Annotated in this window: 222 protein-coding genes (2 of these 222 running past the window's edge); 87 read left to right on the top strand and 135 right to left on the bottom strand. The window is 69.0% G+C overall.

Annotation, left to right across the window (positions count from 1 at the left end; all coding sequences use genetic code 11):
* Positions 1–399, top strand: partial view of an aminopeptidase P family protein gene (locus tag ACX80F_RS01390; protein WP_459334593.1) — the end only. The gene continues 1,182 nt to the left of window position 1, outside the view; the window shows 399 of its 1,581 coding nt (coding positions 1,183–1,581); the start codon falls outside the window, past its left edge; it ends in the stop codon at positions 397–399.
* 230 nt (positions 400–629) lie between these two features.
* Here ACX80F_RS01390 and ACX80F_RS01385 read toward each other — a convergent pair whose 3' ends face one another.
* Positions 630–1,478: a general stress protein gene (locus ACX80F_RS01385; protein ID WP_459334592.1), complete on the bottom strand. Its 849-nt coding sequence runs from the start codon at positions 1,476–1,478 to the stop codon at positions 630–632.
* Between the two features lie 144 nt (positions 1,479–1,622).
* Between ACX80F_RS01385 and ACX80F_RS01380 the strand changes: the two genes are divergently transcribed.
* Genes ACX80F_RS01380 through ACX80F_RS01370 form a run of 3 tightly spaced genes read left to right on the top strand, consistent with a single transcriptional unit; the run spans position 1,623 to position 4,622 of the window.
* Positions 1,623–2,903 carry a magnesium transporter MgtE N-terminal domain-containing protein gene (locus tag ACX80F_RS01380; RefSeq protein ID WP_459334591.1) on the top strand — a complete coding sequence of 427 codons (1,281 nt, stop codon included), beginning with the start codon at positions 1,623–1,625 and terminating at the stop codon, positions 2,901–2,903.
* Positions 2,896–3,495, top strand: coding sequence for a DUF1003 domain-containing protein (locus tag ACX80F_RS01375; RefSeq protein ID WP_459334590.1), 600 nt, complete (start codon positions 2,896–2,898; stop codon positions 3,493–3,495). The genes ACX80F_RS01380 and ACX80F_RS01375 overlap by 8 nt, the downstream gene beginning before the upstream one ends.
* The gene (locus ACX80F_RS01370) at positions 3,492–4,622 is read left to right on the top strand and encodes an Mrp/NBP35 family ATP-binding protein (RefSeq protein ID WP_459334589.1); all 1,131 of its coding nucleotides are present in this window, start codon (positions 3,492–3,494) and stop codon (positions 4,620–4,622) included. Before ACX80F_RS01375 ends, ACX80F_RS01370 begins: the two co-directional genes overlap by 4 nt.
* Positions 4,623–4,649: 27 nt before the next feature.
* Here the strand turns inward: ACX80F_RS01370 and ACX80F_RS01365 are convergent, their stop codons facing one another.
* Genes ACX80F_RS01365 through sigE form a run of 3 tightly spaced genes read right to left on the bottom strand, consistent with a single transcriptional unit; the run spans position 4,650 to position 6,763 of the window.
* The gene (locus tag ACX80F_RS01365; RefSeq protein ID WP_459334588.1) at positions 4,650–5,048 is read right to left on the bottom strand and encodes a Sec-independent protein translocase family protein; all 399 of its coding nucleotides are present in this window, start codon (positions 5,046–5,048) and stop codon (positions 4,650–4,652) included.
* A 33-nt stretch (positions 5,049–5,081) separates the two neighbouring features.
* Entirely contained in the window at positions 5,082–6,110 is a 1,029-nt protein-coding gene (locus ACX80F_RS01360; protein ID WP_459334587.1) for an anti-sigma factor family protein, read from the bottom strand.
* A 5-nt stretch (positions 6,111–6,115) separates the two neighbouring features.
* Positions 6,116–6,763 carry an RNA polymerase sigma factor SigE gene (sigE, locus tag ACX80F_RS01355; RefSeq protein ID WP_459334938.1) on the bottom strand — a complete coding sequence of 216 codons (648 nt, stop codon included), beginning with the start codon at positions 6,761–6,763 and terminating at the stop codon, positions 6,116–6,118.
* A 286-nt stretch (positions 6,764–7,049) separates the two neighbouring features.
* On the opposite strand from sigE, the gene ACX80F_RS01350 reads away from it, so the two are divergent.
* On the top strand, positions 7,050–7,688 hold the full coding sequence (locus ACX80F_RS01350) for an O-methyltransferase (RefSeq protein ID WP_459334586.1): 639 nt from the start codon (positions 7,050–7,052) through the stop codon (positions 7,686–7,688).
* 11 nt (positions 7,689–7,699) lie between these two features.
* On the opposite strand, the gene ACX80F_RS01345 is transcribed toward ACX80F_RS01350, so the two are convergent.
* The 5 genes from ACX80F_RS01345 to ACX80F_RS01325 form a co-directional block, all read right to left on the bottom strand.
* A complete protein-coding gene (locus ACX80F_RS01345; RefSeq protein WP_459334585.1) occupies positions 7,700–7,879 on the bottom strand; it encodes a DUF3117 domain-containing protein in 180 nt (59 codons plus the stop codon).
* A 164-nt stretch (positions 7,880–8,043) separates the two neighbouring features.
* The gene (locus ACX80F_RS01340) at positions 8,044–9,267 is read right to left on the bottom strand and encodes a hypothetical protein (RefSeq protein ID WP_459334584.1); all 1,224 of its coding nucleotides are present in this window, start codon (positions 9,265–9,267) and stop codon (positions 8,044–8,046) included.
* Positions 9,264–9,914 (bottom strand): DNA-3-methyladenine glycosylase I, encoded by a 651-nt coding sequence (locus tag ACX80F_RS01335; RefSeq protein ID WP_459334583.1) that lies wholly within the window; start codon positions 9,912–9,914, stop codon positions 9,264–9,266. Before ACX80F_RS01335 ends, ACX80F_RS01340 begins: the two co-directional genes overlap by 4 nt.
* Entirely contained in the window at positions 9,911–10,252 is a 342-nt protein-coding gene (locus ACX80F_RS01330) for a DivIVA domain-containing protein (RefSeq protein ID WP_459334582.1), read from the bottom strand. The genes ACX80F_RS01335 and ACX80F_RS01330 overlap by 4 nt, the downstream gene beginning before the upstream one ends.
* A gap of 25 nt (positions 10,253–10,277) precedes the next feature.
* Complete coding sequence (locus tag ACX80F_RS01325) at positions 10,278–11,180, bottom strand: LOG family protein (protein WP_459334581.1); 903 nt, start codon at positions 11,178–11,180, stop codon at positions 10,278–10,280.
* Between the two features lie 137 nt (positions 11,181–11,317).
* Here ACX80F_RS01325 and ACX80F_RS01320 point away from each other — a divergent pair, with 137 nt between their 5' ends.
* The 4 genes from ACX80F_RS01320 to ACX80F_RS01305 all read left to right on the top strand — a co-directional run bounded on the left by ACX80F_RS01320 (position 11,318) and on the right by ACX80F_RS01305 (position 14,614).
* A complete protein-coding gene (locus ACX80F_RS01320; RefSeq protein WP_459334580.1) occupies positions 11,318–12,094 on the top strand; it encodes an amino acid ABC transporter ATP-binding protein in 777 nt (258 codons plus the stop codon).
* A gap of 55 nt (positions 12,095–12,149) precedes the next feature.
* Entirely contained in the window at positions 12,150–12,995 is an 846-nt protein-coding gene (locus tag ACX80F_RS01315; protein WP_459334579.1) for a glutamate ABC transporter substrate-binding protein, read from the top strand.
* 75 nt (positions 12,996–13,070) lie between these two features.
* Positions 13,071–13,748 (top strand): amino acid ABC transporter permease, encoded by a 678-nt coding sequence (locus ACX80F_RS01310; protein ID WP_459334578.1) that lies wholly within the window; start codon positions 13,071–13,073, stop codon positions 13,746–13,748.
* Positions 13,745–14,614, top strand: coding sequence for an amino acid ABC transporter permease (locus ACX80F_RS01305; protein ID WP_459334577.1), 870 nt, complete (start codon positions 13,745–13,747; stop codon positions 14,612–14,614). Before ACX80F_RS01310 ends, ACX80F_RS01305 begins: the two co-directional genes overlap by 4 nt.
* A gap of 12 nt (positions 14,615–14,626) precedes the next feature.
* On the opposite strand, the gene dapE is transcribed toward ACX80F_RS01305, so the two are convergent.
* Positions 14,627–15,718 (bottom strand): succinyl-diaminopimelate desuccinylase, encoded by a 1,092-nt coding sequence (dapE, locus tag ACX80F_RS01300; protein ID WP_459334576.1) that lies wholly within the window; start codon positions 15,716–15,718, stop codon positions 14,627–14,629.
* A gap of 33 nt (positions 15,719–15,751) precedes the next feature.
* On the opposite strand from dapE, the gene dapD reads away from it, so the two are divergent.
* Positions 15,752–16,729, top strand: coding sequence for a 2,3,4,5-tetrahydropyridine-2,6-dicarboxylate N-succinyltransferase (gene dapD / locus ACX80F_RS01295; RefSeq protein WP_459334575.1), 978 nt, complete (start codon positions 15,752–15,754; stop codon positions 16,727–16,729).
* A gap of 3 nt (positions 16,730–16,732) precedes the next feature.
* Positions 16,733–17,611, top strand: coding sequence for a hypothetical protein (locus tag ACX80F_RS01290; protein WP_459334574.1), 879 nt, complete (start codon positions 16,733–16,735; stop codon positions 17,609–17,611).
* Positions 17,612–17,636: 25 nt separating this feature from the next.
* Here the strand turns inward: ACX80F_RS01290 and ACX80F_RS01285 are convergent, their stop codons facing one another.
* Positions 17,637–18,251, bottom strand: coding sequence for a hypothetical protein (locus ACX80F_RS01285; protein ID WP_459334573.1), 615 nt, complete (start codon positions 18,249–18,251; stop codon positions 17,637–17,639).
* A gap of 132 nt (positions 18,252–18,383) precedes the next feature.
* On the opposite strand from ACX80F_RS01285, the gene galE reads away from it, so the two are divergent.
* Positions 18,384–19,406, top strand: coding sequence for a UDP-glucose 4-epimerase GalE (galE, locus tag ACX80F_RS01280; RefSeq protein ID WP_459334572.1), 1,023 nt, complete (start codon positions 18,384–18,386; stop codon positions 19,404–19,406).
* 168 nt (positions 19,407–19,574) lie between these two features.
* Here the strand turns inward: galE and ACX80F_RS01275 are convergent, their stop codons facing one another.
* The 3 genes from ACX80F_RS01275 to fdxA all read right to left on the bottom strand — a co-directional run bounded on the left by ACX80F_RS01275 (position 19,575) and on the right by fdxA (position 22,509).
* Entirely contained in the window at positions 19,575–20,855 is a 1,281-nt protein-coding gene (locus tag ACX80F_RS01275; protein WP_459334571.1) for a citrate synthase, read from the bottom strand.
* A 172-nt stretch (positions 20,856–21,027) separates the two neighbouring features.
* Entirely contained in the window at positions 21,028–22,179 is a 1,152-nt protein-coding gene (dapC, locus tag ACX80F_RS01270; protein ID WP_459334570.1) for a succinyldiaminopimelate transaminase, read from the bottom strand.
* Positions 22,180–22,182: 3 nt separating this feature from the next.
* A complete protein-coding gene (gene fdxA, locus ACX80F_RS01265) occupies positions 22,183–22,509 on the bottom strand; it encodes a ferredoxin (RefSeq protein ID WP_049829022.1) in 327 nt (108 codons plus the stop codon).
* Between the two features lie 134 nt (positions 22,510–22,643).
* Here fdxA and ACX80F_RS01260 point away from each other — a divergent pair, with 134 nt between their 5' ends.
* The gene (locus tag ACX80F_RS01260) at positions 22,644–22,880 is read left to right on the top strand and encodes a putative acetyltransferase (protein WP_459334569.1); all 237 of its coding nucleotides are present in this window, start codon (positions 22,644–22,646) and stop codon (positions 22,878–22,880) included.
* A 26-nt stretch (positions 22,881–22,906) separates the two neighbouring features.
* On the opposite strand, the gene ACX80F_RS01255 is transcribed toward ACX80F_RS01260, so the two are convergent.
* Positions 22,907–23,209, bottom strand: coding sequence for a hypothetical protein (locus tag ACX80F_RS01255; RefSeq protein WP_459334568.1), 303 nt, complete (start codon positions 23,207–23,209; stop codon positions 22,907–22,909).
* A gap of 162 nt (positions 23,210–23,371) precedes the next feature.
* Between ACX80F_RS01255 and ACX80F_RS01250 the strand changes: the two genes are divergently transcribed.
* Complete coding sequence (locus ACX80F_RS01250; RefSeq protein ID WP_459334567.1) at positions 23,372–23,866, top strand: ArsR/SmtB family transcription factor; 495 nt, start codon at positions 23,372–23,374, stop codon at positions 23,864–23,866.
* 55 nt (positions 23,867–23,921) lie between these two features.
* Here the strand turns inward: ACX80F_RS01250 and ACX80F_RS01245 are convergent, their stop codons facing one another.
* From ACX80F_RS01245 to ACX80F_RS01230, 4 genes are all read right to left on the bottom strand, one after another.
* Positions 23,922–24,194, bottom strand: coding sequence for a hypothetical protein (locus ACX80F_RS01245; protein ID WP_459334566.1), 273 nt, complete (start codon positions 24,192–24,194; stop codon positions 23,922–23,924).
* Positions 24,195–24,216: 22 nt separating this feature from the next.
* Positions 24,217–26,133: a translational GTPase TypA gene (gene typA / locus ACX80F_RS01240; RefSeq protein ID WP_459334565.1), complete on the bottom strand. Its 1,917-nt coding sequence runs from the start codon at positions 26,131–26,133 to the stop codon at positions 24,217–24,219.
* Positions 26,134–26,351: 218 nt separating this feature from the next.
* Positions 26,352–28,121 carry a BCCT family transporter gene (locus ACX80F_RS01235; protein ID WP_459334564.1) on the bottom strand — a complete coding sequence of 590 codons (1,770 nt, stop codon included), beginning with the start codon at positions 28,119–28,121 and terminating at the stop codon, positions 26,352–26,354.
* Positions 28,122–28,454: 333 nt separating this feature from the next.
* Complete coding sequence (locus ACX80F_RS01230; RefSeq protein WP_459334563.1) at positions 28,455–30,290, bottom strand: ABC transporter ATP-binding protein; 1,836 nt, start codon at positions 30,288–30,290, stop codon at positions 28,455–28,457.
* An 89-nt stretch (positions 30,291–30,379) separates the two neighbouring features.
* On the opposite strand from ACX80F_RS01230, the gene ACX80F_RS01225 reads away from it, so the two are divergent.
* Complete coding sequence (locus ACX80F_RS01225) at positions 30,380–31,003, top strand: PH domain-containing protein (protein ID WP_459334562.1); 624 nt, start codon at positions 30,380–30,382, stop codon at positions 31,001–31,003.
* Positions 31,004–31,011: 8 nt separating this feature from the next.
* Here ACX80F_RS01225 and ACX80F_RS01220 read toward each other — a convergent pair whose 3' ends face one another.
* From ACX80F_RS01220 to ACX80F_RS01210, 3 genes are all read right to left on the bottom strand, one after another.
* On the bottom strand, positions 31,012–32,043 hold the full coding sequence (locus ACX80F_RS01220) for an ABC transporter permease (RefSeq protein WP_459334561.1): 1,032 nt from the start codon (positions 32,041–32,043) through the stop codon (positions 31,012–31,014).
* A complete protein-coding gene (locus tag ACX80F_RS01215) occupies positions 32,040–33,581 on the bottom strand; it encodes an ABC transporter permease (protein WP_459334560.1) in 1,542 nt (513 codons plus the stop codon). Before ACX80F_RS01215 ends, ACX80F_RS01220 begins: the two co-directional genes overlap by 4 nt.
* Positions 33,582–33,728: 147 nt before the next feature.
* A complete protein-coding gene (locus ACX80F_RS01210) occupies positions 33,729–35,492 on the bottom strand; it encodes an ABC transporter family substrate-binding protein (protein WP_459334559.1) in 1,764 nt (587 codons plus the stop codon).
* 496 nt (positions 35,493–35,988) lie between these two features.
* On the opposite strand from ACX80F_RS01210, the gene ACX80F_RS01205 reads away from it, so the two are divergent.
* Complete coding sequence (locus ACX80F_RS01205) at positions 35,989–36,303, top strand: hypothetical protein (RefSeq protein ID WP_104120156.1); 315 nt, start codon at positions 35,989–35,991, stop codon at positions 36,301–36,303.
* A gap of 108 nt (positions 36,304–36,411) precedes the next feature.
* Here the strand turns inward: ACX80F_RS01205 and ACX80F_RS01200 are convergent, their stop codons facing one another.
* The gene (locus ACX80F_RS01200) at positions 36,412–37,950 is read right to left on the bottom strand and encodes a glycoside hydrolase family 18 protein (protein ID WP_459334558.1); all 1,539 of its coding nucleotides are present in this window, start codon (positions 37,948–37,950) and stop codon (positions 36,412–36,414) included.
* A gap of 191 nt (positions 37,951–38,141) precedes the next feature.
* Positions 38,142–38,894, bottom strand: a complete 753-nt coding sequence (locus tag ACX80F_RS01195; RefSeq protein WP_459334557.1) for a DUF72 domain-containing protein — start codon at positions 38,892–38,894, stop codon at positions 38,142–38,144.
* Positions 38,895–39,007: 113 nt separating this feature from the next.
* Here ACX80F_RS01195 and ACX80F_RS01190 point away from each other — a divergent pair, with 113 nt between their 5' ends.
* The 3 genes from ACX80F_RS01190 to ACX80F_RS01180 are packed head-to-tail and all read left to right on the top strand — an operon-like array spanning position 39,008 to position 42,355.
* Positions 39,008–40,138 carry a glycosyltransferase family 4 protein gene (locus tag ACX80F_RS01190; protein WP_459334556.1) on the top strand — a complete coding sequence of 377 codons (1,131 nt, stop codon included), beginning with the start codon at positions 39,008–39,010 and terminating at the stop codon, positions 40,136–40,138.
* A gap of 16 nt (positions 40,139–40,154) precedes the next feature.
* Positions 40,155–41,510 (top strand): UDP-glucose dehydrogenase family protein, encoded by a 1,356-nt coding sequence (locus ACX80F_RS01185; protein WP_459334555.1) that lies wholly within the window; start codon positions 40,155–40,157, stop codon positions 41,508–41,510.
* 8 nt (positions 41,511–41,518) lie between these two features.
* Entirely contained in the window at positions 41,519–42,355 is an 837-nt protein-coding gene (locus ACX80F_RS01180; protein WP_459334554.1) for an SGNH/GDSL hydrolase family protein, read from the top strand.
* 84 nt (positions 42,356–42,439) lie between these two features.
* Here ACX80F_RS01180 and ACX80F_RS01175 read toward each other — a convergent pair whose 3' ends face one another.
* The 3 genes from ACX80F_RS01175 to ychF form a co-directional block, all read right to left on the bottom strand.
* Positions 42,440–43,657 (bottom strand): beta-ketoacyl-[acyl-carrier-protein] synthase family protein, encoded by a 1,218-nt coding sequence (locus ACX80F_RS01175; protein ID WP_459334553.1) that lies wholly within the window; start codon positions 43,655–43,657, stop codon positions 42,440–42,442.
* Positions 43,658–44,220: 563 nt separating this feature from the next.
* Positions 44,221–45,009: an aldo/keto reductase gene (locus ACX80F_RS01170; RefSeq protein ID WP_459334552.1), complete on the bottom strand. Its 789-nt coding sequence runs from the start codon at positions 45,007–45,009 to the stop codon at positions 44,221–44,223.
* A gap of 208 nt (positions 45,010–45,217) precedes the next feature.
* Positions 45,218–46,303, bottom strand: a complete 1,086-nt coding sequence (gene ychF, locus ACX80F_RS01165; protein WP_459334551.1) for a redox-regulated ATPase YchF — start codon at positions 46,301–46,303, stop codon at positions 45,218–45,220.
* 63 nt (positions 46,304–46,366) lie between these two features.
* On the opposite strand from ychF, the gene ACX80F_RS01160 reads away from it, so the two are divergent.
* On the top strand, positions 46,367–47,698 hold the full coding sequence (locus tag ACX80F_RS01160; RefSeq protein WP_459334550.1) for a DNA recombination protein RmuC: 1,332 nt from the start codon (positions 46,367–46,369) through the stop codon (positions 47,696–47,698).
* A gap of 27 nt (positions 47,699–47,725) precedes the next feature.
* On the opposite strand, the gene ACX80F_RS01155 is transcribed toward ACX80F_RS01160, so the two are convergent.
* Together ACX80F_RS01155 and ACX80F_RS01150 are read right to left on the bottom strand one after the other, a co-directional pair.
* Entirely contained in the window at positions 47,726–48,817 is a 1,092-nt protein-coding gene (locus ACX80F_RS01155; RefSeq protein ID WP_459334549.1) for a 4-hydroxy-3-methylbut-2-enyl diphosphate reductase, read from the bottom strand.
* Positions 48,818–48,878: 61 nt separating this feature from the next.
* The gene (locus ACX80F_RS01150) at positions 48,879–49,721 is read right to left on the bottom strand and encodes a hypothetical protein (RefSeq protein WP_459334548.1); all 843 of its coding nucleotides are present in this window, start codon (positions 49,719–49,721) and stop codon (positions 48,879–48,881) included.
* Between the two features lie 190 nt (positions 49,722–49,911).
* Between ACX80F_RS01150 and xseA the strand changes: the two genes are divergently transcribed.
* On the top strand, positions 49,912–51,210 hold the full coding sequence (gene xseA / locus ACX80F_RS01145; RefSeq protein WP_459334547.1) for an exodeoxyribonuclease VII large subunit: 1,299 nt from the start codon (positions 49,912–49,914) through the stop codon (positions 51,208–51,210).
* A gap of 103 nt (positions 51,211–51,313) precedes the next feature.
* Positions 51,314–51,547, top strand: a complete 234-nt coding sequence (locus tag ACX80F_RS01140) for an exodeoxyribonuclease VII small subunit (RefSeq protein ID WP_459334546.1) — start codon at positions 51,314–51,316, stop codon at positions 51,545–51,547.
* Positions 51,548–51,666: 119 nt separating this feature from the next.
* Here the strand turns inward: ACX80F_RS01140 and ACX80F_RS01135 are convergent, their stop codons facing one another.
* The 9 genes from ACX80F_RS01135 to ACX80F_RS01095 all read right to left on the bottom strand — a co-directional run bounded on the left by ACX80F_RS01135 (position 51,667) and on the right by ACX80F_RS01095 (position 60,781).
* Positions 51,667–52,503, bottom strand: a complete 837-nt coding sequence (locus ACX80F_RS01135) for a formate/nitrite transporter family protein (RefSeq protein ID WP_459334545.1) — start codon at positions 52,501–52,503, stop codon at positions 51,667–51,669.
* 90 nt (positions 52,504–52,593) lie between these two features.
* Entirely contained in the window at positions 52,594–53,448 is an 855-nt protein-coding gene (locus tag ACX80F_RS01130; RefSeq protein WP_459334544.1) for a PPK2 family polyphosphate kinase, read from the bottom strand.
* Positions 53,449–53,476: 28 nt separating this feature from the next.
* Entirely contained in the window at positions 53,477–54,694 is a 1,218-nt protein-coding gene (locus tag ACX80F_RS01125) for a pyridoxal phosphate-dependent aminotransferase (protein WP_459334543.1), read from the bottom strand.
* A gap of 89 nt (positions 54,695–54,783) precedes the next feature.
* Entirely contained in the window at positions 54,784–55,752 is a 969-nt protein-coding gene (locus ACX80F_RS01120) for an ABC transporter substrate-binding protein (RefSeq protein ID WP_459334542.1), read from the bottom strand.
* A complete protein-coding gene (locus ACX80F_RS01115) occupies positions 55,749–56,495 on the bottom strand; it encodes an ABC transporter permease (protein WP_459334541.1) in 747 nt (248 codons plus the stop codon). The genes ACX80F_RS01120 and ACX80F_RS01115 overlap by 4 nt, the downstream gene beginning before the upstream one ends.
* A complete protein-coding gene (locus ACX80F_RS01110) occupies positions 56,495–57,190 on the bottom strand; it encodes an ABC transporter permease (protein ID WP_459334540.1) in 696 nt (231 codons plus the stop codon). Before ACX80F_RS01110 ends, ACX80F_RS01115 begins: the two co-directional genes overlap by 1 nt.
* 2 nt (positions 57,191–57,192) lie before the next feature.
* Positions 57,193–58,344 carry an ABC transporter ATP-binding protein gene (locus ACX80F_RS01105; RefSeq protein ID WP_459334539.1) on the bottom strand — a complete coding sequence of 384 codons (1,152 nt, stop codon included), beginning with the start codon at positions 58,342–58,344 and terminating at the stop codon, positions 57,193–57,195.
* Positions 58,345–58,533: 189 nt separating this feature from the next.
* Positions 58,534–59,487 (bottom strand): N-acetylglucosamine kinase, encoded by a 954-nt coding sequence (locus ACX80F_RS01100; RefSeq protein WP_459334538.1) that lies wholly within the window; start codon positions 59,485–59,487, stop codon positions 58,534–58,536.
* Between the two features lie 52 nt (positions 59,488–59,539).
* Complete coding sequence (locus ACX80F_RS01095) at positions 59,540–60,781, bottom strand: MFS transporter (RefSeq protein ID WP_459334537.1); 1,242 nt, start codon at positions 60,779–60,781, stop codon at positions 59,540–59,542.
* A 167-nt stretch (positions 60,782–60,948) separates the two neighbouring features.
* Here ACX80F_RS01095 and ACX80F_RS01090 point away from each other — a divergent pair, with 167 nt between their 5' ends.
* Positions 60,949–61,431, top strand: a complete 483-nt coding sequence (locus ACX80F_RS01090) for an Lrp/AsnC family transcriptional regulator (RefSeq protein WP_459334536.1) — start codon at positions 60,949–60,951, stop codon at positions 61,429–61,431.
* A gap of 35 nt (positions 61,432–61,466) precedes the next feature.
* Positions 61,467–62,345 carry an alanyl-tRNA editing protein gene (locus tag ACX80F_RS01085; RefSeq protein WP_459334535.1) on the top strand — a complete coding sequence of 293 codons (879 nt, stop codon included), beginning with the start codon at positions 61,467–61,469 and terminating at the stop codon, positions 62,343–62,345.
* A 12-nt stretch (positions 62,346–62,357) separates the two neighbouring features.
* Here ACX80F_RS01085 and ACX80F_RS01080 read toward each other — a convergent pair whose 3' ends face one another.
* From ACX80F_RS01080 to galU, 4 genes are all read right to left on the bottom strand, one after another.
* Positions 62,358–63,635: an aminoglycoside phosphotransferase family protein gene (locus ACX80F_RS01080; RefSeq protein ID WP_459334534.1), complete on the bottom strand. Its 1,278-nt coding sequence runs from the start codon at positions 63,633–63,635 to the stop codon at positions 62,358–62,360.
* A 67-nt stretch (positions 63,636–63,702) separates the two neighbouring features.
* Positions 63,703–64,590: a hypothetical protein gene (locus ACX80F_RS01075; RefSeq protein ID WP_459334533.1), complete on the bottom strand. Its 888-nt coding sequence runs from the start codon at positions 64,588–64,590 to the stop codon at positions 63,703–63,705.
* Positions 64,591–64,851: 261 nt separating this feature from the next.
* On the bottom strand, positions 64,852–65,475 hold the full coding sequence (locus ACX80F_RS01070; protein ID WP_459334532.1) for a GNAT family N-acetyltransferase: 624 nt from the start codon (positions 65,473–65,475) through the stop codon (positions 64,852–64,854).
* 6 nt (positions 65,476–65,481) lie between these two features.
* On the bottom strand, positions 65,482–66,384 hold the full coding sequence (galU, locus tag ACX80F_RS01065) for a UTP--glucose-1-phosphate uridylyltransferase GalU (RefSeq protein ID WP_459334531.1): 903 nt from the start codon (positions 66,382–66,384) through the stop codon (positions 65,482–65,484).
* A 54-nt stretch (positions 66,385–66,438) separates the two neighbouring features.
* Here galU and ACX80F_RS01060 point away from each other — a divergent pair, with 54 nt between their 5' ends.
* The 3 genes from ACX80F_RS01060 to cpaB (ACX80F_RS01050) all read left to right on the top strand — a co-directional run bounded on the left by ACX80F_RS01060 (position 66,439) and on the right by cpaB (ACX80F_RS01050) (position 68,302).
* Complete coding sequence (locus ACX80F_RS01060; protein WP_459334530.1) at positions 66,439–67,110, top strand: 5-formyltetrahydrofolate cyclo-ligase; 672 nt, start codon at positions 66,439–66,441, stop codon at positions 67,108–67,110.
* Between the two features lie 87 nt (positions 67,111–67,197).
* A complete protein-coding gene (locus tag ACX80F_RS01055) occupies positions 67,198–67,527 on the top strand; it encodes an FmdB family zinc ribbon protein (protein WP_459334529.1) in 330 nt (109 codons plus the stop codon).
* Positions 67,528–67,684: 157 nt separating this feature from the next.
* Positions 67,685–68,302 (top strand): Flp pilus assembly protein CpaB, encoded by a 618-nt coding sequence (gene cpaB, locus ACX80F_RS01050; protein WP_459334528.1) that lies wholly within the window; start codon positions 67,685–67,687, stop codon positions 68,300–68,302.
* A gap of 19 nt (positions 68,303–68,321) precedes the next feature.
* On the opposite strand, the gene ACX80F_RS01045 is transcribed toward cpaB (ACX80F_RS01050), so the two are convergent.
* From ACX80F_RS01045 to ACX80F_RS01030, 4 genes are all read right to left on the bottom strand, one after another.
* On the bottom strand, positions 68,322–72,386 hold the full coding sequence (locus ACX80F_RS01045; RefSeq protein ID WP_459334527.1) for a DUF4011 domain-containing protein: 4,065 nt from the start codon (positions 72,384–72,386) through the stop codon (positions 68,322–68,324).
* Positions 72,387–72,479: 93 nt separating this feature from the next.
* Positions 72,480–74,066: a glutamine-hydrolyzing GMP synthase gene (gene guaA, locus ACX80F_RS01040; RefSeq protein WP_459334526.1), complete on the bottom strand. Its 1,587-nt coding sequence runs from the start codon at positions 74,064–74,066 to the stop codon at positions 72,480–72,482.
* A 77-nt stretch (positions 74,067–74,143) separates the two neighbouring features.
* A complete protein-coding gene (locus tag ACX80F_RS01035) occupies positions 74,144–74,632 on the bottom strand; it encodes a DUF3817 domain-containing protein (protein WP_459334525.1) in 489 nt (162 codons plus the stop codon).
* Positions 74,625–75,575 (bottom strand): SURF1 family protein, encoded by a 951-nt coding sequence (locus tag ACX80F_RS01030; protein ID WP_459334524.1) that lies wholly within the window; start codon positions 75,573–75,575, stop codon positions 74,625–74,627. Before ACX80F_RS01030 ends, ACX80F_RS01035 begins: the two co-directional genes overlap by 8 nt.
* 130 nt (positions 75,576–75,705) lie before the next feature.
* Between ACX80F_RS01030 and ACX80F_RS01025 the strand changes: the two genes are divergently transcribed.
* Both ACX80F_RS01025 and ACX80F_RS01020 read left to right on the top strand, forming a co-directional pair.
* Positions 75,706–77,427 carry an ABC transporter ATP-binding protein gene (locus tag ACX80F_RS01025; RefSeq protein ID WP_459334523.1) on the top strand — a complete coding sequence of 574 codons (1,722 nt, stop codon included), beginning with the start codon at positions 75,706–75,708 and terminating at the stop codon, positions 77,425–77,427.
* Positions 77,420–79,165, top strand: a complete 1,746-nt coding sequence (locus ACX80F_RS01020; protein ID WP_459334522.1) for an ABC transporter ATP-binding protein — start codon at positions 77,420–77,422, stop codon at positions 79,163–79,165. Before ACX80F_RS01025 ends, ACX80F_RS01020 begins: the two co-directional genes overlap by 8 nt.
* 23 nt (positions 79,166–79,188) lie before the next feature.
* Here ACX80F_RS01020 and ACX80F_RS01015 read toward each other — a convergent pair whose 3' ends face one another.
* Both ACX80F_RS01015 and ACX80F_RS01010 read right to left on the bottom strand, forming a co-directional pair.
* Complete coding sequence (locus tag ACX80F_RS01015; protein WP_459334521.1) at positions 79,189–79,680, bottom strand: PTS sugar transporter subunit IIA; 492 nt, start codon at positions 79,678–79,680, stop codon at positions 79,189–79,191.
* Between the two features lie 17 nt (positions 79,681–79,697).
* Positions 79,698–80,837 (bottom strand): GuaB3 family IMP dehydrogenase-related protein, encoded by a 1,140-nt coding sequence (locus ACX80F_RS01010; RefSeq protein ID WP_459334520.1) that lies wholly within the window; start codon positions 80,835–80,837, stop codon positions 79,698–79,700.
* A gap of 139 nt (positions 80,838–80,976) precedes the next feature.
* Between ACX80F_RS01010 and ACX80F_RS01005 the strand changes: the two genes are divergently transcribed.
* Positions 80,977–81,351, top strand: coding sequence for a hypothetical protein (locus tag ACX80F_RS01005; RefSeq protein WP_459334519.1), 375 nt, complete (start codon positions 80,977–80,979; stop codon positions 81,349–81,351).
* 11 nt (positions 81,352–81,362) lie between these two features.
* Here the strand turns inward: ACX80F_RS01005 and ACX80F_RS01000 are convergent, their stop codons facing one another.
* The 3 genes from ACX80F_RS01000 to ACX80F_RS00990 form a co-directional block, all read right to left on the bottom strand.
* Positions 81,363–83,192 carry an ABC transporter ATP-binding protein gene (locus ACX80F_RS01000; protein ID WP_459334518.1) on the bottom strand — a complete coding sequence of 610 codons (1,830 nt, stop codon included), beginning with the start codon at positions 83,190–83,192 and terminating at the stop codon, positions 81,363–81,365.
* 33 nt (positions 83,193–83,225) lie between these two features.
* The gene (gene guaB / locus ACX80F_RS00995) at positions 83,226–84,752 is read right to left on the bottom strand and encodes an IMP dehydrogenase (protein ID WP_459334517.1); all 1,527 of its coding nucleotides are present in this window, start codon (positions 84,750–84,752) and stop codon (positions 83,226–83,228) included.
* 133 nt (positions 84,753–84,885) lie between these two features.
* On the bottom strand, positions 84,886–86,940 hold the full coding sequence (locus tag ACX80F_RS00990) for an acyltransferase family protein (RefSeq protein WP_459334516.1): 2,055 nt from the start codon (positions 86,938–86,940) through the stop codon (positions 84,886–84,888).
* A gap of 305 nt (positions 86,941–87,245) precedes the next feature.
* On the opposite strand from ACX80F_RS00990, the gene ACX80F_RS00985 reads away from it, so the two are divergent.
* A complete protein-coding gene (locus ACX80F_RS00985; protein WP_459334515.1) occupies positions 87,246–88,880 on the top strand; it encodes a ribonuclease J in 1,635 nt (544 codons plus the stop codon).
* A 116-nt stretch (positions 88,881–88,996) separates the two neighbouring features.
* Entirely contained in the window at positions 88,997–89,866 is an 870-nt protein-coding gene (locus ACX80F_RS00980; protein WP_459334514.1) for a VanW family protein, read from the top strand.
* Positions 89,867–90,008: 142 nt separating this feature from the next.
* Here ACX80F_RS00980 and groL read toward each other — a convergent pair whose 3' ends face one another.
* Together groL and groES are read right to left on the bottom strand one after the other, a co-directional pair.
* A complete protein-coding gene (groL, locus tag ACX80F_RS00975) occupies positions 90,009–91,622 on the bottom strand; it encodes a chaperonin GroEL (RefSeq protein WP_459334513.1) in 1,614 nt (537 codons plus the stop codon).
* Positions 91,623–91,697: 75 nt separating this feature from the next.
* Complete coding sequence (gene groES, locus ACX80F_RS00970; protein WP_104120205.1) at positions 91,698–91,994, bottom strand: co-chaperone GroES; 297 nt, start codon at positions 91,992–91,994, stop codon at positions 91,698–91,700.
* A gap of 309 nt (positions 91,995–92,303) precedes the next feature.
* On the opposite strand from groES, the gene ACX80F_RS00965 reads away from it, so the two are divergent.
* From ACX80F_RS00965 to ACX80F_RS00940, 6 genes are all read left to right on the top strand, one after another.
* Complete coding sequence (locus ACX80F_RS00965) at positions 92,304–93,248, top strand: siderophore ABC transporter substrate-binding protein (protein WP_459334512.1); 945 nt, start codon at positions 92,304–92,306, stop codon at positions 93,246–93,248.
* A 31-nt stretch (positions 93,249–93,279) separates the two neighbouring features.
* Positions 93,280–94,293, top strand: coding sequence for an ABC transporter permease (locus ACX80F_RS00960; RefSeq protein ID WP_459334511.1), 1,014 nt, complete (start codon positions 93,280–93,282; stop codon positions 94,291–94,293).
* A complete protein-coding gene (locus tag ACX80F_RS00955) occupies positions 94,283–95,296 on the top strand; it encodes an iron chelate uptake ABC transporter family permease subunit (RefSeq protein WP_459334510.1) in 1,014 nt (337 codons plus the stop codon). Before ACX80F_RS00960 ends, ACX80F_RS00955 begins: the two co-directional genes overlap by 11 nt.
* A 64-nt stretch (positions 95,297–95,360) precedes the next feature.
* Complete coding sequence (locus ACX80F_RS00950; protein WP_459334509.1) at positions 95,361–96,119, top strand: iron ABC transporter ATP-binding protein; 759 nt, start codon at positions 95,361–95,363, stop codon at positions 96,117–96,119.
* Positions 96,120–96,128: 9 nt separating this feature from the next.
* Positions 96,129–97,343 (top strand): class I SAM-dependent methyltransferase, encoded by a 1,215-nt coding sequence (locus ACX80F_RS00945; protein WP_459334508.1) that lies wholly within the window; start codon positions 96,129–96,131, stop codon positions 97,341–97,343.
* A gap of 111 nt (positions 97,344–97,454) precedes the next feature.
* The gene (locus ACX80F_RS00940) at positions 97,455–98,168 is read left to right on the top strand and encodes an HAD family hydrolase (protein ID WP_459334507.1); all 714 of its coding nucleotides are present in this window, start codon (positions 97,455–97,457) and stop codon (positions 98,166–98,168) included.
* 7 nt (positions 98,169–98,175) lie between these two features.
* Here ACX80F_RS00940 and ACX80F_RS00935 read toward each other — a convergent pair whose 3' ends face one another.
* Entirely contained in the window at positions 98,176–98,469 is a 294-nt protein-coding gene (locus ACX80F_RS00935; protein ID WP_459334506.1) for a DUF503 domain-containing protein, read from the bottom strand.
* Positions 98,470–98,501: 32 nt separating this feature from the next.
* The gene (locus tag ACX80F_RS00930) at positions 98,502–99,518 is read right to left on the bottom strand and encodes a LacI family DNA-binding transcriptional regulator (protein WP_459334505.1); all 1,017 of its coding nucleotides are present in this window, start codon (positions 99,516–99,518) and stop codon (positions 98,502–98,504) included.
* Positions 99,519–99,777: 259 nt separating this feature from the next.
* Here ACX80F_RS00930 and ACX80F_RS00925 point away from each other — a divergent pair, with 259 nt between their 5' ends.
* The 3 genes from ACX80F_RS00925 (at position 99,778) to ACX80F_RS00915 (ending at position 101,401) form a co-directional block, all read left to right on the top strand.
* On the top strand, positions 99,778–100,113 hold the full coding sequence (locus ACX80F_RS00925) for a hypothetical protein (protein ID WP_459334504.1): 336 nt from the start codon (positions 99,778–99,780) through the stop codon (positions 100,111–100,113).
* Between the two features lie 7 nt (positions 100,114–100,120).
* On the top strand, positions 100,121–100,630 hold the full coding sequence (gene ybaK / locus ACX80F_RS00920) for a Cys-tRNA(Pro) deacylase (protein ID WP_459334503.1): 510 nt from the start codon (positions 100,121–100,123) through the stop codon (positions 100,628–100,630).
* Between the two features lie 129 nt (positions 100,631–100,759).
* Entirely contained in the window at positions 100,760–101,401 is a 642-nt protein-coding gene (locus ACX80F_RS00915) for a GNAT family N-acetyltransferase (RefSeq protein ID WP_459334502.1), read from the top strand.
* On the opposite strand, the gene ACX80F_RS00910 is transcribed toward ACX80F_RS00915, so the two are convergent.
* Together ACX80F_RS00910 and ACX80F_RS00905 are read right to left on the bottom strand one after the other, a co-directional pair.
* Positions 101,302–102,138, bottom strand: a complete 837-nt coding sequence (locus ACX80F_RS00910; RefSeq protein ID WP_459334501.1) for a PhzF family phenazine biosynthesis protein — start codon at positions 102,136–102,138, stop codon at positions 101,302–101,304. The genes ACX80F_RS00915 and ACX80F_RS00910 overlap by 100 nt on opposite strands.
* A 29-nt stretch (positions 102,139–102,167) precedes the next feature.
* On the bottom strand, positions 102,168–103,622 hold the full coding sequence (locus tag ACX80F_RS00905; RefSeq protein WP_459334500.1) for an APC family permease: 1,455 nt from the start codon (positions 103,620–103,622) through the stop codon (positions 102,168–102,170).
* A gap of 317 nt (positions 103,623–103,939) precedes the next feature.
* Between ACX80F_RS00905 and ACX80F_RS00900 the strand changes: the two genes are divergently transcribed.
* From ACX80F_RS00900 to ACX80F_RS00880, 5 genes are all read left to right on the top strand, one after another.
* Positions 103,940–106,003, top strand: coding sequence for a beta-galactosidase (locus tag ACX80F_RS00900; RefSeq protein WP_459334499.1), 2,064 nt, complete (start codon positions 103,940–103,942; stop codon positions 106,001–106,003).
* Positions 105,990–106,919, top strand: a complete 930-nt coding sequence (locus ACX80F_RS00895) for a carbohydrate ABC transporter permease (protein WP_459334498.1) — start codon at positions 105,990–105,992, stop codon at positions 106,917–106,919. The genes ACX80F_RS00900 and ACX80F_RS00895 overlap by 14 nt, the downstream gene beginning before the upstream one ends.
* Positions 106,920–107,014: 95 nt before the next feature.
* A complete protein-coding gene (locus ACX80F_RS00890) occupies positions 107,015–107,848 on the top strand; it encodes a carbohydrate ABC transporter permease (RefSeq protein ID WP_459334937.1) in 834 nt (277 codons plus the stop codon).
* Between the two features lie 85 nt (positions 107,849–107,933).
* Positions 107,934–109,268, top strand: coding sequence for an ABC transporter substrate-binding protein (locus ACX80F_RS00885; protein ID WP_459334497.1), 1,335 nt, complete (start codon positions 107,934–107,936; stop codon positions 109,266–109,268).
* Positions 109,269–109,371: 103 nt separating this feature from the next.
* On the top strand, positions 109,372–111,270 hold the full coding sequence (locus tag ACX80F_RS00880; protein ID WP_459334496.1) for an amylosucrase: 1,899 nt from the start codon (positions 109,372–109,374) through the stop codon (positions 111,268–111,270).
* A gap of 22 nt (positions 111,271–111,292) precedes the next feature.
* On the opposite strand, the gene ACX80F_RS00875 is transcribed toward ACX80F_RS00880, so the two are convergent.
* On the bottom strand, positions 111,293–112,111 hold the full coding sequence (locus ACX80F_RS00875; RefSeq protein ID WP_459334495.1) for a shikimate 5-dehydrogenase: 819 nt from the start codon (positions 112,109–112,111) through the stop codon (positions 111,293–111,295).
* Between the two features lie 152 nt (positions 112,112–112,263).
* Between ACX80F_RS00875 and ACX80F_RS00870 the strand changes: the two genes are divergently transcribed.
* Positions 112,264–113,403, top strand: a complete 1,140-nt coding sequence (locus ACX80F_RS00870; protein ID WP_459334494.1) for a glutamate--cysteine ligase — start codon at positions 112,264–112,266, stop codon at positions 113,401–113,403.
* A gap of 28 nt (positions 113,404–113,431) precedes the next feature.
* Here the strand turns inward: ACX80F_RS00870 and ACX80F_RS00865 are convergent, their stop codons facing one another.
* Entirely contained in the window at positions 113,432–113,995 is a 564-nt protein-coding gene (locus tag ACX80F_RS00865; RefSeq protein ID WP_459334493.1) for a dihydrofolate reductase family protein, read from the bottom strand.
* Positions 113,996–114,157: 162 nt separating this feature from the next.
* On the opposite strand from ACX80F_RS00865, the gene ACX80F_RS00860 reads away from it, so the two are divergent.
* The 7 genes from ACX80F_RS00860 to ACX80F_RS00830 all read left to right on the top strand — a co-directional run bounded on the left by ACX80F_RS00860 (position 114,158) and on the right by ACX80F_RS00830 (position 118,552).
* On the top strand, positions 114,158–114,679 hold the full coding sequence (locus ACX80F_RS00860) for a DUF1697 domain-containing protein (RefSeq protein ID WP_459334492.1): 522 nt from the start codon (positions 114,158–114,160) through the stop codon (positions 114,677–114,679).
* Positions 114,680–114,736: 57 nt separating this feature from the next.
* On the top strand, positions 114,737–115,180 hold the full coding sequence (locus tag ACX80F_RS00855; RefSeq protein WP_459334491.1) for a GNAT family N-acetyltransferase: 444 nt from the start codon (positions 114,737–114,739) through the stop codon (positions 115,178–115,180).
* A 130-nt stretch (positions 115,181–115,310) separates the two neighbouring features.
* Positions 115,311–116,282 carry an NAD-dependent epimerase/dehydratase family protein gene (locus ACX80F_RS00850; protein ID WP_459334490.1) on the top strand — a complete coding sequence of 324 codons (972 nt, stop codon included), beginning with the start codon at positions 115,311–115,313 and terminating at the stop codon, positions 116,280–116,282.
* Between the two features lie 306 nt (positions 116,283–116,588).
* Complete coding sequence (locus ACX80F_RS00845; protein ID WP_459334489.1) at positions 116,589–117,086, top strand: DUF2975 domain-containing protein; 498 nt, start codon at positions 116,589–116,591, stop codon at positions 117,084–117,086.
* Positions 117,086–117,355 carry a helix-turn-helix domain-containing protein gene (locus ACX80F_RS00840; RefSeq protein WP_459334488.1) on the top strand — a complete coding sequence of 90 codons (270 nt, stop codon included), beginning with the start codon at positions 117,086–117,088 and terminating at the stop codon, positions 117,353–117,355. The genes ACX80F_RS00845 and ACX80F_RS00840 overlap by 1 nt, the downstream gene beginning before the upstream one ends.
* A 25-nt stretch (positions 117,356–117,380) precedes the next feature.
* The gene (locus ACX80F_RS00835; protein WP_459334487.1) at positions 117,381–117,548 is read left to right on the top strand and encodes a hypothetical protein; all 168 of its coding nucleotides are present in this window, start codon (positions 117,381–117,383) and stop codon (positions 117,546–117,548) included.
* Positions 117,549–117,703: 155 nt separating this feature from the next.
* Entirely contained in the window at positions 117,704–118,552 is an 849-nt protein-coding gene (locus tag ACX80F_RS00830) for a universal stress protein (RefSeq protein WP_459334486.1), read from the top strand.
* Positions 118,553–118,653: 101 nt separating this feature from the next.
* Here the strand turns inward: ACX80F_RS00830 and ACX80F_RS00825 are convergent, their stop codons facing one another.
* The 5 genes from ACX80F_RS00825 to ACX80F_RS00805 all read right to left on the bottom strand — a co-directional run bounded on the left by ACX80F_RS00825 (position 118,654) and on the right by ACX80F_RS00805 (position 124,726).
* Complete coding sequence (locus tag ACX80F_RS00825; RefSeq protein WP_459334485.1) at positions 118,654–120,741, bottom strand: beta-galactosidase; 2,088 nt, start codon at positions 120,739–120,741, stop codon at positions 118,654–118,656.
* A 111-nt stretch (positions 120,742–120,852) separates the two neighbouring features.
* Positions 120,853–121,497: a hypothetical protein gene (locus ACX80F_RS00820; RefSeq protein ID WP_459334484.1), complete on the bottom strand. Its 645-nt coding sequence runs from the start codon at positions 121,495–121,497 to the stop codon at positions 120,853–120,855.
* On the bottom strand, positions 121,494–122,405 hold the full coding sequence (locus tag ACX80F_RS00815; RefSeq protein WP_459334936.1) for a carbohydrate ABC transporter permease: 912 nt from the start codon (positions 122,403–122,405) through the stop codon (positions 121,494–121,496). Before ACX80F_RS00815 ends, ACX80F_RS00820 begins: the two co-directional genes overlap by 4 nt.
* Positions 122,406–122,410: 5 nt before the next feature.
* Positions 122,411–123,334: a carbohydrate ABC transporter permease gene (locus tag ACX80F_RS00810; protein ID WP_459334935.1), complete on the bottom strand. Its 924-nt coding sequence runs from the start codon at positions 123,332–123,334 to the stop codon at positions 122,411–122,413.
* A 99-nt stretch (positions 123,335–123,433) separates the two neighbouring features.
* The gene (locus tag ACX80F_RS00805; protein WP_459334483.1) at positions 123,434–124,726 is read right to left on the bottom strand and encodes an ABC transporter substrate-binding protein; all 1,293 of its coding nucleotides are present in this window, start codon (positions 124,724–124,726) and stop codon (positions 123,434–123,436) included.
* A 161-nt stretch (positions 124,727–124,887) separates the two neighbouring features.
* Between ACX80F_RS00805 and ACX80F_RS00800 the strand changes: the two genes are divergently transcribed.
* Entirely contained in the window at positions 124,888–125,871 is a 984-nt protein-coding gene (locus ACX80F_RS00800) for an acetylxylan esterase (RefSeq protein ID WP_459334482.1), read from the top strand.
* 89 nt (positions 125,872–125,960) lie between these two features.
* Here ACX80F_RS00800 and ACX80F_RS00795 read toward each other — a convergent pair whose 3' ends face one another.
* From ACX80F_RS00795 to ACX80F_RS00770, 6 genes are all read right to left on the bottom strand, one after another.
* A complete protein-coding gene (locus tag ACX80F_RS00795) occupies positions 125,961–126,377 on the bottom strand; it encodes a DUF1801 domain-containing protein (protein ID WP_459334934.1) in 417 nt (138 codons plus the stop codon).
* A gap of 31 nt (positions 126,378–126,408) precedes the next feature.
* Positions 126,409–126,858: a BLUF domain-containing protein gene (locus tag ACX80F_RS00790; RefSeq protein WP_459334481.1), complete on the bottom strand. Its 450-nt coding sequence runs from the start codon at positions 126,856–126,858 to the stop codon at positions 126,409–126,411.
* A 118-nt stretch (positions 126,859–126,976) separates the two neighbouring features.
* Complete coding sequence (locus ACX80F_RS00785; RefSeq protein WP_459334480.1) at positions 126,977–129,544, bottom strand: rhamnogalacturonan lyase; 2,568 nt, start codon at positions 129,542–129,544, stop codon at positions 126,977–126,979.
* A 140-nt stretch (positions 129,545–129,684) separates the two neighbouring features.
* On the bottom strand, positions 129,685–130,842 hold the full coding sequence (locus tag ACX80F_RS00780) for a mannitol-1-phosphate 5-dehydrogenase (protein WP_459334479.1): 1,158 nt from the start codon (positions 130,840–130,842) through the stop codon (positions 129,685–129,687).
* Positions 130,842–132,809 (bottom strand): PTS mannitol transporter subunit IICBA, encoded by a 1,968-nt coding sequence (locus ACX80F_RS00775; protein WP_459334478.1) that lies wholly within the window; start codon positions 132,807–132,809, stop codon positions 130,842–130,844. Before ACX80F_RS00775 ends, ACX80F_RS00780 begins: the two co-directional genes overlap by 1 nt.
* 58 nt (positions 132,810–132,867) lie before the next feature.
* Positions 132,868–133,596 (bottom strand): TetR/AcrR family transcriptional regulator, encoded by a 729-nt coding sequence (locus ACX80F_RS00770; protein WP_459334477.1) that lies wholly within the window; start codon positions 133,594–133,596, stop codon positions 132,868–132,870.
* A 117-nt stretch (positions 133,597–133,713) separates the two neighbouring features.
* Between ACX80F_RS00770 and ptsP the strand changes: the two genes are divergently transcribed.
* Entirely contained in the window at positions 133,714–135,396 is a 1,683-nt protein-coding gene (gene ptsP, locus ACX80F_RS00765) for a phosphoenolpyruvate--protein phosphotransferase (RefSeq protein ID WP_459334476.1), read from the top strand.
* An 85-nt stretch (positions 135,397–135,481) separates the two neighbouring features.
* On the opposite strand, the gene ACX80F_RS00760 is transcribed toward ptsP, so the two are convergent.
* Positions 135,482–136,417, bottom strand: coding sequence for a DUF6807 family protein (locus ACX80F_RS00760; protein WP_459334475.1), 936 nt, complete (start codon positions 136,415–136,417; stop codon positions 135,482–135,484).
* Positions 136,414–137,586 carry a Gfo/Idh/MocA family protein gene (locus ACX80F_RS00755; RefSeq protein WP_459334474.1) on the bottom strand — a complete coding sequence of 391 codons (1,173 nt, stop codon included), beginning with the start codon at positions 137,584–137,586 and terminating at the stop codon, positions 136,414–136,416. The genes ACX80F_RS00760 and ACX80F_RS00755 overlap by 4 nt, the downstream gene beginning before the upstream one ends.
* 217 nt (positions 137,587–137,803) lie before the next feature.
* Between ACX80F_RS00755 and ACX80F_RS00750 the strand changes: the two genes are divergently transcribed.
* The gene (locus ACX80F_RS00750; protein WP_459334473.1) at positions 137,804–138,811 is read left to right on the top strand and encodes a LacI family DNA-binding transcriptional regulator; all 1,008 of its coding nucleotides are present in this window, start codon (positions 137,804–137,806) and stop codon (positions 138,809–138,811) included.
* 97 nt (positions 138,812–138,908) lie between these two features.
* Here the strand turns inward: ACX80F_RS00750 and ACX80F_RS00745 are convergent, their stop codons facing one another.
* The gene (locus tag ACX80F_RS00745) at positions 138,909–139,136 is read right to left on the bottom strand and encodes a hypothetical protein (RefSeq protein ID WP_459334472.1); all 228 of its coding nucleotides are present in this window, start codon (positions 139,134–139,136) and stop codon (positions 138,909–138,911) included.
* Between the two features lie 208 nt (positions 139,137–139,344).
* Here ACX80F_RS00745 and ACX80F_RS00740 point away from each other — a divergent pair, with 208 nt between their 5' ends.
* The 6 genes from ACX80F_RS00740 (at position 139,345) to ACX80F_RS00715 (ending at position 143,770) form a co-directional block, all read left to right on the top strand.
* Positions 139,345–139,641: a hypothetical protein gene (locus ACX80F_RS00740; protein WP_459334471.1), complete on the top strand. Its 297-nt coding sequence runs from the start codon at positions 139,345–139,347 to the stop codon at positions 139,639–139,641.
* 118 nt (positions 139,642–139,759) lie between these two features.
* Positions 139,760–140,044 carry a hypothetical protein gene (locus tag ACX80F_RS00735; RefSeq protein WP_459334470.1) on the top strand — a complete coding sequence of 95 codons (285 nt, stop codon included), beginning with the start codon at positions 139,760–139,762 and terminating at the stop codon, positions 140,042–140,044.
* 110 nt (positions 140,045–140,154) lie between these two features.
* Positions 140,155–141,342 (top strand): Gfo/Idh/MocA family protein, encoded by a 1,188-nt coding sequence (locus ACX80F_RS00730; RefSeq protein WP_459334469.1) that lies wholly within the window; start codon positions 140,155–140,157, stop codon positions 141,340–141,342.
* Positions 141,339–142,493 (top strand): DUF993 family protein, encoded by a 1,155-nt coding sequence (locus ACX80F_RS00725; protein ID WP_459334468.1) that lies wholly within the window; start codon positions 141,339–141,341, stop codon positions 142,491–142,493. Before ACX80F_RS00730 ends, ACX80F_RS00725 begins: the two co-directional genes overlap by 4 nt.
* Positions 142,490–143,371, top strand: a complete 882-nt coding sequence (locus ACX80F_RS00720; RefSeq protein WP_459334467.1) for a sugar phosphate isomerase/epimerase family protein — start codon at positions 142,490–142,492, stop codon at positions 143,369–143,371. Before ACX80F_RS00725 ends, ACX80F_RS00720 begins: the two co-directional genes overlap by 4 nt.
* 9 nt (positions 143,372–143,380) lie before the next feature.
* Positions 143,381–143,770 carry a nuclear transport factor 2 family protein gene (locus ACX80F_RS00715; RefSeq protein ID WP_459334466.1) on the top strand — a complete coding sequence of 130 codons (390 nt, stop codon included), beginning with the start codon at positions 143,381–143,383 and terminating at the stop codon, positions 143,768–143,770.
* Between the two features lie 74 nt (positions 143,771–143,844).
* Here the strand turns inward: ACX80F_RS00715 and ACX80F_RS00710 are convergent, their stop codons facing one another.
* The 6 genes from ACX80F_RS00710 to alr all read right to left on the bottom strand — a co-directional run bounded on the left by ACX80F_RS00710 (position 143,845) and on the right by alr (position 148,506).
* On the bottom strand, positions 143,845–144,459 hold the full coding sequence (locus ACX80F_RS00710; RefSeq protein ID WP_459334465.1) for a GNAT family N-acetyltransferase: 615 nt from the start codon (positions 144,457–144,459) through the stop codon (positions 143,845–143,847).
* A gap of 106 nt (positions 144,460–144,565) precedes the next feature.
* Positions 144,566–145,651 (bottom strand): tRNA (adenosine(37)-N6)-threonylcarbamoyltransferase complex transferase subunit TsaD, encoded by a 1,086-nt coding sequence (gene tsaD, locus ACX80F_RS00705; protein ID WP_459334464.1) that lies wholly within the window; start codon positions 145,649–145,651, stop codon positions 144,566–144,568.
* Positions 145,648–146,115, bottom strand: coding sequence for a ribosomal protein S18-alanine N-acetyltransferase (gene rimI / locus ACX80F_RS00700; protein WP_459334463.1), 468 nt, complete (start codon positions 146,113–146,115; stop codon positions 145,648–145,650). Before rimI ends, tsaD begins: the two co-directional genes overlap by 4 nt.
* Complete coding sequence (tsaB, locus tag ACX80F_RS00695; RefSeq protein WP_459334462.1) at positions 146,112–146,792, bottom strand: tRNA (adenosine(37)-N6)-threonylcarbamoyltransferase complex dimerization subunit type 1 TsaB; 681 nt, start codon at positions 146,790–146,792, stop codon at positions 146,112–146,114. The genes rimI and tsaB overlap by 4 nt, the downstream gene beginning before the upstream one ends.
* 9 nt (positions 146,793–146,801) lie before the next feature.
* Positions 146,802–147,350: a tRNA (adenosine(37)-N6)-threonylcarbamoyltransferase complex ATPase subunit type 1 TsaE gene (gene tsaE, locus ACX80F_RS00690; protein ID WP_459334461.1), complete on the bottom strand. Its 549-nt coding sequence runs from the start codon at positions 147,348–147,350 to the stop codon at positions 146,802–146,804.
* On the bottom strand, positions 147,334–148,506 hold the full coding sequence (alr, locus tag ACX80F_RS00685; RefSeq protein ID WP_459334460.1) for an alanine racemase: 1,173 nt from the start codon (positions 148,504–148,506) through the stop codon (positions 147,334–147,336). Before alr ends, tsaE begins: the two co-directional genes overlap by 17 nt.
* An 89-nt stretch (positions 148,507–148,595) precedes the next feature.
* Here alr and ACX80F_RS00680 point away from each other — a divergent pair, with 89 nt between their 5' ends.
* Complete coding sequence (locus ACX80F_RS00680) at positions 148,596–149,177, top strand: GIY-YIG nuclease family protein (protein WP_459334459.1); 582 nt, start codon at positions 148,596–148,598, stop codon at positions 149,175–149,177.
* Positions 149,178–149,207: 30 nt separating this feature from the next.
* Positions 149,208–150,284 (top strand): phosphatase PAP2 family protein, encoded by a 1,077-nt coding sequence (locus ACX80F_RS00675; RefSeq protein WP_459334458.1) that lies wholly within the window; start codon positions 149,208–149,210, stop codon positions 150,282–150,284.
* 7 nt (positions 150,285–150,291) lie between these two features.
* On the opposite strand, the gene ACX80F_RS00670 is transcribed toward ACX80F_RS00675, so the two are convergent.
* The gene (locus ACX80F_RS00670) at positions 150,292–151,428 is read right to left on the bottom strand and encodes a PfkB family carbohydrate kinase (protein WP_459334457.1); all 1,137 of its coding nucleotides are present in this window, start codon (positions 151,426–151,428) and stop codon (positions 150,292–150,294) included.
* 123 nt (positions 151,429–151,551) lie between these two features.
* On the opposite strand from ACX80F_RS00670, the gene ACX80F_RS00665 reads away from it, so the two are divergent.
* Both ACX80F_RS00665 and ACX80F_RS00660 read left to right on the top strand, forming a co-directional pair.
* A complete protein-coding gene (locus ACX80F_RS00665) occupies positions 151,552–151,827 on the top strand; it encodes a hypothetical protein (RefSeq protein WP_459334456.1) in 276 nt (91 codons plus the stop codon).
* Positions 151,824–153,197, top strand: coding sequence for a family 4 glycosyl hydrolase (locus ACX80F_RS00660; protein WP_459334455.1), 1,374 nt, complete (start codon positions 151,824–151,826; stop codon positions 153,195–153,197). The genes ACX80F_RS00665 and ACX80F_RS00660 overlap by 4 nt, the downstream gene beginning before the upstream one ends.
* On the opposite strand, the gene ACX80F_RS00655 is transcribed toward ACX80F_RS00660, so the two are convergent.
* The 11 genes from ACX80F_RS00655 to glmS all read right to left on the bottom strand — a co-directional run bounded on the left by ACX80F_RS00655 (position 153,152) and on the right by glmS (position 168,371).
* A complete protein-coding gene (locus ACX80F_RS00655; RefSeq protein WP_459334454.1) occupies positions 153,152–153,949 on the bottom strand; it encodes an HpcH/HpaI aldolase family protein in 798 nt (265 codons plus the stop codon). The genes ACX80F_RS00660 and ACX80F_RS00655 overlap by 46 nt on opposite strands.
* 31 nt (positions 153,950–153,980) lie before the next feature.
* Positions 153,981–154,490: a GNAT family N-acetyltransferase gene (locus ACX80F_RS00650; RefSeq protein ID WP_459334453.1), complete on the bottom strand. Its 510-nt coding sequence runs from the start codon at positions 154,488–154,490 to the stop codon at positions 153,981–153,983.
* Complete coding sequence (gene mgrA / locus ACX80F_RS00645) at positions 154,490–155,536, bottom strand: L-glyceraldehyde 3-phosphate reductase (protein WP_459334452.1); 1,047 nt, start codon at positions 155,534–155,536, stop codon at positions 154,490–154,492. Before mgrA ends, ACX80F_RS00650 begins: the two co-directional genes overlap by 1 nt.
* A gap of 38 nt (positions 155,537–155,574) precedes the next feature.
* Positions 155,575–156,372, bottom strand: a complete 798-nt coding sequence (locus tag ACX80F_RS00640; protein ID WP_459334451.1) for an EAL domain-containing protein — start codon at positions 156,370–156,372, stop codon at positions 155,575–155,577.
* Positions 156,373–156,594: 222 nt separating this feature from the next.
* The gene (locus ACX80F_RS00635) at positions 156,595–157,803 is read right to left on the bottom strand and encodes a GGDEF domain-containing protein (RefSeq protein WP_459334450.1); all 1,209 of its coding nucleotides are present in this window, start codon (positions 157,801–157,803) and stop codon (positions 156,595–156,597) included.
* 159 nt (positions 157,804–157,962) lie between these two features.
* Positions 157,963–159,711, bottom strand: coding sequence for a malto-oligosyltrehalose trehalohydrolase (gene treZ, locus ACX80F_RS00630; RefSeq protein ID WP_459334449.1), 1,749 nt, complete (start codon positions 159,709–159,711; stop codon positions 157,963–157,965).
* The gene (treY, locus tag ACX80F_RS00625) at positions 159,708–162,020 is read right to left on the bottom strand and encodes a malto-oligosyltrehalose synthase (protein ID WP_459334448.1); all 2,313 of its coding nucleotides are present in this window, start codon (positions 162,018–162,020) and stop codon (positions 159,708–159,710) included. The genes treZ and treY overlap by 4 nt, the downstream gene beginning before the upstream one ends.
* 48 nt (positions 162,021–162,068) lie before the next feature.
* Positions 162,069–164,255 carry a glycogen debranching protein GlgX gene (gene glgX, locus ACX80F_RS00620; protein ID WP_459334447.1) on the bottom strand — a complete coding sequence of 729 codons (2,187 nt, stop codon included), beginning with the start codon at positions 164,253–164,255 and terminating at the stop codon, positions 162,069–162,071.
* A 142-nt stretch (positions 164,256–164,397) separates the two neighbouring features.
* Entirely contained in the window at positions 164,398–165,960 is a 1,563-nt protein-coding gene (locus ACX80F_RS00615) for a bifunctional ADP-dependent NAD(P)H-hydrate dehydratase/NAD(P)H-hydrate epimerase (RefSeq protein ID WP_459334446.1), read from the bottom strand.
* A gap of 44 nt (positions 165,961–166,004) precedes the next feature.
* Positions 166,005–166,376 (bottom strand): holo-ACP synthase, encoded by a 372-nt coding sequence (locus ACX80F_RS00610; RefSeq protein ID WP_459334445.1) that lies wholly within the window; start codon positions 166,374–166,376, stop codon positions 166,005–166,007.
* Between the two features lie 54 nt (positions 166,377–166,430).
* Complete coding sequence (glmS, locus tag ACX80F_RS00605; protein ID WP_459334444.1) at positions 166,431–168,371, bottom strand: glutamine--fructose-6-phosphate transaminase (isomerizing); 1,941 nt, start codon at positions 168,369–168,371, stop codon at positions 166,431–166,433.
* Positions 168,372–168,432: 61 nt separating this feature from the next.
* Here glmS and coaA point away from each other — a divergent pair, with 61 nt between their 5' ends.
* Both coaA and ACX80F_RS00595 read left to right on the top strand, forming a co-directional pair.
* Positions 168,433–169,410, top strand: a complete 978-nt coding sequence (gene coaA, locus ACX80F_RS00600) for a type I pantothenate kinase (protein ID WP_459334443.1) — start codon at positions 168,433–168,435, stop codon at positions 169,408–169,410.
* 2 nt (positions 169,411–169,412) lie between these two features.
* On the top strand, positions 169,413–170,195 hold the full coding sequence (locus ACX80F_RS00595; protein ID WP_459334442.1) for a M15 family metallopeptidase: 783 nt from the start codon (positions 169,413–169,415) through the stop codon (positions 170,193–170,195).
* 5 nt (positions 170,196–170,200) lie between these two features.
* Here ACX80F_RS00595 and ACX80F_RS00590 read toward each other — a convergent pair whose 3' ends face one another.
* Positions 170,201–170,935 carry an SDR family NAD(P)-dependent oxidoreductase gene (locus ACX80F_RS00590; protein WP_459334441.1) on the bottom strand — a complete coding sequence of 245 codons (735 nt, stop codon included), beginning with the start codon at positions 170,933–170,935 and terminating at the stop codon, positions 170,201–170,203.
* Positions 170,936–171,112: 177 nt separating this feature from the next.
* On the opposite strand from ACX80F_RS00590, the gene ACX80F_RS00585 reads away from it, so the two are divergent.
* Genes ACX80F_RS00585 through ACX80F_RS00575 form a run of 3 tightly spaced genes read left to right on the top strand, consistent with a single transcriptional unit; the run spans position 171,113 to position 176,233 of the window.
* Entirely contained in the window at positions 171,113–172,516 is a 1,404-nt protein-coding gene (locus ACX80F_RS00585; RefSeq protein WP_459334440.1) for an MFS transporter, read from the top strand.
* A 4-nt stretch (positions 172,517–172,520) separates the two neighbouring features.
* Complete coding sequence (locus ACX80F_RS00580; RefSeq protein WP_459334439.1) at positions 172,521–174,683, top strand: molybdopterin oxidoreductase family protein; 2,163 nt, start codon at positions 172,521–172,523, stop codon at positions 174,681–174,683.
* Positions 174,680–176,233 carry an FAD-dependent oxidoreductase gene (locus ACX80F_RS00575; protein ID WP_459334438.1) on the top strand — a complete coding sequence of 518 codons (1,554 nt, stop codon included), beginning with the start codon at positions 174,680–174,682 and terminating at the stop codon, positions 176,231–176,233. Before ACX80F_RS00580 ends, ACX80F_RS00575 begins: the two co-directional genes overlap by 4 nt.
* A 14-nt stretch (positions 176,234–176,247) precedes the next feature.
* On the opposite strand, the gene ACX80F_RS00570 is transcribed toward ACX80F_RS00575, so the two are convergent.
* Genes ACX80F_RS00570 through nirB form a run of 3 tightly spaced genes read right to left on the bottom strand, consistent with a single transcriptional unit; the run spans position 176,248 to position 181,082 of the window.
* Entirely contained in the window at positions 176,248–177,369 is a 1,122-nt protein-coding gene (locus ACX80F_RS00570) for a uroporphyrinogen-III synthase (RefSeq protein WP_459334437.1), read from the bottom strand.
* The gene (gene cobA / locus ACX80F_RS00565) at positions 177,366–178,400 is read right to left on the bottom strand and encodes a uroporphyrinogen-III C-methyltransferase (protein ID WP_459334436.1); all 1,035 of its coding nucleotides are present in this window, start codon (positions 178,398–178,400) and stop codon (positions 177,366–177,368) included. Before cobA ends, ACX80F_RS00570 begins: the two co-directional genes overlap by 4 nt.
* A gap of 3 nt (positions 178,401–178,403) precedes the next feature.
* Positions 178,404–181,082 (bottom strand): nitrite reductase large subunit NirB, encoded by a 2,679-nt coding sequence (gene nirB, locus ACX80F_RS00560; protein WP_459334435.1) that lies wholly within the window; start codon positions 181,080–181,082, stop codon positions 178,404–178,406.
* A 224-nt stretch (positions 181,083–181,306) separates the two neighbouring features.
* Here nirB and nirD point away from each other — a divergent pair, with 224 nt between their 5' ends.
* The 3 genes from nirD to ACX80F_RS00545 all read left to right on the top strand — a co-directional run bounded on the left by nirD (position 181,307) and on the right by ACX80F_RS00545 (position 183,265).
* Positions 181,307–181,669: a nitrite reductase small subunit NirD gene (gene nirD / locus ACX80F_RS00555; protein ID WP_459334434.1), complete on the top strand. Its 363-nt coding sequence runs from the start codon at positions 181,307–181,309 to the stop codon at positions 181,667–181,669.
* Between the two features lie 18 nt (positions 181,670–181,687).
* On the top strand, positions 181,688–182,497 hold the full coding sequence (locus tag ACX80F_RS00550) for a sirohydrochlorin chelatase (protein ID WP_459334433.1): 810 nt from the start codon (positions 181,688–181,690) through the stop codon (positions 182,495–182,497).
* A gap of 90 nt (positions 182,498–182,587) precedes the next feature.
* Positions 182,588–183,265 (top strand): M23 family metallopeptidase, encoded by a 678-nt coding sequence (locus ACX80F_RS00545; RefSeq protein ID WP_459334432.1) that lies wholly within the window; start codon positions 182,588–182,590, stop codon positions 183,263–183,265.
* A 99-nt stretch (positions 183,266–183,364) separates the two neighbouring features.
* Here ACX80F_RS00545 and glmM read toward each other — a convergent pair whose 3' ends face one another.
* The 3 genes from glmM to rplM all read right to left on the bottom strand — a co-directional run bounded on the left by glmM (position 183,365) and on the right by rplM (position 185,813).
* On the bottom strand, positions 183,365–184,720 hold the full coding sequence (glmM, locus tag ACX80F_RS00540; RefSeq protein WP_459334431.1) for a phosphoglucosamine mutase: 1,356 nt from the start codon (positions 184,718–184,720) through the stop codon (positions 183,365–183,367).
* Positions 184,721–184,832: 112 nt separating this feature from the next.
* The gene (rpsI, locus tag ACX80F_RS00535) at positions 184,833–185,330 is read right to left on the bottom strand and encodes a 30S ribosomal protein S9 (RefSeq protein ID WP_459334430.1); all 498 of its coding nucleotides are present in this window, start codon (positions 185,328–185,330) and stop codon (positions 184,833–184,835) included.
* Between the two features lie 39 nt (positions 185,331–185,369).
* The gene (gene rplM, locus ACX80F_RS00530) at positions 185,370–185,813 is read right to left on the bottom strand and encodes a 50S ribosomal protein L13 (RefSeq protein ID WP_043440690.1); all 444 of its coding nucleotides are present in this window, start codon (positions 185,811–185,813) and stop codon (positions 185,370–185,372) included.
* A 452-nt stretch (positions 185,814–186,265) separates the two neighbouring features.
* On the opposite strand from rplM, the gene ACX80F_RS00525 reads away from it, so the two are divergent.
* The 9 genes from ACX80F_RS00525 (at position 186,266) to ACX80F_RS00485 (ending at position 193,750) form a co-directional block, all read left to right on the top strand.
* Entirely contained in the window at positions 186,266–186,499 is a 234-nt protein-coding gene (locus tag ACX80F_RS00525; RefSeq protein WP_459334429.1) for a Flp family type IVb pilin, read from the top strand.
* 70 nt (positions 186,500–186,569) lie between these two features.
* Positions 186,570–186,962: a TadE/TadG family type IV pilus assembly protein gene (locus ACX80F_RS00520; RefSeq protein WP_459334428.1), complete on the top strand. Its 393-nt coding sequence runs from the start codon at positions 186,570–186,572 to the stop codon at positions 186,960–186,962.
* 5 nt (positions 186,963–186,967) lie between these two features.
* Positions 186,968–187,993 carry a pilus assembly protein TadG-related protein gene (locus tag ACX80F_RS00515; RefSeq protein WP_459334427.1) on the top strand — a complete coding sequence of 342 codons (1,026 nt, stop codon included), beginning with the start codon at positions 186,968–186,970 and terminating at the stop codon, positions 187,991–187,993.
* Between the two features lie 21 nt (positions 187,994–188,014).
* Positions 188,015–188,779 carry a Flp pilus assembly protein CpaB gene (gene cpaB / locus ACX80F_RS00510; protein ID WP_459334426.1) on the top strand — a complete coding sequence of 255 codons (765 nt, stop codon included), beginning with the start codon at positions 188,015–188,017 and terminating at the stop codon, positions 188,777–188,779.
* Entirely contained in the window at positions 188,776–189,972 is a 1,197-nt protein-coding gene (locus tag ACX80F_RS00505; protein WP_459334425.1) for an AAA family ATPase, read from the top strand. Before cpaB (ACX80F_RS00510) ends, ACX80F_RS00505 begins: the two co-directional genes overlap by 4 nt.
* Entirely contained in the window at positions 189,969–191,414 is a 1,446-nt protein-coding gene (locus tag ACX80F_RS00500; protein ID WP_459334424.1) for a CpaF family protein, read from the top strand. The genes ACX80F_RS00505 and ACX80F_RS00500 overlap by 4 nt, the downstream gene beginning before the upstream one ends.
* A 4-nt stretch (positions 191,415–191,418) precedes the next feature.
* The gene (locus tag ACX80F_RS00495; RefSeq protein ID WP_459334423.1) at positions 191,419–192,354 is read left to right on the top strand and encodes a type II secretion system F family protein; all 936 of its coding nucleotides are present in this window, start codon (positions 191,419–191,421) and stop codon (positions 192,352–192,354) included.
* Positions 192,355–192,364: 10 nt separating this feature from the next.
* Positions 192,365–193,246, top strand: coding sequence for a type II secretion system F family protein (locus ACX80F_RS00490; RefSeq protein ID WP_459334422.1), 882 nt, complete (start codon positions 192,365–192,367; stop codon positions 193,244–193,246).
* Between the two features lie 126 nt (positions 193,247–193,372).
* Entirely contained in the window at positions 193,373–193,750 is a 378-nt protein-coding gene (locus ACX80F_RS00485; RefSeq protein WP_459334421.1) for a hypothetical protein, read from the top strand.
* A gap of 10 nt (positions 193,751–193,760) precedes the next feature.
* Here the strand turns inward: ACX80F_RS00485 and ACX80F_RS00480 are convergent, their stop codons facing one another.
* The gene (locus ACX80F_RS00480; protein WP_459334420.1) at positions 193,761–194,552 is read right to left on the bottom strand and encodes a response regulator transcription factor; all 792 of its coding nucleotides are present in this window, start codon (positions 194,550–194,552) and stop codon (positions 193,761–193,763) included.
* 258 nt (positions 194,553–194,810) lie between these two features.
* Between ACX80F_RS00480 and ACX80F_RS00475 the strand changes: the two genes are divergently transcribed.
* The 3 genes from ACX80F_RS00475 (at position 194,811) to ACX80F_RS00465 (ending at position 197,698) form a co-directional block, all read left to right on the top strand.
* Positions 194,811–196,430 carry an ATP-binding protein gene (locus tag ACX80F_RS00475; RefSeq protein ID WP_459334419.1) on the top strand — a complete coding sequence of 540 codons (1,620 nt, stop codon included), beginning with the start codon at positions 194,811–194,813 and terminating at the stop codon, positions 196,428–196,430.
* Positions 196,431–197,054, top strand: a complete 624-nt coding sequence (locus ACX80F_RS00470) for a prepilin peptidase (RefSeq protein ID WP_459334418.1) — start codon at positions 196,431–196,433, stop codon at positions 197,052–197,054.
* A 194-nt stretch (positions 197,055–197,248) separates the two neighbouring features.
* Positions 197,249–197,698 (top strand): hypothetical protein, encoded by a 450-nt coding sequence (locus tag ACX80F_RS00465; protein ID WP_459334417.1) that lies wholly within the window; start codon positions 197,249–197,251, stop codon positions 197,696–197,698.
* Between the two features lie 52 nt (positions 197,699–197,750).
* Here ACX80F_RS00465 and ACX80F_RS00460 read toward each other — a convergent pair whose 3' ends face one another.
* The 36 genes from ACX80F_RS00460 to rpoB all read right to left on the bottom strand — a co-directional run.
* The gene (locus ACX80F_RS00460; RefSeq protein WP_459334416.1) at positions 197,751–198,731 is read right to left on the bottom strand and encodes a tRNA pseudouridine synthase A; all 981 of its coding nucleotides are present in this window, start codon (positions 198,729–198,731) and stop codon (positions 197,751–197,753) included.
* Positions 198,732–198,753: 22 nt separating this feature from the next.
* Positions 198,754–199,407, bottom strand: coding sequence for a 50S ribosomal protein L17 (gene rplQ, locus ACX80F_RS00455; RefSeq protein ID WP_459334415.1), 654 nt, complete (start codon positions 199,405–199,407; stop codon positions 198,754–198,756).
* A gap of 65 nt (positions 199,408–199,472) precedes the next feature.
* On the bottom strand, positions 199,473–200,483 hold the full coding sequence (locus ACX80F_RS00450) for a DNA-directed RNA polymerase subunit alpha (protein WP_043440664.1): 1,011 nt from the start codon (positions 200,481–200,483) through the stop codon (positions 199,473–199,475).
* Positions 200,484–200,632: 149 nt separating this feature from the next.
* Positions 200,633–201,034 (bottom strand): 30S ribosomal protein S11, encoded by a 402-nt coding sequence (gene rpsK / locus ACX80F_RS00445; RefSeq protein WP_043440662.1) that lies wholly within the window; start codon positions 201,032–201,034, stop codon positions 200,633–200,635.
* A 61-nt stretch (positions 201,035–201,095) separates the two neighbouring features.
* Positions 201,096–201,473: a 30S ribosomal protein S13 gene (rpsM, locus tag ACX80F_RS00440; protein ID WP_104166355.1), complete on the bottom strand. Its 378-nt coding sequence runs from the start codon at positions 201,471–201,473 to the stop codon at positions 201,096–201,098.
* A 163-nt stretch (positions 201,474–201,636) separates the two neighbouring features.
* The gene (gene rpmJ / locus ACX80F_RS00435; RefSeq protein WP_043440658.1) at positions 201,637–201,750 is read right to left on the bottom strand and encodes a 50S ribosomal protein L36; all 114 of its coding nucleotides are present in this window, start codon (positions 201,748–201,750) and stop codon (positions 201,637–201,639) included.
* A 21-nt stretch (positions 201,751–201,771) separates the two neighbouring features.
* Entirely contained in the window at positions 201,772–201,993 is a 222-nt protein-coding gene (infA, locus tag ACX80F_RS00430; RefSeq protein ID WP_019481515.1) for a translation initiation factor IF-1, read from the bottom strand.
* 284 nt (positions 201,994–202,277) lie between these two features.
* Positions 202,278–203,105 carry a type I methionyl aminopeptidase gene (gene map, locus ACX80F_RS00425; RefSeq protein ID WP_459334414.1) on the bottom strand — a complete coding sequence of 276 codons (828 nt, stop codon included), beginning with the start codon at positions 203,103–203,105 and terminating at the stop codon, positions 202,278–202,280.
* 10 nt (positions 203,106–203,115) lie between these two features.
* Positions 203,116–203,679, bottom strand: coding sequence for an adenylate kinase (locus ACX80F_RS00420; RefSeq protein ID WP_459334933.1), 564 nt, complete (start codon positions 203,677–203,679; stop codon positions 203,116–203,118).
* A gap of 5 nt (positions 203,680–203,684) precedes the next feature.
* Positions 203,685–204,995: a preprotein translocase subunit SecY gene (gene secY, locus ACX80F_RS00415; RefSeq protein WP_459334413.1), complete on the bottom strand. Its 1,311-nt coding sequence runs from the start codon at positions 204,993–204,995 to the stop codon at positions 203,685–203,687.
* 224 nt (positions 204,996–205,219) lie between these two features.
* Positions 205,220–205,711 (bottom strand): 50S ribosomal protein L15, encoded by a 492-nt coding sequence (rplO, locus tag ACX80F_RS00410; protein WP_459334412.1) that lies wholly within the window; start codon positions 205,709–205,711, stop codon positions 205,220–205,222.
* A complete protein-coding gene (gene rpmD, locus ACX80F_RS00405) occupies positions 205,711–205,929 on the bottom strand; it encodes a 50S ribosomal protein L30 (RefSeq protein WP_459334932.1) in 219 nt (72 codons plus the stop codon). The genes rplO and rpmD overlap by 1 nt, the downstream gene beginning before the upstream one ends.
* Positions 205,929–206,666 (bottom strand): 30S ribosomal protein S5, encoded by a 738-nt coding sequence (gene rpsE / locus ACX80F_RS00400; protein ID WP_459334411.1) that lies wholly within the window; start codon positions 206,664–206,666, stop codon positions 205,929–205,931. Before rpsE ends, rpmD begins: the two co-directional genes overlap by 1 nt.
* The gene (gene rplR, locus ACX80F_RS00395; RefSeq protein ID WP_459334410.1) at positions 206,663–207,046 is read right to left on the bottom strand and encodes a 50S ribosomal protein L18; all 384 of its coding nucleotides are present in this window, start codon (positions 207,044–207,046) and stop codon (positions 206,663–206,665) included. Before rplR ends, rpsE begins: the two co-directional genes overlap by 4 nt.
* Before the next feature lie 2 nt (positions 207,047–207,048).
* Complete coding sequence (rplF, locus tag ACX80F_RS00390; protein ID WP_459334409.1) at positions 207,049–207,585, bottom strand: 50S ribosomal protein L6; 537 nt, start codon at positions 207,583–207,585, stop codon at positions 207,049–207,051.
* Between the two features lie 18 nt (positions 207,586–207,603).
* Entirely contained in the window at positions 207,604–208,002 is a 399-nt protein-coding gene (gene rpsH, locus ACX80F_RS00385; protein WP_043440638.1) for a 30S ribosomal protein S8, read from the bottom strand.
* Positions 208,003–208,089: 87 nt separating this feature from the next.
* A complete protein-coding gene (gene rplE / locus ACX80F_RS00380) occupies positions 208,090–208,665 on the bottom strand; it encodes a 50S ribosomal protein L5 (protein ID WP_459334408.1) in 576 nt (191 codons plus the stop codon).
* Positions 208,665–209,039: a 50S ribosomal protein L24 gene (gene rplX, locus ACX80F_RS00375; protein ID WP_104166375.1), complete on the bottom strand. Its 375-nt coding sequence runs from the start codon at positions 209,037–209,039 to the stop codon at positions 208,665–208,667. The genes rplE and rplX overlap by 1 nt, the downstream gene beginning before the upstream one ends.
* A 3-nt stretch (positions 209,040–209,042) precedes the next feature.
* Positions 209,043–209,411: a 50S ribosomal protein L14 gene (gene rplN, locus ACX80F_RS00370; RefSeq protein WP_026549116.1), complete on the bottom strand. Its 369-nt coding sequence runs from the start codon at positions 209,409–209,411 to the stop codon at positions 209,043–209,045.
* 343 nt (positions 209,412–209,754) lie between these two features.
* On the bottom strand, positions 209,755–210,066 hold the full coding sequence (gene rpsQ, locus ACX80F_RS00365; protein ID WP_459277630.1) for a 30S ribosomal protein S17: 312 nt from the start codon (positions 210,064–210,066) through the stop codon (positions 209,755–209,757).
* Positions 210,063–210,407 carry a 50S ribosomal protein L29 gene (rpmC, locus tag ACX80F_RS00360; protein WP_199278708.1) on the bottom strand — a complete coding sequence of 115 codons (345 nt, stop codon included), beginning with the start codon at positions 210,405–210,407 and terminating at the stop codon, positions 210,063–210,065. Before rpmC ends, rpsQ begins: the two co-directional genes overlap by 4 nt.
* Before the next feature lie 2 nt (positions 210,408–210,409).
* Positions 210,410–210,826: a 50S ribosomal protein L16 gene (rplP, locus tag ACX80F_RS00355; protein ID WP_043440626.1), complete on the bottom strand. Its 417-nt coding sequence runs from the start codon at positions 210,824–210,826 to the stop codon at positions 210,410–210,412.
* Positions 210,827–211,660: a 30S ribosomal protein S3 gene (gene rpsC, locus ACX80F_RS00350; protein WP_459334407.1), complete on the bottom strand. Its 834-nt coding sequence runs from the start codon at positions 211,658–211,660 to the stop codon at positions 210,827–210,829. It abuts the gene before it with no gap.
* Positions 211,661–212,026: a 50S ribosomal protein L22 gene (gene rplV / locus ACX80F_RS00345; protein WP_459334406.1), complete on the bottom strand. Its 366-nt coding sequence runs from the start codon at positions 212,024–212,026 to the stop codon at positions 211,661–211,663.
* A gap of 30 nt (positions 212,027–212,056) precedes the next feature.
* On the bottom strand, positions 212,057–212,338 hold the full coding sequence (rpsS, locus tag ACX80F_RS00340; RefSeq protein WP_104050958.1) for a 30S ribosomal protein S19: 282 nt from the start codon (positions 212,336–212,338) through the stop codon (positions 212,057–212,059).
* Positions 212,339–212,350: 12 nt separating this feature from the next.
* The gene (gene rplB, locus ACX80F_RS00335; RefSeq protein WP_459334405.1) at positions 212,351–213,190 is read right to left on the bottom strand and encodes a 50S ribosomal protein L2; all 840 of its coding nucleotides are present in this window, start codon (positions 213,188–213,190) and stop codon (positions 212,351–212,353) included.
* 31 nt (positions 213,191–213,221) lie between these two features.
* Entirely contained in the window at positions 213,222–213,527 is a 306-nt protein-coding gene (rplW, locus tag ACX80F_RS00330) for a 50S ribosomal protein L23 (RefSeq protein ID WP_026531955.1), read from the bottom strand.
* A complete protein-coding gene (rplD, locus tag ACX80F_RS00325; protein ID WP_459334404.1) occupies positions 213,524–214,147 on the bottom strand; it encodes a 50S ribosomal protein L4 in 624 nt (207 codons plus the stop codon). Before rplD ends, rplW begins: the two co-directional genes overlap by 4 nt.
* Positions 214,148–214,151: 4 nt before the next feature.
* On the bottom strand, positions 214,152–214,808 hold the full coding sequence (gene rplC, locus ACX80F_RS00320; protein ID WP_104121369.1) for a 50S ribosomal protein L3: 657 nt from the start codon (positions 214,806–214,808) through the stop codon (positions 214,152–214,154).
* A gap of 16 nt (positions 214,809–214,824) precedes the next feature.
* Complete coding sequence (gene rpsJ / locus ACX80F_RS00315; RefSeq protein WP_026531952.1) at positions 214,825–215,133, bottom strand: 30S ribosomal protein S10; 309 nt, start codon at positions 215,131–215,133, stop codon at positions 214,825–214,827.
* Between the two features lie 587 nt (positions 215,134–215,720).
* Positions 215,721–216,911 carry an elongation factor Tu gene (tuf, locus tag ACX80F_RS00310; RefSeq protein WP_459334403.1) on the bottom strand — a complete coding sequence of 397 codons (1,191 nt, stop codon included), beginning with the start codon at positions 216,909–216,911 and terminating at the stop codon, positions 215,721–215,723.
* Between the two features lie 204 nt (positions 216,912–217,115).
* Positions 217,116–219,230, bottom strand: coding sequence for an elongation factor G (gene fusA, locus ACX80F_RS00305; protein WP_459334402.1), 2,115 nt, complete (start codon positions 219,228–219,230; stop codon positions 217,116–217,118).
* Positions 219,231–219,317: 87 nt separating this feature from the next.
* A complete protein-coding gene (gene rpsG / locus ACX80F_RS00300; protein WP_043440595.1) occupies positions 219,318–219,788 on the bottom strand; it encodes a 30S ribosomal protein S7 in 471 nt (156 codons plus the stop codon).
* A gap of 1 nt (position 219,789) precedes the next feature.
* Positions 219,790–220,164, bottom strand: coding sequence for a 30S ribosomal protein S12 (gene rpsL, locus ACX80F_RS00295; protein ID WP_043440593.1), 375 nt, complete (start codon positions 220,162–220,164; stop codon positions 219,790–219,792).
* 361 nt (positions 220,165–220,525) lie between these two features.
* Positions 220,526–224,419 (bottom strand): DNA-directed RNA polymerase subunit beta', encoded by a 3,894-nt coding sequence (locus tag ACX80F_RS00290; RefSeq protein ID WP_459334401.1) that lies wholly within the window; start codon positions 224,417–224,419, stop codon positions 220,526–220,528.
* A gap of 174 nt (positions 224,420–224,593) precedes the next feature.
* On the bottom strand, positions 224,594–227,211 hold the 3' portion of the coding sequence (rpoB, locus tag ACX80F_RS00285) for a DNA-directed RNA polymerase subunit beta (RefSeq protein WP_459334400.1). The gene runs 892 nt beyond the window's last position; the window shows 2,618 of its 3,510 coding nt (coding positions 893–3,510); the start codon falls outside the window, past its right edge — the gene reads right to left on this strand; the stop codon is at positions 224,594–224,596.

Raw genomic sequence — 227,211 nt, 5'->3', positions numbered from 1 at the left:
GCGATCACCGTGCTCGCGGAGAACCTCGACCGCTGGGGACTCCTGCCCGTTCCGCTCGAAGAGGCCCTTGCACCCGAGGGCCAGCACCACCGGCGGTGGATGCCGCACGGCACCAGCCACCACCTCGGCATGGACGTCCATGACTGTGCCCAGGCCAAGCGCGAGCTCTACCTCGACGGGATCCTCACCGAGGGCATGGTGTTCACCATCGAGCCGGGCCTCTACTTCAAGGCCGAGGACCTCGCGGTCCCCGAGGAGTACCGCGGGATCGGCGTACGCATCGAGGACGACATCCTGATGACGGCCGACGGTCCGGTCAACCTCAGCGCGGCCCTGCCGCGCACTCCCGAGGACGTCGAGAACTGGATGGGTGGCATCTGGGGCAGCACCGGCGAGTAGCCTGCCCGCCCGGCGGCAGGACGGCACGAAAGCCGCGCCGACCGGCAGCCGAACCGCACGGCGGCCGGACAGCACGAAGGCGGGGACGCGGATCGGGTCCCCGCCTTCGTGTGCGGCGCTTCGCCAGCCGGACGCCGGCGTCGCCTTCGTGTGCGGCGCTTCGCCAGCCGGACGCCGGCGTCGCCTTCGTGTGCGGCGCTTCGTGAGCCGGATGCCGGCGTCCGAGCGCCCTACCGCTGCCCGCCGGCTGCGGTCGAGCCGTGCCCACCGTCGTCGTCGCGCGTGCGGGGCTCCCCGGTGGCCGTGGTGTCCCCCTGTCCCGCCGGTGGGGCCTCTCCGGACCCCTGGTCCTCCACCCGGACGCCGTACTGCGGGCGTCCGTCCGGGAGGTCGGGGAACTGTCCACGGCGGGGACCGGTGGTGCCGAGGCCGGCGGTCTGGTCCTCCGTCGGCCGTGGCTGCTCCGGCTCCGCCTGCCGGGGCTGCTGGTCCGCATAGGGGTCGTTCCACGAAGCGGGGCGCTGCGGCTGCTGGTTAGGCGCCTGCCCCCAGCCCGAAGGGTTGGCGCCGGGGTGCTGCGCCTGGCCGTTCATGGGCAACTGCTGCAGGAGCCTGCGGGCCTCCCCGGCGAGCTCCGGCTCCACGATCACGTCGTAGCTCGCCGCGATGACCTGGCTGGTGGAGGTGAAGTCCCGCTTCCCCCGCTGGAACGCATAGGTGATCACGCCGAAGAGCAGCCAGAAGATGGCGCCGAGGATGATCGACGAGGTGATCGTGATCCCGGACTCGCTCCCCGCGAACAGGCTGAGGATCAGTCCCACGAACAGGCCGAACCAGGCGCCGGTCGCCGCACTGCCGAGCGCCACGCGGGGGTAGCTGAGGCGTCCGGTGACCCGCTCCACGCTCTTCAGGTCGTTGCCGACGATCGCTACGCGCTGGACCGCGAACTTGTGGTCCGCGAGGTAGTCGACGGCCTTCTGGGCGTCGAGGTAGCTGGTGTACCGGCCGATCGGCTCGCCGGTGGGTAGTACCCGGCCGAGGTCGCGAGAGGCGGTGGATCCAAGTGGTGGTGTCGACATGCTCCCCATTCTGGCCTACCGCTCCGAGCGATGGGAGGCATATCGCCCACAGAGAACTGCCGGTCCGCCGACCGGTCGCCGGACGGCTGTCGCCCGGGCGACTCCGATGCCGCCCTGCCATGCCGCGCCCGATAGCCTAGAGGCGTGACTACCAACTCGACCCGCGTCTTCGTCGCCCGCCTCCTGGGCCTCGATGTCTTCGACCCGCTCGGTGACCGCCTCGGCCGCCTGCGGGACGCCGTCGTGCTGGACCGCGGCCCCACGAAACCGCCGCAGGTCATCGGCCTGGTCGTGGAGGTACCGGGCAAGAAGCGGGTCTTCGTGCCCATGACGCGCATCACGTCCATGGACCCCTCACAGATCATCTGCACCGGCCTCGTCAATCTGCGCCGCTTCGAGCAGCGCGGCGCGGAGATGCTCATGGTCGCCGAACTCTTCGACCGGCGCCTGACCCTGCGCGACGGCAGCGGGAACGCCGTCGTCGAGGACGTCGCGATGGAGCGCAATCGCACGGGCGACTGGCACGTGTCGCAGCTGTTCGTGCGCCGTGGCGTCTCCTCGCCCCTGCGCGGACTGCGCCGTGGCGGGGAACGACTCATCATCGACTGGCTCGACGCCTTCCACGGCACCACGGACGAACCGCAGGGAGCCACCCAGTTCGTGGCGCAGCACGAGGACCTCAAGGCCGCCGACTTCGCGGACGCGCTGCACGAGATGAACGACAAGCGGCGCATCGAAGTGGCCGGTGAGCTGCAGGACGACCGCCTCGCCGACGTGCTGCAGGAACTGCCCGACGACGACCAGGTCCAGATCCTGACGTCCCTGACCCGTGAGCGGGCGGCCGACGTCCTGGAGGAGATGGACCCTGACGACGCGGCGGACCTCCTCAACGAGCTCCCCGACGCCCAGAAGGAGGAGCTGCTCCAGCTGATGGAGCCCGACGACGCCGAGGACGTACGCCGCCTGCTCGAGTACGAGGAGGACACCGCCGGTTCCCTCATGACCACCGTGCCCGTGATCCTCCCACCGGAGGCGACCGTCGCCGAGGCACTCGCCCACGTCCGGCGCGAGGAACTGACCCCCGCGCTGGCGTCCTCGATCTTCGTCTGCCGCCCGCCCCTCGAGACGCCGACCGGCCGCTACCTCGGGGTCGTGCACATCCAGCAGCTGCTGCGCTATCCGCCTCCCGAGCCGCTCGGCAACATCATCGACACCGACCTCGAGGCGATCGGCGACCAGTCGAACGTCAGCGAGGTGTCGCGCATCCTCGCGACCTACAACCTGAACTCCCTGCCCGTCGTCAACACGGAGGGCCGGCTCGTCGGCGCCGTCACGGTCGACGACGTACTGGACCACCTGCTGCCCGACGACTGGCGGGCGCAGGACGATGCCCCCGGACAGAATCGAGGCGACCGCCGTGGCTGAGAAGATCAGGTCGAGTTCCACCGGACTGGACACGCCCCGGGTGGTCCGGAAGCGCTTCCTGCTGAGGCCACGGCCCAACCCGGACCGCTTCGGAAGTGCGACCGAGAACTTCGCCCGCTTCATGGGCACCCCCCAGTTCCTGCTGTACATGACGGTGTTCTGCATCATCTGGCTCGTCTGGAACACCTTCGCGCCGGCGGACTTCCGCTTCGACAGCGCGGCGCTCGGGTTCACCGCACTCACACTCATGCTGTCCCTGCAGGCCTCCTACGCGGCGCCCCTGCTGCTGCTCGCCCAGAACCGGCAGGACGACCGCGACCGGGTCTCGCTGCGTCAGGACCGCCAGCGCGCCGAACGGAACCTCTCGGACACCGAGTACCTGACCCGGGAGATCGCCGAACTCCGGATCGCGCTGCGTGAGGTCGCCACACGCGACTATGTGCGCTCCGAGCTCCGCTCCGTGCTCGAGGAGCTGCTCGAGACGACGGACGGGCAGGAACTCACGCTGCAGAAGCGGAAGCCGCGGAAACCCTCCGAGAACACGGTCGCGCTGCCGAAGGTCCAGGCCGCCGGGAGGAAGCAGTCACGGTGAGCCGCGCCCTGCCCACCGAGGAGGCCGTGCGCGCGGCCCTGGCCACGGTCATCGACCCCGAACTGCGTCGTCCCATCACGGAACTCGGCATGCTCGAGTCCGTGGAGATCGGGGAGCGGACGGTGCGGATCCGCGTCCTGCTGACCATCGCCGGCTGCCCGCTGCGCGAGACGATCACCCACGACGCCGAGTCGGCGCTCTCCGCGGTCGACGGCGTAGACCGCGTCGCGGTGGACCTCGGGGTCATGAACCAGGAGCAGCGCGATGCGTTGAAGGAGCAGCTGAAGGGCGCCGGCGGCCGACGCGGGATCCCCTTCAACGAGCCGGACTCGCTGACGCGGGTCTACGCGGTGGCGAGCGGCAAGGGCGGCGTCGGCAAGTCCAGCGTCACGGTGAATCTCGCCGTCGCGATGGCCGCCCAGGGGCTCCGCGTGGGCATCGTCGACGCCGACGTCTACGGTTTCTCCGTCCCCGCACTCATGGGCATCACGCAGCAGCCCACGCGGGTCGACGAACTCATCCTGCCGCCGGTGGCCCACGGCGTGAAGGTGATCTCGATCGGCATGTTCGTGGAGGGAAACCAACCCATCTCCTGGCGCGGCCCCATGCTGCACCGCGCCCTCGAGCAGTTCCTCACCGACGTCTACTTCGGCGACCTCGACGCGCTGTTCCTCGATCTGCCCCCGGGCACCGGCGACATCGCGATCTCCGTCGCCCAGCTGCTCCCGGCCTCCGAGCTCCTGGTCGTCACCACGCCGCAGAGCGCTGCCGCGGACGTCGCCGAGCGGGCCGGCGCCATGGCGGCGCAGACCGGGCAGGGAGTCGCGGGTGTCATCGAGAACATGTCCTGGCTCGAGCTCGCCGACGGTACCCGCCTGGAGCTGTTCGGTGCCGGCGGGGGCAGCGCGGTCGCAGCACGGCTGTCGACGACGCTCGACGCGGAGATTCCACTGCTCGGCAGTATCCCGCTCGACGTGGCACTCCGCGAGGGTGGCGACGTCGGCAGGCCGCTCGTCCTGCAGGGGGATGGTTCGGCGGCCGCCGCGGAACTGGAGTCCATCGCCGTCGCGCTGGCCCGGCGTCCCCGCGGCCTGACCGGTCTGAAACTTCCCGTCAGCGTCCGCTGACGACGTCGGACGGCCCGAAGAAGTACCCTAGGTCGCCTCGAGATCGTAGGGTGCGGGCTGCCCCGTCGGGAGCCGCGGACCGGCCTGCATCGAGAGGGCGGATCGGACGGCGCCGGACGTCGGGGGGACAGCCCTGGGTGCGCCGTCGCTGACGGGCTTGAAGACATCCCCGACGTCGTCGAGCAGCGCTTCCTTGATGATGCGACGGGGATCGTACTGGCGCGGGTCGAGCTTCCGCCAGTCCATCTCGTCGAGTTCCGGGCCCACTTCCTCGCGGAGCTGCTCCCGCGCCCCGGTCGCCATGCGCCGCAGCCCCTTCACGAGCCGGGCGAGCTGGGCTGCGTACTCCGGCAGCCGCTCCGGGCCGAGCACCATGACGGCGATCATCGCGAGGACCACGAGTTCGAGACCGTTGATTCCCAACACGTGAAAAGACTACCTTCCCCGTCCGTACCGGACCTATCCGGCGTCGTTCTGCGGGTCGGTGATCATCGACAGCCCCCGGACGATACGGTCCACCAGCGAGTCCTCCTGCCCCTGGGGTGTGAGCGAGAGCTGGGCGTGCTCCACGGTCACGAGCTGACTGAGGGTCTGCGGCATGGCAGCCGGGGGGAGGTCCGACACCACGGTGTACGTGACCGACGGCGAGTCGAGCACTGCGTGCCACGGTGCTCCGGCGCGGACCCAGACGTCCTGGGCGGCACCACCGATGTGCTCGAACCCGTCGGAGGTCACGGTGTTGCCGGTCGCGGCGTTGAGGGGAGTCTGGGCGACCGCCCGATCGACGGCGGGGCCGCCGACCCTGCGCTGCTCGTAGACGGTCACCGTGTCGCCCTCGTTCTCGAGGACGAGTTCGAGGGTCGGCCTGCCGCCCACGGTAATGCCCTCCGCGCTCCTGAGCGTGAACCCGAGTGCCTCGAGTTCCGGGCAGGACCAGCCGCCCGCCCGCAGCGTCTCGAGCTGGTCCATGTCGAGGTAGGTGGGCGTCCGGGGCGCAACCGACTCCCACCCCGACCTCAGTGCCGCCGTCCCTGCCGCCGGATCCATCCCCGGTCCTGCCGCCACCGGACGCGCCTCCGAACCCACCACGTAGGCGGAGGCGAGGATGGCTGCGGCCACGACGGCCGAGCCGCCGGCCGTGACGAGCACCGAGCGGCGGTGGCGGGGCATGCCGTGGTCGCCGTGGTCGCCGTGGTCGCGGTGACCGGTGAGGTCGTGGTGATCGGGCGCGGGGGCCGCGCTCGAGCCGGCGGGTACTCCGCGGGGCGCGGGAAAGCCGTCGGGTCCGGTCGAGAGCAGCCTGTGCTGGAAGTCGGGGTGCGGGGAAGGACGGTCCAGGCCCAGCAGCGTGGTCTTCAGGCTGCGGATCCGCTCGAGGGCAACGGCGCAGGACGAGCAGCGGGAGACGTGCCGCTCCACGGCGATGCGCCGTCGATCCGACAGCTCACCGTCCACGAGGTCCTGGAGGGAGCGCTGACGATGGAGCATGGTCCTCAGCCCAGGCCCGCGATCCGCGGGACACCGAGGGCGGCGCCGCTCCTGCCGGCCGTGCGGGGGTCCCGGTGCGCGAGCTTCTCCCGCAGCATCGTGCGGCCCCGGTGGATGCGTGAGCGCACCGTGCCGAGCTTGACCCCGAGCACCCGGGACACCTCGTCGTAGGCCAGGCCTTCGAGGTCACAGAGGACCACGGCCGCGCGGAAGTCCGGCGGCAACTCGTCCAGGGCAGCCTGCACGTCGATGTCGAGGTTGTTGAACTCGAAGCTGCGCTCGGGGCCCGGGTGCTTGCTGGGCAGGCGGCTCTCCGCTTCCTCCGTCAGCCCGTCGAAGCGGATACGGGTCTTGCGGCGCGCCTGGTCGAGGAAGAGGTTCGTGGTGATGCGGTGCAGCCAGCCGTCGAGGGTGCCTGGCTTGAAGTTCGCGAGTGACCGGAACACCCTGACGAAGACCTCCTGCGTGAGGTCCTCGGCGTCGAACCTGTTGCCGGTGAGCCGGTAGGCCAGCCGGTACACCTTGGGCGAGTAGTTGGTGACGACCTCTTCCCACGACGGCGCCACCCAGGGGTTGCCGTGCTCGTCGAGGATCGGCGCATCCGCTGCAGGGACCGCCTCCCCGGCCGTCCGGGCCGCCTTCACACTGGACATCATGTTCCCCTCTTCGCCTCGACTTCCGGACCTGATCCGCCGGTCGCCGGAAGGCTCGGACGGTGGTGTCAGGAATTCGATACTGTGCTCGTGCCGGATGTCCCGAGGAAAAAGTCTTTCCCACCAAGCTGGGAATCGGCTGGCAGGGCGCGGTGCGTACGCCCGCTCCGCGTGCACCCCACACCCCCATGGAGGAGCGCCCGCGCCGCACAGTAGTGTTGGGGCGGGGACACGGCCTGCCGACGCCCCCTCCCCCACATCTCCTCCGCTCACAGAATGGACGTCCATGGCCTCCGACAAACACAGCAGCTGGTCCTACACCGAGGGACTCCCCGAGGAGGACGACACCCTGCTCCGGGCGCGCGACCGGTCCCACGAGCTCGGGGTGAGCCCGGTGACGCCGGCCGTCGGGGCGGCCCTGACCGTGCTCGCAGCCGCGTCCAAGGCGACGACGGCGGTCGAGGTCGGCGCGGGCGCAGGCGTCTCCGGGGTCTGCCTGCTGCGTGGCCTGGGGCGGAACGCTGTCCTGACGACGATCGATTCGGACGTGGACCACCTCCGTGCCGCGCGGGAGGCCTACACGGAAGCAGGCATTCCCTCGAATCGCACGCGGACCATCTCCGGACGCGCCGCGGACGTGCTGCCGCGCCTGACCGATGCGGCCTACGACCTGGTCTTCATCGACGCCGACAAGCCGGGACTCCCGGTGTACGTGGAGCAGGCGACACGCCTCCTGAAGGACGGCGGCATCCTGATCGTCAACGACGCACTGGACCAGGACCGGGTGGCGGAGCCCGCCGTCCGCGAGCAGTCGACCAACACGCTGCGTCAGGTGGGCCGGATGGTCCGCGAGAACGACGCCCTGGTCTCGGCACTCCTGCCCACCGGCAGCGGACTCCTGCTGGCCGTCAAGCAGCGCGCCTGACGGCCGGGACCCTAGCGGGCGAGCTGGTTGGTGACGTCGAGCAGGCAATCCTTGAGACGGCCTGCCTCGTCGGCGTTGAGTTCGACGACGAGGCGTCCGCCACCGTCGATGGGCACCCGCATGATGAGGCTGCGCCCCTCCTTGGTGACTTCCATCGGCCCATCGCCGGTCCGCGGTTTCATGGCAGCCATAGGGGTGTCCCTTTCAACAGGGCGCGGCCGCGATCAGCGGCAGCGCAACAGTAAACGGTGCTCCACCGCAGTGACCTGTACGGGTCCCCCGATGTGCACGTCATCACTCTTATTATTCAGCACAAGTCCTGCACCTGCTAATTAAGGTGCGGCGTGGATCACAATCATGGTGGATAATCCCCGTCCGGGCCCGTCGGGGTCCAGGCCCACAACCAGTCCACCCACAGGAACTGGAGCACCACGCACGCCGGCAGGAGCACCCAGAGGAGGCGTCCACCGCGCAGGGTCGCGACCGCGAGGGCCAGGGGGAACAGCGGCAGCAGGATACGCCAGGTGCTCGACTGCGGGTCCCAGAACGCGGCGAGGTACAGGAGGTACGCAGCGCACCAGGCGCCCGGTACGAGTCCGATCGACCGCACGGACGGCGCGAGGAACACCGCGATCGCACCGAGCACGAGCCCGACGACCACCAGCACCCCCGCCGCGGGCCCGACGACGGCGGCCGGCGCCTCGAACCAGGGCAGGAACGGAACGAGGGGCTCGCCCCGCCACGCCGTCTCCGTCTCCACGTAGGCCGCGGGCAGACCCGTCACGGCCCAGGCGATGACCGGCCAGGCGACCGCTGCGATGGAGGCGACCACGCCGAGCAGGAACAGTGGCAGGATCCTTCGCTCCGCTGCGCGGCGGTCGTGCGGAGCACGAGCGCGGCGCGCCGTCCACACCGCGTGGAGGAACAGGACCCCGATCGCGATCGCGAAGGCCACCCCGGTCGGACGCGCCAGGGCCATGAGCACGACGACGGGCACGGCCGCGCCGTACCGGCCGACCGCGACGAGGTACAGTGCCGAGGCCAGCAGCAGCAGGTGCAGTGATTCCGCGTACGGCACCTGCAGGACGGCCGCGACGGGAGCGAAGCACACGACGGTGACTCCTGCGAGCGCGGTCCCGTGGTCCGAGCGCAGCCTGAACAGTCGGTAGATGACAAGGGACGCCGCGGCCGCGGCCACCACCGACACGACGGGGGCGAGGACGCCCCAGCCGAGGCCGGTCGCCGCTCCCAGCCCGCGCACGAGTCCCGGGTACAGGGGGTAGAACGCCCACTGGTTGTGGCCGACGACGCCGAGGGCGTCCCGCGGCAGGTCGGACGGATAGCCCTCCGTGAAGATCCTCTCGTACCAGCCGCTGTCCCAGAAGTTGATGAACGCACCGTAGCCGGGTGCAGGGCCGGACCACGGGCTGGGCCCCTGGCGTGCCGCGGCGAGCAGGAAGATCACGGTGGACACGAGGCGACCCGCAGCGAAGACCGCCAGGACCTGCACGACCCAGTGGACCCGCAGCCGGGTCGGCGGCACCGCCGCACCGGGCGCGGTGGTCCCCGTGCGGCTCACGCAGTGCCGTCGTCGGGCGCTGTCCTGACGGTCGCGTCGTCCGTGACCGTTTCGGCGTCAGCGTCGCCTCCCGCGGAGCCGCGCACCCAGCAGTCCCGGAGGTGGTCGTCGACGTATCCCGTGGCCTGCAACATGGCGTACGCCGTCGTCGGGCCCACGAAACGGAACCCGAGGCTCCGCAGGTCGCGGGCCAGCGCCGTGCTCTCCTCCGTGACCGCCGGGACATCGGCGAGGGAGGCGGGGGCCGGGCCCGGCTCCGGGCGGTGGCGCCCGAGCACCGAACCGAGGGTGAGCCCGTCCGGGAGCGCGAGGAGGGCCCGGGCGTTGGCGATCGTCGCGTCGATCTTCCGCCGGTTCCGGACGATGCCGGCGTCGGCCATGAGCCGCTCGACGTCGTGCCCGTCGAACGCCGCCACCGCCTCCGGGACGAAGCCGGCGAAGGCGCGGCGGAACGCGTCCCGCTTCCGCAGGATGGTGATCCAGCTCAGGCCGGACTGGAAGGCCTCGAGACTCAGGCGTTCGAAAAGACCGGTCTCGTCCCGGACGGGGCGGCCCCACTCGAGATCGTGGTACCGCTCGTACTCCGCGCTGGAGACCGCCCAGCCGCAGCGCAACCGGCCGTCGGAGCCGGGGACGGCGCCGCTCACCGCCGGGCGTCCTGCGCGGCGAGCCGCGAGCGCAGCTCGCCGATGACGGCGTCCCGCTCGGCGAGGGCGGCGGCGAGCCGGTCGAGGACCTCGTCCACCTGATCCATGCGGTAGCCACGGAGGCCGAGGCCGAACCGCACGGCGTCGACATCCGGCGCGGAGGGGCGCTCGGGCAGGAGGACGGGAGGAAGACTCGCGACCGGCTCCACCAGGCCCAGCCCGTCCTGCCCGGACGGGACGGTGCGCCTCCGGAGCAGCGCCGGGAGGGGGCGCCCCGAGGCGAGGACGGCGGTTCCTCCCACGAGCAGGACGGCGAGGATCACCAGAAAGATAGTCACACCGCAATGGTGCCAGAATCGCCTCTCAGCGCTGGTCGGACGCGGCGCTCGGTACGTGCGGATGGCGCGATGAGGCTGCGACGATCCGGACGGCCTCCTCCGCCGTATCGACGAGCTGCACCAGGGAGAGATCCTTCTCCGAGATGGTGCCCTCGGCGAGCAGCGTGCCCTTGATCCAGTCCATGAGCGGGCGCCAGTAGTCGACCCCGATGAGCACGATCGGGAACGAGGTGACCTTGCGGGTCTGGACCAGGGTCATCGCCTCGAACAGTTCGTCGAGGGTCCCGAATCCGCCCGGCAGCACGATGAACCCGTTGGCGTACTTCACGAACATCGTCTTCCGCGCGAAGAAGTACCGGAAGTTGATTCCGAGATCCACCCACTCGTTCATGCCCTGCTCGAAGGGCAGCTCGATGCCCAGGCCCACGGAGACCCCGCCGGCCTCGCAGGCGCCCTTGTTCGCGGCCTCCATGGCGCCCGGGCCTCCCCCGGTGATGACGGCGTACCCGGCTGCCACCAGGCGCCGGCCCACCTCCTCACCGATCGTGTAGAAGGCCGAGTCCCGCGGCGTGCGGGCCGAACCGAAGACGCTGATGGCCAGGCCGAGGTCGGCCAGCGTGCCGAACCCCTCGACGAATTCGCTCTGGATGCGCAGCACACGCCATGGGTCGGTGCGGGTGAAGCCTCCGCCGGGATCGGCGTCCAGCAGCATGCTGTCGGACTGCGGAGCCCCCGCCTGGCCGCGTCGCAGCTCTACCGGGCCCTTGTGCCGCGTGGCCCTGACAGCCGGCGCACCGTTCGCGCGGGCGCGGGACGTCCCGTTGGTGGCCTGTTCCCCGCGGGCGTCGGGTGATGCCTGAAGAGCGCCGTCGTCTGCGGTGGAAGGTCCGGTGTGGTCACCGGCCGGGGGCTGCTGGGAGGGAGACATTGTCCTAGGCTAACGAATGCGCCGGCCATCGGTGCAGGTCGGAGAACGAAACAGCGCTCCGGTTGCACTTAAATCACAATCGTTGCCTTTCCCTTCCGTTGTATTGGAGGAGGGGAATAGTTCGCTACATTTCTCCCATGACAAGTGAACCGCAACCGACTGCGTCCGCGTCCTCGGGAAGCCCCCTCGTCTCGCTCAAGAACGTGAACAAGCACTTCGGGGAACTCCACGTCCTGCGCGATATCAATCTCGAGGTCGGGCGCGGCGAGGTCGTTGTGGTCATCGGGCCCTCCGGGTCCGGGAAGTCGACGCTGTGCCGCGCCATCAACCGCCTCGAGACCATCGACGACGGCGAGATCGCCATCGACGGCAAGGTCCTCCCCGCGGAGGGCAAGGCCCTCGCGCAGCTGCGCGCCGACGTCGGCATGGTGTTCCAGTCCTTCAATCTCTTCGCCCACAAGTCGATCCTCCAGAACGTGACCCTCGGCCCGATCAAGGTGCGGGGCCTGAAGGGCAGCGAGGCCAAGGAGCTCGCGATGTCGCTGCTGACGCGCGTCGGCGTCGACAACCAGGCGCAGAAGCTCCCCGCCCAGCTCTCCGGTGGCCAGCAGCAGCGTGTCGCGATCGCACGGGCGCTCGCCATGCAGCCCAAGGTGATGCTGTTCGACGAACCGACCTCGGCACTCGATCCGGAGATGATCAACGAGGTCCTCGACGCGATGGTCGCGCTCGCCAAGGAGGGCATGACCATGATCGTCGTGACGCACGAGATGGGCTTCGCCCGCCGCGCCGCCGACCGGGTGATCTTCATGGCGGACGGCCAGATCATGGAGGAGGCCACACCCGAGGAGTTCTTCACCAATCCCCGGAGTGATCGCGCCAAGGAGTTCCTCGGCAAGATCCTCTCGCACTGACCCCCCAGCACCAGAATCCACGAGGCCTTCCGGGGCCGCGACGCAAGGAGATCCAATGCGAAAGACCCGATATGCGGCAGCCGCGGTGGCGGCCGTAGCAGCACTCACACTGTCCGCCTGTGGCGGCGGCGACAGCGCCGAGAGCGAAGGCGGCGGCGGCGAGACCGGCAGCGCGGAGAGCCTCCGCATCGGCATCAAGTTCGACCAGCCCGGCCTCGGCTACGACGAGGGAGGCTCCTACTCCGGCTTCGACGTCGATGTCGCGAAGTACGTGGCGGGTGAGCTCGGGGTGTCCGAGGAGAACATCGAGTTCGTCGAGGCGCCGTCCGCGAACCGCGAGAACCTGCTGTCCAACAACCAGGTGGACATGATCTTCGCGACCTATTCGATCACGGACACCCGCAAGGAGACCGTGGACTTCGCGGGACCCTACTTCGTCGCCGGCCAGGACCTCCTCGTCCCGACGGACAGCGACATCACCGGCCCCGAGGACCTCGAGGGCAAGAACCTCTGCTCGGTCACGGGCTCGACGTCTGCCGAGAAGATCAAGGAACAGTACCCCGGCGTGCAGCTCGTCGAGCAGCCCGGCTACGCCGAGTGCGTCACGGCGATGGGCGGCGGACAGATCGACGCCGTCACCACCGATGACATCATCCTCGCCGGTCTCGCCGCACAGGAATCGAACGCCGGCAAGTTCAAGGTCGTCGGCAACACCTTCTCCGAGGAGAAGTACGGCGTCGGCCTGCCCAAGGGCAGCGAGCGGTGCGAGGACATCAACGCGGCCATCACCAAGATGATCGACGAGGGTGCCTGGGAAGAGGCGATCAACAGCAACACCGAGGGTGCGGACTACTCCTTCGACGCGGAGCTGAACCCGCCCGAGCCTGAGCCCTGCGCCTAGCATCGCTCCCATTGGCGGGGTGGTCCGCCGGACCACCCCGCCAATGCCATGTCCCCATCAGGAAAGAGGTGAACCGTGGAGGACTACCTGTCGCTGTTCGAGACCTATAACGTGCTCGCCGCGTTCTGGGTCAACATCCAACTGTCGTTCTGGGCTGCCATCTTCGCGCTCATCATCGGCACGGTGCTGGCCCTGTTCCGCATCTCCCCCATCCCGAGCCTGCAGTGGTTCGGCGCGGCGTACGTGAACATCTTCCGCAACACGCCGCTGACCATCATCCTGGCCTTCGGTTTCCTCGGGTTGTTCTCCGTCCTGCAGATCAGCCTGGCATCCGACCTGAACGCCAGCCTTTTCCGGATCGCCATTGTGGGCCTGGCCGTGTACCACGCGGCCTTCGTGTGCGAGGCCATCCGCAGCGGCGTCAACACCGTCCCGCTCGGACAGGCCGAGGCGGCGCGGGCCATCGGCTTGAGCTTCCTTCCGGCGGCGCGCCTCATCATCCTCCCCCAGGCGTTCCGCGGCGCCATCGCGCCCCTCGGGAACGTGCTCATCGCGCTCATCAAGAACTCGACCGTCGCCGCCGCGGGTTCGGTGGCCACCGAGGCCTCGAGCCTCATGAAGACCATGATCGAGTTCCGGTCCGACCTCGTGATCCCGATCTTCCTCACCTTCGCCCTCGGTTTCGTGATCCTGGTGATCCCGATCGGACTGCTGACCACCTGGGCCTCACGGAAACTGGCGGTGGCACGATGAGCGCACAGCAGGTCCTCTTCGACGCGCCCGGTCCCCGCGCACGCCGGAACATCCTGATCGGCAACATCGTCGGAGTGCTGATCATCCTCGGCATCCTCGCCTGGATCATCTCGACGCTGGGCGAGAAGGGACAGCTCGAGGCGAGCATGTGGACGCCCTTCCTCGACGCGAGGACCTGGGAGTTCTTCATCCTCCCGGGGCTCGCCAATACGTTGAAGGCCGCGGCGATCGCCATCGTCACCTCCGTGGTGTTCGGCCTGATCTTCGGCGTCGGCCGGCTCTCGCACCTGGCGCCCGTCCGGTGGATCGCAGGCGTCGTCGTCGAGTTCCTGCGTGCCGTCCCCGTGCTGCTCATGATGATCTTCTTCTGGCTTGCGCTCGGCAGCTCCGGCCTGGTGCCACCCCAGGACGCGCCGTTCATCGCGGTGGTCACCGCCCTCACGCTCTACAACGGCTCCGTGATCGCGGAGCTGGTCCGGTCCGGAGTCCACGGCCTGCCGAAGGGCCAGCGCGAAGCGGGCATGGCGATCGGCCTGACGGCCAACCAGTCGCTCCGCGCCATCGAGGTCCCGCAGGCACTCATCGCCATGCTGCCGGCCCTGATCAGCCAGTTCGTGGTGATCCTCAAGGACTCGGCGCTGGGCTTCATCATCACCTACCCCGAGCTCCTGCAGTACATGCGCCGGCTCGGCGTGGGCGAAGGCAACATCATCCCGTCGCTGATGGTCGCCGCCGCCATCTTCATCCTCATCAACTTCGCGCTGTCCACCCTCGCGACGCGGCTCTCCGTCCTCCTGAGCTTCAGGACGAAGGGGACCAAGCCCGCCGCGCTGGGCGCGATCGCGATGGATCCTGCCTCCACCTGACGGGGAAGCCGGTCAGGACAGCCAGGTCATCAGCGCATCGAGGCACGCACGGATGGCGTCGGCGTGCACGTGCTCGTCGTCCGTGTGCGCGAGGAGCGCGTCACCGGGACCGAAGTTGACCGCCGGCACGCCGAGGGCGCTGAACCGCGCGACGTCGGTCCAGCCGTACTTCGGCTTCGGGTCCGCGCCGACGGCCGCGACGAATGCGGCCGCGGCGGGGTGCTGCAGGCCCGGCCGCGCGCCGGCGGCCACATCGGTGCGCTCGACGTCGAACCCCTCGAGCAGCGCCCTGACGTACGCCTCGGCCTGCTCGGGGGTCTTGTCGGGAGCGAAGCGGTAGTTCACCTCGATCACCGTACTGTCCGGGATGACGTTGCCGGCGGTGCCACCGCTGATCATCACCGCGTTGAGGCTCTCCCGGTAGTCGAGACCGTCCACGTGGACCGTGGCCGGCGCGTGGTCCCGGAGCCGGACGAGGATCTCGGCGGCACCGTGGATCGCGTTGACGCCCCGCCAGGCACGCGCCGAGTGCGCGGCCTTGCCGGCTACCCGGACGTCGAAGCGCGCGGTACCGTTGCATCCGCCCTCCACGGTGCCGTCCGTCGGTTCCAGGAGCACCGCGAAGTCCGCCGCCAGCCAGTCCGGGTAGGACGCCGCCACCCGGCCGAGTCCGCTGAGGGAGGCCTCGACCTCCTCGTGGTCGTAGAAGATGAAGGTGATGTCGCGTGTGGGCTCGGTCAGGGCTGCCGCGAGGGCAAGCTGGACGGCGACGCCGCCCTTCATGTCGGTGGCGCCCCGCCCGTAGAGGACATCGCCGTCCCACACGGACGGCACGGTCCCGCGCGAGCCGGGGACGGTCGGCAGGGGCACGGTGTCGAGGTGCCCGGCGAGGATGACCCGCTCGGCCCGCCCGAGGCCGGTCCTCGCCATCACGCAGTCGCCGTCACGCACCACCTCCAGGTGATCGAGGCTCCGCAGCGCGTGCTCGACGGCGTCCGCGATGCCCGCCTCGTTGCCCGAGACACTCTCGAGATCGAGGAGGCGCGCTGTCAGCTGGGCCACGTCGGAGCTCGGATCGAGCACCGTGGAGGGGGTGGGAATCATGCTGCAACCCTATCGCTCGGTAGACTCGGAACCATGACTCCTCCTGCGCCCAGCTCATCCATGTCCGCTCCCGGGCGTCCTGCCGGCGGCCTCGGCCTCGCCACGATCACCTCCGACGGAACCGTCCTGGACACCTGGTACCCCGCCCCCTGGATCGGCGAGCCGGCCGCCGGCGACGCCGCGGCGGCCGGACTGCGGGACACGCTGGAGGCCCTCGCGGAGTCGGGCGTGGACAACGCCCGGCACGTCACCCAGCGGGTCGTCGACCTGGTCGTGGACCTGGACGATGCCCCGACGAGCACCGAGGACGCCTACCTGAGGCTCCACCTCCTGTCCCACCGCCTCGTCCAGCCGAACACGATCTCCCTCGACGGCATCTTCGGCCTGCTGGCCACCGTGGCGTGGACCAATCACGGACCGGTGGCCGTCGACGGTTTCGAGACGGTCCGTGCTGCGCTGCGAGCCCGCGGCCCGGTCGCCGTCTACGGCGTCGACAAGTTCCCACGCATGGTCGACTACGTGGTCCCGGCCGGTGTCCGGATCGCCGATGCGGATCGCGTGCGGCTCGGCGCCCACCTGGCCGACGGCACCACCGTGATGCACGAGGGCTTCGTGAACTTCAACGCCGGAACGCTCGGCCAGTCCATGGTGGAGGGGCGCATCTCGGCGGGCGTCGTCGTCGGGAACGGCTCCGACATCGGCGGAGGGGCCTCGATCATGGGCACGCTCTCCGGCGGCGGGAAGGAGCGCATCACCATCGGCGAGCGGTGCCTGCTGGGCGCCGAGTCCGGCGTCGGGATCTCCCTCGGCGACGACTGCGTCGTCGAGGCCGGGCTCTACCTCACAGCGGGTACCAAGGTGACGCTCCAGGACGGGTCGCTGGTCAAGGCCACCACGCTCTCCGGGGAGGCCGGCATCCTCTTCCGGCGCAACTCCGCCACGGGAGCCGTCGAGGCCCGTCCCCGCACCGGCGAGGGCATCGCCCTCAACCCGGCCCTGCACGCGAACTAGCGCATGTCCCCGCGGCCCCCGTCGGCTGCCGTCCGGCGCAGGCGGCGACAGCTCCGTACCGGCGCCATGCTCGCCGGCCTCGCGCTCGTCGTCGTCGGCGGGACGGCCGCAGCCGTCCACCACCTCGGCGAGAGCGAGGTGCTGATCCGGGAGCGGTGCAGTGTGACCGTGGGAGCGGACACCTTCGAGCTCACACCGGAGCAGACCGGCAACGCCGCCCTCATCGCTGGTGTCGCCGTGAGCCGGGGGCTGCCGGCCCGTGCGGCGTCGATCGCCATCGCGACGGCGATCCAGGAGTCCCGGCTGGAGAACATCGACTACGGGGACGACGCCGGACCGGACTCCCGCGGCCTGTTCCAGCAGCGCCCCTCGCAGGGCTGGGGGACGGAGGAGCAGGTCATGACGCCCCTCTACGCCGCGGGGGCGTTCTACGACGCACTGGTGAGGATCCCGGGCTACGAGACGCTGCCGATCACCGAAGCCGCCCAGACGGTGCAGCGCTCCGCCTACCCCACGGCGTACGCCGACCACGAGCCGGAGGGCCGGGCGTTCGCCTCCGCACTGACGGGCTACTCCCCCGCAGCCCTGGAGTGCACCCTCCGCGACCCCTCGACCACCGGCGACCCGCTGGCCGTGTCGACGGCGGCCGAGGAGGTCTTCGGTCCGTTGGGCGGCACGGTGGACGGGACGCGCCTCACGGTCGACGCAGCAGAGACCAGTGGCTGGGCCGTCGCACAGTGGGCGGTGGCGAACGCGTCCGCCCTGCAGATCACCTCGGTGGCGTTCTCCGGCCTCGCATGGGACAGGGCGGACGGCGGCTGGTCGTCGACGGCGACGGAGACCGGGGTGGTCACGATCACCGTCGCGGGGGCGGCACCCTGACGCCCGGCGTGTTTGCGTTCCGGGCTCAGGCGAGGACCCTGACGATCGGTTCCACATAGCTGCGGAAGGCGAGTTCGTCGTCGAACAGGTCCTGGCAGATCAGCAGCTTGTCGGGTTCGACCCACCAGGCCCGCCGGCCCTCGAGGGGCAGCTCGACGACCTCGAGCGTGAAGGGGCGGGCCGGGCGTCCCAGCTCGAGTTCGCGCTCCTCGAGGATGCGTCCGAGCAGGAGATCCATGCTGTCCGCGCCGCGGGCCCCCACGCGGAGGGCGTACTCCGCGCACCGTTCCGCCGCCCACGCCATTGCCGTGCCGAAGTGCGCCCGCAGGAGGGCCTTCAGCGCGGCCATGCCGTCGAGCGCCTCGAACCGTGGCGGTAGCGGCAGCACCGCGTCCCCGACGCGGTGGACCAGCAGGGTGTGCCACCACGCCTCCCATTCGACGCGCAGGGTCGCCCGTCCGCCCACCGGCCGGATCAGCTGCCGTGTCGGGACCTTGCGTACCGCGGGGTTCAGGGGCGGGAGCGCCGGCAGTCCGACGCCCTGCAGCCCCGCGCAGTCCCTGAGGTACAGCGCCACGAGCAGCACCTCCGAGGTGTCCACCGTGAAGTACGCGCTATAACCGGATGCGGCGTGCGACATGGGCCTCCTTCGGAGCCGGCCGAGTGTCCTCCTACAGTAATGCTCCGATCCCGACGGCTCCAGAGGCGGGCGGGGCAGCTGCAGGCCGGTTCCGTCCCCGTCCTCCCGCGGGGATGCACCTAGGATGGGAGCGTGAAAATACTCGTTACCGGTGGCAGCGGCTACATCGGCTCGCACACCGTCCTGACCCTGCTCGAACACGGCCACGACGTCGTCGTCGTCGACAACCTGCTGAACTCCACGGAGACCTCGCTCGAACGGGTCGCGGCCCTCGCCGGCCGGACACCGACCTTCCACCGGGCCGACCTCCTGGACGAAGCCCGGCTACGCGCCATCTTCGCCGAGGAGAAGGTCGACGCCGTCATCCACTTCGCGGGCCTGAAGGCCGTCGGCGAATCGGTCGAGAAGCCGCTGTACTACTACTCCAACAACGTCGGCGGCACCCTGAACCTGCTGCGGGTCATGGACGACGCCGGTGTACGCACCCTGGTCTTCAGCTCGTCCGCGACCGTCTACGGCGCCTCCGAGGAGGTGCCCCTGACCGAGAAGCTCCCCCTCGACGCCGTGAACCCCTACGGGCGCACGAAGGAGCAGATCGAGGACATCCTCATGGACGTCGGCGCGGCGGATCCCCGCTGGAGCATCGCGCTGCTGCGCTACTTCAACCCCGTGGGGGCACACTCCTCGGGCACCATCGGCGAGGACCCGACGGGCATCCCGAACAATCTCCTGCCCTTCGTGGCGCAGGTGGCCGTCGGACGCCGGGAGAAGGTCCTGGTGTTCGGCAACGACTACCCCACGCCGGACGGCACCGGGGTGCGCGACTACATCCACGTGGTGGATCTGGCCGAGGGCCACCTCGCAGCCCTCGACTACCTCGTGACCCACGGCGGCGTGCACACCTGGAACCTGGGGACGGGCAACGGATCCTCCGTGCTCGAGGTCCTCGGGGCGTTCTCGGCGGCGGTCGGCCGCGACATCCCCTACGAGTTCGCTCCCCGCCGGCCGGGCGACGCCGCAGTCAGCTACGCCGACCCGTCGTCGGCCCTCGCCGACCTCGGCTGGTCCGCGACCCGCAGCCTCGCCGAGATGTGCGAGGACCACTGGCGCTGGCAGAAGAACAACCCGCAGGGCTACGCCACCGCCGACGCCTGACCGGAGGCGCAGGACGGCGTCCGGCTGCCGGGCCGGACACCCGGCGCGGCGGCCCAGACCCGTGGGGGCGTTCCCACGGGTCCGGTCGCCCGGCGCGGCGGCCCGCACCGGACGACGGCGGCCGCCCACCCCTGAACGGGTGGACGGCCGCCGTCGTGCTGCGGATGATCAGTTCGCGGGGTAGTGGCGCTCGCCCTCACCCGTGTACAGCTGGCGCGGGCGGCCGATCTTCGTCTGCGGGTCCTGCATCATCTCGCGCCACTGGGCGATCCAGCCCGGAAGGCGGCCGATCGCGAACAGGACGGTGAACATCTTCTCCGGGAAGCCCATGGCCTTGTAGATCAGGCCCGTGTAGAAGTCCACGTTGGGGTAGAGCTTCCGCTCGATGAAGTAGTCGTCCGCGAGGGCCTTCTCCTCGAGCCGCATCGCGATGTCGAGCAGTTCGTCGTTGCCGCCGAGCTTGCCGAGGATGTCGTGGGCCGTGGCCTTGACGATCTTCGCGCGCGGGTCGTAGTTCTTGTAGACGCGGTGCCCGAAGCCCATGAGCTTCACGCCGTCTTCCTTGTTCTTGACCTTCTCCATGAAGGCCTCGGGCTGCATGCCCTGGGCCTTGATGTCGCGCAGCATGTTCAGCACGGCCTCGTTGGCGCCACCGTGCAGCGGACCGAAGAGCGCGTTGATCCCGGCGGAGACGGAGGCGAACATGTTCGCGTTGGAGCTGCCCACGAGGCGGACGGTCGACGTCGAGCAGTTCTGCTCGTGGTCGGCGTGCAGGATGAGCAGGAGGTCCAGCGCCTTGACCATCATCGGGTCGAGATCGTACGGCTCGGCGGGCAGACCGAAGGAGAGCCGCAGGAAGTTCTCCACGAGGTTCATGGAGTTGTCCGGGTACAGCATGGGCTGGCCGATGGACTTCTTGTGCGCGTACGCCGCGATGACGGGCAGCTTCGCCATGAGGCGGAACGTCGAGAGTTCCACCTGCTCGTCGTCGAAGGGATCGAGTGAATCCTGGTAGAACGTGGACAGCGCCGAGACGGCCGAGGACAGCACGGGCATCGGGTGGGCGTCCCGGGGGAAGCCGCCGAAGAAGCCCTTCAGCTCCTCGTGCAGGAGGGTGTGACGGCGGATCCGGCCGTCGAAGGCGGTCAGTTCCTCGGCCGTGGGCAGGTTCCCGTAGATCAGGAGGTAGGACACCTCGAGGAAGCTGGAGTGCTTGGCGAGGTCCTCGATCGGGTACCCGCGGTAGCGCAGGATGCCCGCGTCGCCGTCGATGTAGGTGATCGCCGACGTGGTGGCCGCGGTGTTCATGAAGCCTGGGTCGAAGGTGACCTGGCCCGTCTGCTTCAGCAGCTTCGACACGTCGTAGCCGTGGTTGCCCTCGGCTGCGCGTACGAGCGGCAGGCTGAGTTCGCCGTCACCGTAGTGCAGGGAGGCATTCTGCTCGGTCATTGATTCTCCTTCAGGAGCGGGAGCGAGGTCATCACCAGAAAAGGGTCGCGTCGCACAGGGGCAGAGGGCAGCCCCGGCTCAGCACATTCACGCCAAACGCTACCGCCAGCGCGCCCCCGATCACTAATCCTGCTGCCCTGCGGTGCCCGACGGCAAGGACGGACATCGCGGGTCAGCGCGGAGCGTCCGCGAGACGCGCCACCGCGGCCCGGATCCGCTCGTCGCTCCCAGTGAGCGCCATCCGGATGAAGCCGTCCCCGGCGTCGCCGTAGAACGTGCCCGGGCCCGCGAGGATTCCCAGCCCGGCGAGCCGGTCGATCGTGTCCCAGGTGGGGCTCCCGTTCGACGCCCAGAGGTACAGGCCGGCCGCCGAACCACTGATCGTGAAGCCGGCGGCCTCGAGGGCCGGCACGAGCAGCGCCCGACGGCGACGGTACAGGTCCTTCTGCGCGGCCACGTGGGCGTCGTCCCCGAGAGCCACCCGCATGGCCTCCTGCACGGGGTACGGCACGATCATGCCGGCGTGCTTGCGGGAGTTGACGAGATTCGCGATGATCGCGGGATCCCCGGCGGTGAACGCGGCCCGATAGCCCGCGAGGTTGGACTGCTTGCTGAGCGAGTAGACGGCCAGCAGGTTCTCGTGGGACCCGCCGGACACCCGTGGGTCGAGGACACTGGGCACGGGCTCTCCGCCCTCCGACGGGTCCCAGCGGCCCCACCCCAGCTCGCCGTAGCACTCGTCGGACGCCACGACCGCGCCGAGGGCGCGGGCGTCGTCGACGACGCTCGTCAGCGCCCCGACGTCGAGCACCTCGCCCGTCGGATTACCCGGGGAGTTGATCCAGACCAGGCGCACGCGGGCCCGGACGTCCCCGGGAAGGTCAGCGAGGGAGTCGGCGGCGACCGGCGTCGCACCTGCCAGGTGGGCCCCGACGTCGTAGGTCGGGTAGGCGACGGAGGGCCGGACGACGACGTCGCCCTCGCCCAGTCCGAGCAGCAGCGGGAGCCAGGCGACGAGCTCCTTCGAGCCGACGGTCGGCAGGATGTCCGCGGGGTCGAGCCCGGGCACTCCCCTGCGCCGCGCGAACCAGGCGCTGATCGCCTGGCGTAGCGCCGCGGTGCCGTGCGTGGTGGGATAGCCGTGCGCGTCGGCCGCCGCGGCGAGCGCCGCCTGGATCAGGTCCGGCGTCGGGTCCACGGGCGTGCCGATGGACAGGTCCACCAGGCCCTCGGGATGGCGGGAGGCGGCCTTCCGGTAGGGCACCAGCGCGTCCCACGGGTAGTCGGGCAGGTGCAGGCCGAACGGCGTCGGCTCCCCGGCCATCACCTACGCGGGCTGGTTCTGGGGCGGCAGCGCCGCGATGATGGGGTGGTCGAAGCCCGTGTTGCCGACCTTCGCCGCGCCGCCGGGCGAGCCGAGATCGTCGAAGAACTCGACGTTGGCCTTGTAGTACTCGGCCCACTGCTCCGGGGTGTCGTCCTCGTAGTAGATGGCCTCGACCGGGCACACGGGTTCGCAGGCGCCGCAGTCCACGCACTCATCGGGGTGGATGTAGAGCGATCGCTCGCCCTCATAGATGCAGTCGACGGGGCACTCTTCGATACAGGCCTTGTCCTTGACATCCACGCATGGCTGCGCGATTACGTAGGTCACTTCCCACGCCTTTCCTGGTGACTGGTCGGGCGAACGTACCCGTGGTGCGGATTCCAGCTTAACGCAACGGTCCGCCCCGGCAGGACCAGTCCGTGCGATCCGCGCAGTCCGCCCCCGACGCCTACCCTAGAGGCGTGCAGACACCCGCGGATCTCCTGGCCTCGCTCCCTCTCGCCACGAGGGTCGTGGTCCGACGTCGGGTGGACGCCGGCTTCACGGATTCGCTCGGAGAGCTCGTCGCCTTCGACGCGACCTCATGCACGGTGCGCACCCGCAGGGGCGACGACGTCGTGCTCCTCGTCGATGTCACCGCGGCCCGGGCGGTGCCGCCGCCACCTCCACGCCGCGCGCCACGCCGGGCAGTGCCGTGAGGCGAGCGGGCGTCCCTCCGATCCCGTCAGTCCCCGCGGTCCCGGGTGGCAAGGCCAGGAGCCGCTGAGGCCAGGGCCTCGGCGTGGCGCATCACCAGGGCCGCGCCCACCAGGGCGGCTGAGAACGGGAGAAGCATCGAGGGGACGGTCGACACCAGCAGTGTCACGAGCGTCGAGCCCGTCGACGCGCCCTGCACGGTCATGGTGCCGAGGTTGGCGATGATCACCGGGCCCAGCAGCAGGAGCGCCACCGCGAGCGCCCCGAGGACGATCCCCCATCGCAGAGCGATCTCCCACGTCCTCACACCGGCCACACTGTTTCCCGCCATATCGTCCCCCTCGATCGTTTCCTGATCCGCTCCGACCACCAAAGCATCGATCGGCGGCGGTGACAATGCCCTGCGGTGCCCGACACCGTCGTCCTCGGCGCCCCGTCACCTCAGTGATTGGGACCTGCCAATCCGAGCGGTGATCTCCCGTACAATCGGCGCATGGACTCAGACGAGGATCTCCAGGCCCGGGGCCGCGCGCTCAGCTCTCCCGTCCGGCTCCGCATCCTGCGGCTGTGCCTGCACAAGGCCAGGACCAACAAGGAGATCGCGGAAGCCCTGGCGCTCAACCCGGCCACGACGCTCCACCACGTCCGGACCCTGCTCGCCACCGGGTTCCTCGCCGCCGAGGCCCCCCGCACCGGCAACCGGGGCGCGAAGGAGATCCCGTACCGCGCCACCGGACTGTCGTGGAACACCCGGGTCCCGCATTCCGCGCCGGTCCTCGTGGAGACGTTCCTGCAGGAGATCGAGGGTCTGGAGCCGACGGAGATCGACGTCTGGCGGGTCGGGATCCGGCTCAACGACGGACACCGTGCCGAGATGATGGGGCGTATCCGGGCGGTCATCGAGGACTACGCGGGCCGCGCCCCCGACGAGGACGGCACAGCGACCTCCATCATGCTGGCCCACCACCTCGACCGGACGGCCGACTGACGCAGGCCCACGGCCGGGGCATCGCCGTCGGCCGCCAGGACCCGGCGCAGGAACCCTAGGGGCTGCGCCGCAGCACGACGACGCCGCCGACCACCGCTGCGAGCGTCACGACGAGGACGCCGAAGAGCCAGAGGTTCCCCGCAAGCGCGGTCCCCGCGGCTACCGTCGACGATCCGGTGAGGACGAGCGTCTTCTCCGACCTCGAGAGCATCGCGACGATGCCGTACGCGATCGCGGCAGGGGTCCGGGGGCCCGCAGGGAAAGGCGCCGGGAACGACGGACGCCGGTCCTTCCCGGCAGGGAAAGAACCGGCGTCGTCATGGGCCATGGTGCTGGCGGTCCGTCGGGTACTAGGCCCGGGCGCGCGAACGCGAGGCACGCATGCGCTCGTTGGCGTCGAGGATGACCTTGCGGATACGGATGGTCTCCGGGGTGACCTCGACGCACTCGTCCTCACGGGCGAACTCGAGGGACTCCTCGAGGGTGAGGTTGCGCGGCGGGGTCAGGTTCTCGAAGGTGTCGGAGGACGCCGCACGCATGTTGGTGAGCTTCTTCTCCTTCGTGATGTTGACGTCCATGTCATCGGCGCGGGAGTTCTCGCCGACGATCATGCCCTCGTACACCTCGGAGGTGGGCTGCACGAAGAAGGAACCGCGTTCCTGCAGGTTGATCATCGCGAACGGGGTGACGACGCCGGAACGGTCGGCGATCATCGAGCCGTTCGTGCGGTATTCGATGTCACCGGCCCACGGCTCGTAGCCCTCGGAGATCGACGCGGCGATGCCGGCGCCGCGCGTGTCGGTCAGGAAGCGGGTGCGGAAGCCGATCAGGCCGCGCGCGGGGACGATGAACTCCATGCGGACCCAGCCGGTGCCGTGGTTGGCCATGTTGGTCATGCGGCCCTTGCGGGCGGCCATGAGCTGCGTGACCCCGCCGAGGTACTCCTCGGGGACGTCGATGGTCATGTGCTCCATCGGCTCGTGGATCTTGCCGTCGACGGTCTTCGTGACCACCTGCGGCTTGCCGACGGTGAGCTCGAAGCCCTCGCGGCGCATCTGCTCCACCAGGATGGCGAGCGCCAGCTCGCCGCGGCCCTGGACCTCCCACGCGTCGGGGCGGGCCGTGGGCAGGACGCGGAGCGAGACGTTGCCGATGAGCTCCTTGTCGAGGCGGTCCTTGACCTGGCGTGCGGTGACCTTGGCGCCCTTGACCTTGCCGGCGAGCGGCGAGGTGTTGATGCCGATCGTGACCGAGATCGCGGGGTCGTCGACGGTGATCAGCGGCAGGGGCTGGGGGTTGTCGACGTCGGTGAGCGTCTCGCCGATGGTGATGCCCTCGATACCGGCGACGGCGACGATCTCGCCGGGTCCGGCGGAGTCGGTGGGCACGCGGTCCAGCGCCTTGGTGGCGAGGAGCTCGGTGATCTTGACGGTCTTGAGCTCACCGTTCTGGCGGGCCCATGCGACCTGCTGGCCCTTGCGCAGGGTGCCGTTGAAGATGCGCAGCAGCGCGAGGCGGCCGAGGAACGGCGAGGCGTCGAGGTTCGTGACGTGGGCCTGCAGGACGCCGTCGGGGTTGTAGCGGGGCGCGGGGATGTGCTCGATGATCGTCTGGAACAGGGGCTCCAGGTTGTCGTTGGCCGGCGCCGAGCCGTTGGCCGGCTGCTCGATGGAGGCGGCGCCGACACGGGCCGCGGCGTACACGACGGGCACGTTCAGGATCAGGTCGAGGTCGAGGTCGGGGACCTCGTCGGCGAGGTCGGACGCGAGGCCGAGGAGGAGGTCCATCGACTCGCTGACGACCTCCTCGATGCGGGAGTCGGGGCGGTCGGTCTTGTTGACCAGCAGGATCACGGGGAGCTTGGCCGCGAGGGCCTTGCGGAGCACGAAGCGGGTCTGGGGCAGCGGGCCCTCGGACGCGTCGACGAGGAGGACGACGCCGTCGACCATGGACAGGCCGCGCTCCACCTCGCCGCCGAAGTCGGCGTGACCCGGCGTGTCGATGACGTTGATGGTGATCGTCTCGCCGTTGGCGGAGGGGCCGTCGTAGAACACCGTGGTGTTCTTCGCGAGGATGGTGATGCCCTTCTCGCGCTCGAGGTCGCCGGAGTCCATGACGCGGTCGGCGACGTCGCCGTGCGCAGCGAACGAGTTGGTCTGCTTCAGCATGGCGTCGACCAGGGTGGTCTTTCCGTGGTCAACGTGGGCCACGATGGCTACGTTGCGGAGGTCGCTGCGAACAGCGGTGTTGCCTGTGGTTTCAGACATGCGTTATTACTCAATTCGGTATCTACTGCGGGGAAATTGTGGCGGCTGCAGTGCACGCCCTCTTACCAGTCTAGGCGCTGGGCAAAAACAGACCTAATGCACCGTGCCGACCGGTGTCCGTGGGCACTGCATGCACGACGACGGCGGCGGCCCTCCCCGAGGGGAGGACCGCCGCCGTCGTGTGAGGAGCGGGAGCGTGCCGGTTACGGCCGGTCGGCCTACGGGATGCGCGGACCGGCGGTGTCGCGGACACTCCGGCCGGTGTCCTCCGACGGGGTCTCCGACGCGTGGTCGGCGAGGTGCTCCTGCACCTGCCGCTCCACCTGATCGGACATCGACTCGTTGACCTGATCGGTCACGCGGTCGGCCATGGCCGTCGCGGCCAGCTTCCGCTGGGTTGCCTGCCACGCCCGGTGCTCCCCGTGGAACGCCTTCGCCGTGGCCACGCACATGGCGAGCATGACGAAGCTGAACGGGAGCGCCGTGAGGATCGCGGCCGTCTGGATGGAGCTCAGCCCGGTGTCGCCCACAAGGAGCAGGGCGATGGCGACGAGCGCTGCCAGCAGCGCCCAGAACACGCGGATCCAGTTCTTCGGGTTGGGATCGCCGCCCGTGGAGATCATGCTCATCACGAGGGCACCCGAGTCGGCGGACGTGATGAAGAAGATGGCGATCAGGAGGATGGCGCCGATGAGCAGCGCGGGCCCGCCGGGCAGTCCACCCAGCAGTCCGAAGAGGGCGTTCTCGGTGTCCACCGAACCGTCGTCCGCGATCAAACCGCCCTGGCCGAAGATCTCGCGGTAGATGGCGGAGCCGCCGAGCACGGAGAACCACAGGAAGCCCAGGGTGGTGGGGACGAGCAGCACACCGGCCACGAACTCGCGGACCGTGCGTCCCTTCGAGATCCGGGCGATGAAGATCCCGACGAAGGGAGCCCAGGACATCCACCAGCCCCAGTAGAACGTGGTCCAGCCCGCCTGCCAGGCCTCACCCTCGGCACCCGAGAACGCCAGCGTGTTGAAGGTCAGGCCGACGACGTTCTGGAGGTAGTGCCCGATGGACTGGACGAACTCGCGCAGCAGGAAGAGCGTGGGACCCGCGAAGAGCACCACGAGCAGCAGGAGCCCGGCGAGGACGAGGTTGATGTTCGAAAGCCATTTCATGCCCTTGCCCACGCCGGAGATCACGGACACGATGGTCAGCGCGGTGATGCAGAGGATCAGCCCCACCTGCGTGGCCTCGGTGGCGGCGAGGACGTTCGCGCTGTCCAGCCCCGAAGAGATCTGGAGCACGCCGAGTCCCAGCGAGGTGGCGACGCCGAACAGCGTGCCCACGAGCGCGACGACGTCGATGGCGTGGCCCCAGGCGCCCTTGACGCGGTCGCCGAGCAGGGGTTCCAGGGTCCAGCGGATGGAGATCGGGCGGCCGCGCCGGTGCACGGCGTAGGCGATCGAGAGGCCGACGACGACGTAGATGCTCCAGGCGTGCAGACCCCAGTGGAGGAAGGTCTGGGTGATGGCCTGCTGCCCGATCTGCACATCGGTGCCGGTGACGCCGGGGCGGGGGCTGGCGAAGTGGTTGAGCGGTTCGGCCACGCCCCAGAACACCAGGCCGATGCCCATGCCCGCGGCGAAGAGCAGGGCGAACCAGGACATCGTGGAGAACTCGGGCTTGTCGTCGTCCTTGCCGAGGCGGATGTCGCCGTAGCGGCTGAAGCCCACCCACAGCGAGAAGGCCACGAAGAAGGCCACGATGGCCACGTAGTACCAGCCGAAGCCGCCGATCACGTTCTCCTGGATGCCCGCGAAGAGTGTGGCCGCGGTGTCCGGGGAAACGAGGACGAACGCGACGAAAAGCACGATCAGGGCCGCGGCCGGGATGAACACCGGCAGGGCCAATCGCGCTCTTTGTCCCGTGCTCGTTCCGCCTGCCGGCTTGTCCCGCGAGGGTGGACTGGCCACAGCCTCTTCCGGGGGTTTGATACTCATGGATCGTCTCCTTCGGTGGTGCGACGTGACGCGACGCGGTGGCGCGGTGTCACAGGGCAACTACCAAGCCTACCGAGGATCGCTGCGCCAAGAGGCGGAAGACAGGAGACCGGAACCGGCTCCGACGTCGTACACTGCGTCGTCGTCACCGGTGAGGATCGACATGAGGACGGGGATCCGGAGCGGTCGACTCCCCGCGGCGACGCGGGCGCGGATCGTGAGCGCATCGTTACCCTGGTGACCGGTCTCACCGATCCGTCCCATGGACGACGGGCCTCCCCGCACACGCAGGAGCCCGCCCTGCGGGGGCAGGGCGGGCTCCTGGGCTGATGGTCAGTCCGTGGTCGCCAGCAGTCTGGCGCGGAGTTCTCGGCGTTCCCGCTGCTTCTCGGGATCGGGCAGCGGGACCGCTGCCAGGAGCCGTTGCGTGTACGGGTCCTGGGGGTCGCGCAGGATCTGGTCGCGGGACCCCTGCTCCACGATCCGGCCGCGCTGCATCACGCAGATGTAGTCCGCGAGCACGTCGACGACCGCCAGGTCGTGGGTGACGAACAGGCAGGCGAAGCCGAGCTCGCGCTGCAGGTTCTGGAACAGGTCCAGGACCTTGGCCTGCACGGAGACGTCGAGGGCGGACGTGGGCTCGTCCGCGACCATCAGCTTCGGCTTGAGGGACAGCGCACGGGCGATGCCCACCCGCTGCTTCTGTCCGCCCGAGAGCTCGTGCGGATACCGGTTGCGGTAGGAGCGCGGCAGCTCCACCTGGTCGAGGAGCGCCTCGATGCGCTTCTGCAACTCGCTGCCCTTCGCCTCGCCGGCGAGGTACATCGGCTCGCCGATGCTCTCACCGATGGGGAGCCGGGGGTTCAGCGATGACGACGGGTCCTGGAACACCATGCCCACGTGGCGGCGGACCGCAGCGAGCTCCTTGGAACTGGGTCGGAATCCCGACACATCCGTGCCGACGACCTTCAGCGACCCGGCGGCGACGGGCAGCAGCCCGACGGCGGCCCGGCCGATCGTCGTCTTCCCCGAGCCCGACTCCCCGACGAGGCCGATGACCTGCCCGGGGTACACCGTCAGGTTTGCACCCTCGACGGCTCGGAACGCGGGGACCCGGCCCTGCTTCGGGTACTCGATGGCGACATCGATCAGTTCGAGGACGGGGGCCCCGTTCGCCCCTCGCCCGGCCTCGAGCGTGGCGTCGGCGAGCCGCGCGCGGACGTCCTGCTCGCGCCGCACGAGTTCGTCGTGGTCGACCGTCTGCAGTTCCGTGTGGGTCGCCGCCGCGAGTGACGCGGTGATGTCGACGTCGTCGTTGCCGTCCCGCTGGCCGAGGTGGGGTACGGCGGCGAGGAGCGCCCTCGTGTACTCGTGCTGCGGGTTCCTGAAGATCTGCTCCGCCGTGCCGGTCTCCACGATGCGGCCCTGGCGCATCACGGCGATGCGGTCCGCGAGGTCCGCGACCACGCCCATGTCGTGGGTGATGAGGACGATCGCGCTGTTGAGCTGGCCCTTCAGGTTGCGCATGAGGTCGAGGATCTCCGCCTGGACCGTCACGTCGAGCGCCGTGGTGGGCTCGTCGGCGATGAGGAGCTTGGGATCGCAGGACAGCGACTGGGCGATCATGGCGCGCTGGCGCTGGCCCCCGGAGAGCTGGTGGGGGTAGGACCGGAACGCCTTGTCCGGATCCGGGAGTTCGACCATCTGCAGCAGGCGCAGCGCGCGCTGCTTCGCCTCGTCGGGCGAGATCTCGTTGTGCAGGCGCAGCGTCTCGACGATCTGGAAGCCGACCGTGTAGACGGGGTTCAGGGCCGTCATGGGTTCCTGGAAGATGACGGCGACGTCGTTGCCGCGGATCTGGCGCATCCTGGCCGGGGACATCGTCAGGACGGACTTGCCGTTGAGCAGCACCTCGCCCGTGACGCGGCTGTTCGAGGGCAGCAGGCCGAGCAGCGACATCGAGCTCGCGCTCTTGCCGGAGCCGGACTCCCCCACGATGGCGAGCACCTCGCCGGCCCGCACCTCGTAGTTGAGGTCGATGGCCGCGGGGACCCACTTCTTGTCGACCCCGAAGTCCACGCTGAGGTTACGGACCTCGAGCACGGGCCCCTCGGGGGACGGCAGGTCCGCTCCGGTGTCTCCGGTGCCGCCGATGACCTGGGTACTCATGAGGGGTCCTCCTTCGTGATGGAGGGGCCGCAGGATCGCGGGCCCTCCTGGATTGCCGCGAGCGGCGATCGTGCTGGAATCATGGAGCCATGAAGAGCTCGAGGGTGGCCGGGACCACCGTGTTCAGGCCGCGCACCAGTGTCTGGTTCACGGGGGTGGGCGTGCTGGTGGCGCTCGGCGGCCTGGCGGCCGTCGTCGCCCAGCAGGGCCCGGCCGGCCTGCTGGCCGGCTGGCCGCTGATCGGCGTCGCCTATGCGGGCTGGTGGCTGTTCTGGTATCCGGCGGTGGTGTTCACCGAGGACGCCGTCACGCTGCGCAATCCGCTGGCGACCATCCGGATCCCGTGGTCCGCACTGATCGACGTCGACACGAAGTACGCCCTGAAGCTCGTCACCCCGTCGGGCGCCCACACCGCGTGGGCGGCGCCGGCTCCCGGGGTGTGGGGCACCCATGCGGGCAAACCCGAGCACGTCAGGAACCTGCCCTCGACGAGTTACGGACCCGGCGGCTCCGTCCGGCCCGGCGACATGAAGAACACCGACTCGGGGTACGCCGCCTACGAGGTGCGCACCCGCTGGCAGGCGCTCGTGGAGAGCGGCGGGATCGACGTCGACCATCCGGCCAGCGTGCATCGCCGGTGGAACTGGTCCTGCATCGCCGGCGCGGTGCTGCTGGCTGCTGCCGCCGCCGTTTCGCTCGATCTGGGATCCTAGGCTGCTGTTCACGCGGCTGCAGGCTTCCCTGATTCCTTGGCACGGCTCGCCCTGAACTTCTTCTGCCGCGGGTCGAAGGCGTCACGCAGCCCGTCCCCGATGAAGTTGATGCACAGGCAGATCAGCACGATGAACAGGCCGGGGAACCAGAACAGCCACGGCCGCGTCTGGAACGCCTCCTGGTTCTGGCTGATGATGAGGCCCAGGGACACGTCCGGCGCCTTCACGCCGAAGCCGATGTAGCTCAGTGCGGTCTCGAGCAGGATGGCCGAGGACATCAGCAGGGTCGTGTTCACGATGATGACGCCCACGGCGTTCGGCAGGATGTGCTTGAAGATGATCCGGGTGTTCGAGGCCCCGGCGATCTTCGCGGCGTCGACGAACTCGCGCTCGCGCAGTGTCAGGAACTCACCGCGGACGAGCCGCGCCAGGCCGGTCCAGAGCACGAGCCCGAGGAAGAGCCCGAGGAGCCAGATCTGCGCGCCCGCTCCGACGAAGCGGTTGACGGCCTCGCCGAGGGTCGCTGCGGCGAGGACCACGGGAATGATGATGATGATGTCGGTGAAACGCATCAGGACGGCTTCGGGCCACCCGCGGAAGTACCCGGAGCACGCACCGATGATGACCCCGACCAGACCGGCGAGGGTCCCGATGATGAACATGATGATGATCGAGTTCTGCGTGCCGCGCATGGTCATGGCGAAGTAGTCGCGGCCGATCGAGTCCTGGCCGAACGGGTGTTCCCCCCAGCTGAAGGGACCGGTGACGGTCGGCGCTCCCCCGTTGAGCAGGGGGAGGAATTCGGTGTGGTTGTACTTCCACCAGCCGGGGATACCGGCGAACCCGACGGAGGTGAACGCGAGGACGAACACGACGGCGAAGACGATGAGGCTGACGATCGCCGCGGTGTTGTCGAAGAACTTCTTCCGGACGATCTGGCCCTGCGACAGGCCCTTCGCCTCGCGTTCGCCCGGCCGGCCCGGTCCGGTGACGGTGGCCGACTCCGTGTTGGGGAAGTCGGAGGGGGTCTGGATGCTCATGCTTTTACCCTTACGCGAGGATCGAGGACCGAGTACGCGATGTCGGCGACGAGGTTGAAGACCAACGCAAGGATCCCGGCCACCAGGAAGAAGCCCATGATGGGGTCGGGGTCCGTCCGCTGGAGGGCCTGGACGAAGAGCTGGCCCATGCCGGCGAACGCGAACACCTGTTCGGTGATGATGGCGCCGCCGATCAGCGCTCCGATGTCGAAGGCCACGAGGGTCGCGAGCGGGATCAGCGCGTTGCGGAACGCGTGCCGCATGACGACCGTCCGCTCGCTGAGGCCCTTGGCCCGGGCGGTCCGGATGTAGTCCATGTTCATGATCTCGAGCATCGACGCGCGCGAGTAGCGGCTGTAGCTGGCCAGTGACGCGAGGAGCAGCGCCAGGGTGGGGAGCAGCAGGTGCGTGAAGGTGTCGAGGCCGTTGGTCCAGAATGTCCCGTCCAGGCCGGGCGTCTCCGCACCGACCGTGGCGATCGGCCTGCCGCGGACGCGCGGGTTGCTCACGTAGGAGGGCCACGTGACCATGAAGCGGTCCACCACGATCAGGAAGCCCATGAGCAGGCCGGTCAGGGCTGCGGCGCGCATGCTCTGGCCGCGGTCGTACCCGCCCATGACGTAGCCGACGCCGAGACCGACGAGCACGGTGATGATCGCGAGGATGAGAATCATCCAGACGGTCGCGGCGTTGAGGATCGGGTTGACGACGTAGTAGGCGACGAGGCCCAGCGCCACCATGATCAGCGAGGAGAACAGGGCCTTGCGGTTGCGCAGGCCCGCCGTGAGCAGGACGATCCCGAAGGCGATGCCGACACCGGTGAGGAGGATGACGATCGGCCCCAGCCCGGGGTTGGCGAACCAGCCCACGAGGTCGAGGAGGAAGAGCAGGGCCGCGGCGACGACGGCGCCGATCACGAAGGCGATCCCCTTCCGCTTCCAGGACTTGCTGGCGAACAGCGCCCAGATGAGTCCGCTCGCTATCGCGACGACGGCGATGGTGGTGGGCGGTATGTCGGGTTCGTCCAGGAAGTTGTTGAAGCCGATGGCGCCGAATTCCTTGAGCAGGACGGCCAGCCAGAAGATGGGGAGGGAGAAGAACAGGAAGGACATGAACGTGACGCCGTAGTCGAGTCCGCTGTACTGGCGCAGTGCCGTGATGATGCCGAGTGAGATCCCGATGATGATCGCGAGGATCGTGGCGGTGGTGACGAGCGTGATGGTATTGCCCATCGCCCGGCTGAGCGAGGTGGTGACGGCCTCGCCCTGGATGCTGGTTCCGAGATCGCAGGTGGCGGCGAAGGGGACGATGCACTTCGCGGCCCCGGCGAGCCAGCCGAAGTACCGCAGCGGCGCGGGCGTGTTCAGGTCGAGGAGCTCGGTCCGCGCCTGGATGAGCGCGTCCCGGTTCGGGGCATTGCTCGCACGCAGATCCTCGAGCGGGTCACCGGACAGGGCGGTGAGTTGGTACACGACGAACGATGCGCCGAACAGGATGAGGACGGCAGTCACCAGACGCCGAACGATGTAGGTCACCATAGGTCTTTGGCCTCAAGATTGGATCGGGGAAGGGGTTCCCGTGTTTACGCGAATTCTAGTGGAGTGGCACAGCAGAAGGCGCCGGGACGGGCGAGTTCCCCGTCCCAGCGCCTTCCTCCTACCGTCGAGCGGGTTCCGGCTACGGAACTACTGGACTACCTGCCAGTCCCAGAAGTTCCACCAGACGCCCGTCTGGTTCGGCATGTACTCGATGCCGGTGACGTTGTCGCTGTAGGCGTCGACCCCGGGCACCTGGAAGAGCGGCAGTCCGTACTTCGCGTCCCAGATGAGCTTGTCGATCTCGATCTGGATCCTGTCCTGCTCCTCCGGATCCGTGGTCACGATGAGCTCCTCCATCAGCGCGTCCGCCTCAGGGCTCGAGAACCCGTTGAAGTTGGAGCCGTTGCCGGACTTGAAGATCTGCGGCACGCCGGACACGCCGACGCCCGAGTTGATCCAGCCGAAGATCGTGGCGTCGTAGGTCCCGTTGCCGAGCGCGGCTCCCCAGTCCGAGGATCCGAGGCCGCCGTCGACGACATTGAAGCCTGCCTGGGCTGCGGACTCGGCGATCAGGGTGTAGGAGTTCAGGCGGTTCGGGTTGTCGCGGTTGTACATGATGCGGACCTCGGGCGTGGCTCCCGCGAGGAGTTCCTTCGCGCCCTCGATGTCGACCTCTGCGTAGGCTTCCGAACCGTTGTTGGCGGCGGACTCCTCGTAGGGTGCCTGGTCGGTGAGGAACAGCTGCGAATCGAGCGGCTCCGCGTCGGGGTTGATCTTCTTGACGATCGTGTCCACGAGCTGCTGGCGCGGCACCGTCTTCATGAACGCCTCGCGGACCTTCTCGTCCGCGAACACACCGCTGAAGTTGAGGTCGAGGTGGTCGTAGGAGAGCTGGTTGCCCTGCTCCACCGTGACGCCCTCGAGGCCCTCGAGCTGCTCGACCGTGTCGGCCGACGCCTGCGGGGCGATGATGTCCACCTCGCCGTTCTGCAGGGCCTGCACCTGGGCGGGTGCCTCACCGATGTAGCGGACGGTGATCTCGTCGACCTTCGGCATGGGGCCCCAGTCGTAGTCCTCGTTGCGGGTCAGCGTCATCGACTGGTCCGGCGTGATGGCCGAGGCGATGAACGGACCGTTGGAGAGGAAGAGCGACGGATCGGTGGGCAGCGACTTGGTGTCGAAGCCCGTGTTCCAGAAGTCGGCCAGTGCCTGGATCTCGGGACGCTCGACGGGCTTCTCGGGGTCTCCGGCGGGCGTGGTGTTGATGAGCTCGATCAGCGCATCCTCGTCAGCCAGGCCGGCCTTCTCGGCGAGGACGTGGGCGGGCGTGTCGATGCCGCCCTCGCTCATCAGGCCGAAGGCCACCTCGTAGTCCGCGAAGGGCTCGGAGTAGTTCAGGGTGATGGAGCGGCCGTCCTCACCGATCTCCGGGAGTTCGGTGAGCCCGAGGCCGCTGGTGTCGCCCGCGTAGTCGAAGTACGTGGCGCCCGAGACGACCTCACCGGCGTCGTCGGTCTTGGCGTCGTTGAAGTAGCCCGACTCGATGGCCCATGCCATCAGCAGGTCTCCGCCGTCGACCGGTTCGCCATCGGACCAGTTGACACCTTCGTTGACCGTGTACTTGACGCTCAGGGGATCCTCGGAGAGGACCTCCATGGTGCCGAAGTCCTCGTTCTTCACAACCTCGAGGTCGTTGTTGATGTAGACGAAGCCGGAGTGGGTCGCGTAGGCGATCTTTCCGTTGATGTCCACATTGCCTTCGGAGGTGCTCGAGTTGAACGAGCTGAAGGCATTGACTTCGACGACGCGGATGTTTCCGCCGGTTGCTTCGCCCTCGGTGCCTTCGTCGGTGGACTCGGTCCCCGTGTTGGCAGCGCAGGCGCTCAATGCGAGCGCTGCGACAGCAGCCACTCCCACAGCTTTGGAAGTACGTCCGAAACGCATTCCGCCTCCTCTTTCATAGTGTGGTGCGGCTTCAGGCGGTGTTGCATGACAGCCGGCACGTCACCCGCAGGGGGTGACGCTACTCACGTGAGCAAAAGCCTAAGTGCACATTGTTACCGACAGGTATCCGGAGAGGGCCCCGTTAGGTGTTGTTACCGAGCTGCAACCAAAGCTTCACAGGTAGTCTCCAGCAGTTCTCCAGCAACACGTGACCTTCGAGTGGGTGTGTCGCGGGAGGCTCGTGCCGCCGGACCTGGGGCCGCCGCGGCGGGTGCGCAGACCCGTGGGGGCGTTCGCCCGGCTCTGCACCGATGCCCCGGGTCTGGGGGCCGTTCGCGGGTCGGTGCTTGATAACGGGTTCTCCGCAGTGCTTTGCTAGATCGACGACCGCAGGACCGATGCCCGGCGGGCGCGGCCCGGGCGGACCCCCGGGAATCGGCATGCGGTACGGACGAGGAGCGCCATGGCCTGGCTGTTCGTGGACAAGCACGCGGCGGTCTGGGACGACGACGCGAACGTCCAGGCGGCGATCGGAGCGCTTAAGGCACGCCTCGACGAGCACGCCGAGGTCCACCTGTCCATCCAGAGCAAGGGCCTGAAGGGGCCGGTGTTCGTCATCACCCGCGACACCGTGCTCAGCTCCCCCGAACTCAACAACCGGTTCAACGCCGACCTGTTCGCCGAACTCACGACGCCGACGGCGCGCAACAGCCCGACGATCCACTGGTTCTCCGACGGGCGCGGGTTCGTGTCGGAGACCAACAGCCGGATGTGGTGACGGCGCCGCACGGAGCCCGTCGAGGACGCACGTGTGGTGGGTGTTCCCGTGGCCGACCCGCCACGACCGTGCGATCGGCTCGAAGGTACGCGCCACCTCCCGCTGCGATCAGCCGTCGGCCTCCTCGGCAGACGGCGAGGAGGTGCCTGACGGCGCAGCGCCGGGCGCCGGGGTGCCGGCCGCCGGGGTAGGCGTGGCGCGTTGCTGGATCAGGGTCTCGCGGACCACCCTGTCCCTGGCCGGGCCTCGGGGAGCTTCGCGCAACCGATCGGCCAGCACGGTCAGGAGCGAGCCATCCCGGTTGCCTGCCAGGTCCCACCACATGGCGCCGCCGAGCCCCTTCTCGAGGATGTACTCGCTCTTGAGCCGCACGGTCTCGGGGTTGTCGTAGCTCCACCATGCGTCGCCGTCGAACCGCCAGGCCGCCCCGACCGTCGGGTCGGTGAATTCCTCGCCGACGTCGCGCAGTTCGTCGTAGTCCTCGAGCCCGGGTTCCTCGCCCCCGGGCGCCGGCCCGACGGCCGGGCCCCAGGGCTCGGCGAACTCCGCCCCCGCCCAGCCCCTGCCGAACATCGCGAGTCCGAGCCCGAGCTGGCCTGGATCGATCCCGGCGTCGAGATAGACCTGCACTGTCCGGTCCACCGAGTAGCGCTGGTTGTCCGGGCGCGGGTCATCCGGACCGTCGAAAAGGTTCCCATGGTGGCCGGTGAGGCCCGGCTCCCACGTTCCCCAGAGGTCGTACCCCTGGATGTTGCCGAAGTCGAGGTACTCGAACAGTTCCGGGTCGTCCCAGCCACCGGCCTCGATGTCCTCCGGGTTCGCGGGGAGGAAGGCACTCAGGGAGTAGGAGGTCCCTGTGGTGGCGCCGTAGGTGTCGAGCTGCTCTCGGAACTCCTGCAGCAGGAGCCGGAAGTTCTCGGCGTCGTTCTCGGGGTCCACCCCGTTGCCCTCGAGCCCGTTCTCGCTGCCGGGCCACTCCCAGTCGATGTCGATGCCGTCGAAGATGCCGGCCGCCGCCCCGCTCCCTCCCCTGCCATCGATGACCGGCAGGTTGCCCTTGATGTACAGGTCGATGCAGGAGGCGACGAGGGCCTTGCGGGATTCCTCGGTGGCCGCGGCACGTGAGAAGTTCTTCGACCAGGTCCACCCACCGAGCGAGATCACCGCCCGCAGTCCGGGATTGGCCGCCTTCAGCTGCCGTAGTTGGTTGAAGGACCCGGCCAGTGGCTGGTCGGGTGTGTCCGCGATGCCGGCAATCGATTCGGCCGTCCCGTAGGGCATGCCGTAATCCGCCCAGGCATCGGAGGCGCCGTCGGAGCCGTCCGGACCGCTTCCCTGCGCCTTGTTCGCCTCGAAGCAGGTGAGCGTCTCATGGTGGATGTTGCCGAAGGCGTAGTTGATGTGGCTCAGATTCCCAGCAGCACCCGAGTCCTGCAGGGCCTTCATCGGGAACTGGCGGCCGTAGACCCCCCACTGGGGGAAGTAGCCCACGCTTCGGTAGCCGTTGATGCGGGCGGGGATCGTGGCGGATTCCTCCGACCCGGTCGTCTCCGGGGGGTTCTGACCGGCGCACGAGGCGAGGCCGCTGATTCCCAGGACGGCCACGACGGTCAGCGCGCCGATCAGCAGTGATCGGCGTGGGCGCACTCGGTTCATTCTCTTCTCCGGCATGGTGGACGAGCGCCGGCAGGCAGCGGCTCCATCAGGCTACGGTACAAGGCGTGCCGTAACCTCCGGGTCGGGACCGGCGGCGGCACGGGTCTGTAGCACGATGATCGCCGTCCAGAGCTCGTTCTCGCCCCACCGGGGACCGAAGCCGCCGGCTTCCCGGCACCGGCTCAGCTCGCGGTCGGACGATCGCCCAGTCCCAGCAATCCTCGGAGGGTCTGCGCGTTACGCACGGCGTTCCCGCCGCCGTCGTTGTTGAAGTAGACGTAGACGTCCCGGTGGGCACCGTGCCATTCGCGGATCCGGTCAGCCCACCAGCGCAGGTCCGCATCCGGGTAGGAGCCGGCATACAGGTGCTGGTGGTCAGGTCCGTGCAGCCGGACGTAGACGAACGGGGCGGTCGCGCTCAGGATGCACGGCAACCCGGCGCCGCTCATCACGCAGTACGCCGCCTGGTGCCGCTCGAGCAACGCGAAGACGGCGTCGTCGTTCCAGCTCTGGTGGCGGAATTCGACGGCTACCCGGATCCACCACGGCACTCGGGACAGGAAGTAATCCAGACGGGCATCGTCGCGCTCCATGGCCGGCGGGAGCTGGACGAGCAGGACAGCCCTGCGGTCGCCCAGCTCATGCCAGCAGCGCGCGATCCGCTCGATCCACACGTCCGGTGCGTACAGCTTCTTCCCGTGGGTCAGCCCGCGCGGCGCCTTCACGGACAACGCGAATCCCGGGGGCAGGCGACGCTGCCACCCTGCGAAGGTGGTGTCCCGGGGCCAACGGTAGAAACTGGCATTCAACTCCACCGTGTCGAATCGTGCCCCGTAGTAGGCCAGGCGCTTCGCCGGCGGGGTGCCATGCGGGTAACAGACACCATCCCAGTGGTCATAGCTCCACCCTGAGGTGCCGATGCGGATCTCGCTCACCCGGGTCACCCTACCGACCGACGACCGACAGCCGGTTTCCTGTTCACCCGGTTGTCGGTGCACCGATACCTGTCGGCCGCCGGATGATCAACCCCGGGTGGAACGGTGGTTGCGTGAGGATCGCAATTGTCGCCGAAACCTTCCTGCCCGCCGTGAATGGGGTCACGCATTCGATTCAGAGGATGCTCGAGCATTTCGACGACCGCCGGGATGAGGTGCTGGTGATCGCACCGTCCAGTGCGGATCCGGACACATCCGAATGGGGTCGGAACGTCCGCGTCGTGCGGCTGGCCTCGGTCCCGTTGGCGGGGTACAGCAGTGTGCGGGTGGCTGTCGGCGGAGTGAACAAGGTTCGGCGGCTCCTCGCCGACTTCGCACCAGAGATCGTCCATCTCGCTTCCCCGTTCGAATTGGGATGGCGTGCACTGCGCGCCGCCGCAGACCTTGGTATTCCCGTGGTGGCGGTCTACCAGACGGACGTTCCCGGGTACGCAGCACGGTACGGGCTGCCCCTCCTCGAGAGCTGGGCGTGGCAGAGGGTCGAGAACATCCACCGGGGCGCGACCCGCACCCTGGCGCCCTCGACGTCGGCCATTCGCCAACTGGAGGATCACGACATCCCCAATGTCCGCTTGTGGCGGCGTGGGGTGGACACCTCCAGGTTCCATCCGGGGAAACGAAGCCATTCCTTCCGGGGAAACATCGCACCGCGTGGAACGAAACTCATCGGATACGTGGGCCGGCTTGCTGCCGAGAAGCAGGTCGATGATCTGCGGGTCCTTGAGAGCGTCGACAACACCCGTCTGGTGATCATCGGCGACGGCCCCCTCCGCCCTGCTCTCGAATCCGCTCTTCCCAGCGCCCACTTCACCGGCTTCCTCGGCGGCGAGGAGCTGGCCACCGCGATGGCCAGCCTGGACCTTTTCATCCATCCCGGGGAACTGGAGACCTTCTGCCAGACCATCCAGGAGGCGATGGCGTCGGGGGTTCCCGTCGTGGCCACGGGACGGGGCGGACCCCTCGACCTGGTCGACCCGTCGAGAACCGGGTGGCTCTATCACCCCGGGAACCTGGCGCAGCTGCGCAGCCAGGTGCTCGACCTCGTCGGGGACGACGCGAAGCGTGCCGCGTTCTCCCAGGCGGCCTGCGCCGTCGTGCAGGGACGGACCTGGCCCGTCCTCTGTGAATCGCTCATCCAGCACTACGAACAGACCATCTCCGAACACGCCCTGCTCCGCCTGTGACCCTGGAAGGGACCCCATGAGAATTTCTGTTATCGGCTGCGGCTATCTCGGCACCGTACACGCAGCCGCCCTGTCCTCACTGGGCCATGTCGTCACCGGTGTCGACACGGATCAGGGCAAGATCGATCAGCTCTCCCGCGGCGGAGCGCCTTTCTTCGAGCCCGGCCTCACCCGACTGCTCGACGCCGGCAGGCGGGCCGGGACCCTCGGATTCACCTCGGCCTTCGCCGATGTCGCGGACTGTGAGGTCCACTTCCTGTGCGTCGGGACGCCGCAGCAGAAGACCTCCCATCATGCGGACGTGACCCACGTTCTGTCCGCTGTCGATGCCTTGACCGAGCACCTCCGTGAGGGCTCCGTCATCGTCGGCAAATCAACGGTGCCGGCGGGAACGAGTGCGGCGCTCCTCCGCCTGCTGGCCGGCACCGGAGCGGACCTGGCATGGAACCCCGAATTCCTCCGCCAGGGCACCGCCGTCAACGACTCACTGCAACCGGACCGGCTTGTCTACGGAGTGCCGGACGGGAACGCCGGGGTCCGGGCCTCCGCCGTTCTGGACGAGATCTACGCCCCGCTCCTCGAGGACGGCGTTCCCCGCCTGATCACCGACGTCACGACGGCGGAGCTCGCCAAATCTGCGGCCAACGCCTTCCTGGCCCTGAAACTCTCCTACATGAACGGGATCGCCGAACTCTGCGTTGCGGTCGGCGCTGACGTCTCGGCACTGGCCGAAACGCTCGGAATGGATTCCCGCATCGGTGGGAAGTACCTGGGCGCGGGCGCCGGATTCGGCGGCGGCTGCCTCCCCAAGGACCTCCGATCGCTTCGCGCGCAGGCACAGGACGCCGGCACACCCTCCCTCGCGACGCTGCTGGGCCTCGTGGACGACATGAATGCCGAGGCTCGACAGCGAATTCACGATGCGGCGACGGAGATGTGCGGCGGGGACCTCACGGCTCGCCGGATCACCGTCCTCGGTGCGGCCTTCAAGCCGCACACCGATGACGTCCGGGATTCTCCGTCCATCGACATCGCGCTTCGGCTGGCGACCTCAGGCGCCCGGGTGACCATCACCGACCCGCAGGCCGTGGGGAACGCGTGGTTGAACTACCCACAGCTGCACTTCGAGGCAGACCCCCTGCAGGCACTGCGCGGGGCAGAGCTCACCCTCCTGCTGACCGAATGGCCGGAGTTCAGTGCCCTTGATCCCACCGACGCCGCGTCGGTCGTATCCCGCACGACGATCCTTGATGGACGCAACGCCCTCCCAGCTGACATCTGGCGGTCGGCAGGATGGCACTACCGGGGCATCGGCCGTGGCGTCAGCGGCAACAGGGTGGCAGGTCCCGTACCTTCACGTGCCGCAATCTGAAAGCGCACATGACTCTGCCGGCCGGTCGATACGTGGCGCTCGGCGATTCCTTCACCGAAGGTGTAGGCGATCCCCACAAGCACCTTCCGAACGGCGTGCGCGGCTGGGCAGACCGCGTCGCGGACAAGTTGGCCAAGGACCAACCCGGATGGGAATACGCGAACCTGGCGATCCGCAGCAAACGCCTGCGCCACGTCGCGGCCGAACAGTTGGAACCGGCCCTGGCAATGAAGCCCACCCTGATCACGCTCTACGCCGGCGGGAACGACGTCCTCGACGCCAGGACGAGCATCATCGAGGTGCTCCAGCAGTACGAGGAGATGGTCGCGGCCCTGTCAACGACCGGAGCCACACTGCTCCTCTTCACGGGGTATGACGTCGACGTCACCCCGGCGCTGCGCGTCTTCCGACGACGAAACCATCTGTACAACGACGGCGTCCGCCGCATCGCCGAGCAGTACGACGCCGTCCTGGTCGACTACTGGCGCTTCGAGGCATACCGCGACCCGCGTATGTGGGGGCCGGACCGCCTCCACATGTCCAAAGCCGGCCACAAATACATGGCAGCACAGATCCTTGACATCCTGGGCGTGGAGCACTCCATGAACCTACTGGCCTGGCAGCCGCCCCCATCGCAGACCCTTTTGCAGTGGGAAAGGACACAACGGCGCTGGGTCAATGACTGGATACTCCCCCTCCTCCACAGGAAGGTCCGGGGCGTGACACTCGGCGACGACCTGCACCCGCGCTGGCCCGAGCCGACCCCTGTACCACCCAAAGGCGGCCTCCGGCGGTTGGCGAAGACCGGCTCCGTCAACGTCGTAGCGAAACGTCCACATCCCTGACCACGCCACCAGCACCCCGTGCATCCGCCGTGACCCAGGACCCCGTCGCTCGAGCCGGTGCCTCGGATCACGCTTCCTTCCTCGTCAGGCCGCGGTGACGACCAGGGCAGTGCTGTGGCCGCCGAATCCGAAAGCGTTGGTGACGGCAGCTTTCGAGCCGGCACACGCGGTCGTCGTGTCGACGACGTTGACGCGGATGTCCGGGTCGGGGTTCTCATGGTTGAGGGTGCCGGGAAGCTGCCCTGTCCGGAGGGCCTGAAGGGCCACGATGGCACCCAGTGCCCCGGCACCCCCCAGCAGGTGCCCTGTCATGGACTTGGTAGAGGTCACGGGCACAGCATTGCCGACCACTGCGCTGATCGCACCGGCCTCGAGGAGATCACCGACAGGGGTGGACGTGGCGTGTGCGTGGACGAAGTCGATGTCCGACCCTGAGAGCCCTGCAGCCGCAAGAGCTTTCTGCATCACCCGTTGCTGAATGGCCTGGTCGGCGGCCACGATGTCCCCGGCATCGGAGGTCACGGCGGTCCCGGCGATGCGACCGAGTATGTCGGCTCCCCTCGCCCGGGCGAACTCCTCCCGTTCGAGGACGATGATCCCGGCTCCTTCCGACATCACGAACCCGTTCCGGTTACGGTCGAACGGCCGTGAAGCCGCGGCCGGGTCCCCCTGACTCGTCGACAGTGCCCGGAGCTGAGCGAAACCGCTGATCGCCAGGTCGTTGACGCAGGCGTCTACTCCCCCGGCCACGACGACGTCCACCGCTCCAGCGGCAATCATCTCCACACCCTGGGCGATCGCCTCAGCCCCGGAGGCACAGGCACTGACCGGCGTCCGGGCGCCTCCCTGCGCGCCGATGTCCATCGACACCCACGCCGAGGGTCCGTTCACCATGATCTGCGTGAGCGTGTGCGGCGAGACCCGCCGGGGACCCCCGGTATCCAGGACCCGGACCTGGGACAACACCGTACCCAGACCCCCGTAGCCGGACCCGATCACCACAGCGAGGCGGTCGGGGTCGACAGCCGGCGTGCCGGCCTGAGCCCATGCCTCCCGCGAGGCGATCAGTGCCAGATGCCCACAGCGATCCATCCGCCGGTACTCCCGGGTGGACAGCGACCCTGCCGGATCGGTGGTGACGAGTCCCGCAATCCGTACCGGCAAGTCCTGCGCCCACGGTTCGTCCAACCCCTGGATACCGGACCGACCAGCGACGAGGCCGTCCCACGTATGCGCGACCGTCCCTCCGACGGGCGTCATGGCACCCATCCCGGTCACCACCACCCCATGCGCGTTCGTCATCGAGGAATACCCGTCCTTCTACCCATCGAGCTACTGCTCGAGCCGAAGCGTTGAGTCTGCCTGCAACGCTGCCCGCCAACGGCCGGTGCTTCTTCCAGTACCTCATAAAAGGCCACGCGACCCCACACCAGGTAGAGACCATGACACCCGCCACGACGCCGCCGAGCTTGCTGGTGCGGCCGGCCGGGCAGCGACTACAGGCGCACTCCACTACCGGTCGGCCAACGAGCTGGTGCGTGACCAGCTGGGCGGTGCGCACCCGGCGGGCGCTCTGCCGGACTCCGTGGACTTCGCCGACGCACCGCGTGCAGCTGGACCGGAACGTCCCTAGATATCGAAGCGGAACCCGACCACGTCCCGTAGCCGAATCACCGTAGATGGCGACATCCTTCACCACCTGTCAGGAAGCCACGGCGTGTGCAGTCGCAGTACGAACCTCGAGACTGTCTCGGGGGGTGAACTACAGCTAGCAGAGCTGTTGATCACCGGTCATCAAGCGCAGGAACGTCATGACCCCCACCATCCAGCGGCCGGGTCGGCGGTGATCCCGAAGCCAACGTGTATCACAGCATTTCGAGGGGTTCCGGGTGTGTCGGCGGCGGGAAAGCGCGATCGAGGCGCTCGAGATCGGTGTCGCTGAGGAGAAGGTCGCGGGCAGCGGCGTTCTCGAGCACATGCTCGGCGGTCGAAGCCTTCGGGATCGCGAGCACGCTGCTGGTGCGCATTGTCCACGCCAGAGCGACCTGCGCGGGCGTCGCACCGAGCTCACGTGCGATCTGTGTCAGATCCGGGTTGCCGAGCAGTCGTCCCTGCTCCACGGGCGAATAGGCCATCACGGGCATCTTTATAGAAGCGGACCATGGCATCAGGTCGAACTCCGGACCGCGACGGGTCAAGTTGTACAGCACCTGATCGGTTTGGCACCCCTCAGGCAAACTCCGGAGCTCGTCGGTGTCGAGGTTACTCACACCCCACGCACGGATCGAGCCCTCGTCGATGAGGGACTCGAACGCTGCGACGGTCTCCTCGAAGGGGAATCTCCCCCGCCAATGCAGGAGGTACAGGTCCAGGCGGTCAGTGCCCAGACGGTCCAGGCTTGCATGACAGGCCTCGATCGTCCCTGATGCGGAGGCGTTCGAGGGTAGGACCTTGCTCACCAGGAAAACCTCATCGCGCCTACCCCTGATGGCTTCTCCGACAAGGTCCTCACTGCGCCCATTACCGTACATCTCGGCGGTATCGATCACGGTCAGACCCAGATCGATACCCGTGCGCAGCGCCCGGATCTCAGCGTTTCGACTGGCAGGAGAGTCACCCAGGTTCCACGTTCCCTGCCCCAGAGCAGGAACCACAGTGCCGTCAGGAAAAGTAATCACTCGCCAACGCTACAACCCGGGGCCATCAGCTAGCGAGGTGTGATGGAAACCAAACGATGGGTCAGGTCAAAGTGGCACCAATAGGTGCAGCAGACCCAGCTGGCTATGACGGCGCTCACGGCTGTGCCAGATCTCGAGGTGCTGATGTTCCGGTTATTCGGACAACGCACGTAGGTATATCGCACTAGACATTGAATCTGAATTCCACCACGTCGCCGTCGGACATGACGTATTCCTTGCCCTCGATGCGCACCCGACCGCGGGACTTGGCCTCGCTCATGGACCCGGCGTCGATGAGGTCGTCGAAGGAGACCACCTCGGCCTTGATGAAGCCGCGCTGGAAGTCGGAGTGGATGACGCCGGCGGCCTCGGGCGCCGTCGCGCCCTTCTTGATCGTCCAGGCCCGGCTTTCCTTCGGACCCGCGGTGAGGTAGGTCTGCAGGCCCAGGGTGTGGAAGCCCACGCGCGCGAGCTGGTCGAGGCCCGATTCGTCCTGACCGTTCATCTCGAGCATCTCGCGGGCCTCGGCCTCGTCGAGTTCCACGAGATCCGCCTCGAGCTTCGCGTCGAGGAAGATGGCGTCGGCGGGGGCGACGAGCGCCCGCAGCTCCGCCTGACGGTCCTCGCTGCCGAGAACGGCATCGTCGACGTTGAACACGTAGATGAAGGGCTTGGCCGTGAGCAGGCTCAGCTCGCGCAGGTGCTCCATCTCCAGCTTGTCGCTGGTGACGGAGGCGAAGATCGTGTCGCCACGCTCGAGGACGGACTGCGCGGCCTGCATGGCAGCCAGCTGCGCGGCCTCACGCTTCTTGATCTTCACTTCCTTCTCCAGGCGCGGAATGGCCTTCTCCAGCGTCTGCAGATCCGCGAGGATCAGTTCGGTGTTGATGGTCTCCATGTCGGAGCTCGGGTCCACCTTGCCGTCGACGTGGATGACGTCCGGGTCGTCGAACACGCGGATGACCTGCGCGATGGCCTCCGCCTCGCGGATGTTCGCCAGGAACTGGTTGCCGAGGCCCTCCCCCTCGGACGCGCCCTTGACGATGCCGGCGATGTCCACGAAGGACACGGTCGCAGGCAGGACCTGCTTGGACCCGAAGACCTCGGCCAGCTGCGCGAGACGCGGGTCGGGCAGGCTGACCACGCCGACATTCGGCTCGATCGTCGCGAACGGGTAGTTCGCCGCCAGGACGTTGTTGCGCGTCAGGGCGTTGAAGAGGGTTGATTTGCCGACGTTGGGCAGTCCGACGATGCCGATAGTAAGAGCCACGGGAGACAAGTCTACCGGCGAGCGGTGTCGTGGAATGTCGGAGGTTCCTGCGACAGTGTGGGCATGAGCGCAACCGCCGTCCTCCTCGTTCTCCTCGCCTTCATCATCGGGTGCGCCCTCGGCGCCTTCCTCGTGGCGCGCTCCCTTCGGCCGCGCACCGAGGAGCTCCGGGCAGAGCTCGACGACGTGACCGCCCGTCTCGGACGCACGACGACGGACCTCGCGGCAGCCGCAGCACAGCGGGACCTCCTGCAGCAGCACAACCGCGAACTGACCGGCAAGACGTCGACCGACAACGACGTCCTGCGCGCCCTCGCCCCGGTCGCAGAGAAGCTCACCCAGGTCCAGCGCCAGGTGGGTCTGCTGGAGCGTGACCGCGTGGAGCAGTACGGGCAGCTCTCCAGGCAGCTCGAGGAGTCACGCGAGGCGGACGCCCTGCTGCTGTCGACGACGCATTCCCTCGCCGGCGCCCTGCGCAGCAACAGTGCGCGCGGCCAATGGGGGGAGATCCAGCTGCGGCGCGTCGTCGAGGCGGCGGGCATGCTGTCACGGGTCGACTTCCTGGAGCAGGTCTCGGTCTCCGCCGGTAGCGACGGCGAGACGGCGCGCCCCGACATGGTGGTGCAGCTTCCCGGCGACAAGCAGATCGTCATCGACGCCAAAGTGCCGCTCAGCGCCTTCCTCGCGGCGCAGGAGCTGGCGGGCACGGCCGACGGCTCCACGGACGCCGTGGCGGGATTCGAGGCACGCCGCACCGACCTGCTGAAGCAGCACAGCAAAGCCCTCCGGGCGCACATCGACGCCCTCGCCCGCAAGAAGTACTGGGAAGGGGCAACGAACTCCCCGGAACTCGTCATCTGCTTCATCCCGGTCGAGTCCGTGTTGTCCGAGGCGTTGCGCGCGGACCCCGAACTGCTGGACTACGCGTTCGGCCGCAGCGTCGCCCTCGCCTCACCGGTGTCTCTCCTCGGCATCCTGAAGGGCGCGGCCTTCAGCTGGCGCCAGGCCGTCCTGACCGACAACGCACGGGAACTGTTCGACCTGTCCAAGCAGCTGTACGAACGCCTCGGCACCATGGGCGGTCATGTCACCCGCCTCGGGTCCTCCCTGAAGACGTCGGTGGAGCGGTACAACTCCTTCGTCGGCGCCCTCGAGTCGAGGGTCCTGCCCACCGCGCGGCGGATCGGCGCGTTCGATTCGGCGTCACTCGACGTCGTCGACGCGGCAGCCGAAGGATCCGAGGCCGCCGGCCACAGCGCCGATGTGAGCCTGCTGGGGACCGCGCGGGCGCAGCGCATCGGCACTCCGGCCGCCGCAGGTGAAGCGGCCGCCTCCATCGACGCGACGCCGCGTTCCCTCACCGCCCACGAGCTCCTCGACGGAACGGCGGGCTAGGCGCACTGGGGGCGGCCCGCCGAGGGCTCAGTTCAGCGAGGTCCGGTCCGTCCCTCGTCCGCCCCGGCCCTGCGACGGATCCCCCATCGCCTTGAGGGCGGCGCGGATCTCCTTCGGGAGGGAGAAGATGATGTCCTCCTCAGCGGTGACCACTTCCTCGACCTGCCCGTATCCGTACTCGGCAAGCAACCGCAGGACGTCCTGCACGAGGTTCTCCGGGACGGAGGCGCCGGAGGAGATCCCGACGGTCGCCACGCCCTCGAACCAGGACTCGTCCACCTCGTTGGCGAAGTCCACGCGGTACGCCGCCCGGGCGCCGTACTCGAGTGCGACTTCGACCAGCCGGACGGAGTTCGAGGAGTTGGCCGATCCGACCACGATGACGAGGTCCGTCTCCGGCGCGATCTTCTTGATGGCCGCCTGCCGGTTGGAGGTCGCGTAGCAGATGTCGTCGCTCGGCGGGTCCTGCAGTGTCGGGAAGCGCTCCTTGAGGAGGTTCACGGTCAGCATGGTCTCGTCGACGCTCAGGGTGGTCTGCGAGAGCCAGATGAGCCGCTCGGGATCGCGCACCTGCACCTTGTCGACGTCCTCCGGCCCGTTGACGATCTGGATGTGATCCGGGGCCTCACCTGCCGTCCCCTCCACTTCCTCATGGCCCTCGTGGCCGATGAGGAGGATGTCGAAGTCGTCCCGCGCGAAGCGCTGCGCCTCCTTGTGCACCTTCGTCACGAGGGGACAGGTGGCATCGATGGTGCGCAGCCCACGGTCCTCCGCCGACTGCACGACGGCGGGCGAGACGCCGTGGGCCGAGAAAACGACGAGCGCCCCCTCGGGTACCTCGTCGGTCTCGTCGACGAAAATGGCCCCCTTCGCCTCGAGCGTCGAGACGACGTGGAGGTTGTGCACGATCTGCTTGCGCACGTACACCGGCGGCCCGTAGTGCTCGAGGGCCTTCTCGACGGCGATGACCGCCCGGTCCACGCCTGCGCAGTACCCGCGCGGGGCCGCGAGCAGCACTCTCCGGTCGCCCGTGATCGGCGCAGCGGCGAGCACCTCGGCAGGCGGGCGGCGCCTGCGCGGGATGGTGGGCATGGGGACCTGAACGGTGGTGCTGGTCATGGGCCGATTCTACCGGCTCGGCGAGCCGCACCGGCGTGATCCGGGGCGGCTCCGCTGTGAGCTAAGCCCTGCGTCTGCGTCCGCCGGCGTGCTGCCCCACCACGCCGAGGACGACGGCGACGAGCCCGCCGATGATCACCGGCACGCTGTCCGCGGCGACGGCGGCGCCGATCCGGTCCCCCAGACCGCCGAGGAAGACGTCGGCGTCAGCACTGTTTCCCGGTACCTGGGCTGCCGCGGCGGGGATCCAGCCGACGGCGAGCGCCCCGAGGACGCCGATGACCGCCACGCCGAGTCCCAGCAGGGCGAGCGTGGTGCCTCGTCGGCGTGAGAACGTCAGCGCCAGCAGACCCAGCACACCGGCACCGGTGAGGTAGAGGGGCCAGGACTGCACCGCGTCGACGACGGCGCCGAACACCCCGCTGCGCTCGACCGACCCGACGGCGATGGTCGTGTCCTCGGGGAGCGGGATCTCGAGGCCGAGTCTGCCACCCACCTCCTCGGCCACGAGATCCACGACCGGCGCGAGGTCGAGTGTCAGGAGAGCCGGTGCCGGTTCCGAGGGGTCGGCGGCGTGAGCCAGCGTGACGGAGTGCGATCTGCGAAGGACCTCCGTCCAGGCTCCCTGGTACCCGGAGGACGCCGTGACCGCCGCCGCCGCATCCCGGATGAGCGGTTCCACGAGGCCGCTGACCGGTCCGGGGAGAGCGCTGTTCGCGGCGAAGTCCTCGGCGACGGATGCCGTGAGCGCCGCCTGGAAGTCGGTATCCTGACCGAGCGGCGCAGCCAGCGCGAGGAACCCTGGCTCCTCCAGGAGGTTCCGATCCACCCAGGCGCACGCCAGGCCGCCGGCGGCGACGACGAGCGCGAGCAGGGCCAGCAGGGCAGAGACGACGGTCCGCATGGAATCCTTATCGTGGAGTGGGACTCCCGATTATGCCCGCTGGGGCTTGTCCGGCGTCCTGCCTCCTCCCTCCGCGCAGGGACGCACATACCCCGGCCGAGCCTGTGACCGAGGGTGAGGGATGGTAGAGATGAACAGTGCGGACTCCGCGAGCAGACGCGTCGGCATTCACCCCGAGGACAGGACACCCATGACGAGCGAAGGCATCAGGGCGCGGCCCGCCGGTGACGCCGACCCGGACCGGGCGACGACGACGATTCCCGCCACGGCGGCGGAGACGTCGCCGGACTCCCCGTGGCCGCTCCACCTGCTGTCGGAGAAGCTGAAGGCGCACATCGATCGAGCCCCGGCGGCGTGGGTCGAAGGGCAGGTCATCGAGCTCAACCGCCGCGCCAGCATGTGCTACATCACCCTCCGGGACGTGGACACCGAGGTGTCGCTCTCGCTCTCCGTGTACGGCAGCGTCATGGACCGCGTGTCCTCCCCGCTCGACCGGGGCTCCCGCGTGGTGGCGCGTCTCAAACCGGACTTCTGGGTCAAGACCGGTCGGCTGTCGATGCAGACGATCGACATCCGGCCCGTCGGGATCGGCGACCTCCTCGCACGCATCGAACGGCTGCGGCAGTCCCTCGCCGCGGAGGGCCTGTTCGCGGCGGCGCGCAAGAAGCGGCTGCCGCTGCTCCCCCATCGCATCGGGCTCATCACCGGACGCGATTCCGACGCGATGAAGGACGTCATGCGGAATGCCGCGCTGCGATGGCCGGCCGTGGAGTTCGACGTGCGGGAGGTCGCCGTCCAGGGCGTGAACAGCGTGGCGCAGGTGACCGGCGCGCTGGCCGCGCTCGACGCCGATCCGCACGTGGACGTCATCATCATCGCCCGCGGCGGCGGCGCCCTCGAGGACCTCCTGCCCTTCAGCGACGAGTCCCTGGTCAGGGCCGTCGCGCTGGCCAGGACGCCCGTGGTCAGCGCGATCGGGCACGAAGCGGACCGGCCGCTGCTCGACGACGTGGCGGACCTGCGCGCCTCCACCCCCACGGACGCCGCGAAGCGGGTGGTCCCTGACGTGACGGAGGAGCTCGGCCGGATCGGCCAGGCGCGGGCTGCCCTCGAGCGGTCGATCCGCGTCCTCGTGCACCGCGAGGGCGAGAGCCTCGCGAACCTGCGCTCCCGCCCCTCCCTCGCCCGGCCCGAGGGGATGATCGAGGTCCGGCAGGCCGACGTCGAACGGCTCCGCTCGCGGGCCCTGCGGTCGACCACCGCTGCCGTGCACCGCGACGCCGATGCGGTCCACCACCTCCGCGAGCGCGTCCGCTCGCTCTCGCCCCAGAACACCCTCGACCGCGGGTACGCCGTCGTGCAGCGGACGGACGGACACGTGGTGAGGACCCCCGGGGACGTGGAGCGCGGCGATGCCGTGCGGATCCGCGTCGCCGGCGGACAGCTCGGTGCGGTCATCGACGATCCCGTGCCGCAGGAAACCACGTGACGCAGGACCCCGCAGGCGCAGTCATGACAGTCTCCGCTCCTGACACCACCCTGACATCGACCACGGCCCGGCCACGGGCCACCCAGCAGAGGAGGACCATGCCATGACGGAGAACCAGCAGCCGGACCCCAGCCCGGCGGTGGACACGCTGTCCTACGAGCAGGCGCGGGAGGAACTCGTCGCCGTCGTCTCGCGGCTCGAAGCCGGTGGCGTGAGCCTCGAGGAGTCCCTCGCGCTCTGGGAGCGCGGCGAGGCCCTCGCCGATCGCTGCGAGGCGTGGCTCGAAGGTGCCAAGGTGAGGCTTGCGGCGGCACGCGACAAGGCCGAGGGCACGTAGCGCCAGGGGTCCATGGTGGTCTCCCTCCTCGGTGGTGGAGCCCCGGGACCAGGAGGAGACGCGGTCAGTGTGGGTCTACGTCGGCCCGCGCGAAGCACTGTTCGGCCGGCGGCCGGGAATCACCGGTCGTGTGGTGCGTCCGGGTCGGCGGGTGCTTCCTCGCGCCGCTGCTCGAGCAGTTCCTTCGTGCGCACGAGCCGCAGCAGGGTCACGAGGACGAGGCCGCCCAGCATGTTGAACAGCAGGGTGTAGCCGAACCAGCCGAGCCACCGGTCGTAGCCGATGTCCGCGCCGGAGTGGATCGCGCCGAAGATCAGCAGCGAGTCGAGGATCGAGTGGAAGAGACTGAGGCCCGCGAGCAGGAAGCCACCGATCATGGTCGCCACGATCTTGGCGACGTCGTTCGTCGTGCCCTGCTGCATGCGGCTCATCAGAGTGATCGTGCTTCCGCCCAGGACGGCCAGGGCCACGGTCTGCAGTGAGAACGGAGCGTCGACGAAATGCTCGGCGCTCTCGGTCACCGTCGCGGACCACTCCGGGAAGGCCTGCATGACGATCCACATGAAGATCCACCCGGCGACGAGATTGGCCACGAGCGTGCCGCCCCACAGCTTCGCGAGCTGCGTGAGGCTGCCCTCCTTCGCCACGACCGCGGCCACCGGCATGAGGAAGTTCTCGGTGAACAGCTCGCTGTGCGCCAGGAGCAGAGCGACGAGTCCGACGCCGAAGGCGAGCCCCGCGAGCAGCTCGTTCCCGGTCTCGTGCAGCACAGCGAGGTACGCCATGATGCCGAGCCCGATCTCGAAACCGCCGAACACACCGGTGACGATGATGTTCCTCATGGTCCGCTGGAGTCGCTCGGCGCCCTCCTCCACCGTCGCGTCGAACGACTCCTTGAGTTCGTCCTCGACCGGCGCGTCCGTCTCGCCGAGTTCCCGCCTGCGTTCCTCGCTCACGTGTCCTCCCATTCCCCGTCGTCGTCTCCCGCAGCCGGGTCGGCGGTCAGGAAGAGTGCTTCGTCGTCTCCGGTGCCGCCCGGTCGGCGCTCAGGAGGCGTGCAGCCGCTTCTGCTCGGCGGCGACATCGAACGCTGCCCGGGGCCAGCCGAGCTGCATGTCCTCCAGCGTCGCGGTGAGCAGGTGCTGCACCGCGAGCCTGGCATACCACTTGCGGTCGGCGGGTACGACGTACCAGGGGGTATCCGGCGTGGTCGTCCGCTCGACGGCCGTCTGGTACGCCTCCTGGTACTGCTGCCAGAGGGCGCGGTCCTCGATGTCGTCCGGGCTGTACTTCCAGAATTTGTCCTTGCGGTCGAGGCGCTCGGCGAGCCGCGCCTTCTGCTCCTCCTCGCTGATGTGCAGCATCACCTTGACCACCCGGGTACCCGCGCCCACCACCTCGTCCTCGAACTTCCGGATCGCCCTGTACCGCTTCTCCACCTCCGCCGCCGGCGAGAGAGCGCGCACGCGGTGGATCAGGACGTCCTCGTAGTGGGAGCGGTCGAAGACCCCGAGCATGCCCGGTGCCGGCAGCTGCCGGCGGACGCGCCAGAGGAAGCTGTGCTGCTGTTCCCGTTCGGTGGGCGCCTTGAACGCGTAGTGCTGCACCCCCTGCGGGTGCACCTGCCCCACGACGTGGCGGACGATCCCGCCCTTGCCGGAGGTGTCCATCCCCTGCAGGATCAGCAGCACGGCGATCTCACTGCCGGCCCGGCTCTCGGCGAAGAGTTTCTCCTGCAGGGACGCGAGCGTGTCCGCTCCCTCGGCGAGGGCCGCGGCACCCTGCTTCTTGCCGCCGTCGAAGCCGGGCGTGGACCGGGGGTCGACGGCGTCGAGGGAGAAGTCCGGCCCGGCCAGGAGCAGCCTCCGCGTCTCGGCTGCGGTGTCGGTTCTGTTCGGCATGGGACCTCCTGGGATGGGGCGGAACGGCTTAGGGCTTGTAGGTGGACAGGAAGTCCGCGAGGCGCCCGATGGCGTCCTCGATCACCTCGACGCTCGGCAGCGTCACCATGCGGAAGTGGTCGGTGTTGACCCAGTTGAAGGCGCTGCCGTGCGAGATGAGGATCTTCTGCTGCTTGAGGAGGTCCAGGGCGAACTTCTCGTCGTCCTTGATCGGGTAGATCTCCGGGTCGAGCCGGGGGAAGAGGTACAGGGCACCCTGCGCGATCTCGCAGCTCACGCCGTCGATCGCGTTGAGCAGCTGCGCGGCCTTGTCGCGCTGCTGACGCAGGCGCCCGCCGGGCAGGATGAGGTCGTTGATGCTCTGGTGCCCGCCGAGCGCGGTCTGGATGGCGTGCTGGGCCGGAACGTTCGCGCACAGGCGCATGTTGGCGAGGAGGTTGATGCCCTCGATGTAGTCGGCGGCGTCGCGCTTGGGCCCGGAGATGGCCATCCAGCCGCTGCGGAAGCCGGCGATCCGGTACGCCTTCGACAGGCCGCTGAAGGTCAGGCACAGGACGTCGTCGCCCGTGACGGAGGCGGCGTTGATGTGGACGGCGTCGCCGTAGAGGATCTTCTCGTAGATCTCGTCGGCGAACACGATGAGCCCGTGCTCGCGCGCCAGGCGCACGATGCCCTCGAGGATGCTCCGCGGGTACACCGCCCCGGTGGGGTTGTTCGGGTTGATCAGCACGATGCCCTTGGTGTTGGGCGTGATCTTGGCTGCGATGTCCTCGAGGTCCGGCCACCAGTGGTTGTCCTCGTCGCAGAGGTAGTGCACGGGCGTGCCACTGGCGAGGGCCACGGACGCGGTCCAGAGGGGATAGTCCGGCGTGGGGATCAGCACCTCGTCGCCCGCGTTCAGCAGGGCCTGCATGGACAGCGTGATGAGTTCGCTGACGCCGTTGCCGAGGTACACGTCGTCGACGTCGATCGAGTTGATGCCGCGGCTCTGGTAGTACTGCACGACGGCGGTGCGCGCCGAGAAGATGCCGCGGGAGTCGCTGTAGCCCTGCGCCTCGGGGAGATTGCGGATCATGTCGACGAGGATGGCGTCGGGCGCCTCGAAACCGAACGGTGCGGGGTTGCCGATGTTGAGCTTGAGGATGCGGTGGCCCTGGGCCTCCATGGTCATGGCGTGTTCCAGCAGCGGCCCCCTGATGTCGTAGAGCACGTTCTGGAGCTTGCCGGACTGCTTGTAGGTGGCCATTTCTTCAGGATGCCACAGCAGGGGCCCACCGCGTGGCATCACGATGCCGTGCGACGGACCCCTGCCGGGATTGCGGAGCCTGCCGTGACCTAGCCGGCGAGGCCCTTGTCCGCGAGCCAGTCGGCCGCCGCGTCCGCGGGGTTCCGCTTCTCCTCGCCGCTGACCTCCCGGTTCAGGGCCAGCAGATCATCGGTGGTCAGCTGGGCCGACACATCGTTCAGGACGGTCCGCGCGTCCTCGTTCACCGTGTCGGCGTTGATGAGCGGGAGAACCTGCTGTGCGATGAAGTTGTTCTCCGGGTCCTCGAGGACCACGAGGTCGTTGTCGTCGATCGACGGCGTCGTCGTGTAGATGTCCGCGGCCTGCACGGTGTCGTCCAGGAGGGCGTTCAGCGTGATGTCCCCGCCGCCGTCGTTGATGGCCTCGAAGCCGCCGGGCTCGCAGCCGTACTTCGCCTCCAGGCCGGGCAGCCCGTAGGCACGCTCCTGGAACGTGCTGGGCGCACCGATGGTGATCTCGTCGCAGACCTCCGCGAGGTCCTCGATCGAGGTCAGGTTGTACTTCTCGGCGGTCGCCGCGGTCACCACGAGGGCGTCCTTGCTCTCGGCCTCCGAGGGCTCGAGGACCGTGAGGTTCACGTCGGGCGACTTCGCGGACAGTGCGTCCGGGAGCGCGGCGAAGATGTCCTCGGCGGATTCGGCGGTGGCCTCCGGGTCGGCGAAGAGCAGCAGGTTGCCGCTGTAGTCGGGGATGATGTCCACCGAGCCGTCCTCGAGGGCGGTGTAGTAGATCTCCCGCGACCCGATGTTGAGCTGCGTGGTGGCCTCGACCCCGGCGGCGTTGAGCGCTCCGGCGTAGATCTCGGCGACGATCTGGCTCTCGGGGAAATCAGCCGAACCGATGACGACGGACCCGCCGTCCGCGACAGCCGATTCCTGTGGTTCCCCCTGGGGGTCGCTGTTCGCACCGCAGGCAGTCAACGCCAGTGCGGCCGTCAGGCCGCCAGCCAGTCCCATCAAAGCGCGCCGTCGGGCGCGTCGTACTGACAGGTTCTTCATGTTGTTCCTCCTTGTGCACTGGCGACGGCCTTCTGCCGGCCAGATCCTTGGGCCCTTACCCGGTCCGGGGTCCGGATCCCGGGTGAGATGACGGTTCTCTGCAGCAGGGCCATGAGCAGATCGACGGCGATCGCCAGGACCGTGATGACCACGGCGCCGCCGAACAGGCGCCCGTAGTCGGCGAGCTGCGTCCCCTCCACGAGGTAGACGCCGAGCCCGCCCAGGTTGATGAAGGCGACGACGGCGACGGTCGCGACGACCTGCAGCAGGGCGGCACGCACTCCCCCGAGGATCACCGGGAGCCCGTTCGGCACCTCGACCCGCAGCAGGATCTGCCGTTCCCCCATGCCCATGCTCCGTGCGGCGTCCACGACCGAGCGGTCCACCGAGGAGATCCCCGCGTAGATGCCGCTGAGCAGGGGCGGGACGGCGAGCAGCACGAGGGCCCAGATAGGCGGCATGAGGCCGAGGCCGGCGAGGAGGACGAACAGGAAGACCAGGCCGAGGGTCGGCAGGGCGCGGAGGATGCCGACGCCGGAGACGATCACGACGCGGCCGCGGCCCGTGTGGCCCACGTAGAGGCCGATCGGGACGGCGATCACCAGGGCGATGAGCATGGTCAGGCCCGTGTAGCCGAGGTGCTCGACGACCCGCGCCGGGATGCCGCGGTCACCTTCCCAGTTGGCGGGGGCGGTCAGCCATTCCCACATCTGGACGAAGAGGTTGTCACTCGTGTAGTCCATCAGACTCCCGCCACCTTCGCCTCGAGGGCCACGATCTCCGCGTCCTGCGCACCGCCTGCCGCGATCTTCCGGGTCCAGGGCGTCAGGAGTCGCTCCGCGAGCACGAGCAGGAGATCCATGACGAGGGCGAGCAGCAGGATCATGATGATCCCGACAGCGATCTCGGTCGGGAAGGACCGGAAGAGGCCGTCCGTGAACAGCGTCCCGAGGCTCGGGACGCCGATCAGGGCGCCGACGCTGACCAGCGAGATGTTGGTGACGGAGACCACGCGCAGCCCGGCGAACAGCACGGGCAGCGACAGCGGGAGATCCACGGTGAGGAAGCGGCGGACCGGCGTGTAGCCCATGGCGACGGCGGCCTGCCGGACGCCGTCGTCGATCGAGTTCAGGGCGTCGAGCGTGGCCCGCACGAGCAGCGAGAAGGCGTAGATCGCGAGGGCGACGATGACGTTGACGGGATCGATGACCCGGGTGCCCAGCACCACCGGCAGGAACACGAACATCGCCAGGGACGGGATGGTGTAGAGGATCGAGGACCCGGTGAGCAGGACCGATCCGATGGCGGCGTTGAGCCGGGCGAACTGCGCGACAGGCACCGCGACGATCAGCCCGAGCAGCAGCGGTACGACGGCCTGGACGATGTGCAGGCGGGTGTGCAGCCAGACGAAGTCGAGGTTTGCGAGGAACCAGTCCATGGCTAGACCGCCGTGTTGTGGTCGGCGCGGCCCCGGTCGAGCCGCGCGGCCTCGATGAGCTCGAAGACCTCGGCCGCATGGACGATACCCACGGCGCGGCCGTCGTCGTCGACCGTCACGCCCTGGCCCGACGGCGAGGACAGCGCGGCGTCGAGCGCCCGTCGCAGGGTGTCGCCACGCGTGTAGAGGGAACCTCCGGGGACGGCCTCTGCCTGCCGGGTGATGCCGGCGCGGGTTGCCTGCGGCACCCATCCGTGCGGGCGGCCTTCGGCGTCGACCAGCAGTGTCCAGGGCGAGCGCACCGACACGGTCGGGTCGGCCAGTTGTCCTACCTCGATGGTCTCGACGGGGTGGATGGTGATGCCCGCGCCCGGCTGGAAGGACAGGTGGCGGAAGCCACGGTCGCGCCCCACGAACCCGGCCACGAAGTCGTCGACGGGGGCGCGGAGGATCTCCTCAGGGGCGGCGTACTGGGCGAGGCGACCGCCGACGGCGAAGACGGCCACCTTGTCGCCGAGGACCGTCGCCTCGTCGATGTCGTGGGTGACGAAGACGATGGTCTTCGCGAGGTCCCGCTGCAGGCGCAGCAGTTCCTCCTGCAGTTCCGCGCGCACCACCGGGTCCACGGCGCTGAAGGGCTCATCCATGAGGAGGATCGGAGGGTCGGCCGCGAGCGCCCGCGCGACGCCGACCCGCTGCTGCTGCCCGCCGGAGAGCTGTGCGGGGTAGCGTGCGCCCAGCTCGGGGGCGAGGCCGACGACGGCGAGGAGCTCCTTCGCGCGGGTCCGCGCCTCGGCCTTCCGGACGCCGTTCAGGCGCGGGACCGTCGCGATGTTGTCGAGGACGGACCGGTGCGGCAGGAGGCCCGAGGACTGCATGACGTAGCCCATCGAACGCCGCAGGTTGGAGGCCTTCTGCCCGGAGACGTCCTGCCCGTCCACGAGGATCTGGCCCGCCGTCGGCTCCACCATCCGGTTGATCATGCGCAGGGAGGTGGTCTTGCCGCAACCCGAGGGGCCGACGAACACGGTGATCTTCCCCCGTTCGATGTCCATGGTGAGGTCGTCGACCGCGGGGCGACCGCCATCGTAGGTCTTGGTGACGGAGCGGAATTCGATCTGGTGCCGGGGGCCGGCCTGCTCGGAGGATGTCATGGCAGCTGTGCCTTTCGTGGCAGGAGCTTCTCGGCCGGGCTGTGCCCGCGGACCGCATCCTCTGCGGTTCCGGCTTGCCGTCTGGTATGTCGCCGCACGGGACGCGCGGCGGTCAGTTCAAGCTGTCGGAGGTTCTGAGTCTAACCATGCGTTCGGAGCAGACAAGAGCGCGGGTTGGTAGCGCCTGCGTCACATCAGGAACGGGACGCCCATCACGGGGTCCTCGCGGAGGACCACGACGTCGGTGATGCCTTCGTCCGCGAGCCGCGCCCGCAGCCGCTGCTGCAGTGCCGGCTGGTGCATCGCGAGACCGCCGCCCAGCACCACGGGCCCGGGCATCCCGATCACGGACGCTACGTCGAGGACGAGGCGCGTGAGGTCGCCGGCCGCGCGGTCGAGGATGGCTGCGGCGTCGGGGTCGCCGTCGCGTGCGGCGTCGAACACGGCGCGGGACTGCGCCGCCCAGTAGGTGCGTCCGGCGCCGGAGTGGAACAGGCCGATGAGTTCGGTGGGCGTGGCCACGCCGTTGAGGTCCAGGACCGCGGCGTCGAGGGCGTCCGGGGCCAGCCCGGTGTCGTACCGGTGCAGGGCACGGCGGACGGCCTCACGGGCCACCCAGTAGCCGCTGCCCTCGTCGCCGAGGAGGTATCCCCAGCCGCCGGACCGGGCCTGGCGGCCGTCGCGCGTGGTTCCCCACGCGACGGAGCCGGTGCCCGCGATGACGGCGATGCCCGCGTCTGCCCCTCCCGCGGCGAGGATGAGGCGGGTGTCGTGCACGACGTCGACGGCGGCGTGGGGAGCGTGCGCTGCGATCAGGGCGCGGAGGCGGTCGGCGTCGGCCTGCGTGTCCACGCCCCCGGACCCGGCGATGACGCGCGTGACCGGACCCGCGTCGCGGCCCGCGTCGGCCAGGAGGGTCCGGAACAGTTCGCCGAGGCTGCGCGCGGCGTCGTCCGCGCTGACGTTCTGGACGTTGGCGCTTCCCGCCTTCGCCTCCGCGATGAGCCGCCCGCCGCGCCAGAGCGCACCGTGCGTCTTGGAGCCGCCGATGTCCAGGCCGACGACGAGGGGCGCGGGCCGGTCGTCCGAGCCCCCGGCGGCGGCGGACGGGTGGGCGACGGACGGTGCGGGGGTCTCGGACATGCCTCCAGCCTACAAACAGGCCGGCGGGCGGCCGCCCGGGCCGCCGACCGCGTCAGCGCGGGGAACGGGACCGGAGGATCAGCGACCCCGTGGCGAGGAGGCCGCAGACCGCGCTGATCGACACTGCGAAGACCGTGACCGAGGCGTTCAGGCCCCATACCCCTGCGGCGGCGCCGAGGACGAGGACGGGGACGGCGCTGCCGAGGTAGGTGATCACGTAGACCGCGCTGACGGTCTGTGCGTGCAGGGCGGGGTCCACCTTCACGGACACCTCGTTGAAGACCACCCGGAAGGCCATGCCCTGACCGACGCCCGCGACGACGCACGCCGCGACGAGCAGCGCCAGGCTCCCGGTCGCCTCCGCCACCGGCAGGAGACCCACGCCCAGCGCCATGCCGGCGAGGCCCGCCGGGACCACGAAGCGACCCCGTGGCGAGACCAGCTGGCTGATGGCGGAGGAGCCGAGCACGAGCGCGGCGAGGAGGCCGATGAGCGGGCGGGAGGTGGTCCCCGCGATGCCCGCGAACCACGTGGGGGCGAGGCTCAGGGTGAACCCGAAGACCGCGAAGCTGAGGAACCCGACGGAGGACGCCGTCCAGAAGGACCGGCGCGCTTCCTTCGACACGGCCGGTCTGCGCGGCCGCAGGACGGTCAGGGGCTTCCCGACCAGGACCGGCTTGATCGCCGGACGCGCCCGGAGCAGCAGGAGCGGGACCAGGAGGCCCGAGAGTACGACGAGGTACACGAGGAAGGGGGTCCTCGTCGGCGACGGCAGGAGCGAGAGGAGACCGCCGATCACGGGGCCTGCGGCGACCCCGCCGGCGGAGGCCATGAGGGTGAACCGGGATGCCCAGTCCGGGCGGGTGGGAAGCAGGTCGCGGAGCGCGGCGGCGCTGGCCCCCGTCGCCAGGGCGACGGCGCCGCCCTGGAGCATGCGGCCGGCGGCGAGCATGGGCAGTGACGTGGCGGCGGCGAAGAGCGAGGCACCGAGGAGGCCGAGGACGACGGCGAGGACGAGGGCGGCACGCCGTCCCATGTGGTCCGACCAGTGGCCGGCGTGGACGAGCCCGCCGATCAGGGCCACGACGTAGGAGGTGAACGCCACGGTGACCGCGAAGGGTGAGAGCCCCAGGTCGGCCTGGATGAGCGGGTACAGCGGGGTGGCCAGGTTCGCGCCGATCAGGAGGGTCGAGATGACGGTCACGGCCAGCACGAGCCGGACGGCGAGCGATGCGTCCCACCGTCGGGCCCCGACCGCCACCGGCCTCATCCGCAACTCGTCGATGACGCTCATCCCACCGCTCTTCCTCGCTCGTGTGCGTCGAACGGACGCCGCGCCGGGTACGCTCTTGCACAACCCCCTCAAGGATGGGGCCGATTGACCGCGGTGCGGTGTCACGGCGCCGATATTTGATCGCGGTGCGCAACACAGCGGGCGCCGACTGATGGGATGTGAGCGTCGTGAGCAAGCTGGACAACCTCGACCTGCGACTGCTCCTCGCGCTGGTCCGGGATCCCCGCGCCCAGGTCAGCGAACTGAGCGAGCTCCTCGGGGTGGCCCGCAACACGGCGCAGACCCGTATCCGCCGGCTCCTGCGGGCCGGCACGCTGCGCCCCAGCGGGCGTGAACTGGACCTGGAGGCGCTCGGTTACGACGTCGTCGCCTTCATCACCATCGAGGTGTCCCACCGCGAGCTCGACGGCGTCATCGCCGGGCTCCGCACCCTGAACCAGGTCCTCGAGGTGCACGAGATCTCCGGCCGGGGCGATGTCTGGTGCAGGGTCGCGGCCACCGACACCCATAACCTGCAGGTCGCGCTGCGATCCGTCCTGAGGATCAAGGGCGTCATCCGCACCGAGACCGTCCTCGCCCTGCACGAGCACATCCCCTACCGCACCGAACCCCTGCTCGAGCGACTCGCCCAGCGTCCCACGGACACCTGAGCGACGCCCCAGACCGCACAACGTTGAGGAGACCCATGACCCTGCCCACCACGGACACCCGCGTCACCTATCCGACCGGAGCCACCGAGGCCGCCTCCCGGGTGCTGCACGTCGAACCCCGGGACGGCCGGTACGCCGTCCTGCTGGAGACCACGGCGTTCCATCCGGTGGACCATGCGTGGCCGGATCAGGGCGCCGACCGGGGTGAACTCCGGATCGGCAGCCGCAGCTGGGCCGTGACGGACTGCGTCGTCGGGGCGACCGACGGCACCACGCTGCACCTGGGGGCGGCCTCTCCCATCCGCAAGGGGACCGAGGGGTGGGCGTTCGTCGTCGTGCACCTGGTCGAGGGCACCGACGGTGACGCTCCGGCGGAGGACGACGACGCCGTCGTCCGGGTCGACGCCGTCCATCGCGCCGCCGTCTCCGCCGGGCACACCGGATGCCACCTCGCCTCGCTCGCGCTGAACCGGGCGCTGGCCGGCCGGTGGAAGAAGGACGTGGCACCGGATGCCCTCGGGTCACCCAACTTCGACGCACTGGCGATCGACACGACGGTCATCGGCGAGTTCGGGTCCCTCGACCGCTACCGCCTGGGGAAGTCCCTCCGGCGGAAGGGCTTCTCCCTCGAGGACCTCGATCCGCAGGCCGTGGCCGCGACGGTGAACGCCACGCTCGCCGGATGGACGGCCACCGGAGCCCCGATCAGGATCGAGGCGGCCGGCGGCGGACTCACCGACCGGCGCCTCTGGGTCTGCGACCTGCCCGGGGAACGGGCGGAGATCCCCTGCGGCGGCACCCATCTGACCTCCCTGGCCGGTGTGGACGTGACGGTGCGGCTCGAACTCTCCGACGCCGAGGGGACGCCGGTCCTGCAGATGCGCACGCGCGTGGGTGTGTTCACCCCCGCCTGAGGACCTCCCGCGTCAGACGCTCCCTGCCCGGAGGCGAAGCGCATCGGCGAGGAACTGCTCGGCGACCTCCAGACGGGACACCGCCTCGGGCGTGCCGTCCGTGCCCGCTGCGCCCTGCCGGCCCTCCGCGCGGCGTCGCGCTCCGGCGACGAGCGTGAGGGTGACGGCAGCCGCGCGGCTCCTGAGGGCCACCGGGTCCACGCGGCGGTCGAAGGCCCGCAGGAAGCGCAGCAGTGCCTCCGGCACCCGGGAGTAGCCGGCGTGCAGTGCGGGCAGGACGGCGAGGTGACCGAGGAAGCAGGCGAGGTCGTCCACGAGATGCCCCGGCCCAAGCGCGTCGACGTCGAGGAGCCCGGACACCGAGCCGTCCGCGATCAGGAGGTTGCCCTCGTAGAAGTCCCCGTGCGTGGGCACGACGGGACCGCCGTCGCTGGAGCGGACCACGGCGTCGATGTCCGCGGCGAGCCGGCGGATACGGTCTGCCTGCCCCGGGAGCGCCACCACGGCTCCCTCCCCGTAGTCCCTGACCCGATCCGCCCAGGGCGGGCGCGCGGGCAGCGAGAGGACCTCGGCCGGCAGCGCGGCGAGGACCCGCAGCAGCGCGTCGGGCTCCACGCCGTCCGCGCCGTCGTGCATGAGGAGTTCCGCGAGCGGCGTGCCGGAAGCCGCGTGCATGGCGACGACGTCCCGGGCAGGGACTGCCGCGAGGGCGGGGGCGGGCACTCCGGCGGCCCGCAGCATCCGGTGCCGTTCGGCGAGCGGTGCCGCCGTGCCCTGCCGGAGCACCTTGAGATACCGGGACTCGTCACCGTTCCGGGCGAGGACCACGGCCCGGCGCAGCGGCCGGTAGCTCCTGAGCTCCAGGTGTGTCGCCTCGGTCGCATAGCCGGGACCGAAGGCGAACGGTGTGGCGGTTGCGGGATCGAGGGCCGCCGGGAGCCCGGGCAGGAGCGGATCGTCCGGGTGCGCCCACGCCGCCAGGGCGTCGGCCCCGCGCCGGTGGAACACCATGACCCCGCGGGCCGGATGCGGGAGCGGACAGGACGTGACGCACGCGTGCGTGGGTGCGGGCCACGGCGCCTGACCGCGGGCCGCGCCGTCCCGGGTCGCGGTGACGGAGTACACGCCCGTGGTCCCGACTCCTGGGCGGTGATGCAGGGAGACGAGCTGCCATCCGGCAAGCTCCCACCCGTCCGCGCGGAGGGTGCGGCGCAGGAAGTCCCCCACGGCGTCCGAACCCAGGAGCGCGATGTCGTCCTGTTCCCGCGTGATGTGGGTGTTCCGTGCCATCAGGCGATCCCCGGCGGAACCCTGCGGGCGCAGGTCCGCGGTCGCATCGTGGGTGATACCGCGCCGGTCAGGCGCGTCGACGCTGCAGCACGTCGTCGAGGTTGATGCGGCCCGTCATGGGAGCCGCCTCGTGCGTCGGTGATGCGACGCGCGTCGTATCGCTGGCGTCCGTGGTGACCGTGACACCCGCAGCGACGCGGGCGGCGGCTTCCGAGGCCTTGATGGGCATCTTCGACGCGGCCTTCGGGGCCTCCGGGAGGTCCAGGGGTGCGGGGGCGTGGCGTTCGGCCTTCGCAGCATGCACGTACGTGGGCCGCGGCACCTCGACGGGAGCCCAGGCCGACCCCGTCACCGCCGCGGCCTGCACGGTCGGGGCGTCCGGCGCGACCTGCGGCATCGGGCGCCCGCCGTCGGCCGGTCCCGCGTCGCTCAGGTCGACGGCGGAGGAGCCGTGGGCGCCGGCGAGAGCGGCGGTCCTCCGCTCCATCGCGGTGAGGGGGCGCACGGGGGTCTCCTCGGCGTCGAACAGGACAGTCGGGCGTTTCGGTGCGGCGGCAGGTGAGGACTCTGCCGCCCGTGCGGAAGGTTGCGCAGGGGCGGAATCCCGGGCCGGCGCCATGGCTTCGGCGAACGCCCGGTTCACGCGGTCCCGGCGGGCGCGTACGGCCAGCAGCCGCAGGACCGCGACGGACGCGACCGTCCCGCCGAGGCATGCCAGCGGGACGAGGAACGACACGATGCCGATCGCACCGAGCACGAGGGTCACCACGGTGCCGACGAGGCACAGGAGGCCGGCCAGGGCGACGACGATGCGGCCCCACCGCGGGGTGAAGGGCTGCTTGCCGGACGTCGTCGTGCCGGCCTGGGCCTCGATCGCTGCGGGCGTCGACCCGTGTGCGTCCCGACCGGTGTCCGGGTGGCGTGCATCGTCGTGCGGCGCGGTCATTGTCATCATGCTCCCTCCGGGACGATGCGTCCCGGTTCTCGGCGTCCGGCGTCGGAATCCGGCAAGGGCCGGAGTGGTCCTCCCGAGCAGGAACGGCGCAACCCACACCAGCCACATGCCGACGATTGCTGCGAGCACCAACGAACTATCCAGGGAGAAGGCCACACTCAGAACGGTAGAAGCTCATGGTGCCCGCCTCCGGCATTCAGGAGGGTGTGTCGGCGGCTAATATGCCCCCCTCGGCATCCATGGGCCCGTGTGCTGGTGCGGCTAGTGCGGCTGCCGGCTCTCGAGCCACGGATCGAGCAGGCCTCGTGGGACGTCCTCGGCGGTCAGGGCGAAACTCCTGTGGTCGGCCCAGTGTCCGGCGATGTGCAGGAATCGGGGGCGCAGGCCCTCGTCGCGGAAGTGCAGCTTCTCCACGACGCGCAGGCTGGCGCGGTTCTCGGGGCGGATGTTGATCTCCATCCTGTGGAGCCCGAGATCCCGGAAGCAGTAGTCGGTCGCCAGCGCCACCGCCGTCGGCGCTATCCCCCGGCCGGCGCGTTCGGCGTCGACCCAGTAGCCGAGCGTGGCCGTCATCGCCGAGCCCCACGTGATGCCCGAGACCGTCAGCTGTCCCACGAGGCGCGCGTCCCGGGACCCGGGCTGCTGCTCCGTGATGAGGAACGGGAGCGCCGCACCGGCCCGTGCCTGCGCGGTCAGGGAGCGCACCATCTGGTGGTAGGTGGGCAGGAGGCCGTCCGGGTCGGGATTCGAGGCTTCCCAGGGCGCGAGCCAGGCGGCGTTGCGATGCCGCAACGCCGTCCAGACTGCCTTGTCCCGGTGGCGGATGGGCCTCAGGACCAACGATCCGGTTCTGAGGTTCACGGGCCAGCTGGCTGCCGACCACATCCCGGACTAGTCCGGGATGTTCTTGCTGAAGTCCCTGATCCAGGCGCGCAGGTCGGGGCCGAGATCGTCGCGCTCGGAGGCGAGCGTCACCACGGCCTTGAGGTAGCTCAGCTTGTCGCCGGTGTCGTAGCGGCGGCCGCGGAACACGACGCCGTAGACTCCGGATCCCTCACCGTCGGCGCTCGCGAGGGTCTGCAGGGCGTCGGTCAGCTGGATCTCGCCGCCGCGGCCCGGCTCGGTGGTCTCGAGGACGTCGAACACGCGGGGGTGCAGGACGTAGCGGCCGATCACGGCGAGGTTCGACGGTGCGTCCTCGACGGCGGGCTTCTCGACGAGGTGGTTCACGCGCACGTACCCCTCGCCGTCGATCTCGGTGATGTCCGCGCAGCCGTAGGCGCTGATCTGCTGGGGATCCACCTCGATCAGCGCGATGACGGACCCACCGGTCATCGCCTGCACGTCGATCATGGTCTCCAGCAGCGGATCGCGCTCGTCGATCAGGTCGTCGCCGAGGAGGACGGCGAACGGCTCGTTGTTGACGTGCAGTCGGGCACGCAGCACGGCATGGCCGAGACCCTTGGGGTCGCCCTGGCGCAGGTAGTGGATGTCACCGAGCTCCGAGGGGCGTCGCACGGCGGCGAGCTTGTCGTGATCGCCCTTGTTCTCGAGGGTCTGCTCGATGAAGGGCACGCGGTCGAAGTGGTCCTCGAGAGCCCGCTTGTTGCGTCCGGTGATCATCAGGACGTCGGACAGCCCGGCGTCCACGGCCTCCTGCACCACGTACTGGATGGCCGGCTTGTCGACGACCGGGAGCATCTCCTTCGGCATCGCCTTGGTTGCGGGAAGGAAGCGGGTTCCCAGCCCGGCCGCAGGGATGACGGCCTTGGTCACACGTGATCGCGAAGTCATGGTTCCACACTACAGAACGGGGCCCTTTTCCCAAGCGATCGGCACAATGGTCGAATGACCTCTTCTCCTCGTGACAGCAATCCCACCGCGGAATCGGGCGGGGACAAGGCACGGCTCCGCCGGTCGCTCCGTCGGGCCCGCGCCGCACTGGACCCGGCCGACCGGCGGAACCAGTCCGAAGCACTCGCCCGCTCCGTGGTGCAGTACCTCGGAAGGGCCTCCGCCCCGACCGCGGGCGCTGCGCCCCGGCCCACGATCGCCGCGTATCTCGGGGTCGACCCCGAGCCGGACACCCTGCCGCTGCTCGGGGAACTGCACCGCCTGGGTTTCGGGGTGGTCGTCCCGGTCTGCGAGCCCCGGTATCAATTGTCCTGGACCCCCTGGGTTCCCGGGGTACCGCTCCAGCGCTCCGTCCGCGCCCCGGTGTTCGAGCCTGCCGGCACGCGGCAGGCGTTCGAGGAGGTGCCGGACGTCGCCCTCATCCTCGTCCCTGCCCTTGCGGTCGACGGTTCCGGGCACCGGATCGGCCAGGGCGGCGGCTACTACGACCGCTTCCTGGCACGGCATCCTCTCGGCACCCACGCCGTGCCCCGGCTCGGCGCCGTGTACCGCTCGGAGGTCCTGCCCGCGGGCGCGGTGCCGGCCGAAGCCTACGACCAGCCGCTCCAGGGTGTCTTCACGGCGGACGGACTGCTGGACGTCGGGTTCCTGCACCCTCCGGTGTAGACTGGCACTCGACCCGGGAGAGTGCCAACAGCGTGTGCTGGAAAGCGTGCCGGCCCGGGACCACGAAGCCTGTCCAGGAGGATCTCCATGCCCATGTACGCCTATGCCTGCAAGGACTGCGGCCACACCTTCGACATCCAGCAGTCCTTCAGCGACGACTCCCTGACCGTCTGCCCCGCCTGCGACGGCGTGCTGCGGAAGAAGTTCAACAGCGTGGGCGTGGTCTTCAAGGGCTCGGGGTTCTACCGCAACGACTCCCGTGCCACGACGTCGAGCACCGACGCGAAGTCCACTGCGGGCTCGGCCTCGCCGTCGTCGGCACCCTCGGAGACCCCGAGCACGGCCGGCGCGTCGGCGGGCTCCTCCTCGCCGGCGGCGGCTCCCGCCGCAGCGGGCGCGGACCGCGCGGCGTCCTGATCGTCTCCGGCGCACGCCGGATGCTGTCCACATAGCAGCGGCACGGCCGTCCGGACGGGGCACCCACGCCTAGGGTCGGTCCATGCACACCGTCCGCGTCCCCCGGGGCGCACCCCCTCCGCACCGACCCCACCGGTTCCGGCACCGACTCCATCGGATGCTGCATCGCCGCAGGAGGCTCGTCGGCTGCCTCCTCCTGTGCGCTGCCGCGGGCGTGGTCGTCGAGGCGTTCGTGGGGGACGAGTACCCGACGACGGCGATCGTGAGCGCGGCCCGGGATCTCGCCGTCGGGACCGTCCTGACGGACGCCGACGTGTCGGTCGTCCGGGTGCCCGACGAGGCCGTCGCCGCCGGCACCCTCCGCCGTCTCGATGACGTGGTCGGCCGTCAGTTGGCCACTCCCCTGCCCGAGGGCTTCCCGCTCTCCGCCTCCGCCTTCGTCGGCGACGGGCTGCTCACCGGGATGGCCCGCGGCACCGTCGCGGTCCCGCTCCGCCCGGCTGACGCCGCCACCGTCCAACTCCTCACCCCCGGACAGCGGGTGGACGTGGTCCTCAGCACCGGCAACGGCTTCGACGTCCCCGGCGGGTCGACGGTCCTCGCCCGGTCCGTCGCCGTCCTGTGGACGGCGACGGACGCCGGCAGCGGCACCTGGCCCGGCGCCGGGGACGACGGCGGGCTCGTCGTCGTCGCGGCAGACCCGAAGGAGGCGGCGACGCTCGCCGGGGCCTCCAGCACCGGGGACGTGCATCTTCTCATCACGAGCGGCTCATGAGCCGCTGATGAGGCCCCGGTCAGCCCCAGTGCGGGGGCCGCTGCTCCTTCAGCCAGGCGTCATGATCGTCCGGCGCGTCGCCCCACGAGCGCGGGTCGTCCTCCCCCGCTGTCGCCGGGATGGCCGGGGCCACGTCCTTCAGGGAGTCCTGGCCGGCGGTCGCGCCGCGGTCCGGCTGCTCGGGGTCGTGGCTCATCCTGTCCGCGTCCTTTCGTGGGTTCGGCCGGTCTGCCTGCTCGCGGGGCGGCAATCCGATCAGCGCCGACGCACGCTCCGCGCAGCCGTCCGGGTCCGTGAAGACCTCGATGGTCCACAGCGGCATGTAGCACCACCCCATCCGTTCCAGGATCTGGGGGCGGAGCCTGCTGCGTTCGCGCACGGACATGGACTTGTAGCGGCCGGTGCCGTCCGACTCGATGGCCAGGGGTGCCGGTCGTTCGTCCTGTGCAGCGGCGGCCCTCCCGTCGGGCCGGAGGTCCGCCGGACGCACCGCGACGATGTCGAGGACGCCCGCGTAGTGGTCCCACACGTCAGCGCCGCGGTGCCTCAGCCGGTCCACGAGGTCCGCGACGAGCGGGTCCTCGTTGCTTCCGGACGGGGGACGGCTCGGGCCGCTGTCGTCGCCGAGTTCGCGCTGGAGCAGCTCGAAGAAGTCCAGCGCACCGGCGGTGAGGCGGTCCGGGTCGAGGTCGGAGGGCTCGAAGCACGTCAGGACGTGCTGCAGCCGGCGGGCCCGCGTCATGGCCATCACGAAGTTGCGGCGGCCGTCGGGCCCGGACAGTGGTCCGAAGGAGTGCAGGGCGCGCCCGTGGGGCGTCCGGCCGTAACCGAGCGAGAAGATGATGTCGTCGCGGACCAGGCCTCCGGCGCGCTCCACCGGGACCACCCGGAAGGACTCCCGGCCGGGCGTGAAGAATCCGGCGGCCCAGGGGAACTCGGCCATCTGCAGGCGGATGGCCTCCCCCACCCGGGCGGCGTGCCGCGCACTCGCGGTGACGACGGCGAGGGACGAGTTCGGACGGCGGCGGATGTGGTCGAAGACGAGCTCGACGACACGGTTGACCTCGACGTCGACGCTCTCCACGCCGTCGTGCTCGGAGCTCGGCATCCCCGTGCCGTTGGGCAGGTACTCCACCACGAGTCCGCGCCCCTCCCCGGTGACCTCGGAGGCCTGCGGCAGGCGGGTGAGTTTGCCGTCGTAGAACGATTCGCTGAGGTAGGTTCCCAGGCCGCGGTCGACGCCGCGGTACACCTCGGTCAGTCCGCGCACGGGCAGGACGGAACGCAGCGCGTCGAAGGCGCTGGGAAGGGGCTCGAGGGCCGAGGCCCGGTCGGCGGACTGCACCTCGATGCTGAAGCGGGTGGGAGCGGCCAGGCGGTCGTCACCGAAGACCACGGTCTGCGTGGAACGCGCCACGCACGGCACCGCGCTCTGCAGGGACATCGACTCGCCGTCGAGGAGGACGGCGGTGTCGAACCGGTAGTCGGCGGGCACCGCACCCCGGATGGTCAGTGGGCTCACGGCCCAGACGGGCAGGAGGGCCGCCACGAGGTCGCGGTGGAGGGCAGCGAAGACTTCCAGGGTCAGGGTGCCGTCCTTGAGCTCCCGGCGCAGCGTCGCGGCGTCCTCGGGGTGGCTCTGGACCGCCGTCCGCCAGCGGTCGGCGAGGATCCAGCGGACGCGAGCGGATCCCGAGGCGATGTGCGCATTGTCGGCGAGCCGGTACTCCGCCTCGAGCGTGCGGAGGCTCGCGCCGTCGGACATGGCGAGATAATCGTCCCCGCTGATCATGGCCTCGAGGGCGGATTGCCACCAGGCGAGCTCGAGCTCGGCGCCCACGCGGTCGGCGGGCACCTCCCGGGCCGCGAGATCGGTGAGCAGTTCCGCGAGACCCTGCTCGCGCATCTCGTCGAGGAGCAGCGTGCGCTCGGGCAGCGTCTCGAGGGTGTCCTTGTCCGCGGCGAGGTCACGCAGCAGCGCCTCGAGGCCGTCCAGGGCCAGCCCGGCGAGGTCCGGGTGCTCCGCTGTGGGCCGGAGGATGGCAGTGAGCTCCGCGAGGCGTCCTTCGACGGCGCGGTAGGACGCATGGATCTCGGCCAGCCCGGTCGGCACGGAGGGGTGGCGTTCCGTGAGCGCGTACCGCGTCCACAGGGTGCGCTGCTGTTGCACCTCGAGCAGGGAGCTGTGCAGGTCGGAGATGTGGACGCCGGGCCGGATGTACTCCTTGGCCACGCGCCGCAGCCGGGAGCGCGTCATCGAACTCATCTCGATGCCGCGTTCCTTCCGCCACGTCGAGGGTGCCGTGGCGGAGATCAGGTCCGTCACCGGCCGGTCGAAGATGTCCGGCGTGAACTTGTCGAGGCTGCCCCGGACGGCCACGAGCAGTTCGAGCTGCTCGCCCCACTCCCCGAAGGTGTCACCGAGGGTGATGTGCGAGTGCTCCGCGACGCGCTGCACCTCGCCGCGCAGTGCGGGAATGCCGGTGGCGAGCTCCTCGGCGAGGCCGTGCGCGTGCTCGGTCTCCTTGCGGTTGAGCAACTGCGCGCCGTACCAGGGGCTCTCGGTCGAGGCCTTGCTGAAGCTGCCCAGCTCGGCGGCCCGCTGGAGACGCTCGGTGAGCTCCCTGCGGTCCGCGATGGAGTCCAGGACGCTGCGCTTGAGGCGGACGGTGGTGGACGGCGCCGGGTCGAGCGCGGTGAGACCGGCGAGGGACTGCATCGCCTGGTAGGGCGAGCACCTCCAGCGGCTGCGGACGTTGTGGAGGCTGCGCACGTGCTCGATCAGCTGGTGCCGGTGCTCGCTGAGCGTGGAGTGCATGGTCTCGAGCGACGGTTCCACCGCCTTCTCGTTCCGCACGAGGGCACGGATGACGGCCTCCCGCAACTGGGCCGGACCGGTCTGGCTGCCGAGCTGGAGCACCAGGGAACCGAGGTTCAGGCCGTCGAGATCCTGGACGAATTCGTTGAGGGTGCCCCGGCGCTCGGCGGCGACGACCACGCGGCGGCCCGCCGCGGCGGACCGGGCCGCGAGGTTGAGCGCAGTCTGGGTCTGGCCCGTCCCGGGTGGGGAGGCCACGACGACGCTGACGCCGGCGGAGGCGAGGTCGAGGACCTCCTGCTGGGCTCGATCCGCGTCGAGGATGAGGAGCTCGTCCTGGGGTTCCCGCTCGTCGGGATCCGGGAACGAGAGCCCGTCCGCCGCCGTCGTGAGCGCCCCAGCTGCCTTCTCGTCGCCCCGTGCCGCCGCGAGGAGCGCGGCGAGTACGGGGTGATCGGGGCGGAGGGCGGGATCGCCCTTCACCCCGGCGAGGTCCGCGAAGGTCGACACGAGGATGCGGTGCTCGACCGACATCCCGCGCACACCCTCGCTGAGCATGCGCATGCGCTCGAGGACCGGGTGCGGGTCGAACCGGGCGGTGCCGTAGGCAAGGCGCACGATGCCCGCCGGGTCCACCTGGAGGCCCTGCTGGTCCCGCAGGTGGCGGACCAGCGCGGGGTTCATGCGGGCCTGCTCGGTGATCTGGAGCTCGTAGTCGTCCTGCGACGCGTGGACGGTCAGGGACACCGAGGTCAGGAGCACCGGCGCGTTGAGTGTCTGCGAACGCCCGGAGTCGTCCACGGAGCGCCAGGACGCCGTCCCGGCGGCCAGGTAGCCGACATCGATCCCGCGTTCGGTCCCGAGCTCGAAGATCTTCGCGCGGAGGGCGCGGGCGGCCGCCTTGGCCGCGCTGTACTGCACCGGATCGCGCAGGAGGGTGGACAGCCTCGTCCGGCGACCCGCCAGGAGCTGGGCGAGGCCCGAGGGGTGCGCGTGGGTCAGATCGATGCTGGTGCCGGCGGAGGGCCGGAAGTGGAGCAGGGTGTCCCCGCTGGCCTGGGACCCGAGCCCCTCGAGCCAGGGCTCGAGGAAGTCACCGCCGGCCGGGGCCCCGGGCTGCGACGTCGGCTGCTGCTCCGACGCGGGGCCGGGCCGGCCCTGCTGCGGCTGCTCCGCGGGCACTCCTGCCGCGTCCTGCTGATCCTGCTCAGGCACGACCGCCTTCTTCCCTGCATTGTCACGTGCTGATCTCGACCAGATGGGCATGTCTTCCAAGCTATCCGAAAAGCGTCCGGACCCCGCGGATAGCAACGCGGCCCGGGCGGACCGGAGCGGGTGTAGCCCCGCCCCGGAGGCCGCCTACTCCCATTCGATGGTTCCCGGCGGCTTGCTCGTCACATCGAGCACCACGCGGTTGACGCCGTCCACCTCATTGGTGATCCGGTTGGAGATCCGCGCGAGCAGATCGTACGGCAGCCGGGACCAATCCGCGGTCATGGCATCCTCGCTCGATACGGGACGCAGGACGATGGGGTGTCCGTAGGTGCGGCCGTCCCCCTGCACACCGACACTGCGGACGTCCGCGAGGAGAACCACCGGCATCTGCCAGACCTCGCTGTCGAGTCCGGCCGCCGTGAGTTCGGCGCGGGCGATGGCGTCTGCCGTGCGCAGCAGCTCGAGCCGCTCCTCGGTGACCTCCCCGACGATCCGGATCCCCAACCCGGGACCGGGGAACGGCTGGCGTCCCACGATCTCCGCCGGAAGACCGAGCTGGGCGCCGACGGCGCGCACCTCGTCCTTGAAGAGGGCCCGGAGGGGCTCGACGAGTTCGAACTGCAGGTCCTCGGGCAGGCCGCCCACGTTGTGGTGGCTCTTGATGTTCGAGGCGCCCTCGCCGCCGCCGGACTCGACGACGTCGGGGTAGAGCGTGCCCTGCACGAGGAAGCGGATGGGCTCGCCGTCCGCCTCCGCCTCGCGCATGATGGCCCGTTCCGCCTCCTCGAAGGCGCGGATGAACTCGCGGCCGATGATCTTGCGCTTGGTCTCGGGGTCCGAGACGCCGGCGAGCGCGTCGAGGAATCGGCGCTGCTCGTTCGCGACGTACAGCTTGACGCCGGTCGCCGCGACGAAGTCCCGCTCCACCTGCTCGGCCTCGCCCTCGCGCAATAGTCCGTGGTCGACGAACACGCAGGTGAGCTGGTCGCCGACGGCCCGCTGCACGAGCGCGGCCGCCACCGCGGAGTCCACCCCGCCGGAGAGCCCGCAGATCACGCGGGCGTCGCCGACCTGCTCGCGGATGCGCTGCACCTGCTCCTCGAGGATGTCGCCGGTGGTCCAGTTCGGGGCCAGCCGCGCCCCCCGGAAGAGGAAGTTCTCGATGACGGCCTGGCCGTGCTGGGAGTGCTTGACCTCGGGGTGCCACTGCACGCCGTAGAGGCCCTTCTCCTCGTTCGCGAAGGCCGCGACGGGTGCGCCGGCCGTGCTGGCGAGGACGTCGAAGCCCTCGGGGGCGGACTGCACGCTGTCGCCGTGGCTCATCCACGCGTTCTGGTGCTCCGGGGTGCCGTTCAGGATCGACCGGGCGGCGCCGTCGGAGCGCACATCCGTGGAGCCGTACTCCCGCAGACCCGTCCTGGCGACCGTGCCGCCGAGGACGTTCGCCATCGCCTGGAAGCCGTAGCAGATACCGAGCACCGGGACGCCGGCCTCGAACAGGTCGGCGTCGACCCGGGGCGCACCTTCCGCGTACACGCTCGACGGCCCGCCGGAGAGGATGATCGCCGCAGGATTCCTGGCGAGGATCTCCTGCGTGCTCAGGGTGTGCGGCACGATCTCGGAGTAGACGTCGGCCTCGCGGACGCGGCGCGCGATCAGCTGGGCGTACTGCGCGCCGTAGTCCACGACGAGGACAGGTCGGTGTTCGGAGCCGTTCTCGGGGGTAGTCACCCGTCAACAATAGTCTGCACGCGCGGGCGGGACCGCATCAGCGGACCTCTGTGAAGCTGGTGCAGTCGCGAGGCCGCTCAGTAACGGGGCGCTGCCTCGGGGTGGGCCGCGAGGTCCTCCTCCACCTGCCGGTGGATCCGCTTCTCGACGACGAACGACAGCAGCGGCACCACGCCGCCGAGCGCGATGAGGACGAAGCGCCCGAAAGGCCAGCGCATGATCTGCCAGAGGCGGAAGTCGGCGATGAGGTAGACGACGTACAGCCAGCCGTGGACGATCAGCACCGTGGTCGAGAGGTTCAGCCCGCCGGCCGTCGCGGCGACGGCCTCCGGCAGGAACTGCAGGGGCGCACCCCCGCCGGCGACGATCTCCGTCCCGTAGCCGTACTTGGCGACCATCTCCACGACGACGAGCAGGAGCATGACGCCCGTCGCGTACGCGAGGACCTTGTAGAACGTCAGGGCCGAGCGGATCTGGGCGTACGTGCCGCCGAACCGCCGCTTCGGCTTCCCCGTTGCGGGCGTGCGGCCCGTTCCGGCGGTCGGGTCGAGGGCTGGCTCAGTCACGGTGCATTCCACCTTCGGTATCGGGTCTCATCTCGGAGTGTGCTGCGGACGACCCCTGGGCGGACCGGACGCCGGACACGGGCCGGGCTCCCGCTTGCGCGGGCCCGGCCGCGGCACCGGGTCCGGGCCCGGCCTCGGCACCGGCTGCGTCGGCGGCCTCGGCCTCCTCTGCGGCGTCGGCGGCGTCCTCGAGCGAGCGCCGGTGGTCGTCGGCGACCAGGCGCCACCACAGGAAGAACGCGAAGCCGGCGAAGACGAACCACTCGATCGCGTAGAAGATGTTGAGCCAGTTGATGGGCGTCTCCTGCGGCTGCGGACCGACGACCACCGGCTCCATGCCGGCGGCGAAGGGCACCTCCGCTCCCTCGGCGGTCACCGTCGTCGCCACGACGAAGGCCGCGTAGGCGCGCACGTCCCACCGGTTGGCGAGCTCGGCCGTGGCCAGCGAGGGGACCTGGCCCTCCACGGGCCGCTGGACCAGGGGCGCTTCGGGCGGCAGGAGGCGTCCGACGACGGCGGCCTGGCCGTCCTGTTCCGGGAGGGCGGCGACGCCGTCGGCCTCGGGCACCCAGCCGAGCACGACCGGGATGACGGCATCCTGCCCGGTGTCTCCCGCCGGCGTCGCCGCGTCGACGGCGAAGGCCTGGATCACCCAGAGGCCTTCCTCGCCGTCGCGCAGGCGGTCCTGGACGAGGGTGCGGGTGTCCGGCAGGAACGCGCCGTCGAACGAGACCATCTGGTCGGCGTCGGTGGCATACAGGGGCGTGAGGGGCTGGAGGACGTCGGTCAGGGGCCGGACCTCCTCCGTGGAGCTCGGTGCGGGCGGCGGCGCCTGCCGCGAGGAGTTGAACTGCCACTGGCTGAGGAGCACGAAGACCGAGGCGATCGCCATCGAGAGGACCAGCAGAAGGATCCATCGAGGCTTGAGCGCGGTCTTCAACACTCCTCAACGGTACTTCGTACCTCTGTAGAACAACGAATGACGCCTGCACCGGACGGTTCCGACCGGCGCCGGAAATACTGATTGGGAAATCTCTATCACTGCGCCCGGATTCGGTCTACGCTTGGTCCTCGTGCGCTCCTTTCCCTATCCCCTGACCGGCCCCCCGGACCTGCGCTCGCCTGCGCGCTACCTGCTGTGGCTCGCGGGTCACCAGAAGGCGACGCTGGCCGCGGGGATCCTGCTCGGCGCCGTCTGGATGGCATCACAGGCCGTCATGCCCTTCGTGCTCGGAAGGGCCATCGATGACGGCGTGATCGGCGCGGACTACCCGGCACTCCTCGGATGGGCCGGGGCCCTGCTCGGCCTCATGGTGGTCCAGGCGGTCTCCGACACCGCGACGCACCGCGCCGGGGTCAGCAACTGGATGCAGGCCGCGTTCCGTTCCGTCCGCCTCGTCGGCCACACGATCAGCCGGACCGGTGACGCCCTGCCCTCGGCGCTGTCCACCGGGGAGGTCATCTCGACGGCGGCCTCCGACGCCTTCCGGCTCGGCGAGGTCTACGAGGTGCTGACGCGTCTCGCCGGCGCGACTGCGGCGTGGCTCGTGGTGACGGTCCTCATCTGGCAGACCTCGCCCGCCCTCGGCGTCGTGGTCCTCGCGGGCGTCCCCGTGTGCTGCGGACTGCTCCTGTTCGTGGTGCGGCCCCTGCAGGCGCGGCAGCGCGAGCAGCGCGAGGCCTCCGGCAGGATGACGGCGGTCGGCGCGGACACCGTCGCCGGGCTGCGCGTACTGCGCGGCATCGGCGGCGAGCACATCTTCGTGGACCGGTATCGGGCCCGGTCCGCGGAGACCCGCGACTCGGGGATCCGGGTCGCGCGCTCCCTTGCGGACCTGGAGGCGTCGCAGGTCTTCATCGCGGGAAGCTTCAGCGTGGTCTTCACGTGGGTCGGCGCATCCCTGGTCCTCTCGGGGGACATCACGCCCGGCGAACTCGTGGCGCTGTACGGTTTCTCGATCTTCCTCATGACGCCGATCCGCGCGGCGGCAGATTCCGTGGCCCGTTTCATCCGCGCGCACGTGGGTGCCCGCAAGATCCTCGCCGTGCTCGCGGTCGACGCGAAGGTCACCGACAGCACCACACCGGTCCCGGTCCCGCCGTCGGGTTCCGCCCTGGTCGACGAGCGCTCGGGCGTCGTCGTCGAACCCGGCCTGCTGACCGCGGTCGTCTCGAAGGATCCGGCGGAGGCGACGGACGCCGTCACGCGCCTCGGGCGCTTCGAGGACGCCGTCCTCGCGGAGGCGAGCGTGCGGTGGGGCTCCGCCGACCTGCGGCACGTGCCGCTCGCAGCCATCCGCGAACGCATCGTGGTGAGCGAGGCGAGCCCGCAGCTCTTCAGCGGGCCGCTCCGCAGGCAACTCGACCCGCACGGCAGGCACGACGACGGCGGGATCCTCGCCGCCCTCGAGGCCGCGAGCGCCCTCGACATCCTGGACGGCCTCGACGGCGGCCTCGATCACGCGGTGACCGAGCGGGGCCGGGGCTTCTCGGGCGGCCAGCGGCAGCGCCTCGTCCTGGCGCGCGCCTACCTGACCGAGGCGGAGAACCTCGTCCTGGTGGAGCCGACGAGCGCCGTCGACGCCCACACCGAGCAACGCATCAGCGCCCGGCTGGCCGAAGTGCGCCGCCGCGACGGTCGGACGACCGTCGTGGTCACCGCGAGTCCGCTGCTGCTGCGGGCGATGGACCGCGTGGTCTTCCTCGAGAACGGCCGCGTCGCCGCGCAGGGCAGCCACCAGGACCTCATGACCAGCACCCCCGCCTATCGAGATGTGGTGATCCGCAGTGAGTAGCACGGCCACGCTTCCCGTCGCCGCCCCGAAGACGGTCCGCGACGAAGCCGTACGCCTCATCCGCCACCACCGGCGCGGCCTCGGGATGGTGATCGCCCTGTACGTCGGCTCCGCCGTCGCGGGACTCGCCGGTCCCCTGCTGCTCGGGGTGCTCATCGACGCCGTCGCGGCGGGCACGACGCCCGGGTTCGTGGCGACCGTGTCCGTCGGGATGCTGGCGTTCCTCGCGGTGCAGTCGGTGCTGCGCCGGTACGCCGTCCGGTCCGGCATGGTGTTCGGCGAACGCGTGTTCGCGGAACTGCGCGAGGACTTCCTGGCGGACGTCACGGCGCTGCCGCTCTCCACGGTGGAGACGGCGGGCACCGGCGGCCTGGTCGCCCGCACGACCAACGACATCGACGCCGTGTCCCACACGGTGCGCTTCGGCGTGCCGCAGGTCGTCGTCTCGGTGGTGACCATCGTCCTGACGCTCGGTGCCGCCGTCGTCACCTCCCCCGTCCTGTCGCTGGCCCTCCTCGTGGGACTGCCGCTGCTCTGGCCCGTCACGCGCTGGTACCTCCGGCGCAGCGCCGTCGGGTACATGCGCGAACGCGAGACCTACGCCGTCGTGAACGGGACGATCACGGAGACCATCGAGGGGGCCCGCACCGTGGACGCCCTCAGCCTCGGCGAGCTGCGCCGCGGGGACCTCGACGATGCCCTCGGCGCGAGCTACCGGGCGGAGCGCTACACGCTCTGGTTGCGCTCGGTCCTGTTCCCCGCCGCGGACATCGCCTTCTGGCTGCCCGCCGCCGCCGTCCTCCTGTGGGGCGGCTGGCTCGCCGGCGAGGGTCTGGTCACCCCGGGCGCCGTCGCCGCCGTGGCCCTGTTCGCGGTGCGCCTGATCGACCCGGTGGACCTGCTCATCATGTGGACCGACGAGATCCAGGTGGGCGCCGCGTCGCTGGCCCGGATCGTGGGTATCAAGGGCGTCGCTCCGGACCGGGAGGCGACGACGGCGGAACCGGCGAACGACGACATCGTGGTGTCGGCCGCCACCTACGCCTACCGTCCCGGGCACAACGTGCTGCACGGGGTGGACCTCACGCTCGTGCGGGGCGAGCGCCTCGCCGTCGTCGGCCCCTCGGGGGCGGGCAAATCGACCCTGGGGCGCCTGATCGCCGGGATCCACCCGCCGACGTCGGGCTCCGTCACGGTGGGCGGCGTACCGCTCGTGGACCGGCCGCTCGACGACCTGCGCCGCGAGGTGGCCCTCGTGACACAGGAGCACCATGTGTTCGTCGGATCCGTCTCGGACAACGTGCGGCTCGGCCGCGCGGAGGCTCGCGACGGCGAGATCGAGGACGCCCTGCGCAGCGTCGGCGCGCTGGACTGGGTGAAGCAGCTACCCGAGGGCATGGACACGGAGGTCGGATCGGGGGCATACGAGCTGACCCCCGCGCGGGCGCAGGAGCTCGCGCTGGCGCGGCTCGTCCTCGCCGATCCGCACACCCTGGTGCTGGACGAGGCGACATCCCTGATCGATCCGCAGGCTGCGCGCGATCTCGAGCGTTCGCTCAGCGCGGTCCTCGAGGGACGGACGGTGATAGCCATCGCGCACCGCCTGCACACCGCGCACGACGCCGACCGCGTCGCCGTCGTCGAGGACGGGCGGATCACCGAACTCGGCTCGCACGAGGAGCTGATAGCGCTCGACGGCGCGTACGCGTCCCTGTGGCACTCGTGGCGGAGCGGCTGACCGGGCCTCCCCGGACGGTGCAGCTAGTGGTCGTAGAACACCAGCGAGGAGTTGATCAGCTCGGCGATCACCTCGGCGTCGTGGGCACGGCGCAGCGAGTCCCGGAAGTTCTCCTTGAACAGGCTGCGGGCGATCGTCGCAAGGACCTCGAGGTGCTCCGAGAAGGACTGCGCGGGCGTGGCCATGAGGATCACGAGGGTCGCCGGTCCGTCGACGGCGCCGAAATCGAGGCTGTACCCGAACCGCGTCACTCCGACGGCGATGGAGGTCTGGTTGACGTACTCGCTGCGTGCGTGCGGCAGACCGACGCCACCGGGAAGCCCCGTCGCCATCTGGTGCTCGCGGGAGTTGACCTGGCCGAGGAAGGCCTCGAGGTCCGAGATCCGGCCCGCCTCGTACATCCGGCCCGCGAGCTGGGCGGCGGCCTCCTCCTTGGAGGCCGCCTCCATCTCGAGGATCACGAGATCCGGGGTGGTGAGATCGGCGTCGTGCGGATCGAGCGGCTTCTCGCTCACGGGGTGCCTTTCGGTGTTCAGTCGACCGAGACGTACGGCGAGAGGACTACTTCCACCCGCTGGAATTCCTTCAGGTCCGAGTACCCTGTGGTGGCCATCGCGCGCCGCAGGGCCCCGATGAGGTTCGAGGTACCGTCCGTGTGGTGGGAGGGACCCCACAGCACTTCCTGCAAGGGTCCGACGGTGCCGATGTTGACCCTGTCACCGCGGGGCAGTTCCGGGTGGTGGGCCTCCTGGCCCCAGTGCCACCCCTTGCCGGGTGCCTCCTCGGCGCGGGCGAGCGCGGAACCGAGCATGACGGCGTCGGCGCCCATGGCGATGGCCTTGACGATGTCGCCGCTGGCGCCCATGCCGCCGTCGGCGATGACGTGGACGTAGCGCCCCCCGGACTCGTCGAGGTAGTCGCGTCGAGCGCCGGCGACGTCGGCGATGGCCGATGCGAGCGGCGAGTGGATGCCGAGCGCGCGGCGTGTCGTCGTCGTCGCCCCGCCGCCGAAGCCGACGAGCACACCGGCCGCGCCGGTACGCATCAGGTGCAGCGCCGGGGTGTAGCCGGCCGCACCGCCCACGATCACGGGGACGTCGAGTTCGTAGATGAACTTCTTGAGGTCGAGCGGTTCCTCGTTCTTGGACACGTGCTCGGCGGACACCGTGGTCCCGCGGATGACGAAGATGTCCACGCCGGCCGCGAGGACCGTCTTGTAGAACTGCTGGGTGCGCTGCGGCGTGAGCGACCCGGCGACCGTCACCCCGGCCTCGCGGATCTCGGCGAGGCGGCTCGTGATGAGCTCGGCCTGGATCGGAGCCTCGTAGATCTCCTGCATACGGCGGGTGGCGGCGGGGCTGAAGTTCTCCGTGCTCAGCGCCGCGATCTCGTCGAGGGCCGGCTGCGGGTCCTCGTACCGGGTCCACAGGCCCTCCAGGTTGAGGACGCCGAGGCCGCCGAGCCGGCCCATCGCGATGGCGGTGGCGGGCGACATCACCGAATCCATGGGGGCCGCGATGACGGGCATCCCGAACTGGTACGCGTCGATCTGCCAGTTCACCGAGACGTCGAGCGGATCGCGGGTCCGGCGGGAGGGCACCACCGCCACATCGTCCAGCGAATATGCCCTGCGTCCGCGCTTGCTTCGGCCGATCTCGATCTCGTAAGTCACTGCTCTAGGTTAGCCCAGCGCGGCCTCCCGGCAGGTGTCGCCTCCCGGAGCGGGCCGGTCCACGCCCGGCGCGGCCGGCGCGAGTTCGCGGGCACCTTATTCTGGACTCTGGAGAAGGACACCGAGGAAGGACGACGGCATGCCGTTCCGCAGCAAGCAGACGCTGGAGACCTGGATCGATGAGTTCCGGGCCACCAGGGAGGGCGGTGCGCTCATCTCGGTCGTGGTGCAGGACGGGGCGGACGGCGCCGATACCGGACTCGTGATCGTCCCGCTGAAGAGCGACAGCACCGAGATCTACATGCAGCCCGTCACGGTGGGAGACTCCCGGTGGTCGATCTCCTTCGGCGCCCGCACCGGCGACTCCGAACTGACCGCTGCGGAACTGCACGGCCTCGCCGCGGAGCTCCTGGTGGCCGCGTCCCTGTGCGATTTCCTCCAGGAGAAGTCGGTGGACCACGAGGAGAACGAGGACGACCATGAGACGGCGGAGGCGCAGAGCACCCCCGGCTGAGGTCCGGCCGGTCACGCCTGCGGCAGCTGGCTCTCGAACATCCTGAAGTACCGGCCCCGCAACGCCACGAGTTCCCGGTGCGTCCCGGACTCCACGACCTCACCGTCCTCCAGCATGTACACGACGTCGGCCTTCTCGATGGTCGCCAGCCGGTGGCTGATCGCGATGATCGTGCGTGAGCGGTCGGCGAAGAGTCGCGTGAAGATCCTGTGCTCCGCGAGCGCATCGATCGCCGACGTCGGCTCGTCGAGGACGATGAACGGAGCGTCCCGGTAGAAGTTCCGGGCCATGGCGAGCCGCTGCCACTGACCACCCGAGAGCCCGCTGCCCTTCCGGCCGCGGGGATCCTCCATCCAGTTGCTGACGTAGTTCCCGAACCCGTTCGGCATCTTCTCCACGAACTCGACCGCCTCGGCGTCGTGCGCCGCCCGACGCACCCTCGCGTCGTCCCGCGGCCGGTGGACGTCGCCGAAGTAGATGTTGTTCTCCGCCGTCGCGAACTCGTACCGCAGGAAGTCCTGCGACATGACGGCCAGGTGGCGGTGCCAGTCGTCGATGCGGATGCCCCGCAGGTCCCGGCCGTCGAGCAGCACCACGCCGCGGCTGGGCTGGTACAGCCCCGCGAGAACCCGGATGAGCGTGGACTTCCCGGCCCCGTTCTCGCCCACGATGGCCACGTGGGTCCCCCGCTCGAAGGTCATGGAGATGCCCTTCAGAACCTCCGCCTCGCCGCCGGAATAGGTGAAGTGGATGTCGCGGAGCTCGACGGCGGACGGCGCGTCCGCCAGGCGTCCCGTCGCGGTCGTGGACAGCGGGAAATCCATGAACTGCTCGTAGTCCTTGAGGTTCGCGAGGTCCTCGTCGATCGAGCTCAGTGAGGTCACGAGGCTGTTGGCCGTGCTCAGGGCACGGCTGACGATCTGCTGCACGTAGAGGAACTGCCCCACCGGCTGTGCCCGCGCGATGATCTGGCCCACGATCCAGACGAGGGCGAGCAGCTCGGCGCCGTACTGCAGGGCGTCCGCCAGGAGCTGCTTGGGGATGTACCGCTTCTGGAAGTCGAGGCGTCGCTTCTCGTCGGCATCCCTGAGGGTGGACCGGAGGTCCATGAGATACCGGACGATCCCGTAGAGGCGCATCTCGGCGATGTGCTGCGGCTTCATGAGGTTCGTCTCGATCATGCGCCGTTGCCGCCGGGAGTCCACCTGCGTGTTCCAGTGCGCCATCTGCTCCCGCGACAGCCGGAACTGCAGGTAGACGCTCGGGATGATCGCGACCAGCACGATCAGGGCGATCCACCAGCTGACCAGGAGCAGCGCGCCGATCGCGAGGAGCACGGAGACCAACTGCGTGAAGATGGCGGCGATGCGGTCGAGCACGCGCGCATAGGAGTCGGAGAACCGACGCGCGCGGTCGTAGAGGTCGATCGTCTCTTTGTCGTCGTACCGCCAGAACTCGAGGGCGAGGAAGCGCTCGTACATGCGGTCGCCCACGATGGCGCCGACCCGGAAGCTGAGTACCTGCTGGATGTACCGGTCCACGCTCGTGAACGCCCCCCACAGCAGGCCGAGGACGGCGGTGACAATCACGTAGACGACAGCGGACCGCCCGGCGTCCGGGTCCCCCGCGTAGGCGGCGGCCAGCGCCGTCGTCGTCAGCGACGCGTAGTAGGTGGTGACCAGCGGCAGGACCGCCGAGATGAGCGACCCCGCGACCTTCATCGCGACCGCCCCCGGCGACGCCCTCGCACTGACCGCGAGGACCTGCCCGACGGCGCGGGCGTAGGGTCCCAGCCTGAGCTTCCGGCGGGCGGACCCCCGGGGCTGCGGGAGGCCGCTCACGCGGGTGCTCCCCCGAGGCCCACGCGCCGCGGCCTACTTGGAGCCGTAGTTCGGTGCCTCGACCGTCATCTGGATGTCGTGCGGGTGGGATTCCTTCAGGCCCGCGGCGGTGATGCGCACGAACTTGCCCTTGGCCTTCAGCTCGGGGATGGTGCGGGCGCCGGTGTAGAACATGGTCTGCCGCAGGCCGCCGACCAGCTGGTACGCCACGGACGCGAGCGGTCCCCTGTAGGCGACACGCCCCTCGATGCCCTCGGGGATCAGCTTGTCGTCGCCGGCCACGTCCGCCTGGAAGTAACGGTCCTTCGAGTAGGAGGTGTTCTTCCCACGGGTCTGCATGGCGCCGAGCGAGCCCATGCCCCGGTACGTCTTGAACTGCTTGCCGTTGACGAAGACCAGCTCGCCGGGCGACTCCGCGGAACCGGCCAGGAGCGAGCCCAGCATCACGGTGTCCGCACCGGCCACGATGGCCTTGCCGATGTCACCGGAGTACTGGAGACCGCCGTCGGCGATCACGGGGACGCCGGCGGGGATCGCTGCCTTCGCCGATTCGTAGATGGCCGTGACCTGCGGGACGCCGACGCCCGCGACGACGCGGGTGGTGCAGATGGAGCCCGGTCCCACACCCACCTTGATGCCGTCGGCGCCGGCGTCGATCAGGGCCTGTGCGCCCTCGCGGGTGGCGGCCTGGCCGCCGATGATGTCCACGTGCGCCAGCGACTTCTCGGCTTTCAGGCGCGAGATCATCTCGAGGACGCCGGCACTGTGGCCGTTCGCGGTGTCGACGAACAGGGCGTCCACGCCGGCGTCGACGAGGGCCATCGCTCGTTCCCAGCCGTCGCCGAAGAACCCGATGGCAGCGCCGACGCGCAGCCGGCCGTCGTCGTCCTTCGTGGAGAGCGGGTACTGCTCGGCCTTCGTGAAGTCCTTCACGGTGATGAGTCCGCGCAGGATCCCCTCGTCGTCGACGAGCGGGAGCTTCTCGATCTTGTTCGTCCCGAGGAGGTGGATGGCGTCGTCGCCGCTGATGCCCACGGGCCCGGTCACGAGCGGCATCTTCGTCATGACGTCGCGGACCAGTGTGCGCGGGAAGTCGCGCTCGAGCACGAAGCGCGTGTCGCGGTTCGTGACGATGCCGAGCAGTCGGCCGCTCTCGTCCACGACGGGCAGACCGGAGACGCGGTAGTGCCCGCAGAGCTCGTCGAGTTCCTGCAGCGTGGCGTCCGGGCCGATGGTCAGGGGCTTGGTGATCATGCCGGACTCGCTGCGCTTCACGCGGTCAACCTGGTCCGCCTGGTCGGAGATGGACAGGTTGCGGTGGATGACGCCGAGCCCGCCCTGCCGCGCCATGGCGATGGCCATCCGGGACTCCGTCACCGTGTCCATCGCGGAGGAGAGCAGCGGCGTCCTCACCGTGATGCGCTTCGAGATGCGCGACGACGTGTCCGCCTCCGAGGGGATGACGTCGGTGTGGCCGGGCAGCAGAAGCACGTCGTCGTACGTCAGGCCGATGAATCCGAAGGGGTCGTGGGCCTCGTTCTGGCCGGACTGCTGGGTCACTGCTGCGCCTCTTTCGGTGTCGCCCGATGGGGGTGGGATCTGGGCTCTGGAGCGGTCGCTGGAAAAGCGCCGCCAGGCCCTCACAGTCTAGAACGGATCGAAGAAGGGCCCTATTCCGGTGACAGCGCTCACGTCACCAGCCGAGGGCCGCCCTGAAGCGCTCCTCGAAGACGGGGACGGTCGTCTCGACGTAGGTCTTGGAGAGGTGGTCGCGGTCCATGTACACGCGGACGTTCCCGACCACGCCGGGGCACGTCGCCCCCGCGCAGACGACGTCGGTCAGATCGATGTACTCGAGCCCGGGCAGGCGGTCCGCCAGGGGCAGGAGGGGCGACGACGGCGCGAGCACCTCGGCCGCCGGCACCGCGCAGACCGCGGGATCGGCGGCGTGGCGGGCCGTGCACTCGGCCATGTCCTCCTCGAAGCGCGGCGTGTCGCGGAGCGCGACGACGGGGATGCCGGCGTCCAGGAGCGGCGTGATGCCGGCCTCGAACCCGAGGGGGACCTCCTCGGCGGGCGAACTCCAGTCCGTCCGCGTCCCGACGGTGAGCACCGCGTCGGGGTCGAGGTCCAGGGCGTAGGCGCGCGCGGCGTCGTTGAAGGCCTGGCACGCCGGGTCCACGCTCCCGCGGGCATCGACGAGCCGGCAGCTGGGGCGGTGCAGGGAGACCGCGAGCCAGTCATTGGTCTCGGCCATGGCGCCGAGCGCGGTCATCCACATCTGCGAGTGGGAGTCGCCCAGGACCAGCACGGTCCGCTCGGCCGTCGCCTCGTCCCCGGTCTGGACACACGAGGACAGCAGCGGATCGCTGGGCATCAGGGCCTCCGCGCAGGGGCCGTCCACGGCAGCCCATTCGGCGCCGAGGCTGCTCGTGAGCGGCATCACCAGCGCATCCTCGGCGCCCCGGTACTCGAAGCCGGGGCGGAGTGCCGCGGCACCCGGGTTGTCGGCGCGCGTCTGCTGCTGCGCCGCCGCCTCCTGCGCCTGCACCCGGTACTCCCAGCCGGACAGGGGGACGGCCACGAGGGCGAGCGCCGCTGCGGCCACGAGACCCAGGCGCCGGCGCTTCGCGGACGGCCAGGACCACGAGCGCACGGGTTCCTCGACGAAGCGCGTGGTGAGCAGGGCCAGCACGAGGGAGGCGCCGATGACGGCGGCACCGTCGAGCAGCCCCGCACCCGGCTTCCCGGCGACGACGAGCCAGATGACCAGCAGGGGCCAGTGCCACAGGTAGAGCGCATAGGACGCTCCGCCGAGGCGCAGGAGCGGCCCCGAGGACAGCCAGCGGTCCACCCCGGCCGGGCTGTCCGTGCGGCCCGCGACGATCACGGCGGCCGCGGCCAGCGTCGGCCAGAGGGCCACATAGCCCGGGAACTGCTGCTGCACCTGCAGGAGGATCCCGCACGCCAGCATCAGCACGACGCCGGCCCAGCCGACGACCACGCGCACCCGCCGCGGGATCACCAGGTAGGGCAGGACGAGGGCCACGAGGGACCCGAGGGCGAACTCCCAGAGCCTGGCGCGTGTGTCGAAGTAGGCGGCTGCCTGGTCCGTGCCCGTCTGCCACACCGAGAACGCGAGCGACACCGCGAAGAGGACGCCGAAGAGGACGATCAGGACGGGCCGCGGACGCAGGCGCGTGAGCGCGACGAGCGCGCCTGCCACGGCGAAGAGGAGCGGCCACAGCAGGAACACCTGACCCTGGATGGACAGGGACCAGAAGTGCTGCAGCGGGCTCGCCGCGCTGTGGTCGAGGGCGTAGTAGTCGACGGCGTTACCCGCGAGCTCCCAGTTCTGCCGGTAGGTCAGCGACGCCCACGTCTGGTCGAACACCGCAGGCCACCGCGAGCTCGGCACGAAGACGGCCGTCGCGGCGAGGACGGACAGGAGGACGACGACGGCGGCGGGCAGCAGCCGCTTCAGCAGGTTGAGCCAGTACGCAACGAGCGCGAGGGGCTGCTGCGCCTCGAGCCTCCGCGTGAACGTGACGGTGAGCAGGAACGCGGAGACGAGCAGGAAGACGTCGACGCCGCCGGACACCCGGCCGAGCCAGACGTGGTAGACCACCACCATCGCGACGGCGAGGGCCCGCAGCCCCTGCACCTCGGGGCGGAAACGGCGCTCGTCGCGACCACCGGACACGGTCACGACGGAAGCCGGAGCGGTGCTCGTCAGGGTGGGAGCCACGCTGGTCCTCCTCTGCGGGACGGTCACGGGAAGTGGGCGCAAATCTCCAGAATACCGCCCGGCCGCCGTCGTCCGGCATCGCACCGGGTCCTGCGCGCACCGCCCGCGCGCCGAACCACGTACCCTAGGAGGAGTATCTTCCCCGCATGCAGGGGACCAACCAGCACGGAATCGCCGGGTGTACCGGCCTCGACGACGCTCGTCCGACGCCGCTCCCCCGCCGTTCCTCACCAACGAGAGAAACCTGATCTGTGAATAAAAGACCTGCCACACTGAAAGCACCACGGGAACTGGCCAAGGGAGCCATGCGCATCGTCGCCCTCGGAGGTATCGGTGAGATCGGCAGAAACATGACCGTCTTCGAGTTCGACGGCAAACTGCTGATCGTGGACTGCGGGGTGCTGTTCCCGGAGGAGCACCAGCCCGGCATCAACGTGATCCTGCCGGACTTCTCCTACATCCGCGACCGGCTCGACGACGTCGTGGCCGTGGTCCTCACGCACGGCCACGAGGACCACATCGGCGGCGTCCCCTACCTGCTCAGGGAACGCGCCGACATCCCCCTGGTGGGATCGCGCCTCACGCTGGCCTTCATCGAGGCCAAGCTCAAGGAACACCGCATCACGCCCAGGACCATCCAGGTCAAGGAGGGCGAGCGGCGCACGATGGGCGGCTTCGACCTCGAGTTCGTCGCCGTCAACCACTCCATCCCGGACAGCCTCGCCGTGGCCATCCGCACCGCGGCCGGCATGGTCCTGCACACCGGCGACTTCAAGATGGACCAGTTCCCGCTGGACCGGCGCATCACCGACCTCGGGTCCTTCGCCCGGCTCGGCGCGGAGGGCGTGGACCTGTTCCTCACCGACTCCACCAACGCGGACGTCCCCGGCTTCACGACGTCGGAGAAGGACCTCGGGCCCGCGATCGACGCCGTGTTCCGCACCGCGCCGCGCCGGATCATCGTCTCCAGCTTCGCGAGCCACATCCACCGTATCCAGCAGATCATCGACACCGCCCACCGGCACCGCCGCAAGGTGGCCTTCGTGGGCCGCTCGATGGTGCGCAACATGACCATCGCGGCGGACCTGGGCTACCTGAACATCCCGCAGGGCCTGCTCGTGGACTTCAAGAAGCTCGAGCGCAGCGACGACCACAAGGTGGTCCTCATCTGCACCGGTTCCCAGGGCGAACCGATGGCCGCCCTGTCCCGCATGGCCAACAACGACCACGCCATCCGGATCACCGAGGGTGACACGGTGCTGCTGGCCAGCTCCCTCATCCCGGGTAACGAGAACGCGATCTACGGCATCATCAACGCGCTCACCGAGATCGGCGCGAACGTCGTCCACAAGGGCAACGCGAAGGTGCACGTCTCCGGTCACGCCAGCGCCGGGGAGCTCGCCTACTGCTACAACATCGTCAAGCCCCGCAACGTCATGCCCGTGCACGGCGAGTGGCGGCACCTGCGCGCCAACTCCGAGATCGCCGTCTCCACCGGCGTCGATCCCCGCAACGTGGTCATCGCCCAGGACGGCGTGACCGTGGACCTCGCCCGCGGCCGTGCCGCCATCTCGGGCAAGGTCGACGCCGGACTCGTCTTCGTCGACGGCGACAGCGTGGGCGGCATCACCGAGGAGGACCTCGTGGAGCGCCGCCGCCTCGCCGAGGAGGGCGTCGTGACGATCCTGGCGATCATCGACCCGGACAACGGCAACATGGTCGAGGCCCCCGAGTTCTTCACCAAGGGCTTCTCCTGCTCCGACGAGGACCTCGACAAGGCCGGCGCCGCCGTCGAGAAGGCCCTGCGCGACGCCGCCTCGAACCGTCAGGGCGGCCGCCGCCAGGACCCCGAGGACATCATCGAGCGGGCCACCGCCAACTGGATGCGCCGCTTCTACAACCGGCAGCCCGTCGTCAACGCCATCGTCGTCGACGCCTGACCACCCGCAGCACGAGCAGGCCCCGGTACCCGTTGGGTGCCGGGGCTTCGTCGTTGCCGGGACGCGGCGACCGCTGGTTATCCTAGGCATACATATCGGTTCACCATGGGGGACATGTGGCACGCAGACTGTTCGGCGAGATCTCGCCGCTGACCTATCGCATCGCATCCGAGCGGATGATCCTGCTGAGGCACCTGCGGAACGTGCGGGACCGTGGCACGATCTCCTCGACCCGCTCCGCGGAGTCCCTGCCCGTCACCGTCTACCGTCACAAGTCCCTGATCCGCCGGCGGTTGGGCAACGTCGAGACGGAGCTCCAGGACAACAAGGCCGTCAGTCTCGGCCTCACCGCGCCGAAGATCGACGGCATCATGATCGCTCCCGGCGAGCGCTTCTCCTTCTGGAGCCTTGCGGGCCGGTGCTCCGCGAAGGAGGGCTACAGGGAGGGCCTGACGATCAGCAACGGCAGGCCGACGAGGGGCATGGGCGGCGGCATGTGCCAGTTCACCAACCTGCTGCACTGGATGGTGCTGCACAGCCCACTCACCGTCGTCGAGCATCACCACCACAACGGGCTCGATCTCTTCCCCGACTACAACCGCCAGATCCCCTGGGGTACCGGCACCTCCATCGCCTTCAACTACCTCGACTACCAGGTGGAGAACCGCACCGACCGTACCTTCCAGTTCCGCACCCGGACGACCGACGAGTACCTGAGCGGGGAGTTGCGGGTGGACCGCGAGCTGCCGATGAAGTTCCACATCCGCGAGCACGACGCCTACTTCTACGAGGAGGGCGACGACGTGTTCCGGCACAACAGGATCACCCGCATCGAGCGTGACCGACGCACGGGACAGGTCGTCTCCAGCGCACTGATCCTCGAGAACGACGGCAAGGTGGCCTATGACCGGTCGCTGATCCGCGCGGAGATCCTCCCGGCCCGTCCCCTCCCGTGCGAGGAATCTGCGGAGCTGCCCACCGGGTGACCCCACCCAGTGGGCATGTCTGAGCATGCCCACTGAAGAGCCCGGGTCGGTGGGCAGGAGTGCCGCCCGGCACGAAGGGCCCGGACACAGCAGCACCCCGGCTCCATGGACCCGGGGTGCTGCTGTGTGGTGCTGAGAGTTCCTAGTGCGAGTGGCCGTGGCCCTCGGACTCGGACTCCTCGGGCTTCTCGACCACGAGGGTTTCCGTGGTGAGCACCAGGGCCGCGATCGAGGCCGCGTTCTGAAGGGCCGAGCGCGTCACCTTGACCGGGTCGATGATGCCGGCGTCGATGAGGTTCTCGTACTCGCCGGTGACGGCGTTGAAGCCGTGGCCGGCTTCGAGGTCCGAGACCTTCGCGACGACGACGTAGCCCTCGTGGCCGGCGTTCTCGGCGATCCAGCGCAGCGGCTGGGCGAGCGCACGGCGGACGAGGCCGACGGCGGTGGCCGCGTCGCCCTCGAGCGCGAGGACGTCGGAATCGGTGTCCAGGGCCTTGCCGGCGTGGACCAGCGCGGATCCGCCGCCGGCGACGATGCCCTCTTCGAGGGCGGCACGCGTCGAGGACACGGCGTCCTCGATGCGGTGCTTCTTCTCCTTGAGTTCCACCTCGGTGGCGGCGCCGACCTTGATGACGCCGATCCCGCCGGCGAGCTTCGCGAGGCGCTCCTGGAGCTTCTCGCGGTCCCAGTCGGAGTCGGTGCGCTCGACCTCGGCGCGGATCTGCGCCACGCGGTCGGCGACGTCGGACTCGCTGCCGGTGCCGTCGACGATGGTGGTGGCGTCCTTGGTGACGGTGATCCGGCGTGCGGAGCCGAGCACCTCGAGGCCTACCTGGTCCAGCTTGAGGCCGAGGTCCGGGGAGACGACCTGCGCACCTGTGAGGGTGGCGATGTCCTGCATCATGGCCTTGCGGCGGTCACCGAAGCCGGGAGCCTTGACGGCGACGACGTTCAGGGTGCCGCGGATCTTGTTGACCACCAGCGTGGAGAGGGCCTCGCCCTCGATGTCCTCGGCGATGATGAACAGCGGCTTGCCGGCCTGCAGGGCCTTCTCGAGCAGCGGAAGGAATTCCGCCAGCGAGGAGATCTTGCCGGAGTTGATGAGGATGAGCGCGTCCTCGAGGACGGCTTCCTGGCGCTCGGCGTCGGTCACGAAGTACGGCGAGAGATAACCCTTGTCGAACTGCATGCCCTCCGTGAGGACCAGCTCGGTCTGCGTGGTGGAGGACTCCTCGATGGTGATCACACCATCCTTGCCGACCTTGTCGAAGGCCTCGGCGAGGAGGTCGCCGACCTCGGTGCTCTGCGCGGAGATGGATGCGACGTCGGCGGTCTGCTGACCGACGACCTCGCGGGCGTTCTCGAGCAGGCGCTTGGCGACGGCCTGGACCGACACCTCGATGCCGTGCTTGAGCTGCCCCGGGGCGGCGCCGGCGGCGACGTTGCGGAGGCCTTCCTTGACGAGTGCCTGAGCGAGGACCGTGGCGGTGGTCGTGCCATCACCGGCGACGTCGTTCGTCTTGGTGGCGACCTCCTTGGCGAGCTGGGCGCCGAGGTTCTCGTACGGGTCGTCGAGTTCGACCTCGCGGGCGATCGTGACGCCGTCGTTCGTGATGGTGGGGGCGCCCCACTTCTTGTCGAGCACGACGTTGCGTCCGCGGGGGCCCAGCGTCACCTTGACGGTGTTCGCGAGCTTGTCCACGCCGGCCTCGAGGGCACGGCGGGCGGCGTCGTTGAATTCCAACTGCTTTGCCATTGATTGGTTCCTTTCAGGCTTGTGCAGCGAGAAAAACCCCGGCCACTTCGGGCCGGGGCTTCTCCAAACGGGGTGTTACTTGACGACGATCGCGAGGACGTCGCGGGCGGAGAGCACGAGGTACTCCTGGCCGCCCTGCTTGATCTCGGTTCCGCCGTACTTCGAGTAGATGACGACGTCACCCTCGGCGACGTCGACGGGAACGCGGTTGCCGTTGTCATCGACGCGGCCGGGTCCGACAGCTACGACTTCGCCCTCCTGGGGCTTCTCCTTGGCCGTGTCCGGGATGACGAGGCCGGAAGCAGTGGTCTGCTCGGCTTCGAGCGGGCGGACAACAATACGATCCTCAAGCGGCTTGATAGAGACCGACACGGGCTCTCCTTTGCGTTCGGTACCAGATGGGCTGGGGGCCGTCGGGCTGGGCGTGAACCGTCGTCGCGGTGCCGGCGAACGCTTCCCTCGGGATTAGCACCCACGATGAGTGAGTGCCAACTCAGACTGTATGCAAGGGCTGGCACTCGGTCAAGGCGAGTGCCAATCCATGCCACCCAGTTGCGGCCGCGGACCAATACGTCATGCTTCGTTTGCGTAATAGGTCGGGTGTCGCCTAGATTCCCCAGGTAAGGCTTTCCTTACCTCTTCGCCGCCGGCCCGCCCGGCCCTTCCTCCGGAGTTCTTCCCATGTCTCACGTGCGCCTTGCCGTCCTCTCCGCTGCCGCCGCGGCCACCCTCGCGCTGACGGCGTGCGGCGGCTCCTCCAACGCTGCCGACGAGCCTGCAGCCTCCTCGACCCAGCCGGTCGAGCACGCGCAGGGAACCACCGAAGTGCCGGTGGATCCGCAGAAGGTCTTCACCTTCGACCTCGGCGCCCTGGACACCCTCGACGCGCTGGGTGTCCGGGTGGACGGCGTCCCGCAGGGCACCCTGCCGAAGCAGCTCTCGGCCTACCAGGGCGGGGACATCACCAATATCGGATCCATGAAGGAACCCGACTTCGAGGCGATCGCCGCGGCCGCACCCGACCTGATCATCATCTCGGGCCGCGTCGCCGATTCCTACGACGAGCTCTCCGACATCGCTCCCACCATCGACCTGAGCGTCGACGCCGCCGACCCGATGGCGAGCTTCACGGAGAACACCACGTCGCTCGGGCGGATCTTCGACGTGGAGGACGAGGCCGCCGACCGTCTCGCCGCCCTCGACACCGCGATAGCGGAGACGAAGGACGCTGCCGCCTCCGCGGGCAATGGCCTCGTCCTGATGACCAGCGCGGGCGAGGTCACCGCGTACGGCGCAGGCTCCCGGTTCGGCCTGATCCACGACGTGCTCGGCGTCGAACCCGCCGCCGAGGTGAAGAGTGAGGGCACGCACGGCGAGGCCGTCTCCTTCGAGTACATCGCGGAGGTCAACCCCGCCCATCTGTTCGTGATCGACCGTGACGCAGCCATCGGTGAGGCGGGAGCGGCAGGTGCGGCCGTCCTCGACAACGAGCTCGTGAACGGGACGGATGCCGCGAAGAACGGGGCCATCACCTACCTCGACTCCGCGAGCTGGTACCTGATCGGCTACGGCCTGAACAACCTCGACGCCATGGTGTCCGCCGTCAGCGAGGCTGTCGCGGCCTGACCCGCCGACCGCATCCCGCGCAGGCGCCTCCATGACAGCACCCGCACTCCGGCCGCAGCGCCCGGCGCAGCAGCACGGTTCCTCCCGATCAGCCTCTCTGTGGCTGGCCGGGGGGACCGTGCTGCTGCTCGCCCTCGTCAGCCTCTTCGTCGGTGTCTCCGACGTCTCGCCCGCGGACCTACTGGCCGGCGACGCCGATGTCCGGCAGACCTTCCTCGTCAGCCGGGTGCCGCGCACGCTGGCGGTCCTCCTGGCCGGCGTCGCCCTCAGCATCGCCGGCTTCATCCTGCAGCTCATGGCCCGGAACCGGTTCGTGGAACCCTCCACCGTGGGGACGGTCGAGTCGGCCACCGCGGGCATCCTCGTGGCCACGCTCTTCCTGCCCGGGGCGCCGATCCTCGGGAAGATGCTGGTCGCGGCCCTCTTCGCCATGGCCGGGACGGCCCTCTTCCTGGCCGTCCTGGCCCGCATCCCCTTCCGCAACACCCTGATCGTCCCCCTGGTGGGCATCATGCTCGGCGGCGTCATCGCTTCGGTGACCACCTTCTTCGCCTATCGGTTCGACCTGCTGCAGACCCTCACCACGTGGATGATCGGCGACTTCTCGGGGCTGGTCCGCGGCCGCTATGAACTGCTGTGGATCGTCGCGGTGCTCGCCGTCATCGGCTACCTCTGCGCCGACCGCTTCACCGTCGCCGGGATGGGCGAGGAGTTCACCACGAACCTCGGGCTGGACTACCGGCGCACCATGAACCTCGGCCTCGTGCTCGTGAGCCTCATCAGCGCCGTCGTCGTCGTGGTCGTCGGAGCCATTCCGTTCCTCGGGCTGATCGTCCCCAACCTCGTGTCCCTGCTCATCGGTGACAACGTGCGCCGCGCCGTGCCCTGGATCGCCGTCCTCGGCGCGGGCTTCGTCCTCGCCTGCGACATCCTCGGACGCATCATCCGCTTCCCCTACGAGGTGCCGGTGGGCGTCACCGTCTCCGTGGTCGGCAGCATCCTGTTCATCACCCTGCTCGTGAGGAAGAACACCGGTGCGCACTAGGACAGGCACCCTCGTCACCGCCGTGGTGCAGTCGGGGCGGAAACCTGTGCGGTCCATTCCGTCCGCCGCCTGGCTGACGGTCCTCGGCATCACCGCTGCCGCGCTCATCACGGCGTTCCTCCTGGTCGGCCTCGAGGGCGACCCCGCCTACGTGCTCCCCCGGCGCCTGAACCGGGTCGGCGCGATGGTGCTCGTCGCCGTCGCCGTAGGGGTGTCCACGGTCCTGTTCCAGACCGTCACCGGCAACCGGATCCTCACCCCGTCGATCATGGGGCTGGACGCGCTCTACATCCTGATCCAGACGGTATTGGCGTTCGTGCTCGGCGCCGGGACGCTCCTCACCATGGGCGCTCCCGTCCGCTTCGCCATCGAGGTGTCCCTCATGGTCGGATTCTCCTGGCTGCTGTACCGGTGGCTGTTCCTGGGCAGCGGACGCAGCCTCCACCTGTTGCTGCTCGTCGGGATCGTGTTCGGCGTGTTCTTCCGCGGTGCCTCCTCGCTCCTGCAGCGGCTGATGGATCCGAGCGAGTACATCATTCTGCAGGATCTGTTCTTCGCGAGCTTCAATCGGGTCGACCCCCTGCTCCTGCTCCTCTCCGCCGTCGCCGTCGTCGGGCTGTGCATCCCCGCCTGGCGGCTCCACCACCGGCTCGACGTCCTCGCGCTCGGCCGCGAGACCGCGGTGGGCCTCGGCGTGGACTACCGTCGCACCGTGACGCTCGTGCTCGTGATCTGCTCGGTGCTCGTGGCCGTCTCCACCGCCCTCGTGGGCCCGTCCACATTCTTCGGCCTGCTCGTCTCCGCACTCGCCTACCAGCTCTGCAACCAGTTCCGGCACGCCGTGGTGCTGCCCATCGCCGTCCTCCTCGGGGTGATTGCGCTCGTCGGCGGGCAGCTCGTCCTGGAGCAGCTCTTCGCGTTCGACACCGCGCTCAGCATCGTCATCGAGTTCACCGGCGGCATCGTCTTCCTCGTCCTCCTCCTGAAAGGCCGTATCCGATGAAAGGCCGTATCCGATGAAAGGCCGTATCCGATGAAAGGCCGTATCCGATGAAAGGCCGTATCCGATGATCACCATCGATCACGCGACCAAGCGCTACGGCACCGCCACGGTGGTCGACGACGTCAGCTGCACCATCCCCCGGGCCGGCGTCACCTCGATCATCGGACCGAACGGCGCGGGCAAGTCCACGCTGCTGTCCATGATGAGCAGGCTCCTCCCGCTCGACGCCGGGTCCGTGGTGGTGGACGGCCTGGACGTCAGCACGACGGCGGGACCCGCCCTCGCGCGGACCCTGGCCATCCTGCGCCAGGAGAACCAGCTGACCGTCCGGCTCTCCGTGCAGGACCTCGTGGGCTTCGGCCGGTTCCCGCACAACAACGGCCGCCCCACCGTCGTGGACCGGGAGTTCATCGATCGTGCGCTCGCCTACCTCGACCTCACGGACCTGGCCCACCGCTTCGTCGACGAAATCTCCGGCGGGCAACGCCAGCGGGCGTTCATCGCCATGGTGCTGGCCCAGGACACCGACTACATCCTGCTCGACGAACCGCTCAACAACCTCGACATGAAGCACTCCGTGGACATGATGCGCCTGCTCCGCCGCCTCGCCGACGACCTCGGGAAGACCGTGGTGCTCGTCATCCACGACATCAACTTCGCCTCCTGCTACTCGGACACGATCCTCGCGATGCGCGACGGCGCCCTCATCCGGCAGGGCACGCCGGAGGAGATCATGACGCCTGCAGTGCTGCGCGAGGTGTACGACGTCGAGATCCAGGTGGAGCAGATCCGCGGCAACAGGATCGGCGTGTACTTCGCCTAGGCTGGCAGCATGGGCTCGGACAACATCGCGGACATCCTGACCACGGAGGGCTGGGAGCTGCTCAACTCGCTCGGGCCCTACACCGAAGCCGACAGCCTGCGCCTTACCGGGCAGCTGCGGAAGGCCGGCTACTCCCCCGAGCTGGTCGCCGCCGCCCTCACGCAGTCACGGCTCCGGGCGAAGGCGTCCGCGAAGTTCGGTCCCTTCGCCGAGCGCATGATCTTCACGGCGGCCGGCCTCGAGCAGGCGACGCGCCTGACGGTCGCCGCCCGCCACGCCCAGCGCTTCGTCGACGCCGGCCTCGTCCGGGTCGCCGACCTCGGCTGCGGGCTCGGTGCTGACAGCATGGCCCTGGCCACCCTCGACCGCGACGTCACCGCCGTCGAACTCGACGAGACGACCGCCGCGGCTGCCACCATGAACCTGTTCCCCTTCCCCAACGCGCGCGTCGTCAACGCGGATGCGTCCGACGTGGACACCACGGCGTTCGACGGCGTCTGGCTCGACCCGGCGCGCAGGACGACGACGACGTCGGGCACGTCCCGGATCTTCGACCCCGAGGCGTTCTCACCCCCGCTGTCCTTCGTCCAGGACCTCGCGGACGGCGGCAAGCCGGTAGGCGTGAAGATGGGCCCGGGCATGCCGCACAGCTCCATCCCCGCGACCTGCGAGGCGCAGTGGGTCTCGGTGGACGGCGACGTCACCGAGGTGGCCCTCTGGTTCAACGCGCTGCGCCGGGAGGGGGTCCGGCGGGCCGCCCTCGTCCTCGGGGCGCGGGGCGCGGCGGAGATGGTCTCGGAGCGGGACTTCGGGGACGGACCCGTCCCCGAAGTCGGGGAACCCGGGGGTTATCTCTACGAGCCCGAGGGCGCCGTCATCCGGGCCGAGCTCGTCGCGGATCTGGCCGCTCGGCTCGGCGGGCACCTGCTGGATCCGATGATCGCCTACATCTGCGCACCCTCGTTCACCGACACCCCCTTCGCACGCGCCTACCGGGTCATCGAGGTCCGGCCCTACAACGTCAAGGCGCTGAAGGCCTGGGTCCGTGCGGAGGGGATCGGGGTGCTCGACATCAAGAAGCGCGGCACCTCGGTCACCCCCGAGGAGGTCCGCAGACAACTGCTGACCGGATCGGGCAAGGGACGGAAGAAGGCCACCCTCGTCCTGACCCGCATCGGGGACGAGCGCGTGGCAATCGTCGTCGAACCCGTACCCGCACCCTGAGGACGGGCCACACACTCCCTGCCCTCCGCAACCCGGGATGCCGCGCGACACGGGACGGCGTGCCTTCCTAGACTCGGTCAGGAACTCATCCAGCCCAGCGGAAGGCAGTACATGGCAGACGACGCCAGCCCAGCAACGGATACCCGGCACGGAGTGCTGTTCGACGTGGACGGCACGCTCGTGGACTCCAACTACCAGCACACCATGGCCTGGTGGCAGGCGTTCCGCCGGTTCGGCCACGACGTGCCCCTCGCCGAGATCCACCGCGCCATCGGGATGGGCGGTGACAAGCTCGTGGCGCACCTGCTCGGGGAGGACCGCGACACCGACCAGGACGCCGAGTTGGACGCGACCCACGGCGCCCTCTTCTCGAGCTACTGGCCCGGCCTGCGCGCCTTCGAGGGGGCCGGTGACCTCCTGCGCCGCTGCGCCGACGACGGCCTGACGGTGGTCCTCGCCTCCTCCTCCTCGCAGCAGGAGGTAGGAGTCTCCCGCAGCATCATCGACGCCGAGGACGCCATCAGCGCCGCCACGAGTTCCTCCGATGCCGAGAACACCAAACCGTCGCCGGACATCCTGCAGGCAGCGCTCGACGCCGGCGGGCTCGACCCAGCGAACACCGTGTTCGTCGGCGACTCCGTATGGGACGTCGAGGCCGCGGGTGCCCTGGGCATCCCGACGGTGGGCCTCGCCTCGGGCGGCACGAGCGAGGCGGAGCTGCGCGAGGCCGGCGCGGTAGCGGTCTACAAGGACATCAGGGCCCTGCTCGACGCCTTCGGGGACGGGCCGCTGCGCCGGCTCGCGGCGTCGTCGACGGGCGCCTGAGGGACACTCAGTCCTCGCTGCTGAGGAGCCGCCGTCGGGCGCTGAGGAGCTCGACCTCCGGCCTCGCCGCGACGTACCGCTCCACACGGTCCAGGACGTCCACGACGTGTTGCCGGTCTGCGCCGACCAGGCCCACCCCGACGACGGCCCGGCGGTGCAGGTCCTGGTGATCCACCTCGGCGACGGACAGCTCGAATTTCCGCCGGAGATCGGCCACGAGCGGACGGACCACCGAGCGCTTGCCCTTCAGCGAGTGCACGTCGCCGAGCAGGACGTCGAACTCGATGAACCCGATCCACATGAGCGTCCTCCTCGCAGAATGCCCCCGGGGGCCTAGGCCGAATCGCGCCATACGACGGTCGTGTCGAGCACCTGGATGGCGCTCGGCAGCCCCCGGATCTGGGCCAGGACCAGTTCCGCCGCCGTTTTGCCCAGCAGGTCGGCGGGCTGCCGGACCGTGGACAGCTGGGGCCTGGTCCGCACGGCCCAGCTGCTGTCGTCGAAGCCGACGATCCCGACGTCGCCGGGAACCTTCCGCCCCGATTCCTGGAGCGCGGTCATGGCACCGGCGGCGACGGCGTCGGAGGCCGCGAAGACGCCGTCGATCCTGGGCGAGCGGCGCAGCAGTTCCTGCATGCCCTCGAGCCCTGCGGCGTAGGTGTAGAGCGGGTACTCGACCACCAGCGCGGGGTCGAACCGGTCTCCCAGCGCTTCACGGAAGCCGGCGAAGCGGTCCTGGCCGGAATCGCGGTCCATGGCGCAGGCGATCATGCCGATCGTCCGGCGTCCGGTCTCCAGGAGGCGTCGCGTGATCGCGCGGGCCGCGGCGACATTGTCGATCGCCACGTACGGGAGGTCCGGGGTGCCGGGCGGGTGGCCCACGAAGGCGGCCGGGACGCCGATGTCGCGCACCGCGGAGGCGATGGGGTCGGAGGCCCTGGCAGAGACGATGACCGCGCCGTCCACGAGGCCTCCGCGGAGGTAGTCGGCGACCCTGCGGCTGTCCCGGTCGGAGTCGATGATGAGTGAGACGAGCTGGTAGTCCGCCCGGGAGAGCACGGCGTTGGCCCCGAGGAGGATGGAGCCGATGTTGGGGTCCTCGAACAGGAGCGAGTGCGGCTCGTGGATGATCAGGGCGATCGCCCGCGATTCCTGCGTGACGAGGTTCCTGGCCGCGGAGTTGCGGACGTAGCCCACCCGCGCGATGGCCTCCTCGACGGCGATGCGGGCTTCATCGGACACGTACCGCTCACCGTTGACGACGCGGGACACGGTTCCCCGGGAGAGCCCTGCCGCGCTGGCGACGTCGTTGATGGTCGCCCGGCGGGAACGGGTGCGGATCGTGGGCATACGTGTACTGTAGCCGAGCCTCCGCAGGCCTCTTCCGCGCCACCGACGTACTGTTTCGGGCGCGGGCGACGTACTCTGGAGGGAGCGGTCTAGAAGAAGGCGGCTGTTTCTCCGGCTCTTCTTCTGGGTACCTCGGCGGCTTCGCCGGGTACCCGCAGGAGAGCACCATCCCCGATAGGGGCGTGAAGCCATGAACGACTCCAAAAATCTTCTTCCAGCTACTCCAGCGGACGGATCACTGATCCGCAGTCCGCGTCATGTGCCGACATCGCAGCACATCGACCACTTCCTCCAGGCCACCAGTACCGTCACGCTCGACGGAGCGCTGGTCTCCCTCGACGAACTCGAGGGCCTCTACGTCTACTGGTGCTCCCTCAACCACCAGGACCCCTCCGCGACACTCGACGTGCTCGCAGCCCTCGAACGACAGGGCGTGGAGCGGGTCACGCGTGACGGCGTCGACTACGTCGAAGGGCTCGTCCTGACCGGCGGCCTCGTGACCGATTTCATCCTCTCGTGCGACTTCGCGGGCACCTGGGGTGTTCCCTCGGCTCACGAGCTGGCGACGGCGTACGAAGCCGCGGCGGCGTCCTGACCGGGCGATGACACGCGGCAGTGACGGCAGGAGGACGACGGGACCACGCGGTACGCCCGCCCTCGCCGCCCTCACGGCTGCGGACGTCCCCTTCGCGGCGCGCCCGTACAGCCATGAGGCGGGCGCCTCCTCCTACGGGCTCGAGGCCGCCACGGCCCTCGGCGTTGCGCCGGAGCGCGTCTTCAAGACCCTGATGACGAGCGTCGACGGGACCCTCGTGGCCGCCGTCGTCCCCGTGAGCGGTCCACTCGACCTCAAGGCCCTGGCCTCGGCGCTCGGCCGGCGGAAGGCGGCGATGGCCGATCCCGGCGCCGCCGAACGGCGGACGGGCTACGTCCTGGGCGGGATCTCCCCCATCGGCCAGCGGCAGGCATCCCCCGTCGTCGTCGACCGGTCCGCGCTCGACCACGCGACCGTGTTCGTGTCCGGTGGCCGGCGGGGCCTCGACATCGAGCTGGCCCCTGCGGACCTGATCGCTGTCACGCGTGCCCTCGTCGCGCCGATCGCGGGACCGTGATGCCTCTCCACGGATCCGGGCCGGCGCGTACCGTCTCCGACGGCGGGGCGATCTGCTCCAGCCAGGACAACCCGACCTCCGCCTGGCCGCGTCTCGGCCAACGGCCATGACCTCGCCCGAGGGTGCCCCATGACCGGGACGGTGGGTCCGCCGCTTCCGGACTGGCCGGAGGTCGAGCCGGCCTTCGGCGCCGTGACCCTGCGGCGGGTCGAGGACAGGGACGCGGGCATGGTCCGCGACCTGGCCACCGATCCCTACGTGCCCCTCATCGGCACGCTCCCGTTCCAGGCCGGCCGCGAGGAGGCCCTCGACTACATCATCCGCCAGCGCGGGCGACACCCCGAGGGAGCCGGCTTCTCCTTCGCGATCGCGGACGCCCGCACGGATCAGGCACTGGGCGTCATCGGCCTGTGGCTGCGCGACTACCCCCTGGGGCGGGGCCAGGCCGGGTACGCGGTCGCCCCCGGCGCGCGCGGCCGCGGGACGGCCAGCGATGCCCTGCGTGCGCTGGTCCTGTTCGCGTGGACCCTACCGGGTCTCCACCGCGTGGAACTGCACATCGAGCCGTGGAACGCCGCGTCCATCGGCGTCGCCCGCCGGGCCGGCTTCAGCTACGAAGGGCTCCTCGGCAGCTACCTCGAGATCGGCGGCGAGCGGCGCGACCTCGCGTCCTACGCGGTGATCCGCACCGCACCGCCGGAGACCGTGACGCGCCCGATCTCGGGGATTCCCACCGTGATCAGCGACGGGCGGCCGACGTCGGCGCCCTGATGCACGGTGAGGGTCACCGGGGGGACCACCTCGCCGAGGGCCCGCAGGTAGGCACCGAGGGACCCCGCCGCCGAACCGGTCGCAGGGTCCTCGCGCACTCCGCCCGGCGGGAAGGGGTTGCGGGCCTCGAAGACTTCCCGGGCGCGCCGGTGCACGACGGCGACCGTCGCAACCCAGCCCTGGTCGGCCATGAGGGCTCTGAGTCCGTCGTAGTCGTAGTCGAGGGCGCGGAGGACTCCGGCATCGCGCACGGGCACGATCGGGTGGATGTTGCCGGCGAAGGACAGCATCACGGGCAGGTCTGCTGACAGGTCGTCCTCGGTGAGCCGGAGGTGGCGCAGCAGGTCCGCCCGGCAGCCGGCGTCGATCGCGCCCACCCACGGTTCCACCGTCTCGAGGGACGCGACGAGGCGGTCGTCCACGCGATCCGTCGTGACCGCGAGGACCCCCACCGGCGTCGAGAGGGCAAGCGCCCCGGGTCCCTCGCGTTCGGCGAGCACGACGCCCGTGGCGATCGTCGCGTGGCCGCAGAAGGGGATCTCCGCTTCGGGGGCGAAGTAGCGGACCGTCGCGCTGCCGGGACGACGGTGGGAGAGGAAGGCACTCTCCGCGTACCCGAGGTCGGCGGCGATGGCCTGCATCTCTTCGGGTGTCAGCCCGTCCGCGTCGAGCACGACTCCGGCGGGGTTACCGCCGTCGGGCCGATCGGTGAAGGCTGCGTAGCGGAGGATCTCCATGCGTCGATGCTAGCCCTGCTCCTCGTTGTTCACCCGTCGATCGTCGTCAGGTCCCCCGTGGGGGTGTTGGTCCTCCGATTGACTAGCCAGGTGACGAGCCACAGCACGACGCCGATCGCCATGAGGCCCCCGGCGATCTGATACTGGATGACGTCGCGTCCCACCCACGGCCCGGCGAGGAAGAGGCACAGGACCCCGGCCACCGCGGGAAGCGGCCCCGGTGAGGTGAAGAACACCTTCCGGTTGACGTCCCGCTTGCGGCGCAGCACCAGGCACGCGAGGTTCACCACGGCGAAGACGCACAGGAGCAGGAACGCGGTGGTCCCGGAGAGGTTGGCGACGACGTTGCTGTCCGGGTCGCTGGTCACGTAGAGGATCAGGCCGAGCGCCAGGACCGTCGAGAAGGCGATGCCGGCCCAGGGCGTGCAGCGCACCGGGAGCACCTTGCCCAGCGGGCGGGGCAGGACCCCCTGCCGGGCCATCCCGTAGATGAGGCGGCTGGCCATCAGCATGTTGATCAGGGCGGTGTTCGCGACGGCGAAGACGGCGAGGAAGGGGAAGATCTGGTCGATGGGGAAGTCGGGTGAGCCCTTGCGCACCACCTCGAGCAGCGCCGCACCCTCGGCCTCCCGGATGCCCTCCAGCTCGGTGGGGCTCAGCACGGTGACCACCGAGACGGCCACCAGCATGTAGAAGATGACCGCGATGCCGAGGCCGGTCAGCATGGTCCGCGGGAAGATGCGTTCCGGGTTCTGCGTCTCCTCGACCATGTTGACGGAGTCCTCGAAGCCCACCATCGCGAAGAAGGCGATGGAGGTGGCCGCCGTGACGGCCAGGAAGAGGCCCTTGTCCTGGTAATCGGTGAACACGAAGACCTGGCCCACGTTGCCGGTGCCCTGCGCCATGACGTAGAAGCCCACGCCGATCACGATGCACAGCGCGGCGACCTCGATGAGCGTCAGCACCACGTTGAACTTGACGCTCTCGCCGACGCCCCGCAGGTTGATCAGCGCGAGCAGGAGCATGAAGCCGAGCGCGACGGCGGTGAGCATCCCCTGCCCCGGCATGTCCATCCAGCCGTTGACCTCGAGGCCGCCGAAGAAGTTCTGCGCCAGCACGTTGGCGGACGTTGCGGCGCTGGTGATGCCGGAGCAGACGACGGCGAAGGCCACCAGGAAGGTGACGAAGTGGATGCCGAACGCCTTGTGCGTGTACAGCGCGGCCCCTGCCGCCTGGGGATACTGCGTGACGAGTTCGAGGTAGGAGAACGCTGTCATGGTCGCGACGATGAAGGCGAGCAGGAACGGGAGCCACACCAGCCCTCCGACCGTCCCGGCCATCGTCCCGGTGACGGCGTACACCCCCGCGCCCAAAATGTCCCCCACGATGAACAGGAGGAGCAGCTTCGGCCCGAGGACCCGCTTGAGTTCGGGCTCCTTCGTGGTGGCGGATGCGTCTGATGCATGGTCTGCAGAAGTACTCATGGACGGCCTCCCCGTTGTGTCCCACCTCACTGTGGTACTGATCACCCCCCTTAGCAATAGGTGATGCGTGACTCCCGTGGATCGCAGGACGTGGTGCCCTGTGGAACACGCCGTCGTTCTCGGCCCTGCCGCATCCAGGTGCGCCTCGCGCCGAACATGCGCCGTTGACACCCGATGTGACCTGAATTACTCTGGGAACGTTCACAGATTCTCGACGGAGTGCCCGACCCGCGAATGTGGGAGCGTTCACAGAACGTGCCCGCACCTCTCCTGCGGCAGCCGCCCGAGAATCGGCACCGCAGCACCGAGGAGCAGGTTTGGCACACACCACCACCGTCGCAGGACTGTCCGGCGACGGGCGGCTCGTCTACGGATGTGATTACAACCCCGAGCAGTGGGACCCGTCCGTCTGGGTGGAGGACGTCCGCCTGATGAAAGAGGCCGGCGTCAATCTCGTGGCCGTCAACATCTTCGGCTGGGCGGAACTGCAGCCCGAGCCGGGGGTCTTCCGCTTCGAGAACCTCGACGCCGTCATGGACCTCCTCGCCGAGAACGGCATCGGGGTGAACCTGGGCACCGGGACGTCGTCGACCCCGGCCTGGCTCACCACAGCCCACCCGGAACTCCTCCCCCGCGCCGCCGACGGCACGGCCCGCTGGCCGGGCGGCCGGCAGGCGTTCTGCCCCAGCTCTCCCATCTACCGCGAACACGCCCTCGTCCTGGTGGGGCAGGTCGCCGCCCGCTACGGCAGCCATCCGGCGCTGCGCCTGTGGCACGTCTCGAACGAGCTCGGCTGCCACAACTCCCTGTGCTACTGCGACGTCTCGGCCGAGGCGTTCCGGGGGTGGCTGCGGGCGCGCTATCAGACGCTCGACGCCCTCAACGCCGCCTGGGGCACCGCGTTCTGGAGCCAGCGGTATTCCGGGTGGCAGCAGATCCTGCCCCCGAGGGCCACGCTCTCCGCGACCAACCCGACGCAGACGCTCGACTTCAACCGCTTCAGCTCCGACGAACTCCTCGCGCACTACGCGGCGGAGGAGGCCGTCCTGCGGGCCAACAGCGCTGCCCCCGTCACCACGAACTTCATGGTCGCGGCGCACATCCGCAACCAGGACTACTGGACCTGGGCGCCCTCGATGGACGTCATCGCCAACGACCATTATCTGGACCACCGCCTGGACGCCCCACTGGCCGAACTCGCCTTCACCGCCGACACCACCCGCGGGCTGGCGCAGGGCCGGCCGTGGCTGCTCATGGAGCACTCGACCGGCGCCGTGAACTGGCAGCCCCGCAACATCGCCAAGGGCCCGGGCGAGATGATCCGCAACTCGCTCACCCACCTCGCCCGCGGCGCGGACGGGCTGTGCTTCTTCCAGTGGCGCGCATCGCTGCAGGGCAGCGAGAAATTCCACTCCGCGATGGTGCCCCATGCCGGGACGGACTCGCAGGTCTGGCGCGACGTCGTCGAACTCGGATCCTCCCTCGTGAAGCTGCGGGAACTCGCCGGCACGACCGTGCACGCGGACGTCGCGCTGGTGTTCAGCTGGGAGGCCTGGTGGGCCCACGACCAGGAGTCGCACCCGTCCGGTGACGTCCGCTACATCGAGCAGGTGCACGCCGCCTACAAGGCCCTGTGGGACGCCGGCATCACGGTCGACGTCGTGGCGCCCGGCGCGGACCTCTCCGCCTACCGCCTCGTGGTGGTCCCGAATCTCTACCTGATCCGCGACGACCACGCCGCCGTCATCAGCGACTTCGTGGCCGGCGGCGGATCCGCCGTCGTCACCTTCTTCAGCGGCATCGTGGACGAGAACGAGAGGGTCCGCCCCGGCGGTTATCCCGGAGCGTTCCGGGACATGCTCGGCCTCCGGTCCGAGGAGTTCTTCCCGCTCGACCCGGCGCATCCGCTCACCCTCGACAACGGCTCCCCCGCATCGCTCTGGTCCGAGGCAGTCCGCCTCACCACCGCCGAAGCCATGCTGAGCTTCGCGACCGGCCACCACGCCGGCAGCCCCGCCGTCACCCGCAACCGCTTCGGCGCGGGTACCGCCTGGTACGTCGGCACGGTGCTCGACGGCGGCGTCCTCCGGGACCTGCTGCTGCGCGCCGCCGCCGCCGCCGATGTGCCCGTCCCCGACGTGCAGACCGGCCTCGAGACGGTCACCCGCTGCGGCAACGGTCACGAGTACCTCTTCCTCATCAACCACGGCACCGAGGACCGCAAGCACCGGGTCAGCGGACTGGAACTGCTGACCGCGGAGGCCGTCGCCGACGCCGTCGTCGTTCCCGCGGGCGCAGTACGCGTTGTCCGCACTACCCCAGCAACCCCCACCGACGGCTCCGCCCAGGGCCGAAAGGACGCAGGAAATGACCGTCACTAGCACTCCGGCCGGGTCCCCGAAGGCGCCCCCGGCCGCGCGGAAGAGCCGCTCGTCGGGGGCCCAGCGCCGCGCCGTGGCCATCTTCATCGCCCCGTTCGCGCTGCTCTTCCTCGCCTTCTACGCCATCCCGATCGTCTACGCGATCATCCAGTCGCTGCTCACCGTCGAGCGGCAGGGTACCTTCGGGGCGCCCCAGCAGGTCTTCGGCGGCTTCGTGCAGTACCAGCAGGTCTTCCAGGACACCGCCTTCTGGGAGTCGGTGGGCCGCGTGCTGCTGTTCGGTGCCGTACAGGTACCGGTCATGCTCGGCCTCGCCCTGCTGTTCGCGCTGCTCCTCGACTCGCCGCTGCTCAAGGGGAAAAAGTTCTTCCGTCTGGCATTCTTCGCGCCCTACGCCGTCCCCGGCGTCATCGCGGCCATCATGTGGGGCTTCCTGTACTCGCCCTCGCTCTCGCCGTTCGGCCCCGTGACCTCGAGCATCGACTTCCTGGGCGCCGAGCTCGTGCTGTGGGCCATCGCGAACATCGTGACGTGGGTCTACGTGGGCTACAACATGCTGATCATCTACGCATCCCTCCTGGCGATCCCCCACGAGATCTACGAGGCGGCACGGCTCGACGGCGCCAGCAACGTCCAGATCGCCTGGCGCATCAAGATCCCCCTGGTGGTCCCCGCGATCATCCTCACCGGAGTCTTCTCGATCATCGGCACGCTCCAGCTGCTGGCAGAACCACAGACCCTGCGCAGCTTCAGCTCGGCGATCAGCAGCACCTACACCCCGAACCTCGCGGTCTACACCACGGCGTCCGTCCCCAACTACAACCTGGCGGCCGCCTTCTCGGTGGTCCTCGCGCTCGCCACGTTCATCCTCTCCTTCGTCTTCCTGAAGGCCACCCAGCGGAAGGTATCCCAGTGATGGCGACCCCAGCCACAGCCTCCAAGCGGCCGCGCGGCGGACGCTCGACGGCCGGCGACACCGAGAACCGCGGACGCGGACCCCGGCAGAGCGTCATGTCCCGCAGCGCCGCGATGCTCATCATGGGCGTCTTCACCCTCTACTTCCTGACCCCCATCTGGTGGCTGCTCATCACCTCGACGAAGACCAGCGGGGAGATCACCTCCACGGCCCCGCTGTGGTTCACGGCGAACTCGCCCGGCACGTTCTTCACCAATATCGGTCGACTCTTCACCTACGGGGACGGCCTCTTCGGCCGGTGGCTGCTGAACTCCGCGCTCTACGCCGGCGTCGGCGCCCTCATCGGGACGATCGTCGCGGCCATGTGCGGCTACGCCCTCGCGAAGTACGAGTTCCGGGGCCGGGAGTCGATCTTCAACGTCGTCCTCAGCGGTGTGCTCGTTCCCGCCACCGCCCTGGCACTGCCCCTGTTCCTCCTCTTCAGCCAGGTGGAGCTCACCAACACCATGCTGGCGGTCTTCCTGCCGAGCCTCGTCAGCCCCTTCGGCGTGTACCTGGCGCGGATCTATGCTGCAGCGAGTGTTCCCACCGAGCTGCTGGAGGCCGCGCGCCTCGACGGCTCCGGGGAGGTGCGGACATTCTTCAGCCTGTCCTCGCGCCTGATGGCGCCGGCTCTCGTGACCATCTTCCTGTTCCAGTTCGTCACCATCTGGAACAACTTCTTCCTGCCGCTGATCATGCTGCGCGACCAGGCGCTCTTCCCCGTGACCCTGGGACTGTACGCCTGGAACAGCCAGATCAGCCAGATCCCCGAGCTGAGGTCCCTCGTGATCGTCGGGGCACTCGTCTCGATCGTCCCGCTGATCATCGCCTTCCTCGCCCTCCAGCGGTTCTGGAGCAGCGGGCTCGGCGCCGGCAGCGTCAAGTGAATCCCCTGATCTTCCCGACCAGCACCACAGGTGCGGGGGCATCCGCCCCCATGCCGCACTGCTCAATCAACCGATAGGAAAGACAATGCGCGCGCATTACGGAAAAGTCACCGCGGCCTTTGCCATGATCTCTGCGCTGGCTCTCTCCGGCTGTTCAGCCGGCGGGGACAGCTCTGAAGCGGGTGGCGAAGCGGCCCCCTGCGAGGCCTCCGATGGGCCCGTGACACTGCAGTTCACCACCTGGGTTCCCGGGATGAACGAGGTCGTCGAGCTGTGGAACGCTGACAACCCTGACATCCAGGTCGAGGTGCAGACCGGGCCCAACGGCAACTCGGGCACGTACCAGAACTTCTTCAACCAGATCCAGGCCGGCAACGCGCCGGACCTCGGCCAGATCGAATACGACGCCCTGCCGAACTTCCGGGTGCAGGACGGCCTGGAGAACATCGCCGAGTGCGAGGGCATCGAAGAGGCGGAGGACCAGTTCGTCGACTGGACCTGGGGGCAGGTGACCTTCGGCGAGGAAGGCTCCGTCTACGCCGTTCCCCAGGACAGCGGACCCATGGCCATGTACTACCGCGCGGACCTCTTCGAGCAGGCCGGCATCGAGGTACCCACCACCTGGGAGGAGTACGCCGCCGCGGCCGAGCAGATCAAGGCCGAGGGTGCGTACATCACCAACTTCCCGAAGACCGACGTCAACTGGTTCGCCGGCATGGTCTGGCAGAACGGCGGCCAGTGGTTCTCGAACGACGGCGAGAGCTGGGACGTGAACCTGACCGGTGAGGAATCCGAGGAAGTAGCCACCTACTGGCAGGACCTGCTGTCCGAGGACCTCGTCTCCACATTGCCGTCCTTCTCGGACGAGTGGAACGCATCCTTCAACGAGGGACAGCAGTGGACCTGGGTCTCCGCGGTCTGGGGAGCCACCACCCTGTCCGACGGCGCACCCGACACGGCCGGCAAGTGGGCCGTCGCCCCCATGCCGCAGTGGGAAGCCGACACCCAGAGCGCCGGCAACTGGGGCGGCTCGTCCACCGCGGTCCTGAAGGGCACCGACCACCCGGCCGAGGCAGCGCAGTTCGCGCTCTGGCTGAACACCGATCCCGAAGCCCTCGCCCTCGCCAACGAACTCGGCGGCCTGTACCCGGCAGCGAAGTCCGCAGCCGACCTCGAGGCCTTCTCGGGCGGCGTCGAGTTCTACGGTGGACAGAAGATCTACGACGTCTTTGCCGAGGCATCCTCGAATGTGGATCCCGACTTCACCTGGGGCCCCACCATGACGCAAACCTACACGGACGTCTCCGACGGGTTCGGTGCAGCCATCGGCGGCTCCGGCACCCTGATGGACGCTCTCGAAAACGGGCAGCAGGCGACGATCGACGCGCTGAAGGCGCAGTCCATCCCCGTGTCGGAGTAATCCTCCAGCACACCCCGCTGTCCTCCGAAGCGCCGCGTCCCGTCAGGGGCGCGGCGCTTCGTGTGCAAGGCGGCCCCGGAGCCCGCTCGAATAGGCTTGCGGGATGAGTTCCGCACATGCTCTCTCCCACGACCGCATCCGGGCCGAGCTGTCCTCGGCCCGCCGCCCGACGACGTCGGACGCCGACTGGCAGTCCTTCCAGGCCCGCTTCGACACGGAGTTCCCGCGCCTGCAGTCGCTGTTCCACCGCATCTACGGGCCCGGAGCGGACGGCGAACTGCTGCAGGTGGCGCTCGACGCCGCCGCGTCCTGGCAGGACCGCCCTGCGGATCTCAAGGCCCTCGACGCCTCGCGTGCCATGGCGCCGGACTGGTTCTCCTCCCACCGGATGCTCGGCGGCGTCTGCTACGTGGACCTCTACGCCGGGGACCTCGCCGGCCTCCGGGCGCGGATCCCCTACTTCCGCGAGCTCGGCCTCACCTACCTGCACCTCATGCCGTTCTTCCGCGCCCCCGAGGAGAACTCCGACGGCGGCTACGCGGTCTCGAGCTACCGCGACGTGGACCCGTCGCTCGGGACCATGGAGGAGCTCGCCGACCTCGCCCGGGAGCTGAGGGAGGACGGGATCGCCCTCGTCGTCGACTTCATCTTCAACCACACCTCCGACGAGCACGAGTGGGCGCGCAGGGCCGCCGCCGGTGATCCCGAGTACGCGGACTTCTACCTGATCTACCCCGACCGGCAGATGCCGGACGCCTACGAGCGGACCGTCCGGGAGATCTTCCCCGACGACCACCCCGGCTCCTTCGTGCCGCTGGAGGATGGCCGGTGGGTGTGGGCCACGTTCCACTCCTTCCAGTGGGACCTCAACTACCGCAACCCGCGTGTGTTCAGGGCCATGGCCGGCGAGATGCTCTACCTCGCCAATCAGGGGGTCGACATCATCCGGATGGACGCCGTCGCCTTCATCTGGAAGCAGCTCGGCACCACCTGCGAGAGCCTGCCCGAGGCACACCTGCTGCTGCAGGCCTTCAACGCGGTGTGCCGCCTCGCCGCACCCTCCCTGCTGTTCAAGTCGGAGGCGATCGTGCACCCGGACGAGGTGGTGCAGTACATCGACCGCGGCGAATGCCAGCTCAGCTACAACCCGCTGCAGATGGCGCTCATCTGGAACTCGCTGGCCACCCGGGAGGTCGCCCTGCTCGCCCAGGCCCTCGAGCACCGGCACGGCATCCCGGAGGGCACGGCCTGGGTCAACTACGTCCGCAGCCACGACGACATCGGCTGGACCTTCTCCGACGAGGATGCCGCCGAGCTCGGCATCAACGGCCACGACCACCGGCGGTTCCTCAACGCCTTCTACGTCGACCGCTTCCCGGACAGCTTCGCGCGCGGCGTCCCGTTCCAGGACAACCCCCGCACCGGGGACTGCCGGATCTCCGGCACCACGGCGTCCCTCGCGGGGCTGGAGGCGCACGACGGCGCCGCCGTCGCGCGGATCCTCCTCGCCCACTCGATCATCCTCAGCACGGGCGGCATCCCGCTGCTGTACCTCGGCGACGAGGTGGGCCAGCTCAACGACCACTCGTACGCGGCTGATCCCGCGAAGGCCGAGGACAGCCGCTGGGTGGGCCGGCCCGGATACCCCGCGGACCGCTACGCTGCGCGGACGGACCCGACGACGGACCCCGGAGCGATCTTCGCCGGACTCACCCGCCTCATCGGGGCGCGGCGGCAGACACCGGAGTTCGCCGGCGGACGCCTTCTCCCGTTCCACACGAACAACGCGCACGTCCTCGGCTACCAGCGGCCCGGCCTGCTCGACGGCGAGGAGTCCACCGTCGTCGTGTTCGCGAACTTCGCGGAGTCCCCGCAGGACGTCGACGCCCGGACGCTCTCGGGCCTGCCGGACAGCGCTGTGGACCTCATCAGCGGCGAGTCGGAGCTGCTGCGGCCGGGCATCACCCTCGAGCCGCACGGGGTCCGGTGGTACCGGGTCTGACGTCCGGACCGCCCGAGAACCCTCAGGCCTGGCGGCGTGAGAACTCGCCTGCGGCCCGGACCTGCTCCGGCGTCGGCCGGATTCCCGTGTAGAGGACGAACTGCTCCTCGGCCTGCAGGGCGACGACCTCCGCTCCCGTGATCACGGGTGTCCCCGCTGCGCGGGCGGCGAGGATCAGCGGCGTCTCCGACGGGGAGGCGACGACGTCGAACACCACCTGTGCGGCGTCGAGCGCCGCCCGCGGGAAGGCGAGGGCACCGGCGTCGGGGCCGGTCATGCCCAGCGGGGTCACGTTCAACAGCAGATCCGCCGTCGACTCCCCCACCTCCTGCTGCCAGTCGAAACCGTAGAGGTCGGCGAGTGCCCGGCCGGTGCGCTCGTTGCGGGCCACGACCGCCACCCGCGTGAAACCCGAGTCCCGCAGGGCGGCGACGACGGCCTTCGCCATGCCGCCGGACCCCCGGACGAGGACCGAGTGCGTGACCGGCACGGCATGCTCGCGCAGGAGCCGCTCGATCGCGAGGTAGTCGGTGTTGTAGGCGGTGAGGACGCCGTCGTCGTTCACGATGGTGTTCACGGAGTCGATGGCCCTGGCCGAGGGATCGAGGTGGTCCACGAGGGCGATGACGTCCTCCTTGAACGGCATCGAGACGGCGCACCCGCGGATGCCGAGGCCGCGCAGGCCCGCGATGGCCGACGGCAGATCGCTGGTGGTGAACGCCTTGTAGATGTAGTTGAGCCCCAGCTCCTCGTAGAGGTAATTGTGGAAGCGCGTGCCGATGTTGCTGGGCCGCGCAGCCAGGGAGATGCAGAGGGTCATGTCTTTGTTCAGGATGGGCACCCACCCATCATCCCAGCACCGCCCTGTCGGACCGCCGTGAACCGCCGCACGTCGGCCGTGCACCAGGCACTAATATTGGGACGAGTCTCTCCCGCGACGGCGCGTTGCCGAGGCACCCTGTCACCCTCCCGCACCGCCCCAGGAGCAAGCCCTTGAAAATCGACTTCGCGCAGTCAGCCCAGTCCACGCTCGGCGTCGAGTGGGAACTGGCGCTCGTGGACCGCTACAACGGGGAACTCGTCTCCGTGGCGGGCGAGGTGCTGCGTGGGGTCAGCGCGAACCACCCCGAACTGCAGGACGACGACGAGCACCCCCACATCAAGCAGGAGTTGCTCCTCAACACGGTGGAGCTCGTGACCGGCGTCTGCACGTCGGTCGGTGAGGCCACGGCGGATCTGGCGCGCTCCCTCGCCGCCGTCCGCGAGGTCACGGATCCCATGGGCGTCGAACTCTTCTGTGCCGGGTCACATCCTTTCAGCGCGCCGAAGGCACAGCAGGTCACGGACCGGGAGCGGTACGCGAAGCTGATCGACCGCACACAGTGGTGGGGCCGCCAGATGGTCATCTACGGTGTGCACGTGCATGTGGGGCTCGATTCCCGGGACAAGGCGCTGCCGGTGGTGGACGGCCTGACCAACTACTTCCCGCACTTCCAGGCGCTCTCGGCGTCGTCGCCGTTCTGGGGCGGCGAGGACACCGGCTACGCCTCCCAGCGGTCCCTCATGTTCCAGCAGCTGCCCACGGCGGGCCTGCCGTTCCACTTCGACGACTGGGCGGGCTACGAGTCCTACGTCCAGGACATGTTCACCACCGGGGTGATCGACTCCGTCAGCGAGATCCGGTGGGACATCCGGCCTGTCGGGAACCTCGGCACGGTGGAGATGCGGGTCTGCGACGGCCTCTCAACCCTGCAGGACGTCGGGGCAGTTGCCGCCCTCACCCAGTGCCTCGTGCAGGAGTTCTCCGACACCCTCGACGACGGCGGGACCATTCCCACCATGCAGCCGTGGCACATCCAGGAGAACAAGTGGCGGGCGGCCCGCTACGGTCTGGACGCCATCATCATCCTCGACGCCGCGGGCAACGAGAGGCTCGTCACCGAGCATCTCGTCGACGTCCTGAACCGGCTCGAGCCGATCGCCGCGAAGCTCGGTTGCAGCAGCGAACTCGCGGACGTCGAGACCATCCTCCGGCGCGGTGCCGGGTACCAGCGCCAGCGCAAGGTCGCGGCGGAGAACGGCGGCGATCTCCGCGCGGTCGTCCTCGACATGGTGCAGCAGCTGCGCGAATAGGACGCCACGACGGCGCTCCCGCAGTCGGTCAGCGCCTGGTCTCGTACCTGGTCAGGAGCAGGCCGTCGGGAAACGCCCGGGTCTCCACCAGGTTCAGATTCACCCAGGTGTCCAGGGCGGTGAAGAACGGTGTGCCTCCGCCCACCAGGACCGGGTGGGTGACGAGCACGTACTCGTCGATCAGCCCGGCGCGCATGGCAGACGCGGCGAGGGTGGCACCGCAGATGTCCATGGGACCGCCGTCGCCTGCCTTGAGCCGGGCGATCTCAGCGACTGCGCTCCCCGTGAACAGTCGGGCGTTCCAGTCGACCGCGGTGGTCCTCGAGGAGAACACGACCTTCGGCATGTCCCGCCAGCGGCGGGCATACTCGACATGCGCCGGGGTGACGTCCGGCTGCCGGTCGGCCGTCGGCCAGTGCGAGCTCATCGTCTCCCACAGTCCGCGCCCGTACAGCGCCAGATCCGTTGCCCCGACCCGGTCGGACCACCACTGGAACAGTTCGTCGCCGGGTACGCTCCAGCCGAGGTCACCACCCGGCGCCGCGACATAGCCGTCCAGGCTGAGGTTCATGGCGAAGGTCAGTGTCCGCATGGCGCCAGTCTCCCGCAGGTCGGTCCCCGGCGTAAGAGCCGCACGGCACGAGAACTCAGCGACCGGACCACGCCGGGGGCCGGCTGACCACCACATCGGGCGGATGCCGGACCCGACTGTCCGTCGCCAGGCCTCCCGAACCTGGGTGGCTATGCTGTCGCCATGTCGAGATCGGTTGCTTTGATCCGAGGCGTGGGAGGGCCGACTGCCCTGCGGATGGCCGACCTGCGCTCAGCACTGGAAGATGCTGGCCTTACAGGGGTGACGACCTTGCAGGTCGCGGGCAATGTCGTGTTCGATCATGACGACCGACCTGCGCCGGCCTTTGCAGCGCTCGTCAGGCGGACCGTCCACCAGAACTTCGGTCACGACCTGCCCGTCATCATCCGCTCGCATGACCAACTCGTCGACGCCGAGCGGCGCAACCCGTTCGTCGGAACACAGGAGGGTCGGTTGGTGATGTCCATATTCCTCGAGGAGATGCCGCGCCCTCGCGGCGCTCTCGACCCCTCATTCGGCACACCCGACCTGTTCGTCGTCGACCGCACGGAGGTGTTCGTGCGCTACGCCGGCGCTGTCGCGGGCTCGAGACTCTCCTCGGCCCGGTTCGAAAAGATACTCGGTGTCGTCGGCACCGCACGGAATGCCACCACCGTCGCGAAACTTGTGGAGCTCAGCGCCTGACCGCAGGACGTGCGCCCTTCGCCTGACACGCCGGCCTGAGCGTGGGACCATGCTGCAATGAGCGAGCTCGACATCAGGCGCCTGGTCCAGGGAGACGTCACTGAGGCGACGGCCCTGTTCGAGATGATGGCCCACGTCTTCGAGGAGGGCTACGAACCACTCGGTGCGGACTACGTTGATGACCTTCTCGGTCGAGAAGGCTTCTGGGCGCTCGCGGCATTCATCGGCCCGCAGATCGTTGCAGGGCTCACGGCTCATACCCTGCCGATGACGCGCTCGCCGTCGTCGGAATTGTTCATCTACGATCTTGCCGTGCTGCCGGCCCACCAGAGGCGCGGCATCGCGAGTCGGCTCATCGCTGCACTACGTACTTCGGCCGCGGCGGAAGGCATCAGCGAGATCTTCGTTCCGGCCGACGACGAGGACGGGCACGCCCTAAAGTTCTACCGGTCACTGGGGGCCGCCGCTTCGCCCGTCACGGTGTTCACGTTCACGAATTGAGACGTCAGAGGTGCAGTGCCGCGGCGCCGAGGTGCTGCGCTCCTGCCCGTGGAAGGTGGCACGTGAAGGACATGGTCCGCTGACCGGTGAAGTGATTGAAATTGCCTGATACTCCCGGTTGACTGGCAGGATGCGTCATGTCCTGGTGCTCGGGGGAACCGCGTGGCTCGGATCCGCCATCACCCGCCGGCTCGTGCTGAACGGCGACACGGTGACGTGCCTGGCGCGGGGTGAGTCCGGCCGCGCGCCCTCCGGTGTGGTGTTCGTGCGGGCCGACCGGAGAGCTGCGGACGGATACCGGGCCGTGTCGAATAGGTCGTGGGACGAGGTGGTGGAGCTCTCCTACGAACCGGCACTGGTGCGGGGCGCCCTTGATGCGCTTGCGGACCGGGCCCAGCACTGGACGCTGGTGTCGTCCGTGTCGGTGTATGCCTCGGACACGGTTGCCGACGCGGATGAATCCGCGACCCTGCTGGCACCGGTGGATCCGGCGGACTACGGGCAGGCGAAGGTGGCCGCGGAACGGGCCTCACAGGAAGCGCTGCGTGACCGCCTCCTGATCGTGCGGCCCGGGTTGATCGCCGGGCCCGGCGATGGAAGCGACAGGTTCAGTTACTGGGCGGGGCGATTCGCGCTCGCCGGTAGCGGGCCGGTGCTGTCCCCGATACCCGGGGACCGTGCGGTGCAGGTGATCGACGTCGAGGATCTTGCAGCGTTCATCACGGAGGCCGGCGCTGCGGATGTCACCGGCGTCGTCAACGCCGTCGGCAACCAGCATGCTCTCGCCGACGTTCTCTCGATGGCCGCGGACGCTGCCGGATTCACCGGTGACATCGTGACGGCGTCCGATGAATGGCTGGTCGAGCACGACGTCCGGTTCTGGGCCGGCCCCCGATCGCTCCCCCTGTGGCTGCCGAGGGACGCTGTCGGGTTCGCTCGACGGGACAACACCGCATTCCACGCCTCGGGCGGGCGGTTGAAGGATCTGCGCCGGACCATCCGACGCACTCTCGAGGCCGAACGGAACCTGGGACTTGGCCGCGAACGAAGGTCCGGCTTGAGCCGCACCGAGGAGCTGGAACTGCTCGACCAGCTTCCGTGACGGTCAGACCGGGATCTGCACCCTTCGGGCGAGGTGTATCCGGTCACTGCGGAGAACCGCCAGGACGGCATGTCGACCCACGCCACCACCGACACCGCATCGGCGACGCTCCCGTCCAGCAGGCGCAGACGCCGGACGGGCATGGCGTTCGTGAGCGGACCCAGGCCGACGTCGCAGTCGATGGCGCCTCGCAGACCATCCGCATCGGTGGCGGCGCGGCCTCATGCTGCTTCACTCGATCGTGAGTCTTGTGATCTATATCGAATAGCGATAGATTAGTATCATTATTCGGACAGAGGGGAAGTCATGGGAAGACTGACAGTAGCGGCGTTGCGCCTGGTCCTGGCAATGATGTTCGCCGGATCGATCTTCATTCAGGTGGTGGTGCTCTCCTTGCTGACCCGGGACATCAGGGAGGCTGATCCCGACGTTGCGATGATCCTCATCCCCATGGTGACCCTGAGCGTCTCGGCGATCCTCGCGGGTCAGGTCGCGGTGGTCTGTGTCTGGGGGCTGCTGACGATGGTGCGGCGTGGCACAGTGTTCTCGACCGACGCCTTCCGCCTGGTTCATCTGGTGATCGGTGCCTTCGCAGCCGCGTCCCTGTTGACCTTCGGGCTCGGTGTCGCCCTCGCCCCCGGGGAAGCGGTGGCGCCCGGAGTGGTCCTGTTGATCGGCGGGGTCGCGGTCATGCTGGCCGCTGTCGCCCTGATCGTCCTGGTGCTGAAGGCCCTGCTGAAGCAGGCCGTGGCACGCGACGTCGAAGCGCGCAATCTCCGCACCGAACTCGACGAGGTGATCTGATGCCGATCGTCGTACGCATCGACGTGGAGCTCGCCCGACGGAAGATGAGCGTCGGTGAGTTCGCAGACCGCATCGGCCTGACACCGGCGAACGTTGCCGTCCTCAAGAACGGGCGGGCCAAAGCGGTGCGTTTCAGCACACTGGAAGCGATGTGCAGGGTCCTCGACTGCCAGCCGGGCGACCTGCTCGAGTGGGTCGACGAGGTGGACGCGGAAGCCCTCACGCAGCCCGCCTCGCATCGGGCCGCCGGCAGCGAGGATCCGTCATGACACGAGACGTCCCGGGAGGCCGGATATGAAGAGACTGGTACCGATCCTGCTCGTGACGGTCGGGGTGGCCCTCATGGTTCGGCAGATCTCTGCAGACGGTGAACCCGGCGCCATTCCACTGGCCCTGATCGTGCTCGGCCTCGGCGCGCACGTCATGCTGCGCGCGCGACGCCGGCGAGCCGCAGGCCGGTGAGCACCCGTGCTGCTTCCAGAACGAGCCCTTCGCCCCTTCCTGCAGGCCGACGAATCACGCCAGGATCGGATACCGAGTGTCCGACCAGGATAGGGAGTCACCATGGATGCGGCCTCTGACCCGCCCCGCCCGGAGACGTGGACCGGGGCTTCCGTGTGAGTACCACCGTGACGCATGGGAAACCGATCATCGTCGGCTATGACGAATCCGAGACCTCGCGACGAGCAGTCCTGTGGGCTGTTCACCATGCTGCGGCAACTGGGCTCCCCCTGGTCGTCCTGCATTGCTGGATGACGATGTTCCACCCGAAGGAGCTCGGCTTCGTTCCCGATGCCAGGGACGAGGCCCTGCGGGCAGCAGCTGAAAGAACAACTGCCGAAGGAGTGGATCTCGCCAGACAGACCGAGCCGGGAGTCGACGTGAGCGCCCGTCCGGTCGTGGGCAACGCCTCGGAGGTGCTCACCCAGGCCTCTGCGGACGCCTCCCTCCTGGTGACGGGTGCGCGCGGCCTCGGCGGCTTCAAGGGTCTCCTCATCGGGTCCGTGAGCCTTCACCTCGCGGCCAGTGCCTCCTGCCCGATTGCAGTGGTGAGCAGGGAGCGACCGCGACGAAGGGGCATCCTCGTGGCCCTCGACGGATCGCCCGAGAGCATCAAGGCCCTGCACGTCGCCGCGGACATGGCACGGGCGCGACACGTTCCCGTGCAGCTGCTTCATGTCCGGCCCTACAGCAGGTACGCCATCACGCGACCACCCGTCCCGGCGTCGAAGCACGATCCGGTGATCGAACAGGCCCTGGACCTGCTGCCCGATGACGTCGACGCCGTCGTCGTCGAGGACTCGCTCGCCGGCCCTACTGTGCCGCGGATCATCGTCCTTCATGCGCGGACAAGCTCCTGCGTGGTGCTCGGCGCCAAGGGACGCAATACCCTCGTCGCCCGGCTCGGCTCCACGGTGCACGCAGTCCTGCACTACGCCCAGGGGACCACCGTCATCGTCCGGTGAGGAAGCGGTCGCCCTCCGCGCCCCACTGCCGGGGTGCCGCCCGCTCCGCATCGGCCGGGTGGACTCCTCCGGTACGGCCTGAGAACCTCAGGTGACATGTGTCAGTCGGCTGGTCCTGTCCCCGGGCTGTGGCCGCCGGTAGCGCCGGCAGGGCCCGCGTCCACCGCAGCAGGGTCCTGCCCTGCCTGTCGCTCCGGCAGGCCCGACACCGACCGGGCAGGGCTGAGCAGCAGGACGTAGCCGAACGGCTGCAGGACGACGCTCCGGACGTCGACGCCGCCGAGCACATCCTCCCCCCGGACATCGATGTCGACGGGCTCACGTCCGTGGTTGATGAGCGTCAGCAGCGGGCCGCGGCGGATCGCTTCCACCATCGGCGGCAGGCCCGGATGAACCGGCTCGACACCCGCCGCCGCGAACAGACGGCCGAGGACCTGCCGCGCACCGACGTCATCGGGAACGGTGGCGAGGTAGCAGGCCGATCCCTCGCCGTGGACTCGCTCGGTCAGCGCCGGCTGCCCGTCCCGACGGCCGCCCTCGAACCTCGCCAGGACCCGTGCGTCCACGGCATGAAGCTCCTCCGCGAGGGTTGACCCGGCGAACGCGATGCCCGGACCCGCGACCAGCACCCGCTGCTCTCCCGGGCCCTCCGAGCCGGCGTCCGCGAGCGCCCCGAAGTCCTCGATGACGACACCCAGCAGGTGCCTCAACTGCGTGCCGAAGCCGCCTGGACGGAAACGGTCGCACTCGTCGGCCACATCGCTGAACGCGGTCACGAGCAGATGCCCGCCCTGCTCGACGAAGCCGGCCAGATTCGCGGCCGCCGGTCCCGTGAGGAGGTACAGGTGCGGGGCGAGGACCACGGCATAACGCGACAGGTCCGCGGTCGGCGGGAGGATGTCCACCTGCACGTGCATGCGGTGGACCGCGTCGTACCAACCGCGCACCAGGGACAGGTAGTCCAGCGAGGTGGGGTGGTCAGGGTTCTCGATGGCCCACCAGTTCTCCCAGTCGAACAGGAGCGCGACCCGGGCGGCACCGTCGTCGGCCGGCAGGTCCGGCAGCCGGCCGAGGTCTCCGCCGAGGGACACGACCTCGCGCCAGGTGCGGGTCTGCGTCCCGGCGTGCGGGAGCATGGCGGAGTGGAACTTCTCCGATCCGGCCCTGGATTGCCGCCACTGGAAGAACAGGATGGCGTCGGCGCCGCGGGCCACGGCCTGCATGCTCTGCGCGGCGAGCTGGCCCGGGGCCTTCGGGGCGTTGGTGGGCCGCCAGTTCACCGCGTTGGTGGCCTGCTCCATAAGGAGCCACGGGGTCCCGGGTTTCAGGGACCGCATCAGGTCGCCGTGGAATGCACCCTCACGGAAGCCCTCGGGGTCGTTCGGGTCCGGGTAGAGATCGTCACTGATGACGTCGAGCTCAGCCGCCCACCGCGCGTAGTCCACGGGCTTGAAGGCACCCATGAAATTCGTGGTGATGGGCTGGACGGCCCCGGCCGCGCGGATGATGTCCCGCTCCATCCGGTAGCACTCCAGGAGCATGTCCGATGTGAAACGCCGATAGTCCAGCAATTGCCCCGGGTTGTGGCTGTACGGGGCGTGCCGCGGCGGGAAGACCTCGGCGAAGGACCCGTAGCGCTGCGACCAGAACATCGTGCCCCACGCGTCGTTGAGCAGGTCGATGCTCCCGTACCGCTCCTGCAGCCATCGTCGGAAGGCATCGCGTGCCGCGTCCGAGTAGTCCGTGTTCAGGTGGCAGCCGTACTCGTTGTTCACGTGCCACAGCACGACGGCGGGATGATCCGCGTACCGCTCGGCGATCCGCGTGACGAGCGCCGATGCGAGCTTGCGGTAGGCCGGCGACGACGGCGCATAGTGCTGGCGGCTGCCGTGCCAGTAGGGCGTACCTTTTTCGTCCGCCGCGAGCATCTCCGGGTAGGCGACGGTCGCCCAGGGCGGAGGCGATGCCGTCGCCGTCGCGAGGTCCACGGCGATCCCTGCCTCGTGGAGCAGGTCGATGATGCGGTCGAGCCACTCGAAGTCGAACTCGTGCTCCGACGGCTGGATGCGTGCCCACGAGAAGATTCCGACGCTCACCATGGTCACGCCTGCCTCGCGCATGCGGGCCACGTCCTCCGGCCAGACCTCCTCGGGCCATTGCTCGGGGTTGTAGTCGGCGCCGTAATGCACGTGGTCTCCTGGGGTCTGGGGCTGGCGATGGCTGGGGCAGCCGGTCGTGGGAGTTCTGCTGGGGGCGTGCGATCGGCGGCCCGGTGGGAACCGCTCGCTGTCAAGGTGCGGTCAGGACCGGCGCCGGCGCTCCCGCACCGCCGTCGCGAGGGCGGCGAAGACGAGGCAGCCGATCCCCGGGACGATCAGGGGCGGAAGCTGCCAGGCCACCATCGCCGTGAGGACGCAGGCGGCCGCGACCCACAGGACGCCTGCAGGATCCTCCCGCGCGTCCCGCAGCCAGAGGAGACCGGCGGCCCGCCAGGACCTCGTCGTCTGCCAGCGGGCGGTGGTTCCCACGAGCGCGGACAACAGCCCGATCAGAAGGATAACGCCGGCGGCCAGGATGACCCGCCCGGCGGGCAGGAGCCCGGAACCGGCGACGACGATGTCCAGCAGCAGCAGGGACGCCACGACCGCGACTCCGAGGCCGGCGAGCCAGCCCGTCCGCAAGGCGGCGGCGAAGTCGGCGGCGAACTGCCGGACGGTCGAGTCCTCGGCGCGCAGGAAGCGGTGGAGGTGCGCGGACCCGGCGGCGAACGAGGCCGGGATGGTGATGATCCCCAGACCCGCCGCGCAGCACAGGACGCCGACCCAGAGCACCTCTCCGAAGAGAGCGAACTTCGCCGTCGCGCCCGGCCAACGGACCGCGCTGCCATCTCGGACGGCAGCCTGCCGTCCGCGCTCAGCGGCGGGATCGCGCCGGCCCCTGCTCATCCCTTGAGGCCCTGGGTGGCGACGCCGTCGACCAGGAAGCGCTGGAAGATGATGAAGAACAGCATGACCGGGAGCAGGGCGAGGACGGAGATAGCGATCGTCGCCCCGTAATCGGAGGTGCTCGTCTGGTCGTTGAAGATCCGCAGCGCGAGCGGCAGCGGGTACTTGTCCGGCGAGTTCAAGTACAGCAGCGGACCGAGGAAGTCGTTCCAACTCCAGATGAACGCGAAGATGGAAGAGGTGATCAGGGCGGGTTTGATCAGCGGGAGCGTGATCGAGAAGAAGATGCGTCCGTGTCCGCAGCCATCGATCCGCGCGGCCTCGTCCAGCTCGCGGGGCAGGTTGCGGATGAACTGCACCATCAGGAACACGAAGAACGCTTCGGTGGCGAGGAACTTGCCGGCCAGCAGCGGCCAGAACGTGTCGATCAGACCGAGATTCCTGAAGATGATGTACTGCGGGATGATCAGCACATGGAAGGGCAGCAGCAGGGTCCCGATCATCGCTGCGAAGAGGATCTTGCTGCCGCGGAAATTGATGCGGGAGAAGGCGTAGGCCGCCATGGACGAGGAGATCACGGTACCGATCACCGCGCCGACACCGAGGAGCAGGGAGTTGAGGAAGAACTTCCAGGTCGGGATCCCGGCGATGCCCTGCATCACCTTCACGAAGTTGTCCAAGGTCGGGTTCTCCGGGAAGAAGCCCTGGTTGCTGCCGAACTCGGAGCTCGGCTTGAGCGAGGCCGAGAACATCCACAGCAGCGGATACAGCACGAGGGCCGTCAGGGCTACGATCCCCACCACCCAGAGCGCTGTGGGGGCGTGGTGGCGCATCGGACGACGGCGGGGACCCGGCTGCGTGCGGTGTTCCGGATCCGAGGGGACCGGGACGGCAGGGTTGGATTCGATCGTGGTCACTTGGAATCTCCTGCGTAGTGGACCCAGCTCTTGGAGGTGCGGAAGAGGATGACGGCGAGCACCCCGACGGCGAGCAGCAACACCCAGGCCATCGCCGACGCGTAGCCCATCTGGTTGTTCGTGAAGGCCCTCGTGTAGAGGTACACGGTGTAGAAGTTCGTGGCGCCGCCGGGTCCGCCGGTACCTGATCCGATGATGTACGCCGACGCGAAGACCTGGAAGGCGTTGATCATCTCCAGGAGCAGGTTGAAGAAGATGACGGGTGAAAGCATCGGCACCGTGACGCTGACGAACTTGCGCCAGGCCTTCGCACCATCGACGGACGCCGCCTCGTACAGCTCCGCCGGCACTCCCTTGAGTCCGGCGAGGAAGATCACCATGGGAGCGCCGAACTGCCAGACCGCGAGCAGGATCATCATCGGCATGATGAGGGACGGATTCCCGATCCAGCCGCCGAGGTTGATCCCGAAGAGGTTGAGCGTGCCGTCCACCGGACCATCGGTGGAGAACATCGCCCGCCAGACGATGGCGATGCTGACGCTGGCACCGATGAGGCTCGGAGCGTAGAAGGCCGAGCGGAAGAACCCCGTGCCCTTGGCCTTGTAGTTGAGGAGCATGGCCACCGCGAGGGCAGCCGCGAGCTTGATGGGGGTGCCCACCAGCACGTAGATCAGGGTGATCCGCACCGAGCCCCAGAACTTCTCGTCGTCCGCCATGCGGCTGAGGTTCTCCAGTCCGGTCCACTCGGGGGCGGTGAAGAGGTTGTAGTCGGTGAAGGCGAGGTAGAGCGACGCCAGCATCGGCCCCAGCGTCAGGCCGACGAAGCCGAGCAGCCAGGGCGAGAGGAAGATGTAGCCCGCCAGTGAATCGCGGCGGCGGGTTCGGCGGAGCCGTGACCCGCCCGCCCGGTGGCTGTCCACCGGGCGGGCGCCGGATGCGGCGCTGCGGTCTGTTGACGGCGCGTGCGCCGAATCCGTGGTCACGGTCAAACTCCTTTGTCTGCTGAGCTCTCGAACCTGCTAGCTGTCGAGCGTGACGGCGGCTTCGTCGAAGAACTGCTTCGCCGCCTCCTCCGGGGTGACGGTTCCGAGGCCGATCGACTTGCCCAGATCCCAGAAGGTCTGCTCGATGGCACCGAAGCCGGCCACGGGCGCTGCCGGGGCCTCGCCCATGCGGTCCTCGATGGAGTCGAGGTAGTCCTTGACGGCCTTGTCCGGCCCTTCGAGGTTCGCTCCCTCGAGCTGCGTGTCGGAGGCAGGGATGCCGAGCGTCGCTCCGAAGATCCCGCCCACCTCGGGGCTGTTGATGAGGAAGTCGACGAACGCGGCCGCGGCCTCGGGGTGCTCGGTCGAGGCGGACGCCGCCTGCATGAGGCCCACCTTGCGGTAGAGGTCCTTCTCGTCCGGATTGCTGGTGGGCGGGGCGACGATGGTGATCTCCTCGGCACCGGAGTCACCGAGGTACCCTCCGAGGAAGTTGCTCCAGCTCATCTCACTGGTGGTCAGGTTGCCACCGAAGCCGGACACGGGGTTGATCTCCTCGAGCTTGCTCTGCGGTACCGTGACGTTCTCGCGGTTCTCCTGGCCCTCCGCCCAGTGCTCGGCGAGCTCCTCCTGGGTGAAGTTCAGTTCGCCCTCCTCGGTGAAGAGCTCCCTGCCCTGCTGGCGCAGCTTGAGCTCGAGGTCCTGGATACGCTGGGTGGTGTCGGTACCGCCGTACACGTCGCCCCCGCCCGCCTCGGTGACGGATGCCATGTAGGCGTCGTAGTCGTCCCAGCTCGTACCGCCCTCGTAGGGCTCGACGCCGGTCTCGGCCAGCAGGCCCGGATTCTGGAACACGGACCAGGCACTGTAGCCGGTGGGGATGGCGAACGTGCCGTTCTCGAGCGTGCCGGTGGACAGCAGGCCCTCGTCGATGGCGTCGGTGGTGATCCCGTTGCCGAAATAGTCCTCGAGGTTCAGCAGGAGGCCGTTGTCGCCGTACTGGCGGAGATAGGTGTAGTCGAACTGCATGACGTCGGGAAGTCCGCCACCCGCGGCTTCGGTCTGTCGCTTCTCCCAGTAGGAGGGGTAGTCGGTGAACGTGTCATTGATGGTGATGTTCGGGTACTCCTCCTCGAACGCCGCGATGGCTTCGTCATACCGAGCCGCACGATCGTCGTTGCCCCAGAAGGTGTAGTTGAGCGTGATCTGCTCGTCGGTGTCGAGGGCTGCGGGCTCGGCCCCACCGCCGCCGCATCCGGTCAGGACCAGTCCGGTGGCGGCCAGGGCCGCGACCCCTGTCAGCGTGCGTCGTGAGAGTGTGCGGAACATCGTTGTCCTCCTGGAAAACTTCGTCGTCAGCCATCGTGGGGCGCCTTGGGAAAGCGTTATCCGACAGCGTAGATTGAATCGTATCAACGGTCAACAGTCTTTCGCGGTCGGGCCCGTCCGCGGTCTATCCTCGCTCATCCCCGCATGAAAGGATGCACACCATGCCCCATTTCGACCGCCCTCTGTCAGAGCTGCGCCGGTATCTGCCCGAGCGCGACGAGCCCGCCGACTACGACGCCTTCTGGGACCGAACGCTGTCCGAACAGCGCAGGCATGTGGCACCTCCCCTGTTCGAGGAAGTCCGGGCGGGCTACTCCCAGCTGGTGACCGAGGACGTCACGTTCGCCGGCTACGGCGGAGAGCCCATCAAGGCGTGGCTGCTGCGGCCACGGCATCTCGCCGGACCGCTCCCGACCGTCATCACCTTCATCGGCTACGGCGGCGGGCGCGGGCTGCTCGGCGAATGGACCGCGCTGCCCAGCGCCGGCGTCGCGCACTTCGTCATGGACCTTCGTGGCCAGGGCTCCGGTCACCGATCCGGCGACACGGCGGACGGCACCTTGACGGGGCCCCACGCCGGCGGCTTCATGACGCTCGGCATCGGGAGCCCCGACACGTACTACTACCGGCGCGTTTTCGTCGACGCCGTCCACGCGGTGGAGGCCGCCCAGGCGCATCCAGCCGTCGACGCCGCCCGCGTGGTGGTCTCCGGCGGGAGCCAGGGCGGCGGGATCACGCTCGCAGCCGCTGCCCTCACGCCGCGGGTGAACGACACCCCGCCCGTCGGGGCCATCGTCGATGTCCCGTTCCTCGCACACATGCGGCACGCCACGGAGACCGTCGACACCGCCCCTTACTCCGAGATCGTGAAGTACCTCGGCACGCGCCGGAACGACGTCGAGGGGGTCTTCCGGACCCTCGGCTACTTCGACGGCGTCAACTTCGCGGCGCGCAGCACCGCCCCTGCGATGTTCTCCGTCGGCCTGCTCGACGACGTCTGCCCGCCGTCGTGCGTCTTCGCGGCCCACAACCACTACGCGGGCCCCAAACGCATGAAGGTCTACCCCTACAACGGGCACGAGCAGGGCGGCGCCTTCCAGGACGTCGAGCACCTGTCCTTCATCCGCGAACTCGTCGGCGGCTGACCCGCGCACCGGCTCCGTCGTCGTCCGGCAGGGCGCCCGGCCAGGTCGCCCGGCAGGGCGTTCTTTCAGGTCGAGCGGGGGCTGGACGTTCAGGGCCTCGGCGGAACGTCCAGGACCCTCGTGGCGTAGTCGTACCCCTCGCGGACCAGAAGCCGCAGGACGCCCCTGTCCACGTCGGCAAGGGTGGTCACGTAGAGGCATCCCGCTCCGCGGCGATGCTTTCCCAGCCGCGGAAGGATCTCCTCCGCGCGGGGACCGTAGGTCACACCGTGGAGGACCAGGTGCGCCTTTCGCGGCGAGAACCCGACGGCCGCGGCATCACCGTGATGACCTGACGCATGGGAATAGTGGTATGACCCGAAGCCCACGATCGTCGCCCCACACATCGCAGCGGGCTCACCCGTCGCTTCCAGCATCAGCGCGAGGAGCGCTTCTCCGTCACGTCGGCGGACAGGGTGCGGGACGGCGGCGAGGAAGGCCGCAGGGTCGACGCCGGTGGGACGCATCACGGGATCGGGCATACGTCGACCGGGCCGATCAGCGCAGCTGGACGGCGCGGTCCTGGAACCACCGGATCAGTTCCCTGAGCGCCTGGAGGGACTGGGTGGGATCCTGCTCACGGTCGAGGTCGGAGAACGTGGTGCGGTAGCCCGGCACCTCGTCCGCCATGCTGTCCGACACGCTCTCGTAGCCCATCGTCCAGTCAGGGAACTGCCGTTCGTCGATGGTCGCCTGCAGCAGGATCCGGACATCGGTGTGCTCCGGGTCGGCGGCGATGATGGACATCCGCCGCCGGAGGACGTCCTCCGGTCCCTCGAGGACCTGGAGGAAGCGTCCGTTGCGGTAGAGCAGCATGCCGGTCAGCCCGTTCCGCGCGTTGTTGTCCCGGCTCAACGCGAGGAGCGCTCCGAGGTCCGCGTCGTCGTAGGGATGGGCGGCGCTGCTCGAGTAGACGATCGACAGCAGGTCATGGGAAGCAGTGCTCACACCCGCCAATCTACCGAACAATCCGTAGCGGGTGGCGCGCCGTCCTGCAGGCGCGGATCCGGCAGGGCCGCGTACCCGTCCGCACGCGGCACTGCCGGACATCTTCATTCCGACGCCGTCACCTCAGGGTCGGCAGCACCAGGGACGCGGAGTAGCCGAGCGCCGTGCGCGCCGCTCCGGTGATCGATCCCGGCCGCTCCTTTCCGAGCCGCTCGAGGAACTTCTCGACCGACCTCGCCGCGTTGCCGGCCTGGTCCCTCTCGACGGCCCGCTGGGCCTGGTCGAGCGATGCCCGGAGTTGCTGGACGGCAGGACCGGCGATGTCACCCGATGCAACGAATTCCTCGAACTGGCGCTGCACTGCAGGCAGAGCCCCTGGCAGGAAGGCCGCAGGAACGGGAACCTGCGTGAAGTCGGTGTCCGACGCCAAGTAGAAGCCGGTGTAGGCGGGCTGGTTGTAGGACGTGTTCTGCCGCGCGATCTCGGCCCGGTACTGGGGATCGTGCATGAGCGTGTACAGCTTCCGGTCCGTCACCTCGGTACTCGTGAGGATGCGGATCGCCGAGCTGTCCGTCGTGCGGACCAGCAGCTCCTCCCTCCAGTCGCCGAACACGTCGGCCACGAGCGAGGGATTGCCCTTGGTCCCGTTGTTCGTCCGGGCACCTGTCGCAGTCAGCAGGCGTCCTCGCTGCGCGTCGTCGATCCTGACGTCCTGGTTCCCCGAGCCGTTGACGATCTGCGTGGTGCCGTCCGCCGCCCACCGGATACTCATGTTCGTGCCCGGGCCGTTACCGGTCAGCGGATCGCCGCTTGCGGAGCGGAGTCCCACGGCCCAGTTCTCGAGCCCTCGGACCGCCGGGTCGATGTCGCCGATCATGCCGCGACCCGTGTCCCTGCCCGTGTACCCGCCGAAGAGCACTTCCCCGTCGGCGGCGTCGCGCATCACCCATCCGTACGGCGCATACGCTCCGCCCTCGTGGACGGAGAAGATCTCGAGGCCGGGCCGGTCGGGATCGATATCGGCCACGTGCATGGCATCGCCGTGCCCGAGCTTCGCCTCGGTACCAGGCGCGGCGCTGCCGGCCGGAAGGGTGTCGAAGGAGCTGTAGAGCAGCGACCCGTCGTCGTCGATCGTCGCGCTTCCGTAGACGATCTCGTGCCTGCCGTCGCCGTCTACATCGGCCGCGCTCAGGGAGTGGAATCCCTGCCCGGCGAGCGTTCCGAACTCCTCACTGGAACCTGTCCCGCCGTGCGGGCCGTCGTTGAAGGGGTTGGACATGGGGACGTGCCCCGAGTCCACGTTCCAGTCCTGCGTCAGCCGGCTGCCGTCCCAGCTGTAGGCCACGATCGTGGCCCGCGTGTAGTAGCCGCGGGCGAAGACGGCCGAGGGGTTCTCGCCGTCGAGGTAGGCCACGCCGGCAAGGAAACGGTCCACCCTGTTGCCCGGCTCGATGCGCGCCATGGCGTAGTCGCCCCACAGCAGGCCGTCGTCCCCGCGTCCCGGGAGGTACGGGACCGTCTCGAGTTCGCGCCCCGTCTCGCCGTCGAACACGCTGAGGTACTCGGGCCCGTCCACCACGAAACCCTCGAAGGCCCTGAGGTTGTTGCGGGTGCTCCGCGACGGCGCGTAGACGTCCACGAAGTAGTCGGCCATGGAGCGCGCGTCGGCCTCGGTCAGCGGATAGTCGTTCCGCTGCTCGATCCCGAACGCCTCCTCGAGGGTGGCAGGCCAGTTCCCTGCGACCACCTCCGGATGATCCTGCCACCCCTGGAACATGTCCACGACGTGTTCGAAGTAGCCGTCGGCACTCAGGCGGTAGTCGTCGGAGTGCTGCACTCCGGCGGCGACGTCGGACTCCGGCAGGGTCACGTACTGCTCCGCGACCACCTCTCCGCCCGGGCCGTAGGTGGTGGTCTTCGTGCCGGGCGCCGTCTTCATCATCATCTCCGAGCGGCCGTCACCGTCGAAGTCCGAGACCATGAACTGCGTGTAGTGCGCGCCCGATCGGATGTTGACACCCAGATCCACGCGATTGAGGAGGCGACCGTCGAGCGTGTAGGTGTCGATGAAGGTGTTTCCCGTGTAGCCGGCCTGCGAGACGTCCTTCGAGTTCGACGGATCCCACTGGACGATGAATTCGTAAGCGCCGTCGCCGGTGACGTCACCGACGCTCATGTCGTTGGCCGCGTAGGTGTAGGGCTCCCCCGCCGGAGTGACTCCGTCGGCCGGTTTGACCAGGGGCAGATCGATGGAGGCCTGCGCCCATGGCGAGGTCTCCGCGCTGCGTTCCACCTCCACGCCATCGACGACGGTGCCGATGCTGTACTCGGCGGCGGGTGCTCCGGTGCCGCCGGCCGTGGAGGTGTCGAGGTAGTTCGTGCTGTCCGTGACGGTGGCGATGGGTTCCCCGTCGCGATACACCGTGAAGTCCGCACCGGTGAGCCCTGCGGCCGTCGCTCCGGTGGCGTCGGTCGTCAGGAATCGCCAGCTGAGGAAGACCCCCTCCGGGGTGGCGACGACGACGACGCCACGGTCGAGGTACTCGAGCTGGACTCCCCCGATCGGCGCCGCGTTGGCCATGCCCTGGGCCATCGCCGGGACGGACAGTCCCGAGAGTGTCAGGAGTGCGCCGGTGGCGAGTGCCACGCAGGCGGAGGCTGCTGTTTTCTGTACCGAACTCATCATTGAATCCCTTGTTTGGAAAACGCTTTCCTTAAGAACCTAGAATTCAGTGCACTGTTCGTCAAGGGCTGATGGTTCGCGAACGGAGAAAGGGAGCAGCCGACGCTGCTCCCTTTCTCCGCTTTCGGGCCCTGCTGTTCTGCCTATCCGGCGGGGTGCACCGGCGCGTGCTGCTCGATCAGGTCCAGTACCGACGGGTACAGCGGATGGTCCGCCTCGAGGCCGGTGATCGACGTCGTCGCCTCGGACGGTTCCTGGGTGGCGAGGATCTCGGCCAGCGCGGCGACCTCGGGGTCGTCGGGCGCGGAGAAGGACAGCGCGGCCCGCATCGCCTCGAGCAGCGCTGCGGGGTGCGTGCCCCGCTCGGCGAGCTCGGCGGCCGGCCCCACGAAGCGTTCCCTGCGGCTGAGCTTCCGCTGCGGCGCCCTGCCGACGCGCACCACCGTGTCCGGGAGGTGCCTGTTCGTGAAGCGTCGCAGGATCTTCTGCACATAGGCCTCCTGCTCCGCAGGGTCGAACCCGTGCTTCGCCACGAGCAACTGCTTCGTCTCCTCCAGCACAGCCCCCACCCGGGCCGCGACGGCGTCGTCGGCCATGGCATCGGCGATAGTCTCCACGCCGGCCGCCGACCCGAAGTAGGCCGCCGCCGCGTGGCCCGTGTTGACGGTGAATAGTTTCCGCTCGATGTACGGCTCGAGGTCGTCGACGTACGTGGCTCCGGGGATCTCCGGCGCACGGCCCTCGAAGGGGGTACGGTCGATGACCCATTCGAAGAACGTCTCCACCGTGACGTCGAGGCCCTGTCCGGCGGCCTGGTCCGGGACGATCCGGTCCACTGCCGTGTTGGCGAAGATCGCCCGCCTCGCAAGCTCGGCCGGGACGCCGTCGTAGGCCTGCTCGACCTCCCTGCGCAGGATGTCCGTCGCGTTGATGGCGTTCTCGCACGCCATGACCTGCAGTGGCGCCAGGTCCTCACTGCGGCGGGCGACCGCCCGGGCGATGACGGGCGCGAGGAAGCGCAGCACGTTCGGGCCCACGGCGGTGGTGACGATATCCGCGCTGCTGATCTCGGCGACGACGTCCTCCTCCTGCGTGCGCGAGTTCACCGCACGGTAGTTGTCCACCGTCTTCACCGCCGGCTCTTCGCCGACCTCGTGCACGTCGTAGCTGGGTGTCGAGGCCAGCTGATCGATCAGGGCATCCGCGACGTCGGCGAAGACCACCTCGTACCCGGCCTCGTGGAGCAGGAGCCCCACGAAGCCGCGGCCGATGTTACCGGCTCCGAAATGGACGGCCTTCACTAGGCGTTGACCTTTCCGAAGAGCGCGAGCACTTCATCGACCGTTGTCGCGTTCTCGAGTTGCGCCACCTGTTCCTTGTCGGAGAACACGCGGGCGATCGCGGACAGGATGGACAGGTGCTCGTTGTTCCGGCCGGCCACCCCCACCACGAACTTGACCTGCTTGCCGTTCCAATCGATGCCCTCGGGGTAACGGATGATCGACACTGCCGATCGCTTGATGAGGTCCTTGGCGTCATTGGTGCCGTGCGGGATCGCCAGGAAGTTGCCCATGTAGGTCGGGACGGACTTCTCACGCTCGTGCATGGCCGCAACGTAGCCGGAGTCCACCGCGCCGCGGTCCACCAGCAGCCGGCCGGCCTCGTTGATGGCATCCTCCTGCGTGGTCGCCCTACCGTCCAGGACGACGCTTTCCTCTGCGAGGACGTCGTTGGCGGCACTACCGGAGTCGGCCTCGGACGCCGCAGCGGCAGGCATCGGGTCCTTAGGATCGACGCCTCCCTCGGCTGCCGCGCTGGCGCGGACCAATTCCACGATCTCGTCATAGCGCGGGCTGTTCATGAAGTTGTCGACAGCAACGTGCGTAGCGCCCTGCGTCAGGGGCTCGGCGCGCGCGGCGAGATCCTGGTGCGTGACGACGACGTCGTAGTCGTCCTTCAGGTTGGCTATGGCGAGGTTGGTGACCTTGACGTCGGGGAACCCGGCCGCCTTGATCTTGTTGCGGAGCACCGAGGCGCCCATCGCGGAAGAGCCCATCCCGGCATCGCAGGCGAACACGATGTTGCGGATGGGTCCGTCGGTGCCCGTCGTGGAGCTGAAGTTGCCGGCCACGGAGCTCTTCTTCCCCTTGAGGCCTTCCATCTTCGTGGCGGCAGCCGCCAGGTCGCCGTCGTCCTGCTTGCCCGTCTTGAGGATGACCGAGGCGACGAGGAAGGACACGGCGGTTGCGAGCACGACGGACAGGCCGACACCGAAGTAGCTGTCACGGGCCGTCTGGGCGAGCACCGCGATGATGGATCCTGGAGCAGCGGGTGCCACGAGACCGGCGTTCGTGATGCTCAGGGTTGCGATACCCGTCATACCGCCGGCAATGGCGGCGAGAATGAGCAGCGGGCGCATCAGGACGTACGGGAAATAGATCTCGTGGATGCCGCCGACGAAGTGGATGATGGCGGCACCGGAAGCGGATGCCTTGGCGGCACCGCGCCCGAAGATCATGTAGGCGAGCAGGATCCCGAGGCCCGGACCGGGGTTGGCCTCCAGCAGGAAGAGGATGGACTTCCCCTGCTCCAGCGACTGCTGGACACCCAGCGGGGTCAGCACGCCGTGGTTGATGGCGTTGTTGAGGAAGAGGACCTTCGCCGGCTCGATGAAGATGCTGGTGAGCGGCAGCAGGCCGTTGTTGACCAGGAACTGGACCACGTTGCCCGCGCCCGTGCTGAATGCCTCGACCAGGGGCGATACACCGAAGAAGCCGACCAACGCCAGCACGGCTCCCCAGATACCGGCGGAGAAGTTGTTGACGAGCATCTCGAAGCCCGGCCGGATCTTGCCGTCCCAGATCGCGTCGATCTTCTTCATGGTCCAGCCGCCGAGGGGGCCCATGATCATGGCACCGATGAACATCGGGATGCCGGCACCGACGATCACGCCCATCGTCGCGATGGAGCCGACCACGCCACCGCGGACGTCGTACACCATCCGGCCGCCGGTGTAGGCGATCAGGAGCGGCAGCAGGTAGGTGATCATCGGCCCGACGAGCCCCACATTGGCGACGCCGTCGGTCTCACCGAAACCACCGAGCTGCGGTACGGGCAGCCAGCCCGCCTCGATGAAGAGTGCCGTGACGAGGCCCCAGGCGATGAAGGCACCGATGTTGGGCATGATCATCCCGGACAGGAACGTCCCGAACTTCTGCACGCGAACCCGGGCACTCGTGCCGGTTCTCGCTTCTACTTGTGTAGCCACATTCATTCCTAACCGTTGGCCCCGCAACACTGCGGAGGGATGGCGTCGTCGGGATGCGTCAGCTTCCCGAGCGGCTGGATATTCTCTGGAGCCATTCGAGGAAGAGCTTCAGCTCCGAACTGGAGAGCTGATCGGGATGCGAGGACTGCAGTGCCGCGTTGAGGGCGATCGCCGCCACCACCACGGACGGCGTCCCCTCGGTGTCGGTCACGGGATCCGACTCGGAGTCCGTGGCCACCGCCGAGATCACGGCCTCGCGCGTCATCGCCGAGAGTTCGAGGTTGCGCTTCGCCGCGGGCTCCGCGATCAGCATGAGGGTGACGCCGATATTGGCGGCCAGCATGCTGCGCGCGGCTTCGTGGGGCGAGACGACGAGGCGTGCCGCCGCGGCCGCCCGCGCCAGGACCTCCTCGAGGAACGCCTCCGCGGTGGCCACCATGGTGGGTCGGCGCTCGGGCCGGATGTTCCCGAACATCACCAGATACAGGTGCGGGTGGTCGAGACCGAACCGCACGTGGTTGTCCCAGTGCCTGCGGAGGTCCTCGATCGGCTGGCCCGATGTCGGGATGCTCCTTTCGGCCTCCAGGTACTCGGCGAAACCCTCGGCGACGACGGCGTCGAAGAGTCCCTCCTTGTCACCGAAGTGGTGGTACAGGGTGGGAGCCGTCACCCGGGCGACCTCGGTGATCTGCCGGGTGGACACAGGTTCCCCGTCGGACTCCGCGAGCAGTGCCGCGGCAGCTCGGAGGAGCCTCACCTTGGGCGCTTGTTCGCCTCCCTTTTTCATGCCTGCTAGCGTAGCAGTTATAGCGGCGTTATATGAAGCGGGTCACACCCTACAATTGCCTTGCGCGGCACAATGGTGTTGGACCAGGTTCTACCGGCAAGGAAACGAGGACGTTCAATGGAGAATTTCGCAGGTGTCGGGGTCAGTCCCGGACGCGTGATCGGCCCGGTCCGGCACATGCCGCCGTCGGTGGGAGAGCCCCCCGCCGGTGAGCGCCACGGTGGCGACGCTCCGGAGGAGGCCGTCGCAGCCCTCAAAGCCGCGGCGAGGGCCGTGCAGGAGGAGCTCAAGCGCCGGGCCGGTATCGCCACGGGTGACGCCAAGGCCGTTCTGCAGGCCACGTCGCTGATGGCGACGGATCCGCTGCTGCTGAAGTCCGCGACGAAACTCATCAACAACGGCGCCTCGCCGGCCCGGGCCGTCTGGGAGGCGGGCTCCTCCGTGGCGGAGATGCTGCACAATCTCGGCGGCTACATGGCCGAGCGCACCGCCGATGTGCTCGATGTCCGCTCGCGGATCGTCGCGGAACTGCGCGGACTCCCGGCGCCGGGCATCCCGTCGTCGGACACACCCTTCATCCTGGTCGCGGAGGACCTGGCTCCGGCGGACACCGCCACCCTGGACCCCGCGGTGGTCCTCGCCCTCGTCACCTCCGGCGGCGGCCCCCAGTCACACACTGCCATCATCGCGCGCGCCCTAGGACTGCCCGCCGTCGTGGCGGCCTCCGGCGTGGACGCCATCGAGGAGGGCACCCCCGTCTTCGTCGACGGCGCCGCCGGGACCCTCACCCTCGAGCCGGGCGCCGAGGAGGAAGCGGCCGCCGAGGCGTACGCGGACGCAGCGGCGGCACTGGCCGTGTTCGACGGGGTGGGCGTGACGGCGGACGGGCACGAGGTCGCGCTCCTGGCCAATGTCGGCGGTGCAGCCGATGCCGTCAAGGCCGCCGAGGCGAAGGCCCAGGGTGTGGGCCTGCTCCGGACGGAGTTCTGCTTCCTCGGCCGCGACACGGAGCCGACGGCCCAGGAGCAGCTCGAAGCCTACAAGGGTGTCTTCGACGCCTTCCCCGGCAAGAAAGTGGTGGTCCGCACCCTGGACGCCGGCGCGGACAAGCCGCTGCCCTTCCTGACCGACACGTCCGAACCCAACCCCGCCCTCGGTGTCCGCGGCTACCGGACCGACCTCACGTCGCCGGGCGTCCTGGAACGGCAGCTCAGGGCCATCGCCGATGCCGCCGCCCAGGCGAGCGCGGACGTCTGGGTCATGGCACCGATGATCTCGACGGCGGAGGAGGCCGCGGACTTCGCGAAGCTCTGCAGCAACGCGGGCCTGCAGACCCCCGGCGTGATGGTCGAGGTCCCCTCGGCGGCTGTCATGGCCGAGGCGATCCTCGGCGAGGTCTCCTTCGCCAGCCTGGGAACCAACGACCTCACGCAGTACACGATGGCCGCCGACCGGCAGCTGGGCTCCCTCGCCGCCCTCAACAACTCCTGGCAGCCCGCCGTCCTCCGGATGGTGAAACTGACCGTGGAGGGCTCGGCCGCCGAAGGGAACGCGAAGCCGGTCGGGGTGTGCGGTGAGGCCGCGGCGGATCCTGCGCTCGCCGTCGTGCTGGTGGGACTGGGCATCTCGACGCTGTCGATGACTCCGCGGGCCCTCGCCGGGGTCGGCGCCGTCCTGAACAGCGTCACGCTCGCCGATGCGCAGCGGATCGCCGGGATCGCCGTGGCCGCGCCGACCGCAGCCGAGGCGAAATCCCGGGTGCGCGCCGAACTGCCCGTGCTCGAGTCCCTCGGCCTGTAGGCTCCCGGACCGCTGATGCCGGGCCTCGAGCACGGCCGTGCGCTCCGGGCCCGGCGTCGTCCGCCGTGTCCCGGAGCGGCGGCCATCAGGTGGCCGGCGGGGACGTGCGCCCGGTCCCGGCTGCCGTGGGCGGAGGGGGAAGGACGGCTGCACCGACCGCGGCCTGGAACGCGGCATCCTCCACAGCACCGTCCGCGACGAGCAGCGACCACTTCCAGTCGAGCACGGCGTCCCGGTCGAGGTGCATCTCCTCATGGAAGAAGGGTGCCGCGCACAGCATGGGCGTGCCGGTGCTGCGGACGAACCAGGGCGACGGCCCTCCCGGATTGTCCGGCGCGGGGATCATGAGGACGGATGCGCCGCCGGACTGCAGCCCGAGCCAGCCGTGCGTTCCACCCATGGCGCCGTCCTCGTCGATCCCACCGGCGCCGCCGTCCGTGGGCCCGATGATCCTGCCGCCGTCGAAGGACGGGCCGAGGCGCAGGAAGAACCCGCCGTACCCGGCGTTCGGGCGGCCCGCCGTCGTCGGGCTGCCGAAGGCCAGTGGACCGTCGCTGACATTCACCCACCGGCTCTGCACGGTGGTCCGGAACCACTCGACGTCGGCGGTCCGGACGACGTCCGCGTTCCAGACCCGCTCCTCCTCGAGGAATGCGCTGCCGTCCGCGGCGCGCCAGCCGATCCGCTGCACCACGACACGGCCTGCACGCCGACGGGCGACCACCCGCTGCGAGCCGTTGTTCGAGAGCTGGACGTACCCCTGCGCTCCCCTGTAGGTCGGGCCGCCCCAGAGGTTGACCGGCTCCTCCTGGCCGGGGACGTCGATGGTGGCCACCGCGATGCCTAGCCCCCAATGCCACGGGTGATCGACCGGCGCGAAGTCGCTGACTGGCCTTCCCCCCGGGGTCAGGACCGGGTGGAGGAAGGGTCGCGGCGCGTGCCGGGCCGGTTCGTGCGGGCCCTCGCGCAGCACTCCGGCCACCCGGCCGTCGCGGATCGACAGGGACTCCATCGTGCTCATGCCGCGGGGACTCCGGCGGGGGCCCCTGGACGCCCGTCGATGACCGGTGCGGCCAGGGCACCCCGCAGGGCCGGATCGGCGAGATCCGTGCGGGAGACCCAGCGGCCCTCCCGCGCCGAGACGTACATGCCGGTGACGATCTCGAGTGCGCGGGCGGGATGGGCGACGAGCCCGGGCATGCCCCGGCCGGCGATGAGCGAGGGATGGATCTCCGCGAACAGGGCGTCGTGACCGCTCGGGATCTCCTGCTCGGGCAGGGCCCAGGACGCGGAGGTCTCCTCGTCGACGCCCGGCGCAGGGGTGATCCGCCAGTGGGCGTGCCCATGGCCGTAGAGGTGCTCCAGCTCGATCGTCGCCCGCTCCGTGTCGATGCGGAGCAGGCTCGACTGGCGTGGGGCGAGGACCGTCGAGACCACCGAGGCCACCGCGCCCGAGGCGAAGACCAGGGACGCGTGGGAAAGGTCCTCGGTCTCGACGTCGCGCTGCTGTCGCCACATCGTGGCGTGCACCGCCGACCATTCGCCGAGCAGGTAGGCCAGGAGATCGATCTGGTGGCTCCCATGGCTGAGTGTGGTGCCCCCGCCCTCGGTGGCCCAAGTGCCACGCCACGGCACGGCGAAGTACTCCGCCGTCCGGTACCAGTGCGTCTGGCACAGGGCGGAGAGCGGGCGGCCGAGAGCTCCGGAATCGAGCAGCGCCTTCACGTGGTCCGCGGCGGTCCCGGAACGCTGCTGGAAGACGACGGCGAGGCCGCGCCCGGCGGCGTCGGCCGCCCGGGTCATCGCGTCCAGCCCGGCGAGGCTGAGCGCTGCGGGCTTCTCGACGACAACGTGCGCTCCCACGGCGAAGGCCGCGATCGACTGTTCCGCGTGCCCGCCGGGCGGGGTGCAGATGTGCAGGACGTCGATGGGTTGGGCGGCGAGCAACTCCTCGAGGGTGGAGTAGCGGAACGGGACCGCCTGGGCCTCCGCGAACGCAGTCAGGCGCGCGGCGGAGGGATCCGCGACCGCGACGAGCTCCACCCCGGGCAGCCTGCGCAGGGCCGCGGCGTGGAGCTGCGCCACTCCCCCGGTCCCGAGGATCGCCGCTCGGAGCAACGGCGCGGCCCCGTCGGCAGCGGCGGCGCGTCGCTCGGCGGAGGGGTTCTCCACGGGACTCGACAGGGGCACGGTTCCTCCAACGCGGACAGGGATCACAGTTCGGGAAACCCTCGCAGAGAAAGCGCTTACCGCTGATGGGTGAGGGTCCGCATCGTCCCGCCTGACCGTGCAACAATGGCCCTTTCGATGGAACGCCCGGGCGGTGGCCGCCACGGTCGACACCCGGACCCCAGGAGTGGAAGCGATGTCGGCACCGGCGAGCAAGAGTCCCGCGACACTGCATGATGTGGCCCGGGAAGCGGGCGTCTCGCTCGCCACGGCGTCGAGGTCGTTGAACGGAAGCACCCGCAAGGTCAACGAGGCCTACCGGCAGCGGGTCATCGAGGCCGCCCAACGACTCGGCTACACCACGAACCTCTTCGCCCAGGCGGTGGCCAAGGGAAGCACCACCACGGTGGCGCTGCTCGTGGCGGACATCGCGGACCCCTACTTCTCCAGCATCGCGGCCGGAGTCATCGACGCCGCGAGCGAGGAGGGGCTCGTGGTGACCATCGCCGTGACCGGACGCGATGCCCAGCGTGAGCTGGACACCGTGAGGGCGCTGCGCGGGCAACGCCCCCGCGTGATGATCCTCGCGGGCTCCAGGACCACCGGTTCGGTGTTCGAGGAGCAGTTGCGCAGTGAGCTGACATCCTTCGAGGACACCGGCGGGAAGGTGGCTTTCATCAGTCAGGACGCGGCCCCGTTCGCCACCGTGCTGCTCGACAACCGGGGCGGGGCCCGCAACCTCGCCGTGGCACTCGCCTCGCTCGGCTACCGGGACTTCGCCGTCATCACCGGTCCGCCCGAGATCAGGACGGCCGAGGAGCGCCTCGAAGGTTTCACTGCGGGGTTGGCGGAGTGCAGCATCTCCCTGCCCCCGGACCGCATCATCCACGCCGATTTCACCCGCGACGGCGGCTACCGCGGCACCCAGGAGCTCCTGGCAACGGGAGCTTCCGTGGATCTCGTGTTCGCCGTCAACGACGTCATGGCGGTGGGCGTCGTCTCGGCACTCAGGGAGGCCGGGATCACGCCCGGCGGAGGGATCGGCGTAGCCGGTTACGACGACATCCCGACCGTGCGGGACATCACCCCCGCACTGACGACGGTCCGGATCCCCCTCGAGGACGTGGGCCGGCGTGCCCTCCGACTCGCCACGGGAATCGCACCCGACGACGCGGCGGCCACGACCGGAGGGCCCCCAGCCATCCGGACGGAGACGATCATCCGGGGCAGCACGCCCCGCCGGTGATCCTGCGCTGCAGATCGCGAGCACCTGGCACCGGTTGGCAGCACCGCGCGGTCGGCGCCGGCCAGCACCGCGCGACTGGCACCGCGCGGACCCGTCCTCAGGAGGTCTGGACGGCCTCGGGACCGGCGGCGTCGTGCGCGGCAAGCTTCGCGATGTCGTGCACGGGGAGTTCCGCCACCTCGGCCACGGCCGTGATGTCCTCCCCGTGGCTCATCGCTTCGGCCACGGCTTCCTGCAGAATCAGTTCGGCACGGTCGAGCTCGAACTGGATGTCCTCCCTGTCGGCGGCAGCGACGAGAATCTTCTGCAGACGGTCATTCGTCATGGCGTATTGAAACCTCACATCCTGGTCGAGCGGCGTGACGTCGGTGTTCCGGTCCGCGGAGGGCCGGCGCGCAGGTGCGGTGATCGTGCCGTCGTCGCGACCATCCTAACCACACACGGCGCGGCGCGGAATGGTTGCGCAGTGAGCAATACCGGGATCTGCGGCGACCTCCGGCCACGGTGTCGGACCTGCGGCGTACCCTCGTCGCATGGCAGGAAGACCGGGGTGGCACGGCATCCCACCCAGTGCGGACCGGTACGTCGCTCCGCTTCAGCTCGAGGCGCCAACCGGCGATATCACCGAGCCGCCCCGCTCCCCCGCGTTGTGGGTGGAACTGGACTATCCCGACGGGACCAGGCGCACCATGAAGGGATTCGCGATGGCATGGACGGGCACCGCCGTCCGGGCGCAGTGGATCGAGTACTCCCGGGCACGTGAGGCCTGGGTGGACGCTGCGCGGTGCCGACGCCGGGCCGTGAAGCAGCACTCGGCGCACGTGACCTGACGCCGGCTACCCGGGTGAGGCACGACGGCGAACACCCTCTGCTCCCCGTCGGCGGCACCCTCGTACAGTGGTGGCATGGACCAGTCCACACCGTGCGCCACGCCTCGGGCAGGCATGCGTGGCTAAGGTAGCCGGATGGCACGGGCTCCCGCCGACGACGCACCGGTTCGTCCCTCCCCTCCAGCTGGAGCCGCCGACCGAGGGCATCACGGAGTCCGCCTCCCCCGCCCCCGCGCTCTGGGTGGACCTCGAGTACCCGAACGGCTCACGGCAGACCGTCCGCGGGTTCGCCATGGCCTGGACGAGGTCGGCAGTACTCGCGCAATGGGTCGAATTCTCCATCGCCCGAAGTGCCTGGGTGCGCCCCGAGCAATGCACGCGGCGGTCGATCCCCGGCCGCTGAGGTGCTCCGACCCGAACCGCAGCCTTCCTCATTGCCCCGTCCCCCTTCTTCCCCTACACTCGCGGTAAGCGTTTTCCCACGCGGCGATACAGCCGGACGAAGGAGTAGGAATGTCAACGAGGACAATCGGGATCATCATGAACGGCGCCTCCGGGCGCATGGGCTATCGGCAGCACCTGGTCCGCTCGATCCTCGCGATCCGCGACCAGGGCGGCGTACTCCTGTCCGACGGGACGCGTGTCCAGGTCGAACCGATGCTCGTGGGCCGCAACGAGGCGAAGCTCGCCGAGCTCGCCGCCCGGCACGGCATCACACACTACTCGACCGACCTCGACAGCGTCCTGGCGGACCCTACCTGGGAGATCTACGCCGACTTCCTCGTGACCAAGGCCCGCTCGACGGCCATCCGCAAGGCCATCGCCGCCGGAAAGGCCATCTACACCGAGAAGCCCACCGCCGAGACGGCGGCCGACGCCCTCGAACTCGCCGAGCTGGCGGAGGCCGCCGGGATCAAGAACGGCGTCGTCCACGACAAGCTGTACCTGCCGGGCATGCAGAAGCTGAAGCGCCTCGTTGATTCCGGGTTCTTCGGCCGGATCCTCTCCGTCCGCGGGGAGTTCGGGTACTGGGTGTTCGAAGGCGGCTGGCAGGACGCGCAGCGTCCCAGCTGGAACTACCGGGCGGAGGACGGCGGCGGGATCGTCGTCGACATGTTCCCGCACTGGAGCTACGTGCTGGAGAACCTGTTCGGCCGGGTCGAGTCCGTGTACGCGCGGGCTGTCACCCACATCGACGAACGCGTCGACGAGGACGGCCGCCGTTACCGCGCGAGCGCCGACGACGCCGCGTACGCCGTGTTCGAGCTGGAGGGCGGCATCGTCGCGCAGCTCAACTCGAGCTGGACGGTCCGCGTGAACCGCGACGAACTCGTGCAGTTCCAGGTGGACGGCACGCACGGCTCCGCCGTCGTCGGGCTGTTCGGCTGCAAGATCCAGCCACGCAACGCCACGCCGAAACCCGTCTGGAACCCCGATCTCGAGGACACCCACGACTACGACGCCGACTGGATCGACGTCCCCACCAACGAGGTGTTCGAAAACGGGTTCAAGACCCAGTGGGAGGACTTCCTCCGGCACGTCCTGGAGGACGCCCCGCACCCCTACGATTTCCTCGCGGGCGCCCGCGGCATGTACCTCGCAGAACAGGGCCTTGAGAGTTCGCGGTCGGGGCGCCGCCTCGATCTCCAGGACGTCCGCAGCACCACCCTCCCCCGCCACGAAGCGGTTCCGCTGGCATGATCACCCTCGTCGATTCGGCAGGACGCACCTCCGCCGTGGAACTCGATCCGGGGCCGGCATTCACCAGGCCGATCACCCCCCTCACAAGCCGAACCATCTACGCCGCCGCGCACGTGGTCCCGCGGACCACAGCCGAGAACGTTCCCGGCGCGCCGGCGGACCTCGACTGGGAGGCGACGCTTGCCTTCCGCCACCACCTGTGGTCCTGGGGGCTCGGGGTAGCGGACGCCATGGACACGGCCCAGCGGAACATGGGGCTGGATTCCGCGGCGACACGTGAGCTGATCTCACGCAGTGCGGCAGAGGCAGCCCTCGTGGGCGGTGGACTGGTGGTCGGCGTCACCACCGACCACGTCGACGACACCGCCATCCCCCTCAGCGCGGTTGTCGACGCCTACAAGGAGCAGCTGCACTTCGCCGAGGATGCAGGCGCCTCGGTGGTCCTCATGGCGAGCCGGCATCTCGCGCGGACCGCGGGTTCCGCCGAGGACTACGAGCGCGTCTACGCGGAGATCCTCGCCGCCGCCGGCGCCCCGGTCATCCTGCACTGGCTCGGCAGCGCCTTCGATCCGGAGCTCGGGAGCTACTTCGGCTCCGCGGAGACGGACACCGCGTCGTCGACCCTGCTCAAAATCATTGCCAACGCGCCGGAGAAGGTGGCGGGAGTCAAGATGAGCCTGCTCGACGCGGACGCCGAGCGTGCCGTGCGAGCCCAGCTGCCCACGCCCACCCGGATGTTCACCGGCGATGACTTCAATTATGTGTCCCTCATCGGAGGGGACTCCTCCGGTCACTCCGAGGCATTGCTCGGAGCGTTCGCGGCCCTCGGACCGCACGCCTCGGCGGCAATCCAGGCCCTCGACGCCGACGACCGGGACGCGTACGCGCAGATCCTCGGTCCGACGGAGGCCCTGTCCCGGCAGATCTTCGGGTCGCCCACCTACTACTACAAGGCGGGTGTGGCCTTCCTCAGCTGGCTCAACGGGCATCAGCCCGGCGTCGGCATGGTCGGGGGCCTGCACGCCACCCGCAGCCTGCCGCACCTGTCGGAGATCGTGCGCCTGGCCAACGCATGCGGCGCCCTGGAGCAGCCGGAACTCGCCCGGAAGCGCTGGCACTCGCTGCTGCGGGTGAGCGGGGTGGACGCGTGACCACGCCACACCCCCGCCTGTCCATCAACCAGGCCACCCTCAAGTACGCGACCCTCACCGAAGCACTGGAGACGACGGCCGACACCGGCGTCACGAGCATCGGCCTGTGGCGCGACGCGGTGCAGGCCCAGACCCTGCCCGAGGCGGCACGACTCCTCGCCCGGTCGGGGCTGCGGTTCTCGAGCCTCTGCCGCGGCGGCTTCTTCACCGTGCCTGAAGGCGCCACCCGTCGCGCGGCCATGGATGACAACAGGAGAGCCATCGAGGAGACGGCAACCCTCGCGGCTGCCGGCGCAGCGGGATCCGCCGCGGTGCTGGTGATGGTGGCAGGGGGCCTTCCACAGGGTTCGCGGGACCTCATGGGCGCCCGCGCCAGGGTGGAGGATGCGCTGGCCGAACTGGTGCCGGAGGCCGTCGCCGCCGGGGTGACCCTTGCCCTCGAACCGCTCCATCCGATGTACGCCTCGGACCGCGCCGTTCTCTCCACCCTGAATCAGGCGCTGGACCTGGCATCCGCTTTCTCCCCAGCCGCCGTGGGCGTCGTCATCGACACGTTCCATGTGTGGTGGGATCCCGACCTCCAGGCGCAGATCCTCCGGGCGGGCGCGGAAGGCCGGATCGCAAGCTTCCAGGTGTGCGACTGGAAGACGCCGCTGGCCACGGACGTCCTGCTCTCACGCCACTATCCCGGGGCCGGGATCATCGACTTCACCACCATCACCGCGGACGTCCAGGCCGCGGGCTATGCGGGCGATGTCGAGGTGGAGATCTTCAACCAGGAGATCTGGGACACCGCGCCGGCCGAGGTCGTGGCGCGGACCGTCGCGGGCTTCGACGAGCATGTCGCCGCCCACCTCCGGACTGGCGTCCGCCGGTAGCATCGACCCATGGAATCTACCGAGGTTGTCCGGCGGTACTGGTCGTCGGTGTGGAGCAGGAACTGGACGGCGGTCGGGCAGACGCTCGCCGAGGACGTGACGGTGTTCTGGCCTGTCACACGCGAGATCATCCGGGGCAGGGACAACGTCGTCGCGGTGAACTCCGAGCACCCGAACGGATGGAGCATCGACGTGCTCGAGGTCTACGACGCCGGCGACGTGGTGGTGTCGGAAGTCCAGGTCCCGCAGGAGGATGTGGGCATTTTCCGCGTCGTGTCGATCTGGACCGTCTCGGACGGTCTGATCACCTCGGGCCGGGAGTACTGGACCCTGTACGGCGGCGAGCAGGGTGCCGACTGGCGCCGGAAATACGCCAGCATCGGCGACCTCCCCGCCTGAATGCCGCAGCTCCGGTCCGGCGAACGGCAGCCGCGTGGCGGCCTACCGCTCCTTCGCCGGGCGGCTCCTCCGACCTAGGTCGCGACGAGGCTGCGGTACTGGGGGTTGTCCGCCAGGAACGCCTGGACCTGGTCGCAGTACGGCAGGGCGGCGAGGCGCCGCTTGTGGGCGTCGAGGAGGACCTTCCGGATGAGGACGCCCTCCAGTCCGGACCCTTCGAAGGCCGCGGCGACGACGGTACGGTGGAGCTGTAGCGTGCCGGCCCGCAGCGAGTAGGTGATGTAGCCTGCGAGCATCCCGTCCTGGAAGAGCTCGAAGCGGTGGTTCATCGGGTTGTCACGGAACGCGCCGGGGCGCTCCGCCACAGGCGATCCCTCGCGTGCCTCGGCGGCGCGCCGCTCCAGCTCATCGGCCAGGCGGTCGTAGTCCTCCTGGGCGCCGTAGGGCGGGAAGTCGGCATCGAGCACCTTGTACATCTGGTTGATCAGGCGGCGGAGCTGGCGCGTTGTGGTTCCGGTGAAATCATGCGGCAGGACCAGCGGTTCGACCGGCTGCCTGGCCGCGGCGACCGGGCCGGTCGCGATTCCGGACCAGGCGTCGAACTCGCTGTCGTGGCCGGCTGGCTGTGCGGGGGCTGCATCGTCATCGGTGCGAGCAGGGGTGGACGAGATCTGGCGTGTGGGTGTCATGGCTTGACCTTCAGGTCAGAAAGGAGCAGGCCGTTTTCTTGACCTGCCCCCAATGTAGCCGTCGATTAGGACCATGTAAAGCTAGTTTGCCTAGCAATCAGCTTACTTAGGCGCCGGGGAGCGCGATGCTCGTGACGGGGAGGGACGGATCGGTCCCGAAGGTGATCCCGCTCGGCCTGCCTCCGGCCATGACGATCTGCGCTCCGAGCGCCGCGACCATGGCACCGTTGTCCGTGCACAGCGAGGGCACCGGAACGGTCAGGGTGATGCCGGCGGCCGCGCACCTCGCGGCGGCCAGCGCGCGGAGGCGGCGGTTGGCGGCCACTCCCCCGCCCAGCAGCAGGTGGGTGATCCCGTGCTCACGGCAGGCGAGAACGGCCTTCGATGTGATGATGTCCACCACGGCCTCCTGGAAGGACGCCGCGATGTCCGCCACCGGCACCTCGAGCCCTGCCGCCTCGTACTGCTCCACCGAGCGGGCGACGGCGGTCTTGAGGCCGCTGAAGGACCAGTCGTACCGGTGGGGTCCGGGCTCCTCGGCGCTGCCCATGTACTTGGGCTGCGAGAGACCGCGGGGGAAGCGGATGGCCGTCGGATCGCCCTGCTGCGCCAGCCGGTCGATGGCCGGACCACCGGGGTACCCGAGGCCCAGGATCCGCGCCGTCTTGTCGTAGGCCTCGCCGGCGGCGTCGTCGATCGTGGACCCGAGCAGTTCGACGTCGTGGGCGATGTCGGCCACGCGCAGGATCTCGGTGTGTCCGCCCGAGACGAGCAGGGCGCCCAGGTTCGCCGGCAGTCCGTCGCCGAAGGTGCCGCCCACCACGCCGACGCCGACGTGCGCCACGAGGTGGTTGATCGCGTAGAGCGGCTTGCCCGTGGCGACGGCGAGCGCCTTCGCCGCGGAAACGCCGACCATGAGGGCGCCGGAGAGGCCCGGGCCCGCGGTGACGGCGATCGCGTCGAGCTCGTCGAGCGTCGCGCCGGCGTCGTCGAGCGCTGCCCGGAGGGTCGGGACGAAGGCCTCGAGGTGCGCGCGTGACGCGATCTCCGGGATGACGCCGCCGAAGCGGACGTGCTCGTCCATCGAGGAGGACACGGTGTTCGTCAGCAGTTCGGTGCCGCGGACGATCCCGATGCCGGTCTCGTCGCACGAGGACTCGATGCCGAGGACCAGGGGGCGATCGGTGGTCATGGTGTCCCTTCTCCGTCCGTGGCCAGGACGAGCCGCATCACCCAGGCGTCCACCCCGTCGCGGTAGTACTTCTTCCGGGTGTGGATCCTCCGGAACCCGAACCGTTCGTAGAGCGCCTGCGCGCGGGGGTTGTCGGCCCGGACCTCGAGCATCACGTTGTCGGCGCCGCGCCGGCGGGCCTCGTGGAGCAGTTCGGTGAGCAGGGCCCGCCCGATCCCCCGCCCCTCGAAGCTCGGGAGGACGCCGATGGTCTGGATGTCCGCCGTCGTGTCGATCACCATGAGACCCGCGTACCCGACGGCGTCGCCGTCCACCTCGGCCACGAGGTAGCGCCGCGTGTCCGGCTGGAAGAACTCCGTGTAGAACATCTCCAGCGGCCAGGCATCAGTGGGGAACAGCTCGTTCTCGAGCCGGCCGATCGTCTCGATGTCCTCGAAAGCCAGGTCCCGCAGCAGGAAGCTCACGCCGTCGCCCGCTTCCTCGGCCCGGGAACCTGCGCGTCGGACTCCCGCAGGTACAGCGGCGCGGTGTCCCGCAGGGGCACGCCGGCGAGCAGCCGCAGGCGGGCCACGCGACCCAGGGAGGCGGCGTCGGGGTCCGACGCCGCGAGGGCCGGCACGCCGTCGACGTCGTCGGGGTACAGGCTCGCGGCCCGGCCGACCAGCGGCCGGCCCGCGGGGAGTGTGGCGGCTTCGCCCACGTGCGGACCGTCGAGGAGGTCGGGGAGGTCGCCGGGCTGCGACGGCGCACGGTACGCCGCCCAGTACACCTCGCCCCGCCGGGCGTCCGTGGCCGCAAGGAACCCGCTGCCGGCCGGCACGGCACCGACGGCGACGGCGTCGAAGGCCAGGGCGTCCAGGCTCATGACCCCGTGCAGGGGCACGCCCCACACGAAGCCGAGGGTCCGGGCGGTCACGAGACCGGCGCGCAGCCCGGTGAACGGCCCCGGGCCCACGCCGGCGACGACGGCGTCGAGCTCCGTCCCTGCCACCCCGGCCTCGGCCAGGATCCGGTGCACCGCCGGGGCGAGGACTTCCGCGTGCGAGCGGGTGTCGGCGCTGGCGAACCGGCCGACGACGACGTCGTCGCGCAGGAGCGCCACGGTGGCCGCGGCGGAGGTGTCGAGGGCGAGGAGAAGCACCCGGCAATCCTAGTCGAGCAGGAGCGCCGGCGGCCCTCCGGCCCAGCGTGGACCGGCGCCCGAGAGCGTGACCGTGCGCACCTCGTCCTCGCCGTCGTCGTCGAAGTCCGTGACGGGTCCGGCCCCTGACGCCTCCGGGGCGGCGCCGCCGAGTGGCCGGGTGATCTGCACGCGGAGCCAGCTGGGCGCCAGGTGCTCCACGCGCCCGGCGCCCCACTCGACGACCGTGATGTTGGCGTCCAGGGTGGCCTCGAGGTCGAGGTCGTCCACGGCGGCAGCACTCTCGAGCCGGTAGGCGTCCACGTGGACGAGGCCCGGCCCGCCACCACGGGAGCGGTGCTGGCGGACGAGCACGAAGGTGGGCGAGATGATGCGGTCCTCGACGGCCAGGCCGCGTCCGAGCCCCTGCGTGAACGTGGTCTTGCCCGCCCCCAGCTCACCCGCGAGGACCAGCAGGTCCCCGGCCCGCAGGTGCCCGGCGAGGTCCACGGCGAGCGCCTGCAGCTCGGCGGCCGATCCGACGTCGTGCGACGCCGCCCACTCAGGCACCGGTGTCATCGCCGCCCTCCCGGGGCGCTTCGAGGTACACCCGTTCCACGCGGTCGCTGATGCGGGTGACCACCTCGTAGTTGATGGTCTGGGCGGCAGCGGCCCAGTCCTCGACGGGCGGCGCGTCCCGGCCGCCGAACAGGACGGCGCGCGCACCCAGCGGGCTCGCCGGGGTGTCCACGAGCCCGGTGGTGCCGAAGTCGATGACGAGCTGGTCCATGGCGATCCGCCCGACCACGGGGTAGACGCGTCCGCCCACCAGGACCGGCGCCCCGGTGGCGATGCGGGGAACGCCGTCCGCGTAACCGACGGGGATGAGGCCCAGCGTGGTGGGCTTGCGGGTGCGGTACGCGAACCCGTAGGAGACGCCCTGCCCGGCGGGTACTTCCTTGCAGTTCGCCACCGTGGTGCTGAACGTCATGACGGGCCGCAGCCCCAGGTCCTCGGACCCCTGGTCGGCGAAGGGCGAGAGCCCGTAGATGCCCAGGCCCACGCGCACCAGGTCGAAGTGGCAGTCGGGGCGCGAGAAGGTCGCGGGGGTGTTCGCGAGATGCCGCACCTCGACGTCGAGTCCGGCGTTCTCCGCGGCGGCGACGGCGTCGCGGAACGCCCGGACCTGCAGGTCGGTCTCCGGGCGGCTCGGCTCGTCGGCCACGCCCAAATGGGAGAAGATCCCGACGACGCGGAGGACGCCCTCCTCCTGGTGGGCGACGGCCCGTCCGAGCAGGGCCTCCCACTGCTCCGGCGGGCAGCCGTTGCGGCCCAGCCCGGTGTCGATCTTCAGGTGCACGATGGCCGGGCGCTCGAGCTCGCGCGCGGCAGCGACCACGTGCTCGAGCTCCCACCCCGAGATCCCGAGGTCCAGACCATGCTCCACGCCGGCGGCGAAGTCCGTGCGGGAGGTGTGCAGCCAGGCGAGGATGGGCGCCTCGATGCCGGCCTCCCTCAGGGCGACGCCCTCGCTGACGTGTGCCACGCCGAGCCACGCGGCCCCCGCCTCGAGTGCGGCGCGGGCCACCGGGAGCGCTCCGTGACCGTAGGCGTCGGCTTTCACGACGGCCATGACACGCGCAGGGTGCGCCACGTCGCGGAGGTGGCGGATGTTGTGCCGCAGCGCATCGAGGTCGATCTCTGCGGCGCGTTCGGGGAAAGTCACCCGGCCCATTCTGCCAGTTCCGCCTGCACGCCCGCCGTCGGAGGGGCGCGCCGGTGGAGGGCTTGCGCCCGGTGACGTCGACCGGAAGGATCGAAGACATGTTCGATTCGGACCAGGCCGGCTACCCCTGCGGTGTCCGCCGGGAGGACGGCCGGCCCTGCGGTGACGAAGCCGCGGTCGGTGCCCCCGTCCCCGTGTGCCGCGCCCACGCCGCGGTGATCGGCGAGTGGGTCGCCGCCGAGTACGGCGTGACCGACGTCCTGCCCGGCGCGTGCCGGGCCTGCGGCTCCCGCCTCGGTGTCCGCTATCCCTACGGCTGGGTGTGCGCGGCGTGCGAGTGGCGGGTCGGCGACGTCCTCGACGACGGCCTGCCGCCGCCGCGCGTGGACATCGTGTACTACCTCCGCTTCGGGGACCGCATCAAGATCGGCACGACGGCGAACCCGCGGCAGCGGCTCGCCCGCCTGTGGCACGACGAGGTGCTGGCGTTCGAGAAGGGCGACCGGCTCCTCGAGCATCGTCGCCATCGGGAGTTCGCGGCGGCGCGTCTCGACCGATCGGAGTGGTTCGCCTCGTCGCCGGACCTCGAGGAGCACATCGCCGCCCTCGCCGCGGGTGTCGAGGACCCGTGGGCCCGGTACGCCCGGTGGCTGGGCGAGGCGGCGGCACTGCGGGGCTGAGCGGCGCCTCCCGAGGTGAAGGACACCCTAATGTATTCTGAACATCTGATGAAATCCGCGCCGCCGATGACGGGGAATACCCCTTCCATATTCTTCCGCCTTCCCTTCGTGGTGGCCGTGTCCTTCGCCGTGCTCACCGCCTTCGTGGCCATGGTCTTCGACCTCCCCCTGCGCGATCCCGACGGATTTCTCGGTCCGAGCTACGTCCGCCTGCCCCTGCTCCTGGCGGCGCTGATCCTCGTTGACATGATCCCCTCGATGCTGCGCCGTCGGGCCACGCAGGGCAGCATCCTGCAGGCTGCGGTGTTGGAGTTCCGCCGGCGCTGGCCCGCCCCCCGGCTGGTGGCGACCTCGGTGGGCCTGCTGACCTTCTACCTGGCGTACGTCTCGTACCGCAACATGAAGAGCTTCCTGCCGTTCGTCCGCGACCGCGTGACGGACCCGCTCCTGCAGGCGAGCGACCGCTGGCTCCTCGGCGGCGACCACCCCGGTGACGTGCTCCAGCAGATCCTCGGCACCGGGGCGAGCGCGCACGTCCTCTCCGCCGTCTACGTGTCCTACCTGGTGTTCGTCCCCGTGTCCGTGGCGGCTGCGCTGGTCTGGTCGCGCCGGCTCTCGCACGGCGCCTGGTACGTCACCGCGCTGTCCTTCAACTGGATCCTCGGGGCGCTCAGCTACTACGCCCTCCCCTCCCTGGGCCCCATCTACGTGGAGCCCCGGCACTTCACGGACCTGCCGGACACCGCCGTCACCGCACTGCAGGAATCCCTCTACCGCAACCGCATGCGGGTCCTGACCGATCCCCACGCCACGCAGTCGGTCCACGGCATCGCAGCCTTCGCCTCCCTGCACGTCTCGGTCGTCTTCACGGCGGCCGTCATGGCGCACCTGCTCCGCCTGCCCCGCGTGATCCGATCGGCGCTCTGGGTGTACGCGTTCCTCACCGCCCTCGCCACCGTCTACTTCGGCTGGCACTACGTCGTCGACGTCGCCGCCGGGGCGGTCCTCGGCGGCCTGGCGATCTGGCTCGCGGCACTCGCGACGCGATCCGTGGCGGCGGCGCCACCCCCGACGGCACCGGCCCTCGCGACGGCAGGCAGCGTGTGAGGTCAGGTCACCGGCCGTCGCTCGCGTCCGGGCCGCCCTCGCAGGGGAGGATGGACGGCGAGGCATCGGAGTGCCGCGCGATCGTCGCCGTCGCCCTCCTGGAGGCCTGGCCCGGGACATCGGACACGAGGTCCGCCAGGAACGCGTAACGGCGCCGCAACTGCTTCTGCACGGCGTCGCGTCCTGCGCTGATCCGATGCCACCAGTCCGCGATGTCGCCCCATCCGGGCGCGGCGAGCGAACCGCCGACGTGCTGCACGGACAGCGAGGCGCAGAGATTCGCGAACGCCAGGCGGTCGGCGAGCCGGAATCCGGCGAGGTCGGCCATGACGAAGGCGGCGCTGAAGCAGTCGCCGGCTCCCGTGGGATCGTGCGCGGACACAGGCAGGGCCGGCATCCACTCCTCCTCCCCCGTGAGCGAGTCGATGGCGATGGCACCGTGCCGGCCGACCGTGACGACGGCGACCGGCACCTGGTCCGCCAGCGAGTACAGCGCGGCCCACGGGTCGTCGGTGCGCGTGTACGCCATGGCTTCGACGGCGTTGGGCATGAACGCGTGGAAGATGTCGAGGGAGGCGAGCGCGCCGGGCGCCCATTCCCCGTCCGGGTCCCACCCCACGTTGCCGAAAAGTTTCGTGCCGCGGCCCGCCGCGGCCTCCGCCCACGGCTCCATGTGCTGCTCCACGCCGACGACGGCGGCTCGGCAGGACGGCGGCGCGCCGATGAGCTCGGTGGCGCGCAGCGGCGCCGCATGGCCGTGCGTCACCATCGAGCGGTCCTGGTGCACCGAGAGGGAAACCGTGACCGGGGAGTGCCACTGCCCGAAGACGCGCGAGCGGGAGAGATCCACGTGTTCCTGGTCCTGCAATACGTCCCAGTTGAACTGGCCGTAGCCGTCGTCGCCGAACGCCGCGGCGAGCGTGGTGCGCAGACCCAGGCGGCTCGCGGCGATCGCCTGGTTCGCGATACCTCCCGGACCGGAGCCCATGCCGTCGGTCCAGACCTCGGTCCCCGGCGCCGGCAGCTGCTCCAGCCCCGTGAAGACGATGTCGAAGAACACCTGCCCGGTGAGCAGCAGGTCGAACTCCGGCCCGTCCGGGCCCCGCATGGCCGCCAGGGGATCGAATCGGTGCTGTTGGACCATGTACGGCACCTTACTGCTCCAACGGGAGGTCGGCAGCCCATCGGACTGCCTGTTTCGTCGAATCACCCCGAGGGGCGAGGTTCCGGCGCGTCTTCCGTAGGCTGGGGCCATGGCAGGGACACCATGACCCCGGACGGCAACGAGGACGACAGCTGGGACAGCGCAGGCATCGCGGACGGCGAGGCCCCGGCGCGGCGCTTGCGGGGTCCCACGCCGCTGCTGCCCCTGGGCGCCCGCGTCCTGGTGGGTGTGGCGGCCGTGGTCTTCGCCGTCTCGCTCGCCTTCGTCCTCGCGTACACGACATCGGTGCCGGTCGTGGCGTGCGTGCTCATCGGGCTGGTGCTCGCCGGCGCGCAGGTGTACGCGCTGCGCCGCGCCCTGTTCCGCGGTGGCCGATGAGCAGCGGCGCCACCCTCGTCATCGTGGGCGGCGGGGGCTTCCGCGTGCCCCTGGTGTACCGCGCGCTGTCCTCCGCACCGTTCGCGGGACTCGTGTCCGACGTCGTGCTGGTGGATACCCTGCCGGACCGCGCCCACGCGATCGCCCGCGTGCTCGGCGCACTGCCGCCGGGGGCACGGCCGGCACCGTCCGTCCGTGTGGCGGCCCGCCTCGAGGACGCACTGCCCGGCGCCGATCTCGTGTTCGCCGCCGTGCGCAGCGGCGGGGCGGAGGGACGCGTCCTCGACGAGCGCGTGGCACTGGCGTGCGGGCTCCTCGGCCAGGAGACGGTGGGGGCCGGCGGCATCTCCTACGCCCTCCGGTCCATCCCGGACATGATGCGTGTGGCGACACTGATGCGGGACCTCGCGCCCGATGCCTGGCTCGTCAACTTCACCAACCCGGCCGGCATGGTCACCGAGGCGCTCGCCGCGGTCCTGGACCGCCGGGTGATCGGCATCTGCGATTCGGCGTCGGGACTCGTCACCCGGACGGCCCGGGCTGCGGGCGTGGAACTGGGCGGGTCCCTCGCCGGGGTCGACTACGTGGGCCTCAACCACCTGGGCTGGCTGCGCCGTCTCGACGGGCACGGCAGCGGGCACGGCAGCGGGCACGACCGCCTCCCGGGACTGCTCGCCGACGCCCCGCGCCTGGCGAGCTTCGAGGAGGGGCGCCTCTTCGGCCCGGACCTCCTCCGGGTCCTCGGGGCGGTGCCCAACGAGTACCTGTTCTACTACTACTTCCACCGGGAGGCCCTGCGTTCCATCCGCGCCGCGGACCGGACCCGCGGCGAGACGCTCCGCGACCAGCAGGCGGACCTCTTCCCCCGGCTTCTCGCGTCCGGGGACCCACTCACGGTGTGGGAAGCCGCCCGGCGCGAACGGGAGTCCGGCTATCTGGCCGAGGCCCGGCCGGCGGAGGAGGAGCGCGACGAGGCGGACCTCGCCGGAGGCGGGTATGAGCGTGTGGCCCTCCAGGTCATGCGCGCGCTGCTCACCGGCCGCCGCGCGGAGCTGATCCTCAACGTCCGCAACGGAGGCACCTTCCACGAGTTGCCGGCGGACGCCGTCGTCGAGGTGCCGTCGGTGGTTGACGGCGACGGCGCACGCCCGCTGCCTGCCGCCCCGCTGGCACCCCACCAGCTGGGGCTGATGGCTGCGGTGAAGGCCGTCGAGCAGGACACGATTCGCGCCGCCGTCCAGCGGGACCGCGATGCCGCCCTGCGCGCGTTCGCAGGGCATCCCCTGATGGACTCCTTCCATGCCGCCGTCCGCGTGCTCGCGGGTTACGAGGAGGCGTTCCCTGCCCTGAAGGCGTCCTGGTCGGACTGACCCGACCGCTCGGCCCGCGCCTCGCGCAGGGCACAGACACCGAGGGACACCAGGCCCGTGTCCGTCGCTGCGGCGATCCAGCCGAAGCCCGACGCCGCCAGCAGGAACGCCCGTTCGGTCGAGCCCGCATAGGCGCCGGTCAGGATGCCGGCCTGCCGGCAGGCGCGGACGATCCGGGCGAGCGGTGCGTCGTCCTCCGCGGAGGACAGGAGGTCGTCGACGTCCATCCCGAGGGCGAGGGAGAGGTCGAACGGCCCGACGAAGATCATGCCCACGCCCGGGACGGCGGCGATCGCCTCGACCGCCTCGAGCGCGGCCGCGGTCTCGATCATGACGGCGCAGAGCGGGACGGCGCGGGGCGCGTCGTCGGGCCCCGCGCCGTCCACGGGACGGCTGCCCGGCAGGGGCCCCCAGCTGCGGGCGCCCTGCGGCGGGTAGTGGCTGGCCGCCACTGCTGCCACGGCGTCGGTGACGCTGCTGACGAGCGGGACGATGACGCCGTCCGCTCCGGCGTCGAGCGCCCGACCGATCAGGGTTGCGTCATTGGCAGCGACCCGCACGAGCAGGGGGGCGGACCCGGCCGTCCGGCGCCCGAGGGTGTCCCTGAGCGACCGGTCGTCGAAGTGCCCGTGCTGTGCGTCGAGGCCCACCCAGCCCACACCTGATCGCGCCAGTTCCGTGGTCAGCCGGGGTTCCCCGAGTGTCGCCCAGGCGCCGAGGAGTGGATCGTGGTCGGTCGGTTCGAAGGTCATGCCCCATTGTGGCCCGGCGTCCCCCGGGCCTCTACAGGAAGCGGTGCATGATGTGGAGGCCGGTCGGTCCCACGGAGGGGTGGAGGAACGCGTCCGGGACCGTGCCGACGATCGTGAAGCCGAGCGAGGCCCAGAGGGCGAGGGCCCGTTCATTCGTCTGGACGACGGCGTTGAACTGCATCGCCGTGTAGCCCGCCGCTCGCGCTTCCTCGAGCACGTGGACGGCGAGGGCCCGGCCGACGCCGCGGCCGCCGGCGTCGGCCGCGACCAGGAACGAGGCGTTCGCCACGTGGGCGCCGTTCCCGCCCCTGTTCGCGTGCAGCTGGGCGGTGCCCACGACGAGACCGGTGTCGGCGTCGACGGCTACGACGACGGTCAGGGTCGGGTCGGTCCCGGCCGGACCGGGGAGCCACTCCGCCCGTCCGCCCGCCTCGTCCATCGTGGTGTCCCAGCAGTAGGTCTCACCGGCACGGGCCACAGGTTCCAGGATGTCCCAGATGGCCGGCCAGTCCTCCGGGCCGGCCGGCCGGAACCGCAGCATCAGGCCTTGAGGGCGTTGGCCCAGAGATTGATGTCGGACTCCACGGCGTACTCGTCGATTCTCGTCAGTTCCTCGGCGGTGAAGTCCATGCGGCCGACCGCGGCGAGGCTCTCCTCGAGCTGGCGGACACTGGAAGCCCCGATGAGCGCCGACGTCACGGCGGTGCCCTGGGACCGGTCCCGCAGCACCCAGGCGATCGCCATCTGCGCCAGGCTCTGATCGCGGCTCTCGGCAATGGCGTGCAGTCCGCGGATCCGGTCCAGGTTCTCAGCGCTGAGCTGCCCCTGGTCCAGCGACTTCCCCGCCGCGGCCCGCGAATCCTCGGGCACCCCGTGCAGGTACCGGCTCGTCAGCAGACCCTGGGCCAGCGGGGAGAACGCGATCGACCCGGCACCGACCTGCTCCAGGGCCTCGAAGAGGTTCGGGGACCCGTTCTCCGTCCACCGGTTCAGCATCGAGTACGACGGCTGATGGATCACCAGCGGCGTCCCCAGATCCTTCAGGATCGCCGCTGCCTCCACGGTCCGCTCGGCCGAGTACGAGGAGATCCCGGCATACAGGGCCCGCCCCGACCGCACCGCGGTGTCCAGGGCCCCCATCGTCTCCTCCAGCGGGGTCTCCGGATCGGGGCGGTGGCTGTAGAAGATGTCCACGTACTCCAGGCCCATCCGCTCCAACGACTGGTCGAGGCTCGCCAGCAGGTACTTCCGCGACCCGAGATTCCCGTACGGACCCGGCCACATGTCGTACCCGGCCTTGGTGGAGATGATCAGCTCGTCACGGAACGGCCGGAAATCGTCCTTCAGATGCCGGCCGAAGTTCGTCTCGGCACTGCCGTACGGCGGACCGTAATTGTTCGCCAGGTCGAAGTGGGTCACACCCAGGTCGAACGCGCGCCGCAGGATCTCCCGCTGCACCCCGAACGCCTTGTCGTCGCCGAAGTTGTGCCACAGGCCCAGGGACACGGCCGGCAGGTGCAGCCCGCTCGCCCCCACCCGGCGGTATGGCATCGACTCGTAGCGGCTCTCGGCGGGGTGATAGGTCATTCCTTCATCGTAGGGGACCAGCGGCCGGGAACGCCCTGTTACGCGGGGACTCCGACGTCCGGGGCAGGCCTGACCCGCACCTGCGGGAGTTCCTCGAACGCCGGCTTCGCGAACCAGTATCCCTGGAACAGACGGATGCCTCTCTCCTTCAGGAACACGAACTCCGCCTCCGTCTCGATGCCCTCGGCGAGCACCGTGATCCCGAGGGCCCCGGCGATGCCCACGATGCCGGTGACGACGGCCTGACGGGCCGGGCTGCTGTCCACTCCCCGGACGAGCAGCATGTCGATCTTGATCAGGTCGGGCTGGAACTGGACCAGGAGCCCCAGTCCTGCGTGGCCTGCCCCGAAATCGTCGATGGCGGTGGTGAAGCCGTGCCTGCGGTACTCGGTGATGATGTTCCTCAGGTGATCGGTGTCCGTGACCTCCTCGTTCTCCGTGAACTCGAACATGATCGACGACGTCGGGAAACTGCACCGCGCGGCGGTGACCAGCGTCGCGCGGAGGCATGCCGCCGGTTCATAGACCGCGTTGGGCATGAAGTTGATCGACAGTTTCAACTCCTCGTCCGCGGGAAACAGTCGCGACGCGATTTCGATCGCCTTGATCCGGCAGTTCTGGTCGAAGCGGTACTTCTGCTCCGGTGAGACCCTCGACAGGACGTCGTAGGCACCTTCTCCCGACAGGCCGCGGACCAGCGCCTCGTAACCCCACACGCGATCGTCCACCGCGTCGTAGATCGGCTGGAAGGCCATGGAGAACTCGACGTCGGGTCCCGACGATGTCGTGCAACCGTTGCATGCCATGCAGAGTGTCCCCTCACTGATTTCGTCCACCCTAGGACACCCTAGGACACCCGCGGCGCAGCGCGGATCTGCCACGCGCGGGTCCGCACGCGCCGCAGGGTGCGACGGCGACAGCTCCGCTACCGTGCCTTCCGTCTGCTGGGGAGTGCGCCGCTGCTGATGAGGTGATCCGCGACGGTCCGGAGCTTCATGTGGTTGCGCTGGCTGGCGGCCTCGGCGAACGCCACGGCGGACGTCATCCGGCTGCCCGGTTCAGATCCTGACGATGTCGTCGGGAGGCGACGGCGACGGCGACATCCCGTGCCGTCGGTCCGTCGGACCGACGGCACGGACGGATCTGTCGCGTCCCCCGGCCTTCGCCGTGTACAACGCCCGGTCGGCCGCGGCGATCGCCGCTTCGAGGTCGTACCCGGACGCCTCGACGGAGGAGATGCCGTAGCTCACCGTCGGCATCACGAAGCCGCCCGGTGTGGTCTGCACCCGCAGCGCCAGGCTCAGATCACGGGTGATGTCCTCGGTCCGGGAGGCCGAAGCCCCGGGCAGCAGGAAGATGAACTCCTCGCCTCCGTAGCGCCCCACGAGGTCAGTGGCCCGGACGGTCTCCGAACAGGTCTGCGCGAAAGCCTTCAGCACACTGTCACCGGCAGCGTGGCCGTGGGTGTCGTTGATCGTCTTGAAGAAGTCGAGGTCGGCGAGGATGAGCGCGCCGGGCTGTCCGGTCCGCGCCAGGCGGTCCACGTGGAGGTGGGCGAGGTCGAGGAAGCCGGCCCGGTTGAGCAGACCGGTGAGGGCATCCCGGTCGGCGCGTGTCCGCAGGTCCGCGGCGATCTGCTCCGCGCTGAGTGCCGCGGCGCTGAACGACACGATGACTAGAAGGACCAGGGTGACCAGCACCGTGGTGCTCGAATCGAAGAAGGTGGAGAACACGTAGCCGTCCGGACCTTCCACGACGAACGCGACGCACCGTGCCAGGTACAGCAGCGCGACGACGGCGGAGCCGACCGCGAGTGGCCCCTGCACCCTGCTGTAGCTGCTGGGCAGGCGCCACAACTCCCATGAGGCGAGTCCGATGGTCAGGGACATCATGCCGAGGAACACCGCACCGCCGGACCATTCGTTCGTCGCCGGGTCGTCGAGAACCGAGGCAAGGAGCGTCAGCACCGGCGCGGCCGCGAGTTGCAGCCAGCCGGGCCTGCCTGCTCGGAGGGTCCGGGCACCCGCCCAGACGCTGACCGTGCCCAGAACCGAGAGCATGTGGGCCAGGGGGTGCGCCCAGACCTGGTGCTGCGTGCCGTCGAGCAGGTGGATGGAGGACCCGCCGCAGAAGAACAGGATGGCCGCACACCACCAGGCGCTGTAGGCGGAGCGGGTCTGGCGGAATGCCACGGTGTAGAACAGCACCAGGAGGGTGATCGCGACGGCGCCGAAGGCGACCCGCAGTGTCGTGATGTCCAGGGTCATGGTGTTCCTGCCGCCTCGTTCTTCCCGGTCCCGGCCCGGATGCTCAGGGGATCGCTCTCCCGTGCGGAAGACTCTTCGGCCAGTATGCCGGAGTCCACCGACCCTTCGGTCGGTGGACTCCTACTCCTGTCGAAACCCTTGCGGAGTCCTGCCCCGGGCTCAGCCCCTGCTGAGGACCAGGGAGGCGTGCGCCGGCAGCTGCACCGCGTCGGCGAGCAGTCCGACGCCGTCCACCGTGGACAGCAGCACCTCCGCGGTGCTGCCGTCGACCGGGATGGTCACCATGGTGTCGCTCAGGTTGAGGATGACGGCCGTGCTGCCCCGGTGCAGGACGATCCAGCGGCTGTCCTCGTCGTAGTCCACGGAGATGCTGCGGAAGTCGGCGTCGCGCAGTTCCGGTCGTGACCGGCGCAGGCTGATGAGCTCGCGGTACGTGGACAGCAGCTCGGCGTGGTGTCCCTGCTCCGCTTCCGCCCAGTCCAGCTTGGCGGAGGCGAAGGTCGCCGGGTCCTGCGGATTCGGGACGTCCTCCGATCGCCAGCCCATGCGCTCGAACTCCCGCAGCCGCCCCTCCGCGGTGGCCCGGCCGAGCTCCGGCTCGGGGTGGGAGGTGAAGAACGGCCACGGCGTCGACGCCCCGTACTCCTCGCCCATGAACAGCATGGGCGTGAAGGGGCCGAGGATGTTCAGGACGGCGGACTGCGCGAGCTGCGCCGGGTTCAGCGTGGCGCTGATGCGGTCACCGGCGGCCCGGTTGCCGATCTGGTCGTGGTTCTGGGCCGCGACGACCAGCTGCAGGGGGCTGATCTCGGCCGGGTCGATCTCGCGACCGTGGTGGCGTTCCCTGAAGGACGAGTAGGTCCCGTTGTGGAAGAAGCCCTTCTCGAGCACCTTGGCGAGCGCTCCGACCGAGTCGAAGTCGAGGTAGTACCCCTCGGTCTCGCGCGTCAGGTTGACGTGCACCGCGTGGTGGAAGTCGTCGCTCCACTGCCCGGCGAGGCCGTAGCCGCCGACGTCGCGGCCCCGGATGAGGCGCGGATCGTTGAGGTCCGATTCGGCGATGAGGAACAGCGGCTTGCCGAGCTCCGCCGCGCACTCGTCCGTACGGGTGGCGAACTCCTCGAGGATGTGCACCGCGCGCTCGTCGTGCAGCGCATGCACGGCATCGAGGCGGAGGCCATCCACGTGGTAGTCCCTGAACCACATGAGGATGTTCTCGAGGACGTAGTTCCGGACCTCGTCCGACTGCGGGCCATCGAGGTTCAGGGAGTCGCCCCAGGTGTTGGACAGGCCCTCGGTGAGGTAGGGGCCGAAGAGCCCGAGGTAGTTGCCGCTGGGGCCGAGGTGGTTGTGGACGACGTCCTGGATGACGCCGAGGCCCGCCTGGTGCGCCGCGTCGACGAAACGCTGGTAGGCGGCGGGACCACCGTAGGTCTCCTGGACCGCGTACCAGAGGACGCCGTCGTAGCCCCAGTTATGCGTGCCGTTGAACGCATTGACGGGCAGCAGCTCCACGTACTGCACACCCAGGTCCACCAGGTGGCCGAGCTTGCCGATGGCGGCGTCGAGCGTTCCCTCGGGGGTGAACGTGCCGAGGTGCATCTCGTAGATGACGCCGCCGTTCATGCCCGGGGACCGCCAGGAGGCGTCCTGCCACTGGTGCGCAGCCGGGTCGAAGGTCCGCGAGAGCTCGTGGACGCCGTCGGGCTGGCGCCGCGACCGGGGGTCGGGCACGGGGGTCTCGGAGTCGTCGACGAGGTAGCCGTAGGACACGTCCCCGGTGGCCGTCGGGGCATCCGTGGCATGCCACCATCCGCCTCCGCCCTGCGTCATCGGGTATCGGGAGCCGTCGGCGACGAGGGTGAGGGAGGTGGCGCGGGGCGCCCAGACCTCGAATGGCGAACTCATGCTGCGTCCTCCTGGACGAGTAGTGCTGCGGGGAAGGTGGAGAAGAGGTCGGCGGCCCTCACGGTCCCGCCGTTCACCGAAGCGCCGGTGAGGGCGCAGGTGTAGCGGCCCCCGGGGAGTTCGAGCGTGGTGTCGCCCCAGCCCTCCCCCTGCGCGAGCCGGTAGGGCAGGCGCGTGATGAGGGTGATGGCTCCTCCGCGGTCGAATGCGAAGACGTGGTCCGCCGCCGCACCGGAGGGTGGGATCGCGGTGTAGCCCGTGAACAGTTCGGGGCGGTCACGGCGCAGCTTGAGGGCCCGGGACACGACGAGCATCTTCGCGTGGGCGTCGGCATCCACCGCGGGCAGTGCGCCGAAGTTGAGATCCGTCAGCACCTGCCGCCGCGCGTCGTAGTCCACCTCGCGGCGGTTGTCGGGGTCCACGAGGGAGGTGTCCCAGAACTCGGTGCCCTGGTAGACGTCCGGCACTCCCGGCATGGTGAGCTGGAGCAGCTTCAGGCCGATCGAGTTGGACCAGCCGGCCTGTTGGATCCGCCCGACGAGGCCGGAGATCAGCGACGCCACGGCGTCGTCGTCGAAGGCGGCATCGACGGCGTCGTGCATGCCGCGCTCGAAGGCCTCGTCCGGCGCGGTCCAGTGCGTGCTGGAATCGGCTTCACGCGACGCCTTCTCGGCGTAGGCGTGGGCGCGTTCCCTGCTGAGCGGCCAGGCCCCGATGATCGACTGCCACAGCAGTGGCGCGAACGTCCGGTCCCTGATGGGTGCCAGTTCCTCGAGCTGGTCGAGGAGGCCCGTCCATTCGCCGGCGAGCTCCGACAGGACGGAGATCCGGGACCGGGTGTCCTCGCTGCGCTTGGTGTCGTGCGTGCTCAGCGTCGTCATGGCCAACGGGCTCCCGGTCTGCCGTTCGAGCAGGCGCCGGTGCAGTTCCAGCGGGTCGACCGCGAAGATGGAGGGGTCCGCCCCCACCTCGTTGAGTGACACGAGGCGCGAGTACCGGTAGAACGCCGTGTCCTCCACGCCCTTCGCCATGACCATGCCGGAGGTCTGCTGGAAGCGGCGGGCGAGCTCGGTGAGCTCGCCCTCACCCTCGAGGAACGGGTTGAGCAGCGCGTGGAGCGTGGCGATGGTGTCCGCGAGGTCGGGGCGGCGCACCTGGGCGTCGCGGACCGCCTCGGCGAGGTGATCGGCACCTCCCGGCAGGTAGCTGCGGTAGACGGGGAAGCAGGTCAGGAGTTCGGCGATCGCGTCGGCCGCTGCGTCGGCGTCGAGCCCTGCCTCGGACGGGACGAGCCGCGCGAGCCGCAGCACCTCGGAGCGGAGGATGCCGTCGGTGATGCCGCGCTTGGTCCCGTGGATCATCTCGTGGAACGGCGCCACCGGCACGGACTGTGTGAGCTCGTGCTCCCCCGCCTGGTCGGTGAACAGCCGGTCGATGTCGGCGAGGGCGTCGTACCCGGTCGTGCCCTCGGTCGCCCAGTCGGTCGGGAGCTTCTCGCCCGGCTCGAGGATCTTCTCGACGAGCACGTAGGCACCGCCCGTCAGGGTGCGGAGGTCCTCGAGGTAGCCCTTCGGGTCGGCGAGACCGTCGGGGTGGTCGATGCGCAGGCCGTCGATGAGCCCCTCGTCGAACCACCGCTTCACCTCGCTGTGGCTCTCCTGGAACACCCAGGGGACCTCGACGCGCAGGCCCGCGAGGGTGTTCACGCCGAAGAACCGGCGGTAGTTGAGTTCGGCATCGGCGCGGCGCCAGTTCACGAGTTCGTAGTGCTGGCGGGCGTGGACCTCCGCCCCCGTGTCACCGGGGTGGGCCGTGCCGTCCGCGATGGGGAACCGGTTGTCGTAGTAGCGCAGTTCGCCGTCGACGACCGCCAGCTGATCCAGCTCGCCGTCGCCGTCGCCGAGGACGGGGACGCGGAGGCGCCCGTCGTTGGCGTCCCAGTCGACGTCGAACGCCTCCGCCATGCGCGAGCCGCGGCCCTCCTTCAGGAGCTGCCACCACCATGCGTTGTCGGCGGGTGTCTCGATGCCCATGTGGTTGGGCACGATGTCGACGAGGACTCCCATCCCCGCGGCCCGGGCGGCCTCGCTGAGGGCAGCGAGGCCGTCCGGACCGCCGCGGTCGGGATCCACCGTGGTGGGGTCCGTGACGTCGTAGCCGTGCCCGGACCCCTTCTCCGCCGTGAGGATCGGCGACAAATACACCCAATCCACCCCGAGGTCGTGCAGGTACGGCACCAGGGCTGCGGCCTGATGCAGGTCGAACTCGCTCCGGATCTGAAGCCGGTAGGTCGATTTCGGTGTCAACACGTGGGGTCCTCCTGGGACGGTGGGTGGGTGTATCTGGCCGGGGTGACGCTAGGGGGTGCCGGTCTTGGCGGTGACCTCGTTGGCGAGGATCGCCAGCGACGCCGCGACCGAGTGGTCGAGATCCTCGACCTCCGTGTGGGCCCGCAGGACCACCATGGACTTCCCTTCGACCGAGACCGTCGCTCCCGACGGGATGGCGGCGGTGTCGGCGTACTTGCCGGCGGTGTCGATCACTTCGTCCCAGGACGTGCCGTACTCGTCGGAGGGAATCGTGAAGTCGACTGCCTCGTCGTGCGCGTTGAAGAACAGCAGGAAGTTGGCGTCGACGATCCGCTGTCCGCGGGCGTCGCGCCCCTGGATGCCCTGACCGTTGAGGAACACCCCGATGGAACGGCCGAAGCCGCTGTCCCAGTCCTCGGGCGCCATGAGCTCACCCGCGGTGTCCAGCCACACGATGTCCGGCAGTGCCTCGCCCTCGCCGCGGCGCACGGGCCGCCCGTCGAAGAACCGGCGACGGCGGAACGTGGGGTGCTCCGAGCGCAGGCGGTTGACGGCCGCGGTGAACTCGAGCAGCGGCTGGTCCATCTTGTCCCAGTGCACCCAGCTGAGCTCGGAGTCCTGGCAGTAGGTGTTGTTGTTGCCGTCCTGCGTCCGACCGACCTCGTCGCCGTGCAGCAGCATCGGCACGCCCTGCGAGAGCAGGAGCGTGGCGATGAAGTTCCGCTGCTGGCGGGCACGGAGCGCGAGGACCTCGGGGTCGTCCGTGGGGCCCTCGGCCCCGCCGTTCCATGACCGGTTGTGCGATTCGCCGTCGTTGTTGTCCTCGCCGTTGGCCTCGTTGTGCTTCTCGTTGTAGGAGACGAGGTCGCGCAGCGTGAAGCCGTCGTGGGCGGTGACGAAGTTGATCGATGCGACGGGGCGCCGCATGGAGTGCTCGTAGAGGTCCGCGGAGCCGGTGAGGCGGGAGGCGAACTCGCCGATGCTGGAGTGCTCGCCGCGCCAGAAGTCGCGGACGGTGTCACGGTACTTGCCGTTCCATTCGGTCCACTGGGGCGGGAAGTTGCCCACCTGGTAGCCGCCGGGTCCTACGTCCCAGGGCTCGGCGATGAGCTTGACCTGCGAGACGATCGGGTCCTGCTGCACGAGTTCGAAGAACGCCGACAGGCGGTCCACCTCGTAGAACTCGCGGGCCAGGGCGGAGGCGAGGTCGAAGCGGAAGCCGTCGACGTGCATCTCGGTGACCCAGTAGCGCAGGGAGTCCATGAGCAACTGCAGGGAGTGCGGGTTCCCGACGTTGAGGGAGTTACCGGTGCCCGTGGTGTCCATGTAGTACTGCTTGTCGTCCTCAACCAGGCGGTAGTAGGACGCGTTGTCGATGCCGCGCATCGAGATGGTGGGGCCCATGTGGTTGCCCTCGGCGGTGTGGTTGTACACCACGTCGAGGATGACTTCGATGCCAGCCAGGTGCAGCTCGCGCACCATGGCCTTGAACTCCTGGACCTGCTCGCCCTGGTCGCCGGAGGAGTTGTACTTGTTGTGCGGTGCGAAGAAGCCGATGGTGTTGTAGCCCCAGTAGTTCGAGAGGCCCTTCTCCTGGAGCGTGCTGTCGTTCACGAACTGGTGCACGGGCATGAGTTCGATCGCCGTCACGCCGAGCTTCTGCAGGTGGGCGATCACCGACGGGTGGGCGATGCCGGCGTAGGTGCCGCGCTGCTCCTCGGGGATGTCCGGGTGCAGCTGCGTGAGGCCCTTGACGTGCGCCTCGTAGATGACGGACTGGTGGTACGGGGTCCGCGGCATGCGGTCGCCGTCCCAGTTGAAGAACGGGTTCACGACGACGCCGAGCATCATGTGCGCGGCGGAGTCCTCGTCGTTGACGGAGTGCTCGTCGCCGAAGTTGTAGCCGAACAGCGCCTGGTCCCAGTCGAGGTCACCGGAGATGGCCTTCGCGTACGGGTCGAGGAGGAGCTTGTTCGGGTTGCAGCGGTGTCCCTCGGCCGGGTTGTTCGGGCCGTGGACCCGGTAGCCGTACTTCTGCCCGGGGGTGACCTGCGGGAGGTAGCCGTGCCAGACGTAGCCGTCGACCTCCTTGAGTTCGATGCGCGTCTCCGTGCCGTCGTCGTCGAAGAGGCAGAGGACCACGAGATCCGCGATCTCACTGTAGAGCGCGAAGTTCGTACCGGTGCCATCGTAGGTGGCTCCCAGGGGGTAAGCGTCGCCGGGCCATAATTCCATGAGTTCTCCTTGTATCTTCTGCCGTGACCGCCTCGTCGGGTGATCACGGTGTTGATTGCACGCGTCGGGGTCCTGGTGCCCCGGGTGCCTGTTCCATGCATAGCGCATTCGTATGTTCGCGCGGTTAATTGCGTCGGTCACCTCAGGGGGTTGCAGCCAGGCGACGCTCCTCCACGAGATCCGCGACCACCGAGCGGATGGGACCGGGCAGTCGGGAGACCACCACCGGGCCGGACAGGGCCGCGTGCCGACCGGCCCGCCCGTGGATCAGTGCTCCCGCGGCCGCGATCGCCGCCCAGAGATCCGCAGGGGCGACGCCCACACGGTCGGCCGCGCCGTCGTCCTCGGCCAGCGTGGCCGCGAGGGCCCCGATGATGCCGGAGAGCGTGTCCCCCGACCCTGCGGTGGAGAGCCAGGGTGTCGCGTCGGCCTGGACGAACAGGGCGCCGGTGGGCGCGGCGACGACGCTCGTATAGCCCTTGAGCAGCACCGTCGCTCCCGTGATCTCGGCGGCCTGCCGCGCGAATCGCGCGGGCTCGGCCTCGATCTCGGACCGCTCGACGTCGACCCCGCGGGCCGCCAGCAGCTCGCGGAGTTCCCCCGCGTGGGGCGTCAGGATGACCTGCGGGCTCACGCGGGCGGGCACCGCGGCGAGCGCGCCGGCATCGACGACGACGGGCAGTCCCGAGTCCATGGCGTCGACGGCCCGCTGCCGCTGGTCGTCGTCGTCCACGGCGCCCGGACCGACGAGCCAGGCCTGCGACTGCGCCTCGGCGATGGAACCTGTCGAGGCCACGACCTCGGGGTTCCGCTGGTGCACCAGGGCCGCGACGGCCTCGGGCCCGAGGTAGCGCACCATCCCGACGCCGGTGGCCAGTGCGGCGCCGACGGCGAGGGCGGCGGCACCCGGGTAGCGGGCGGAGCCTGCGGCGATGCCGAGCACTCCGCGCGAGTACTTCTGGTCGTGTGCCTCGGGGAGGCGGAGGAGGGCCGCGGCGTCGGCGCCCTGCAGGCTGCGTGCGGCCGGGGTGACGCCGGAGAAGTCCAGGCCGATGTCCACGACGTTCACCTGGCCGGCGGCCACCGCGCCGTCGCCGATCAGGAGACCGGGCTTCGCGGCCCCGAAGGTGACGGTCGCGTCGGCGGCGAGGACGGGCCCGTCGACGCGGCCGGTGTCCACGCCGATGCCGCTCGGCAGGTCGCAGGCGACGACGAGCGTGGACCGGGCGGCGCGGGGGCCGGCTGCGGCGTCGAAGGCCCGGACGAAGTGCGCGGCGGGACCGCGCAGGCCGCCGCTGGCACCGGTGCCGAGGATCCCGTCGAGGAGCACGTCGGCGGAGGCCGCGTGGGCCGCCAGCGCTGCGAGGTCCGGGGCGTCGGCCAATCGGACGCTCGTTCCGCCGGCGCGCGTGAAGGCGTCCAGGGCGGCCTCGTGGGCCCGGTCCGCGGTGAGGATCGCCGTCGCGCCGACGCCCCGCCGCAGGAGCCGCTCCCCCGCGTACAGCGCATCCGCGCCGTTGTTCCCGCTCCCAGCGAGCACGACGGCGGTGGCCCCGTAGGTGCCGCGACCGGCGTCGCGCAGGAGGGTGAGGGCGACACCGAACAGGGCGTGGGCGGCCCGCTGCATCAGGGCATCACCCTGGCCGGCGTCGAGGAGTGGTGCCTCCGCAGCGCGGACGTCACCACCGGAAAATGCTTGGAGCATATGGTCGAGCTTAGCGGTAAGCCGGGCGATAATCAGCACGGTTACTATTGCTGGCCCTCCGGTGGGCTGCCTTCGGCGACCACCATGGCCGTGGCGAGGCCGCCGTCGTGGCTGATGGACAGATGCCACGTCCGGACGCCGCGGGCGCGGGCGGCCTCCGCCACGGTCCCGTCGACGACGACCGTGGGCGCCCCGGTCTCGTCGACCGCGATGGTGCAGTGCTGCCAGTTCATGCCCACCGGGGCGCCGACCGCCTTCGCGACGGCCTCCTTGGCCGCGAACCGCGCGGCGAGGGACCGCGTGTTCAGCCCGCGCTCGGCAGGCACGAACAGCCGCTCGAGGAGCGCCGGGGTGCGTTCGAGCTGCAGTCGGAAGCGTTCGACGTCCACGACGTCGACGCCGATGCCGACGATCATGCCCGCACCCGGCCGGGTGCCGCTGCCCGGATGCGCAGCGGCACCGGGAGGGGACTACTCAACCGTGACCGACTTCGCCAGGTTGCGGGGCTGGTCGACGTCGTAGCCCTTGGCGCTGGCGAGGGCCAGGGCGAAGATCTGCAGCGGCACCGTGGTCAGCAGCGGGGCGAGCAGCGTCGGGGACTCCGGCACGTAGAACACGTGCTCCGAGTAGGCCTCGACCGTGGTGTCGCCTTCCTCCGCGATGACGATCGTCACGGCGCCGCGCGCGCGGATCTCCTGGACGTTGGAGACCACCTTGGCGTGCAGGGAGTTGCGGCTGCTCGGGGACGGCATGACGACGACGACGGGCTGGCCCTCCTCGATCAGGGCGATCGGCCCGTGCTTGAGCTCGCCCGCGGCGAAGCCCTCCGCGTGGATGTAGGCGAGCTCCTTGAGCTTCAGGGCCCCCTCCATCGCCACGGGGAAGCCCACGTGGCGGCCGAGGAACAGCACCGACTTGGCGTTGGCCATGTCCGTGCCGAGCTGCTTGATCTTGTCGGCGTCGTCGAGGATGGACTGGATCTTGCCGGGGATGGTGGAGAGGTCCGCGAGGACGTCGGCGATCTCGTCCCGGTACTTGTTGCCGCGCAGCTGCGCCAGGTACAGGCCCAGCAGGTAGGCGGCGGTGATCTGCGCGAGGAAGGCCTTCGTCGAGGCGACGGCGATCTCCGGGCCGGCGTGCGTGTACAGCACGGCGTCCGATTCGCGCGGGATGGTGGAGCCGTTGGTGTTGCAGATGGCGACGACCTTGGCGCCCTGCTCACGGGCGTAGCGGACGGCCATGAGGGTGTCCATGGTCTCGCCGGACTGCGAGATCGCGACGACGAGCGTCTTCTCGTTCACGATGGGGTCGCGGTACCGGAACTCGTGGGACAGCTCCACCTCGGTGGGGATGCGGCACCAGTGCTCGATCGCGTACTTGGCCACCTGGCCGGCGTAGGCGGACGTGCCGCACGCGAGCACCACGATCTTGTCGACCGAGCGCAGGATCGCCTCGTCGATGCGCAGTTCGTCGAGCATCAGGTTGCCGTCGACGCCGGAGCGGCCGAGGAGGGTCTGGCCGACGGCGTCGGGCTGGTCGTGGATCTCCTTCTCCATGAAGGAGTCGAAGCCGCCCTTCTCGGCGGCGGCGGCGTCCCAGCTGACGTGGAACTCGGTGCCCTCGGCGGGGGCGCCGAAGAAGTCGGTGATGGTGACGTCGTCGGGCGTGATGGTGACGATCTGGTCCTGGCCGAGCTCGACGGCGCGGCGGGTGAAGTCGATGAACCCGGAGACGTCGGATCCGAGGAAGTTCTCGCCGTCGCCCAAGCCCACCACGAGCGGGGAGTTGCGGCGGCCGGCGGCGACGACGCCGGGCTGGTCCTGGTGGATGGCGAGGAGCGTGAAGGCGCCTTCCAGGCGCTGGCAGGCCTGCTGCAGGGCGAGGGTCAGGATGTCGCCCTCGGTGCCGTTCTCGACGAGCCCGCGGTACAGCCGGCCCACGAGCCCGGCCGCGACCTCGGTGTCGGTGTCGGAGATGAAGGACAGTCCCTCGGCGGTCAGCTCCGCCTTGAGCTCGGCGTAGTTCTCGATGATGCCGTTGTGGATCACCGCGAGCCTGCCGTCGTCGGCGAGGTGCGGGTGCGCGTTCTGGTCGGTCGGTCCGCCGTGGGTCGCCCACCGCGTGTGCCCGATCCCGGTCAGCGACCGCGGCAGCGGATCGGCTGCCAGTTCCGCGACGAGGTTCGTGAGCTTGCCGGCCTTCTTCCGGGACTCGATGCCCTCGGCCGTGATCACCGCCACCCCGGCGGAGTCGTAGCCGCGGTACTCGAGGCGCCGGAGGCCTTCCATCACGACGTCGAGTGCGCCGTGCTGCGCCTCGGACGCCTCCTGATCGAATGCCGGGGCGACCGAGTCGAGCGCCGATGATCCCTGGCCGTTGTCCCGGCCCACATATCCAACGATTCCACACATGACATCCAGCGTACCCGTGGCCGTGTTTGTTAATGCGCAGGCCACCGGGCAGAATCGTCAGGTGAATGACAGAGGCACGGGGACGCAGCAGGCCATCAATGCCGAATCCTTCACCCCCTTCGTGGAGCTCGACCGCCAGACCTGGTCCCGCCTGTCCCACGAGATCAGGAGCCCGCTGAACTTCGAGGACGTCCAGCGGCTGCGCGGCCTGGGCGATGCCCTGAACCTCGACGAGGTGCGCGAGGTGTACCTCCCTCTCTCCCGCCTGCTGAACCTGTATACGGCAGCGGCCGACCAGCTCCACGCAGCCACCAACACCTTCCTCGGCGAGCGCACCACGCGCACGCCGTTCGTGATCGGCGTCGCCGGGTCCGTCGCGGTGGGCAAGTCGACGACGGCGAGGGTGCTGCGCGAGCTCCTGCGGCGCTGGCCGGACACCCCCGATGTGGCCCTGATCACCACGGACGGGTTCCTCTACCCGAATGCGGAGCTCGAGCGCCGCGGCCTCATGCAGCGCAAGGGCTTCCCCGAGTCCTACGACCGCCGCCGGCTCCTGCGCTTCGTCAGCGAGGTCAAGAGCGGAGCCGCCGAGGTCCGCGCCCCCTCGTATTCGCACCTCACCTACGACATCGTGCCCGGTCGCGAAGTGGTGGTCCGCCGTCCTGACGTCCTCATCGTCGAGGGCCTCAACGTGCTCGCGCCGGCACGCCCGCGTCCCGACGGCATCACGGGACTCGCGCTGAGCGACTTCTTCGACTTCTCCATCTACGTCGACGCGAAGACCGCGAACATCAAGGAGTGGTACATCCACCGCTTCCAGTCCCTGCGCTCCGGCGCGTTCGCCAACCCTGAGTCCTACTTCCACCGGTACGCCGACCTCAGTGACGAGGAAGCCCGGCGGACGGCGACCGGCATCTGGGAGAGCATCAACGAGCCGAACCTCGTGGCGAACGTCCTGCCCACGCGCGGGCGGGCGCAGCTCGTGCTCACGAAGGACGCGGACCACTCGGTGCGCCGCATGCTCCTGCGGAAGACCTGACCATGCGCGTCCTGCCGACGGTGGGGCTGCTTGTCCTCGCCGTCGCGCTCTCCGCCTGTTCCGGGCCGGACCCCGCGCCCGATGCCCCCTCCGTCGGCAGTCTTCCCGCCCCGCCCCAGCGCCCACCGGGTCCCGCGGCGGGCGGTCCGGGGAACGCGCCCGCCGCGACGGCATCGGCTGCCCCTGCCGCTGACGCACACCTGGACCCCGCTGCCATCGACGTCGTCGTGAACAAGCGCAGGCCCCTGACGCCGCTGGACTACGCGCCCGCCGACCTGCGCCGGCCCGACGTCGCCACACCCACCGGCTTCGACCTCCTGCGCCCGGATGCCGCAGCGGCGGTGGAGGCGATGTTCGCGGCGGCGGCCGCCGACGGCGTGAACCTGACCATGGTGAGCGGATACCGGTCCTTCGCGGACCAGGAAGCCACCTACGCGTACTGGGTGGGCCAGTACGGCGGCCCGGCCGGCGCGGACACCGTGTCCGCCCGTCCGGGCTATTCGGAGCACCAGACGGGCCTCGCCTTCGACCTCGCGCAGGCCGACGGCGCCTGCACCCTCGTGCGCTGTTTCCAGGACACCCCCGCCGGGCAGTGGGCGGCGGCGAACGCTGCCGAGTTCGGGTTCATCCTCCGCTACCCGCTCGGCTTCCACGAGATCACTGGATTCTCGGCGGAATCCTGGCACTACCGCTATGTGGGCACGGACGTCTCGCTCGCCATGGAGGCGGCCGGGTCGCAGACCCTCGAGGAGCACTTCGGCCTGCCGCCGGCGCCGTCGTACTGAGCCGCTCAGCGGCTCCCCGGTAGCGCGACGCCCGTCTCGTCGGCGAGCACCCGGAGCAGCCGGTCCTGGAACGCGGGGTCCAGCACGGCGGCGTGGGGCTCCCTCCGCTCACGGTGGAACCAGTACGCGCCGGTCGTGAGTGCCTCGGGATCCTCGCCCGTCGCGAGCCACACCTGGGTCCGGTGGCCGAGGTCGAGCTCGTCCGGTGCTGTGGGGCCGCCCATCCTCGTGGGGACCCAGCCGGGATCCACCGCGTTGCTGAGGACGTCCGGGCGCAGTCGCGCCACCGCGGCGGAGAAGGTGGTGAGGAAGAGCTTGCTGTCCGCGTAGCGGCCCGGCATGCGGCCCCGCCAGTCCACGCCGTCGAGGGACGGACGCCCGCTGTAGTGCGATCCGCTGCTCAGGTACACGTGCCGCCGCGGGCCCTCGAGCAGGGCGGTCAGGAGGTAGGGGGCGATCACGTTGACGGGCAGAACCGCCGGTCCGCTCCAGACCCCCGCGTTGTGGATGACGACGTCGAGCGGTGTTCCCGCGTTCAGCTCGGCGGCGATCCGCCGGACGGCCTTCCGGTCCCCGAAGTCCCCCACCACGAGCTCCGCGCCCTGACCGGCGAGTGGTGTGAGGGCGCCCGCGCGCTCCCCGGTGCGGGCATGCACGACGACGTCGTGCCCTTCCTGCAGGAGGGCTTCCGCCGCAGCCCGGCCCAGCCCTTCGACCGACCCCGTGACCAGCACCTTCATGATCGCCCTCCTTCGTCGGATCGGGCCTCCGCTGCGCGCAGCGGGTTCCCACGACCTCACGGTACCCACCGGGCACGGATAGGTGAACGTCACGGGGCGTTTACGCAGCACGCGGGGAACGGAAACGCGCGCTCACTAGCCTCGGGGGATCAGCCGCACCAGCCCACGGAGGACTCAGTGAGCATCGACGAAGCAGCATCCCCCGCACTGGCTCCAGCACGTGCCGAGAGCGCACCCCCCCTGGCCTACCGTTCCGGCCGGTGGATCGACAACTGGGACGCCGAGGACACCGCCCAGTGGAGCAGCGGCGGCAGGTCGATCGCCCGGCGCAACCTGCACTGGTCGATCGCGTGCGAGTTCCTCGGTTTCGTGGTCTGGCAGCTGTGGTCGATCGTCGTCGTGTACCTGCCGGCGGCGGGCTTCACCTTCTCGACGTCGCAGATCTTCTGGCTGATCTCCATGCCGTCCCTCGTCGGGGCGACGCTGCGCATCCCCTACACGTTCATGGTGCCGAGGCTGGGCGGCAGGAACTGGACCGTCATCTCCGCCCTGCTCCTGCTGATCCCGACCATCGGGCTGGGGCTGTGCGTCTCCAACCCCGACACCCCGTTCGGCGTGATGCTCGCGGTGGCGGCACTCGCGGGATTCGGTGGCGGCAACTTCGCGAGCTCGATGGCGAACATCACGTTCTTCTTCCCCGCCCGGGAGAAGGGCTGGGCCCTCGGGCTGAATGCGGCAGGCGGCAACCTCGGTGCCGCGGTCGCTCAACTGGTGGTGCCCATCGTCATCGCCCTCAGCGCCGCCGCGACGCTGGACCTGCCCCTCGCGGGCTGGATCTGGGTGCCCCTGATCCTCGCCGCGGCCCTGGGCGCCTGGAAGTTCATGGACAACCTCTCCAGCGCCCGCAGCGATCTCGCCGGGTCCCTGGCGGCTGTCCGGGAACCGCACCTGTGGATCATGGCGCTGCTCTACATCGGCACGTTCGGGTCGTTCATCGGATTCGCCGGAGTCTTCCCGAAGCTGATCGTCGATACCTTCCCCGCTTTCTCCTCGATCGCCATGGGCCCGGCCACGCTGTCCCTCGCGTTCCTCGGCCCCCTGGTCGGATCCCTCGCCCGGCCCTTCGGCGGACGCCTCGCGGACCGCTTCGGCGGCGCCGTGATCACGGTGGGGGCCTTCGCGGTCATGGCCGCGATCGCCCTGGCGGTCGTCTGGACGCTCCCCCTGTCCGACTTCTGGCTCTTCCTCGGCCTCTTCCTCGTCCTCTTCGCGGCCGCCGGCGCGGGCAACGGGGCGACCTACCGCATGATCCCCGTCATCTTCGCGCGGCGGGGAGCCGCTGCAGGGTCCGAGCTCCGGGAATCCGTGAGCACCGCCCGCAAGTCCGCCGCGGCCCTCGGCCTCATCTCCGCGGTCGGCGCCTACGGGGGCTTCCTCATCCCCCAGGTACTCAACGCCTCGAAGGGCGCCTCGGGCAGCTACGACTCCGCGTTCTACGGCTTCGTCGGAGGGTACGTCCTGATGCTCGCCGTGACCTGGTTCTTCTACCTCCGGCCCTCCTCCACCCTCGGCAAGGTCTGACCCGATGCAGCAGGCACGTGCCGGGCAGCCGACTCACTGCCCCTACTGCGCCCTCCAGTGCGCCATGACGGTGACCGCGCCTGGCACGCACGACCGCGCGGCCGACCTCGAGGGCCGCGACTTCCCCACCAACCGGGGCGGGCTCTGCCGCAAGGGCTGGTCCGCGGCGGAGCTGCTCGACCACCCGGACCGCCTCACCGTGCCGCTGGTCCGCGACGCCGACGGGATCCTCCGGGAGGTCTCCTGGGACGCGGTCCTGAACCTCATCAGCGACCGTGTCCGGGACATCCAGGCCCGGCACGGCCGGGACGCCGTCGCCGTGTTCGGTGGCGGCGGCCTGACCAACGAGAAGGCGTACACCCTCGGCAAATTCGCCCGCCTCGCGCTGCGCACCTCGCGGATCGACTACAACGGCCGGTTCTGCATGTCGTCCGCGGCCGCCGCCGGCAACCGGGCATTCGGGGTCGACCGGGGACTCCCTTTCCCCCTCGAGGACCTCGGCACCGCGTCCGCGGTCCTGCTCCTCGGCTCCAACGCGGCTGACACCATGCCGCCCTTCATCCGGCATCTGAGCGGCGCACAGGCCGCGGGTGGCCTGGTCGTCGTCGACCCCCGTCGTTCGGCCACCGCCCGCCTCACCGACCAGGGCAGGGGGATCCACCTGCAGCCCACCCCCGGCACCGACCTCGTCCTGCTCCTGGGGTTGGCCCATGTCGTGGTGGCGGAGGGTCTGGCGGACCACCGCTTCCTGGAGGCGCGGACCAGCGGACACGAGGACGTCACCCGCGGCCTCGCGCAGTGGTGGCCCGAACGGGTGCAGGGCATCACGGGGGTGCCCGCGGCGTCCCTGCGGGCTGTGGCGCGGCTCCTTGCTGCGGCGGCGCGCCGGGGCGCGGACGGCGGACACGGCGCCTACATCCTGACCGGCCGGGGCATCGAGCAGCACGCCGATGGCACCGACACCACGACGGCCGCGATCAACCTGGCGCTGCTCCTCGGGCTCCCGGGCACGGCGCACAGCGGGTACGGGACGCTCACGGGCCAGGGCAACGGCCAGGGCGGGCGGGAGCACGGGCAGAAGGCGGACCAGCTCCCGGGGTACCGGCGGATCACCGACCCGGCGGCGCGGGCCCACGTCGCCGCCATCTGGGGTGTCCCCGAGGACGCCATCCCCGGGCCGGGCCTGCCCGCCGTCGAGCTCCTCACCTCGCTCGGTGTGCCGGGCGGTACTCAGTGCCTCTTCGTGCACGGCGCGAACGTGGCCGTCTCCGCGCCCGACGCCGCCACGGTCATCGAGGGCCTGCGCTCGCTCGACCTCCTCGTCGTGTCCGACTTCTTCCTGTCGGAGACGGCAGCGCTCGCGGACGTCGTCCTGCCGGTCCTGCAATGGGCCGAGGAGGACGGCACGGTGACGAATCTGGAGGGCAGGATCCTGCGGCGCCGTCGGGCCGTCGACCCGCCCCCCGGTGCCCGGAGCGAGCTGTGGGTCATGCAGGAGCTGGCGCGCCGACTGGACGCACCCTCCCTGTTCAGTGAGGATCCCTCGACCATGTTCGACGAGCTCGCGCGCGCCAGCGCCGGCGGCATCGCGGACTACTCGGGGCTCGACTACGGCGTGCTCGACCGTGGCGCCCCCGCGTACTGGCCGTACCCGGCGGGCACGTCCGGGACGCCGCGGCTGTTCGTCGACGCCTTCGCGCACGCGGACGGTCGCGCCGTGCTGGTCGCCGTCGTCCCGCGGGCCGACGCCGCTGCGGCGCGCCGGCCCGCCCCCTTGCTCCTGGCGACGGGTCGGCTCCTCGAGCACTACCAGTCGGGCACCCAGACCCGCCGTGTCCCGGAGCTGCTCGCGGCCCAGCCGGTCCCACGGCTCCAGCTCCATCCCTCCACCGCGCAGGACCTCGGGATCGCGCGGGGCGACGCCGTGGTCGTGACGAGCCGCCACGGCGAGGCCCGGGCGCTGGCCGACCCTACCCCCGACATCCGCCAGGACACGGTCTTCCTGGCGTTCCACTTCGCGGACGCAGGGTCGGCGAACCGCGTGACGGGCAGCAGCACCGACCCGGTGTCGGGCATGCCGGAGTTCAAGACGACACCTGTCAGCGTGACCCGCCTGGCGTCCGTGGACCATCGCGTTCCCGCCGACGGACTGCGGGTCATCTCGTGAAGCCCCCGGAGCTCCCTGTCCCGTCCCGTGTCGTCGTCGTCGGTTTCGGGCCCGTCGCGGCGCGGCTCGTCGAGCACCTCGAGCCCCTCGTCGCCGCAGGGCTGGTCTCGCTGACGGTGATCGGCCAGGAGGACGACGCCGCCTACAACCGCGTGCTGGTCGCCGATGTCGCGGTCGGGCGGACCCGGGAGGCCGCGATCCGGCTCGCGGACGCCGACGGGCTCCGGGCCGCCGGCATCGACGTGCGTCTGGGCACCCGGGTGGCACGCATCGACCGGCCCTTCCGGCGCGTGCTGCTGACGGACGGCGGGGCCGTGGACTACGACCGCCTGGTCCTGGCGACCGGATCCCGTCCCGTCCGTCCGCGGCTGGAAGGGCTGGAGGGGCCCGACGCCGAGGACCTCCCGCCGGGGGTCGGTTTCCTCCGCGATCTCTCCGACGCCCGGGCAGTGGCCGCCGCGCTCGCCGGGCACCAGCGCATCGTCGTCCTGGGCGGCGGCATCCTCGGGATCGAGGCTGCCCTCGCCGCGGCCGAGGAGGGCGGGCGCATCACCCTCGTCCATCACGGCCGCTCCCCCATGGAACGGCTCCTCGGGGACGGGTCGCGGGTGCTGGCGACGGCACTGCGCTCCGCCGGCATCAACGTCGTGGCCGGCACATCCACGGGCGTGGAGCTCGAGGACGGGCGTTTCGCGGGTGTCCGCCTGGAGGGCGGCACCCGGGTGGACGGCGATGCCCTCGTCCTCGCCTGCGGCGTGCGTCCGCGGACGGAGCTGGCGGAGGGCAGCGATCTGGCGGTCGCCGACGGCATCCTCGTGGACCACACGCTGCGGGCCGTCGGCTCGGACGACATCTGGGCCATCGGCGACTGCGCCGAGGTGTGCTGCCTGCGCCTCTCCTGCGAGGCGTGTTCGGGCAGCACGGCACCCCAGGGCCTCATCGGCCCGGGCTGGCAGCAGGCCGACGACCTCGCGCGCGCGTTCATCACGGAGCTGTCCGGGGACGGCCCGCGCCCGCGGGAGCTCGACGCGGGGACCGCGGCCAGGCCGGGCAGGCGGCGGGAGCCCGTCGTCGTCCTGAAGGCCCGGGGCGTCGACGCCGTGGTCGCGGGCGAGACGCAGGCGGACCCCTGGACGGTGGAGCCGGGACTCACGGTGGCGGAGTGGGCCGACCCGGGGCACGGACGCTACGCGAAAATGGTCACACGTGACGGCGTCCTCACCGGGCTCGTCTGCGTCGGGATGCCGCGCACCGGCGCCGAGCTGGTGCTGCTGTTCGAGCGGGGCAGCGAACTCCCGGCGGATCGCTCCAGCCTGTTGCGGCTCGACAGCGCGGAGGGGATGCCGGCCGCATCACCTCCCGGCCCGGCCACCACGCTGTGCCGCTGCGCGGGAGTCACCCACGGCTCGGTGCAGGAGTCCGTGGCCGCCGGCTGCGCCTCCGTGCAGGACGTCTCCACGGCCACCCGGGCGGGGACCGGGTGCGGCGGGTGCCGTGATGACATCCGGACCGTCATCGAACGGCACTTCGCCGCGGCCGTCGCGTCATGAGGCGACGGGGCAGGCTAGAGGTGGAGCCGGTACCCGCGCTTGACGACCGTCTCGATCAGGGTCGGGTCGGGGAGGGCCTTCCGCAGGCGGTTGACGCTCATGTCGAGTGCATGCTCCGCACCGGCGGGGGGCAGGAGGGCCGTGAGGGTCTCCCGGCTCAGGACCGCCCCCCGCGCCGCCACGAGGGCCTTGAAGAGCACCAGCTGCGCGGGGGCGAGCTCCACCCGGACGTCGTCCACCCGTACGGACCGACCGCGCACCTCGACGTGGCCGGAGTGCGTGGAGAGCTGCTCCACATGGTGCTCGGCCAACTGGTCGCAGACCAGGCGGATCAGCGCCCCCATGCGGAACCGCTCGGGGACGACGGGCGTGATCCCGGCGTCGAGCAGGGGCTGCGCCGTCACCGGCCCGACGGCGGCGGCGAGGACGCCGTGCCCGAACCTGCGCACGAGATCCTCCTGCATGCCCTGCTCGGCCGCGGTGCTGAACAGGGCGTCGACCGCCGGCGCGCTCGTGAAGGTGACGCAGTCGAGCTGGCCGGCGCACACGGCCTCGATAAGTCGCGGCAGCCGTTCTGAGCCCTCCGGCTTGATCCACCGGTAGGGCGTGACGGTGAGCAGCGTGGCACCGGCCTCCCGGAGCCGTTCGAGCTGGTGTTCGTCGGCGTAGGCGTGCAGCTGGACACCGATCGTGAGGCCCGCGACATCCTCCTGGAGCAGCTGGTCCACGAGGGTCGCCGTCGTCTCGTCGGAACTGATCCCGACGTCGTCCAGCCCGGCCGCGCGCACCGCCCCCCTGGCTTTCGGCCCCCGGACGTGGATCCGGCCGTTCCCGAGCACGTCGAGCAGGTCGTCGCCCAGCCCCGCGGCATCGGCGGCCTCGAACCAGCGGCGCATCCCGTACGCGGTCGTGATGACGAAGAGGTCCGGGCGTGCCGCCACCATCGCAGCCGTATCCGCGAGGAGCGCCACATCCTCCGCGATCGGTGCGATCTTCAGCGCAGGCGCGTGGAACACGGAGGCGCCCCGCCGCTCGAGCGCGTCGATCAGGTCGCTCGACCGGCGGTCCGAGGTCACCCCGATGCGGAACCCGGCCAGCTGGCCGGCCGATCCGTCGAAGCCGGTGGTTGCGCTCATGACGCCAGCGATTCGGTCAACGTGGCGAGGTGGGCGGCACTGCCCTGCAGCTCCAGCCCCACACGCACCACCTCACCGATGACGAGGACCGCAGGGGACTGGCAGCGCGCGGCACCCGCGTCCGTGACGATCGTCGAGAGCGTCCCCGACGTCGTCCGCTGGGATGCGCTGTACCCGCGCTCGACGACGGCGACCGGCATGTCCGGGCGCATTCCCGCCCGGCCGAGACCCGCGACGAGCTGGGGCAGCGTCGAGACGCCCATGAGGACCACGATGGTCCCGCCGAGACCCGCGAGGTGGAGGTGCTCTGCGTCGGTCAGCGGCGCGTGCCCGGAGACCACCGTGAACAGGTGGCTGACCCCGCGGTGCGTGACGGGGATGCCCGCGGCCGCCGGGACGCCGACGGACGAGCTGATGCCCGGCAGCACGGCGCAGGGCACGCGCGCCTCGAGGCACGCGGCGAGCTCCTCGCTCCCGCGGCCGAACACGAAGGGGTCACCGCCCTTCAGTCGCACCACGTGCTGTCCGGCGAGGGCGTGCTGCACCAGGAGGGCATTGATGCCGGCCTGCGGCACCCGGTGGTGGCCGGGCAGTTTCCCGACGTCGACGAGCTCCGCCGACGGCGCGAACTCGGCGAGGCACTCCGTCGGTCCGAGCCGGTCGTAGAGGACGACGTCGGCGTCCCTCAGCGCGGCGGCCGCGTCGAGGGTCAGGAGTCCGCGGGCGCCGGGGCCGCCGCCGACCAGGCTCACGTGCCCGGTGCCGGAGGCGGCCGGTTCCCGGGTGAGAAGCGCGCCGGCGTCCCGGCACCGGCGGCGCAGGTGGTCGTGGGCCGAGGCCGGTGGCGCGCCGGAGCCCTCCACCTGGACCACGAGGGTGGCGCCGTCGAGCTGCCCGACGGCGGAGTCAAGCGCGTCGAAGCGACCGACGTCGGCTCCTGCGGCGCGGTAGCGGGCGACGATCCGCCGCGCCTGGCGCGCGGATCCGAGCACCACCACGCGGTGTCCGGCCAGGTCGATGTCCAGGTGCACGGCTCAGCCCTCCAGGGGCTCTGCTGCCGGTCCTGTCGGGACGCGGACGGGGATCACGGTGCCCAGACCCACCCGGGCGGCTCCGGCGTCGATCTCCTCCTGCGTGGCAGGGCGGCGCTGGCCGCGCTCCTCCACGAGGACGATCGACTGGTCGGCGGCCTCCGGCGCGTTGACGAAGGACCGGAAACGGCGGAGCCTGTCCGGGTCCTTGAGGGTGGCAGCCCACTCGTCCTCGTAGTGCTCCACGTGCCGGCCCATCGCGGCCTCCAGGTCCGCGGCGATCCCGAGGGAATCCCCGACCACGACGTCACGCACGTGGTCGAGGCCGCCGTCGAGGTCGTCCATCCACCGCGCGGTCCGCTGCATCCGGTCCGCCGTGCGGATGTAGTACATGAGGTAGCGGTCGATGTACCGGACGAGGGTCTCACTGTCGAGGTCCTGGGCGAGGAGCTGCGCGTGCGCGGGCTGGAAGCCGCCGTTGCCCCCGACGTAGAGGTTCCAGCCCTGGTCCGTGGCGATCACCCCCACGTCCTTGCTCCGGGCCTCCGCGCATTCGCGGGCGCACCCCGACACGCCCATCTTGAACTTGTGCGGCGCCCGCAGCCCGCGGTACCGCAACTCCAGCTCGATGGCCATCGCGACGGAGTCCTGCACGCCAAAGCGGCACCAGGTCGACCCCACGCAGGACTTCACGTTCCGCAGCGCCTTGCCGTACGCCTGCCCGGATTCGAACCCCGCCTCGACGAGGATCTTCCAGATCTCCGGCAGCTGCTCCAGCCGGGCGCCGAAGAGGTCGATCCGGAGCGCGCCGGTGAGCTTCACGTACAGGCCGAACTGCTCGGCGACCTGCGCGATGACCGCGAGCTTCTGTGGGGTGATCTCCCCGCCGGGGATGCGGGGCACCACGGAGTAGGTGCCGTTGCGCTGCATGTTCGCGAGCGCGCGGTCGTTGGTGTCCTGCAGGGACCCGCGTCCGCCGTCGAGCACGTATTCCCCGCGCTGCGTGGCGAGGATGGAGCCGATGGCCGGCTTGCAGATGTCACAGCCGTGCCCAGCCTTCGCCTCCTCGGATGCCCCGAAGCGGCGGAGGATGACCTGGAAGGACGCCAGATCGAGGGCCTGGATGGCTTCGAAGAGGTCCGGACGTGACATCGCGAAGTGCTCGCAGATACCCTTCGAGACGGCACGGCCCGCCTTCGTGAATTCGCCGTCGAGCAGCTTCTTCAGCATGGGGACGCAGGAGCCGCACTGCGTCCCGGCGCGCGAGCAGGCCTTGAGGGCCGGCAGGTCGAGGGCGGGCTCCGCAGCGGACCCATCCGTACCCAGTCCGTGGACGGCGGACCGGCAGGCGCCGGCCGTCACGTTGTTGCAGGAGCAGAGGATGACGTCGTCGGGCAGCTCCGACGGCGGGGCGTCGCCTTTCCCGGCCGAGGAGAGGTAGGCGCCGGGCTCCGCGGGTAGCTCCCGTCCCAGCAGCGGCCTCAGCGCGGAGTAGGGTGCGGCGTCGCCCACGAAGATGCCGCCGAGGAGCGTCCTCGCGTCGTCGGTGACCACGAGCTTCTGGTAGAGCCCCCGGGCGGGGTCCGCGTAGACGATCTCGAGGCTGCCGTCCGTCTCCGCGAGCGCATCCCCGAAGCTCGCGACCTCGACGCCCGAGAGCTTGAGCTTGGTGGCGGTGTCGAAGCCGGGAAAGCTCGAGCGGCCGCCGAGGATGCCGTCGGCACACACTTCCGCCATCGCGTTCGCGGGGGCCACCAGCCCCATGCTGACGCCCTCGTAGCTCGCCACCTCCCCGATCGCCCAGACGCCGGGAGCGGCGGTCGCGCAGGCTGCGCTGATCACCACGCCGCCGCGGGGTGCCACGTCGAGTCCTGCCTCGCGGGCGAGCTCGTCGCGGGGCCGGATGCCGACGGCGAGCACCACGAGGTCCGCCGGGAGGACCGCGCCGTCGCTCAGGGACACGCCCGTGACCACACCGTCGTCGTCCGTCTCGATGGCGACGGGCGCTCCGCCGCAGTGGATGCCCAGCCCCTTGGCGCTGATGAGCCTGCCCAGTGCCTGGCCGCCGCCCTGGTCGAGCTGCGCGTTCATCAGCCAGCCGGCGCGGTTGACCACGGTGGCCGCGGCGCCGAGCTGCTGCAGTCCACCGGCGGCTTCGAGGCCGAGCAGCCCTCCCCCGATGACGACGGCGCGGGGTGTCCGGCCGAGGCCGGCGGTGAGCCGGGCCGTCTCCGCCCGCAGCCACTGGACGTCGTCGAGGGTGCGGTAGACCGCGGCGTGCTCGGCACCGGGGAGCGGCAGGCGCACGGCATCCGAGCCGGTCGCCAGCACGAGGTCGTCGTAGGCGTACCCCTCGCCGGAGGCGCCTTCGACGGACCGCGCCGCGAGGTCCAGGCGGACCGCCCGCTCCCCCGTCACGAGCCGGATCGCGGGTTCCCGCCACATGAGCGGCTCGCCGAGCCCGAGGTCCACGTCACCGGTCAGCGCACTGCTGAGGGCCACGCGATCGTAGGGTGCGTGCTCCTCCTCCGCCAGGACCGTGATGTGCAGTCCAGCCGTTCCGCGCCGCCACAGCGCCTCGACGAAGCGGTGGGCAGCCGGACCCCCGCCGACGACGACCACGCGTCGGTCCCGCGAAAGGGCGTCCGCCTCCACCGGTGGGGATGATCGGGTCTCGCTCATGTGGTGCCTTCCGTCCGGACCGGGGCGCTCCCGCTGGTCCCTCCACGGTACGAACAGGCAGTTTCTCCGATGTGTCGCCGATGTGTCGCCGTGTTAACTTCGGGCTCACCGCCGGGAGTCCGTGCCGTGAGGCGCCCGTTACCGCGACGCAACAGCCCCGGGACCTCGACGACACGTCCGCCGCCTAGCGTTGCAGGAACGCATTCGCCACTGAGGAGACCGCCATGACCGAGCTCATCCTGCAGCGTCCTGCCCGCCCGAGCGCCGGCTGGGTCGCCGTCTGCCACCTCGACGACCTCGAGGAGTGCTGGGGCGAGGCGGCGCTCGTCGGCCGGAAACAGATTGCGCTGTTCCGCCTGCCGGGCGGCCGCGTGCACGCCGTCGGAAATATCGATCCGCGGACACGGGCGGCCGTCATGGCACGCGGGATCGTCGGATCACGGGGTACGGTATCCACGATCGCCTCGCCCCTCCACAAGGAGATCTACGACCTGGCGAGCGGCGCCTGCCTGTCCGGTGGGGAGGGCCTCCACGCCTACCCGGTGCGGTGCGTCGACGGCATCGTCGAGGTCGACGTTGCCGGTTGAACCGGGGACAGTGCTTCAATGGCTGCCATGACGGTGACTGCGCCCCCGAGCTCCCTGCCCGTCCTCATCGCCTGTTCGCATGGCACCGACAACGTCCAGGGCCGGCGTGAGATCGATGCCGTCCGTGCAGGGATCACGGCGCTCCGCCCGGAGCTGGACGTCCGCGAGGCGTACGTCGACGTGCAGGAGCCGGATCTCGTGGACGTGGTGGCGTCACTGCCGGCGGGCCGGCCGGCCGTCATCGTGCCGCTGCTGCTCTCCGTGGGCTACCACGTCAAGGTGGATATCGCCCGGGCTGCGGCGAGCAGGCCCGGAACAGTATCGGCGCTCCCGTTGGGCCCGGATCCGCGCCTCGCCCGGGTGCTGCAGCAGCGCCTCACCGAGGCAGGCGTCGACGTCGCCGACGCCGTGGTGCTCGCCGCCGCGGGATCCTCCGATGCCTGTGCCGCGGAGGACGTCGCCGAGGTGCAGGCCGTGCTCGCCGAACTCAGGACGGGCCCGGTGCGTGCGGGCTTCGGGTCGAAGGCCGTCCCGTCCGTGCCCGACGCCGTCGCCGCCCACCGGGCGGGGTCCGGTCGGTCGGTCGCGGTCGCGTCCTACCTGCTGGCCCCCGGCTACTTCCACGATCAGTTGGCGAAGGCGGGCGCCGATGTGGTGAACGCGCCCCTGCTCCCGAGTCCGGTGATCGCGGAGATCGCCCTGTCGCGCTACGACGACGCCGTCGGCCGCCTGGCCACCGGGCCGTCCCGGAAAGCGGCGGGTTGCGACCGGCCGTGCAGGGCGCAGGTCTCCTCATGCGTCCGGGACGGTGCTGCCCGCGTGGAGTGACCGCCCTTCGAAGGGTTTCCTCTGCGCCTGCGTGCGTGTTCCAGCCGTCGGGCCTCGCGCCTTGCCGCCGTGAGGATCAGAATGGAGCGCATGACGGATCCTGCGCCAGACGGCGGCCCGGTGCTGCTGCGCTACCCGCTCGAGGGGAACTTCCGCGCCCGCAACAGCCCTGCGCGTCGCGTCCCGAGCCACGGGACCCACCTGATGGGCACCACCTACGCGATCGACCTCGTCCCCGTTGATGCACGGGGCCGCCCCGCCCCGAGGACGTGGCGCGCCCTGGTCGCCACGGAGCGAGCGGAGGATTTCGTCGGATTCGGCGCGCCGGTGCTCGCCCCGGCGGAGGGCGTCGTCGTCACCGCCCACGACGGCGAGGAGGACCACGTGGCGCGGCGGTCCCAGCTGGCGCTGCTGCCCTACGCGGCCGGGCAGTCGCAGCGCCTCCGCCACGGGCCGGGTGCCATCGCCGGCAACCACGTGGTCATCGCCCTGGGCTCCGACGGGCCGTTCGTGCTGGTCGCCCACCTGCGCCGATCATCGTTGCGCGTCCGCGTGGGAACCCGGGTGCGGGACGGCCAGCCGATCGGTGAGTGCGGCAATTCGGGGAACAGCACGCAGCCGCACGTGCACGTCCAGGTCACGGACAGCACCGATTGGCCGACCGCGCGGGGACTGCCGATCGCGTTCCGGACGCCTGAAGGTGCCGAGCTGCCGGGCGAATCGCAGCTCGTCGTCGTGCCGAGGACGGGACACGGCCTCGGCGACTAGTCTTACGGGTCCACGCCGGGCGGGGCCGCCGGGGTCAGGCCGACTGGTCCTACCCGTACCCGCTGGAGGCGCCGCCGCCCCGCTGGACGGTCCGCCGGCTCACGCGACGGGTTCGAGGGAGAGCCGCTCCTGCACCGTCGCGGCGAGTCCGTCGGCGATGCGCTGGGCGGTCGCGAGGTCGGCGGCCTCGACCATGACCCGCACCACCGGCTCCGTACCCGAGGGCCGCAGCAGCACGCGCCCGGTCTCGCCGAGGACGGCTTCGGCCTCGCGGACGGCCGCCTGCACGCCGTCGTCCGACTTCACGGCTGCGCGGTCCACGCCCTTGACGTTGATGAGTACCTGCGGCAGTTTCGTCATGACGGCGGCGAGCTCCTTGAGGCTCTTGCCGGTCCCGGCCATGCGGGAGGCCAGCTGGAGGCCCGTGAGGACGCCGTCGCCCGTGGTGGCGTACTCGGCGAAGATGACGTGGCCGGACTGTTCGCCACCGAGGCTGTACCCGCCGTCGCGCATCTCCTCGAGCACGTAGCGGTCTCCCACGCCGGTCTCCCTGATGGTGACGCCGGCGTCGCGCAGGGCGATCTTGAGGCCGAGGTTGCTCATCACGGTCGCCACGAGGGTGTCGTCCTTGAGTTTCCCGGCGTCCTTCATCGCGAGGGCCATGACGGCCATGATCTGGTCGCCGTCCACGATCGTCCCCTCGTGGTCGACGGCGAGGCAGCGGTCGGCGTCGCCGTCGTGGGCGATGCCGAGGTTCGCGCCGTGCTCGAGGACGGCGGCCTGCAGCTTCTCGAGGTGCGTTGAGCCGTAGCCGTCGTTGATGTTGGTGCCGTCCGGATCCGCGCCGATGACGACGATGTCCGCGCCGGCGTCCCGGAACACCTCGGGCGAGCAGCCGCTCGCCGCGCCGTGGGCGCAGTCGAGGACCACCTTGAGCCCGTCGAGGCGGTGCGGGAGGGTCCTGAGGAGGTGGACCAGGTAGCGGTCCTCGGCGTCGGCGAAGCGCTGGATGCGTCCGACGTCGCCGGCCACGGGACGGAGCCGCGGCCGCGCCATCTCCTCCTCGATGGCGTCCTCGAGCGCATCGCTGAGCTTGTTGCCGCCCCGGGCGAGGAACTTGATGCCGTTGTCGGGAGCCGCGTTGTGGGAGGCGGAGATCATGACGCCGAAGTCGGCCCCGAGGTCTGCCACGAGGAACGCCGCCGCCGGCGTCGGCAGGACGCCGGCGTCGTAGACGTCGACGCCGGAACTGGCGAGCCCGGCCTCGACGGCGGCCGCGATGAACTCACCGCTGATGCGGGGATCGCGGGCGATGACCGCGGTGGGACGGCGCCCGTCCGCGGCGTTGTGGCCGAGGACCACGGCCGCGGCCTGGGCGAGCTGCAGGGACAGTTCCGCCGTGATCAGGCCGTTGGCCAGGCCGCGGACGCCGTCGGTTCCGAATAACTTGCTCATCGTGATCATCCTAAGTGCAGAACAGGGAACCGCTCGGGCGGGTCCTCGAACAGGTTAAAGCACGATGCCCGTCCGGGAGGCCCGGACGGGCATCTGGCGTGTCCGTGAAGGATCAGCGCTTGGAGTACTGAGGCGCCTTGCGTGCCTTCTTGAGACCGGCCTTCTTGCGCTCGATGACGCGGGCGTCACGAGTCAGGAAGCCTGCCTTCTTGAGGGCGGGGCGGTTGTTCTCGCGGTCGATCTCGTTCAGCGTGCGGGCGACTCCGAGGCGGAGTGCGCCGGCCTGGCCGGAGGGCCCGCCGCCGTGGATGCGGGCGATGACGTCGTAGGCGCCGTCGAGCTCGAGGAGCTTGAAGGGGTCATTGACTTCCTGCTGGTGCAGCTTGTTCGGGAAGTAGTCGGCGAGCTCGCGCCCGTTGACGATCCACTTGCCGGTGCCGGGGACGAGGCGCACGCGGGCGACAGCTTCCTTACGGCGTCCGACGGCTCCGCCGCCGACGGTCAGCGCGGGACGCTCCTTGACGGCGGTCCCGCCGCCTTCGGTGGACTCCGAGGTATAGCTCGTGAGCTCCTCGGTCGGTTCGTTTAGCTCTTCAGTGTTCTCAGCCACGGTTCTCCTTGAAGTGATTTTTAGTACTGGTGGCCAGGACTACTGGGCGACCTGAGTGATTTCGTATGTCTTGGGCTGCTGTGCGGCGTGGGGGTGCTCGGCGCCGCGGTAGACCTTCAGCTTGCCGATCTGCTGTGCTGCGAGCGAGTTCTTGGGCAGCATGCCACGGATGGCCTTCTCGACTGCGCGCTCCGGGTTCTTGTCCAGGAGTTCCACGTAGGTGGTGGACTTCAGGCCGCCCGGGTAACCCGAGTGGCGGTAGGCGCGCTTTTGCTCGAGCTTGGAGCCGGTGAGGGCTACCTTTTCAGCGTTGATGATGATGACGAAATCGCCCATGTCCATGTGGGGAGCGAAGGTCGGCTTGTGCTTTCCGCGGAGCAGGATTGCGGTCTGGCTGGCAAGACGGCCGAGGACGACGTCGGTTGCATCGATTACGTGCCACTGGCGGTTGATGTCGCCTGGCTTCGGGGTGTACGTACGCACGGTTATGGCCTTCGTTTCTATTTCGGTGTCGCCCGTGACTACGGAAGGGTCCGTATCCGCGGGCTCAGCTTATTCATGCGTTACCGGAACTTCAGGTGAGGGCTGAAATACGACCAGTCATCCCGTGAATCTCGGCTCCGCCCCCGGGCCAGGTGGTTCTGCAACTGAACCGCTCCGTGAGGCGCAGACGTATCGAGAAGGGACACGCACAACGACTCCCAAGGATAGCCTGCCGTACTGGGGCGGGTCAAAAGGGACCCGAGCCGGCGTCGGCGGGGCCCGGGAGCAGCGTGAACGCAGGTTCTGCGCAGGGCGCGTGCAGAGCTGACGCAGGTTCGTGAATGTTCACTCAGGATCAGGTCAAACCCGGTTTCCTGTGGATTCCCGTTGCTAACTTTCTGGAAGCGCTGACGCTGGGTCAGCCACTTCGAACCGTCCTCAGGAGTCCCCTCATGTTCCTCGTATCCGACACCCGCATGCACCTCCTCCCCCGCCTGGTCCGCAAGGAAGACGGCGCCACCGCCGTCGAGTACGGCATCATGGTCGCCCTCATCGCCGTCGTCATCATCGCTGCAGTCACGCTGCTCGGTGGCGGGCTGCGAGATTCATTCACACAAGCAGAGTGCGCAATCACCAACGGAGCATTCACTCCGGCCACCGCCACAGCCCCTGCCTCCTGCGCCTGAGGCACCCGGTTGGCCTAGCGATCAGCTTGCCGATTTCGCTAGGCCAACGCATTTCAGGAGGAATCTTGCCGTGGTGACAAAGTCCGAACGCGGCGCGGCGGCTGTCGAAATGGCGCTTCTCCTCCCTGTCCTCATCCTGCTTCTTTTGGGCATCATGGAGTTCGGACGAGCTTTCAATGCGCAGGTCATCCTTACCAATGCAGCCCGTGAAAGTGTTCGGGTCATGGCGATCTCCAAGGACGAACCGCGAGCGAAGAACTCCGCTGTCGCGGCCGCAGGAACGCTGCGTCCAGCACTCGCTGCTACTAACGTCGCCATCTCGGTTCCCGGAGCGACCGCCGGGAACCGGTGTCCTGCAGAAAGCACCGCCACCGTGACCATCACCTACTCGCTGAGCACCCTTACCGGCATTGCAGGGCCCTTTTCGATGACCGGCAGGGGAGTCATGCTATGCGGAGGCTGAGGCAAGTGGGGGCTTCGGGTCGGACTGACCGTGAACAGGGTGCCGTCAGCATCCTGGTCGCCCTCCTCATGGTGGTTCTCCTCGGCTTCGCAGCGCTCGCCATCGACATCGGCATGATCGTCTCCGAGAAGGCCCAACTCCAAAACGGTGCCGATGCGGCCGCCTACGCCGTCGCACAGAAATGTGCGGCGAACCCGGCTGACACGACGTGCTCGACCACCTCGACCCTTGCGTCGAGCCTCGCGAATCAGAACGCCCTCGACACTCGGACCAACGTCAAGCAGATCGACCTGGACATTCGGGGACGCAAGGTGACGGTGACCGCGGGCGCTCAGGAAGCAGGTGGCACACCGAATCGGATGTCGCTTCTCTTCGCCAACGTCCTGGGAATCAGCTCGAGCGAGGTCACTGCTACCTCTAGCGCAATCTGGGGTAGTCCGACAAAAGGCACAGCGCCCTTTCCTCTCGCCTTCTCGATCTGCCAGGTGCAGGGACAAGTGGGAGGCTCGCTGCAGCTGCTCCAGGCCCACGGTGACAACGCGAATCCCGACTGCAACTACGGTCCGTCCGGGGCAACCGTTCCCGGCGGGTTCGGTTGGCTGTCACAGGCCGCAGGTCAGTGCGGCGCATTCATCGATCTCGCCACGCAGCTGGGCGGCAGCGACACGGGCAACAATGGGCCCACCAATTGCGACTCCATCCTCAACGGGTGGGCCGCGGACCTCAACGCCGGCAAGCCTGTCACGCTCCTGCTTCCGGTTTTCGATCAGGTGACCGGCACCGGAAGCGGGGGCCAGTACCACCTCCTCTACTTCGCGGCCTATGACGTAAAGGGGTGGGCTTTTTCCGGTAACAACAATCTCCCGATGACGTTCAACCCTTCGGTGACGCAGGGATCGGTCACCAAGACCTGCAGCGGAAGCTGCCGCGGCATCATCGGCACCTTCGTCAAGTACGTGTCACTCGCCGACGGTTACACGCTAGGACCTGTCACCAGCGGCGGGGTCACCATCGTCCGCCCCGTGCTCTAAACACAGCCAGAAAGTAGCACCATGAAATCCCGTCTCCTGGCCGGCGTCGCCGCCGTCGTTCTCGCTCTCATCGGGGCGATGATGCTCTACGGCTACGCGCAGGGCGCAGAAGCCCGTGCTGTCGAGGGCCTCGAGCCGGTCGACGTGCTCGTCGTAGCAACAGTGGTTCCCGCGGGCACGCCCGCCGAGGAGCTCATGCCGTTCCTGACGACCAAGAGTTTGCCGGCCACAGCCGTGGGCGAGTCCGCCCTCAGGGACCTCGAATCCTCGGCCGGCAAAATTACCGCGGTGGAACTCATGCCGGGCGAGCAACTGATCGCCGAGCGCCTCGTCGACCCCGACGACGCCGCGGTGACCGGCAGCGTCGACGTGCCCGAGGGTCTGCAGGAAGTGTCCTTCACCATCGAGCCTGACCGGGCGGTCGGGGGCAAGATCGCCCCCGGTGACACCATCGGGATGTTCATATCCCTGGAGACGGGCGGACTCGAGGAGGAACCGGACGTCTCCACGACGAAACTCGCCCTCCACAAGATCCTCGTCACCTCCGTGCAGCGCGCCCCCACCGCCGTCGCCGTCGACCCGGCCGCCGACCCCGAGGTGCAAGCTCGCGCCGAAGCCGAGGCATTGCCGAGCGGCTCCCTCATGCTGACCGTCGCCGTCGACACCGACCAGGCGACGCGGATCGTGCACGCGAACCAGAACGCCACCCTGTGGCTGAGCAAGGAAACGACCGCCACTGTCGAGGGCGACTCCCCGATCATCCAGAACAAGGAACTGTACCGATGAGCAGATTCGTCCTGATCACGCCCAGCTCGGACTTCGAGCAGAAGGTGCGCCTCGCGGTCGCCGGCGGTCTGCAAGGTCACGTGAAAAGCCTGCCGGCGACTGTCCTGTCCGGCGACACGGACGCCGTCCTCGACCAGCTGGCGACGGAACGGCCGGAGGTGCTGATCTTCGGGCCCGGCATCGCCCTCGAGGACGCCCTCCGCCTCGCCATCATCGTGGACGTGAAGTTCCCCGAGGTGAGCGTGGTGCTGGTGCATGAGGACCATCCCGAGATCGCGCTGCAGGCCATGCGCGCCGGCGTCCGGGACATCCTCACGCCGCTGGCAGACGTCGCGAGCATCCGCGCACAGCTCGAGCGCGCCTGCCAGGCGTTCGCCTCGCGCCACCGCTCCGGCCACGAGATGCCCCACGAGCAGGAGGACGGACTCGTCATCGGCGTCTTCTCCCCCAAGGGCGGCGTCGGGAAGACCACCATCGCCACCAATCTGGCCGTCGGGCTGGGGAAGCTCGCCCCGATGAACGTGGTCATCGTGGACCTGGACCTCCAGTTCGGCGACGTGGGCACGGGGCTGTACCTGAACCCCGAGTACTCGGTGCTCGATGCCGTCTCTGGCGCCGCCATCCAGGACTCGATGGTGCTCAAGGCCTTCCTGACGGCGCACCCGTCCGGCATCTACGCACTGTGCGGCCCCCGCAACCCGGCCGACGCCGACCGAATCTCCTCCGAGCAGGTGACCCGCCTGATCCAGCAACTCGCACTCGAGTTCCGCTACGTCGTCGTGGACACCGGCCCGGGGCTCACCGAACCGAGCCTCGCCGCCCTCGAGCAGTGCACGGACGCCGTCTGGGTCACCGGCATGGACGTGCCCAGCGTCCGCGGCCTGCGGACGGGACTCGACGTGCTGAACCAGCTCAGCCTCCTCCCGGAGACCAGGCACGTCGTCCTGAACTTCGCGGACACCAAGACCGGCCTCTCGGTGCAGGACATCGAGGCGACCCTCGGCGCGCCGGTCGACGTGTCCATCCCCCGCTCGCGTGCTATCACCCTTGCGACGAATCGCGGTGTCCCCCTGCTCCAGGACAAGGTGCGCGACCCTGCGACGAAGAGCCTCACCGAGCTCGTGCAGCGGTTCGACCACGAGTGGCGCGCCAAGTCACAGCGCAAGATCCACCGTCGCGTGGTGGTCCGATGAAGCTTTCGGCCCGAATCCAGGCGGCGAATCCCTCCCCCGCGCCGGCCGCCGTCGAACCGAAATCTGCTGACGCCCCGCCCGACGCACCACGCCCGGCGACTCACGCCCTCACGCCCGCCGTCGTGCGCGTGGCGTCCGAGAAGCCCGGGACCGCGAAGGTGGACGTCTTCGCAGGGCTCAAGCAGCGTGCCGCCTCGGCCCTCTTCGAGCGCATGGGCACGCGCGCGAGTGACACCTCGATCACCGAGGATGACCTCAAAGCCATCGCCCGCGAGGAACTCAGCCAGATCATCGACGCCGAGCAGGTACCGCTCAGCCGGGACGAACGGCGCCGCCTCATCCAGGACGTGGCAGACGACGTCCTCGGGTTCGGCCCGCTCCAGCGCCTCCTCGATGACGCATCGGTCACCGAAATCATGGTGAACCGGATGGACCAGATCTACGTGGAGCAGAAGGGCAAGCTGACACTCAGCGACTCGCGGTTCAGCTCGGAGGAGCACCTGCGTCGCGTCATCGAGCGCATCGTGTCCAAGGTCGGTCGCCGCATCGACGAGTCCTCCCCCTTCGTCGATGCCCGCCTCGAGGACGGCTCCCGCGTCAACGCCGTCATCCCCCCGCTCGCGGTCAATGGCTCGTCGTTGACCATCCGCAAGTTCAGCAAGGTCCCCCTGACCGTCCAGAACCTCATCGACTTCGGAACGCTCACCCCGGAGATGGCGGAACTGCTCGACGCCTGCGTGAAGGCGAAGCTGAACATCATCGTCTCGGGCGGTACCGGCACCGGGAAGACCACGCTGCTCAACGTGCTCTCCTCCTTCCTGCCCGAGGACGACCGTATCGTCACCATCGAGGACGCCGTCGAACTCCAGATCCAGCAGCAGCACGTGGTGCGCCTCGAGAGCCGCCCGCCGAACACCGAGGGGAAGGGTGCCGTGAGCATCCGCGACCTCGTCCGCAACTCTCTCCGCATGCGCCCCGACCGCATCGTGATCGGTGAGGTACGCGGCGGTGAATCCCTCGACATGCTGCAGGCTATGAACACGGGCCACGATGGTTCACTGTCCACCGTGCACGCCAACTCGCCCCGCGATGCCGTCGCCCGCCTCGAGACGCTCGTGCTCATGGCGGGCATGGACCTGCCGCTGCGTGCCATCCGCGAACAGTTGGCCTCCGCCGTCAACCTCGTTGTGCAGATCTCGCGCCTCCGCGATGGGAGCCGGCGCATCACGCACGTGACCGAGGTGCAGGGCATGGAGGGCGACGTCGTCACCCTGCAGGATGCCTTCGTCTTCGACTACTCGGCCGGAGTGGACCAGAAGGGCCGCTTCCTCGGCAAACCCGTGCCGACCGGCATCCGGCCGCGGTTCATGGAGCGCTTCGAGGACATGGGCATCACGGTGTCCCCCGCCGTCTTCGGATCAGTACCCGCGCGCGGGAGGTAGACGCATGACTCTTCTCCTCGTCGGCGGCGTCGCCCTGGTGATCGGCACAATCGTCCTGGCGCTCGTCGCGCTCCGGCCGGCCCAGTCACCCGTGCCGCTGGACCGGCGTCGGCCGCCCGTCGAGCAGCAGGACTCCCAGCTGTCGCGCTTCGCGGGAGCCGCTGGCCGTGCAATGGACGCGTACCTGCGCCGGCATCCGATGCGCTTCCTCGACCAGAACGTCCTCGAGACGGCGGGCATTCGGATCACCCAGGCCGAGGTTTACCTGCTCGTGGTCCTCGGCGGCATCACCGGACTCCTCCTGGGCTGGGTGCTGCTCGCGCCCGTCGTCGGCGTCCTCCTGTTCCTGCTCTCCCCCGCCGTCGCGCACCTGGTCGTGTCCTTCCGGACGGGTCGACGGCGCCGTCGTTTCGACTCGCAGCTCGGCGACACGCTGCAGCTGCTCACCGGGGGCCTGCGGGCGGGCCACAGCATCCTGCGCGCGATCGACGCCGCGGCGACCGAAGCCGACAGCCCGACCTCGGAGGAGATGCGCCGGATCGTCGCCGAGACGAGCCTCGGCAAGGACCTCCTCGCCTCCCTCCTGGACACCTCCGAGCGCATGCAGAACGAGGACTTCGCCTGGATCGCCCAGGCCATCCAAATCAACCGCGAAGTAGGAGGGGACCTCGCCGACGTGCTCGACCAGGTGGGACACACCATCCGCGAGCGCACCGAGATCAAGGGTCACATCCGCGCCCTCGCCGCGGAAGGCAAGTTCTCGGCCTACATCCTGGGGGCGCTGCCCTTCGCGATTGCGCTCATGCTCACCGTGGTCAGCCCTGGCTACGTCGACCCGCTGTTCACCGAACCGCTGGGCTGGGTAATGCTGGGAGCCGCCGCCGTCATGATGGCCATCGGCGGGCTGTGGCTGCGCAAGATCATCGACCTGAAGTTCTGAGGACCCCGCCATGAACCCCACCCTGCTCGCTTCACTCCTGCTCACCTCGGTGCCCATCGGGTACTTCACGTGGTCTCTGCTGACCTCCGACGGGAAGATCCGGCGTACGGTGCAGCAGAACCTCAACCGGGGAGTCGGATCGGCGAGCGCCACGGCGGACGGCCCCAATCCGCTGCTCCAACTCGGTCATCGCCTCACCCCCCATGCCTACATCGCGAAACTCGACCACCTCCTGGCCCTCGCCGGCCGACCGGCCTCGATGCCGCTGGCCAAGGTCCTCACCGCCAAGCCCCTGCTCGGCCTCGCCGGTGGGCTGGCCGGGCTGCTCCTCGTGCAATCGAATCCCAGCAAGCTGTTCGTGCTGCTCGCAATCTTCATCACGATCCTCGGCTACTTCGTGCCGGATCTCCTCCTCTACAGCAAGGGGCAGGAGCGCCAGAAGGCCATGGCCCTGGAACTGGCCAACACCCTGGACCAAATGCTGATCTCCGTGGAGGCTGGCCTAGGATTCGAAAGCGCCATGCAGCGCGCGGGTGAAACCGGAAAGGGGCCTTTGGCGGACGAGCTCGTGCGGACGCTTCAGGATATGCAGGTGGGTCGCAGCCGGCGTGAGGCCTACCTCGCCATGGCGGACCGGAGCACCATCCCCGAACTGCGCAGCTTCGTGAAGGCCATCGTGCAGGCGGACGCCTACGGCATCGCCCTATCGGGCGTCCTGCGGACCCAGGCCAAGGTCATGCGCGTCAAGCGTCGCCAGCGGGCGGAGGAGAAGGCGATGAAACTTCCCGTCGCGGTGCTCTTCCCGCTCCTGCTGTTCATCTTCCCGGTGCTGTTCATCGTGATCCTCGGCCCGGCTGTGCTCAACGTCATGGAGACCTTTGCCGGCCAATGAATGACCGCTACGGACTAAAAGCGCGAATAGCGACAAGCCCGGAAAGCAGGGAAGCAATTGCACAGTTCTACCTCAGCATCAGCCGGTTCCCGGCGAATCGTCAGGGCACGGTCGTAGCCTGACGTGATGATCCACAACGCTGCGACAACGGTCCTCCCGCTCGTGGACCTCGCCGTCCTCTCAGAGCTTGAAGGGCAGTTGAACGACGTCCAGCCTGCCAGAGCCTTCGCCCGCGACTACATCACGGGCTTCGGTAACCGCTATCTCCGGCTCACGCAATCGGTCCACGACGAGGATCTGCCTGCGGCCTTCGAGGCCGCACTGAGCCTCCGCAATTCCTCCGTGATGGTCGGAGCCGAGCGGCTGTCGGCACTCACCGCGAGCTTCGGGACGGCCGTTTCCTCCGCGGATCTCGCCACTGCCCGCCGCGCGCTCCCCGCCATCGAGCAGTGTGGGCTGGACACCATCGGGGAGCTCGAAATCCGCTATCTCAACCCTTCCTAGGGAAGGTGGGTCAGGCTCGCCCTGGGGTCAACCGGTAGCCGACCCCGCGCACGGTCTGCAACCAGCGCGGGTTCTTCGGATCCTCGTCGAGCTTCCGCCGGAGGTTGCCGATGTGCACCTCGATCGCCCGCTCGTCGGAATCGCTGATGTAGGTGTCCTCGCCGTAGTAGTCCCCACGGACAACCCGCACCAGGTCGGCCTTCGTCCTCACCGCGCCGTTGCTCCTGAGCATCTCGTTGAGCAGATCGAACTCGCTGCGCGTCAGCAGCAATTCGCGTCCGTCAACCATGACGGTGCGCGCCGAGGCGTTCAGCGCCAGTCCGTTGTGTTCGATCACCGGCGAAGGCTCGGCCGGAGCCGGCGCGGCGGACGGTCCCCATTCAGCGGACCGGGCCGGTGGCGCAGGAGCTGCAGCCACCACCTCCGGTACTGCTCGCGGCCGCCGCAGCATCGCCGCGATCCGCGCGCGCAGTTCGCGTGGCCGGAACGGCTTCGTCAGGTAGTCGTCGGCCCCGGACTGCAGCGCCGTGAGCGTGTCCAGCTCGTCGCCCCGCGAGGTCAGCATCACCACGTAGCAGTTGCTGAAGCCGCGGATGCGCCGCAGCACCTCGTATCCGTCGATATCGGGCAGTCCGACGTCGAGCGTCACCACTGCGGCATCGTGCGCCCGCACCAGTTCGACGCCTTCCTTCCCGTTCGGCGCCACCATGACGTCGAAGCCCGACTGCCGGAGCACGGCACCGACCAGGTTCCGCACATCGGCGTCGTCCTCGATGACGACGGCCACTCCCGGATCGCTCACATCGTCCCTGCCCGGCCTGCGCCAAGGCGTTCTTCAGTCGTCATGGTCCCCATTCTGCCTGTCGCTTTGCCGCATTTCTCTCCCATTGGGTGCAAAACGCCACTTTAGTCACATAATGGAACTGAGTACGTTGGTCTCAGCGTTGGGAAGTTGTTCGTATGCGGGGTTTCAGCTGTCCTTGGATAGTCCGTGCCTGAGAGTCTCGGGGCGGCGCGGTTACCTTCTCCGGTCGCTCGGTTCGCACTCGACCGTTCGGTAGTGCTTTGCCAGGTACCCCTCGCCCTGATCGTCGTTATCATCGGCGCCACAGGGCCGCTCCTGCGACCGGGCCTGATGTCCAACCCGACGTTCGAGCTCGGCTTCTGGCTGACCCTGGTCCTGCTGGCCTTCTCCGTCGTCGTCCCCTGGAACGAACTGCCGCGCGGCATGGTCCTTGCCATCCCGCTCCTCGACTTCGTCGCGATCGCCCTGCTCCGGACGGGTGCGACGGACATCCAGCCGGGACTTGGGGTCCTCGCCCTCTTTCCCGTCCTCTGGCTCGTGCGGTCCCTGCTGCCCATTTGGGCGGCCCTTGCCTGCACGGTGGGGGGATCGCTGCTCATCACCGCGTGGCCACTCTTCGGTTCCTTCGATACGACGCAGCTCGACTCGCACGTGGGCGCCCTGCTGCTGCCCCTCGTGATGCTGTGCATCGGCATCACCATCCACTACCTGAGCGCCGGTGCCGATGCCCGTGACGCAGAGATCGAGCGAAAGGACCGCGAACTGAAGGACCTCCTGAAGGCCGCCATCGACCGCGAGCAAGTGCTGACCGCGATTCTCAACACGGTCGACGTCGGCCTCACCGCCGTCGACGCCCACGGCAACACCACGCTGACCAACCGCCAGCAGGAGCTGTTCAACCGGCTCGCGGCCGGCCATAACGGCGAAGGCCCGGACACCCACTTCTTCGGTCCGGACCGCGTCACACCGCTGCCTCCGGATCGGCGGCCCGTGCATCGCGCCCTCACGGGCGAGACGTTCGCGGACGAACTGGTGTGGGTCGGCGACGGCGACGCGCAGCGCGCACTGTCGACGGCGGCCCGCCCCATCAAGGACACTGACGGCGGCATCACCGGTGCCCTGATCGCCTGCAGTGACGTCACCGAGCTCGTCGAGGCGGTGACCGCCAAGGACACCTTCATCTCCAACATCTCGCACGAGTTCCACGCCCCGCTGACCTCGGTCCTGGGCTACCTCGAACTCGTCCTCGAGGACGACCACTCGCTGCCGGCGCATCTGGCCGGATACGTCGACGTCGCAAGCCGCAACGCCGAACGCGTGCTCCATCTGGTCGCGGATCTGCTCTCCACCGCGGGTGACCGCGTGAGGGTGCACCCGCGGCCCGTGGATCTCTCGGCCGTGATCGAGATGAGCGTCCGCTCGAACCGGCTCCGCGCGCAGAAGAACGGTGTGCGGCTCCGGACCGACGCCCTGAGCCCGCTCTGGACGCTCATCGATCCACTGCGGATCTCCCAGGTCCTCGACAACCTGCTGTCCAACGCCATCAAGTACTCACCCGAGGGCGGACTCGTCATCGTCCGCGCGGAGGAGACCGAGGCGGAGATCAGCCTCCACGTCGACGACCGCGGCATGGGCATGACCGAGCAGGAGGCCCGCCAGGTCTTCTCCCGCTTCTACCGGACGCCCGCAGCGCGCCGTGCGGACATCGAAGGCGCCGGGCTCGGTCTGGCCATCACCAAGTCCATCGTCGAGAGCCACGGAGGCACGATCCGCTGCACCAGTTCCCCCGGCAAGGGAAGCCGGTTCACGGTGACGCTGCCCGTGGACGGGGACGTGAGCCGGTCGCCGCACGACACCCTCGAGGACTCCATCTAGGTGATCGCCGTCCTGATCACCGCCCTGGCCACCGCGGCGCTGGCCTACGCGCTGTTCGGCCTTGCCGGGCGCGATCCGCGGACTGTCCTGCCGGATCGCGCGCGGTTGCCGCTCGTGCTGCTCGCAGCCGTCCTCGCGGGCATAGGCAGCGCCGTCACCGCCGACTGGTGGACGCTCCCACTCGTGGCGTGCCTCGCGGCCTTCGGCGTCCTCCTCGGCATCATCGACGCCCGCTCGAAGCTCCTACCGAACGCCGTCCTCCTTCGTTTCACTGCACTGACCCTCCCCCTGCTGCTCCTCGCGGCGGCAGCGGGCGGCCGCTGGAGTGGTCTGCTCGCTGCCGCGGCGGGTGCGGCGGGGCTATTCGCGGTCTACCTCATCCTTGCCCTCATCAACCCCGCGGGCATGGGCATGGGTGACGTGAAGCTCGCCGCCGTCCTCGGCCTGTTCGGGGGCTGGGCCGGCTATACGGCGTGGATGGGAACACTGCTGGGCGGGTTCCTGCTCGGGGGCCTGGCCGGGCTGGTGGTGCTGCTGTTCCGCCGCGGCTCGCGCGACTCCACCTTCCCGTTCGGTCCCGGGATGCTGCTCGCTGCGTTCGCGAGCTTCGTCCTGCTCAGTTGAGGCCGGTCGCTTCGATGGCGTAGCCCGATCTCACATACGACGATCCCATTGTTAGGGGTTCTCGTGAATTCTCTTTATAAGGAGCTTACGATCGGGGGTGTCGAAGCTTGGACATTCTCTCCCCACGTGCCAATACAATGACGGGCGGGCCCCGAGTTCAGGGCGGCGCAGCAATATCCGAAATGAGGGGGACAATGAGGATTTTCAAGGAACCGACGTCCACGGAGGACCGGTTGGGCAAAGGCTTCATCCATGCGGCACTCGTGCTGGGGGGCGTGGTGCTCAGCTGGATGACCCTCGGTTACACGGTGGAATCCTTCGGCTGGTTGACCGGAATAGTGGACCCGCCGGCTGAGGTGGTTATTCCGGCTCGTAGGAATGATCACGTGGTGGATTATTCGGTCGGTGTGGCCCTGTCGATGTTCCTGATCAGCCTCGTCTTCGGTCTGCTCTTCGCCGCCGGGACGCTGGTTTCGGCCCGCGAGACGGTGGCGATCTTCCGCCGGGCGCGCAGGAAGGCGCGCTGGGAGCGGCAGTGGAGACAGCAGGCCGCGTGGAACTCCCGCACGGATGGCCGTCCCGGGATGTGGCCGGAGTCGAGGAACGACCAGGGTGTGCCGCCCGGCCCAGGAACGCGGTCATGAAGCGTAGCGACCTGAGCCCGGCGGAGTGGGCGGATGAGGCCGCGGGGTCAGGCTAGGTGCCCGGGTCGACCGACGAGTCGGCAGATGGGGCAGGCCGAGCGACAAGGTGTCCGGCGTTCCGCCGCGCACGAGTGAGCCCGGCCCGCTCCCCGAGCTCGTCGCCTCCCGGGTAGGCGATCTCCTCCAGTACGAGTGGGTGCGGCGCAGCCAGGATGGACCGGGCGTCCTTCAGCCGAGCGGCCAGCCTCTCCCCCAGCCACACGGGAGGCATCTCGCCGGATCCGACGCGCAGTGTGGAGCCGATCAGCGCGCGCACCATGTTGTGGCAGAACGCGTCCGCCTGCACGGTCGCCGTGATGACGCCGTCGTGCCCTCGCACGAACTCGTAGCGCTGCAACTCGCGGATCGTGGTGGCGCCCTCGCGGGGCTTGCAGAACGCAGCGAAGTCCTGCATCCCAAGGAGGTGGGCGGCTCCCTCGTTGAGCAGCGCGACGTCGAGGGACCCGGGATACCAGAGCGTGGTGTGGCGGCGCAGTGGATCCTGCCCGGTGGCCGCGTCCGCGATGGCGTAGCTGTAGCGGCGCCAGAGCGCCGAGAACCGTGCGTCGAAACCGTCAGGCGCCAGGGTGGCCGACCGGACGACGACGGCGGGCACCGAGTTCCGCACGGAGCGGCCGCGCCCGGTGATGCCATCGGTGAGCACGCGGTTGATCGTGCCGGTGAGGCGCCGCAGGAAGGCCTCGGACGGGTCGATCTCCCGGCCGCGCGCCATCGACTCCCACTCGCCCTGCGTGAGGTCCACGTGGGCCACTTGGCCCCGGGCGTGGACTCCGGCGTCGGTGCGCCCGCCCACGGTGAGGCGGGCCTGCCGGCGCAGGAGCGTGAAGAGGGCGTCCTCGAGCACCCCCTGGACGGTCGTGAGCCCCGGCTGGAGGGCCCAGCCGGAGAACAGGGAGCCGTCGTAGGCGAGATCGAGCCGGACACGCAGAAGCCCGCCGTCCCTCGAGGGGACAACGGGCTTCTGCGTTGTCATGGCGTGCGTCAGGCGGGAAGAATTACTTCTTCTCGTCCTCCACGGCGCTTTCGACGACGACGACCTCGTCGGTGCCGGCTTCGGCATCGATCGTGGTGTCCTCGGCGGCGACCTCGTCGGCGGACGCTGCCGATTCGGCGGACTCGGCGGACTCGGCCGAATCGACGGAGTCGGCGGACTCGGGCGAATCGACGGAGTCGAACGAATCAACGGAGTCAGCGGACTCGGGTGAGTCGACCGAGCCTGCGACGGGTACTGCTGCAGCGGCGGGAGCCTTGGCCTGCTCGGCCTCGGCGATCACGGACTGCTTGGCCGACAGGGGCTCCAGCACGAGTTCGATGACGGCCATGGGGGCGTTGTCGCCCTTGCGGTTGCCGATCTTCGTGATGCGGGTGTAGCCACCCTCGCGGTTGGCGACGGCAGGTGCGATGTCCGTGAACAGCTCGTGGACGATGCTCTTGCTGCTGATGACGCCGAGGACGCGGCGACGCGATGCGAGGTCGCCCTTCTTCGCGAACGTGATGAGACGCTCGGCGTAGGGGCGAAGGCGCTTGGCCTTGGTCACCGTGGTGGTGATCCGCTTGTGCTCGAACAGTGAGGCGGCCAGGTTGGCGAGCATCAGGCGTTCGTGCGCCGGACCGCCACCGAGGCGTGGGCCCTTTGTAGGTGTGGGCATGATTCTTTCTCCTCATTAGGTGTCCGTCCCGCCGCCCGAGGGCGATGGGACGGACGGATAGCGTGTTAGACCTCTTCGTCGCCGAAGGGGGCGTCGTCCTCTTCGATGGCTGCGGCGCGGGCGGCAAGGTCGAACCCTGGAGGGGAATCCTTCAGGGACAGACCGAGCTCCACGAGCTTCGCCTTGACCTCGTCGATGGACTTCGCACCGAAGTTGCGGATGTCCATGAGATCGGCCTCGGAGCGTGCAACGAGTTCACCCACGGAGTGGATGCCCTCGCGCTTGAGGCAGTTGTACGAGCGGACCGTCAGTTCGAGGTCCTCGATCGGCAGTGCCATGTCCGCAGCGAGTGCTGCGTCCGTCGGCGACGGGCCGATCTCGATGCCCTCGGCGGCGGTGTTCAGCTCGCGGGCGAGACCGAACAGCTCCACCAGGGTGGTGCCGGCGGAGGCGACGGCGTCGCGCGGGGCGATGGCGTCCTTCGTCTCGACATCGACGATCAGCTTGTCAAAGTCGGTGCGCTGCTCCACACGGGTGGCTTCCACGCGGAAGGTCACCTTGAGGACCGGCGAGTAGATGGAGTCGACCGGGATGCGGCCGATCTCCGAGTCGCCGGACTTGTTCTGCGACGCCGAGACGTAGCCGCGGCCACGCTCGATGGTCAGTTCCAGCTCGAACTTGCCCTTCGAGTTGAGGGTCGCGATGTGCAGGTCCGGGTTGTGGAACTCGACACCGGCCGGGGGCGCGATGTCAGCCGCGGTGACGACGCCGGGTCCCTGCTTGCGCAGGTAGGCGACGACAGGCTCGTCGTGCTCCGAGGAGACGGCGAGGTTCTTGATGTTCAGGATGATCTCGGTGACGTCCTCCTTCACCCCGGGAACCGTGGTGAATTCGTGCAGGACGCCGTCGATGCGGATGCTGGTGACGGCGGCACCGGGGATCGAGGACAGGAGCGTACGGCGGAGCGAGTTGCCGAGCGTGTAGCCGAAGCCGGGCTCGAGCGGCTCGATGACGAACCGCGAGCGGTTGTCGGCGACTACTTCTTCAGTCAGGGTGGGGCGCTGTGCAATAAGCACTTACATTTCCTTTCGGGAAGCATCCGCTATATGACGCTTCCAAATGGGCGGGACTGCTGGCCAGCCGGCTCGATAGCTACTGGAACGGCACCGAACCGCCCTGCCGGAACCTGGGTTCCTGCAAGGCGGCACGGTGACCGGGAAGCTGGTTAGACGCGGCGGCGCTTCGGCGGACGGCAGCCGTTGTGCGCGCTCGGGGTGACGTCCGAGATGGACCCGACCTCGAGGCCGGTGGCCTGCAGCGAGCGGATCGCGGTCTCGCGTCCCGATCCCGGACCCTTCACGAAGACGTCGACCTTCTTGACGCCATGCTCCTGGGCACGCTTGGCCGCGGCCTCGGCGGCCATCTGCGCCGCGAACGGCGTGGACTTGCGTGAGCCCTTGAAGCCGACTTCACCAGCGGAGGCCCAGGAGATGACTGCTCCACTGGGGTCCGTGATGGACACGATGGTGTTGTTGAAGGTGCTCTTGATGTGCGCCTGGCCGAGGGTGATGTTCTTCTTATCCTTGCGACGCGGCTTGCGCACCGCTCCACGAGTCTTGGGGGGCATTACTTCTCCTACGAAGGTATTGGGTAAAGCATGTGATCGGACCAGCCATGAGGGCTAGGGGTTAGCGTCCGACCTTCTTCTTGCCTGCGACCGTACGCTTGGGACCCTTGCGGGTACGTGCGTTCGTCTTCGTACGCTGTCCACGTACGGGAAGGCCGCGGCGGTGCCGGATGCCTTCGTAGCTGCCGATCTCGACCTTGCGGCGGATGTCGGCTGCAACCTCGCGGCGGAGGTCGCCCTCGACCTTGAAGTTGCCTTCGATGTAATCGCGGAGCTGGACCAGCTCGATGTCGGAGAGGTCCTTGACGCGCGTGTTCGGGGAGATCCCCGTGTCCACGATCGTCTTCTCTGCACGGGTCTTGCCCACGCCGTAGATATAGGTAAGCGCAATGACTACCCGCTTTTCGCGGGGGATGTCTACGCCAGCGAGACGTGCCATAGTGGCGGTGCTCCTTTGGTGTTACCGGAGGTGTGGAGCAGAACGACCGCGGAACGAGTGTTCCGGTCCCCGGCCTCCGAGCCGGGGGTGTGCACCCCGTGAGGGGTGCCGTTCTGCCGTGAAATGTACTTCTACGCGTGGGGAAGAGCCTCGGGAGAGGTTCTTAGCCCTGGCGCTGCTTGTGGCGCGGGTTCTCGCAGATGACGAGAACGTTGCCCTTGCGGCGAACCACCTGGCACTTCTCGCAGATCCGCTTCACGCTCGGGTTGACCTTCATGGTTTTCCTTCGAGTTGATTCTTATTTGTAGCGGTAGACAATACGACCCCGGGTGAGGTCGTACGGGCTGAGTTCCACTACGACCCGGTCCTCAGGAAGGATTCGAATGTAGTGCTGGCGCATCTTTCCCGAGATGTGGGCGAGAACAATGTGACCGTTGGCCAACTCAACGCGGAACATCGCGTTGGGCAGCGCCTCGTTCACAGTGCCTTCAATCTCAATGACACCGTCTTTCTTGGCCATATCCTCCGCTAACGTCTGTGCCCACCACTTGCACGGCGGGCTGGTTTGGGGTTTTGATTGTCAGACCCTGCGGGAGCCGGAGCTCCGCTGCAGGGCAGGTCTTCACAGCCCATTGGGCATGAAAAGCAGAGACAACCAACAGACAACGATACGCTACCGCTCCGCGATAGTTAAATCGCTACGGGACCACTCCGGGCACGGGACGCCCGAAGGCCCCGCACGAGTGCGCGGGGCCTTCGTCAGTCAGGACGGCCGTCGGTGCTGCTGAGGGCGATGCGTTGCGGTCAGTCGCCGAGGGGCGCCGGCGTCACACCGAGCGGCGCGAGCCGGGACGCTCCCCCGTCCGCTGCCGTGAGGACCCAGATGCCGCCGTCGTGGACGGCCACACTGTGCTCCCACTGGCAGGCGCGCTTGCCGTCGGTCGTGACGACGGTCCAGTCGTCGTCCAGCACCGCGGTCTCCAGACCGCCCTGGACGAGCATGGGTTCGATGGCCAGGCACAGTCCCGGGCGGACCTTCGGACCCCGATTGGCGCTGCGGTAGTTCAGGACGTCCGGCGCCTGGTGCATCTGCGTGCCGATGCCGTGTCCCACGTAGTCCTCGAGGATGCCGAGTGCAGGTCCGGGCACGGACGTCACATAGTCGTCGATCGCCGCGCCGATGTCCCCGACGAAGCGTGCGGACGCGAGGGCAGCGATCCCCCGCCACAGCGCCTCCTCCGTCACCTCGGAGAGGCGCACGTCCTCAGGACGGGGCGTTCCCACGATGACGGTGCGGGCGGAGTCCGAATGCCACCCACGGATGACGGCGCCGCCGTCGATGGACAGGATGTCCCCGTCCCGCAGGGCGTAGTCCCCGGGGATGCCGTGAACCACCTCCGCGTTGACCGACGTGCAGATGCTCGCGGGGAATCCGTGGTACCCGAGGAAGTTCGACGTCGCGCCCTCCTCGCGGAGGACCTCCTCGAACACCGTGTTCAGCTGGCCGGTGGTCACTCCGACGGCCGCGGCAGCGACCGTCCGGTCGAGCGCCTTCGCGAGGACCCGCCCGGCGTCGCGCATGACGAGCATCTGCTCGGTGGTCTTGTACTCGACCTTGGGCTGGCGGAACATCGGGGGCGTCCTAGCTTGCGACTTTGAGGGCTGTCATGACGCGCTCGGTGACCTCGTCGATGGTCCCGATGCCGTCCACCCGGGTGACGATGCCGCGCTCGTCGTATCGCGCCACGACCGCCGCGGTCTGGGTGTGGTACAGGCCGAGCCGGTGGCGGATGACCTGCTCGTTGTCGTCCGACCGGCCGTCCAGCTGTGCCCGGCCGAGCAGGCGCTTCACGAGTTCCTCGTCGTCGGCGGTGAGCTGGAGCACGACGTCGAGCGCCAGGTCGTGCTCGCGCAGGATGTCATCCAGCTCCGCGACCTGGGAGGCAGTGCGCGGGTAGCCGTCGAGGAGGAAGCCCTCCTGGACGTCGTCGGCGGCCAGCCGGTCACGCACCATGCTGTTCGTGACGGTGTCCGGGACGAAGTCGCCGGCGTCCATGAACTTCTTCGCCTCGACGCCGAGGGGCGTCTCGCGCCGCACGTTGTCGCGGAAGATGTCGCCCGTCGAGATGGCCACGACCCCGAGCCGCTCGGAGATCCGCGCGGCCTGGGTTCCCTTGCCGGAACCGGGGGGACCGATGATCAGCATTCTCGTCAACGCAACAACCCTTCGTAGTGACGCTGCTGGAGCTGAGCGTCGATCTGCTTCACCGTTTCGAGGCCCACGCCCACCATGATCAGGATCGAGGTGCCGCCGAACGGGAAGTTCTGGTTGGCGCCGATGGCCACGAGGGCGATCAGCGGGATCAGTGCCACGAGCCCGAGGTAGATGGCGCCCGGGAGCGTGATGCGCGAGAGCACGTACTGCAGGTACTCCGCCGTCGGACGTCCGGCCCGGATGCCGGGGATGAAGCCGCCGTACTTCTTCATGTTCTCGGACACCTCGTCCGGGTTGAACGTGATCGCCACGTAGAAGTAGGTGAAGAACACGATCAGCAGGAAGTACATCAGCATGTACAGCGGGTGGTCGCCGCTGGTCAGGTAGGTGGAGATCCAGTTGACCCACCCGGCCGGCGCGGTGCCGTCTTGGGGGGTGTTGAACTGCGCGATCAGGCTGGGCAGGTACAGCATCGAGGACGCGAAGATCACGGGGATGACGCCGGCCATGTTGACCTTGATCGGGATGTAGGTGCTGCTGCCGCCGAGGGTGCGGCGCCCGATCATGCGCTTGGCGTACTGGACGGGGATGCGGCGCTGCGACTGCTCCACGAAGATCACGAGAGCGACGACGACGACGCCCATCGCGAGGACGAAGGCGAAGACCATGGCGCCCTGGGTGCGGAAGATCTCGCCCAGCGAGCTGGGGAAGCCGGCGGCGATCGCGGTGAAGATGAGCAGCGACATGCCGTTGCCGACGCCGCGCTCGGTGATGAGCTCACCCATCCACATGATGAGGCCGGTTCCGGCGGTCAGCGTGATGATGAGCAGCAGGATGATGATGAGCGAGTCGTCCGGGATGATGGGGACCGGGCAGTTGCCGAGCAGCGCGCCGGACCGGGCCAGCGAGACGAGGGTGGTCGCGTTGAGGAGACCGAGCGCGATCGTCAGGTAACGCGTGTACTGGGTCAGCTGTGACTGCCCCTGCGCGCCTTCCTGGTGCAGTTCCTGGAAGCGGGGAATGACCACCCGGAGGAGCTGCGTGATGATGCTTGCGGTGATGTACGGCATGATGCCCAGGGCGAAGATCGAGACCTGGAGCAGCGCCCCACCGCTGAAGAGGTTGACGAACTGGTACAGACCTCCCTCGGTGTTACCGAGGGCGAGGCACTCCTGCACGTTGCCGTAGTCGACGCCCGGCGCGGGGATGAACGCCCCGAGGCGGAAGATGGTGATGATTCCCAGCGTGAACAACAGCTTGCGCCGCAAGTCTGGCGTCCGGAATGCCCGGCCAATAGCGCTTAGCAAGCGTCCTCCTGAAGGTCTGTTGGTCCTGGCGCGGACCGTACACAACAACCGAGTCTAACGGTTGGTCATGGGTGCGGGACTTCCCGCCGATGGTGGGTGGCGTAAGCCGAAAAAAGACTCCTGGTGGGCTGGGTCAGCCCTGCCCACCAGAAGTCTAGTTGCTTGATGCCGTGGATCACAGCCGACCCTCCGCCGGCAGAACCGGCGGAGGGTCGACGGACGACCTACAGTTCGGTGACGGTTCCGCCTGCTGCGACGATCTTCTCCGCAGCGGATGCGGAGAAGGCGTCGGCCGAGACGTTCACGGCAACGGTGATCTCGCCGGTCCCCAGCACCTTGACGGGCTGGTTCTTGCGGACGGCACCGTTGGCCACCAGGCTCTCCACCGTGACGTCGCCGCCGTCGGGGTAGAGCTCGGAGAGCTTGTCCAGGTTCACGACCTGGAACTCGACGCGGAACGGGTTCTTGAAGCCGCGCAGCTTGGGAAGGCGCATGTGCAGCGGCAGCTGGCCGCCGGCGAATCCTGCCTTCACCTGGTAGCGCGCTGCGGTGCCCTTGGTACCGCGGCCCGCGGTCTTGCCCTTCGAACCCTCACCACGGCCGACACGGGTCTTCGCCGTCTTGGCCCCGGGTGCGGGACGGAGGTGGTGCACCTTCAGAGCGTGCACGCGCTCTGCTTTTGCCTCGGCCGGAGCCGCGATGTTCTTGTCTGCCATTAGTTGGCCTCCTCAACCTTCAAGAGGTGCGGAACCGTGTTGACCATGCCGACGGTGACGGCATCGGCTTCACGGACCACGGTGTGGCCGATCCGCTTCAGACCGAGCGACCGCAGCGTGTCGCGCTGGTTCTGCTTGCCGCCGATGGCGGACTTGATCTGGGTGATCGAGAGCTTGGTGGAGCTCACGCGCACCTTCTTAGGAGTGATCGCGGTCATCACGCACCTGCCTTCTGGGCTGCGATTGCGCGCAGCATCTGGTGGGATGCGACCTCGTCGAGGGGCAGGCCGCGGCGTGCCGCGACTGCCTGGGGCTCTTCGAGGCGCTTCAGCGCGTCAACGGTCGCGTGAACGATGTTGATGGCGTTCGCGGAACCGAGCGACTTCGAGAGGACGTCGTGGATGCCGACGCACTCCAGGACCGCACGCACCGGACCGCCGGCGATGACGCCGGTACCCGGGGACGCGGGACGGAGCAGGACGACGCCTGCGGCTGCCTCGCCCTGCACCAGGTGCGGGACAGTGCCACCGATCCGCGGCACGCGGAACATCGTCTTCTTGGCTTCCTCGACGGCCTTCTGGATCGCCGAAGGGACTTCCTTCGCCTTTCCGTAGCCGACGCCGACCATGCCGTTGCCGTCGCCGACCACCACGAGGGCGGTGAAGCTGAAGCGTCGGCCGCCCTTGACGACCTTGGCGACACGGTTGATGGTGACGACGCGTTCGATGAACTTGTCCTTGTCGTCGTTGCGACCGCCGTCGCGGCCGCCGCGGCCGCCACGCTCGCCGCCGCGGGCGTTACCGCCACGCTCGCCGCCGCGGGCGTTGCCGCGCGCATTTCCACGGTTCGCGTCAGCCGACGCGGTCTCCGTTGCGCCGGCGGCCGGAGCTTCGGTCGCGGGCTGCTCTGTAGCCGTATTCAATGGGGCTTCCTTTGCCTTGTTCTCCTCGGTCACAGTGCCAGCCCACCTTCGCGTGCGCCGTCTGCGATTGCTGCAACGCGACCGTGGTACTTGTTGCCACCGCGGTCGAAGACGACTGCCTCGACGCCGACGGCCATGGCACGCTGTGCGACGAGTTCGCCGACGCGCTTCGCCTTGGCCGTCTTGTCACCGTCGAATGCACGGAGGTCCGCTTCGAGGGTGGAGGCCGAGGCTACGGTCATACCCTTGGTGTCGTCGACGACCTGCACGAAGACGTGGCGGGCCGAACGGTTGACGACCAGGCGGGGACGGACAGCCGTACCCGAGACGCGCTTGCGGACACGGAGGTGCCGGCGTCCGCGCGAGGCGGCCTTGCTCTTCGAGCTGCGCTTCTTGTTGATGCTCAGACCCATGGTTACTTACCAGCCTTTCCGACCTTGCGGCGGATGATCTCGCCTGCGTAGCGGATGCCCTTGCCCTTGTAGGGGTCGGGCTTGCGCAGCTTGCGGATGGTTGCAGCGACCTCGCCGACCTGCTGCTTGTTGATGCCTGCGACCGAGAGCTTGGTGGGGCTGTCGACGGTGAGCGTGATGCCCTCGGGAGCCTTGACGGCGACCGGGTGGCTGTAGCCCAGAGCGAACTCCAGGTCGCTGCCCTTGGCCTGGACACGGTAACCCGTGCCCACGATCTCGAGGTTCTTCTTGTAGCCCTCGGTGACTCCGACGATCATGTTGGAGACGAGGGTGCGGGTCAGGCCGTGCAGCGAACGCGACTCGCGCTCGTCGTTGGGGCGTACGACCGTGAGCGTGCCCTCGGAGAGGGAGACCTCGATGGGGCTGGGGACCGTGTGGGTCAGCTCGCCCTTCGGGCCCTTCACGACGACTTCCTGACCGGTGACCTTGACCTCGACACCAGCGGGAACGGTGATGGGGAGACGTCCAATACGTGACATGTTTCTTTCCCTTTCCCGTTACCAGACGTAGGCGAGGACTTCCCCACCTACACCCTTCTTGGATGCCTGGCGGTCCGTGAGCAGACCGGAGGACGTGGACAGGATGGCGATACCGAGGCCGCCAAGCACGTGGGGCAGGTTCGTGGACTTCGCGTACACGCGCAGGCCCGGCTTGGAGATACGGCGGATGCCGGCGATGGAGCGCTGGCGGTCCGGCCCGAACTTGAGGTCGATGGTCAGCTTCTTGCCAACCTCCGCTTCCTCTTCCTTCCAGCCGGCGATGTAGCCCTCGGCCTTCAGGATGTCCGCGACGCGGGCCTTCAGCTTGCTGTACGGCATGGACACGGAGTCGTGGTAGGCCGAGTTGGCGTTGCGCAGACGCGTGAGCATGTCTGCGACAGGATCTGTCATTGTCATGTGGGCTCTTGCCCTTCCTCGAAACGGTTTCCGGTCTCCGGTCGGCACACGGGGTGCCGGCTGGAGCGGACCTGCAACGTAGTTAGATTAATCTTCGGATTTGAACGGGAAGCCAAGCGCCTTGAGGAGCGCGCGGCCCTCGGCGTCGGTCTTGGCGGTGGTGACGACGGTGATGTCCATACCGCGGACACGGTCGATCCGGTCCTGGTCGATCTCGTGGAACATGGACTGCTCCGTGAGACCGAACGTGTAGTTGCCGTTGCCGTCGAACTGCTTGCCGTTGAGGCCGCGGAAGTCGCGGATACGGGGCAGGGCGAGGGAGACCAGGCGGTCCGTGAATTCCCACATGCGGTCGCCACGCAGGGTGGCGTGGGCGCCGATGGGCATGCCTTCGCGGAGCTTGAACTGCGCGATGGACTTGCGGGCCTTGGTGACCTGGGGCTTCTGGCCGGTGATCGCGGTGAGATCCTTGACGGCTCCGTCGATCAGCTTGGAGTCCTTGGCGGCGTCACCGACACCCATGTTGACGACGACCTTCACCAGGCGCGGGACCTGGTTGACGTTGGCGTAGTTGAACTGTTCCTGCAGGGTGCCCTTGATCTCGGACGCGTAGCGCGCCTTCAGGCGGGGAAGAACCCTTGCTTCTGTGGATTCGACAGTCATTACAGATCCTTCCCTGATGACTTGGCGACGCGGATGCGGACCACGCGCTCGCGGCCGTCGCGCTCGACGGTCTCGGTGCGGTATCCGACGCGGGTCGGCTTCTTGGTCTCGGGATCGACGACGGCCACGTTGCTGATGTGCACGGGTGCCTCGACGACTTCGATGCCACCGGTCGTGGTGCCGCGCTGCGACTGCCCGACCTTGGTGTGCTTGGTGATCCGGTTGATGCCTTCCACGAGGACGCGGTTGGACTCGGGGAACACCTTGAGGACCTTGCCCTGCTTGCCGCGGTCTCCGCCGCGCTCCTGCTTGCCCCCGGTGATGACCTGGACGAGGTCACCCTTCTTGATCTTGAGCTTTGTCTTCTGTGCCATGGACTACAGCACCTCCGGCGCCAGCGAGATGATCTTCATGAAACGCTTGTCGCGGAGCTCGCGACCGACAGGACCGAAGATACGGGTGCCGCGAGGGTCGCCGTCGTTCTTCAGGATCACTGCTGCGTTCTCATCGAACTTGATGTAGGACCCGTCCGCACGGCGGCGTTCCTTCTTGGTGCGGACGATGACCGCCTTGACGACGTCGCCCTTCTTGACGTTGCCGCCGGGGATGGCGTCCTTCACGGTGGCGACGATGACGTCGCCGATGCCTGCGTAGCGGCGCCCGGATCCACCGAGAACGCGGATGGTCAAGATTTCCTTGGCCCCCGTGTTGTCGGCGATCTTTAGCCGCGATTCCTGCTGAATCACTGATTACTCCTGTCGTCGCGCTGGTTCTCTCATCGAGCCTTGCGGAACGGATATGGGTGGGCCCCGTAATACTGGTACTCGTCACCTGCGCGCCGGGGGCGCGCCCCCATGCACGGCTTCAGCATGGTGGATCGTGGCGAACAAGATTATCGGGCTTTTGCCTATTTGCCCGGTGTGAAGGCAACCCCCGGGGAGAATCCCGTGAGGAGACCTTGTGAGGGCATGCGCCAGCCCACCAGACAGACAAGATTCTCATCGTATCGCGAAGAGGCCCCGGACACGAAATCGTGTCCGGGGCCTCCGAGGCGGGGCCGGCCGTGCCGGCCCCTGGATGCTGCGGGTGTTACTTGGCCTTCTCGATGATCTCCACCAGGCGCCACCGCTTGGTGGCGGACAGCGGGCGGGTCTCGCTGATCAGGACCATGTCGCCGATGCCGGCGCTGTTCTGCTCGTCGTGCGCCTTGACCTTGGAGCTGCGGCGAAGCACCTTGCCGTACAGGGCGTGCTTCACGCGGTCCTCGACCTCGACGACGATCGTCTTCTCCATCTTGTCCGAGACGACGTAGCCACGGCGTACCTTGCGGTAGCCGCGCGAGTTGGCGTCGTGGACGGCCTTCTCGGTTCCTACGGTCGTTTCGCTCTGCTGCTCACTCATTTGGCGTCCTCCTCAGAAGCCTCGGTGTCCGCGGAAGGTGCGTCCTTCGCGGAGGCCTTCTTGGCTTTCTTGGGCTTGTCCGCCTTCGCGGGCTTCGCTTCCTCGACGGGAGCGACGACCTCGGGACGAATGCCCAGTTCACGCTCACGCAGCACCGTGTAGATGCGTGCGATGTCGCGCTTGACCGAACGAAGGCGACCGTGGCTTTCGAGCTGGCCGGTGGCCGACTGGAAGCGGAGGTTGAACAGCTCCTCCTTGGCCTTGCGCAGTTCTTCCACCAGACGGTCCTTATCGAAGCCGTCCAGCTGGTCTGTTGCCAGTTCCTTTGAACCCAGAGCCATAACTATTCACCACCCTCACGACGCACGATGCGTGCCTTCAACGGCAGCTTGTGGATCGCGAGGCGCAGGGCTTCGCGGGCTACCTCTTCGGAAACGCCGGACAGTTCGAAGAGAACCCGTCCCGGCTTGACGTTGGCCACCCACCACTCGGGCGAACCCTTACCGGAACCCATGCGGGTTTCGGCGGGCTTCTTGGTCAACGGGCGGTCCGGATAGATGTTGATCCAGACCTTGCCGCCACGCTTGATGTGGCGGGTCATGGCGATACGAGCGGACTCGATCTGCCGGTTGGTGACGTATGCCGGGCTCAGAGCCTGGATACCCCACTCGCCGAAGCTGACCTCGGTGCCGCCCGTGGCAGCGCCCGAGCGACCCGGGTGGTGCTGCTTACGGAACCTGACTCGACGTGGGATAAGCATTTAGGCCTGTCCTCCTTCAGACGCAGCGGGAGCTGCGGCGGTCTCGGCGGGTGCTGACGCACCCTGGCCCTCGGAGCGCTCAGGCGCACGACGACGACGGTCGCCTCCGCGGTCGGCACCGGCGGGGCCGCGGCCCGGACGGTCTCCACCACGGCCACGGGAGGGAGCTGCCGCAGCCTGGGCCGCGAGTTCCTTCGCCGTGATGTCACCCTTGTAGATCCAGACCTTCACGCCGATGCGGCCGAAGGTGGTCTTCGCTTCGAAGAAGCCGTAATCGATGTTGGCGCGGAGCGTGTGCAGGGGAACGCGTCCCTCGCGGTAGAACTCCGAGCGGCTCATCTCGGCGCCGCCCAGACGACCGGAGCACTGGACACGGATGCCCTTGGCGCCGGCACGCTGTGCGGACTGCATGGCCTTCTTCATCGCGCGGCGGAACGCGACGCGGGAGGAGAGCTGTTCGGCGATGCCCTGGGCGACAAGCTGTGCCTCGATCTCGGGGTTCTTGACCTCGAGGATGTTCAGCTGGACCTGCTTGCCCGTGAGCTTCTCGAGCTCGCCGCGGATGCGGTCGGCCTCGGCGCCGCGGCGACCGATGACGATGCCCGGACGTGCCGTGTGGATGTCCACGCGGACACGATCGCGGGTGCGCTCGATCTCGACCTTGGCGATGCCGGCGCGGTCCATGCCGGTCGACATCAGCTGACGGATCTTGATGTCCTCGCGGACGAAGTCACGGTAACGCTGGCCCGGCTTGTTGCTGTCCGCGAACCAGTGTGACCGGTGGTCGGTGGTGATACCGAGGCGGAACCCGTGCGGGTTTACTTTCTGTCCCACTTAGCGGACCTCCACTTTCTCAGGGGTAGCGACGACAACCGTGATGTGGCTGGTCCGCTTGTTGATGCGGAACGCGCGGCCCTGGGCACGCGGGCGGAACCGCTTCATCGTGGGGCCTTCATCGACGAATGCTTCGCTGATGATGAGGTTGTCCTCGTCGAATGACAGACCGTCGCGGTCCGCGAGGACACGCGCGTTCGCCATTGCTGACTGAACCACCTTGAATACCGGCTCCGAAGCAACCTGTGGGGCAAACTTCAGAATGGCCAGAGCCTCGCTCGCCTGCTTCCCACGAACAAGGTTGACGACGCGCCGGGCCTTCATGGGCGTTACGCGGATATGACGCGCAATAGCCTTGGCTTCCATTGCTTTCCTTCTCTCGTCGAAGAGCAGCGCCTAGCGGCGCTTGCCCTTGCGGTCGTCCTTCACGTGTCCGCGGAAGGTCCGCGTCGGAGCGAATTCGCCGAGCTTGTGCCCGACCATCGACTCGGTGACGAACACCGGGATGTGCTTGCGCCCGTCGTGTACCGCGATCGTGTGCCCGAGCATGTCGGGGATGATCATGGAACGGCGGGACCATGTCTTGATGACGTTCTTCGTGCCCGTTTCGTTCTCGCGAGCGACCTTCACAAAAAGGTGCTGGTCGACGAAGGGGCCTTTCTTCAGGCTGCGTGGCATGTCTCCAGGCTCCTATCGCTTGTTCTTGCCGGAACGACGGCGACGCACGATGAGTGAGTCGCTCTCTTTGTTGGGGCGACGGGTACGGCCTTCGGCCTTGCCGTTGGGGTTGACCGGGTGGCGTCCACCGGAGGTCTTGCCCTCGCCACCACCGTGCGGGTGGTCGACCGGGTTCATGGCGACACCACGGACGGTCGGGCGGATGCCCTTCCAGCGGTTGCGGCCGGCCTTGCCCCAGTTGATGTTCGACTGCTCGGCGTTGCCGACCTCGCCGATCGTCGCGCGGCAGCGGACGTCGACGTTGCGGATCTCGCCGGAGGGCAGTCGCAGCTGGGCGAAGCGGCCTTCCTTGGCGACGAGCTGGACCGATGCACCCGCGGAGCGTGCCATCTTCGCGCCGCCGCCTGGGCGGAGCTCGACGGCGTGGATGACGGTACCCACGGGGACGTTGCGCAGCGGCAGGTTGTTGCCGGGCTTGATGTCAGCCCCGGCGCCGGCCTCGACGAAGTCGCCCTGCTTGAGCTTGTTCGGCGCGATGATGTAGCGCTTGGTGCCGTCGACGTAGTGCAGGAGGGCGATACGCGCGGTGCGGTTGGGATCGTATTCGATCTCGGCAACGCGGGCGTCGACGCCGTCCTTGTCGTGGCGGCGGAAGTCGATCAGTCGGTACTGACGCTTGTGTCCACCGCCCTTGTGGCGGGTCGTGATCTTACCGGTGTTGTTACGTCCACCCTTCTTGGGAAGGGGGCGCACCAACGACTTTTCCGGCGTCGACCGTGTGATTTCAGCGAAGTCGGCAACGCTCGAGCCACGACGGCCCGGGGTTGTCGGCTTGTATTTACGGATTCCCATAACTCAATTCCTCGTTAAAGTGGTCTCCGCTCTAGGAGAGCGGACCGCCGAAGATGTCGATCGAGCCCTCTTTGAGGGACACGATGGCACGCTTGGTGCCCTTGCGCTGGCCCCAGCCGAACTTGGTGCGCTTGCGCTTGCCAACCCGGTTGATGGTGTTGATCGAGTCGACCTTCACGGAGAAGATCTTCTCGACCGCCAGCTTGATTTCTTCCTTGTTCGAGCGTGGGTCGACCAGGAAGGTGTACTTGCCTTCGTCGATCAGTCCGTAGCTCTTCTCCGAGACGACGGGTGCAATGACGACGTCGCGCGGATCCTTTGCGATGGTGCCGCTCACTTGGCATCCTCCTCGGTGATGACATCAGCCGAGCCGACGAACTGGTCGTAGGCGGCCTTGGTGAAGATCACGTCGTCGGAGACCAGCACGTCGTACGTGTTGAGCTGGTCTACGTAGAGGACGTGTACCTCGGGCACGTTGCGCACCGAGAGTGCTGCGACGTCGTTGGCACGCTCGATGACGACGAGCAGGCGGGGCCGCTCGGAGATCGCGCGCAGGGTGTCGATCGCGCCCTTGGTGGACGGCTTGCCGCCGGCGACCAGGGATTCGAGGACGTGGATACGGCCGTTGCGTGCCCGGTCCGAGAGGGCTCCGCGCAGTGCGGCGGCCTTCATCTTCTTGGGGGTGCGCTGGCTGTAGTCGCGGGGCGTGGGCCCGTGGACGACGCCGCCGCCGGTCATGTGGGGGGCGCGGATCGAACCCTGGCGGGCACGACCGGTTCCCTTCTGCTTGAACGGCTTGCGGCCTGCGCCACTGACCTCGGCGCGGGTCTTGGTCTTGTGCGTGCCCTGGCGGGCGGCAGCAAGCTGGGCGACGACGACCTGGTGCAGCAACGGCACGTTGGTCTGCGCGTCGAAGATCTCCGCGGGGAGATCGACCTTTACAGTGTTGGCAGCCATGTGGCTATGCTCCCTTCACGGCGGTGCGTACGAGGACGACCTGGCCGCGGGCGCCGGGGACGGCACCCTTGATCAGCAGCAGCGACTTCTCGGCGTCGACAGCGTGAACCCGGAGGTTCAGCGTGGTCTGACGAACGGCACCCATGCGGCCTGCCATTTTCATTCCACGGAAGACGCGGCTGGGGGTGGATGCTCCACCGATGGAACCGGGCTTGCGGTGGTTCTTGTGTGCACCGTGCGAGGCGCCCACACCGTGGAACCCGTGGCGCTTCATGACGCCGGCAAAGCCCTTGCCCTTGGTGGTGCCGATGACGTCGACCGTCTGGCCGGCTTCGAACATCTCGACGGAGAGTTCCTGGCCGAGCGAGTAGGAGTCGGCGTCGGAGGTGCGCAGTTCGACGACGTGACGGCGCGGCGTGACGCCGGCCTTCTCGAAGTGCCCGGCGAGAGGCTTCGTGACCTTGCGGGGATCGATCTGGCCGAAGCCGATCTGCACGGCGGTGTAGCCGTCCTTGTCCTCGCTGAGGAGCTGCGTGATGACGTTCGAGTCCGCCTGGACGACGGTGACGGGGATGAGGATGTTGTTCTCGTCCCAGACCTGGGTCATGCCGAGCTTGATGCCCAGCAGGCCCTTAACCTGGCGCGTAAGTGAAGTAGACATGTGTATCCGCTCTCCCTTACAGCTTGATTTCGATGTTCACGTCCGCAGGCAGGTCGAGACGCATCAGCGAATCAACGGCCTTGGGCGTGGGATCAATGATGTCGATCAGACGCTTGTGAGTACGCATTTCAAAGTGCTCACGGCTGTCCTTGTACTTGTGCGGGGACCGGATGACAACGAATACGTTCTTCTCCGTGGGCAGGGGCACGGGGCCCACTACCGTTGCGCCTGCGCGCGTCACCGTCTCAACGATCTTCCGGGCTGAAACATCGATGACCTCGTGGTCATATGACTTCAGCCGGATGCGGATTTTTTGTCCCGCCATGGCGTCTCGACTCTCTCTCTACATAACTGCCTGGGCAGTTCCGGTACGTACGTACATTTCCTGCGTCCGTTGTGCGACGCCTCCCGAACAGGCTGAATCCGGATATTTCCGGGTTCCTCACCCTGCCGGGCTCCGACCCCCGCGCTCGGGCGTGTCGCGGACTCCGGACACACACGCTCCGCTGATCCCGGACGAGCCGGACGGGGTGGATCTTATTTGGGCCGTACGCGCCGGCGGATCCGATCCCCGCATCAGGCATTATCCTGACCGGGATGAGGTCTCTGACCGCGCGCGCAAGCGCTTGAACAACTTGTCCAGTGTGGCAGATCCCCTGCACGATTGCGAACCGGGCCGCCGGCCGGGCACGTGATGTGCACTACTCGACCGTCGCCCGGCGTGGACGACCGCCTGCGGGCGGCATGGTTCACCGGCAGTGAGGGGACTATCCTCCGCCTCCTTCAGATCCCCGCCCGATGATGGGGCACAGGACGGCCCGACACCGGCCACACCCAGGTGGCAGGACAGCAGAAGGGCCCCGCTGCTACTGCAGCGGGGCCCTTCTGACGATCGGTCAGGCAGTCGGTGGACTACTTGAGGATCTTGGTGACACGTCCCGAACCAACAGTGCGGCCGCCTTCGCGGATTGCGAAGCCGAGGCCGTCCTCCATGGCGATGGGCTGGATGAGCTCGACGGTCATCTCGGTGTTGTCGCCCGGCATGACCATCTCGGTGCCCTCGGGGAGGGTGATGACACCGGTGACGTCCGTGGTGCGGAAGTAGAACTGCGGGCGGTAGTTCGAGTAGAACGGGTTGTGACGCCCGCCCTCGTCCTTGGCCAGGATGTAGACGTTGGCCTCGAAGTCGGTGTGAGGGGTGATCGAACCCGGCTTCACGATGACCTGTCCACGCTCTACGTCTTCGCGCTTGATGCCGCGGAGCAGCAGACCACAGTTCTCGCCGGCCCAGGCCTCGTCGAGCTGCTTGTGGAACATCTCGATACCGGTGACCGTGGTCTTCTGGACCGGACGGATGCCGACGATCTCGACCTCGGAGTTGATGGCGAGGGTTCCGCGCTCGGCGCGGCCCGTGACGACGGTTCCACGACCGGTGATCGTGAAGACGTCCTCGACAGGCATGAGGAACGGCTTGTCCTTGTCGCGGACGGGGTCCGGGACGTTGTTGTCGACGGCTTCCATGAGGTCCTCGACGGACTTGACCCACTCGGGGTCGCCTTCGAGGGCCTTGAGGCCGGAGACGCGGACGACAGGAGCCTCGTCGCCGTCGAAGCCCTGCGAGCTGAGCAGCTCGCGAACTTCCATCTCGACGAGGTCGAGGAGCTCTTCGTCGTCGACCATGTCGGACTTGTTCAGCGCGACCAGCAGGTAGGGGACGCCGACCTGGCGGGCGAGCAGGACGTGCTCGCGGGTCTGGGCCATCGGACCATCGGTGGCGGCGACGACGAGGATAGCCCCGTCCATCTGGGCCGCACCGGTGATCATGTTCTTGATGTAGTCGGCGTGACCGGGGGCGTCTACGTGTGCGTAGTGGCGCTTCTCGGTCTGGTACTCGACGTGCGAGATGTTGATCGTGATGCCGCGCTGCTTCTCCTCGGGAGCCGAGTCGATCGACGCGAAGTCACGCTGCTCGTTGAGAGTGGGGTACTTGTCGTACAGCACCTTGGAAATGGCAGCCGTCAACGTGGTCTTTCCATGGTCAACGTGACCAATGGTGCCGATGTTAACGTGCGGCTTAGTCCGCTCGAACTTTGCCTTCGCCACGGGTTCCTCCTAGAACGTTTGAGAAGAATTGCTTCCCAGCCGCGCTTGTCGCGGCTGAAACTCATGCAAGTCTACTGGGGGCTTTTGGTTTTGATGAAATTGCTGTGCACCGCCGGACCAGCTGGTCCGGCGGCAGAGGGGGCGGGGCGGCCTGCCTTCTGCAGGCCGCCTCCGCTCCCCCGGGATCCCGTTGCCGGGAGGGGGCTACTCGCCGCGCGTCTTCTGGATGATCTCGTCGGCGACGGCCTTCGGGACCTCGGAGTAGCTGTCGAACTTCATGGAGTACACCGCGCGGCCCTGGGTCTTCGACCGGAGGTCACCGATGTAGCCGAACATGCCCGAGAGGGGCACGTGCGCCGTGATGACCTTGACGCCGCTGGCGTCCTCCATGGACTGCATCTGGCCGCGGCGGGAGTTGAGGTCGCCGATCACTTCACCCATGTATTCCTCAGGGGTGCGGACCTCCACCTCCATGAGCGGTTCGAGCAGCACGGGCTTCGCCATGCGGGCGGCTTCCTTGAAGGCCATCCGGCCGGCGATCTTGAACGCCATCTCCGAGGAGTCGACGTCGTGGTAGGCGCCGTCGAGCAGGGTCGCCTTGATGCCGACCACCGGGTAGCCGGCGAGCACGCCGTCGTTGAGCGCGTCCTGGATGCCGGCGTCGACACTCGGGATGTACTCGCGGGGCACGCGGCCGCCGGTGACCTTGTTGTCGAAGGCGTACAGGACGCCCTCCTCGACCTCCATCGGCTCGATCGCGATCTGGATCTTCGCGAACTGGCCGGAGCCACCCGTCTGCTTCTTGTGGGTGTAGTCGTGCTTGGCGACCTTGCTGCGGATGGTCTCGCGGTACGCGACCTGGGGCTTGCCCACGTTCGCTTCCACGCGGAACTCGCGGCGCATGCGGTCCACCAGGATGTCCAGGTGGAGCTCGCCCATGCCGGCGATGATGGTCTGTCCGGTGTCCTCGTTCAGGGAGACCTGGAACGTGGGGTCCTCGGCCGAGAGCTTCTGGATGGCCGTGGACAGCTTCTCCTGGTCGCCCTTCGTCTTGGGCTCGATGGCCACCGAGATCACGGGGGCCGGGAAGCTCATGGACTCGAGGACGATCTGGTTGGCCGAGTCGGAGAGGGTGTCACCGGTGGTGGTGTCCTTCAGGCCGATCGCCGCGTAGATGTGCCCTGCCGAAGCCTCTTCGACGGGGATCTCCTTGTTGGCGTGCATCTGGAACAGCTTCCCGACGCGCTCTTTCTTGCTCTTCGTCGAGTTCACCAGCTGCGTACCGGCCGTCACATGCCCGGAGTACACGCGGATGAACGTCAGCTGGCCGAAGAACGGGTGCGTGGCCACCTTGAACGCGAGGGCCGAGAACGGCTCCTCGGTGCTCGGCTTGCGCGTCAGCTCGACCTCTTCGTTCCGGGGATCGTGACCGATCATCGGGGGCACGTCGAGGGGCGAGGGGAGGTAGTCGATGACGGCGTCGAGCATCGGCTGCACACCGCGGTTCTTGAACGCGGAGCCGCAGAGGATGGGGTAGAGCTCGGAGTTGATCGTCATCTTGCGGATGCCGGCCTTGAGTTCCTCGATGGAGATTTCTTCGCCTTCGAGGTACTTGTTCATGAGCTCGTCGGAGGATTCGGCGACGGTCTCGACGAGGGTCGCGCGGTATTCCTCGGCCTTCTCCTTGAGGTCGGCCGGGATCTCCTGGATCTCGTACTTCGCTCCCATGGTGACGTCACCCTTGGAGTCGCCGGGCCACACGAGGGCACGCATGTAGAGGAGGTCGACGACGCCGATGAAGTCGTTCTCGGCACCGATCGGGAGCTGCAGCACGAGGGGCTTGGCGCCCAGGCGGCTGATGATGGTGTCGACCGTGAAGTAGAAGTCGGCACCGAGCTTGTCCATCTTGTTGACGAAGCAGATCCGGGGCACTTCGTACTTGTCGGCCTGGCGCCAGACGGTCTCCGACTGGGGCTCGACGCCCTCCTTGCCGTCGAACACGGCGACGGCGCCGTCGAGGACGCGCAGGGAGCGCTCCACCTCGACGGTGAAGTCGACGTGCCCGGGGGTGTCGATGATGTTGATCTGGTTGTTCTCCCAGAAGCAGGTGACCGCGGCGGACGTGATGGTGATGCCGCGCTCCTTCTCCTGTTCCATCCAGTCGGTGGTGGAGGCGCCGTCGTGCGTCTCACCGATCTTGTGGTTGACACCCGTGTAGAACAGGATGCGCTCGGTAGTAGTGGTCTTGCCGGCGTCGATGTGGGCCATGATGCCGATGTTGCGGACCTTGTTGAGGTCGGTAAGCACGTCCTGTGCCACGGTGTCTCCCTTAATACGAAAATGGAGTTCTGCTGGGCCGCGGGCCGGACCGCCCCCGAGGGGGCGTTGGTCCGGCCCGTGGAACTGTTACCAGCGGTAGTGTGCGAAGGCCTTGTTCGACTCGGCCATCTTGTGCGTGTCCTCGCGGCGCTTGACTGCTGCTCCGAGACCGTTGGACGCGTCCAGGATCTCGTTCTGCAGGCGCTCGGTCATGGTCTTCTCGCGGCGGGCCTTGGAGTAGCCCACGAGCCAGCGGAGGGCCAGGGCGGTCGAACGACCGGGCTTGACCTCGACGGGGACCTGGTAGGTGGCGCCACCGACACGGCGTGAGCGGACCTCGAGGGTCGGCTTGACGTTGTCCATGGCCTTCTTCAGCGCCGCGACGGGGTCGCCGCCGGACTTGGCACGCGCACCCTCGAGTGCGCCGTACACGATGCGCTCTGCGGTGGACTTCTTGCCGTCGACGAGCACCTTGTTGATCAGCTGCGTGACCAGGGGTGAACCGTAGACGGGATCTACAACGAGCGGCCGCTTCGGGGCCGGGCCCTTACGAGGCATATTACTTCTTCTCCATCTTCGCGCCGTAGCGGCTGCGAGCCTGCTTGCGGTTCTTCACGCCCTGGGTGTCCAGTGCGCCGCGGACGATCTTGTAGCGGACACCCGGAAGGTCCTTCACACGACCGCCGCGCACGAGCACGATGGAGTGTTCCTGAAGGTTGTGACCGACTCCGGGGATGTAGGCGGTGACTTCGATGCCGCCGTTGAGGCGCACGCGGGCCACCTTGCGGAGAGCCGAGTTCGGCTTCTTCGGGGTGGTGGTGTAGACGCGGGTGCAGACGCCGCGCTTCATGGGGCTGCCCTTCAGTGCGGGCGCCTTGGTCTTGGAGACCTTAGGTGTCCGGCCCTTGCGGACCAGCTGGTTGATCGTAGGCACTTTCGTGTTCTCCGTAATGTCTAAGATGAGATCTGTGTCGCCCTACCCAGCGGTCACGGCGGCCCGTCAGGGCCGTACCGTCCAGAGGTCGGGTTGATCGGTCGTTTGGCGCACCACCGACGGATTTGCTGCCGCAGAACGACTGTAGGCGTGCGAAAATGTGGCATTCGCTGTACAACTTACGTACAACACGGAGATACGTTTCTCAACGCCGATCCACTGCCACACAAACAATTGGTCCCTACTCTACCAGAGATGGCACCTTGCCCCAGACGGGCGACGCTCGCCCGCATGGTAGGGGAATGCGGGAAGGCCCCGGACCGCAGGGTCCGGGGCCTTCCTCATGGGTTGTGCGGTCTCCCTACCGGAAGTCGCTGTTGCCCATGTCGTAGTCGTCCAGCGGGATCGCGTGGAACTCGGGGCTCAGGCCGCCCTCGACACCGGCGTAGTCGAAGTCGCTGAATGCGCTCGGACCGGTGAACAGGTTTGCCTTCGCCTCCTCGGTGGGCTCGACCGTGACCTTCGTGTAGCGGTCCAGGCCGGTGCCGGCCGGGATGAGCTTACCGATGATGACGTTCTCCTTGAGGCCGAGCAGCGGGTCGCTCTTGCCCTCCATGGCGGCCTGCGTGAGGACACGCGTGGTCTCCTGGAACGACGCGGCCGACAGCCACGACTCGGTGGCGAGCGACGCCTTGGTGATACCCATGAGCTCGGGTCGGCCGGACGCCGGCTTCTTGCCCTCGGACACCACGCGGCGGTTCTCGTCCTCGAAGCGGCGACGCTCGGCCAGCTCACCGGGGAGCAGGTCCGACTCGCCGGACTCGATCACGGTGACGCGGCGCAGCATCTGGCGGACGATGACTTCCACGTGCTTGTCGTGGATGCCGACACCCTGGCTGCGGTACACGCGCTGGACCTCGTCCACCAGGAATTCCTGGGCCTTGCGGGGGCCGAGGATCCTGAGGATCTGCTTCGGGTCGACCGCGCCGAAGACGAGCTGCTGCCCGACCTCGACGTGCTCGCCGTCGGACACCAGGAGGCGTGCACGGCGCAGGACCGGGTACGCGATCTCCTCGGAGCCGTCGTCGGGAGTGACCACCAGGCGAAGCTGCTTCTCGGCATCCTCGATGGTGACGCGCCCTGCGACCTCGGAGATCGGGGCGACACCCTTGGGGGTACGCGCCTCGAAGAGCTCCTGGATACGGGGCAGACCCTGGGTGATGTCCTCCGCCGACGCGACACCGCCGGTGTGGAAGGTACGCATCGTCAGCTGGGTGCCGGGCTCACCGATCGACTGCGCGGCGATGATACCGACGGCCTCTCCGATGTCCACGGTCTTGCCGGTCGCGAGCGAACGGCCGTAGCAGAGGGCACAGGTGCCGACGCTGGACTCACACGTGAGGACGGAGCGGACCTTGATGTCGGAGATGCCGGCCTCGAACAGTTCGCCGATGAGCACGTCGCCGACGTCGGAGCCCGCGGCAGCGAGCACCTTGCCCTTGGTGTCGAGGACGTCGGTGGCCAGCGTACGTGCGTACGCCGAGTTCTCGACCTCCTCGTGCAGCACCAGTTCGCCGTCGGCGTTCGGGACGGCGATGGTGACCTTGAGCCCGCGCTCGGTGCCGCAATCGTCCTCGCGGACGATGACGTCCTGCGACACGTCGACGAGTCGACGCGTCAGGTACCCCGAGTTGGCGGTACGCAGCGCGGTATCGGCGAGGCCCTTACGGGCACCGTGCGTGGCGATGAAGTACTCCAGGACCGACAGGCCCTCGCGGTACGAGGACTTGATCGGACGCGGGATGATCTCGCCCTTGGGGTTGGCCACCAGGCCACGGATCCCGGCGATCTGGCGGACCTGCAGCCAGTTGCCTCGTGCACCGGAGGACACCATGCGGTTGATGGTGTTGTCCTTCGGCATCGCGGCGCGCATGGATGCGGCGACCTCATTGGTGGCCTTGTTCCAGATGTCGATGAGCTCCTGGCGGCGCTCCTCGTCGGCGATGAGGCCCTTGTCGAACTGGGACTGGACCTTGGCGGCCTGCGTCTCGTAGCCCTCCATGATGCCGGCCTTGTTGATCGGCGCGGAGATGTCCGAGATCGCGACGGTGACGCCCGAGCGGGTGGCCCAGTAGAAACCGGCGTCCTTCAGGTTGTCCAGCGTCGCCGCGGTGACCACCTTCGGGTAGCGCTCGGCGAGGTCGTTGACGATCGTCGAGAGCTGGCCCTTGTCGGCGACCTTCTCCACCCAGGGGTAGTCCAGGGGAAGCGTCTCGTTGAACAGGACCTGTCCGAGGGACGTCTCGATCAGCGCAGGCGTCCCCGGCTCCCAGCCCTCGGGAGCGGCGATGTCGGCGCTGGGCACGAAGTTGTCGACGCGGATCCGGACCACCGAGTTGAGGTGGAGCGAGCCCATGTCGAACGCCATGACGGCCTCGGCCATGCTCGTGAAGACGCGGCCTTCGCCGGCGCTTCCCTCACGCTTGGTGGTGAGGTGGTGCAGACCGATGATCATGTCCTGCGAGGGCAGGGTGACCGGGCGGCCGTCGGACGGCTTCAGGATGTTGTTCGAGGAGAGCATCAGGATGCGCGCCTCGGCCTGGGCCTCGGGGCTCAGCGGCAGGTGGACTGCCATCTGGTCGCCGTCGAAGTCCGCGTTGAACGCACCGCAGACAAGCGGGTGGAGCTGGAGCGCCTTGCCTTCGACGAGCTGCGGCTCGAACGCCTGGATGCCGAGACGGTGCAGGGTGGGTGCACGGTTCAGCAGCACCGGGTGCTCGGTGATGATCTCTTCGAGGACGTCCCACACCTGGGGGCGGTACCGCTCGACCATGCGCTTGGCGCTCTTGATGTTCTGCGCGTGGTTGAGGTCCACCAGGCGCTTCATCACGAACGGCTTGAAGAGTTCCAGGGCCATCTGCTTGGGCAGACCACACTGGTGCAGCTTCAGCTGCGGGCCGACGACGATGACCGAACGACCCGAGTAGTCGACGCGCTTGCCGAGGAGGTTCTGGCGGAAACGACCCTGCTTGCCCTTGAGCATGTCCGAGAGGGACTTCAGGGGACGGTTGCCCGGTCCGGTGACGGGACGGCCGCGACGGCCGTTGTCGAACAGCGAGTCGACAGCTTCCTGGAGCATGCGCTTCTCGTTGTTCACGATGATCTCGGGAGCCCCGAGGTCGAGCAGGCGCTTCAGGCGGTTGTTGCGGTTGATGACGCGGCGGTACAGGTCGTTGAGGTCGGACGTCGCGAAACGGCCGCCGTCGAGCTGGACCATCGGGCGCAGTTCCGGCGGGATCACCGGGACGGCGTCGAGGACCATGCCCAGCGGGCTGTTCGTCGTCGTCAGGAACGCGTTGACCACCTTGAGGCGCTTCAGGGCACGCGTCTTGCGCTGGCCCTTGCCATTCTGGATGATGTCGCGGAGCATCTCGGCCTCGGCCGGCATGTCGAAGTTCTCGAGGCGCTTCTTGATCGCCTCGGCGCCCATCGAGCCCTCGAAGTACAGGCCGTAGCGGTCGCGCAGCTCGCGGTAAAGGCCTTCATCACCCTCGAGGTCGGCGACCTTCAGGGTCTTGAAGCGCTCCCACACCTGGACCAGGCGCTCGATGTCGGCGTCGGCGCGCTTGCGGACGTTGGCCATCTGGCGGTCGGCCGAGTCGCGGGCCTTCTTCTTGTCGGCAGCCTTGGCGCCCTCGCCTTCGAGGCGGGCGAGCTCGTCCTCGAGGTCCTTGGCGATCGCGGCGATGTCCGCGTCACGCTGGTCCGTCATCTGCTTCTTCTCGAGGTCGTGCTCGGCCTGGAGGTTCGGCAGTTCGGCGTGGCGGTTCTCCTCGTCGACCGAGGTGATCATGTAGGCGGCGAAGTAGATGACCTTCTCGAGGTCCTTCGGGGCCAGGTCGAGGAGGTAGCCGAGACGCGAGGGCACGCCCTTGAAGTACCAGATGTGCGTGACGGGAGCGGCGAGCTCGATGTGCCCCATGCGCTCACGGCGCACCTTGGCACGCGTCACCTCGACGCCGCAGCGCTCACAGATGATGCCCTTGAAGCGCACGCGCTTGTACTTGCCGCAGTAGCACTCCCAGTCACGGGAAGGGCCGAAGATCTTCTCGCAGAAGAGACCGTCCTTCTCGGGCTTGAGCGTGCGGTAGTTGATGGTTTCCGGCTTCTTGACCTCGCCGTAGGACCAGCCGCGGATTTCGTCCGCGGTGGCAAGTCCGATTCGCATGAGGCCGAAGGAGGATTCGCTGGACATAGGGTCCCTGTTCTCTCTTTGTTCTCTAAATTCTTGAAGTCTTATGGGGTGCGGCGAAAAGCCAGGTGGACGCCGTACCGGTGTTCGAGGAAGGGGCCTTTAATATTTCAAGGCCGCCCGCGGCCGCAGAAATTTCGTTGGCCCCGTTCGAACGCCGGTACGGCGTCGTGCAACCTAGACTTCCTCGACAGAGCTCGGCTCGGCCCGTGAGAGGTCGATGCCCAGTTCCTCCGCGGCCCGGAAGACTTCTTCATCCGAGTCACGCATCTCGATCGTCGTGCCGTCGGTGGAGAGGACTTCCACGTTCAGGCAGAGCGACTGCATTTCCTTGATCAGGACCTTGAAGGACTCGGGGACACCCGGCTCGGGGATGTTCTCGCCCTTTACGATGGCCTCGTAGACCTTGACGCGTCCGTGGATGTCGTCCGACTTGATGGTCAGGAGTTCCTGCAGCGTGTACGCCGCGCCGTAGGCCTCGAGGGCCCAGACTTCCATCTCACCGAAGCGCTGGCCGCCGAACTGCGCCTTACCACCCAGCGGCTGCTGCGTGATCATCGAGTACGGGCCCGTGGAACGCGCATGGATCTTGTCGTCCACCAGGTGGTGGAGCTTCAGGATGTACATGTAGCCGACCGAGATGGGGTCCGGGAACGGCTCGCCGGAGCGGCCGTCGAACAGTCGCGCCTTGCCGGACTCCCCGATGAGGCGCTCTCCGTCGCGGGTGACGTTCGTGGAGCCGAGCAGGCCCACGATCTCGTCCTCGGTGGCGCCGTCGAACACGGGGGTGGCGACGGTGGTCGAGGAGATCTCCCGGGGAAGGTTCGGGAGGTTCTTCAGCCACTCGGGCTCGCCCTCGATCTTCCAGCCCTGCTTGGCTGCCCACCCGAGGTGGATCTCGAGGACCTGTCCCACGTTCATGCGGCCCGGGACACCCAGCGGGTTCAGGACGATGTCGACGGGCGTGCCGTCCTCCAGGAACGGCATGTCCTCGATCGGCAGGATCTTGGAGATGACGCCCTTGTTGCCGTGGCGGCCTGCGAGCTTGTCGCCGTCGGTGATCTTGCGCTTCTGCGCCACGTACACGCGGACCAACTGGTTGACGCCCGGGGGCAGCTCGTCGTCGTTGTCGCGGTCGAAGATGCGTACACCGATGACCGTGCCGGACTCGCCGTGGGGAACCTTCAGCGAGGTGTCGCGCACCTCGCGGCTCTTCTCACCGAAGATTGCGCGCAGCAGGCGCTCTTCGGGGGTCAGTTCCGTCTCACCCTTGGGGGTGACACGGCCCACGAGGATGTCTCCGGCCTCGACCTCGGCACCGATGTGGATGATGCCGCGCTCGTCGAGGGCTCCGAGGACCTCCTCGGAGACGTTCGGGATGTCACGCGTGATCTCCTCGGCACCGAGCTTGGTGTCGCGGGCATCGACTTCGTGCTCTTCGATGTGGATGGACGTCAGGACGTCGTCGGAGACGATGCGCTGCGAGAGGATGATCGCGTCCTCGAAGTTGTGACCCTCCCAGGACATGAACGCGACGAGCATGTTCTTGCCGAGCGCGAGCTCGCCCTGGTCCGTGGAGGGACCGTCGGCGATGATCGTGTTGTACTCGACGCGGTCACCCTCGGCGACCAGGACGCGCTGGTTGTACGCGTTGCCCTGGTTGGAGCGGGCGAACTTCATGATCGGGTAGTTCGTCTCCGTGCCGTCGTCGTTGAGGATGCTGACCAGGTCGGCCGACACCTCCTTGACGACGCCCGCCTTCGTCGCGGTGACGGCGTCACCGGCGTCGACGGCGGCGTTCTTCTCCATGCCGGTGCCCACGAGGGGACGCTCGGAACGGAGCAGGGGCACGGCCTGGCGCTGCATGTTCGCACCCATGAGGGCGCGGTTCGCGTCGTCGTGCTCCAGGAACGGGATCATCGCGGTCGCGACGGACACCATCTGGCGCGGGGAGACGTCCATGTACTCGACCTCGCCGGGCTCGACGAGCACGGGCTCGCCGGAACCACCGCGGGTCCGGACGAGGACCATGTCCTCGACGAACGTGTTGTCCGCGGCGAGGGGGGCGTTCGCCTGGGCGATGAGGCGCTCCACCTCGTCGTCCGCGGTCAGGTAGTCGATCTGCTCGGTGACGATGCCGTCGACGACCTTGCGGTACGGGGTCTCGATGAAGCCGAACGCGTTGATCCGGCCGTACGAGGCGAGCGAACCGATGAGGCCGATGTTCGGGCCTTCAGGGGTTTCGATCGGGCACATGCGTCCGTAGTGCGAGGGGTGGACGTCACGGACTTCCATACCTGCACGGTCACGGGACAGACCACCGGGGCCCAGCGCGGACAGGCGACGCTTGTGCGTCAGGCCGGCGAGGGGGTTGTTCTGGTCCATGAACTGCGACAGCTGGGAGGTTCCGAAGAACTCCTTGATCGCAGCGACCACGGGACGGATGTTGATCAGGGTCTGCGGCGTGATCGCCTCGACGTCCTGCGTGGTCATCCGCTCGCGGACGACGCGCTCCATACGGGAAAGGCCGGTGCGGACCTGGTTCTCGATGAGCTCGCCCACCGCACGGATGCGACGGTTGCCGAAGTGGTCGATGTCGTCGACCTCGACGCGGAGTTCGACCTCCCCGCCGTCGCGCTTGCCGCCCAGCGTCTTCTCGCCGGCGTGCAGCGCGACCAGGAACTTGATCATCGCGACGATGTCGTCGATGTTCAGCACCGACGCGTCGGAATCCGTGAGGTCCTTGTCGATCCCGAGCTTCCGGTTGATCTTGTACCGGCCGACCTTCGCGAGGT

The organism is Arthrobacter sp. TMS2-4 (assembly GCF_054511075.1).
Note: the sequence above shows the minus strand (reverse complement) of the source record. Positions and strands in the feature narration are given on the sequence as shown.

Bases quoted from the DNA above. Each gene is read 5' to 3' on its own strand.
- ACX80F_RS00570 (WP_459334437.1), bottom strand. From the start codon at position 177,369: ATGAGCGCAACCACCGGCTTCGACGGATCGGCCGGCCAGCTGGCCGGG.
- ACX80F_RS00940 (WP_459334507.1), top strand. From the start codon at position 97,455: ATGGCAGACGACGCCAGCCCAGCAACGGATACCCGGCACGGAGTGCTG.
- rpsM (WP_104166355.1), bottom strand. From the start codon at position 201,473: ATGGCACGTCTCGCTGGCGTAGACATCCCCCGCGAAAAGCGGGTAGTC.
- ACX80F_RS01225 (WP_459334562.1), top strand. From the start codon at position 30,380: ATGAAGAGCTCGAGGGTGGCCGGGACCACCGTGTTCAGGCCGCGCACC.
- ACX80F_RS00590 (WP_459334441.1), bottom strand. From the start codon at position 170,935: ATGAAGGTGCTGGTCACGGGGTCGGTCGAAGGGCTGGGCCGGGCTGCG.
- ACX80F_RS01045 (WP_459334527.1), bottom strand. From the start codon at position 72,386: ATGCCCATCTGGTCGAGATCAGCACGTGACAATGCAGGGAAGAAGGCG.
- ACX80F_RS00890 (WP_459334937.1), top strand. From the start codon at position 107,015: ATGTCCCGCAGCGCCGCGATGCTCATCATGGGCGTCTTCACCCTCTAC.
- ACX80F_RS01160 (WP_459334550.1), top strand. From the start codon at position 46,367: ATGAGCGCAACCGCCGTCCTCCTCGTTCTCCTCGCCTTCATCATCGGG.
- ACX80F_RS00730 (WP_459334469.1), top strand. From the start codon at position 140,155: ATGTCAACGAGGACAATCGGGATCATCATGAACGGCGCCTCCGGGCGC.
- ACX80F_RS01315 (WP_459334579.1), top strand. From the start codon at position 12,150: ATGCGAAAGACCCGATATGCGGCAGCCGCGGTGGCGGCCGTAGCAGCA.
- ACX80F_RS00595 (WP_459334442.1), top strand. From the start codon at position 169,413: ATGCGCGTCCTGCCGACGGTGGGGCTGCTTGTCCTCGCCGTCGCGCTC.
- ACX80F_RS01215 (WP_459334560.1), bottom strand. From the start codon at position 33,581: ATGGTGACCTACATCGTTCGGCGTCTGGTGACTGCCGTCCTCATCCTG.
- ACX80F_RS01085 (WP_459334535.1), top strand. From the start codon at position 61,467: ATGACCCTGCCCACCACGGACACCCGCGTCACCTATCCGACCGGAGCC.
- ACX80F_RS00910 (WP_459334501.1), bottom strand. From the start codon at position 102,138: ATGGAGATCCTCCGCTACGCAGCCTTCACCGATCGGCCCGACGGCGGT.
- ACX80F_RS00670 (WP_459334457.1), bottom strand. From the start codon at position 151,428: ATGGTCCAACAGCACCGATTCGATCCCCTGGCGGCCATGCGGGGCCCG.
- map (WP_459334414.1), bottom strand. From the start codon at position 203,105: ATGTTCCGCCAGCCCAAGGTCGAGTACAAGACCACCGAGCAGATGCTC.
- ACX80F_RS00850 (WP_459334490.1), top strand. From the start codon at position 115,311: ATGCGTCATGTCCTGGTGCTCGGGGGAACCGCGTGGCTCGGATCCGCC.
- ACX80F_RS00545 (WP_459334432.1), top strand. From the start codon at position 182,588: ATGACGGATCCTGCGCCAGACGGCGGCCCGGTGCTGCTGCGCTACCCG.
- rplD (WP_459334404.1), bottom strand. From the start codon at position 214,147: ATGGCTGCCAACACTGTAAAGGTCGATCTCCCCGCGGAGATCTTCGAC.
- ACX80F_RS01180 (WP_459334554.1), top strand. From the start codon at position 41,519: ATGACTCTGCCGGCCGGTCGATACGTGGCGCTCGGCGATTCCTTCACC.
- ACX80F_RS01115 (WP_459334541.1), bottom strand. From the start codon at position 56,495: ATGGACTACACGAGTGACAACCTCTTCGTCCAGATGTGGGAATGGCTG.
- rplC (WP_104121369.1), bottom strand. From the start codon at position 214,808: ATGTCTACTTCACTTACGCGCCAGGTTAAGGGCCTGCTGGGCATCAAG.
- ACX80F_RS01325 (WP_459334581.1), bottom strand. From the start codon at position 11,180: ATGTCTCCCTCCCAGCAGCCCCCGGCCGGTGACCACACCGGACCTTCC.
- ACX80F_RS00965 (WP_459334512.1), top strand. From the start codon at position 92,304: ATGTCTCACGTGCGCCTTGCCGTCCTCTCCGCTGCCGCCGCGGCCACC.
- ACX80F_RS01290 (WP_459334574.1), top strand. From the start codon at position 16,733: ATGTCCCCGCGGCCCCCGTCGGCTGCCGTCCGGCGCAGGCGGCGACAG.
- ACX80F_RS00805 (WP_459334483.1), bottom strand. From the start codon at position 124,726: ATGTTCCGCACACTCTCACGACGCACGCTGACAGGGGTCGCGGCCCTG.
- ACX80F_RS01360 (WP_459334587.1), bottom strand. From the start codon at position 6,110: ATGCTCCATCGTCAGCGCTCCCTCCAGGACCTCGTGGACGGTGAGCTG.
- ACX80F_RS01350 (WP_459334586.1), top strand. From the start codon at position 7,050: ATGGCCTCCGACAAACACAGCAGCTGGTCCTACACCGAGGGACTCCCC.
- rplF (WP_459334409.1), bottom strand. From the start codon at position 207,585: ATGTCACGTATTGGACGTCTCCCCATCACCGTTCCCGCTGGTGTCGAG.
- ACX80F_RS01255 (WP_459334568.1), bottom strand. From the start codon at position 23,209: ATGGCGGGAAACAGTGTGGCCGGTGTGAGGACGTGGGAGATCGCTCTG.
- typA (WP_459334565.1), bottom strand. From the start codon at position 26,133: ATGTCTGAAACCACAGGCAACACCGCTGTTCGCAGCGACCTCCGCAAC.
- ACX80F_RS00290 (WP_459334401.1), bottom strand. From the start codon at position 224,419: ATGTCCAGCGAATCCTCCTTCGGCCTCATGCGAATCGGACTTGCCACC.
- ACX80F_RS00930 (WP_459334505.1), bottom strand. From the start codon at position 99,518: ATGCCCACGATCCGCACCCGTTCCCGCCGGGCGACCATCAACGACGTC.
- ACX80F_RS01220 (WP_459334561.1), bottom strand. From the start codon at position 32,043: ATGAGCATCCAGACCCCCTCCGACTTCCCCAACACGGAGTCGGCCACC.
- nirB (WP_459334435.1), bottom strand. From the start codon at position 181,082: ATGAGCGAGACCCGATCATCCCCACCGGTGGAGGCGGACGCCCTTTCG.
- rplP (WP_043440626.1), bottom strand. From the start codon at position 210,826: ATGCTTATCCCACGTCGAGTCAGGTTCCGTAAGCAGCACCACCCGGGT.
- ACX80F_RS01130 (WP_459334544.1), bottom strand. From the start codon at position 53,448: ATGCCGAACAGAACCGACACCGCAGCCGAGACGCGGAGGCTGCTCCTG.
- ACX80F_RS00725 (WP_459334468.1), top strand. From the start codon at position 141,339: ATGATCACCCTCGTCGATTCGGCAGGACGCACCTCCGCCGTGGAACTC.
- ACX80F_RS00935 (WP_459334506.1), bottom strand. From the start codon at position 98,469: ATGTGGATCGGGTTCATCGAGTTCGACGTCCTGCTCGGCGACGTGCAC.
- tsaE (WP_459334461.1), bottom strand. From the start codon at position 147,350: ATGACACCGGTGCCTGAGTGGGCGGCGTCGCACGACGTCGGATCGGCC.
- ACX80F_RS01175 (WP_459334553.1), bottom strand. From the start codon at position 43,657: ATGACGAACGCGCATGGGGTGGTGGTGACCGGGATGGGTGCCATGACG.
- ACX80F_RS00960 (WP_459334511.1), top strand. From the start codon at position 93,280: ATGACAGCACCCGCACTCCGGCCGCAGCGCCCGGCGCAGCAGCACGGT.
- ACX80F_RS01005 (WP_459334519.1), top strand. From the start codon at position 80,977: ATGCCGTTCCGCAGCAAGCAGACGCTGGAGACCTGGATCGATGAGTTC.
- ACX80F_RS00650 (WP_459334453.1), bottom strand. From the start codon at position 154,490: ATGCTGCGGTTCCGGCCGGCCGGCCCGGAGGACTGGCCGGCCATCTGG.
- ACX80F_RS01235 (WP_459334564.1), bottom strand. From the start codon at position 28,121: ATGAGTATCAAACCCCCGGAAGAGGCTGTGGCCAGTCCACCCTCGCGG.
- ACX80F_RS00680 (WP_459334459.1), top strand. From the start codon at position 148,596: ATGTTCGATTCGGACCAGGCCGGCTACCCCTGCGGTGTCCGCCGGGAG.
- ACX80F_RS01060 (WP_459334530.1), top strand. From the start codon at position 66,439: ATGACCTCTTCTCCTCGTGACAGCAATCCCACCGCGGAATCGGGCGGG.
- ACX80F_RS01345 (WP_459334585.1), bottom strand. From the start codon at position 7,879: ATGGCTGCCATGAAACCGCGGACCGGCGATGGGCCGATGGAAGTCACC.
- ACX80F_RS00710 (WP_459334465.1), bottom strand. From the start codon at position 144,459: ATGACACCCACACGCCAGATCTCGTCCACCCCTGCTCGCACCGATGAC.
- ptsP (WP_459334476.1), top strand. From the start codon at position 133,714: ATGGAGAATTTCGCAGGTGTCGGGGTCAGTCCCGGACGCGTGATCGGC.
- rpmJ (WP_043440658.1), bottom strand. From the start codon at position 201,750: ATGAAGGTCAACCCGAGCGTGAAGCGGATCTGCGAGAAGTGCCAGGTG.
- rpmC (WP_199278708.1), bottom strand. From the start codon at position 210,407: ATGGCTCTGGGTTCAAAGGAACTGGCAACAGACCAGCTGGACGGCTTC.
- groL (WP_459334513.1), bottom strand. From the start codon at position 91,622: ATGGCAAAGCAGTTGGAATTCAACGACGCCGCCCGCCGTGCCCTCGAG.
- ACX80F_RS01320 (WP_459334580.1), top strand. From the start codon at position 11,318: ATGACAAGTGAACCGCAACCGACTGCGTCCGCGTCCTCGGGAAGCCCC.
- ACX80F_RS00945 (WP_459334508.1), top strand. From the start codon at position 96,129: ATGGGCTCGGACAACATCGCGGACATCCTGACCACGGAGGGCTGGGAG.
- ACX80F_RS00745 (WP_459334472.1), bottom strand. From the start codon at position 139,136: ATGACGAATGACCGTCTGCAGAAGATTCTCGTCGCTGCCGCCGACAGG.
- infA (WP_019481515.1), bottom strand. From the start codon at position 201,993: ATGGCCAAGAAAGACGGTGTCATTGAGATTGAAGGCACTGTGAACGAG.
- ACX80F_RS00860 (WP_459334492.1), top strand. From the start codon at position 114,158: ATGTCGAGATCGGTTGCTTTGATCCGAGGCGTGGGAGGGCCGACTGCC.
- ACX80F_RS00490 (WP_459334422.1), top strand. From the start codon at position 192,365: ATGAACCCCACCCTGCTCGCTTCACTCCTGCTCACCTCGGTGCCCATC.
- ACX80F_RS01250 (WP_459334567.1), top strand. From the start codon at position 23,372: ATGGACTCAGACGAGGATCTCCAGGCCCGGGGCCGCGCGCTCAGCTCT.
- ACX80F_RS01075 (WP_459334533.1), bottom strand. From the start codon at position 64,590: ATGATGACAATGACCGCGCCGCACGACGATGCACGCCACCCGGACACC.
- ACX80F_RS00835 (WP_459334487.1), top strand. From the start codon at position 117,381: ATGAAGAGACTGGTACCGATCCTGCTCGTGACGGTCGGGGTGGCCCTC.
- rplQ (WP_459334415.1), bottom strand. From the start codon at position 199,407: ATGCCCACACCTACAAAGGGCCCACGCCTCGGTGGCGGTCCGGCGCAC.
- ACX80F_RS00660 (WP_459334455.1), top strand. From the start codon at position 151,824: ATGAGCAGCGGCGCCACCCTCGTCATCGTGGGCGGCGGGGGCTTCCGC.
- ACX80F_RS01275 (WP_459334571.1), bottom strand. From the start codon at position 20,855: ATGACCGAGCAGAATGCCTCCCTGCACTACGGTGACGGCGAACTCAGC.
- ACX80F_RS00550 (WP_459334433.1), top strand. From the start codon at position 181,688: ATGGCTGCCATGACGGTGACTGCGCCCCCGAGCTCCCTGCCCGTCCTC.
- ACX80F_RS00665 (WP_459334456.1), top strand. From the start codon at position 151,552: ATGACCCCGGACGGCAACGAGGACGACAGCTGGGACAGCGCAGGCATC.
- ACX80F_RS00505 (WP_459334425.1), top strand. From the start codon at position 188,776: ATGAGCAGATTCGTCCTGATCACGCCCAGCTCGGACTTCGAGCAGAAG.
- alr (WP_459334460.1), bottom strand. From the start codon at position 148,506: ATGGGCCGGGTGACTTTCCCCGAACGCGCCGCAGAGATCGACCTCGAT.
- glmS (WP_459334444.1), bottom strand. From the start codon at position 168,371: ATGTGTGGAATCGTTGGATATGTGGGCCGGGACAACGGCCAGGGATCA.
- cpaB (WP_459334528.1), top strand. From the start codon at position 67,685: ATGCTGCATCGCCGCAGGAGGCTCGTCGGCTGCCTCCTCCTGTGCGCT.
- ACX80F_RS01055 (WP_459334529.1), top strand. From the start codon at position 67,198: ATGCCCATGTACGCCTATGCCTGCAAGGACTGCGGCCACACCTTCGAC.
- ACX80F_RS01070 (WP_459334532.1), bottom strand. From the start codon at position 65,475: ATGTGGTCGGCAGCCAGCTGGCCCGTGAACCTCAGAACCGGATCGTTG.
- rpsK (WP_043440662.1), bottom strand. From the start codon at position 201,034: ATGCCCCCCAAGACTCGTGGAGCGGTGCGCAAGCCGCGTCGCAAGGAT.
- ACX80F_RS01105 (WP_459334539.1), bottom strand. From the start codon at position 58,344: ATGACATCCTCCGAGCAGGCCGGCCCCCGGCACCAGATCGAATTCCGC.
- rpmD (WP_459334932.1), bottom strand. From the start codon at position 205,929: ATGACCGCGATCACTCCTAAGAAGGTGCGCGTGAGCTCCACCAAGCTC.
- ACX80F_RS00495 (WP_459334423.1), top strand. From the start codon at position 191,419: ATGACTCTTCTCCTCGTCGGCGGCGTCGCCCTGGTGATCGGCACAATC.
- glmM (WP_459334431.1), bottom strand. From the start codon at position 184,720: ATGAGCAAGTTATTCGGAACCGACGGCGTCCGCGGCCTGGCCAACGGC.
- ACX80F_RS00820 (WP_459334484.1), bottom strand. From the start codon at position 121,497: ATGAGCAGGGGCCGGCGCGATCCCGCCGCTGAGCGCGGACGGCAGGCT.
- xseA (WP_459334547.1), top strand. From the start codon at position 49,912: ATGACGAGCGAAGGCATCAGGGCGCGGCCCGCCGGTGACGCCGACCCG.
- ACX80F_RS01100 (WP_459334538.1), bottom strand. From the start codon at position 59,487: ATGTCCGAGACCCCCGCACCGTCCGTCGCCCACCCGTCCGCCGCCGCC.
- ACX80F_RS00465 (WP_459334417.1), top strand. From the start codon at position 197,249: ATGAGGATTTTCAAGGAACCGACGTCCACGGAGGACCGGTTGGGCAAA.
- rplE (WP_459334408.1), bottom strand. From the start codon at position 208,665: ATGACTGTCGAATCCACAGAAGCAAGGGTTCTTCCCCGCCTGAAGGCG.
- ACX80F_RS01385 (WP_459334592.1), bottom strand. From the start codon at position 1,478: ATGTCGACACCACCACTTGGATCCACCGCCTCTCGCGACCTCGGCCGG.
- ACX80F_RS01205 (WP_104120156.1), top strand. From the start codon at position 35,989: ATGGCCTGGCTGTTCGTGGACAAGCACGCGGCGGTCTGGGACGACGAC.
- rplB (WP_459334405.1), bottom strand. From the start codon at position 213,190: ATGGGAATCCGTAAATACAAGCCGACAACCCCGGGCCGTCGTGGCTCG.
- rpsG (WP_043440595.1), bottom strand. From the start codon at position 219,788: ATGCCTCGTAAGGGCCCGGCCCCGAAGCGGCCGCTCGTTGTAGATCCC.
- ACX80F_RS00895 (WP_459334498.1), top strand. From the start codon at position 105,990: ATGACCGTCACTAGCACTCCGGCCGGGTCCCCGAAGGCGCCCCCGGCC.
- ACX80F_RS00950 (WP_459334509.1), top strand. From the start codon at position 95,361: ATGATCACCATCGATCACGCGACCAAGCGCTACGGCACCGCCACGGTG.
- ACX80F_RS01080 (WP_459334534.1), bottom strand. From the start codon at position 63,635: ATGGCACGGAACACCCACATCACGCGGGAACAGGACGACATCGCGCTC.
- ACX80F_RS00770 (WP_459334477.1), bottom strand. From the start codon at position 133,596: ATGAAAAAGGGAGGCGAACAAGCGCCCAAGGTGAGGCTCCTCCGAGCT.
- ACX80F_RS00795 (WP_459334934.1), bottom strand. From the start codon at position 126,377: ATGCGTCCCACCGGCGTCGACCCTGCGGCCTTCCTCGCCGCCGTCCCG.
- ACX80F_RS00740 (WP_459334471.1), top strand. From the start codon at position 139,345: ATGGCAGGAAGACCGGGGTGGCACGGCATCCCACCCAGTGCGGACCGG.
- ACX80F_RS01110 (WP_459334540.1), bottom strand. From the start codon at position 57,190: ATGGACTGGTTCCTCGCAAACCTCGACTTCGTCTGGCTGCACACCCGC.
- rplX (WP_104166375.1), bottom strand. From the start codon at position 209,039: ATGGCACAGAAGACAAAGCTCAAGATCAAGAAGGGTGACCTCGTCCAG.
- ACX80F_RS00855 (WP_459334491.1), top strand. From the start codon at position 114,737: ATGAGCGAGCTCGACATCAGGCGCCTGGTCCAGGGAGACGTCACTGAG.
- ACX80F_RS01150 (WP_459334548.1), bottom strand. From the start codon at position 49,721: ATGCGGACCGTCGTCTCTGCCCTGCTGGCCCTGCTCGCGCTCGTCGTC.
- rpsQ (WP_459277630.1), bottom strand. From the start codon at position 210,066: ATGAGTGAGCAGCAGAGCGAAACGACCGTAGGAACCGAGAAGGCCGTC.
- rpsJ (WP_026531952.1), bottom strand. From the start codon at position 215,133: ATGGCGGGACAAAAAATCCGCATCCGGCTGAAGTCATATGACCACGAG.
- ACX80F_RS00905 (WP_459334500.1), bottom strand. From the start codon at position 103,622: ATGAGTACTTCTGCAGACCATGCATCAGACGCATCCGCCACCACGAAG.
- ACX80F_RS00655 (WP_459334454.1), bottom strand. From the start codon at position 153,949: ATGACCTTCGAACCGACCGACCACGATCCACTCCTCGGCGCCTGGGCG.
- ACX80F_RS01155 (WP_459334549.1), bottom strand. From the start codon at position 48,817: ATGACCAGCACCACCGTTCAGGTCCCCATGCCCACCATCCCGCGCAGG.
- ACX80F_RS00785 (WP_459334480.1), bottom strand. From the start codon at position 129,544: ATGATGAGTTCGGTACAGAAAACAGCAGCCTCCGCCTGCGTGGCACTC.
- ACX80F_RS00760 (WP_459334475.1), bottom strand. From the start codon at position 136,417: ATGAGCACGATGGAGTCCCTGTCGATCCGCGACGGCCGGGTGGCCGGA.
- rplV (WP_459334406.1), bottom strand. From the start codon at position 212,026: ATGGAAGCCAAGGCTATTGCGCGTCATATCCGCGTAACGCCCATGAAG.
- ACX80F_RS01140 (WP_459334546.1), top strand. From the start codon at position 51,314: ATGACGGAGAACCAGCAGCCGGACCCCAGCCCGGCGGTGGACACGCTG.
- ACX80F_RS01245 (WP_459334566.1), bottom strand. From the start codon at position 24,194: ATGGCCCATGACGACGCCGGTTCTTTCCCTGCCGGGAAGGACCGGCGT.
- rpsS (WP_104050958.1), bottom strand. From the start codon at position 212,338: ATGCCACGCAGCCTGAAGAAAGGCCCCTTCGTCGACCAGCACCTTTTT.
- galU (WP_459334531.1), bottom strand. From the start codon at position 66,384: ATGACTTCGCGATCACGTGTGACCAAGGCCGTCATCCCTGCGGCCGGG.
- ACX80F_RS00500 (WP_459334424.1), top strand. From the start codon at position 189,969: ATGAAGCTTTCGGCCCGAATCCAGGCGGCGAATCCCTCCCCCGCGCCG.
- tsaD (WP_459334464.1), bottom strand. From the start codon at position 145,651: ATGACCACCGATCGCCCCCTGGTCCTCGGCATCGAGTCCTCGTGCGAC.
- ACX80F_RS01230 (WP_459334563.1), bottom strand. From the start codon at position 30,290: ATGAGTACCCAGGTCATCGGCGGCACCGGAGACACCGGAGCGGACCTG.
- dapC (WP_459334570.1), bottom strand. From the start codon at position 22,179: ATGGCCGGGGAGCCGACGCCGTTCGGCCTGCACCTGCCCGACTACCCG.
- ACX80F_RS00420 (WP_459334933.1), bottom strand. From the start codon at position 203,679: ATGCTGATCATCGGTCCCCCCGGTTCCGGCAAGGGAACCCAGGCCGCG.
- ACX80F_RS00915 (WP_459334502.1), top strand. From the start codon at position 100,760: ATGACCGGGACGGTGGGTCCGCCGCTTCCGGACTGGCCGGAGGTCGAG.
- ACX80F_RS00880 (WP_459334496.1), top strand. From the start codon at position 109,372: ATGAGTTCCGCACATGCTCTCTCCCACGACCGCATCCGGGCCGAGCTG.
- treZ (WP_459334449.1), bottom strand. From the start codon at position 159,711: ATGAGTTCGCCATTCGAGGTCTGGGCGCCCCGCGCCACCTCCCTCACC.
- ACX80F_RS00485 (WP_459334421.1), top strand. From the start codon at position 193,373: ATGATCCACAACGCTGCGACAACGGTCCTCCCGCTCGTGGACCTCGCC.
- cpaB (WP_459334426.1), top strand. From the start codon at position 188,015: ATGAAATCCCGTCTCCTGGCCGGCGTCGCCGCCGTCGTTCTCGCTCTC.
- ACX80F_RS01285 (WP_459334573.1), bottom strand. From the start codon at position 18,251: ATGTCGCACGCCGCATCCGGTTATAGCGCGTACTTCACGGTGGACACC.
- nirD (WP_459334434.1), top strand. From the start codon at position 181,307: ATGACCGAGCTCATCCTGCAGCGTCCTGCCCGCCCGAGCGCCGGCTGG.
- dapD (WP_459334575.1), top strand. From the start codon at position 15,752: ATGACTCCTCCTGCGCCCAGCTCATCCATGTCCGCTCCCGGGCGTCCT.
- ACX80F_RS00865 (WP_459334493.1), bottom strand. From the start codon at position 113,995: ATGCGGACACTGACCTTCGCCATGAACCTCAGCCTGGACGGCTATGTC.
- ACX80F_RS00525 (WP_459334429.1), top strand. From the start codon at position 186,266: ATGTTCCTCGTATCCGACACCCGCATGCACCTCCTCCCCCGCCTGGTC.
- glgX (WP_459334447.1), bottom strand. From the start codon at position 164,255: ATGGAATTATGGCCCGGCGACGCTTACCCCCTGGGAGCCACCTACGAT.
- ACX80F_RS00985 (WP_459334515.1), top strand. From the start codon at position 87,246: ATGCGCATCGTCGCCCTCGGAGGTATCGGTGAGATCGGCAGAAACATG.
- ACX80F_RS00845 (WP_459334489.1), top strand. From the start codon at position 116,589: ATGGGAAGACTGACAGTAGCGGCGTTGCGCCTGGTCCTGGCAATGATG.
- ACX80F_RS00840 (WP_459334488.1), top strand. From the start codon at position 117,086: ATGCCGATCGTCGTACGCATCGACGTGGAGCTCGCCCGACGGAAGATG.
- rplR (WP_459334410.1), bottom strand. From the start codon at position 207,046: ATGGGTCTGAGCATCAACAAGAAGCGCAGCTCGAAGAGCAAGGCCGCC.
- ACX80F_RS01305 (WP_459334577.1), top strand. From the start codon at position 13,745: ATGAGCGCACAGCAGGTCCTCTTCGACGCGCCCGGTCCCCGCGCACGC.
- mgrA (WP_459334452.1), bottom strand. From the start codon at position 155,536: ATGACCTATCACCCCGCCGAGAGCCGCTACGAGTCGATGCCATACCGC.
- dapE (WP_459334576.1), bottom strand. From the start codon at position 15,718: ATGATTCCCACCCCCTCCACGGTGCTCGATCCGAGCTCCGACGTGGCC.
- ybaK (WP_459334503.1), top strand. From the start codon at position 100,121: ATGACACGCGGCAGTGACGGCAGGAGGACGACGGGACCACGCGGTACG.
- sigE (WP_459334938.1), bottom strand. From the start codon at position 6,763: ATGTCCAGTGTGAAGGCGGCCCGGACGGCCGGGGAGGCGGTCCCTGCA.
- ACX80F_RS00800 (WP_459334482.1), top strand. From the start codon at position 124,888: ATGCCCCATTTCGACCGCCCTCTGTCAGAGCTGCGCCGGTATCTGCCC.
- ACX80F_RS00885 (WP_459334497.1), top strand. From the start codon at position 107,934: ATGCGCGCGCATTACGGAAAAGTCACCGCGGCCTTTGCCATGATCTCT.
- ACX80F_RS00715 (WP_459334466.1), top strand. From the start codon at position 143,381: ATGGAATCTACCGAGGTTGTCCGGCGGTACTGGTCGTCGGTGTGGAGC.
- ACX80F_RS01095 (WP_459334537.1), bottom strand. From the start codon at position 60,781: ATGAGCGTCATCGACGAGTTGCGGATGAGGCCGGTGGCGGTCGGGGCC.
- rpsH (WP_043440638.1), bottom strand. From the start codon at position 208,002: ATGACAATGACAGATCCTGTCGCAGACATGCTCACGCGTCTGCGCAAC.
- ACX80F_RS00675 (WP_459334458.1), top strand. From the start codon at position 149,208: ATGTATTCTGAACATCTGATGAAATCCGCGCCGCCGATGACGGGGAAT.
- ACX80F_RS00615 (WP_459334446.1), bottom strand. From the start codon at position 165,960: ATGCTCCAAGCATTTTCCGGTGGTGACGTCCGCGCTGCGGAGGCACCA.
- ACX80F_RS00635 (WP_459334450.1), bottom strand. From the start codon at position 157,803: ATGACCCTGGACATCACGACACTGCGGGTCGCCTTCGGCGCCGTCGCG.
- rplO (WP_459334412.1), bottom strand. From the start codon at position 205,711: ATGGCAGACAAGAACATCGCGGCTCCGGCCGAGGCAAAAGCAGAGCGC.
- ACX80F_RS00610 (WP_459334445.1), bottom strand. From the start codon at position 166,376: ATGATCGTCGGCATCGGCGTCGACGTCGTGGACGTCGAACGCTTCCGA.
- ACX80F_RS01185 (WP_459334555.1), top strand. From the start codon at position 40,155: ATGAGAATTTCTGTTATCGGCTGCGGCTATCTCGGCACCGTACACGCA.
- ACX80F_RS00580 (WP_459334439.1), top strand. From the start codon at position 172,521: ATGCAGCAGGCACGTGCCGGGCAGCCGACTCACTGCCCCTACTGCGCC.
- ACX80F_RS01125 (WP_459334543.1), bottom strand. From the start codon at position 54,694: ATGGCCACCTACAAGCAGTCCGGCAAGCTCCAGAACGTGCTCTACGAC.
- ACX80F_RS00460 (WP_459334416.1), bottom strand. From the start codon at position 198,731: ATGACAACGCAGAAGCCCGTTGTCCCCTCGAGGGACGGCGGGCTTCTG.
- ACX80F_RS01120 (WP_459334542.1), bottom strand. From the start codon at position 55,752: ATGAAGAACCTGTCAGTACGACGCGCCCGACGGCGCGCTTTGATGGGA.